Source organism: Clostridium sp. CM038, assembly GCF_055081105.1.
In genome coordinates, this window is sequence record NZ_CM143651.1 from 466371 (window position 1) to 697056 (window position 230686).

A 230686-nucleotide genomic window follows, 5' to 3' on the forward strand; every position below is an offset into this window, starting at 1 on the left:
AGCTAATCTCGCTAAAAGAGCAGCGATTAGACCTACTGAAGAGGCAAACTCAAATCCTTTCTATGCAGAACTTGAAAAAGAGCTTACGCAGGAAATAAATAAGCTTGGTATAGGACCTCAAGGTTTTGGTGGAAGAACTACCGCATTAGCTGTTAATATTGAAACTTATCCAACTCATATAGCGGGTCTACCAGTTGCGGTAAATATAAACTGCCATGCGGCAAGACATGCGAGTAAAGAGTTATAATAAGGATAAGGGGAGGAAAATGTTATGGAGAAAAGAATAACTACGCCACTTACAGAAGATAAGGTTAAAGCTTTAAAGGCAGGAGATAGTGTGCTATTATCTGGTGTTGTATATACCGCTAGGGATGCAGCTCATGCAAGACTCGTGGATCTTATAGATAAGGGAGAAAAACTTCCGATGGATATTAAAGATGCGGTCATATATTATGTTGGACCAACTCCAGCAAAGCCTGGAAGGGCCCTTGGATCAGCAGGGCCAACTACAAGCTATAGAATGGATGCTTACACACCAAAGCTTTTAGAAAAAGGATTAAAGGGAATGATAGGTAAGGGATTAAGATCACAAGAGGTTGTGGACTCTATGATTAAAAATGGTGCTGTATATTTTGCAGCCATTGGCGGAACAGCGGCTCTAATAGGTAAATGTGTAAAAAAAGCAGAAATAGTAACCTATGAGGATTTAGGTTCTGAAGCTATAAGAAGACTTGAGGTAGAGGATTTACCTATAGTTGTAGTAATAGATAGTGAAGGTAACGATCTATATAAACAAGGACAAAATGCTTATTTGGAAAGTGTAAAATAAATTTGATTTAAGTTATAGTGTGAGGTGATACCATGGAAATTAATAAACCAGCAAAAGCCGGAACAATGGAATCTAACGATATATATGTAATGCTTATGCCTAACCCTAAGGGCGGTATTGAAATAAATCTTCAAAGTATTGTTATGAAACAGTTTGGGGAAGAAATAGAAAGAGTAATACGGGGTACACTTAAGGGATTAAAAGTAGAAAATATTATAGTAAATGCTCAAGATAAAGGTGCATTAAACTATACAATAAAAGCTAGAATAGAAACAGCTATAAAAAGAGCTCAATAAGAGGTGATGTATATGAAAAGGTCGAGAAGAACTATGCTATTTATGCCTGGTAATACTCCAGCGATGCTTCAGGACGCAGGAATTTTAGGCGCAGACTCAATTATATTAGATTTAGAGGATGCTGTAAGTCTAACAGAAAAAGACAGTGCTAGAATTTTGGTAAGCGAAGCAATAAAAAATGTAGATTATAGTAATGTAGAAGTGGTAGTTAGGGTAAATCCATTTTCTACTGAATTTGCACAAAAGGATATTGATATAATTGCAAGAGTTAAACCAGATACATTGATGATACCGAAAGCTACAGAAGAAGAACTAAAGGCTATAAATGAAATACTTACAAACATAGAAGCGCAGGAATGTTTTGCAAAGGGAAGTATAAAGCTAATTCCAATAGTGGAAACAGCCTATGGAGTTGAAAATGTTTATAACATAATAAAATCTTGTGATAGGATAGTAGCTGTTTTACTTGGAGGAGAGGACTTAACTTCAGATTTAGGTATAAAAAGAACCAAAGAAGGAGAAGAAGTTTTCTATGCAAGGAATCGAGTAGCAATTGCATGTAGGGCAATGAAGGTGGATTCTATTGATACTCCATTTACAGATACTAACGATTTTGAGGGATTATCAAAAGATACGTTTAAAGCTAAAAGCCTAGGATTCACAGGTAAAGCAGCAATAAATCCAAGACAGATTGATACCATTCATTCTGTATACGCTCCAACTTCAGAAGAAGTAAAATACGCCAAAAGAGTCCTAGAGGCTATGGAAGAAGCAGAAAAAGAAGGAAAAGGAGTATTTTCCCTAGATGGGAAAATGGTAGATGCTCCAGTTATAAATAGAGCTAAAAACACAGTAGAATTAGCAAAGCTTTTAGGCCTTATATAAAAGCTTTTTTTTAAGCTACTTTAGTGGATTAGTTAATTGAGGTGATAGTAATGAAAAATATACTAGGTAGAGAAATACCAGAATATATAGAAGGTTATGGAAAAGTAACCCCTTTCGAAGGTGCATTTAAACATGTTGGCATTAAAATGAAAAAAGAAGTAAAAGTAAACTCTGTAACTCCTAGTGACGAAAAAGTTTTAAGTAGTATAGAGGAAGTTTTAGAGAAGGTTTCATTAAAAGATGGTATGACAATTTCATTCCATCATCATTTAAGAAATGGAGATCATGTATTAAATTTGGTGGTGGATGCTATTGCAGAAAGAGGAATAAAGAATATTACCTTAGCAGCAAGCTCTCTGTTCCCAAACAATGTGCCTTTAATTGGGCACATAAAAAACGGTGTAATTACTAAAATAGTGACTAATTATATGTCAGGTCCTGTGGCACAAGAAATTTCCAGAGGAATATTAAAAACACCAGTTATAATGCATACCCATGGTGGACGTGCTAGAGCAATAGAAAGTGGAGATTTGCACATAGACGTAGCTTTCATTGCAGCACCTACAGCAGACACATATGGAAACATTAATGGATTGTATGGAAAATCAGCCTGCGGAGCCCTAGGTTATGCAGTATCAGATGCGCAGTGTGCAGATAAGGTAGTGGCAATAACAGATAATTTGGTACCTTACCCTACTTGCCCTATAGAAATAAGTCAAATATATACAGATTATATTCTAAAGGTAGATTCCATTGGTGATCCAGCTGGAATAGTATCAGGTACTACAAAAATCACTAAGGATCCAGTGGGGCTTAAAATAGCTAAAATGGCAAGTGATGTTATGGTTGCGTCAGGGCTTGTTAAAAATGAAATGTCATTTCAAACAGGCGCAGGTGGGATTTCTTTAGCTGTAGCTGCAGAATTAAGAAAGTATATGAAAGAGAATGGTATAGTTGGTAGCTTTGCGTCAGGTGGAATAACTGGATATCTTGTAGATATGTTTAAAGAAGGATTATTTAGATCATTATTTGATGTGCAGTGTTTTGATTTGCAAGCAATACAATCTTATGTAAGTACTCATAAACATCAAAGAATGTCTGCTTCCATGTATGGAAATCCAGATAACAAAGGTGCAGTTGTAAATAACCTAGACATAGTCATATTAGGTGCTACAGAAATAGATACAAATTTTAATGTTAATGTTACCACTGGTTCAGATGGGGCTATCATGGGTGGTTCTGGGGGCCATAGTGATACAGCAGCAGGAGCTAAGCTTACAATAATTGTTACACAATTAACGAAGGCAAGACTTCCAATTATAAAGGATAGTGTAACTACGGTAACAACTCCAGGAGAAAGTATTGATGTTATTGTAACAGAAAGAGGAATAGCCGTTAATCCAAAGAGGACGGACATAATTGAGAAATTAAAGAAAACTAATCTTCCTATAATGACGATTGAAGAGATGAAAGCAATAGCTGAAAAAATGACAGGTAAACCAAAAGCAATTGAACTTTCGCAGGAAATAGTTGCAGTTATAGAATATAGAGATGGTTCGGTAATTGATGTGGTTAGAAGACCACTATAATGCATAAAATAAAGCTGAAAATAATTATTTTCAGCTTTATTTTATTTATATTAAACGTTGCAATGGTAAACCTATATATATTGGATTTTATCGCATAATAAAGATATAATAGAGTGTAGCGATAATATATCTTCGGGGGGACCAGAAGCTTTCATAAGGAGGATTTCTATGTATGGATTTAACGCTGAAAGAATTAATCTAAAGGATGAAGATGAGGTAAAGAAAGTAAAAGATTTTTTGCAAACATTTGGACTACTACTTGATGATAATGTGGATTATACCATTGTTATTAGAAAAAATGAAGAGATTAAAGCCACTTGCTCTAAGTCGAAAAATGTATTTAAATGTTTTGCAGTTTCAGATGATTTAAGAGGAGAAGGGGTATCCGCTATATTGATGGGAACATTATCGGATAAGCTTTTTGAGGAAGGAATTTATCATAGTTTTATATTTACTAAGGTAGAAAACACAGATATATTTACGTCGCTTGGGTACAAACTTGTGCATAAAATAGAAAATGTAGCTCTACTTGAAAGTGGGATATATGATATAAAAAAGTATTTAAATGATATGCAAGAGGAATACGATATAGATGCAGATATTCAGAAGTCAGCGATAGTTATGAATTGTAATCCATTCACATTAGGACATAAGTATTTAATAGAAGAGGCTGCGAGGCAAAGCACAGAAGTCCTGGTATTTATAGTTGAAGAAGATAAATCTTCATTCCCATTTATCTATAGATATGCTATGGTTAAAGAAGGTGTTTCCCATTTACATAATGTACGGGTGATTAAAGGGGGAGAATATATTATTTCGGAAGCTACTTTTCCATCCTATTTTTTAAGAAAAGAAGATGTAATACTAAAGGCATATACAACACTCGATGCATCAATTTTTGGAAAATATTTTTGTGAAACTCTAAATATAACTAAGAGATTTATAGGAAAAGAGCCTTATTGCATCGTTACAAACGCTTATAATGAGGCTTTAAAGGAAATACTACCCACCTATGGGGTAGAAGTTGTAGAGGTAAAAAGAAAAGCGCTTATGGGAGATATTATCAGTGCCTCAAAGGTTAGAAAATTAATTAAGGAAGACAAAATAAGCCATATTGAACATATAGTACCTAGTTCAACGTGGGAATTTTTAAATACTTTGGTAGGAAAGGAGATAATGCGGAAAATAAGGCTCAGCGATTCTCCGCATTAATTACGATATGTATACAGCAGAAGATATATTGCTAGCAAGAGAAAAAAGAATTGAATATCAAGAAGAACTAGTGAAGAGATACAAAATGCCAATATTGGTTGTTAGGGTTAACTATCCAGGCATAAACAAGGATAATCATTATTCACAAGAAATAACTGTGATTATGGATCAAATAATTTGTAAAATGCTTTCTGATTCTATTAATTATAAAAAAATAGTTACAACTGCAGAAGGTCCCATTGTGATTATGTGCATAAATAAGAAAGCAAGGGACATTAAATCGATGACACTTAATTTAGAAGATAATCACATTTTAGGAAGATGTGTAGACTTAGATGTATATGATGAAAAAGGTAGAAGTATTAGTAGAAGGGATTTCGGGTTAGATATGAGAAAATGCTATATCTGTGAAGACGTAGCTCATAATTGTGTAAGAAGCAAAAAACACAACAAAGAAGAAGTTGAAGGATTTATTAAAAGTAGATTTGCAGAATATGGGGAGAAATTTTATGAATAATAAATATTTAATATCCCATGAAGCGTTTGTTATAGCAGGGTACGCAATTGAAGCAATGCTATGTGAAGTGGCGGCATATCCGTCACCTGGGTTAGTGTCATCTATATCAAAAGGGGCTCATATAGATATGGATCACTATTCTTTTATTAAAAGCACCTCGGCTCTAAGTAAGTATATGGTATTGTTTGCGCAGGAAGGATATTCAAAGAGAACTCCCAAAGAAATATTTAAGGCTATTCGAAATATAGGAATAGAAGCCGAAAAAGAGATGTTTAAGGCTACCAAGGGTGTAAACACTCATAAAGGTATGATTTTTCTTTTAGGTATAAGTTGTGCAGCCGTGACAAAAGTGATGTATGATAAGAAAAATTTTGAGGAAATTCAAAATATAATAAAGCAAATGACTAGAGGGCTTGTTCAGGATGAATTATTTTATATGAATAAAGATAAAGTCACAAGCTATGGAGAAAAATTATTTTTAAAATATAATGTAGAAGGAATAAGAGGGCAAGTAGAGAGAGGCATTCCTCTAGTTTTTGATTATTCTCTTGGAGTATATAAGGAAAATAAAGCTCAAAAATTAAATAGTAGGTTAATACATACCCTCATATCCATCATGCAACATTGCGAGGATTCGAATGTTCTTCACAGACATTCAATGGATACGTTAAAAGAAGTAAAGGAAAAGGCAATTCATATAATCTCTTTAGGTGGAATGGCTACAGAAAGTGGTAAAGCGGCAGTAGAAGAATTGGACAAAGAATTTACAAAAAGCAACATAAGTCCAGGAGGATCAGCAGATTTGCTAGCCGTAACTGTATTCTTTAATTCTGTAGAGGAATATTTGAGTCTTAACAGAATCTCGTAATTGATTACAATATTTACCTGTTTGGAGGGGTATATGCTAAAGACAAAGAAATATATCGTCATATCATTAATTGTATCTCTATTCGCAGAAATATATTTTTACCCATTAGAAAGTCAACTAAAATTTTCAGTAGGGGTAATTATTTTCAACTTAAGTATACTTATAATGGACGATATGTCAGAATTGAGAATGGCATTTTTATCTGGCTCACTAATATTCGTAATGAGGAATATTTTTGGAATAGTATTATCACAGTATGGAATTATAGATATAATAGCTTCTAATTTTCCTTCGCTAGTATATTATTTAATCTATGGTGCTTTTATTAATATTACTAAAGTTAGAAAATATAAAGACCGTATAGTTAATACAATTTTATTATTAACATTAATAGATTCGATAAGTAACATATTTGAAGCTATTATGCGAAATGGCATTAATTTATATATTATAAGAATCATATTTTTGGTAGGATTTATTAGGGCGGTTTTATCTTACCTTGTTTACCTCACTTATATTAAACAAAAATTATTTATCATAAATAGTGAACATCAGAAGAGATATACAGAGCTCAATTTATTAATTTCGAATATACATGCAGAAATGTTTTATTTAAAGAAGTCTATGAAAGATATTGAAAAGGTGATGTCAAAAAGCTATTGTTTATATGAGACTTACAAGTATAATGATGATTTAAGAGAAAAAACGTTGGACATCGCAAGAGAGGTACATGAAATAAAAAAAGATCATTATAGAATTTTAAAAGGATTTGAATCACTTATAGATAATTTTGAAAATCAAGATGAAATGACACTCTCAAGTATTTTTACTATTATTAATGATAATACAAGCAGATATATAAAAGAAGGCAATAAAGAAATAATAATAGCATTCCAGTTTAAAAATGATTTTACTATTAGGGCTTATTATAATTTATTTATTATTCTTAATAATTTAATAATTAACAGTATAGATGACTGTGAAAATGAAGGGTTCATTAAAATATCTGAAAAAGAAGATGAAGGTAATATATATTTTGAAGTAACTGATACAGGGAATGGAATTGATGAAGAGATTCTTCCTTATATTTTTAATCCAGGGTTTACTACAAAGTATGATAATATAACAGGAAAAGCATCTACGGGTATCGGACTTTCACATGTGAAAAATATTATTGAAGACTTAGGAGGAGATATAGAGGTAAAATCAGATAGAGTGACGGGTACTACATTTATATTGAAAATACCTAAGAACTCATTGAATGGAGGATAACTGTGGGAAAAAGTTTTTTGATTATTGATGACGATGTTAATATTAGAAAAATGCTAGGCCTTTTAATAAAGAAAAATAACCTTGGAAAAGTTATTTGTGAAATAGATAGTGGTGAAGATGCTGCGCAAGACATTATATTCTATAGCCCGGATATAGTGCTTATTGATTTTTTGTTACCTACAATGGATGGAATTGAAATAATTAAGGATGCTAAGAAGAAAGGGTATAATGGTAAGTTTATTATGATATCTCAAGTTGAGGATGAGTTATTGGTATCAAAAGCCTATGAAAATGGAATAATTTTTTTTATAAGTAAACCTATAAACAGTATAGAAGTTACTAATGTTATAAGAGGGATATGTCATAATATTGAGCTTGAAAATTCGTTAGCACTTATAAAAAGTGCAGTATCAAGCTTAAATAATGATAAAAGTATAACAAAGGAATTATTTTTGGATGATCAAATAACTAATATTTTTGCCGATATAGGTATTACAGGTGCTGTAGGGAGTAATGAGCTAATAAAAATTATACATAAAATAATAGATTTTAAAAAAAGGAATCCATCATCTACATATCAGCTACAAAAAATATACAGTGAAATCGCACAGGAGGAATATGGAGATGTAAACATAAATAAAAAGGCATTAGAACAGAGGATTAGGAGAACTATTCAAAAGGCCTTAAAAACTATAGCAGAGATCGGTTGTGATGATTATAGTAGTAGTATTTTTATGGAATATAGCACATTATTATTTGACTTCAAGCAAGTAAGGCAGGAAATGAGACATATAAACAATGATACAAATGAGCCCGGCAAAATAAATACAAAAAAATTTATTGAAAGCATTATTACCAAATTAAGCTCATAAGTATTCAAAACATAGTCCTATAGATAACAAAAAAATACTAATAATATAAAAAGTTAATTTATTTGTGCAAGAGTTCGTAGTTTTGTGTAGTTATTTGTATAATTTGCTTATAATATATAGTATATAACAAAAACATTATCAGGAGGTACAAGAAATGAATTTTAAATTAGATATGATTCAAGCAGTGGCAGTGGCAGTTATCGTTCTATTTACAGGACAAAAAATTAAAAACAAGTTGACTTTTTTAGAAAAGTATTGCATACCAGCACCAGTGATCGGAGGATTGATTTTTGCAATAATCACATTGCTACTAAAAGTAAGTAATATATTGGTTTTTGATATGGATATAACGCTACAAAAATTATTTATGACAGCGTTCTTTACAACTATTGGGTTTACTGCAAGTCTTAAATTACTAAAAAAAGGTGGAAAAGGAGTTTTTATTTTTTTAGGATTATCCGTCGTAATTGTAGTTCTTCAAGATATTACAGGAGTTGCACTTGCTAAGATGTTTGGTCTAAATCCACTTATAGGTCTTTCAACGGCATCAGTACCTATGGTAGGTGGACATGGAACTGCAGGTGCCTTTGGTCCAATATTTGAAAAAGCAGGTGCAGTAGGTGCTACCACGGTAGCAATGGCATCAGCAACCTTTGGCTTAATTATGGGCAGCGTTATTGGAGGGCCTATAGGGAAAAAATTAATTGAAAAAAATAATCTTTCATATCCTATGAAAACGGTTAATTCAAATGTGCATGAAGAGGCAGCAACAACCAAAGAAGACACTGTAAAACATCTAATTCCCGAGAAGTTTATGGGAGCTGTATCTCAGATTTTATTAGCTATGGGGCTAGGTACAATTATATCAACACTTCTAGAAAAAACAGGGATAACTTTTCCACCATACATTGGTGCTATGTTTGCAGCTGCAATTCTTAGAAATATATCTGATTCTACAAATGCATATAGAATCCATATAGATGAAATCGATGTCATAGGGGGTATTTCATTATCTTTATTCTTATCTATGGCGTTAATGGGATTGAAATTATGGCAATTAGCAGATTTGGCTTTACCTCTAATAGTAATGTTATTTGCTCAGACCATTTTAATGGGGTTATTTGTATATTTCATAACGTTTAATGTTATGGGAAGAGATTATGATGCAGCGGTAATGGCCTCTGGTAATTGTGGATTTGGTATGGGCGCTACACCAAATGCAATGGCAAACATGGGGGCTATGACAGCAAAATATGGGATTGCTCCAAGAGCGTTTTTTATAGTTCCGTTAGTTGGAAGTTTATTTATAGATTTTTGTAACGCTGGAGTAATTACAATGTTTATGAATTTTTTTGTGAAATAATAGATATTTAAATTGTACATATTAAATAATTTTGGAAACTAAGCTTATTTGCTTGAGTGTTCCTAATAAAATAACCAAAAAAATAGCGAGAAAAAATCTCGCTATTTTTTATTGCATTATAAGAGCATAACAGAGACTTATGAAACATAAGATTACATATAGTGGAAGTATTTTTATGGGATAATTTATATGTAAAAAAACAATTGGTGTACAAGCATATACACTAGATATTTTAACACTGTCACATACATCAAAAGGATTTTATAGGACATACTACATTATTATAGACATAATTATTTAATGCATATTGCTTGGTTAAGAAAAAACATAAAAGTCTGAAAATTTAATTTTTAAAAAGAAGTATTTTGTAGTATTGTGTTTTTATCTGTATAAGCTTATTATAATTATCATATATACTATAATATAATATGATATAATACAAGGAGGATAAAAATGGTTATAAAATTAGACATGATTCAAGCAGTAGCATTAGCAGTTATCGTTTTATTTATAGGACAAAAAACCAAAAACAAGTTAACATTTTTAGATAAGTATTGTATTCCAGCACCGGTTATTGGTGGATTACTCTTTGTATTTCTTACTTTAATACTAAAAGTAACTAACATATTGACTTTTGATATGGATATAACGCTTCAAGCAGTATTTATGACGGCATTCTTTACAACCATTGGGTTTACAGCAAGTCTTCAATTATTAAAAAAGGGTGGAAAACAAGTTTTAATATTTTTAGCAATAACTACAGTACTTATAATTCTTCAAGATATTACAGGGGTTACACTTGCTAAGATATTTGGATTAAGTCCAATTATAGGTCTTTGTACTGGTTCTGTCCCTATGGTAGGTGGACATGGAACATCAGCTGCTTTTGGTCCATTATTTGAAGCAAAAGGTATAGCAGGTGCCACAACAGTAGCATTGGCATCAGCGACATTTGGACTAGTTATGGGCAGCATGATTGGAGGACCTATAGGTAAAAAATTACTTGAAAAAAATAATCTTTCATATCCTATGAAAACGGTTAATTCAAAAACTTCTAAAGATGTAACAGTATCCAATGAAGACACTAAAAAACCAATGATACCTGACAATTTTATGAGTGCAGCATCTCAGATTTTGTTAGCTATGGGAATAGGTACAATTATATCTAGTCTTTTTGAAAAAACAGGATTTGCTTTTCCGGGATATATAGGTGGTATGTTGGCGGCCGCAGTTTTAAGAAATATAGCGGATGCTACAAAGGCTTATAAGGTCCATTTAGATGAAATTGATGTTATAGGAGGCATTTCATTATCTTTATTCTTATCTATGGCATTAATGGGATTAAAGCTATGGGAATTAGCAGATTTAGCTTTACCTCTAGTCATAATGTTATTTGCTCAGACAATTCTAATGGCGTTATTTGCATATTTCGTAACTTTTAAGGTTATGGGAAGAGATTATGATGCAGCGGTAATGGCTTGTGGACAGTGTGGATTTGGTATGGGAGCTACACCAAATGCAATGGCGAACATGAGCGCTATGACATTAAAATTTGGTCATGCTGAACGTGCATTCTTTGTTGTACCATTAGTGGGAGGTTTATTTGTAGATTTTGTTAACGTTGGAATCATTACGACGTTTATGAATTTCTTTATTAAATAATAAACACTTTTAATCTTACAAATTCTATACTTTAGCGACATTTCAGAAGGAAAGTATGTATTACTTAAAATACATACTTTCTTTAGTGAAAGAATAATATAATAGTTAAAAAATAAGCTAATAATCATAAATAGCGAGAAAAAATCTCGCTATTTTAATTATATCTTGATAAAAAAAACTATGGACTTTATAATTGTGTTATAAGCTTAAGGGAAGGTGACGAATGGGTACAATTAATGATTATTATAACCAGGTTATATGCACTATTAATGAAGGCGTTATTGTTATAGATAAGAAAGGCATCATAAAAATCATTAATAATGCTGCTGAAAAAATGTTGAAGGTTAATGCAGAAAGTAGCATAGGGAAACATATTTTAAAAATATTTCCTTATGGTGAATTATTAAGTATAATTGAAAATAGAGAAGAACAATTAAATATAAAAGAGGGTAAATTTATTATAACCCGTAAAGTAATAACCCAAAATGGCGAAGTCATAGGTGCACTCCAAATATTTAGTAAAAAAACGGAAAATAAGATATTAATGAATTCACAAAGAAATGGAAGAATAGACGAAAATATTTTGAATACAATTTTTAATGCTGTAAAAGAATGTGTGGTTGTAGTAGATCAAAATGGAATAATAACTATGATGAGCGATGAATATAAAGAATTTATTAATTGCAAAAATCCAGAGGGAAAACATGTAACTGATGTTATAGAAAATACAAAATTACATATAATAGCGAAGAGTGGTAAACAAGAGTTTGGAGAAATTCAAGAAACTAATGGACATAAGATAATTTCTATAAGAATTCCTATAAAGAAAGATGGTAAAATTGTAGGGGCCATTGGGAAAATAATGTTTAAAGATTTAGACAATTTTAAAATATTAAGTAATAAGATAAACAATTCACAAAAAGATGCTGAATATTGTAAAAATGAATTAAGCACAGATCAAAAAGCAATATATACTTTTGAAAACATTATAGGCAATAGTGTTAAAAGCCGCGAGGTAATGAAACTCGCCAGAAGAGTAGCTAAGATAGATTCAAACGTTTTAATTACTGGTGAAAGTGGAACGGGTAAAGAACTCTTCGCTCACTCCATTCATAATGCTAGTAGAAGATGCCAAAAGCCTTTTATAAAAATTAATTGTGGAGCTATTCCAGCACAGCTTTTTGAGTCGGAAATGTTTGGTTATGAAGAAGGCGCTTTTACTGGTGCTAAAAGATCAGGTAAGAAAGGCAAGTTTGAATATGCAAATGGCGGGACAGTCTTATTAGATGAAATTGGTGATATGCCTATGAATATGCAAGTTAAACTCCTAAGAGTTATTCAAGAAAAAGAATTAGTTAGGGTTGGCGGAAATGATGCTATCAAAGTTGACATAAGAATTATTGCGTCAACTAATAAGTCATTAGAACAGTTAATTAAAGATGGAAAGTTTAGAGAAGATTTGTATTATAGGTTGGATGTTATGCATTTAAAATTACCCTCATTAAGAGAAAGAGTAGAAGACATTGATGAATTGTCTAATGCATTAAGGGTAAAAATATGTAAAAAATATAATATCTACTCGGAGGGCATTTCAAGGGAGGCTATTGATTGTTTGAAATCTTATAACTGGCCGGGCAATATAAGACAACTTGAAAATGTAATAGAAAGAGCTATAAACCTACTTGATACAGATATTTCTATAATGCCAAGACATTTGCCAGAAAAGATAGTTAATGGTAAAGTGAAAAAATATTCATTAGAAAATAATTATTTAAAAGATGTTGTTGAAACTATTGAACAAGACCTTATCATGGAATGTATAAAAAAAACAGGAGGGAATAAAAAAGAAACTGCAAAAATATTGGGACTTAGTAGGGCCGGATTGTATAAGAAATTAAACAGGTATAATTTAATGAAATTAGCAAATCTACAATAGTACACATGTAAACTATGGTTACATGTGTTGTTTTTATATTAAAAATAGTTGCAGTGGTATAAATGGGGATTGTAAAAAAAATTATATGCTTAGGTGTATCAATACGTTGAAAATACTTTTAGTGATTTTTTTAACAATTAGGTTATAATATTAACAAGCTCAAGATGGGTAAGTGTATGGGGTTATTAGTGTTAACTAAGTTTACAGTCGTAGTTATAATTTGTTTTAAAAAATTGGCAGAGGTTGGTATAGTAAGAGTTGTAAGATTGTGCACACTTGGCATGGAAATTGCTAGTAATAAATATATAGGAAAAAACAAAAGCATATAATAAATTCCTATTATGTGGTAATAATATACTATAGAAATAAATAAACGGAGGGTTATAATATGAGAGAAGTAGTAATTGTAGGAGCAGCAAGAACAGCAATAGGATCTTTTGGTGGAGGATTATCAAAAGTATCAGCTGTAGAAATGGGAACTGTTGCAGCTAAAGAGGCTATAAAAAGAGCAGGAATTAAACCAGAACTTGTAGAAGAAGTTGTTATTGGTAATGTAATACAAGCAGGACTTGGACAGAATGTTGCAAGACAAATATCAATACATGCAGGCATTCCAGATGAGGCTTCAGCACTTACAATAAATAAGGTTTGTGGATCAGGACTTAGAGCTGTAAGCATGGCAGCACAATTTATAATGTGTGGAGATGCGGAAGTAGTTTTAGCAGGCGGAACTGAAAGCATGAGCAACGCTCCATATGCACTACCAAACAATAGATGGGGTGCAAGAATGGGAGACGGAAAAGTAGTTGATACTATGATTAAAGACGCTCTATGGGATGCGTTTAATGACTATCATATGGGAGTTACAGCAGAAAATATTGCAGAAAAGTGGAACATAACTAGAGAAGATCAAGATCAATTTGCTTTGAAAAGTCAATTAAAAGCTGAAAAAGCTATAAAAGAAGGTAAATTCAAAGACGAAATCGTTCCAGTGGTAATCCCTCAAAGAAAGGGCGACCCAATAACATTTGATACAGATGAATTCCCGAAATTTGGTTCAACTATAGAAAAATTAAGAAAATTAAAACCAGCATTTAAAAAAGACGGTACTGTAACAGCAGCTAATGCATCAGGAATAAATGACGGTGCAGTTATGTTTGTAGTAATGTCAAGGGCTAAAGCAGATCAATTAGGACTTAAACCTCTAGTTACAATAAAATCTTATGCATCAGGTGGAGTAGATCCGAAAATAATGGGATATGGTCCAGTTCCAGCAAGTAAAAAAGCATTACAAAAAGCAGGAATGACCGTAGCTGATTTAGATTTAATAGAAGCTAACGAAGCTTTTGCATCTCAATCATTAGCTGTAGCTAAAGATTTAGGCTTAAATCCAGAAATAGTAAATGTTAATGGTGGGGCTATAGCACTTGGACATCCAGTAGGAGCTTCAGGTGGAAGAATACTTATTACATTAATATATGAAATGATAAAAAGAGATTCTAAAACAGGGCTTGCTACATTATGTATAGGTGGCGGTCAAGGAACTGCGATTATCGTTCAAAGATAATAGCAAAAAAGGATCAGCAAAAAAATGCTGGTCCTTTTTTAGTTGATAGAAAATAAAGTAATTATTAATTAATATTCAGAATATTAATTAAGTAAGGATTTAATTTAAAATTTTGATATAAATGAAGATTAAGTAAAATTTAAGAAGCTTTTAATAATAATGTTATATAATATTAAAGAATAACTGCTAATAATATGGTATAATTATAAGGATAGGAGTGATATAGATGGTTAAAATAAAAAACGCTGTGCCAAACATGTTCACCTTAAGCAATATGTCTTGTGGAATTTTATCTATACTTATGAGTTTTGACGGAAATTATAAATTAGCAGCGGTATTTATTCTTTTAGCAGGAATATTTGATAGATATGATGGTAAAATAGCTAGGTTTTTAAATGTGGATAACGATTTAGGTAAAGAACTAGATTCATTATGCGATTTAGTATCTTTTGGTTTGGCACCTTCAATATTAATATTTAATATTTATAATTTCGCAGGGCTTGGGTCAATTGGGTATTTAATGGTTTTAATTTTCCCAGTAGCAGGCGCATATAGGTTAGCGAAATATAATATTACGGATTTTGATGGGGTTTTTTCAGGAATTCCTATTACTGTTACAGGCACATTTTTAGCACTGTATGCTTTATTTATGTTTAACAAAGCTTCAAATTTAGGGTCGACTATGATTTTAATGGTTATATTATCTTATTTAATGGTAAGCAAATTAAAATTTAAAAAACAATAGTTAAACAATTATAATGAAAAAAAATTTATAACGCAATTATAGTAAAAACCTCACTTTATAGGAGGCCGCTGAAAAAAGCACTCTTTATTTAGTAGAGTTTTCAAGCTTGAATAGAAAAAGCATGAGATGTCCATATTTTGGATATATCATGCTTTTTATTTTATAATTAAGTTTTAAAAGCCCTATTTCCTGCTTTTCAACTTAATTATTCTCTTTAGATTCACAGTGAAGATTGATAATGCACCTTGCATTTGCATGCTAATTAAGCCTGACGATATTGCTACATCATAGCTATGTTGGTGCTTAAGTTCACTGTTTTTAGCCTCTATCATATAACGTTCCCTAGCTCGTTTTTTAAAATATTCACTTTTTTCGAACTCTATTTGATCTTTGTGAGTATTTGACTTTATTGAAACTGAATAAGTTTTAGATTTAGCGCCTTCTTTATAACACCCATCTTTATGAACACAATTTTTACACTTTTCTACATTAAAATAGTAGGTTAGCACTTGATTTTTACCAACATTCTTCTTTCCCTGTTTTGCTTTTTTAATAGCCATATGACCTGCCGGACATACAAATAAACCAGCATCTTTATTAAACTCAAATTCATCTTCTTTTTTTCGCATTCCTTGTGAAATTACAGGATTTAGTCTTGAAATTAATGCAATTTTATTTTCTTTTGTATATTCTAGGTTTTTCTTTTCAGAATAAGCTGTATCTCCAATTACTTCATTTACATCTATACCAGCCTCACGGCTTTTTTCTATTAAGGTTATGAGCTCCTTTCCATCACTTTTTTCGCCAGTTGTAATAACAGCTGCTGTAATTAAACGTTCTTCACTCATAGCAAGGTGTGATTTATATCCAAAAAAAGAACTATCCTCAGTTTTATGCCCCACTTTTGCATCCTCATCTTTTGATATTTTTAGATTTTCTAAGTCATCATTAATAGCTTCCATTAAGTAGTTTAATTTAGTTTTCACAGCTGGATTTGCTGCAGTTTCTGGCTTCTCGTTTATGGTATCAATTAATAATTTGCAGTACTCAAGAATATCTTCAAGTACTCCAGTTGTAACTTTATTAGGTAACTCTTCTTTAATACCAGGATGTACTCCGTACAATGTTTTTCTTAAGTTTTTTGCACGTTTCAATAATTCCTCGCTTGCTGACTTTTGGTTATAACGTGACTTGGTATGCGTAGCATCAACTATTATTGCTTTACTTTTTAAAACTCCCTCTTTTATAGCAAGTTCTACAGTCTTGTTTATTAATAAATCCAATAAATTCATGTCTTTAAGGCGAAGCTTTCTAAATTTAGTTAGTGTACTTGAGTTTATTAAATTTGTTTCTTCTGGGGCTAAATTTAGAAAATATTTAAAGGACATGTCATAAAGAGTTCTTTCAACAACATCTTCATCAGACAATTCATATATTACTTTCAAAAGTAAATATTTAAATAGCATTATGGGGTTAATAGCACCTCTACCCATAGATGAACTATAGTTAATCATCAATTCGTCATAAACAAATGAAAAGTCAACAAGGTCATTAATTTGCTTTAAAATGTTATCTTTCGGAATAATTAACGAATATAAGCTATGGTATGTATTTATTTTTATTTCCAATTGTCCTTTTAGCATAATAGTTTAGCCCCTTTTATTTTATTCTACTATACTAATTCGACATATCTTTTAAAATTCCTTTTTGTTTTTTAGTCTTTTATATAAAAAAATCGCCATCTTTAATTAGATGACGATTTTTCATATAGTTTTTCAGTGGCCTCCTTTATAGTGAGGTTTTTTTAACAACATTTCAGAAGGTGAGTTTCCTACGCATATAATTGGGGGCACATATTATAGCAAAAATAAAATTTCAGTGGGAATATAAATCATCTTCTGGAGTCGTCAATTCATCTTCTTCGAAGATGTGCAGCTCCGCAGGAGATGATTTAATCTCTAAATTTATAATAATATTCAGGGGTATCTTCAGTAATAACCTTAAATTCATAACCTGAATCTAGATAGTATTTTATGATTTCAGGTAGAGCTTTTACAGTGTTTTTATTATTAAAATTGCAGTGCATAAGGAGTATGGCTACATTTTTATTTCCTTTAATTATTTTTGAATTTTTAATAAGTTGTGAGACACTTAAATTAGGGTTTATACCATCAGATAAATTAACATTCCAATCATATACTTTAAAATTGTTTTTATGAAGTTTCTCTAAATTAGAAGCATTTAAGCGTTTAGCGCTACCGCCAGGAAATCTAATAACCTTAGGAGCAAAGCCAGTGACTTCTTCAATTTTGTTGGAATCTTTTTTCATTTCATAAATAAACTCATCTGTACTTCTATATATTTTTTTAAAATTATGACTGTATGTGTGAAGACCTATACCATGACCCTCATTATATATTCTCTTAAGAATTGATTCCTTTCCTTGAATTTCTTTTCCTACTATAAAAAAAGTAGCTTTTACATTTTGTTTTTTTAATACATCTAATAAAGCATCGGTAACAACGTATGTAGGACCATCATCAAAAGTTAAATAAACAAATTTTGAAGTTTCAATATCGCCAGCAGATTTTAATGACGGACTACATGGTATAAATGCCTGGCTGTTTTTCTGTATATTGGATATATGTGGACTGTTAGATAATAAGAAACAAATAATAGTGGTAGCAAAAACAAGGAAAATACTTTTTTTTCTAAAACTCATATTATCACACACCTTTAATTTTGTCGTAATTAGTATACCCAAAGAAAAATGTATTAAAGCAGTATATTTTTATATGTAAAATTTTTATGTAGCGTGTAATAGGGATTTATAGATAGGTAGTATATCATCACCACAGGTGATGATAATTATGTTAAAGTAGGGCAAGAACATATCTGATGAGTTGTTGACATTCAATACTCAAATTTTGTATAATTATGTTGTTTGATAAAGTTGGAATCTTCTACTTTGTATGGAAAAATAAATTGATAAAATTTTTAAATTATAAATTTGAACATAAAAGATAAGAGGAGGATATACTATGCAACAAACGCCGAATGCTAATAGGCTTCATATAGCTATATTTGGAAAAAGAAATGTAGGGAAATCAAGTTTGATTAATGCAATTACGTCGCAGGATATTGCATTAGTATCTGATTTAGCAGGAACCACAACAGACCCAGTTTATAAGGCAATGGAGCTACTTCCAATAGGTCCTGTTGTTATTATAGATACTGCGGGGTTTGATGACGAAGGCGTAATCGGAGAACTTAGAATAAAGAAAACTAAAGAAGTTATGGACAAAACTGATCTAGCACTTTTGGTTATTGACGGTAATGAGGAAGATTTATTATTTGAGAAAACATGGTATGAAGATTTAAAAAAAAGAAAAATACCTGTAGTTGGAGTCATCAATAAAGTAGACAAAAATGAAGTATCACTCAAGGATATTCAAAAGGTAATAGATCTAACTTTTGTTAATGTTAGCGCTAAAGATAAGACCAATATTGATGGGTTAAAAAAAGTAATTATGGCTAATGCGCCAGAGGATTTTGAAAAATGCACAATTGTCGGTGACATAGTAAAGCCGAAGGCAAGAGTAATAGTTGTAGCACCACAAGATATCCAAGCCCCAAAAGGTAGACTAATACTACCGCAGGTTCAAGTAATAAGAGATCTTCTTGATAATGATGTTATGGCACTAGTGGTAAAGGATAGTGAACTAGAGGACATTTTAGCCGCGCTAAAGGACAAACCAGATTTAGTGATTACGGATTCGCAGGTATTTAAAAAAGTCAATTCTATAGTGCCAAAAGATGTACCACTTACTTCCTTTTCTATACTTATGGCTAGGTATAAAGGAGATTTACGCACCTTAGTTAAAGGGGCAAAAGCTATAGATACATTGAAACCAGGAGATAAGGTACTTATAGCAGAAGCTTGCACCCATCATCCACTTGTTGGAGATATAGGTCGAGAGAAGCTTCCTATATGGCTTGGGGAAAAAGTAGGTGGAAAGCTAGATATAACGATTTGCGCCGGTAGCAGTTTTCCAGATGATTTAAGCGGATATAAGCTAATAGTTCATTGTGGAGCCTGTATGGTTAATAGGCAGCAATTCATGTCAAGGATTAAGAAGGCTAATATAGAGGAACTGCCTATTACCAATTTCGGTATAGCTATAGCACATATAAATGGTATATTGGATAGAGTACTTAGTGCGTTTGAAGAAGATTCTTTTTAAAGAAAGTTTTTTGAAAAGTATTATATAAAATTAATATAGGGGTAATTTAACTTGAATTTAAATCAACAATTTCAGATGTGCAGAGGGACGTAATTGATAGGACATACTCAATGGGTACTTATATACCTATAAAGACAAAAAAGGGAATGAATAAAGGTGTTGCACACAGAGTCAAAGAGGTATATAGTTATGTGGGAATAGCGGCTAGTAAATTTGAAACTATTAAATGAATTGATAATATTACATTAGAATTAATGAAGAGGCTGTCAAAATTAAAGCTAAAATAAGGGATAAAAGAGAATTTATTTTAAAATTATGGGTATAATACTTTAAATATACCCATAATAATTGAAATTTTAACCATTAATGGTGTATTATATTTAACTTTAGGTTGCAACAGTATATATTAATTTTAGTTCAGTATTATTATTAAATACAGGTAGATAAAAAGAATTTAAAAAAATAAGTTGACTTATTGATTATATAATTTAGAATGTAACATATATAATAATATGAATTAACAATAGAAAGGGGTAGTTTAAATGAAGAAAAAAATATATATTGATGGAATGAGTTGCTCACATTGTGTAAGCCATGTAAAGGAGGCATTACTCGATATTGGTGCTAGTAAATTAAAAGTAGATTTAGAAGAAAAATTTGCAGTAGCAGAATTTGAAGACGAAACAACTGATAATGACATTACGGAAGCTATTGAAGAAATAGGATATGAAGTTACTGAGGTAGAAGAAGATTAATATAAAAAAATAAAAAGTTTGCCAATATTGGTAGGCTTTTTTTCTGTCTACTTTTTCATGTCCATTATATGTAGAAACTATAAATATTGGGTAAATAATTAGAAGAAATTATTTGCCCAATATAATATATGAATTTTTTAAAAAAGTACAGATGTATTTTCCTTAATTATTATAAAAATATTAATTATAAAATTTTAATTGAACATTTATTTTCTTATCTTGTATTTCTAAAATAACATAAGAATACCATGGTTCACGTCTTTTACACGTGGGTGAACCTGGATTTATCATGAGTACTTTATTTTTAGTCAAAATAAGTGGCTGATGAGTGTGTCCAAAGATGATTATATCAACTTTATCATCTATAAATTTATCATAGGCTGTATTTAGTGTGCTTTTGCTATTACCATGGCCGTGATACAAACCAATTTTATATCCTTCCACAGATATAATTACTTTTTCTTTTAGTAAATCTCTGATGTATCCTTTATCATTATTTCCCCATACTCCAACAAAGTTCTTATGCTCTTTTAATTTTGACACGACGCTTGAGGAAATATAATCACCTGCATGAATTATCATGTCGGCTTCTTTAAATATATTATTTATTAATTTAAAAAGTTTATCATTATGTTTTTTCGCATGAGTATCAGATAATATCGCAATTTTCATATTTCATCACCTTATAATATTATAGTATTTTATATTATTATTTGCTACATAATTAGTATGTGCGATATATGATATTTCTGTTATAATTATTATATAAATAAAAAGGGTATATTTTTACATTTATTGTGAAGTTTTAGATTTTTATTAAAGCGCAAGGAGAAAAAATGGGGGAAATAGAAGACACGGTCTTAATGTTAGAGCAAACAGGAATAAATATAAAAAACGAGAGATCTTTGCACTCATCCATTAAGCAATGGTATGCGGTGCCAGGGGACAGATTAGAAGTAAAAGTAGATAAATATATAATTGATTTGGTAAGGGAAGATTCATTAATTGAAATACAAACGAAAAATTTTGGTGCAATTGGCAATAAGCTTAGAGAATTGGTTAAGTACAATAAGGTTATGCTAGTACACCCTATAGCTGTTGAAAAATATATAGTAACAACAGAAAAAACTAATAAAGTAATTAGTAGAAGAAAATCTCCTAAAAAAGGTAAAGTGGTTGATTTATTTGATGAGTTAATTAGAATACCTGATTTAATGGCGGAAGAAAATTTTATACTAGAAATCTTAATGACTAAAGAAGAAGAGATACGGTGCAAGGATGGTAAAGGAAGCTGGAGAAGAAAAGGAATAAGCATTGTGGATAGAAAGCTTTTAGAAGTAGTAGATAAAATAACATTTAGAGAAGTAAAAGATTTTTTTGAATTTTTACCACAAGAACTACCAGTGAATTTTACCAATAAACAATTAGCGAAAACATTAAAAGTTACGGTATACAAGGCAAGAAAAATTACTTATTGTTTTAGACAAATGAAGATTATAAAAGAAGTAGGAAAGATTAAAAATGAACTTATATTTGAGAGGGTGTGAAGAATGGATAATAAACCTAAAGTTATCACATTTATGCTGATATCCGCTTTTGCATTTATAGGAGCTCTATTAATTATTAAACCTCAATTCAATTTTTTAGTTCTGCCTCCACCTTTAGGGTTTATATCTGCTATGTGTGCAGGAGCAGCCTATACCTTAATCCGATGTTTAAGAGATAGAGAAAAAGCATCGACTATCGTATTTTATTTTTCTTTTGTTTCAGTTGTATCAATGTTGAAAAAAAAGTTAAAGATTAATAAAAAAACTATTACTACAAGTCGGAGGTCAATTTTAGAATTATAGGAGGAGTAATATATGGATAAGAAAAAGGTTTACGTAACAAGAATAATCCCCAATGAGGCTATTAAGCTTTTAAAAAAGCATTTTGATGTAGAAATTAATCCTCAAGATAGAGTTTTATTAAGAGGAGAGCTCTTAGAAAGGGTAAAAGGTAAGGATGCAGTTTTATGTCTCTTGACTGATAATATTGATAAAGAGGTATTTGAGACAGCTGGTGAAAAATGTAAGATATTTGCTAACTACGCAGCAGGGTACAGCAATATTGATACAGCTGCAGCGACTCAAAGTGGAGTAATAATTACAAACACTCCGCAGGTACTGGATGATGCGACTGCTGACTTAGCATGGACACTGCTTATGGTTGTATCTAGAAGAATCATTGCAGCAGATAAATTCACAAGAAATGGTGCTTTTCAATCTTGCGATCCTATGATGTTTCTTGGACGTGAAATCACGGGTAAGACTTTAGGAATTGTAGGAGCAGGGAGAATTGGTTTTAATTTTGCAAAGAAAGCCAAGGCTTTTGATATGAAGATACTTTATACTGATTTGTTGCGAAATTATGAAATGGAAAAAGAATTGGGTGCTATTTATGTGGATAAAGAAGCATTATTAAAGGAAGCGGATTTCGTTTCATTACATGTACCACTTTCACCTTCTACCAGACACTATATTAGTGAAAAGGAATTTTCTGTGATGAAAAACACTTCAGTTATTGTTAATACATGTAGTGGTCCAGTAATCGATGAAAAAGCATTAGTTAAAGCCCTTAAGCAAGGTGAAATATGGGGAGCTGGGCTTGATGTATTTGAACATGAGCCAGACATTGAACCAGAGCTTCTCGATATGTACAATGTTGCAATTGTTCCACATATTGCCTCGGCTACGATGGAAACAAGGACAAAAATGGGATTAACTGCAGCTAATAATATTATTAAAGTATTGAATGGTGAAAATCCGGATACTTGTGTTAATGTGGAAGTATTAAAATAATGTTCCCAATAAATCACTCCCATTCAGATTAACGAAGGGAAGTGATTTATTTTAATTGTAATAATATTCTGAGAACTTTATTGACTTTTATTTTGCAAAATGGTAATATAATGAAATGAATAAGAGAAGCAGAAAACATTTACAGGGTGGAATTAAACTTGAAAATCTTGACGTTACCATGGGAGGTAAGTTATATGATAAGAATTGATGCTAAAGGAAAAACTTGTCCCATACCAGTTATAGAAGCCAGGAACGCTCTTAAAGCAGTTGAAGAAGATGAAACCGTATTAGTTATTGTAGATAATGAAATGGCTAAGAAAAATTTAGAAAAAATGGCTAAGGGAATGGGATACGAATGGGAATCCAAAACTATTAATGAATATCATTATGAAGTTAAAATTATAAAAGGGTTAGGTTCAGATGAATCTGTTAAAGAATTAGAAAATGAGAAAAAGGAAAATACATTAGTTGTTATATCTTCTGATAAAATGGGAGAAGGGAATGATGAATTAGGACAAGTTCTAATTAAAGGCTTTATTTATGCTTTGGTAGAAGCAGAACAAATCCCCTCTACTATTGTTTTCTATAATGGGGGAGTAAAACTTCCAACCAAACAATCTTCAGTGTTAGATAGCTTGCAAAAATTAGAGAGGTTGGGAGTGGAAATTTTATCTTGCGGAACATGCCTTAACTATTATAATTTAGAAGATGAGCTGTCTGTTGGACAAATCACAAATATGTATAACATTGTTGAAAAAATGAATGCTGCTAATAAAATTATTAAGCCTTAGATTATAAGGCTTTTTTTTATTTGCTCTGTTTGGTAATTTTTTCATATATTCATTAATATGATATTGGTAGTAGTAAAATATCATGAAAATAGAATATGAGCTATGTCCAAGCTATTAGAAAATTAGGTGCAGAGACTATAGTAATAGATTTAAACTATAATTGAAGCACATTCAAATAAATAACAAAATATAGAGGAATAGAAGGAGGATTTTCTATGAATTTAGATTTTAAAAAAGTATTAAAGAAAGCAGAAGAGTACAAAGGGGACATAACAAGGTTTCTTCGTGACATGATTGCTATTCCTAGTGAAAGTTGTGATGAACGTAGAGTCGTTGAGAGAATAAAAGAGGAAATGCAGAAAGTAGGCTTCGATAAGATAGACATAGATAATATGGGAAATATAATAGGAACTATAGGGCATGGTAAACATATTATTGCTATGGATGCACATGTAGATACAGTAGGCATAGGAGATAAGGGGTTATGGCAGTATGACCCATACAAAGGCTATGAAGATATGGAAGTAATCATAGGACGTGGTGGAAGTGACCAAAAGGGTGGTATGGCTTCTATGGTTTATGCCGGGAAAATTATTAAAGACTTAAACTTACAAGGTGACTATACTCTGCTTATTACAGGTACGCTACAAAAACATGAATGTGAAGGGAATTGTTGGCAGTACATGATAAATGAAGACAAGATTCAGCCGGAATTTGTTGTGATTACAGAGCCTACCTCCTGCAATATATATAGGGGGCAAAGAGGAAGAATGGAGGTAAAAGTAATTACTCATGGTAGCACAACAGAGCGAGGAGAAAATGATATTTATAAAATGGCACCTTTTTTTAATGAGTTGAAAGATCTTAATGAAAGATTACATTATGATGATTTTTTGGGGAAAGGAACCTTAACTGTTTCTGAGGTGTTTTTTACTTCTTCATCAAGAAGCGCGATGGGAGATAGTCAAACCATATCAATAGATAGAAGATTAACCAATGGAGAAACGTATGATGAGGCCCTAGAGCAAATAAGAAATCTTTCATCGGTGAAAGATTTGAAAGCTGAGGTTTCCATGTATGATTACGAAAAACCTTCCTATAAGGGAGTTGTTTACCCTACAGCTGCTTATTTTGAATCTTGGATAACAGATGAGGACCATCCAGTTTGCGAAACATTAGTAAGCGGATATAAAGGTTTATTTAATGAGGAGCCTCTAGTTGACAAATGGGCATTTTCTACAAATGGAGTTTCTATTATGGGCAGATACGGTATACCTTGCATTGGCTTTGGGCCAGGTCATGAAGAAGAGTCGCATTCTCCAAATGAAAGAACTTGGAAACGTGAATTAGTAAATGCTGCAGCTATGTATGCAGTTATTCCTAGTTTATATGTAAGCAGATTAGTAAAAGATAGTGTTAATTTAGGTGTAGATAATTACTCTTATAAAGAGTAGAATAAAAAATATAAACAATTTATTCTTAAGTAAGACTGTTTATATTAATTTTATTGAGGTGATTATGAAGAATATGAAAAAACTATACGTTGTTGAAAAGGTTGTCACAATATTAACTTTATCATTGCTTTTAATAGGTGCGTGGCTTAGTTATACAAATAACGTTTCTGGCGGTGTAATTATCTTATGTGTAGGGGTGATATCCTCATTACTAAGAAATAAATTTTTTAAAAAAATAGAATATAAAAACAAAAAAGTGGATTTTATTTTTGAAATAATAATTATAATTTATGTGTTACTATTATTAATTATAGGTTTAAAGGGGTGCAGCCGATAAATCTGTGATAGCAGAAATACTGAAGTTTACATAAAAAACAGTGAGTATATGTGCCAATTTTAAATAGAGGTTAATTAGGTACAGGCGACATATATATGTCGCCTGTACCTAATTAATCTAAAAAAATATATCACTATAATTCAATATTTTCAAACACTCCCTTACCCAAAAACACTATTAAACTGCTAAATATAAGATTATAGGTAATAAATAGTGTGTAGGCTATTAGCATTCCCGTAGAACTATATAATGCTATCAGAAGGACTATACCAGGTGATAGTATTAAAAGTAAGATTGCAATTCTTATAAGAGATGTAAATACTATGTTATTACCACTGCCTAAAATTCTTCTAGTAAGAATTCCACCATAGATGAAAAGAGAACCTATTGAAACAAAGGCTATTATATTAAGGAGAATAAGAATGATACTACTTTTAAATAATATTCCTGTTATTGCAAACACTATAGTTCCATCAATAAGGTTTTTAAGGTTATCAACTACAGTTGCATAGATAACCTTCTTAAAGGCGTGGGCTGGTAATATGTAAATGTATGGGTTTGATAAATCTCTTTGCCACTTACTAGCAAAGGTAAAAAATAATTGAAGATATATCATGCCACCTAAGACTATTTTTAAATCTTTTATAGGGCTAAATAATCCAGCACTTATTGCTATAACTGCGTAAATAACAGACACTACATTTATCAATGCAAAACCAGTCTTTTTATACTCTAATATTTGTCTCCAAAATATAGCAGAGGCAAATTTTCCTTTTTTAGTGTATTGAACTTTTCTTACTTTAGGTTTTTTACCCGGTTGTACAAATAATCGCTCACCCCGACGCGTGGCGGAGATGGCTGTTTCTTTTAATTCAGTTGAAGCTAAAACATCTTCATAATAGTCAAGTTGCATAGAGTAAATTAAATAACTGAAAATACCTCCAGACGCAACAATCAGAGTTATATAAACAAAAAATATTGAATGTATGCCATTCATTGAAGATAATATAATTGCCCTTACCCACCCGTATACAGGAATATATGAAATGGCAGGACTATTTAGCAATGATATAATAGCCTTAACTGGTGACCTAGTTATATATAATTCTATAAAGTATACTATAATTAGGGATACTCCTAAAAATTTAAAAGTATTTCTTAAAATAACCTTATTTTTTTCACATTTAGAAGCTATTGAATATAATAATATCTTTAGTATTGAGTTGAAAATGAGCATAATGAATAAGCCAAAGATAATTACTATAATTCCATAGGATTTAATATTAGTAAAACGATAAAGGTTAGGTCCTTGAAATGAAACAAAAAAAACTGCTATAAATGAAGTATATATTTGTTTTAAAAATCCATATACTAAAACTTTCTGAGGACTAGTGGGAGATGTAAATACTAAATTTATGTCTGCACCCCTAAAAAAAGTGGCTCCATTATTTATTGAGGAATAGAGGTCCGGTGCGGTGAACAGTAAAATAATAAATCCTACAATAGTAGTGTACAACGCTGGATCTAAAATATTTTGCTTGCTGGTATTACTGCTGCCAAAAATAAAAGTTAGTGACAAAAGTATAAGAAGTATAATATAGGCAATTAGCTTTATTGGCTTTCGCTTTAGTTCTAATAAAAAATTTCTTATAGATTTTTTTATTATATAAAATAATGGCTTCATACGCTATCCTCTGTTACATCAAAGAAGAGTTCTTCTAAGGTCTCATTCCTATTCATAAGCTCTTGCTTTGTACCGGAGAGTACTATATTTCCATTTTTCATTATCAATACCTTGTCCCAAAAATCATCAACACTATCTATTATGTGGGTACTTATTAGAATGGCAGAACCTTTTTCTCTGAGCTCTAAAATTGCTTTCTTTAGTTCTTTTATTGCTTTAGGATCTAGGCCCATTAAAGGCTCATCAAATAATACTACCTTAGGGTTTATTATTAAGGCGCAGCAAATACTTACTTTTTGCATCATACCCTTGGACAGCTCTTTTCCAAGCTTATTTCTTTTATCAATTAAATCAAATCTTTTAAGTAATTCTTCGGCTTTTTCCTTATAGTTATTTATACCATAAGCGGCAGCCATATATTCTATATGCTCATAAACTGTGAGCAAATCAAACATAGCTGGAACCTCTGGAACATAGGAAAATAATTTTTTTGCCTCAACACTCTTGTTTTTGTGATTACAAATTTCAATGTATCCATCATATTTTAATAGCCCAGCGATGCATTTTATTGTGGTGCTTTTTCCGGCACCATTTGGGCCCAAAAGAATAGCAATTTCACCTTCATTTACTTGAAAGCTAATATTGTTTACAACTAATTCTTTAGAATATTTTTTACTTAGGTTTTGTACAGTAAGCATATGTTCATCTCCTTAAATAGGTAAAATCACCATAATTATAACAAAACGGTTATCTTTAGGCAAGGTCTGTATTTAAGTAGAAAGAACCATCCTAAATTTAATATTTAGGATGGTTCTAATTGTGCGCCCGGCATGGGCGCAATCTAATGGGTGAAAGTCCCTAGCACGGGTTAATAGTGCCAAGTGCATAGCTTAAGACAAGGGTGTCCATCGTGAGATGGAATCTGAAGGAAGTTGGCGGCCAAACTCCGGTCTGACGAACAGAAACTACATATAAGGCATATGCTTGTGGGTAAGTTTGCAATACAAAACGAAGCCCAAAACTATTCGAAACAAGTGGTGTAAATGTAGCAGATAGATGGAGTGAAAGATTGCGTTCTTACCCGGGGAGATCTGATAGGTAAGTTGTGGATATGAATTTAGAAATAACAACCCATACAGTGATGTATGGCTGAACTATCAGAAGTCAGCAGACGTCATAGTACCATGCAAAACGCGTTAGCGTGGGAAGGACTGAACAATAGGAGGTTTTGGAATTTTGAAGGATACGAGAAAATATGATAAAAGCAGACAACTTCATAAAGAAGGCTCTCTACGAGAGAATAGAGTGGAACTCGAAGGTAATGTAGAAGTGCATAGTATTTCCTCTATGTCAGAAGAAGGAAGAAACGATGTGAATGAATATGATAATGGTTTACTCGAGCAGATATTATCGAGAGATAATATGAATAAAGCATATAAAAGAGTAAAAGCCAATAAAGGAAGTCATGGGATTGATGGTTTGACAGTAGATGAACTTCTACATTATCTAAAAGAGCATGGACAAGAATTAAGGCAATCATTATTAGAAAGTAGATATAGACCTCTAGCCGTAAGAAGGGTAGAAATACCAAAACCTGACGGTGGAATTAGGCTACTTGGAATACCTACTGTATTAGATAGAGTTATTCAGCAAGCGATATCACAAACTCTAATACCAGTATATGAAAAGAAATTTTCTGATAATAGTTACGGTTTTAGACCTTTAAGAAGTGGAAAACAAGCTGTTGAAAAATGTAGGGGATATATTAATGCTGGACATACATGGACGGTGAATATAGACCTTTCTAAATACTTTGATACGATAAATCATGATAAATTAATAAGGATACTATCGGAAGATATTAAAGATAGTAGAGTAATTTCTCTGATACGAAAGTATCTACAAAGTGGAGTGATGATAAATGGGGTATTTATGAATACAGAAGAAGGAGCACCTCAAGGCGGGCCTTTGTCCCCATTATTAAGTAACGTAATGTTACATGAACTCGATGTAGAACTAACAAAACGAGGACTAAACTTTTGTAGATATGCTGATGATGCGAATATATACGTCAAAAGTGAGAAATCAGCAAATAGAGTAATGAAGAGTATTACGAGATTTATTGAGGAAAAGTTAAAGCTTAGAGTGAATAAAGAAAAGAGTACAGTAGATAGACCTTGGAAACTTAAATTTTTAGGATTTTCATTTTACCGAGCAAAAGGTGAATACAGAATGAGAGTTCCTCAAAAACCTATAATCAAATTCAAAGCAAAGCTAAAAGAATTAACTTCAAGAAGTAATGCGATGAGCATGAAATATAGGTTTATGAAACTTAAGCAAGTGATAGTTGGATGGATAAATTATTTTGCTATTGCAGACATTAAAAGTATTCTTAAAACACTTGATGAATGGTTAAGGCGAAGAATTAGAATGTGTTTTTGGAAACAATGGAAAAAGATTAAAACAAAATATGGGAACCTTGTTAAATTAGGAATACCAAACAATAAAGCTTTGCAATATGCAAATACAAGGAAAGGCTATTGGAGAACATCCAATAGCCCTATATTAAACAAAACATTGACCAATAAATACCTTAAAAATATAGGATTAGTTTCTATATCTGAGACATATTTATTAAAACATTAATTTCTATTGAACCGCCGTGTACCGAACGGTATGCACGGTGGTGTGAGAGGTCGCTAAATAAATTAATTATTTAGCTCCTACTCGATTATTGTGAAATATATCTGATTTATATCCAAAGGTGGTTCAAATATTCTTGGGGTTAATTACAAGAATATTAATTTATAACGGTAGCGTTAGCATACCCTTGAGTTACATAGTTGTTATCACTATTTTAATCCCCACAAGTGCTAGAACTAAGGCGACAACACACAGAGTAATTAAAATAGAAGTATTTTCCGACATTTCAGACACATTTTCGTTTTCAGGTTTCATAATTATTTGTCTCCATTTCAGCAATTATTGGCCATGCTATAAATTTCAATCTAATACTGGTATGATGATAATTCTTATTATCTATATTTTGCATGTCTTGTTTTATACTATCGTTGTAGCAACCTATTCCTATACAAATTAATACTACTAAATAAGTATTGCATTTAAGTGTCAATATTGTTAACAATTTATAACCATAATATTATATCACAAAATGGGTAAACTATATAATGCATTGGATATGTGCAGTGTATTTTGTACATTAGAAGGGAGAATATTTATGAATAAAAATGATTTAGAAGAAATAAAAAAAATGAAAAAACAATCGGAATCAAATAAAGGTGTTAGTGGTGCGTCAAACGGCGATGTGACTAATATGTATAACATGCCTAACATGGCTAGTGGCCCTAGTGATGCTACTCCAGAAGAAAAGCAACAATTAAATGCACGTTCAGAAGCATCTAAAGGCACTACTGAAAAATAATTTTAAGGCAGGATAATCCTGCCTTAAAATTATTTTTCAGTATAGATTATAACATATGTCTATCAACACCATATCCGTACCTAAAGCAATTGACAACACTCGAACTTTTATCTGCAACAATAACATCCCATAAGTCTTCCGTATTTGTGCCTATAGCTCTTCCTGCAACTCCTGCACTATAACAAGAAGCAGTATTAATAAAATTCCATCCCAAATCAATAGGTTTATTATTATTATTATTATTATTATTATTATTATTATTATTAGTGTGAGTGTATCCATAGACATAACATAGTATTTTTCTTGGACCTTGGCTCGTGGAATTTATTTATAAAATAAAAGCACTTCTATTATTGATATGCTTGATTACTAATAATTAAGCATTACTTATTCATATGGCTACACTTTTCTAATTTCTCAACAAATAATGTTGCAATCCTGGATAGATTTTTTTCATGAACTAAATAAGAAAAAAATCTATTGTATTTTGTTTTGATAGGTATAATTTTAAGTTCATTGTTAATGGCAGCATCAGTTACTACTAAAGATGAGATAAAAGTTACACCTAGATTGTTTTTAACAGCTTCTTTAATGGAGTAGTTACTTCCGAGAATAATGAAGTTTTTTGGAGATATGCCTTCTGCATTTAAAAAGATATTTAGATATTCACCAGTGCCAGAACCCTCTTCTCTATGCATCCAAGTTTGATTTGACAAACAAGTTTTAAGTCCAATATTTTGGTCATAGGTAAAGGAATTTGGAGTTACAACAACCATTGTATCCTCATAAAAATTTTTGAAAGTATAGTCATGCACAGGGACGCTGCCTTCAGTTAAAGCAATATCAATATCATAGTTTTTAAATTTTTCATAAATATTATGGGTATTTTCAATAGCAACTTCTAGTTTTATGTTTGGAAACTCTTTAATAAACTCTCCTAGTATTGAGGGCAGTAAAAATTCACCTATAGTCATGCTTGCGCCAATCTTTAAAGTGCCAGAGGTGGAATTATGATAATTGTTAAGTTCTTCTTTTGTATCATCTATTAGGGAAATTATTTGTTTAGCTTTTTTGTACAACATTTCTCCAGTTTGTGTAATTAATATACTTCTCTGTTTATTTGATCTTTCTATTAGTCTTGTATTGAAGTGTTTTTCTAAAATTACAATATGTAAGCTTACGCTAGGCTGAGATATGTTGATGCTCTTTGCAGCCTTTGTGAAACTTTTCTTATCTACCACAGCAATAAAGGTTTTTAATTCCTCAATCAAAATTATCACCCTACCTATCAGAAATATTAATAAGTATTATATAAAACATGTATTATACTTATTGGTTAAAAAACAGTATACTATAGCCATAATAATGTTGCAATAGGAAAGGATTGATAATGATGAAAACTTTAAATAAAATTCTTCTTAGTGAAGTACTTCTTGGGGAAGTTGAGGATTTTAGAGCGCTTGGACATAAATTTTTAAATGGGGAAACAAGTAAAATGGACTTTAAAGGATCCTCGGGTGGTATGGGCGTGTATGCCGAGCGTAGTGGCAAGAAATTTATGATAAGATTTAGAATACCATCAGGGATAGCTTCTATAAAAGATCTTAAATTAATATATGATTTTACACAAAGATATAGATTAGATAGTATACATCTAACTACTCGTCAGGCGATACAACTACATGGAATTACTATTGATGAAGTTTGTGATTCCATGGAAGAAGGTATAAAGAAAGGTTTATACTCAAGGGGATCCGGCGGTAATTTCCCTAGAAATGTGTCAGTCTCACCGCTATCTGGAGTAGGGGAAAAAGATGTGTTTGATGTATCACCTTACGCAACAGCTGTAGGAGACCATTTTTTAAGTAAGGTATATACGTATAAACTCCCAAGAAAATTTAAAGTTGCATTTTCAAGTAATGAAAAGGATGAGGCACATGTAACTGCTACTGATTTAGGGTTTTTAGCGGTTAAAGAAAATGGCATAGAGTATTTTAAAGTGTATTTAGGTGGTGGAATGGGGAATAATTCAAAACTATCTGTGAAGAGAGAACAGTTGATTAAGCCAGAAGATATTTTATATCATGTTGAAGCAATAACAGATCTTTTTATTAATGAAGGCGACTACATTAACAAAGGAAGAGCTCGCATAAGATATATTATGGAAAGAATGGGCGAGGAGAAATTTGTAAACTGCTATAATAGTTATTTGGAAAAAGTTAAGACTAGAGAAAATTTAAAAATCAAGGTACAAACCAAAATCTACGACAAAGTTGGGATTGAAACATCGATGCGAAGTCCAAGACTATTTACTCAAAAACAAAAGGGATTATACAGTGTGTATGTGCATCCAATAGGCGGACAATTAAAAAGTGAGCATTTGAAACTAATAATAGATAAAATAGAAGTTATGAATGAAGTAGAGATAAGACTAGCTATGTCAGAGGGATTATACATTAGAAATTTGAATGGGAAAGAAGCTGAAATAATCCTTGAGCTAACAGGTAAAATGGGTGGAAATACTTCACTGGAATGTTCTATTGCTTGTATAGGAGTTCCTACTTGTCAGATGGGAATTTTAGAAACACAGCGTACTTTAAAGGATATACTAAGTTATTTTAAAGAAAATAATTTAACAAAAGATATACTGCCTCATGTTCATATATCAGGATGCCCTAATTCTTGTTCTGTACACGAAATAGTAACAATTGGGTTTTGCGGTAAAAAGAAAAAGGTCCAAGATGAGCTTATAAATGTATTCGAATTACATTTTGGGGGAGAGATTGGGATAGGTAAAACAAAGCTAGGTAAATATTATGGCGATATTAAGGAAGCAGAAGTACCAAAATTTTTATTCGAACTTGCAAGTGCTGCAATTAATGATAAAAAAGATTTCACTAGTTGGACTGAGCAAAATGTATATGAACTTAATGAAATTATAAACAAATATATAGTATAAGTATACAGTATAAGTATACAGTATAAGTATACAGTATAAGTAAGTAAATGAGAGTGTTTGATATCAATTAGATTATGATTATCGTTTACCAAGCACTAGTCTTCTACGGATTGCTTTTGACCTCTAGTTAAAAAAATGGTATACCTAAGAAGATTAGTTGTTATAATTGTGAAATAAATAACTAATTACTAGTAAACTATATTAATATAATTAGGGAGTGATAAATGTTGGTTACTGACAAACTGTTTTATAAAACTTTATTAAAAAATATGTTTTCTGATCCGTTTGAAATTAAATTTTGCGATGGGAGTGTAGCAAAATACGGCGAAGGTGAGTCTAAATTTAAAATTATTTTTAATGAGCCAATACCGAAAGGCGACATTATAGATAATCCTTCAATAGCCCTTGGAGAAGGATATATGTCTAAAAAAATAGACATAGAAGGTAATTTACAGTTTGTTATAGAATCCTTATATAATAACAAGGAAAGCTTTTTGAAGAATAGTGAAAAATACATGAAATTAATAAAGAAAATAAAAAGTAACATAAAGACAAATAAAGATAATATACAATTTCATTATGATATTGGTAATGACTTTTATAAATTATGGTTGGATGATACTATGACTTATTCCTGTGGATATTTTGAGCATGAAACAGATTCTTTAAATCAAGCTCAAGAAAATAAAGAGAATCATATTTTAAAAAAATTAAATTTAAAAGCAGGGCAAAGCTTGCTTGATATAGGTTGTGGATGGGGAGAACTTATAATTTTAGCAGCAAAACAATATAAAGTAAAGGCTATTGGAATTACCTTAAGTGAAGAACAACTTCAAAAGGCTAATGATAGAATAAAAGCAGAAGGGCTAGAAGATTTAGTTGAAGTTAGGCTTTCAGATTATAGAGAATTGAAGAACGTAAGTTTTGATAGGATCGTTAGTGTAGGAATGCTCGAGCATGTAGGAAAGGAAAATTTGTCTGAATATTTTCATGTAGTAAATAATCTATTAAAGGATAAAGGACTATCTCTACTTCATTGTATAACAGGAGTAAATGAAGGTGGTACAAATACATGGATAGATAAATATATCTTCCCAGGTGGATATATACCTGGAATTAAAAATATAATTACTGATATAGCAGAGCAGGAGTTTGAATTAATAGGTATAGAAAGCCTTAGGAGACATTATGGGAAAACGTTAGAATGTTGGTCACAAAACTTTGAGAAGGCGCTTCCTGAAATAGAAAAGAGTAAGGATGAAGCATTTATAAGAATGTGGAGATTATATTTAAATTCATGTGCTGCATCGTTTAATCGCGGTAATATCAATCTTCATCAGATATTGTTTGCTAAAGGTGTAAATAATGATTTGCCTTTGACAAGAGATTACATATATAAATAGGTAAGAATTTTATGCTTTAATAAGAAAATTACACAAATGACAACATTTTATAATAAGTAGGTGAAACAATGAAGTACTTAAGACAATTAATGATTATTTTGATTCCGTATATTATTGGAACTATATTGCAACTTATGTTTAAATTACCGATTCCGGGAGCGGTTATTGGACTTATTTTACTGTTTTTGGGGTTGCAAATAGGTATAGTTAAGGTTGAAATGATAGAAGAAGTTTGTGAGTTCCTTTTATCAAATATGTCTTTTTTCTTTATTCCTGCTGGAGTAGGTCTAATGACAGCATTTGGTGTGTTAAAAGGAAAATGGATACCATTTATCGTTATAGTTGTTCTTTCCACATGTTTAGTTTGGATTGTAACAGCACTCGTAGTTAAATTTTTAAGGAAAGGACGTTTATATGAATGATTTAATTACTTCACCAGTTTTTGGTGTAATAATATCCCTTATTGCTTATGAAATTGGGATTTACATAAAGAAGAAAGGCAGACTTTCAATTTTTAATCCACTTTTGATAGCCATTATTATATTAATATTTTTTTTGACAAAGCTACATATTAAATATGAAGACTACAATAACGGAGGTAAAATAATTTCATTTTTTTTATTTCCTGCCACAGTGGCATTAGCTTTGCCTATGTATAAGAAATTCTCTTTATTTAAAAAAAATGCTATACCAATACTTATAGGGATTTTGAGTGGTGCGATTTCTGGTATTGTATGTGTAGTATTCCTTTCGAAATTATTTGGAATTTCCGATGTACTTATTGAATCTTTAATACCTAAGTCTATAACAACACCTATAGGAATAGCATTGTCAAATCAGTTAGGGGGACTTTCCTCAATTACAGTTGTAGCTATAATAATGACAGGTGTTGTAGGCTCAATTGTCGGACCGTTTTTATATAAAATTTTAAAAGTTAATGATAAAGTTGCCTTAGGGATTGCTATGGGAGCATCTTCTCATGCGCTGGGAACAGCGAGGGCTATGGAAATAGGAGAAACTGAGGGAGCCATGAGTGGCATAACTATGGCTATTTCAGGAATTGTAGCTGTCCTTTTATATCCTCTTTTATGGAATATGTTTCTTGAAATTTTAAAATAATTTCTTGGAATACGCTATATTTTGGCTCCGATTAAATTAAGTTTATATATGTAGTGTATGTATTATTAAGGAGGTTTTTTCATTATGAAAAAAAATGAGATCAAAGGTCAACTAAATAAATTAATTGATTCAATAGACAATTTATTATCTGATGAAAAAGAGCAAAAACTAAGGAGTAAATTGGGAAAAGAAATAAGAAAATATATTTTTACAGATGAAATAGTTAAAAAACTTAATGAAAGTGATTTTTCAGGATTGGTTGAGCAAGAAGAAGAAATAGAGATGCTTTTTTCTATGATATTTCCTGTTTTCATTGAGAAAGATGATGTTTTCTTTAGGCTGTATAAGCATAAAATTGAAGTTGATTTATCAGATGAAATGAGTGATAGATATATTTACATATTTTCTGATGGGAGACTTATATCAGGTTTATTTGAATGTTTCAAGCTTTATGATGATGAATATATTTATGGAATAAAAAAAATAATAAATATTATTCCAAGGCTTAGAGAAACTGTAAAAGAGGAATTAGTAAACCTGGATAAAAGTGAAAAATTTAATAAACAAAAAATAGGTGATTTTAAGAATAGAGAAATAGTAGCTAAAAAGAATTTTAATGAATTAATAGATAGCTTAAATAAGTTTTAGTAATATGTAGGAATGTTATGGGCGGGATTAAAGAAATTGTGATGCAATTTTGATGAATCTATTATTAAGATTAAAATAAAAACACCCTTTCAGATGTTAAAGGTTGTCTGTAGTATAAAAAGCAAACCATAAGGACATAATTTAGAAGCAATTACTCTGAAGGGAATGATGACCTTATGGTATTCAATAAAGTAGAAATATGTGGTGTAGATACTTCAAAATTACCCGTACTAAAAGAAAAAGAAATGAAAGAGCTACTATTTAGGATACAAAATGGTGAGTATGAGTGTAGAGAAAAATTTATTAAAGGAAATTTAAGATTGGTTTTAAGTGTGATAAAGCACTTTAATAACCGAGGAGAAAACGTAGATGATTTATTTCAAGTAGGCTGTATTGGTTTAATGAAGTCCATTGATAATTTTGATCTAAGTCTAAATGTTAGATTTTCAACATATGCAGTTCCTATGATTATTGGGGAAATAAGAAGATATTTAAGAGATAATAACTCAATAAGAGTTAGTAGATCATTAAGGGATATTGCATATAAAGCATTACAAGTTAGGGACAGATTGGTGAATCAAGACAACAAAGAGCCTACTGTAGCTGAAATAGCAAAAGAATTAGAATTACCAAGGGAAGATGTAGTATTTGCTTTAGATGCTATACAAAATCCTGTATCTTTATTTGAACCAATTTATCACGCTGGTGGAGATGAAATTTATGTAATGGATCAAATAAGTGACACCAAAAATTTAGATGATAATTGGCTTGAAAATATATCGATTAAAGAGGCAATGAAAAAATTAAATGTTAGAGAAAAGTTAATCTTAAATTTAAGGTTCTTCGGTGGAAGAACTCAAATGGAAGTAGCAGGTGAAATAGGTATATCCCAAGCACAAGTTTCTAGACTGGAAAAAACTGCATTAAAGCACATGAGAAAGTACGTATAGGGTCCCCTAGTGGGTCCCTTTTTTTACTGTAGCATTTATTTGAGAATATAGTATAATGTATTATTTTGTGAAAACTTGAAAAATATTATCTTTTTACAACTAAAGTAGTTGATTTTTTGTAATAATAAGGCTACTATGTAATGAGTACATGTGTGAAAAAACTATAAAAATTAAATAATAAAATATAGGTTTAAATTAATTAAAAGGGAATCAGGTTAAAATCCTGAACTATCTCGTAGCTGTAATAGATGAATTTAAGTGCATTATGCCACTCGAAAACGGGGAAGGCGCGCTTAAATAATGATTCTTGAGTCAGAATACCTGCCCATATTTTCGCACTACAAACTCTACGAGTGATAGAGAGGGCTTTATAATGAAAATTTGTTTGTTGATTTTATATGATTAAGCATATTTTTGAATCGTTTCCTTCTAACGCTTTAGTTAGAAGGATTTTTGTTTTGTAGACAGGCCTATACTACGAATTGTCAAAACGAACCTAAACATCATTAGGCAGAATATCATCGTTTTCGCCGGGTGCTTCAATGCGATTATAGTTACATTATCTGGCCTTGCATTTTTAAATCAGATTGTAGGTGTAATTGTTTACTATGCTTCATCTATTTTTATTATTCTAAAATCTCCCAGAATGCTGCCATGGGGTGAAAATTCAAAGGAGATGTGAAATGGGAAAAATTATTATTTTATGTGCCATTTTTCTAATGGTGGGCTTTTTCTTAAAATGGAAAAAAAAGGATGGGACACATCATCATCACCATGTAACCGGACATAAACACGGCGAAGGGTTTTCAATTGATTTTTATGCTTATACTTCTAAAATCAGAGACTGGAATGCTACTTTTAAAGTATCTCTTTCTGTTTTGATATTGATTCTTTGTATTGTATTGGAAAACCCCTATGTGTCTGTTGTGGTCATTATTGCAATGGCCTATCTGACCATTGTAAAAGGAGAGCTTCCAGTAAACGAATACTTGTCAATACTGGCGATTCCAATCATCTTTATCCTCCTTGGCACTTTTACAATTGCTATTGATTTTTCAAAGCAGCCGATGGGGCAGTATAACTTGTATCTTGGCTTCTGCTATGTGTTTACTTCTCAGGCAAAGCTTAAGGAAGTGGCTTTTTTGATTCTGAAAGTTTTTGCAGCTATAAGTGCCCTACAAATGATGACACTGTCAACTCCATCCTCCGAGATTATATATGTGCTTCGAAAAGCACATGTTCCAAAGCTTATTGTAGAGCTGATGAACCTCATTTACCGTTATATTTTCATTTTAATGGATGTCTATACTAAAATGAAAAATTCCGCAGAATCTCGTCAGGGCTACTGTGATTTTAAGACTTCCTGCTATACATTTGGAAGCATTGCAAGCAATATGCTGGTTATTTCGCTTAAAAAGGCAAACGATTATTATGATGCCATGGAGGCCAGATGCTATGATGGGGATCTTATATTTTTGGAGGAAGATAAAAAGGTAGAGACAATACAGATTGCCTCTGCAGTAGTATTTATAATTTTTTTGATCCTGATATGGGGCGTTACAAGATAGAAAGGAGCTATTATGGGGAAATCAATATTAAAGGTCGAAGATCTATACTACGTCTACGGGAATGGAAAGTCTGCATTGGACGGTGTAAGCGTGGATATCTATGAAGGTGAGAAAATCGCTGTCATTGGTTCCAATGGATCCGGAAAATCTACATTTTTCTTGAATATAAACGGTGTATTTACACCTGAACAGGGAAAAATCATTTACCGGGGTACTGTCGTTAATAAAAAGAATTTAAAAGGACTTCGAAAAAATATCGGAATTGTATTTCAAGATGCGGACAATCAAATAATCGCATCTACAGTTAGGGCAGAAGTTGGATTCGGGCCGATGAATTTAAAGCTTCCAAAAGAGGAAGTACTAAAGCGAGTTGAGGAAGCACTGGCATACATGAACATATCAGATTTCAAGGATCGTCCGCCACACTATTTGAGTGGCGGTGAAAAGAAGCGCGTCACCATTGCGGGCATCATTGCTATGAAATCAGAAATCATTATCTTTGATGAACCGACTGCATCATTGGATCCTTTAAATGCACTGATACTAGAAGAAGTTTTGGCCAAGCTTGGTTCGGAGGGCAAGACAATGCTCATTTCCACCCATGATGTAGATTTCGCATATCGATGGGCGGAGCGAGTCCTTGTATTCTGTGAAGGGAAAATTATCGCAGATGGAACACCTTTAGAAATTTTCCAAAACACAGAAATTTTAAAACAGGCAAATTTAAAACAGCCAACAGTGCTTGAGATATATGAATTGCTTGTAGAAAAACATCTGCTGGAAGATACTAGTGCCTATCCGAAAAGTACGCAAGAATTCAAGGAAATGCTTGAAAGATAGTTGGGTTTTCTAGGCGTTTCAGCTTAGATTAATATAAATTAAAAACAATAGAGGAGGAAAAAAATGAATCAGAAAGAAAAGAAAATTATCTTTATTGCGATTGCTTTCGCATTAATTTTCGGGGTAGCCCCGGTAGCAAATGCAATGCACATCATGGAAGGATACCTTCCACCAAAATTCTGTATTATATGGGGTGTTATATGCGTTCCATTCTTAGTAGCAGGTTACTTATCAATTAAGAAAACATTGGCTAAGAACCGTAAATCCATCACTATTCTTGCTATGTCAGGTGCATTCATTTTTGTGCTTTCATCTTTAAAGATTCCGTCAGTAACAGGAAGTTGCTCACATATGACTGGTACCGGACTTGGTGCAATCCTATTCGGACCAATGGCAGTCAGCATCCTGGGGATTATTGTACTACTTTTTCAGTCAATTTTGCTTGCTCATGGCGGACTGACCACTCTTGGTGCTAATACGTTTTCTATGGCTATTGCAGGACCGCTTGTTACTTATGTAATCTACAAATTATGCCAGAAGCTCAAAGTCAATAAATATGTAGGTATTTTTCTGGCAGCATCAATCGGTGACTTATTAACCTATTGTGTAACAAGTTTTGAACTTGCACTTGCATATCCGTCTGCGAACGGCGGTATCGCAGCATCTGTAGTCAAGTTCCTTGCAGTATTTGCACCGACACAGCTTCCACTGGCAATTATCGAGGGTATTCTGACCGTTGTCATCATTATGGGTCTTGAAACATATGCAAAATCCGAATTAACAGAACTTGGATTCCTAAAGGGAGGCGAAAATTAATGGTAAAGACGAAAAAAAAGGTTTTCATTTTATTAATTATTGCTGCACTAATTGCCATTATACCATTATTCGCATTAAAGGGTGCTGAATTTGGTGGCTCAGATGATGCAGGAAGTAAAGTAGTTTCCGAGATTACAGGTACTGAGTATAAGCCTTGGTTTGAACCGGTTATGGAAACTTGGGTTGGTGGAGAATTACCAGGGGAAATTGAGAGTTTACTCTTTTGTCTACAGACAGGTATAGGAGTTGGTGTTCTATTCTTTTTCCTGGGAAGATTCGTAGAGAGAACTAAAAAAGAAAATCAGGGGAATAAAACTGAATAATGCTTTTTCATATAATTGGGATGAAAGTATCATTTATTGATTTAATATTATAATTATGGGTAATTAAAGTATTAATTGCTTTAGTTTAAAAGGGAAGACAGGTGGAAATCCTGCGCGGTCCCGCCGCTGTAAAAGAGGAGTCCTTATAAAAAATACCACTGGGAAACTGGGAAGGTTTTAAGGGCAATGAGACTTAAGCCAGAATACCTTTCTATAATTATACACAGTTAACTCTACGAGAGATAGGGAGGTGTTTTCAAAATATGGTGGTAAATGTAGAAAAGAGGTTCGAGTTGGTTAGCTATATGGCTGATATTGAAAAGGGAATTATTGAAAAAACACTGAATAAAAACGAAAACAATGTTAGCAAAACATCAAGAGAATTAAGTATTTCAAGACAAGATTTGCAATATAAAATAAAAAAATATAAGATAACCCTGAGATAATAAAGCATATGTATGCATATGCTAATAAAAGGAGAAATGAATATAATGGGGAAATTAAAAAACGGATATGTTCAAATTTATACGGGGAATGGCAAGGGGAAAACGACTGCAGCTGTAGGACTAGCTGTACGTGCAGCAGGAAATGGATATACTGTATTTATGGTACAGTTTTTGAAGGGAAGTAAAACTGGTGAAATTGAAAGTGCAAAAAAATTGGCTCCCTTTTTTAATATATTTAGGTTTGAGAAAAAAAGAGGTTTTTTTTGGACGTTAAATGCAGAGGAAAAAAATGAATTAAAAGAAGAAGTACAAAAGGGGTATGAATTTTGCAGGGAAGCATTAAAAGAAGAAAAATGCGACATACTTATCATGGATGAGGTAATGGGAGCGTTGAACAATCAACTAATAAGTGAAGAACAACTACTAGAATTAATGGAGAATAAACCTGGTAATATAGAATTGATTTTAACAGGGAGAGACGTACCTAAAGCTATAATAGATAAAGCAAACCTTGTAACTGAGATGAAGGATATTAAACATTATTTTAACGAAGGAATACCATCTAGAGAGGGTATAGAGTTTTGATTATAAACACCTCAAATTCTAAAATTAAGTTAATAATATTTAGAGTTTGAAGGGGGAATTATTATGAATATGTACAAAAACTTAGGCAAAGAATTTATTGTCAATATAACAGGAAATAGAGAAGCCGATATGGTTATTGTGGAAGAATTTAATAAAAACTCTGTTATAAATAAAGCTCAATTAAAAAAGGTTTTATGGAAGAGATTAAAAGAAAGTAATTTAATATAGCATATAAAGGTATGAGATGTTTTGCATTTCATTTAAAAGGGAACCAGGTGAAAAGCCTGAACGGTCCCGCCGCTGTAATGGTGAGAAGCTTTAAATTATACCACTGACAATTTTGTTGGGAAGGATTAAAGCGACTATGATCCAAAGTCAGAAGACCTGCCTTCATTAATACACCAAGAACGCTACGAGTGATAGGGGGTGTGACGCATATTTGTATGAAAATGCATTTTAAATTTTGCATTTTTTACAAATATGGTTGGTATTATTATCAAGCCCTTAGCATAAATGCTAAAGGGCTTAATTTTTCGTTGAGAAAGAAATTATGATTATTTTACAGAGGATAGGTAATACAATTGATAATTATAAGGAGGCATATTATGCAAATAAAGATAAAGGAATTTGCGCTTATAAACATAGGAATGCTTATGGTATCAGCAGGTTTATATTTCTTTTTAATGCCAAATAATTTAGCGACAGGTGGGGCGAATGGATTAGCAATAGTTATAAATAAATTTACAGGGGGGTTATCCGTAGGTTGGATAATGATGATAATAAACCTTATTTTGTTTGTAATAGCATTTATTGCTATCGGAAAGAGTTTTGGTGGAAAAAGTGTGTATGCAAGCTTTGGTGTAGGAGGTATTATAATTGTATTTCAAAAGTTTATACCTATTAATAATTCAATTACAGGAGATATTTTACTGGAACTTATATTTGGAATACTAATATCAGGAATAGGTACAGCTATAGTCTTTGATCAAAACGCTTCAACAGGGGGGACAGATATCTTAGCTAAGATATTAAATGAATTTTTTCATATAAATTTAGGAAAAGGAGTTTTAATATGTGATTTAATTATAATTTTAATGGCAGTTTTTGCTTTTGGAATTAAGCTATCATTATATGCAATGCTCGGAGTTATAATTAATGGCTTTCTTATAGACCACATCATAGATGGAATAAATGTGTGCAAAGAAGTTACAATTATAAGTAAGAACAGCGATAAGATAAGAAAATATATAAGAGAAAAGCTAGATAAAACATCTACTGTATATAACGGAGTAGGGGATTTTTCAGATGAGGATAAAGAAGTTGTTGTGGTTATAGTAGGAAGAAGGGAGTTTATAACACTTAAAAAATTCATAAAATTTGTTGATAAGGATGCTTTTGTAACAGTGAATAATATTTATGAAGTCTTTGGATACGGATTTAAATCCTTAAAACATTAAATAAAAATTTTAGATAGCTAATAGAGCGGATTAACAATATTTATGCCATGAAAGCAGGCAAAATTGTTAGTTATGGAATACCGACAGAAGTCTTAACCCAAGAATTAATAAAGTCTTTTAAATATTATGTATAAACCTTCTTATATAAAATGATATTTTATATTACTTTTTATATCAAGTACAATCTCTTCAATTATATCCTTGATTTGCATATTCCTTGTGCCTGGTATATAAATACCATGTTTTTGTAGTGGAAGTATATATTTAGTACAATCCATATTAAATATTGACGTGGCAATCATGGGGGTAATTTCACCGTTAATGCCACCACTACATATTATTCCAATTGGACCGATTATGCTATCAATTTTATTTTTCTTGCAAAATGAGCAAATTGATTCCTCTCCACTTATACCAATATTTGCACCAGCTCTTACCATATTTGAACAAGCAAATGTATTTGTACCAAGTGCAACAATATAGATATCTAGGCTAATTTCTTTACGAATTTTTTTTATGATTGTTTGACCAAGACCAGCCCCTTGTGCGTCTATTACAGCTATTTTCATGGTAATACCTCCAAAAAATAAAATTTATAATATAATGAAATCTATTTTTATATAGATAATATTATTATACTATAATGTTTATGTATATTCTGTGTTTAGTTCAAATAAAATTACAACGTTGGTATAAATAAAATGATTATAAAAAAGCAAAAAAAATTCTCCCATAAAGGTATTAATTTTATAATTCGAGGCAAAATAAAGAAAATAATATTAATAATATAATTGATATAAATGAAGGGGAGAATTTAGTGAAAAACGAGGAAAGTATAAAGGTTATTCCTTTAGGAGGCCTTGGAGAAATAGGTAAGAATATAACAGCTTTTGAATATGCGAATGAAATCATTGTTATAGACTGTGGTATAGCCTTTCCTGATGAGGAAATGTATGGTGTAGATTTAGTAATTCCAGATATAACTTATTTAAAAAATAATGCAGAAAAAGTAAAAGGTATTTTTTTAACTCATGGACATGAAGATCATATAGGGTCGCTTCCGTACATTCTAAAACAATTGAATGTACCTATTTATGGTACTAGGTTAACGTTAGGGCTAATTGAAAATAAACTAAAGGAGCACAATATATTATCTAATTGTGAACTTCACAATGTAAATGCTGGAGAAACAATAGAACTACAAAATCTTAAAGTTGAATTCATAAGGGTTACTCACAGCATAGCAGACTCCTGTGCTATTGCCATCCACTCACCACTAGGTGTTATATTACATACTGGTGATTTCAAAATTGATTATACCCCCATTGATGGATTGGTCATGGATCTTGAACGTATCTCAAATTTAGGTAAAGAGGGCGTGCTACTTCTTATGGCGGATAGCACGAATGTGGAACGTGAAGGGCATACAATTTCTGAAAAAACTATAGGGAAGACTCTAACTAGAATAATTTCTAATGCAGAGGGAAGGGTTATTGTAGCTACATTTGCTTCAAATATTCACAGAATACAGCAGATCGTAGACGCCTCTGTGAAACATGGTAGAAAAATTGTTTTTAGTGGGAGGAGTATGGACAATATCTCACAAGTAGCTATTGAACTTGGATATCTCCATGTACCAGAAGGTTACATTATAGGTATAGATGATATGCAAAATTACCACAATAAAAATATTACAATAATAACTACCGGAAGTCAGGGCGAACCTATGGCAGGACTTGCTAGAATGGCTTTTGCTACTCATAGGAAAATCACCCTTGAACCAGAGGATTTATTTGTTATTTCTGCATCTCCAATTCCAGGCAATGAGAAACTTATATCTAGAGTAATCAATGAGCTATTCAAAAAAGGGGCAGAGGTAATTTATGAGGATTTAGAAGAAGTGCATGTATCCGGTCACGCATATCAAGAAGAATTGAAATTAATTCACGCATTAGTTCATCCTAAATATTTTATGCCAGTTCATGGTGAATACAGACATTTAAGTCACCATGCTAAGTTAGCACAAGAATTAGGTATGCAAGGCAAAGATATATTTACTATGGAAACAGGGCAGGTTTTAGAACTTACAAAGGATGAAGCTAAAGTAACAGGACGGGTACACACTGGATCTGTATTTGTAGATGGACTTGGTGTTGGGGATGTTGGAAGCATAGTGCTTAGAGATAGAAAGCACTTAGCAGAAGATGGCATGCTCACTGTTGTGGTTACTTTAGAACGCGAATCTTATAGTATTATTGCGGGACCAGACATAATAACTCGCGGATTTATATATGCAAAGGAATCGGATGAATTAATTAGTGAAGTAAAAGAAATTGTTAGGGTTGAGCTTAATAAGTGCTTAGACAAGAAAATTATTGAATGGTATGTATTAAAATCTAATATAAAAAAATCCACAGAGCGATATTTGTATGAAAAAACAAAGCGTAGGCCAATTATTCTTCCAATTATTATGGAGATTTAACAGTTTTTTTAAGCTGGTGGTATATACAAAAGGCCAGCAAAAATCATATAGTTAAACTAAAAAATTGCAGTAGTTAGTTCTACTGCTTTTTTATATTGCTATTGTATCTAAAAATAGTATTAATTTTTAACATAACAAAAGACTGCCCTGTTAGGTACAGTCTTAATTGTGATATTGTAGCATCGAAGATGATGAACAGAACCGCAGGTTATGATTTAACGTGCTGTTTTTTTCATGAATTCTTCAGAATTTACTATGTACCTTATATGAATTCCTTCACCTATTTTACCCATGTCATCATAGGCTTCCACCTTAAAGAACAATTTTTTGCCTTCTGCCTTTGATAATAAGGCTTCAGCTCTAACCTTAACGCCAACAGGTGTTGCCTTTATGTGTTTAACACTAATCTCTATACCGACGGTTGTGAACCCATCAGGTAAATTTCGTTGAACACAATTTGTTGCTGCATTCTCCATAAGCGCTGTCATAGCTGGAGTAGCATAAACATCTAGACTTCCAGATCCATAAGAAATTGCGGTGTCACTGCTGTTAATAGTCTGCTCCATAGTAAATTTCAAGTCTTTATTAAAATTGAATTCCAATTTTATCACTCCATTCCGTTTATTATTTTTTACTATACCAATACCTTATTATACCATGTTAACACCTTTAGGATAGTGTTATTATGATATGTCTTATGATATAAATTAAAAAAAGAACCCCATTGCTGGAATTCTATTGTTTACTTGCATTGTTATATGGATCTTTTAAAATATTCAAATTGAAATAATATCATAGCGAATAATTCATTTCTTACTGTTTGGGCTAATCATTTAGCCACATCTATACAGTTTTCTTTGAATTTCGGAATTACTGTAATTATACAACTCTACTAATTTTATTCCTTTGAAATCAATGTGTATTTTATCTTCACAAATCATAACTACATTATTATTATATTTAGGGCTACGACTTCCACATTTTACAAAGGCTTCTTTCTCTTCATATTTTACAAAACCTAACCTTTTTAATTTTCCCAAATAGGAAGCAAATTCTTGATTCTTCTCTTTTGGATCTTCCTCTGTTAAATTGTAATTTTCAATTTCGAATGACATTCCTGGCAACATATCAGCATCGTAAATGTCAATTAGCATCTCGCTTTCTAATGTGTTTAATTCCATATATTCCCCTCCCGCTATAGTATAAAACAATGCCGGTTAGGCAATTTACATATAAAGGTAAAATGCCTATCTGCAATATTTTAATTATATCACAAAGCAATACATTATTTTGTAATATTGTGTTATCATTGGTAATAATTATTCTGCAAATTTCTGCAATAATTCTAAAAATGTGCAAAACTTATTTATGTTGAGTTTACAAAACGGTATATGGGGAGGAAAGATTTTATTTGGTTTATATTTTTGATAATTCTACTAAGGCACATCCATCTATTACTTGCATTCCACTTGATTTACAAAAATTAATTATTTCAGGGCTTTCAGCTCCTGGCTGAATAAGGACTTTATCTATTTTTAAATCATGGGCTTCATGAAGAATTTTAATACCTTTATATGGATTAATGCATAAATCTAAAACTTCTACCTTGTAGGGTATATCACTTAGGGTGGTATAAATCCCCTCATTTTCAATAGATGGATTTACCCCCACTGCGTTAAACCCATGTTTTTTTAAGGAATTCAATATTTTATAAGCATATTTGGAAGGGTTTAATACATCCCCAACTACAACCCAGTTTTTATAATTTAAAAATTGACTAGCATCCAATGTTGTCATCTCCTAATAAAATTAATTTCTATAATATTATCATTCCCTAGTAGCGATAAAAAAAACATGCTAATTAGCATGTTTCAGACCGTTGACAAACATAAAATGTAAAACACTCTAATTTAAAATTGGAGTGTTTTTTTCATATTCAAAAAGGATTTTAGGACATCGATGTCGAATATATATAGTATACAAACTTTATAATTCGGAGGGCATTATTATGATTAATGAAAAGAACTTCACACAACAAAAACTAGAAATGGTGTATTTGGAAGATTTAGTTCCTAAAGACCATATTCTGAGAAATATAGATAAATACATGGATTTCTCTTTTATAAGAGAACTGACTAAAAAATATTACTGCTTAGATAATGGAAGACCTGGCGTAGATCCTGTTATACTTTTTAAAATGCTGTTTATTGGGTACCTATTTGGAATAAAATCTGAACGACAACTTGTAAAGGACATTGAAGTAAATGTGGCTTATAGATGGTTTCTGGGACTAAGTCTTACTGATCCTATTCCAGATCATTCAACAATTAGCCAAAATAGACGTAGACGGTTTAAAGGTACAGATGTGTTTCAAAAAATATTTGACGAAGTAGTATTTAAGGCTATAAATCTTAAGATGGTAACCGGTAAAATACTTTACACAGATTCTACACACCTAAAAGCAAATGCTAATAAGCGAAAGCTTGTGAAAATTGAAGTTGAAAAAACGCCGAAAGAATATGTATCTGAACTTAATAAAGCAGTGGAAGAAGATAGAATAAACCATGGTAAAAAACCTTTAAAAGAAAAAGAACCTGTTACCAAAATAAAAGAAACTAAAGTTAGCACAACCGACCCCGACAGTGGATATATGATGAGAGATGGCAAGCCGGAAGGCTTCTCATATTTAGATCACAGAACTGTCGATAGCAGACATAATATAATTACTGATGTGTATGTTACTCCTGGAAACATAAATGATGTTGATCCTTATATCGATAGATTAGATGTGCAAATAAAAAAGTTTAATTTTAATACAAAATATGTTGGTGCAGATGCTGGTTATGCTACAAATCTTATATGTAAAGAACTATATGAGAGGGAATTAAAATCTGTAATGGGATACCGTAGGTCTCCACATACAAAAGGAATGTACACAAAAAATAAATTCCAATATGTTAAAGAGCAGGACATTTACGTATGCCCTGACTTAAGGGCTTTACATTATAAAACGACAACAAGAGAAGGATATAAAGAATATGTTGGTAATGCAAAATATTGCGAGATATGTCCAAATAGAGCTCAATGCTTTTCTGCAAAAAGCAAGTTTAAAACTATTAGAAGACATGTTTGGGAAACGTATAAAGAAGATGTTGTAAAGTTCACCAGAACAGATAAAGGCAGAAATATATATAGAAGAAGAAAAGAAACTATAGAGCGAAGCTTCGCAGATTCAAAACAACTGCATGGGCTTCGCTATTGCCATATGCGTGGATTAGAAAATGTGCAAGAGCAGTGTCTGCTTACAGCAGCAGTGCAGAATATGAAAAAGATAGCTAGCCTGCTATCTTTACTGTTTTTTGATTTTCTAACTAAGAAGATAGTTGTTATTTTAAATTTATCCATAACTCAAAATGCTATCGCATAATTGCATGTAAAAAACCCAGTATAATAAAAAAATTATACTGGGTTTGTAAACAACCTGAAACATGCTAATTAGCATGTTTTTTTATTGTTATTTTATCAAAAGAAATTTGGATAATCTGTTCTTCGCTTTTTTTATTTCACTATGAAACATAAAAAACCTAACTGAATTATATGCCTATTTAAAATTTACAGAAGTAACTAAATGTCTTATATTATCGATAATTGGATTTATCACCTGTAAAAGATAGCTAAGAAAATCAGTTAATACAGGGATTGCAATACCTATTTGTTTAAGGACATATATTAAAAGGAAGACACCGAGTGTAATGCTTAATATCCTTCCAATTATTTTAAATACTGCAATACCAAGATAAGCAAGTAATATAGCTAATGCAACCATAATAATGGTATTCAGATTAATATTAGAAAAATCAACATTCATAAACACACCTCCATTATCTATAAAATTATAACTTAAACTCTAGGGCTTGGCAAAGGTAAAATATCCTAAAGTCCAATTTAAGGGTATGTGAAAATGTATTGACATAAAATATATATGGGATTATAATATAATTCGTAAGCTAAACATACGGATACGAAATATTAGTAGACGAAATACATTTAAGGGGGTAATTAAGTGAAAAAAATAAATGAAAGCGTAGAAGTTGCAAGACTTTTTCAAGAGGTTATGCAGCTATTTAAACATAATATGAGTAAAGTTCTTTGTGATACAGGTATTTCTGCGCCTCAAGGTATGGTTTTGGGGCTTTTAAGTAAAAAAAAGAAACTTAAGATAACAGAACTTAGCAATGAGCTTTGTTTATCAAATAGTACAGTCTCTGGAATTATTGATAGGCTTGAAAAGCAGGAAATGGTAGTAAGAGAAAGAAGCGATGTGGATAAGAGGGTAGTCTACGTAAGTATGTCACCAAACTTTAAAGAGATGCATAAAAACTTTCATAACCAATTTGAAAAAAACATTGCAGATATAATGAGTAAGGGAAGTACAGAAGAACTTCATAAAATATTTGAAGGCTTAGATACACTTAAGAAGCTTTTAAATGACCAATAAAAATAATGCAATAACAAATGAATGGAGATGATACTTTTGATTAAATTATTTAGATTTTTAAAAGAATACACATTGCAAATAGTGCTAATAGTTATATTGATTTTTACTCAAGTACTTGCAAACCTATATTTGCCAACATTAATGGCTGATATAGTTGATAAAGGTATAGTACACAAGGATGTAGTTCAAACTATTTCATTTTTAGGATTTAGTGGAACTTATAAAGGAATTGATTATATTATTAGAATAGGTGGACTTATGCTATTAATCTCAGCAGGCGGTGTTATATGCTCAGTTGTAGCTGCATTCCTATCGTCAAGAACTGCTGTAGGACTTGGTAGGATTATTCGTAATAAATTGTTTGCTAAAGTCGAAGGATTTTCGCTTCATGAGTTTGATAAGGTAGGTACTGCCACCCTTATAACAAGGACTACAAATGACGTTACTCAGGTTCAAACGGCAACAGTAATGATTTTTTCTATTATGCTTTTTGCCCCTTTAACCGCCCTAGGTGGTGTTGTTATGGCTTTAAGAGAGGATGCATCACTAACCTGGATTTTTGCAGTTGTAGTTCCGCTTCTTGGGATTATTATTGGAGTAACTCTTAAATTCGCTATGCCATTATTTAAATTAATGCAAGTGAAGATAGACAAATTAAATCTTGTATTACGTGAAGGACTTACTGGTATTAGGGTTGTACGTGCATTTAACCGTATAGATACTGAAAAGAATAGATTTGATGATGCTAACATTGATCTTATGAATAATGCTGTAAAAGTGAATAAAATTATGGCGTTTTTATTGCCAGTAATGATGTTAATTATGAATGTCACAACGGTTGCTATTATTTGGTTCGGTGCTAAAAGAATAGATGCTGGAAGCATGGAAGTTGGTTCATTAATAGCATTTATACAATATGGAATGCAAATTTTAATGGGATTCTTAATGCTTGCTATGGTATTTATAATGATACCAAGAGCGCAAGCATCTGCAATAAGAATAAATGAAGTATTAGAAATGGAATCTGAAATTATTGATCCAAAGATTATTAAGTTAGCTGATAAACAAAGTGGATACGTTGAGTTTAAGGATGTAACATTTAGCTACCCAGGTGCGGATCAACCAGCCATTAGTAATATAACCTTTAGTGCAAAGCCTGGTGAAACAACAGCAATTATTGGTGGTACAGGTTCTGGTAAATCAACTCTTATAAACTTAATACCGCGTTTTTATGATGCAACTAGTGGCCAGGTATTGGTTGATGGAGTGGATGTACGCGAAATGAGTCAGGAAGCTCTAAGGTCTAAGATTGGTTTCGTTCCTCAAAATACTGTACTCTTTTCTGGAACCATTGCTGAGAATATTAAATATGGCAAGGATAATGCTACTATTGAAGAAATTCAGCATGCAGCTACGGTAGCACAAGCTACAGACTTTGTTAATGGAATGAAAGAAGGATATGACCATCTTATTGCCCAAGGAGGAACGAATGTTTCCGGTGGACAAAAGCAACGACTTTCTATAGCGCGTGCCTTAGTTAGAAAACCTGGAATATATATTTTTGATGATAGTTTTTCAGCACTTGATTTTAAAACTGATGCAAAACTACGTGCAGCACTTAAAAAAGAAACAGCAAAATCTACAGTAATAATTATTGCCCAAAGAGTTGCAACAGTTATGGATGCGGATAGAATTATAGTAATAGATGATGGTAAAATTGCAGGAATGGGAACTCACAAGGAACTTTTAACTAGTTGTAAGGTATATCATGAGATTGTATCTTCACAGCTTTCAGAGGAGGAATTATCATGAGTGAAAACAACAAGAATAACAAATCAGGCGGAGGTTCGGGACGCCAAGGTGGTGGACCAATGGGATCCTTCGCAGGGCCTATAGTAAAAGCCAAAGACTTCAAAGGCACATTAAAAAGGCTTTTAAGTTATTTAAAGCCTCAGAGAACTAATTTTATTCTAGTTTTTATATTTGCGATCATAAGTACTATCTTTACAATAGTTGGGCCTAAGATCTCAGGAGAAGCTATAGATAGATTAGTTCAAGGTATAATGAATAAATTTGCTCTACTTCAACTACATGCTCAGCAGGGCAAAATAGCAGATTTAATAAAGTCTGATCCAGCAGCTGCAAAGAGTCCCAAAGTAATTGAGGGCCTCGCTCAAATTAAAACTGGAATTTCTAAAATAATGAATGCAAATGGTGGAAAGATAGATTTCACATATATTAGAAATATTATTATTTTATTAATTGCATTATATTTAGTAAGTACAGTTTTTGCGTTTCTTCAACAATATATAATGGCTGGAGTTGCACAGAAAACTGTATATAACTTGCGAAAAGAAGTTGAAGATAAGCTTTCACGGCTACCACTTAAATTTTTTGATGCAAGAACTCATGGTGAGATATTAAGTCGTGTAACAAATGATGTTGATAATATTTCAACAACGCTTCAACAAAGTCTTACACAGCTTATTACAGCTATTGTTACGATTATGGGTATTATCATTATGATGCTCACAATAAGCCCGTTACTTACACTTGTGGTTATTTTAACTTTGCCACTATATATTGTTGTGACAGCGTTTGTTGCAAAACGATCTCAAAAATATTTTGCTGCTCAGCAAAAAGAAATTGGAGCACTTAATGGCCATGTTGAAGAAATGTATACTGGACACAAAATAGTTAAATCATTTGGACATGAGAAGGATTCTATTGAAGAGTTTAGAAATATTAATGATAGGTTATACAATGCAGGTTGGAAAGCTCAGTTTATATCAGGGGTTATAATGCCTATGATGAGATTTGTTAGTAATATAGGTTATGTAGTAGTCTGCGTTGTTGGTGGATATTTAGCAACCCAAGGGAAAATTACTATAGGTAATATACAAGCCTTTATTCAATATTCTAGTCAGTTTACTCAACCAATAGTTCAAACTGCAAATATTGCAAATATTATTCAATCAACGGTAGCTTCAGCTGAACGTATTTTTGAATTACTTGATGAAGTTGAGGAGATTGTAGAAACTAATAATTCTAAGGTAATAGAGATTCCGAAGGGCGAAGTTAAGTTTGAAAATGTTGACTTTAGCTATAAATCAGATGAACCTCTTATTAAGAATATGAACCTTGATGTAAAACGAGGTCATACAATTGCAATAGTTGGACCAACAGGTGCTGGTAAAACTACACTTGTTAACTTGCTTATGAGGTTCTATGAGATAGATGCAGGTTCAATTACAGTTGATGGAGTGGACATAAGAGATATAAAGCGTGGAGAACTACGTAATATGTTTGGGATGGTACTTCAGGATACGTGGCTCTTTAATGGTACTATAATGGAGAATATTGCGTATGGTAAAGATGGAGCAACTAATGAAGAAGCTATAGAGGCAGCAAGAGCAGCTCATGCGCATCACTTTATTAAGACTCTTCCTGATGGATATAATACAATACTAAATGAAGAAGCTTCAAATATATCACAGGGTCAAAAACAACTTCTTACTATAGCTAGGGCAATACTTGCAAATCCAACTATTATGATACTTGATGAAGCTACAAGTAGCGTTGATTCAAGAACAGAAGTTTATATACAAAAAGCTATGACAGAACTTATGCAAAATAGAACAAGTTTTGTAATTGCACATAGACTTTCTACAATTAAAGATGCAGAGTTAATATTAGTTATGAATAAAGGAAGTATTATTGAGATGGGTAACCATAATGAACTTCTTGCTAAGAATGGCTTCTATGCAGATCTTTATAATAGTCAATTTAGTGGAGCAAACTTAGATAATGAAGTAGTATAAATAAAATAATAATGATAAATGAAATTTTTAAATACCCTATAGAGTAGACAAGTAAAAAAAGTCTGCTCCATAGGGTATATTTATGCATAATTATGTTTGGGATATTACTTGTAAAGGTATAGGCATCATTTTCACCTCAAGAAATACCAGCAGTAAATGCCAAATACATTGATGTTTTAGATTATTAAAACAAACATTCAAAAAGTAGTAAGAGTGACTCTTACTACTTTTTTTTATGAAAACTTATCATGTCACGATATTTTAATATTGCAAATATAATGTAGTGAGGTGGTAATTTAATGAATCAAAAAAATTATAAAGATAGATACGAAACACTTTCGAAAACTGTTGATATTCCTATAGAGCTGTACGAATCTATGCGTGGACAATATTTTATTGGGTATGCTGATGATTTAGTATTTGGAAAAGGTACAAGTGCCTGGGCAAGATTATACAATCCAATTAATTCAGGTGTTATTTTACATGTGAATGTTTGGACTGTAACTGATGTTGCAGAGTCAGCTTTCCGTGCACAGTTTTGGTTTAACGCAACTCCTCCTGAGTCAGATGTTAAGTATGCACTTGTAACGCCTACAAATTTAAGTGTCAAACCACAACCTAGAGCAAAGGTGAAACTAGAATACGCATCTAATGTTATAGGTGAGCCAACTGGTGGAATCAAAGCCTTTGTAAGACGTGCCCAGCCTGAAACAACATTGGTGGAAAGTGAAAATGGTAAAATAATTATTGGCGAAGGTGGTAATTTCTTAATATTTCTATCAAATCCAGAAACACCAGGAGTTTTAACAGAAGGTAGGATAGCTTTTGGTTGGTGGGAAGAAAGCATAAGTAACAAATGTAATGGTTAACACTTTTCTAAGCTACAAATGCGTACGTTGTAAATCATACAAATAAAAAAAGACCATTAAATAGTATAACTATTTAATGGTCTTTTTTTAATTATAATACTGAAATGTTTTCTGCTTGTGGTCCTTTAGGTCCTTTAACGATGTCAAAAGAAACTCTTTGACCTTCATCAAGTGATTTGTAACCATCTGAATTTATTTGAGAAAAATGTGCGAAAACATCTACTCCGTCTTCTCCTGTAATAAAACCAAATCCTTTTTCTCCATTAAACCATTTAACTGTACCATTCATATAATGTATACCTCCGAAATTTTATTTTCTTAAATGCTTTGTAATAGCTCACTAATAAAATTTCGATATTAAAATACTATATTTAAAAGTACCAATTGAAATATATATGTGCTACATTAATTACTATTCATTTAAGTCAATTCTTATGTTATCATAGTTTATTATAAAAAGCAAGTTATATTAACTAATTGTTTTATGTTTAGCATAAAATTCAGTTGCTATGATGATAATGAGAATACACTCTTACAAAATATTGACATGCAATTAAAAGAAGGATACTATCACTATGTAGTTAGGTTTGACGGGGTTTTTTATTGTTTTGGAGGTGACTATAATGAAAAAAGTATTACAGCTTATAGATGAAAATAAGTTTATTGAAGCAAGACGAGAGCTTGAAAGAAAAAATGTAGTTGATATAGCAGCATTATTTGAAGAGCTGAATAAAGAAAGTGTTGTAAAGGTATTTAGATTACTTCCTAAAGATATAGCGGCGGATGTGTTTGCGTATATGGAACATGAACAAAGGGTTTTTTTAATAGATGCCTTAACGGATAAAGAAGTTTCAAGTATTATTGATGATTTATTTATAGATGATACAGTCGACTTTTTAGAAGAACTTCCAGCCAATGTAGTTGATAGGGTATTAACAAATACAGATGAAAAAAAAAGAAAAATAATAAATCAATTATTAAAGTATCCTGAAAGTTCAGCTGGAAGTATAATGACTGTGGAGTACGTTGATTTAAAAAAAGAAATGACAGTAGAAGAAGCAATAAGTCATATTAAAAAAGTTGGAACAGATAAAGAGACAATAAATACTTGTTATGTTATTGGAAAGAATAGATATTTACAAGGAATTGTATCTATAAGAAAACTTATTTTAAGTGAGTCTACTGTACTTATAAAAGATATTATGAAGACAGCAGTTATTTATGTTAATACAATTGATGATCAAGAAAACATTGCTGGATTATTTAAAAAATACGATTTGTTATCAATTCCGGTAACTGACAATGAGAAAAAATTAGTAGGCATTATAACAATAGATGATATAGTTGATATTATAGATCAAGAAAATACAGAAGATTTTCAAAAAATGGCTGCAATGGCTCCATCAGAGGAGGAATACTTAAAAACCAGCGTGTGGAATCATGCAAAACATAGAATGGTATGGCTTCTCGTATTAATGATATCTGCAACCTTCACAGGTAACATTATAAAAAAATTTGATGATGTTATTCAATCTGTAGTAATTTTGGCGGCATTTATTCCCATGCTTATGGATACTGCTGGTAATGCTGGTTCACAATCATCAACGCTAGTTATTAGAGGATTGGCACTTGGTGAAATAAAATTAAAGGATATACTCAAAGTTATATTTAAAGAGTTTAGGGTAAGTTTTGTTGTTGGAATTGTTCTAGCCTTATTTAACTTTTTGAGAATATTTTATTTTGAAAAAGTAGAATTTTTTATTGCGATTACGGTTTGTATTACTATGTTTATAACTATATTATTAGCAACGGTAATAGGAGGAATCTTGCCTATAGCTGCAAAAAAGCTTAAACTGGATCCTGCTGTAATGGCAAGTCCATTAATAACCACAATAGTGGATGCTGTAGCATTGATGGTGTACTTTACACTTGCTACTTGGTTTTTAGGATTATAACAATAGGAGATAGTGCTACACACTTGTTATTTTCCGCGTGGGTGGCACTATATTTACATATCCACCGAAGTCGTTAATGCATCTTCCTTGAAGCTGTGCAGCTCCATAGGAGATAATTTAACATGCCTTGGTGCATATATGTTGTAGTTTATAGCTGAAGAAGTGATAAGCTATGTGCAAAAAAATCAAACTACAGGTATATACTTTTTAGATGTAGATTTGAAAAACAATATAAATGGCATAAGGCTAGGTGAGACGATACGGGAAATGGATCCCTTAGGCTTTATCATATTTGTTACTACTCATTTAGAGATGAGCTATTTGGCATTTAAATATAAGGTGGAGGCTATGGACTATGTAATAAAGGACGAGGAAGATTTTAAACATAGGGTTAATAGCTGCATTTTAAAGGCTTATAACGCTTATTATAAATCGGGAAATAAAAAGGGACACATATCCATAAAAGATGAAGCGAGAATAATAAATATAAAGCTTTATGATATCTTATTTATTGAAACTACAGGAGTAGCTCATAAGATCTGTGTTCATGAAGAAGATAGGCAATTTGCCTTTTATGGTAATTTAAAAGATATTCAAGAAAAACTCACTCCAAACTTTTACAGGTGTCATAAATCTTATATTGTTAATAAGTATAAAATTAAAGAAGTGGACAAGAAAAATAATAAAATAGTAATGGAAAACGGAGAGGAATGCTATGTTTCCTTTAGGTACATGAGGGGGCTCTTAACATGAGCTTTGAAACTTTTATAATGGTATTTTTTACTTATATGATTATACCTGCCTTACTTATGAGCATTTTATGTTGCATTTCTATATATATTTTGAATAAGGAGTTTATAGGGAAAGAAGAAATAAGGAAATATTTTTTTATTTCTATCATAATAGGAATAGTTATTAGTACTGGTTCTTATCTAATCATCCTTCCCGTATTTTGTATAATTACTATTTTTCAGCTAAGAAACAATAAAAGCAATATAAAAGCATTGATAACAATTTATGTGGTTTATTTACTACATACGCTATACATTTTTGCATATACTTTTTCAGGTAAAAATTTACAAAACATACCACTTAAATATAGCTTTTTAGAATTTCTTATATTGTTGCCAGTGGTTATTTTAAGTTTTTTCATAATAAGGAGTATTGTAAAAAGAAAAAAAGGTTATAAGGAGCTTACAGCAGATCAATTAAGATTTAGAATGATATTAATTACTAGTATACCCTTAACTTTAATGATATGTGGAATTTTACCTCTTTTAACAGCTAACGCAATAGATAATGATAAGATACATTTTATTACTGGTAACTTTATACCAGCGGTATTGCCTTTAATAGCTATTATTCTTATAACCTTAATTGTGTATAACTACGACAAAAGTTTAGAATATAGGGTTGAACTTAAAAGAGAGACTAAGGAAAAGCAAGGAATAGCGGAATATTCTAATATGATAGAAGAAATGTACGGAGAAACCAGAAGATTTAAGCACGATTATATGAATATGCTGACACCACTTAAAGAATACATAGATAAGGCTGATATAGAAGGATTAAGAGAATTTTTTTATGATAATGTTATTGATATGGATAAGGATATAAAGTGGAGTAATAGCAATATTGATAAGTTAAAATATATTAAGGTGGATGGAGTGAAAGCAATACTATCTACAAAGCTAATAAAGGCAGCAGGACTTAATATTGATATAAAAGTGGAAATAGTTGAAGATATAAAGAATATAGCTATGAATATAATGGATTTATGCAGAATGCTAGGAATATTGATAGATAATGCTATTGAAGCTGCACAAAAATGTGAATATCCTAAGCTTTATGTTTGCTTAGTAAACAAAGATAACTACGTGACCATAGTTATTGAAAATAATTTTTTTGGACAGAAACCTAAGATTCATAAGATATATGAAGAAGGCTATTCCACAAATGGGAAAAGACGAGGGCTAGGTTTATATAGCGTAAAACAGATTATAGATAAAAAATATCATAATGCATTCTTAAATACAAGCATAGAAGGTAACATGTTTGTTCAAGAATTATGGATAAAATATATTTAAAAAGCATCCTATGTGGATGTTTTTTTATTGCACTGGAGATTTTATATAGTTTTCATAACCGTTAGTTTTTTAAGCCTCAGCGTAAAAGTAAGTTTTTTTATGAACAATTAAATGTCACTTAGGAAGACTTGGATAATATAGGACCAAAAGCTTGGTAATATATAATTATAAAACCGAAATGAAGGAGCTGATTATATATGACGCAAAAATATTTATTAGAAACTGAGGGTTTAACTAAAAAATATAATGGAAGGAAAGCAGTGAATAATCTAAGCATTGCAGTATATGAGGGAGATGTTTACGGATTTCTTGGACCAAATGGAGCGGGGAAAAGCACAACTATAAAGAGTATTATGGGCCTTATAAAGCCTACATCAGGCAAGGTAATTATAAATGGGTATGATGTTCATAGCCAAAGAGAAAAGGCTATTGAAAGAATAGGCGCCATGGTAGAATCACCAAGCTTTTACGGCGAATTATCAGGTTACAAAAACCTTCTTCTAATGGCTAATCTTTATGAACTTCCAAAGGAGAGGGTGAGGGAAGTTCTTGAGATGGTAGATATGACTGAAGCTGCAAATAAAAAGGTTTCAAAATATTCCTTAGGTATGAAACAGAGACTTGGAATTGCAAGAGCTTTTTTAAACAATCCCAATATAGTTATACTAGATGAACCAACCAATGGATTAGATCCTCAGGGCATAAAAGACATAAGAAAATTAATACATGATTTATCAAAACAGTATGGAGTAACCTTCCTGATATCATCTCATATATTGAGTGAAATTCAAGCTGTATGCAACAGGATAGGAATTATAGAAAAAGGTTGTCTAAGGGTTCAAGGTTATGTAGAAGAACTATTAAATACCGACGAGGAAATAATCGAAATTCATACAAAAGAAGAGGAAAAGACTGCAAGGCTTCTCACAGACATGGACATTTCAATGAAGATTAAGAAATTTGAAAATGGTATAAGAATTAGGCTTACAAAGGGTAATTTTCAGAATGTAAATAAATTACTAGTTTCCAATGAAATAAATATTGAAAATATTTGCTGCAAGGAAAACTCTTTGGAGGATTACTTTTTAAATGTAATGGAAGGAGATGGAAAATATGCTTAAGGTTTTTAAGAATGAGATAATAAAAATGGTTAGTGGTAAAAAGTTTTATTTACTGTGTGCTTTATTGATTTTTAGTATAATCCTCATGGGTGCAGCAAAGGGTCCTAGAATTAATGCAAATAATTTTGTGATAGCAACTTTAGATGGTATGGTGATGAAACCTATAGTGCCAATGTTTATGGTGCTGGTTATAGCAGAAGTTTTAACAGAGGACTATAGCCTTGGAACTATGAAATTTTCTTTAATGACAACCATAAAGAAAAGTGATTTTATAATTGGAAAGCTTTTATTTATAGCTTTATATGCATTAATATTTATGGCTATTAGTTTTATTTTTAGCTATATTATAGGCTCTATTACACTTGGGTTAGGTGGGAAAGAGGATATTTTAAAAAATCTTGTCTACAATATTAAATGTTATGGAGTTGTAATACTTCCTTTACTGTCTTTCTCTGCTATGATAAGTTTATTCGCATTGATTATTAATAATAGTGGTGCAATGATTGGTTTAGGAATAGGAATTGTTGTACTTAGTATGATGTTTATAACCTTACAAGAGGATGTAATTTACTTTATGCCAGGTGGAGGAATGTATGCTGCGCCCTACATAAATAAGAGCGGACCACACAGTATATTTTTATTTGCAATAACTGCTGTTATATATATAATAGTATTTTCTTTAATAAGTTCATTGGTTATAAAGAAAAGAGATATAGTGTTATAGATATCCACCATAATCTAAACATCCAAGTGTTACTTTATTTCTTAAGTGAACTAAGTTATTCGTAAAAAATTTCTTTACCAGGTGAAGCATATAATATGAAAGTACATTGAGGGATACGTTTTAATATGCTATCAACAATTGTTGAACCTATTTTTTTACCTTGATATTTAGGTAATACTGCTATATCATAAATTGTGGCTTGGCAAATTCCGTCTAGAAATTGCACGACCAAAACCGATTAGCTTATCATCGTCAAAAACAAATACAACGGTATGACTATTTTCAAAAGCCTTTTTATGTACTGTACCTTCAAAATATCCCATTCCCCAAAAGTCGCATCCAGTTCAGACGAGCTTTGGGGAATAAATGATGGAAAATTGCTTTTAATTAAATAGTGAAAATTCATAGAAATTATATTACCTTTTACAACAGCACAATTTTTAACTCGGGTAAAGGGTGATAGACAACAAGTTATGAAGGATTTTTTATTTAGAAATTGAATTAATTTAAACTATGTAGTATTATATACTATATAGAAAAATATATTTTAATGTTTTTTAGCGGTTGGACAAACTGAAGCTTAGTTTGATTCCGAGAAATTTGTTTCTAGGGCGGGAAACTCTTATTTGAGTCCCGCCTTTTTATTTTTTGATTAATAAACATTAAAAATTATTTATAGATACTAATACAAGGAGGCAATGATATGAATTCTCAAGATATGATTGTAATTGTTACTGTTGGAATATTAATTATAGGATTTGTTTATATTAATTTTATTTTTTTTCCAAAAGTTGAAAAAGAAAGAAGAGAAAAAGAAGAACAACAAAAAAATAAATAAAAAGTAGATTCATTTTTTAAGTGGCAAACAGGAACTTATTAAAGAAATTAGTTATGGATGGGATCTTTATGAAATATTATGGAAACACCTCTTTATCATTTGTCATCCGGGCGATGTTTAAGAATACAGATAAGAATAGTAACAAAGTTGTTAATTATTATACAAAAAAACTAGTAGCAGGGGAACAAAAGAAGAGCCTGTAAATAGTTTTGTGTAAACAGAATAAAAAGTACTCTTTCTTGGCAATAATTTAGATAAGTTAATTATCAAATAGAGTAGTCACGGAAACTAATATGTAAAACTTAATTATGTATAGAGTCATTATAGTGCTATAAATTTTATGTTCAGAGAGCAGTTAGGAATAAAAATAGGTATAGCAAACAAGCCTACACGATGCAGGAATTTTCAGAAAAAAGTACTTAATTGTCAAACAGCTACTCTAATAAATTTAAAATACTAAAACCTGAAACTTTAAGTCTTGCATCTAGATGAATATTAATTCCAGCAATCATAGTCATAAATGAATAACGTTTTTTACCATGTATTCGTAAAGTATGAATTTTATAATCATTTAGAATACGATTGTTTATACGTTCTGAGCAGGTTCTAGTTTTATAAATAGTTTTCCATTGTTTTGAGCCGCGAGGCACAGGAGTAAACAACCGCAAATCCCATGATGGTTTAGTGTAGATTACTCGCCCATAAGGTGAAGGTGAGCACTGTTCACAGCAAGAGCAACTAGCAACCTTTTTTAAAACTAAAGGGCAACGCCATTTAAGGCGTGAACGACTTTTTTCATAACCGTTATAGACCATTTCATGGCCACCAATACAGATAGGAAATCCTTTTTCATTAATATCTAGAGTAACTGGATATTTTGAATTTCCTTTGTTTTTGGAGTTCAGATCAATAAAGGGATTAATGTTCCATTTAGAACATAATTCATATGTAGGGTAGTTATCATTAGCTGAGTCAAGAACATAATTTGATATAGTGAACTGCGGTAACAGTTCTCTAAATTCAGCTAATGCTACTATTCCAGTGACACTGTCGTGTCTGCTTGCCTCTACAAATCGTAGATAAATAGGTAGATCTATCTTATATTTTTTATTATAGACAGATAAAGCATAGAGAGTGTAGCCATAAAACCAACGATTTTCATGGCTGTCCCAACCCCAATTAGCATTTATGTCAGAAAGTCTACGAGGGCATTTGCAATCGTAAATTCCATTTTCACGGCAGTCACAAACTTTAGAACCATAGTAAGAAGACTTACAGTGAACACAAGTACCATCGCCGCCAACTGTAAGGTTATCTTTTTCTATTAAGTTAAGATTAAAAGAGGGTTCTACAGCAACTAATGAGAATATTTTTTGAAGCAGCCTTTCGGCTCTTAGGGAAAATGAGCGACCAGCTTCAAAAAAATCTGAAATTCTCTTAACAACACCAGTTTTTTTATTAGGAAGCTTTTTATTTTTCCCGGGTGCCTTAATTTTAGAGGGTTTCTTCTTATACGAATATATTTTTTTTAGGTTTACCCTGTCGGTAGACAGATTTGAAAGCCATAATCTAGAGATAAAATCATAATGAGCACCAAGTGATGGGACATTATTTTTAGTGCAGCCTATACAGGTTGCAAGTAACTCACAGGCATGAATCTTTTTAACCCAGTTGGTAATGCTTGTTTCCTTTTGAAAAAGCATTAAAGAAAATGAACGAAATATCTCAGGTTGAAGAGTTGCAGGTCTACCAATATTAGAATAATAAGGTTTTAATATCTCTCTAAGAATATCTAAGTCTAAGCAATACAACTTAGAGATAGAAGGTTCAAGTTCTATAATTTTTTTAGGAAAAGCTTTGTAGAAACATGAGAGATTTAAAATAATAAATTGCTGATAATCAGCATGAGAGCTCCAATTTTTAAGCATAAAATAATCCTCCTATTAAAACATGTCTTTAAGAGGAGGACCGCAAAATTTTACAGGCTTGTCAAGTGTTTTATGCAAAAAAAGTGGGGGAATCAACAAAAATTAATGATACTAAAAATGAGTAATCACAGGAGCTAAGGAGTTTCCGTGAAAGCTCAAATAGAGTAGTCACGGAAACTAATATGTAAAACTTGAGTTTGTATAAAGTTATATAGAACTATAAATTTTATGTTAAGAGAGCAGTTAGTGATAAAAATAGGTATAGCAAACAAGCCTGCACGATGCAGGAATTTTCAGTAAAAAATATTCAATTGTTAAATAGCTACACTAATAAATTTAAAATACTAAAACCAGAAACTTTAAGTCTTGCATCTAGATGAATATTAATTCCAGCAATCATAGTCATAAATGAATAACGTTTTTTACCGTATATTCGTAAAGAATGAATTCTATAATCATTTAGAATACGATTGTTTATACGTTCTGAGCAGGTTCTAGTTTTATAAATAGTTTTCCATTGTTTTGAACCGCGAGGCAAAGGAGTAAACAACCGCAAATCCCATGATGGTTTAGTGTAGATTACTCGCCCATACGGTGAAGGTGAGCATTGTTCGCAGCAAGAGCAACTGTCAACCTTTTTTAAAACTAAAGGGCAACGCCATTTAAGGCGTGAACGACTTTTTTCATAACCGTTATAGACCATCTCATGGGCACCAATACAGATAGGAAATCCTTTTTCATTAATATCTAGAGCAGCTGGATATTTTGAATTTCCTTTGTTTTTGGAGTTCAGATCAATAAAGGGATTAATGTTCCATTTGGAACATAATTCATATGTAGCATAGTTATCGTTAGCTGAGTCAAGAACATAATTTGTTATATTGAATTGCGGTAACAGTTTTCTAAATTCAGCTAATGCGACTATTCCAGTGACACTGTCGTGTCTGCTTGCTTCTACAAATCGTAGATAAATAGGTAAATCGATCTTGTATTTCTTGTTATAGGAAGATAAAGCATAGAGCGTGTAGCCGTAAAACCAACGATTTTCATGACTGTCCCAACCCCAAGTAGCATTTATGTCAGAAAGTCTACGAGGGCATTTGCAATCGTAAATTCCATTTTGACGGCAGTCACAAACTTTAGAACCATAGTAGGAAGATTTACAGTGAACGCAAGTACCATCACCCGCAACTGTGAGTTTATCTTTTTCTATTAAGTTAAGATTAAAAGATGGCTCTACAGCAACTAATGAGAATATTTTTTGAAGCAGCCTTTCGGCTCTTAGTGAAAATGAGCGACCAGCTTCAAAAAAATCTGAAATTCTTTTAACAACACCTGTTTTTTTATTAGGAAGCTTTTTATTTTTCCCGGGTTCTTTGATTTTAGAGGGTTTCTTCTTATACGAATATGTATTTTTTAGTTTGATTCTGTCGATAGACAGATCTGAGAGCCATAATCTAGAGATAAAATCATAATGAGCACCAAGTGATGGGACATTATTTTCAGTGCAGCCAATACAGGTTGCAAGTAACTCACAGGCATGAAGCTTTTTAACCCAGTTGGTAATGCTTGTTTCCTTTTGAAAAAGCATTAAAGAAAATGAACGAAATATTTCAGGTTGAAGGGTCGCAGGTCTACCGGTATTAGAATAATAAGGTTTTAATATCTCTCTAAGAATATCTAAGTCTAAGCAATGCAACTTAGAGATAGAAGTTTCAAGTTCTATAATTTTTTTAGGAAAAACTTTGTAGAAACATGAGAGAGTTGAAATAATAAATTGCTGATAATCAGCATGAGAGCTCCAATTTTTAAGCATAAAATAATCCTCCTTTTAAAACATGTCTTTAAGAGGAGGAATTCAAAATTTTACAAACTTGTCAAGTGTTTTATGCAAAAAAAATGGGGGAATTAATAAAAATTAATGATACTAAAAATGAGTAATCACGGGCTCTGAAGAGTTTCCGTGAGAGCTCAAATATTGTAAGGAGGAGTATTTTTATGTCAAATATGTCAAAAGAAATTTTAAGAAATTATATCAATGAACAAAATTTTTCAAGTCCAAATGAGGTTCTAACTGCTATGAAAGGTATGTTCAAAGATGTTCTTCAGGAGGCATTAGAAGCAGAAATGGATTTACAACTTGGATATGACAAATATGATATATCTGAAAAGCAAACTCCAAATAGTAGAAATGGTTACTCTAAAAAAACTGTGAAATCTGAACTTGGAACAGTAGAACTTAATATACCACGTGATAGAAATGGTGAATTCGAGCCTAAGATCTTGCCCAAGTATCAAAGAAATATAACTGGTATAGAAGATAAAATAATGGCTCTCTATGCAGCTGGAATGACTACAAGAGACATATCAGAACAAGTCAAAAACCTATATGATGTTGAAATATCTGCTGAAATGGTATCAAATATAACAAACAGAATTATTCCTGTAGTTGCAGAGTGGCAAAATAGACCACTTGAAAAAACATATTCATTTGTGTTTATGGATGCTATACACTATAAAGTTCGTGATGACAAACATATTGTAATTAAAGCAGCTTATGTTGTATTGGGTGTAAATATGGATGGTGAAAAAGAAGTACTTGGTATATGGATAGGCGCAAATGAAAGCAGTAAGTTTTGGCTTTCAGTGCTTAATGATCTTAGAAACAGAGGCTTACAGAACGTTTTGGTGTTCTGTGTTGATGGCTTAAGTGGATTCAAGGAAGCAATCGGAGCTGTATATCCTTTTGCAAAAATACAACGTTGTATAATTCACCAATTGAGAGCAAGTATGAAATATATACCACACAAAGACAAGAAGGATTTTGCAAGAGATTTAAAAACTGTTTACGGTGCAGTAAACGAGGATGTTGCACTTGAAAATTTAATTTCTGCAAAAGAAAAATGGGGAAGTAAATATCCAAATGCTATTAAGAGTTGGGAAGACAATTGGGATAATCTCATAACTTTCTTTGTATTTCCAGATTATATTCGTAGAATTATGTATACCACAAATGCTATAGAGAGCCTTAACAGTCAATTCAGGAAAGTCACTAAGACAAAACTTATATTTCCAAATAATGAGAGTCTTATGAAGATATTGTATTTGGCTACTGAAAAGGTAAGTAAGAAATGGACTCGAGTATATTCGAATTGGGATCTTGTTATTAGTCAACTTAATATATTGTTTAGTGAAATCTTAAATGAAGGAGCATAGCTTAGGGGACTCCGTCCCCAAACCCCTGAGGTTTATCGCTTTAGTTCTTCCAGGAACGAGTAAAACGGACTACCCAAAGGTCGCCCGCTCCTGTATAGAACATCTATAGCCGCTCGGGTTGCTCCTCAGCATTGCCCTATCCTGTTATTAGACATGTATATTATTGACTAAAAATGGCAATAATATACGGTATAGTGATTATAGATAAAAAACTTTAATCGACTTTAAATAACATTATTTTACGAAAATTAATAGATCGATTTTTTGCCTATAGAAAGAGTATACACAAAATAATTTACACGCCCCAAAAGAAGCCTTACCCCTACTACTAACATCTTAACTGATAGCTACTTTTCTATTCATATATCACTTTACTTACGCTGCGAAGTCTACCTTTGATAGGTGTTTCTTGTAATTCCTTAAATACCAACTCACCTTTATTATTTAATATTTCTACAAAAGTAGATATATCAATTATATTGATGATTCCTATATCATCTTTTGTCATGCCGTTAATACTGCAAAGTGTACCTACAATATCCATTGCTCTCATCTTTGTTTTCTTACCTGCGTTAATATGTAATTTCATAATTTCTTTGCTTAGCTCGGCGCCTTTTGCTTCTTTAACTTCAGGTCTTGTATTCATTTTTCGCGCAAATTCTTCTTTGGCATTACTTACGGTTTCGGTTGAAGGTCTTTCATTTAAAATAATCTCTTTGCCAATATATTGATGTATATCATTTAAAAATCTGCTTTCGTTTCTGGTTACAAAGGTAATTGCATGGCCTGTCTTTCCTATGCGTCCAGTTCTTCCTATCCTATGGACATAGCTTTCTTTGTCGCCCGGTATATCATAATTAACTACAAGGCTAATGCTATCTATGTCTATGCCTCTAGCTGCAACATCTGTAGCCACTAGATATCTAAAATAACCTTTTTTAAAATCATTCATTACTCTTAATCTATCAATTTGTTCCATTCCACCATGTATTTTTTTACAAGTATACTCGAGATTTGCCAGCTTATTATAAACTGCATCTACTTTTAGTTTTGTATTGCAGAATATTATACAGCTATCAGGGTTTTCTACTATGGTTATATCTCTTAAAAGGTCTATTTTATCTAGTTCATCTACGTTATATCTTTCTTGACATATATTACTTTTTAATTTATTTTGGTCCTCTATTTCTATGTATATAGGATCTTTCATGTAGTTGTTACATAAAGTCTCTATATCTTTGGGCATTGTGGCTGACAATAACATAGTCACACGTTCTTTTGATAAGCCACCTATTATTGTTTCTATCTGATCTACAAATCCCATATTAAGCATTTCATCAGCTTCATCTATTACAAGATACTTTACATTTGATGTATCAAATGTACCTTTTTCTAAATGATCAATAATACGACCAGGTGTGCCAACTACTACATGTGTTTTTTGTTTAAGTTCCTTTTTTTGATCATAGAAAGGAGACTTTCCATAAATTGCAGATACTTTAAGTCTTTTAAATCTACCTATATTAAAAATATCTTCTTTGACTTGAATAGCAAGCTCTCTTGTTGGTGTAAGCACTAATGCTTGGGGTTTATTTTCTTCCCAATCTACTAATTGGCAAATAGGAATGGCATATGCGGCAGTCTTCCCACTTCCGGTTTGGGACTTTACTACTACATCCTTTTGCGCGATTACCGCTGGTATAACCTGCTTTTGGACTTCTGTGAAATTCTTGAAATTTAACATGTTAATTGCTTTTAATAACTCACTGCTTAACTTACAATCGTTGAAATTTGCATTTATCATTTGATCATCTCTTTCCTTATAATTCTATTACTATTATTGTTAGGAATATATATTTTTTTATGCTCCACATACAAGGATTCTCCGTTTTTTTTATTTCTTGCAGATAGGTACATTGTCCCTATCATTACATTGGGATCACCAATATACACACTAACTTTTTTATTATATCACACCCATGTATTTCAACGTAAATATTACCACCGAAACAGGAAAACATTGAAAACAGCTAAATTTAATTGGAAGTAATGACTTCATACCAGACTCAATTGTAAATCTAAAAGCAACCTGTTCTATTTACAATTGAGGTATAATTCTTAAATAAAATATATATGCCAAGAGGTTGCATCTCGGTATACAAAAATATTGGTATGTGTCAGTCTTTTGTTTTACTAACATTCAAAATTACATATCCTAAAAGAGTTGGCGGCAGAATGGAGGATATATGTCAACGTTTTTCACCTATGAAGAAAGGCTCGAGATACAAAAATTCTTAAAAGAAAGTCTTTCCTTTAAAGAAATCAGCCGAAGATTGGAAAAGAATCCAACCACCATCTCCAGAGAAATACGTAAGCACAGTTCAGAGGTTGCAACAGGTTATTCGGGATATCCGTACAATGCCTGTAAAAATCGTTTTAACTGCAGGTATAAGGATGTATGCGGTAAAAACTGCACAAGAAAAACAACCATCTACTGTAAGCTTTGTCAATCCTGTAATGATAACTGTCCTGATTTCATTTTGGAAATCTGTACTGCCCGCTTTAGGGTTCCCTATGTCTGTAATGGTTGTGAAACGCTTGGAAAATGCTCTTTATTAAAAAATATATACAATGCGGAGCATGCCCATATGAAAGCTCACGAAGCCATTTCACAGTCCAGAAGTGGATTGTGTGTATCGGAAGATGAAGTAGCCAGACTCAATAAAATAATTTCTCCACTAGTTCAAAACGGTCAATCTGTTCATCAGATATATGTTACGCATGAAGATGAAATTATGTGTAGTGAAAAGACTATTTACAACTACATAGATGCCTGCCTTTTCGATGTGCGAAATATTGATCTTCCGAGAAAAGTCAAGTTCCGCGAAAGGTATAAAAAACCGGAATTCAAGGTAGATAAAGGCTGCCGCATTGGGCGCAACTATAATGACTTTCAGGCATTCCTTGCTAAAAATCAGGATACCACTGTTGTACAGATGGATTCTGTGATTGGAAGTAAGGGTGGCAAATGCCTTTTAACGATTCACTTTGTAGATACCAGCTTGATGTTAGCATTTCTTAGAGATGCAAATACTTCAAAATCAGTAACGGATATTTATGAAACACTTTATGAAACCCTTGGGAAGGAGGTTTTTACAGCCCTTTTCCCTGTAATTCTTACAGACAACGGGAGCGAATTTTCGAATCCAAAGGCAATTGAATATGGTACTGAAAAATTCTCAGGACATCGTACCAATGTATTTTATTGTGATGCTGGAAGTCCCTATCAAAAGGGAGCCATTGAGGTTAACCATGAGATGATTAGGCGGATTCTTCCGAAGGGAAACAGCTTCGATCATCTGACACAGGAAAATATCAGCCTAATGATGAATCACATTGATTCCTATAAAAGAAAAAAACTGAACAACCGTAGCCCATACGAAACGTTCAGCTTTTACCATGGAGAAGAGATTTTACAAAACCTAGGGTGTACACCGGTAGCAGCCAGCGACATCATGTTAAAACCAATTCTTCTCAAAAAATAAAAATATAAAACAGTGCCGCCAGCTATCCATACAATCCTAAAATAGGGGTGGATTCTCCGATTACAAAAAAATCGAGAGTGAGTTGACCTCTATTCGGCATGCATATTTTCTATTATCATACATCAAAAAACCGAAAAATCAAACTGCATTTGGATTACAAATGTGGCTTTTGGGTTTCAAAACTGGCTTTTCAGATACAAAGGTTGCATTTCATTTACAAATATTCAATTGTCAATTACAAACGTTGCATTTCAATTTACAAAGTGGCATATCGCTTTACAATTGAGTATGACTTCATACCAGCTATTATCGATAATAGCAGGGTACTAGTGTTTTGCAATATAAATTCATTGATAAACAGTGAATTTGCATTGTAAAAAAAAAACTAATGTGATAATATTGTTTTAAAGTTCATATAAGTTAAATTACAATTTTATATCATTTAAGAATCTGGAGATAAAAAGCAAACAACATAAATTGTTGAAATTAATCACATTGATTTATACTTACTTGTTAATATAAAGTAGCATTTAATTTAAAAAAATAAAATTACAAGTTATGGAGGAAATTTTTATGAAATATTATGGAAAAACTTCTTTATCATCCCTACTAAAGTTAATGCTAGATGGTTTAATTGTTATAGGGTTTATTGTGTATTTATTAATACTTAGAAAAGCATTGGTGGCTGAGCAAGTAAACTTACTTAACTTTAAAAATATTATCACATGCGTTCTATTCGTCCTAGGTGGTTTTGCATTACTTTGTATAATGTATTATCTTAGGTGCATTATGAATTCATTAGTTAAAGCAAACCCTTTTGTATGGAAGAATGTTGAAAGTTTAAAAATTGTTGCTGCTTCATGTTTTATAATTGCTGCTTGTTATGTGCTCAATTTTTTTATTAACAATCAATATTTAAATTTAAAGTTAATAGAAATTGATGCTAAAGGGATTCACACAGACATTGAGTTTATAATTTTTTTCTTTGCAGGTTGTTTTACATTAGTTCTTTCTAAGGTTTTTAAACAGGCGATTGAAGTTAAAGAAGAAAATGATTTTACGGTATAGATATTTGCGTTATATAAACAAATTGAGGTGAAATACATGGCAATAATAGTGAATTTAGATGTAATGATGGCCAAAAGAAAAATTTCTTTATCTGAACTGGCAAATAGAGTGGGAATTACAAATTCGAATTTGTCTATATTAAAAACCAATAAAGCAAAGGCAATAAGATTCTCTACCCTTGAGGCTATATGTAGTGAGCTTCAGTGTCAGCCAGGAGATATTTTAGAATACAGAGAAGAATAGTAACAAAAAACTTAGTGAAAGCTATCGAAGGTAACTACTGGAATATACATATATTTCAGTGGTTTTTTGTCGTTTAAATATAATTTACTTTAATACAAATATATGGAGAGATAGTTTTATTTTTCTTTTAAAATGCTTGTTATTTTGGTAGAATGAAATTAGCGGAGTAACTCCGTTATTGTAGATAAGGAGGATATTTTTATGGCGATTCGAAATATTTTGTTTGATTTGGATGGGACTTTGTTAGATACAAATGAACTAATTATACAATCTTTTCAGCATACTTATAAAATGCACTTGAACAAACAAGTAGATAAAGAGGAGATTATTAAAAACTTTGGAGAAATTTTAAAAATTACATTAGATAGGGAATTTGGTGATGACAGTGAAGAAGCCATTAAAACCTATCGTAGATTCCAAACCGGTAACTTCGAAAAGTTGATTACAATCCACAAGGGGGTAAGGGAAGGAATAATAGAGCTCCATAGACAAGGATATAATCTTGGAATCGTTACTTCCCGTTTAAATGATTCGGCCATTTAAAGGATTAAAATATTTCGGATTAATGGATTATTTTGAAAGCATTATAGGGGCAGACGATACAGACCAACATAAGCCAGATCCTACCCCAGCACTTATGGCTTTAAAGGAATTGAAAGGGAAGCCAGAGGAGACCATCTTTGTGGGGGATAGTCCATTTGATGTTTTATGTGCCAAAAATGCAAAAATTACATCCGTGGTTGTTGGGTGGAGCGCACTGCCTATGGACATGATTCTTAAGTATGAGCCCAATTATGTTGTAAACAGCATGGAAGAATTTATGAGATTGGTTGAAAAAGTAGTATAATTTAAAGAGAAATAGGTTTAATATTGAGATTTTGAATGTGAGGAATATATATGATTGAATCCATACTTCTAGCTCTTTTTATTGCAAAAATAAAAGGGTACAAAGTAAGACCACTTTTTAAGACATGGGCAGTATATCCTGTATTAGCATTTGTACTAATATATGTAATTTTAGAGGTAATGCTATTTCATGGTAATTATGCATTTATAAAGTATGCTAGCACTTTTCATTATTTTTATCTTTTAACGTTTTTGATTTTGATTATTAAATATAAGCTTAATGTTAGTGCAATTATAGGGTCAATATTTATTTTTATTGGAACTGCTTTGAATAATACTGCTATAGCAGCTAATAATGGGAAGATGCCAGTATTTCCAACTTTAGCATACTTAACTGGTTATGCAAAACCAGATTCTTTTATGAAAGTCAATGACATACATATTATGGGGAGTGAAGTAACTAAGTTGAAGTTTTTAACAGATATAATTGATGTGGGTTATAGCGTTATGAGTATTGGAGATATATGTATAAGAGTTTTTGCCTTTATTATTATATTCAATACCATAAAGATCATTAATGAAACAGAGATAATGAAGTCTGAGGGTTGCACTAGTAGTATCTGAAGTTTTATTGAATTATATTAAGAATTATATCCTATTTTGTAATATTAATGATATAATTGCAATATATACATAGAAATTTTAGAAGGTTGTTAGGGGAGAAGTAAAATATGTTGAAAATAACGTTGTTAGAGTTTTTATTTAGAGGTCTGCCGGAAGGATTTCTAATTTTTTTCGCAGTATATGTATTTTCAAAGACTGTTATTAATATAAAAAGATATATAATATCAAGTATTATTTTTATTATAGCAGTTTATTTAATAAGATTACTACCAATTCAATATGGGGTACATGCTATTCTTAATATTATAGTAATTATTGTATTAACGGTTAATATAAATAAAATTAGTATAATTAAATCCATAAAAGCAGGCATAATGACAGTAGTTCTGGAACTTATTTGTGAGGGAATTAATGTCTTTATAATTGATAATATCTTTAAAGCAGATCTTATGTATGTGTTAGGCGAACCTTTATTAAAAACATTATATGGAATTCCATCATTGTTGGTTTTTGCAATTATAGTATCCACATATTATTTATATGTTGCTAGAAGAAAAAAGATGAGCGAGGTAATAAATGGAGAAATTATCTGATAATATTGCTAATAAAGTAGCATTAGAATTATCCCTTGATGAGGATAATAGAGAGGTAATTGCCTATGGCACTTTTGCTTTAATGCAGATGTTTATTTCTATAATTCTTGTATTTTTATTTGGATTGTTGTTTCATGTAGCGTTTGAAGCCCTAATAATTTCCTTTACAGCAAGTATTCTTAGAAAATATTCTGGAGGAGTTCATGCAAGTTCACCAGGGATTTGCACTTTCATAGGAACAATTGTATGTGTAGGAGAAGCGATATTAATATCGCTTTTAATGAGCTCAGTGGTTAATTTAAAATTGATTATAATAATAGGAACATTGATTTTTATATGGTCCTATTACATAATTTACAAATTAGCCCCAGTGGACAGCGCTTCAAAGCCTATAGTAAAAGAAGAAAAAAGAAAGCGGATGAAAAAAGGATCTACAATACTTTTAAGTGTTTATTTAATCATTTCAGTATTTATTATCCTGTTGTATATAAATAGTGGTGGAATAAATCTACTTTTTTATACTCTATGCTTATATTCAGGCATCTTATGGCAAGCATTTACGCTTACAGCTCCAGCACACTTATTAATAGGTAAAGTAGATACCTTTTTAAATCATAAACATTAAGAAAAGGAGGTAAAATTAGTATGAAGAAAATAAATAAACACCTATTCACTTTAATTGCAGTGGTAACTACATTCGTTGCGACTTCTGTAGCTTCTTCAGCATGCTGGTGGTTTACTTATCAGCCTGTAGAACCAAAATGTCTAAGAGAAAAATAATAAAGAAATGAGGTCAGTTTTACTGACCTCATTACAGACCGTTGACAAACATAAAATGTAAAACACTCTAATTTAAAATTGGAGTGTTTTTTTTCATATTCAAAAAGGATTTTAGGACATCAATGTCGAATATATATAGTATACAAACTTTATAATTCGGAGGGCATTATTATGATTAATGAAAAGAACTTCACACAACAAAAACTAGAAATGGTGTATTTAGAAGATTTAGTTCCTAAAGACCATATTCTGAGAAATATAGATAAATACATGGATTTCTCTTTTATAAGAGAACTGACTAAAAAATATTACTGCTTAGATAATGGAAGACCTGGCGTAGATCCTATTATACTTTTTAAAATGCTGTTTATTGGGTACTTATTTGGAATAAAATCTGAACGACAACTTGTAAAGGACATTGAAGTAAATGTGGCTTATAGATGGTTTCTAGGACTAAGTCTTACTGATCCTATTCCAGATCATTCAACAATTAGCCAAAATAGACGTAGACGGTTTAAAGGTACAGATGTGTTTCAAAAAATATTTGACGAAGTAGTATTTAAGGCTATAAATCTTAAGATGGTAACCGGTAAAATACTTTACACAGACTCTACACACCTAAAAGCAAATGCTAATAAGCGAAAGCTTGTGAAAATTGAAGTTGAAAAAACGCCGAAAGAATATGTAGCTGAACTTAATAAAGCAGTGGAAGAAGATAGAATAAACCATGGTAAAAAACCTTTAAAGGAAAAAGAACCTGTTACCAAAATAAAAGAAACTAAAGTTAGCACAACCGACCCCGACAGTGGATATATGATGAGAGATGGCAAGCCGGAAGGCTTCTCATATTTAGATCACAGAACTGTCGATAGCAGACATAATATAATTACTGATGTGTATGTTACTCCTGGAAACATAAATGATGTTGATCCTTATATCGATAGATTAGATGTGCAAATAAAAAAGTTTAATTTTAATACAAAATATGTTGGTGCAGATGCTGGTTATGCTACAAATCTTATATGTAAAGAACTATATGAGAGGGAATTAAAATCTGTAATGGGATACCGTAGGTCTCCACATACAAAAGGAATGTACACAAAAAATAAATTCCAATATGTTAAAGAGCAGGACATTTACGTATGCCCTGACTTAAGGGCTTTACATTATAAAACGACAACAAGAGAAGGATATAAAGAATATGTTGGTAATGCAAAATATTGCGAGATATGTCCAAATAGAGCTCAATGCTTTTCTGCAAAAAGCAAGTTTAAAACTATTAGAAGACATGTTTGGGAAACGTATAAAGAAGATGTTGTAAAGTTCACCAGAACAGATAAAGGCAGAAATATATATAGAAGAAGAAAAGAAACTATAGAGCGAAGCTTCGCAGATTCAAAACAACTGCATGGGCTTCGCTATTGCCATATGCGTGGATTAGAAAATGTGCAAGAGCAGTGTCTGCTTACAGCAGCAGTGCAGAATATGAAAAAGATAGCTAGCCTGCTATCTTTACTGTTTTTTGATTTTCTAACTAAGAAGATAGTTGTTATTTTAAATTTATCCATAACTCAAAATGCTATCGCATAATTGCATGTAAAAAACCCAGTATAATAAAAAAATTATACTGGGTTTGTAAACAACCTGAAATGAGGTCAGTTTTACTGACCTCATTATTTTTTTCGTAGTGCAGACCTTACAATAAAAGCAAAATTTATAAAGACGCTATTGATGAGCTTAGTAGATCTAGCGGTAATCAGTTCGATAAAGAGATTGCTGATGCCCTTATCCAAGTTATTAGGGGAAGTGAAAATGTAATTGGTGATAGAGAGACCTTGAAAATATAAAAAGCATTGATATTATAAAGAAATTATAAGATAATACATTAGTAACGAATCAAATGAAGAAGGAGTTTTATTTTATGAATGAATTACTTAAAGAAATTGAATATAATAATGGGAAATTTCCAGAAGCACAATTAAAGGAAATAATAAACCGCAAAGAAGAGTTCATACCTGAATTACTTGAGATATTAAAAAATGCCAAAGAAAATTATAGAGAGATTTTAGAAAAACCTAATTATTTTGCGCATATATATGCCATTTTCTTGTTAGCACAGTTTAAGGAAAAGCAAAGTATTGAGCCGATTATAGATTTAATTAGTTTACCAAATGAAATTTCAGACGATATTTTTGGTGATTTTCTTACAGAGGATTTACACAAAATTTTAGCATCAGTTTGTGGAAGTGATATGGATCCAATAAAAAGATTAGTAGAAGATAGCAGTGTTAATGAATATGTTAGAAGTGCTGCGATTAAATCCTTTATTGTACTTCTGGGCGAAGGAGTTATATCACAAAGTGAAGTTATTGAATATTACAAAAGTTTATTTGAAGAGAAACTTGAACGGGAATTTTCACAAGTTTGGAATGAACTTATATATGATTCTTGTGAAGCGGGTCCTAGTGAATTATATGAACACATAAAAAAGGCTTATAAAGATGGACTAATAGATGAGGAGTGCATTTCTTTAGAAGAAGTGGATGGGGCTATTAAAATCCATGATAAAGAAAAATTTCCAAAGTTAAAAGAGGAAGGGTATTCATTTCTTAAGGATACTATAGAAGAGTTAGGGTGTTGGAGATGTTTTCCTAGAGAGAGTATTGAGTCTAAGTCGCAATATATGCTAGGAATTAACAAGATGAATAAAAATAAAAATAAAAAAAAGCAGGTAAAAGCTACAAAAAAAAAGCAAAGAAAAAAATAGAGGATAACCCGTAGATTGATTTCTACGGGTTTTTTTAGGTTATAATTTTTTTAGCAATAACCATTATTTCATTATCAAGTTCATATAAATCCCAAGAATTTCATAGTATTACAACAAGGTAAAAAGCCTAAAATAAGAGTATGAAATTTAAAAAAAAGAGGAGGTTTTTTTATGTCACACAATAATAATATACATTATAATGAAGATCGTGATAAAAACCAAAAAGATAATGCGATAGCGGTGCTAAATAATATAGCAGAAAGTCATAGTATAAAAGATCGAGTTCTTAAAAAACATTCTGATATTGAGTCATTAGAAAGTGTGAGTAAGGTGAGAACAAAGAAGGATGAGAGTGAAGATAACAGTGATGGAAGTTATAAAATTTCAAATTTTTTATAAGGTACATTAAAAACAGGCAAGATCCTAAGGAACTTGCCTGTTTTATTTTCTATTATATAATTAATTCTCTTCAATATATTTTATGATATTGTCAGGATTTCTTAGTGCTAATAAATCCACACCTTTTTCATACTTTTTAATATCGCCTGTTGTATAAATCTCAAATGAACCGTTAGTCTTATCATTATTAATAATATTATTTTCTTGTAAATACTGCTTTAACTCAGCACATTGTTGTAAAGCAGGATTTATAAAGTTTATATTGGGATAACATTCCTTAAATATATCCATTATTAGTGGGTAATGAGTGCATCCTAAAATAATAGTATCAACATTTTCTTTAGTAATAATAGTTCCGATATGATTTTTTACTATACACTTTACAGCCTCAGATTTATAATCGGAACTATCAATGATTTCTGCTAGTTCTGCACTCCCTTCTGATATAATTTGTATTTTACTATTAACTTTTAATAAAGCTTTATTATAACAATGAGTATTTACTGTAAAACATGTAGCTATTAAACCAACAGCATCTTTGTCTGTACTTTTACTTATAGTATCAATAACAGGATTAATAATACCAATTATTTTAATGTCATAATCCATACTAAATAGTTCTATTATACTGGATATTGTATTACAAGCAATTGCTATCACCTTTACGTTTTTACTAATTAGAAAATCAATCATACGTTTTGTTAAACCCGTAATCTCGCCTACTGTTTTGTTCCCGTATGGTACATTTTTATTATCTCCAAAATACATTATATTCTCATAAGGCAGGAGAAGTTGAAGTTCTTTAACAACTGATAAACCTCCTATTCCTGAATCAATAACTCCTATAGACCTATTATTATTTATCACGATATCACCCCTTAAAATTAAATTTGTCTTTCTGGAAAAATATTAAAAATATTCCCCATATTTGAGTTAATTGTTTTTCTTATTTATATATATGTAGGGTATCTATGTACCGTTAATGAACATGTTAAACTAAAGTAAATATAACATAAAGTTTATTTAGCGTAAAGAATTACATTATGATTTATAAGACTAAGACTAAGACAGAGGCCATTATGGCTGCTATTATCGTATTTTGAGGACTATAGAGGTGCATTTTTTACAATAAAATCAAACAATTGGTTTATAAGTGAAAGTAGTAGTTGATTATAGGTTACTAATATTGGTATAATTGTATAAAGCAAGGCTAGTGATTGCACTAACCTCTAAAATTAGGGAGGTAAATTATGAATGATACAAAAAAACTTGGCTTATGGACTTTGGTAATGTTAATTTTTGTTCCAACATTTGGATTTGGGAATATTGCTTCAAATGCAGTGGCACTCGGACCGGCAGCTATTCCATCATGGCTTATAGTTGCTCTATTATTCTTTCTACCTTTATCAATAATGATAGCAGAGTTAGCTTCTTCTAATAAAGACAAAGAAGGAGGTTTATACACCTGGATAGAATGTTCAATTGGTCCAAGATGGGCGTTTATAGGTACCTGGTCATACTTTGTTGCTAATTTATTCTATTTGCAAATGGTTTTTGCCAGAATACCAGTCATGGTATCATGGACTCTTTTTGGTGAAAATAGATTTAACGATGCCAATGCATATTTGTTACCTTGGATAGGATTGGGACTAGCAGTGGTATTAACGTATATAGCTACAACTGGAGTTAAAAGATTCTCGAAAATCAGTGATTTAGGTGGAAAACTAACTTTAGCAGTTACAGTTATATTTATATTATTTGCAGTTGTTGGAGCATTAGTTGGTAAGCAACCATCAGCTACAACTTTCACAAAAACAACACTTATTCCCAAGTTTGATGCTGACTATTTTTCAACTTTCTCGTGGCTGATTCTCGCTGTTGCAGGGGCTGAGGTGGCAGGGACTTATATTAAAGATGTTGCAAATCCTAAAAAAGTTTTCCCAAAGGCTGTTCTTATAGCAACTACATTTATAGCTGGAGCATATGTACTAGGATCACTTGCAATATGCTTAGTTGCATCACCTGAATTAATAACCAAAGCTGGTGTTAAGGATGCAGGTTATGTTGTTTATAAGATATTAGCAGAAGCCTGGGGTTTAAATGGTAAAATATTTGTTCAAATATATGCTTTTATTTTAACTGTATCGTCTATAGCCGCATTTGTGGTTTGGTTAGAATCTCCAATTAGGGCTATGTTCTCAGAGGTTCCGAGTGGCACCTTTCCTAAATTTTTAACTAAGAAACGTGAAGATGGAACACTAGTTAATGCACTTTGGGTTCAATGTGGAATCCTATCAGCATTAATAATAGTACCACTAATAGGATTGAATTCAATAGATACTTTTTTTAACACATTAACTACATTATCCGGTTTATGTCTTGCAATACCTTATATTGTTCTTGCAGCTGCATATTTAGTATTTAGGCTTAAAGGTAATGTACCTCCATTTGTAATGTTAAAATCAAAAGCGGCTGTAGTTACATCTTCAACTATTGTTTTCGTATTAGGTGTATTAGCATTCTTTGGCGCTGGCTGGGGAGATATTGCAGGAGCTACAAGTTTCAAAGAAGCAATAGTTCCAATATTAAAGAATTATGGTGGGCCAGTAGGATTTATAATTTTTGGATTTTTTATAACATATTTAACAAAAATATTTACTAAGAGTGATATTAAAAGATAATTTGATAATGAAATAAAAATTATAATAGGACATTTGTTTAAACAGACATCCTATTTTTTAAGGATTATATATAGGAGTTACAAAGAAAGAGGTATAGCAGGATTTTGCTATACCTCTTTCTAATTGAAGCTAAATTAATTAGAGTAGTCACGGAAACTAATATGTAAAACTTAATTATGTATAGAGTCATTATAGTGCTATAAATTTTATGTTCAGAGAGCAGTTAGGAATAAAAATAGGTATAGCAAACAAGCCTACACGATGCAGGAATTTTCAGAAAAAAGTACTTAATTGTCAAACAGCTACTCTAATAAATTTAAAATACTAAAACCTGAAACTTTAAGTCTTGCATCTAGATGAATATTAATTCCAGCAATCATAGTCATAAATGAATAACGTTTTTTACCATGTATTCGTAAAGTATGAATTTTATAATCATTTAGAATACGATTGTTTATACGTTCTGAGCAGGTTCTAGTTTTATAAATAGTTTTCCATTGTTTTGAGCCGCGAGGCACAGGAGTAAACAACCGCAAATCCCATGATGGTTTAGTGTAGATTACTCGCCCATAAGGTGAAGGTGAGCACTGTTCACAGCAAGAGCAACTAGCAACCTTTTTTAAAACTAAAGGGCAACGCCATTTAAGGCGTGAACGACTTTTTTCATAACCGTTATAGACCATTTCATGGCCACCAATACAGATAGGAAATCCTTTTTCATTAATATCTAGAGTAACTGGATATTTTGAATTTCCTTTGTTTTTGGAGTTCAGATCAATAAAGGGATTAATGTTCCATTTAGAACATAATTCATATGTAGGGTAGTTATCATTAGCTGAGTCAAGAACATAATTTGATATAGTGAACTGCGGTAACAGTTCTCTAAATTCAGCTAATGCTACTATTCCAGTGACACTGTCGTGTCTGCTTGCCTCTACAAATCGTAGATAAATAGGTAGATCTATCTTATATTTTTTATTATAGACAGATAAAGCATAGAGAGTGTAGCCATAAAACCAACGATTTTCATGGCTGTCCCAACCCCAATTAGCATTTATGTCAGAAAGTCTACGAGGGCATTTGCAATCGTAAATTCCATTTTCACGGCAGTCACAAACTTTAGAACCATAGTAAGAAGACTTACAGTGAACACAAGTACCATCGCCGCCAACTGTAAGGTTATCTTTTTCTATTAAGTTAAGATTAAAAGAGGGTTCTACAGCAACTAATGAGAATATTTTTTGAAGCAGCCTTTCGGCTCTTAGGGAAAATGAGCGACCAGCTTCAAAAAAATCTGAAATTCTCTTAACAACACCAGTTTTTTTATTAGGAAGCTTTTTATTTTTCCCGGGTGCCTTAATTTTAGAGGGTTTCTTCTTATACGAATATATTTTTTTTAGGTTTACCCTGTCGGTAGACAGATTTGAAAGCCATAATCTAGAGATAAAATCATAATGAGCACCAAGTGATGGGACATTATTTTTAGTGCAGCCTATACAGGTTGCAAGTAACTCACAGGCATGAATCTTTTTAACCCAGTTGGTAATGCTTGTTTCCTTTTGAAAAAGCATTAAAGAAAATGAACGAAATATCTCAGGTTGAAGAGTTGCAGGTCTACCAATATTAGAATAATAAGGTTTTAATATCTCTCTAAGAATATCTAAGTCTAAGCAATACAACTTAGAGATAGAAGGTTCAAGTTCTATAATTTTTTTAGGAAAAGCTTTGTAGAAACATGAGAGATTTAAAATAATAAATTGCTGATAATCAGCATGAGAGCTCCAATTTTTAAGCATAAAATAATCCTCCTATTAAAACATGTCTTTAAGAGGAGGACCGCAAAATTTTACAGGCTTGTCAAGTGTTTTATGCAAAAAAAGTGGGGGAATCAACAAAAATTAATGATACTAAAAATGAGTAATCACAGGAGCTAAGGAGTTTCCGTGAAAGCTCAATTAAAGAGGGGGGGATGCAATGAAATTATTGTTCTATGTGGAAACATAGAAGATTTAAAAATAAGTTAGAATATTTTTAGGAATTTAAATATAGACTAATAAGATGTAATATTGAAACAATTACAATTCCATCTAAAACGTACATATAGTAAGGATATAAGCGGATGGGGATTAAAATGTTATAGTTTTGTCAATTTAGTCGCGGATTTGTTTTTATTTTAGCTTAAATGAAAGAATACAAAATTGAAGTCTTTGAATCAATACTATATAATAAATAAATAAATAAATATAGTAATGAAAAATTCTATAATAGAGGTGTAATTATGTTTTCAAAATTAAGAGAACTACTAATAGGGAAGACACTAAAAACAGAAGAATTAGAAGGAGAAAAATTAAATGTTTTTTGGGGACTTCCTATATTATCTAGTGATGCCGTTTCTTCAGTTACATATGCAGGGGAAGAAATTTTAATTGTGTTAATTAGTGTTATAGGTATTATAGCATATAGATATATGTTTTATGCTGCGTTGTGTATTGTCGTACTATTATTTATACTTGTTTTTTCTTATAGGCAAACTATTGATAGCTACCCATGTGGTGGTGGATCATATATAGTCGCAAAGGATAATCTTGGTACAATCCCTGGGCTTACTGCTGGTGCAGCGCTTTCCATAGATTATGTACTGACAGTTGCTGTTAGTATATGTGCTGGAACGGCTGCAATAACCTCAGCGATGCCATCCTTGCTTCCTCTTAAAGTAGCTATAGCTCTTGCAATGTTATTCTTTATAACAATAGGTAACCTAAGAGGAGTGAAGGAATCATCTAAACTTTTTGGAGTTCCAACATACTTATTTATAGTTTCATGTGTAGTGCTTATTGTAACCGGTATTGTTAAGCATTACATTTTTGGATATTCACCAGCACCTATGTATTCAGTGCCACAAGCAGCAGGTGATATTACATTGTTCCTGTTTCTTAAAGCGTTTGCTTCAGGCTGTACTGCATTATCAGGGGTTGAAGCGGTAAGTAATGGTATACCTAATTTTAAAGCACCATCACAAAAAAATGCAAAAGCTGTTTTGAGTTTATTGGCTTTTTTAGTTCTTTTTATTTTTGGTGGGTTATCTTTCCTAGCAATAATTTATCGTCCAGTACCTATTGCAGATGTGACAGTATTTGCTCAAATTGCTCAACAAGTTTTCGGAAAAAGCATTATGTTTTACACTATGCAAGTTACCACTGCGTTAATTTTAGTAATGGCTGCAAATACAGCCTATGCAGGTCTACCACTGTTACTCTCTATAATTGCAAAGGATGGATATGCTCCAAGGCAATTTTCTCAAAGAGGAAAGAGACTAAGCTTTTCAAATGGAATAATAGTATTAGGGGCAGCTGCTGCTATGTTAATTATTTTATTTAAAGCTGATACTCATTTGCTTCTCCCTTTATATGCAGTAGGCGTATTTTTATCTTTTACACTTTCGCAGGTTGGAATGTTCTTAAAGTGGAAAAGAAGTAGAACTCTGGGATGGAAACATAAGGAACTTATAAATGGATTAGGTGCAGTTGTAACTTTTATTACAGTAATACTCATAGGTATAACAAAGTTTTTCCACGGAGCTTGGATAGTTTGTATTGTAATACCTTTACTTGTTTATCTTATGGTTAAGATTAAGCAACATTATAATAAGATAGCGCAACAACTTAAATTATCATTAGAACAAAGACCTAATGAAGGAGTGACAACGAATAACCAACAACATGTAATAATACTTGTAGGAGCATTAAATAAATCATTTTTAAAGGCATTAAACTGTGCTAGATGCCTATCACAAAATGTAGTTGCATTTCATGTATCAACTGATGCTGAAGCTACTGAAAAATTAGAAAGAAAATGGGAAGAGTATAATCCTGGGATTCCATTAATAATAAAACATTCCTCCTATAGAGACATAATGAAACCATTAATGAATTTTATAGAATCTGAAGAACGTGCTTCAAAACATGGAGAAACTGTGACAGTTGTAATATCACAATATGTCATTACTAAGTGGTGGCATAATTTACTTCATAACCAAACAGCATATTTTATAAAGAGTATGCTATATAAAAATAGAAATGTAGCAGTGCTTACTGTACCATATATAATAAAAGAGTAGAAACTCTAAAATTCTTTGCCTAGTCCAATACTTCATGGTCATTATTAAGAAAAATTAAATAATTTAAACAAAAGCACTTAATATGATTAAGTGCTTTTTTCAGAGCACATTATACATCTACCTTAAATTCTAAATGTTTCGCTTTTTCAAAGTTAGGAGTTAATTTTAAGAAAAGAACTAAATTTCTAGAAATGTGCGCAGGCAAGTACCGCCGTTTTAAGTGGTTTAGTTCTTAATTATTATAGGGTTACTCTATTTTTGACGTATAAACTGTTTTGAGTTGAACCAGTTTGTTTTAATTGTAATAAATCTAAATAATGCTAAGGCTGATCCGATTGCAGAGCGAAGCATAAGATGATCTAGTCCAAAAATCACAGCAAAAAAGATTGCGATGGAGGAGCATTACAAAGCAATTAGAATATTATTACTTATAATATTTCATAGCTGCATTATGTTATAATTAAAGCTAATAATATGTAAAGCAGATTGTAGTAGAATATTGCTTTCATTGTAAGAGGTGAAATTATGGAAAAAAAAGTGCTCATTATAGAAGATGAGGAATCTATTAGAGGGTTTATTAAAATTAATTTCCAAAGAAATAACTTTTTAGTGCTTGAAGCTGTATCTGGAGAGGAAGGTTTAGAAAAAGTCCACCAGGAGCGACCAGATTTAATAATCTTAGATATAACACTTCCTGGTATGGATGGGTTTAAAACCTGTGAATTGTTAAGGGCTGATTTTCCGAATTTGGGTATTATCATGCTTACTGCTAGAGGACAAGATATGGATAAAATAATGGGCCTTGAGTATGGTGCTGATGATTATATGGTAAAACCATTTAATCCTTTAGAACTTATTGCCAGAGCAAATTCTCTACTTAGACGAATGAGTCATAGTGAAGAGAAAAATCCTGAGCGATTAATCTCTGGGTGCTTCATCATAGATACTGTTTCAATGAAGGTATATAAAAATCGCCAGCTTCTAGATTTAACTCCTAAAGAATACTTGATTCTGAAGGCCTTCATGGAAAATGAGGAAAAAGCTTTTAGTAGAGATGATTTATTAAACTTAGTATGGAATTATGAATACTTTGGAGACTCTAAAATTGTAGATGTTAACATACGACGTCTTAGAGAAAAAATTGAAGATACTCCTTCTAAGCCCAAATATATAGAAACAGTATGGGGCGTTGGATATAGATGGAAAAAGAGGTGATATTTTGAGAGGAATAAAAGCCAGACTTGTTTGGAGTTATCTATTAGTGATTTTTTTTACGGTAATTACCTTAGAAGTTTTTCTTACGGTTTCTATAGAGAAATATTACTACAAAAACATGGAGTCTTTGCTTTCGAGCCAAATTAAGGGGTCTGTTGATTTTTATAATAATTATTTTTCTTCATCAAGTTTAAAGGAAAATGTGGAGAATAATGCTGATATTTTTTGGAAAAACACCTCTGCTGAGGTCCAAATTATTGATAACTCAGGAATGATGCTAATGGATTCAATTGGTAATTTTAATGAGAAACCTATTGAAGACGATGATGTAAAAAAGGCATTGATGGGGGGACTTGGAACCTTTACTAAGAAAGATAAGTATACAAAAGAAAATTTTATGTATGTTTCATACCCCTTAAAATCCTCTAATAAAATAGAGGGTGTACTGCGTTTTGTTACTTCATTATCTGAGGTAGATGCACTGATTCGTAAAATAACATTTCTTTTCTTAGGAGTTGGGGCTCTTGTAATTGTGATTTCTGGTGTTTCTAGTATATTTATATCTAATACTATTGTGGAACCCTTAGAGGAAATAAAAAACCTAGCTAAGAAATTTGCGTCTGGAAACTTCAATGAAAGACTAGAAAAAATAAGAAATGATGAGATTGGAGAACTATCCGATACATTTAATTTTATGGCAGAAGAAATTGAAAAAAATCAAAAGTTGAAAAATGAATTTATTGCGTCGGTTTCTCATGAACTTAGAACTCCGCTGACATCTATAAAAGGTTGGGCTGCAACTATTAGTTCTGGTAGTTTAGAAGATAAGGAAGAAATCCTAGATGGACTTAGCATCATAGAAAAGGAAAGCGATAAACTTACAGGAATGGTGGAAGAACTGTTGGACTTTTCTAAATTTATATCTGGAAAAGTACCACTTACAAAAGAATATGTAAATATTCAAAGCATTATAGCCTATATAGAAAAACAGTTTATGCCCAAGTCAATACGTCACAATATTAATTTTACTGTTAAAATACAAGAAGCTTTATCTCCAGTTTTTGCAGATGAAAAAAGGGTGAATCAAGTTATTATTAACGTTTTAGATAACGCCTTTAATTTTACAAAAAAAGGGGGCAATGTAACACTCGAAGCATGCATTGCCGGTAATAATATTTGCATTATTATAAAGGACGATGGAATAGGAATTTCACCGGCGGATTTGCCTAAAGTCACAGAAAAATTTTTCAAAGGCAGAACAAGTATGTCACAAAATGGAATAGGACTTTCTCTTTGTAAAGAAATCGTAGAAATGCACAATGGTAAACTTGAGATTTCAAGTGAACACGGCATGGGTACAGATGTTAGAATATTCTTACCGTTGGCATAAGAAATAATAAAATTTAAATATATAAGAGGTGGCTCGCAGTGAAAAAGGCGTTATGTTTATTTTTTGTTTTATTTTCTATTATAATTTTTATATGGAGTCAGTATGTAGGATTAAATTTAAACTCTCAGGGATTACATAAAAAACTCAAGGTGTCTCCTATAGGAGGAAGCTGGACAGTAGAAAAATATGTTTCTATTGGTGGAGCTACAATAGATGATAAAAAGGCAAAAGAATTAATTGGAAAGAGTGCTTATTTTAGTGAAGATACAGTTGACTTTAATGGTGACATTTCTAATAATCCTCAATATAAAGTTAAGTCCGTGAATACTAAAAACTATTTTTGGAATACTGTAAAAATAAGTGCTAAAAGTTTAGGAATACAAAATGATGATGTGCAAATTATAACCATTAACTCCAATAATATTTTTTACGATGAATACATAAAGTTGGATGAGGTAACTTTAATAAAAAATTATGAGGGCATTTTATTATATTTTCATAAAGTAAAAGATTCTAGTACTACGCATTCATATGATAAAGATAAAGAAGATAACACAAAAATTTTAATCAGTAAGGCAGAAAAAGAAATAAGATCTAAGTCAGGATTATTACTTGGACTAAGGTATGAAAACCCTAAAGCGGAAGATGGGCTTAGCAAATATTTATATAAAACCTTAATGATTAGTTCGGTAAATGATAAAATTCTACCCATTGTGGAAACTAAAGATTTGCTACTTCCAAGGCAAGATGGATTTTGGAAGGTAGGGATAAGTAAGAAAATAGAAAATGGAGATGCTAAGGATGTACTTTGGTCTTATCCAATTAATCCAATTAATCCGACTAAACCGATAAATACAAATTCAAAACAAATAAAGTATACCAAAACGGAAGGTAGTATGGCTATTAAATTTGTAGGTAGCAATTATGTTTCAATTGATACTTTAGAGGATGTAAATAATAATTATTCAGAAAATAAATACACTAATAATCAGCTTAAAATTCTTCCTATGGATAATCTATTGGGAGAATCCATAAAACTTACAAGCATACTGGGAAGGGAAATAGAAAAGTCTACTTTGGCAGGTACACTTTTAAACGCACCTAAAAACATTAAAGATGAAAATCTAAAAAAAGTGGATACTAATTGGGGTGTAATAAGAAGGAGTGGACGATGGATACTAAGGGGAAGAATGGAAACGAAAATAAATAGTAAGAATTCATTTATAGATTTTGATATTCCTTATGCTACACCTAAATCATTAACTACATATGATAATTTATTTCCTTCTTTTAACGTAATAAAAACAAAGGTTCCTAGTGCAGTGGATGCTTATTCCTCACCTAATAGAGACTTTGTTGTTGTTCTAACCAATACAGAATTAATGGTTTTTACTATAAAAGGATATAACCTTGGAGAAAAATCATTAACTTTGAAGTTTAAATCAGGAGAGCTGCCAGTAATGGCCCATTGGGCTACGGGTAGTTATGTGGATGATTGGCAAAAAAAAGTAAAATAAGTGCTAACGCGACTAGTCGCGTTAGCACTTATTTTATTGTTTTAAATTCATATCCTTGACCCTTTAAATATTCTATAATTTGAGGTAATGCATTAGCAGTTCCTATTTTACCATAAGTATCATGCATCAATATAATTACTTTTTCTTTTGTTCCAACCTCTTCCTTTAATATGCTAAGGAACTCTTCGGGACTTTTATTGCGCTTACCTTCCGCATCTTTAATTTGAGCATTCCAATCTATACTGACCATGTTTTTTTTCTTTAATATTGTATCAAACTCTGGTAAAGTTGGATCTTTATAATATGTCCTGGACATATATCCTCCTGGCACCCTTAAAATATTTGTATTAAAATCCTGGCCAAGAATATTTTTTAAAGCGTCCTCGGTTTTTTTCACATCATTCATGAAAACAGGTATATTAATTTTGTTGTTAGGAAACAACACATTCAGGCTATGACAATAAGTGTGATTGCCTATTGCATGTCCTTCATTAAATTCACGCTTTACAAGTTCTTTACTTTTTTCATTCTCTTCTACATTTTCTCCAATCAAAAAAAATGTTGCTTTAACGTCATACTCTTTTAGAATATCTAGTATTTGGGGGGTTACAGTGGTAGATGGACCATCATCAAAGGTAAGAAATGCTATCTTCTTACCATCATTTTTTTCTTTGTAATTTACTATGGCATTTACCTTTGTAGCATCATAAATGTACTTTTGTCCTTCTTTATTTACGGTATAATTTTTTGGTGGTTTATTGATGGTTTCATTATTATGCTGTAATGCATTATTATTTGTAGCAGTAACTGGTTCAGCTTTAACTTCTTCTTTAAGAAAATTTTTACCTATTATGAGAGCACCTATTAAAATTAAAAAAATGCAGCCAGATAATAAATTTATTTTTATAGTTCTTTTATTAAGTCTCTTTGTTTCATTAATATTTAACACTTATTTAACACTTCCTTAACAGCTTATTTGCAAATAATAAACACTGAATAAAATTACAATTAAATACAACTTGTCCAAAATTTGCAATATTATCATCTCATATGTAAAATGTTGTCGTATCTATACATTTATAATACTACTTATTCTAATTTAAGAGATTACAGAATTATTACAATTTCATTACATATTTCATATTACGTTTAAATTTAACTTGCTAAGCACTCAGAAAAAATAAGGATTAAACAAAATAATGAATATGATGTAGTTGTATTAGATGAGCTTACTATAGAATTATATTTTAAATTTATGGATATAGAATGTATATTGGAATTAATAAAAAATAAACCAGAAGTTTAGAACTTATTATAACAATGGTGTTTTGTCGAGGAAAGGTATTGTGGGTACTTGAGGGGCCCACTTGCTGATTTCTTAACATAGTGATATTATTTTAATGTAACTAAAACCAATTATTAGGAACAATACATATATATATTCTCGATAATAGGAATTGAATATCTTTTACACGTTTTTAAAAGTGTCTAGAATTTGATATTCGTACTTTACATTATAAAAATAGGAGAAGTGATAAATTTGAAGCAATTTGATAATGATATACAACTTATAAAATATGAGGTAATAACAGAGGTAGTTAAACTTGCGATTAAAGGAACTCTAAAAAAAGAAGGTAGAAATCTATTTAAGGTTCTTGTTCCAGGCCCTAAAGCAAGAACTCGTTGTTGTATTCATAAGGAAAGAGCAATTATTGGGGAAAGAATAAAACTTGTAATGGGCGGATGTAAAAAAAACAAAAATGTTATTGAAGTAATAAGTATTGCTTGTGATGAATGTCCCATACAACGATTCACGGTTACCGAAGCTTGTAGAGGTTGTTTAACACACAAATGCATTCAAGTATGCCCTGTGGATGCAATTCACTCTATAAATCGTAGATCTTACATTGATACAGAAAAATGTATTGAATGTGGCAAATGTGAAGCTGCTTGCCCGTACAACGCAATCTCTGATGTTATGAGACCATGTCGTAGAGCTTGCAGTGCAGGCGCATTAAGTATTGATGAAGATAAAAAAGCAGTAATAGATAATGATAAATGTATACAATGCGGTGCTTGTGTTTATCAATGCCCTTTTGGTGCAATTATGGATAAATCATCAGTAGTAGATATTACTAATGCATTAATAAAATCAAAAGAAGATAAAAATATGCATGTATATGCTGTCGTTGCCCCTGCAATCGCTAGTCAATTTACCGATGTTAAGATTGGTCAAGTACTTTCAGGTATAAAAAAAATGGGCTTTTATGATGTCGTAGAAGCAGCTATTGGTGCAGATATGGTAGTTCAAAATGAAACAAAAGAATTTATAGAAACTATCGAGGAGCTCAAAACTATGACAAGCTCTTGTTGCCCAGCTTTTGTTTCATATATCAAGAAAAATTACCCAGAGCTCGGTAAACATGTATCAAGCACAGTTTCTCCGATGATAGCAATTTCTAAGCTCATTAAAAATACAGATCCTTTAGCTAAAGTTGTATTTATTGGACCTTGTACGGCTAAAAAAATGGAAATAAAGCAATCAGATATAAAAGGCATTACTGATTATGTAATGACTTTTGAAGAACTTCAGGCAATGCTTGAGGCATTTGAAATAGATCTTCAAGAGTGTGAAGAACTTCCTTTGAATAATGCTTCTTATTATGGAAGGATTTTTGCTAAAGCTGGTGGTCTTACCGAAGCAGTAAAACACTTAGTTGATGCTGAAAATGTTTCAGTTGAGTTTAAACCTATTAGCTGTGACGGCCTTATTGAATGTGATAAAGCCTTGAAATTATTGAAATTTAATAGATCAAACGGCAATTTCATAGAAGGAATGGCTTGTTCTGGTGGATGCATAGGTGGAGCAGCATCCCTTAAACATGGTTCACGAGATAAAAATGAAGTAAATAAGTACGGAAAATTAGCGTTAGAAAAAGATGCTAGCGATTCACTCAAAGTAATAAAGGTAGAGGAAATTGATATGCACCGTGGTAAAAACTTCATGTCTAAATAATCTTTTATAAGAAGAGGTATAGCAAAATTTTGCTATACCTCTTCTTATAAAAGATATTCTATAACTTTATATACTACTTAATCAATTTATTTTCCCTCAAAAAGTCTTCGGCAACCTTTGCTGGTTCTTCGGAAAGCTTATCAACTTTATAATTTAAGTCTATCATTTTTTCTTTCGTAATCTTGCCGCCTAATTTATTAATTAAAGGTTTAAGTTCTGGATGTTTTTCAAGAGTTTTACTACTAACTATGGGTACACAATCATAATTTGGGAAGAAGTTTTTATCATCTTTTAAAACCTTAAGGTTATATGACTTTAATAACCCTTCAGTTTTAAAAGCATCTATAGCATCTACTTTTTTATTGTCTAAGGCTGCATACCGAAGTCCTCCATCAATCGCGCTAGCACTTTTAAATTTCAAATTATATACTTTAGTTAATCCTGAATAACCATCTGCTCTATTGCAAAATTCTAATGTAGCACCGAGATTAAGCTCGCCTCCTACTTTTGCAAGGTCTGAAATGGTCTCTAGATTGTATTTTTTAGCAGTGTCTTGTCCTACCGATAATGTATAAGTATCATTAAAACCAAGGGGGTTTAGCCAAGTTATACCGTAGTTTTTAATGTAATAATCACTTACAATTTTATAAGCTTTAGCTGGATCATTAATTGGGGACCTCTTCATAATACCGACTAAACTCATTCCAGTATACTCAGGGTACATGTCTATTTCACCAGTTTTTAATGCAGAATAAGCGAGTCCTGATCCTCCTAAATTTAAATGTGTCTCTACTTTGATATCTGTATTTTTTTCTATTAGTGTTGCTAGTATATTACCTAATATAATTTGTTCGGAACTGTTGTAACAACCTACCACAATAGTGTCAGTTTTTTTAGTGGACATATACACACCGCTAGCTATCAGTATCATAGCTAAACTACTAGCTATGATTTTTTGCGTTTTACTAAACTTATGTTTTTTTCTCTTAGACAGTTTAATTGTTCCATCTGCTTTTCTGATTCCTGGAGGTGTTACCCCTTGTTCAATTTTCTCTACAATAGAGTCCATTAACAGTGCTAATAAACATGCAGGAATTGCTCCAGCTAGAATCATATTATTATCTACCGTTTGCACACCTGAGAATACCATATATCCAAGTCCGCCTGCACCTATAAATGCTGCAATTGTCATAAGTCCAACAGCAGTAACTGCTGATATTCTTATACCAGTCATAATTACTGGGAACGCAAGTGGTAATTGAACTAATTTAAGTACTTGTTTATTTGTCATACCCATGCCTTTAGATGACTCGATTACATCTGGATTTATATTCATAAGTCCAGTATAGGTATTTTTTATAATAGGAAGTAGTGAATATAAAAATACCATAAGTATTGCTGGCGTACTACCTATTCCAAGTATCGGTATTAAAAACCCTAATAAAGCTAAACTAGGTATTGCTTGTATTAAATTCGCAAGACCTATAACGGGCCCCGATAACTTCTTAACTCTAGATATTAATATACCTAAAGGGATTCCAATAATTATGGCTATAACCACAGCAAATACGGTTAATTCAATATGTTGAAGTGTTAAATCTATTATTTGACTCTGCCTTGAAACTACAAAGTCTTTAAAACTAACTATTCCATTTAATATGCCCATTATTCATCATCCTCCTGGTTAATATACTGATTGCTTAAAACAATCAACAAGCTACTCTCAGTAATTAATCCAACTAATTTAGAACTGTCATCTACAACTGGAACATATCCAATTTTAAGTTCATTCATTAGATTTAATATATCTATTAAAGAGTCATCTAAATTAACGGTTTTAATTTCTGTGCCCATAATAGTATTTACCTTTATAGAACCTATATAATTCCTTATAATATCTTTTATTGTAATGATTCCTTCCAGCTTATCTTCTTTATTAATAATTAACAAGCTGTCCACTTTGTTTGCCTTCATGATTTCTAAAGCTTGGACTACTGTTCTGTTGCCACTAGTTGTAATTGGCTCTGTAATCATAATATCCCTAGCTTTTATAAACCCTGGTTGCTGCCATATTCTATTTTTACCTATAAATTCTTTAACGAAATCATTAGCAGGATTATTTAAAATTTCTTCTGGAGTATCATACTGAACAATGTTTCCGTCCTTCATAATACAAATTCTATCACCGAGCTTAAGGGCTTCATCCATATCATGAGTTACGAAAACTATTGTCTTTTTAGACTCTTGCTGAAGATTAAACAATTCATCTTGAAGCTGATTTCTCGTAATTGGATCTAAGGCACTAAAAGGCTCGTCCATAAGAATTACATCTGGATTTGTTGCCCAGGCCCTTGCTACCCCAATTCTTTGTTGCTGACCTCCACTTAATTCACATGGATATCTATCAACATACTCTTCTGCCTTCATTCCTACCATCTTTAAAAGTTCAGTTGTTCGGTCAAGTATTTTATCTTCTGGCCATTTTTCCAGCATTGGTATTATTCCAATATTCTCTCCTACAGTCATATGTGGTAAAAGTCCTGTTTGCTGTATGACATACCCCATATTCCGTCGTAGCTTAATTGTATCACCCTTTAATATATTTTTACCATCCAAGTGTATGCTCCCTGATGTTGGTGAAATTAACCTATTAATCAATTTTAAGGTTGTGGTTTTACCGCAACCACTTTGTCCTACTATAACTACAAATTCTCCCTTATTTACAGTAAAACTAATGTCGTTAATTACGGTTTTGCCCTTGAAAACCTTCCTTATATTCCTAAACTCTAACATATAACCTCTCCTCAATAAAATAATAGAATGTCAGTCAAATTTTATTAATTAAAACTAACAACCTATATGGTATCATAGGATTGTCTGTTTACAAAACTCCATAAATTGAGAATAAATGTGACAGGTCTGTCAATATTGGGGTATAGGTGACATACGGATAAAAATGGAACATATGCTAGATAATAGTACCATTACTGGCTATATGGTCTTTTATAGGGGCCGAATATAGGCTATTTATGTTTTAAACATTTTATATTTTGTTTTTGTAGTACAAATCGAGTTTGTTTTAGTCGCCCACGTAAGTTTTACGTTTTAAGTGATGACGGTAAAGAAGCATATCATTGTTTAAAAAGTGAGTGGAAATCTCTTTCAAAACACTTAGATGTATTATTAATGGAGGATGGGTTTAAAACTTGGAAACCCTAGTTATAAATTGTTCACAATATTGACACTTAAATGCAACAATTATTTGTTACTATTATTAAAAGAAGCAGAAGTGCTGAAAAATAATATCAGTATTAAAACGAAATTATAATATAGCCTTTAATGGCGGAAATGGGGACGAATTACTATGAAAATCAAAGCAAAAAATGCGTCTAAAAAATCAGGGAAATCTGCTATTTCAATTACTTTGTATGTTGTCGCTTCAGTTGTTGCAATTATGGGAGTTGCATTATTAGTTAATAATGTTTTCTTATATAGAACTAACTTTAATCAAGCAGTAGCTCAGGGTTATTCTGCCGCTACTGTAAGAGATGCGTTAGTGCCATCACAATTGTTGCCAGGAATATTTGAACCAGTTGCAATATATGGAGGTATCGCATTTCTTCTATTAGGAGTGGGTGTAGTAAACAAAAAAGTTTCAAAATGTTTAATATGCTTAACTAAAGCTGAGGTTTGCAATGATATTGTTGAAGAAGATATTGTAGAAACAACTAATCAGGAAGAAATTGATGGAAAAATTCAAAAAGCTTAATCGAAATACAACAAAAAGACTTGTCTCATTATACGAGGCAAGTCTTTTTTTATATTATAAGGTTCAAAAAAAAAAAAATTCAATCTAAATAATTAATATAGCAACTATAGTAGTAACCGCCTAACCTTATAATTTACTTAATATCTACAATGGTATTTTTATCTACAATGTTCCAGCAAGTTTTTCCGGGATTTAATGGCAAATTATTACCACCCTCATCAGTTAGAAGTGTTTGCGAAGTGGCATCTTTTTTAGCCCAATGCATTTTTATAAATTTGCCATTACTAATAACATAACCATCCCCCTTACCTACAAGAGAAATGTCTAAATGTTGTCCATCTGCTTGTTTTTTAATGGAGGTGATTTGCACCACTATGGTTTTAAATGCTAGTGGAAGCTTATTCTCTTTATTAGTTGATGATTTTCCATCCATGCTTTTGAGGTAAAGCCCATCCTTATAATTGTAACCAGTGTTGTAATTTTTGTTTATTTTTAAAAGTACATCTATAGCTTTCGGTGATTTAGCGTTATCCCAATAGCCTTTGTCAAATTTTAATTTTACAGTAGGAGCTTTGACAAAATCTTTTCTTTTAACAAGTTCTCTTAATTTTTCTGTGGAGGTATAAAGATTATGAGGAGCCTTTCGCAGCGAATCTCTCCAATAAGTAGAAGCATGTGTCATTTCATTCATACTCATCAAGTTTTCATTTTTTATTTTAACAAGAGCTTCCGAACTTCCACCACAATGAGCAAAGGGCAGGTTATATTCTTTTGAAATATCTAAGAAGTAAGGCCTGGCACTTCTAATTGGTCCAACCTTTTCAGCATTGTTTTTTTGAAATAATGCAATGAATCTAGGTGTGCCACCTTCAGCCATGGTCTCATAAACTATATCCGCAGCATTCAAACCCGATTGAGGTCTTGCAGCTACTGAGTTTTCTACTACCACAAGCACAGCAATATTATCTAATAGTTCTTTTTTTACCGCTTCACCCGTATAAGGAGAGAAGTACTTTTGTGAGGTCTTTACAGCTGATTCTGTTTTTTTAGGGTTTGATTGCTTTGGCGTAGCAATAGATTCAGCTTTTTTGCTACAACCCTGCGAAATAAAGCTTATGGAAATAATTATACAAAATAATAGTATAGATTTGTTTTTCAAAGCAACATCTCCTTAGTTAATTTTAGAGGAAAACGTCATTACATTCATTCCTCTATTTTAATCTATTCGAAATATCGTGTATATAGAATAATATAAAAACTAAAAATGCCATAGGAGGATTAAATTCGCTCATAAAAACCACCGCGGGCATAGCTCATGTAACTAATTAGCAATGTAGTGTTTTTTTGTTGGAAATGGTATAATAATAATGTAAATTGTCATATTATTATAAGTTTTAGTTTGAATTCTTATTAAGGTGGTGCTAAAATGCTTGATATAATTATTTGTGAAGATAATGAGATGCAAAGGGAAAAGATTGAATGTATTATAAAAAATAAATTAATAGATTTAAAGCTTGATTTAAAGATAGTTTTATCAGCTGATAATTCTAAAGATGTAGTTAATCATCTTAAGAACAACATAGAAAAAAGCTTTATTTACTTTTTAGATGTAGATTTAGGCACTAAATCAAATGGAATAGACCTTGCAAAAGAGATAAGAAATTATGATACAAAAGGATATATTGTTTTTATAACTTCACATGCTGAGTTATCATTTTTAACATTTAAATATAAAGTACGAGCTTTTGATTATATCTTAAAATTTGATGATGAGGCTCTTAAAAGCAGCATTTCAGAATGCTTAAGTGGAGCCTACAATAATTATAAAAATGTTAATGTTAAAGAAAAAGAAGTCATTTCAATAAATCTAGTGAATAGGATTGAAAACTTTCTATTTAATGAAATCCTATTCTTTGAAACAGCAGATATTGGTCATAAATTAAGGGGCCATACGACTAATGGCCATTTTGAGTTCTATGGAAAAATGAAGGATCTAGAAGCTAAATTACCATCATATTTTTATAAATGTCACAGATCTTATATAGTTAATACCACCAAAATTAAGTTTCTTGATAAAAAAAATAAAACTATCTATATGATTAATGATGAGATCTGTTATAGCTCAGCATTATATCTAAAAGGATTAATTAAAAAATGTTTAATATGATAGTGGAGTTATTATATATATTTATTATTGCATTAAATTTTGGTATTATTATGATTAATATAAGTTATATGGAAATAACTAAAAAAAACTTTTTAGTTATTAATAGTGTTTTATTTTCTATAATTGTATTATTGAATAATTATAATGAAAATAAGTTGATAATTCCTATTACAACAATAATAATGACTATATACTTATATATACTTTTTAAAAAAGTATACTATGCTCTATTAATTTCTATTTTTATACAATTGATTTTTGCTTTTGGTGATGCTGTTACTGGGGTTATCTTAGTTTTTATTTTAAAAATTAAATATTGTGATATACTAAATAATCCTAAAATTAAATTATTAACAGCTTTATTAATTTTAATAGTATGTTATTTTCTAAGTAAATTTTCATGTAAAGTTTTAAAAAATAACTATATTAAAAATTTTTTGAATATAAAATCAAAAAATATTTCTATTTTAGTCTCCACTGTAGTAATATCACTTATTTCTATATATTCTTATTCTTTATCATTAAAAATGATATTTAATAAGCCTAATAAATTTTTTATTTCATTAAACCTTTTTTTGATAATTAGCTATTTTATTGTGATATTAATATTAACTAATACAAATAACGAAAGTATTAAAAAAGATTTAGAATGGGATTACAGAGAAAAAGAATTGGACCATCTTAAAGAATATACTATAAATTTAGAAAATCTTTCAAATGACTTAAGAAGTTTTAGACATGACCAAATTAATATATTCCAAACAATAGGGGCATATATCGAGTCAGAAAATATAAAAGAGTTGAAGGAATTCTATTATAAAGAATTAATGCCTGAAAGTAAAAAAATATTGGAAAAGAATCGATCTTATACATCACTTATGCATATAAAAATTGATTCGTTGAAAGGACTACTTTCTTCTAAAATTATTAAGGCTCAATCAAAAAACATAAAAGTCAAAATAGAGATTGTGGACGATGTTAATGAATTGTCAATATATTTAATAGATATCTGTAGGATTATCGGAATTGTTTTTGATAATGCAATAGAAGCTGCGATATTATGCGATAACAAATTTATTGAATTTTTAGTATATAAAAATAATAATAGTACTACATTTATTATAAAAAATTCTTGCCCGGAAAATACTGCATCTATTCATAAAATATACGAGAAAAATTTTTCAACAAAAGGCGTCAATAGAGGAATAGGCTTAAAAACTGTTAAAGATATTTTGAATGAAAAATATGATAATGTATATTTAAATACTAGTATTGATAATTTCGTTTTTACACAAGAACTAATTATTGTTAATAATTAGTTCTTGTGTTGTAAATTTTCATAGTCATTATTTGATTTTCTGAAAATAAAGAAGTCTAAGAGAGTAATTTATTGATAAAAATTAATATTAATTACATTTCACGCTCAAAAAAGCCCAACTTAGGAAATAATGTAGAATCAAATAATTAAACATGGTAAAATAAAGTCATGGTAATTCAAGTAAATCGATAGAAGAACTGAGGAAAAAGGGTTTATAAGATTGTGCTAAAAGTTTGGATTTAGTGCTAAAGAAATAGACTAATAATTATATTGTATGTAAACGATTATCTGAATTGAATAATTATTAATCATGATGATATCTTGTTCCATTCTTTTGTTTAGGTATTTTAGTTCTCGCGAAACTAAAATACCAAATCATGAGCGGGAAGCAAGTTATTTATATAAATTATAAAAATATAATGGTGTAAGTCAAAGATAGATTAATATTTTGACAATACCACAAAAAAGGGGTGTCGTATGGAAACTTATTTATGTCCAAAAATTGATTGTACTTCAGTTGAATATACTGAAGATCAAGCGTGGGTTATAGTATTTATGGCAGCGTTACTAGCGGTAGGTGCTACATGGATGATAGGTATGTCAGTGTGGTGTGTTAGTAATGGTTACAAGGGATTCACTGGTGATTATAGCATAGTTGAATGGGGATTAAAAGTCAATTTTGAATGTAAATAAAATGTAATAATAAATTTATTTTATTATTGCAACATCTTAGACAAGCTTATAATTAGGCTTGTCTAAGATTTATTTATAATCTATATTTGGATACTGTAAGGATATTTAGAATTAAAAATATAATAATGTATATTTAAATATTAGTATTGATAACTTCGTTTTTACACAAGCACTAATTATTGTTAATAATTAGTGCTTTAAAGTTGCAGATTTTTATAGTTATTATAAGGTTTTCTGAAAATAAAGTAGGCAAAGGGAGTAATTAAAAAGGATTCTTGGAAGATGGAATAAATAATTATATTTTTATAAATTGAATTTGGTAATAATAGACTTACTGAACACGAAATTAATACAACAGCGATAGATTTTAGTTTTAAAGCTTTTCTTAATTTTTTGCTTACAAGGGGACGCTCAGCTGTATCGGCAGGAGCATATTTAACAACTAAAATTAAGCTTATTAAAAATAAGATAATTATTGAAGTTCTATTTAGAGTGAAATTTAGACTTAAAAACACATTTCCTAAGAAAATTATATAATTTAAAAAAATACACTTTAGGCTAGAGTCTGCATGAACGCCATTAGCAAAAGATCTAAGGAAGCCAAAAACTATAAATGCTATTAATGTATAGGTGAATACTTTAAGAAAATATGATGTTATAAACAGAATAATTAATTTGTATATACTAATTAATATAACTTGAGTGCCATAATGGAGTATTTCAAGTTCTTCCTCTGTCTTATCTAAATTTTTTTTGACAAATTCCATGTATAAGTTGCTTAATTTTTCATTTATATTCATATAACGCCACCCTAAACAATAATTTATTGATAAAAATTAATATTAATTACATTTCACGTGCAAAAAAGCCCATCTTAGGAAAAAATGTAGAATTAAGCAATCACAATATGGTAAAATAATATCATGGTAATTCAAGTAAAGCAATAGGAGAACTTAATAATAAGGGGTGGAAAAATGAAAAATTTAATATTAGAAAAAGTAGCTTCAATAACTTGTTCTGGTGTATCGGCAGTGGCGAAAGCTTCATCATCAATGTGTATAGTTTGGTCATTTAATGAATGTAAGATGCCTAAATCACTATATAAGGTTGATAAAAAATTATAAAGAGATTTGGTATGGGTTTGTATTTTAGGTAAGAATATTAAAAGGACGACCCTTAAAGGTTTATAATATGGTAGTAGAGAAATAAGGTTAGTAATTATTTTGTATGTAAACGATTGACTGAATTGAAGAATTATTAATCATGATGATATCTTGTTCCTTTCTTTTGTTTAGGTATTTTAGTTCTCGCGAAACTAAAATACCTAATCCTGAATTGGAAGCAAGTTATTAATATAAATTATTAAAATAAAATTGGGTAAGTCAAAGATAGATTAGTATTTTTGACAATACCACAAAAAAGGGGTGTTGTATGGAAACTTATTTATGTCCAAAAATTGACTGTACTTCAGTTGAATATACTGAAGATCAAGCGTGGATTATAATATTTATGGCAGTATTACTAGTAATTGGTGTTACATGGTTCATAGGTATGTCAGTGTGGTGTCTTGCTAATGGTTACAGTGGCTTCACTGGAGATTATAGCATAATTGAATGGGGATTAAAAGTCAAATTTGAATGTTATTAAATGAATAAAATGCAATAAAAAAGCTATTTTATTGCATCATTCTTCAACTTAGACAAGCCTATAATGGATAATAAGCTTGTCTAAGTTTCATTTAAATTTATAGTTGATTGCAAAATAAAATTTTACAAAAACAATATTCTATTTAGGGAGGAGAACTTTTATTATGTTATCAATTAAAGACCTTAGTAAAAAATATTCAAATAATTTTTGGGGCATTCAAAATTTTGATTTAGAACTAAAAGAAAAAGAATTGGTTTCAATTGTTGGTCCAAACGGTTCTGGGAAAACTACAATAATTAATTGTTTACTTGGAGTTATTTCTCCAACCAAAGGGACTTTGTCTTTATACGGTCAAAAAAATAATACTAAGAAATTTAAAGAATATATTGCATATGTACCGGACGAACTATTACTTATTGAGTCTTTGACAGGTAAAGAATATATTAACTTCGTAAAATCAATGTATCAAAATGTAAATGACGAAAAGATTAAAAAACTTGTACAAATATACAATATGGCAGAAGCTATGGAGCAAATAATAAAAAATTATTCACATGGAATGAAGAAAAAGCTTCAATTAATTGCAGCATTTATGTTAGAAGGCAAATTGATGGTGTTAGACGAGCCATTTAGAGGATTAGATGTAGAATCGATAATAACAACAAAAAAAATGTTGAGAAAATTTTTGAAAGATGGAAAAAGTATTTTAATGTCAACTCATGATCTTCTTTTAGCTGATAGTTTGAGTGATAGAATTGTAATAATTTCTAAAGGGAGGAAAGTTGCAGAAAATACTAGTAATATATTGAAAAAAGAATATAACTGTAATTCACTTGAAGAAGTTTTTATTAAAGCATCCCTTGATAAAAGTAGGAGTGATAAAATTGACGAAGTCATTAATAATTTGTAAATTAGTTTTTAAAATATGGCAGAGAAGTCTAGCAAAAATATTGAATACTAAAAGTAAGGTTGTAGGAGTAATTTCATTTCTATTTTTTATAACCTTTTTATCCGTAATAGCAGGATACTGTGTTGTAAATCCTATAATAGTAATGTTTGTGAATGGGGATACTAGGTCACTATATTTATTGTTTTCTGGTATATTAGTAAATATTTCTGTGGTAACAACGGCACTATTTGTGTTGGTAAAATCTGTAATACAAGATCGCGGTGAATTTGAAATGCAGTTAAATTGGTTTCCGCTTACTACATTCGAAAGGAATTTAGGATACAAGCTTCCAATATTTTTTGTTGTATTTGTCAGCGAATTGTTTATAAATACTTTATTAGTTATACCGTCATTGGTTATGAATGATTTACAGGGAGGGTTTTTGCTAGCCAGTATATTAGCTTTTATTATACAAATTACTTTTGTATTCTTTTTAAATACAATAATATATGACTTTTGTATATTTATTATATCTATGATTGGACTCCCTTATAGAAAACTTATAACGCTTTTAATTTTACTAATGTCAGTATTTTATTATTTTATAGAAAATTTTTCGGTGGAAGGGATTTTATCTTCATACACTAAATTTGATTATAATATACTTTATTTAATTAGTGGAGTTCTTATGAAATCAGTAAAGGTTGCAGCATTTAATTCTGTAAGCTATTTAAGAATAAGTATTTATATCTTAATTACTGCATTTTTAGCTTTAAGCACTTTATTTTGCTATGAAAAAGTTCAGAATAACAACTCTTCTAAAATATTAAAATTTCTGCCTATGTCAAAAGGGTTTAATAGATCATTAATTATAAAAGAAGTTAAAGTTCAAATTAGAAATGAAGAAAATTACATAAATATAATAATTTTTTTGTTGTTGTCAATTTTAGTAAGATTTAAATTGGGAAATTTAGAGCCGAATATTATGATAATAGGGATAGTAAGTTTAGTTTCTAGTATGTTGGCGCTAAACTCCTTTGGAAATGAAAATAATTACTTTATAATGTATAAAGCTAATGGGGTTGAATTGTTAAAGGTGTTGATTTCAAAGGCAATAGGATTATGTATTATTGGATATGGTTTATTTCTACTTATAACTATAATAATACTAGGAATTAATATGGATATATATCAAATATTGATTAGCATTCCAATAGTTATTAGTTCAATAATATCATTATATATTTTAGGAATATTAATTCCAGTAGATAACAAGAACCCTTATATGGGTGTATTTGCTTTTTTTATTCTCTTTTTTACAATGATTCCTATAGTGGTTATATTAAATCAAATAATTACAACAAATATGTCTTTGATAATTGTGGCGGTAGTACTTACAATTATATTATTTGCTGCTTTTTATTTAGTGGCTAAATGGAGGATAAAATATGAATAAATTAAAAAGAATACCATATATACCTCAAAATATTGAGATTAATAAAGATCACATTTTTGATCATAATCTACATGCTGATATTCCAATAAATGAAACGGCTTATAAAATATTATTACTAGTTGATGGAATTAAAAGTGTAAGTGAGATTACAGAATATTTAAACAAAGAAATCAAAATCAATTATGATGTTCTATATAATGATATAAATAATTTATTCTATGAATTAAATACAAATTATCTTTTAAACTGGAAATATAAAACTAATATAAGGATAAAAAATATATTTATCAACCTTATTTCACAATATAAAAAAGGATATAAAGAACGAGTTACTATAAAAAACAGCAACTTTTTTTCTGTATTTAATAGTATTAATAATGTGATTTTTAAAAAAATAGGGATATTATTTATATGGACATTAGTTCTATACATATTGAGTGTAGTCTTAATTAGTGATAGTTTAGCTTCGGGAGTAGCATTTGGATTTTTGATCGCTTTTGTTGGATTAATTTTGAGCACAAACATACATGAATTATCTCACATGTACTCTTTATGGATAAAAAAGAAAAATAAAAATATAGGATTTTTAGGGATAAGTCCATTGGGAGTGAGATTTGTAAGACCGGCAGAAACTAATTCTAATAACAATATTATTATAGCCTTATCAGGATCAATAATTCCTGGAATCTTAGGAGTTTTAATGTACATCATTAGTTTCACCATGTTTAAAGAGTGGCAATATTCTCTGTATATCAATATTTTTGCGGGAATGTTTGTTATTCAATTAGTACATTTACTACCATTTACAGGTGATGGTAAAAATATTCTTAACTATATATTATTAATGATATACAATAAAAAAATAATTTAGATACTAGGGGAGATTAAGATGATAAAAATTAGTGAAAAAACATATGGTTTAGCTGCTGTTTTAAGTATAATTATTTTACCTATAACTGCTATGAGTTTAATCTTTCTTAAAATGTTTGGTAATAAAAGTGGTAAAATCCTTTTTAACACAATGGAGATTCTTAAAATTGGAAACAATGGCTATACGTTTAATATAAAGACTACATTTTTATTATTAGTTTTGGCTGTATTTTTGGCGACTATTGTCTTATCAATAATATTTAATATTTTATTGAAAGGATTAAGGAAAAATGAAGTTTAAAAGGAAGAAAAAATGTGTTGTTATTACAATAAGTTTAGTTCTATTAGTGATTATGGGTATTTTTATAAATAGATCTGAGGGTTTAAGTAAAAAAGATGATATTAAGACTATATCTAATGCTGGAATTGTTTTTGGTGATATTAAGGCACCTGTTAAGATAATTGAGTATACGGACTTTAATTGTCCAGATTGTAAAAAAATGAATGAAAATATTGAGCCAATTCTATTAGAATATATAGCTAATAAGAAAGTTGTTTTAATATTTAAGAATGTTAATGAAAATATGCATTTAAATATTCCTAAAATTAGTACAGAGGATTATAAAGAGATTGGAAAGATCTTCAATGAAAAAGAAAAGTATATTAGTCCAAAATCAGAGCAGTACTTAAAGTCATATTTAGGAGAGAAATTATATAATAAAAGGAAAGATGATAACAAGGAAATAAAGAAAGAAATAGACTATCTCAAGATTAATACGATACCAACAATGTATGTAGGTAATGAAAAAATGGTTGGTATTTATAAAAAAGACGAATTTAAAAGAATTGTAGGAGATATATTAAACTCCAATTAGGAAAATAAATTGTGGTGGAATTATGATTAGATGTTTTAATCGTAAATAAATAGTAGGAACTTTATCATATTCATAGTGAAATTGAAATAATAAATAATCCAAGTGAGGTTAAAATATGAGAAGTATGAATATTAATAAAGTAGTAAAAAGATACTGTAGAATATTATTTTTACTAATAATATTCTTTGCCATTAATTTCTTAATGGTCGACACAATTCATGCAAAGACTAATGAGTTAAATTTGATTTATTTCAATGTGCCTCTTTGTAATACATGCAATAAGTTTGAAGATGAACTAAATAAGTTACAGAAAGAACATAAAAATATTAAGATATATAAATATGATATAAGTAAAAGTCAAAATTATGAGATGCTTGTTAGATATAATAATGAATATAAGTTAAATAAAGAGACTGGAGGAGCACCAATTATATTCGTATCAGATAGATATATAAAAGAGCCGTCTGAAATAAAGTCTATAATAAGAGAAATATTACAGAATGAGAATGAGAAGGTTAAGGAAACACCTATTTTGGAGGGAATTCAGATAAATGCAAATTCATTCAATTATGATATTTTAGGTTTTATATTTACAGGATTTATTAATGGACTTAACCCATGCTCTATATCCATGCTCTTATTTTTTCTCTCACTTATTAGTGTCAAAAATGTTGGAATAAAGAAGCTTGGTTTTAGTTTTATTTTAGGTAAATTTATAGCATATTTATTAATAGGTTCAGTCTTATACACATATCTATCTAAAATAAATATAGGAATATATAATACAATAATGAAAGAAATATTTATATTGTTTTCTGCTATAATTATTTATTTGAATGTAAATGATTTTTTAAAAGCAAGAAAGGAAAAATTTGGACAAATTAAAAATCAACTCCCAAGAAAAGTTAGACGTTTTAATCACAATGTAATAAAAAGATTTTTGGAAAATAAAAGTGGGAAAATATTAGTTATTATAAGTTTTTTATTAGGTGTAGTTATTTCATTAGGAGAATTTTTATGTACAGGACAAGTATATCTTGCAAGTATAAGTTACATGATACAAAAAAATAGCATTTATTCTCTTAAGGCTTTTTCTTATTTATTCTTATATGATTTAGTATTTATTATACCACCAATTATAATCGTATTTATTATTGATAAAGGGACTGATATGTTCAAAGTATCATCATTCCTTGTAGAGAAAATGTATTTAATAAAATTATTAACCGCAATAGTGATGTTCTTATTTTGTTTATTTATAGTTTTTATAATTTAATATAGTAAATATAAAGGAGTTTATTAAATGCCGAGAAATATTAAAATAACAGATAATGATAATTGCATTTTATATGAGGGTAATCTTTATAAACTACCAGTTGCAGAGAATATTATTATTGAGCAAAGTATTGAATACTTCAATGATTCAGAACCCTGTTTTTTACATAAAAGTGCAGTTACAAAAAAAATATATTATGAAATTGAAGACTTTTTTCAAGAAAAAGATAACATTGGCGTTAAAGAGATAAAATTAGGTGAATTTCCATTAATTTTGAAACGTCTTCTTGAGAAGATTGGAAATGCTAAAAGCATTTACTTGTAGTATGACATATTTGATGTGTATTTTTATTAATTAATATACCAATAAACTAATTTCTTTTAAAAAAGATAAGTAATCATTAATTATTATTGATTACTCATCTTTTTTATTTTGATATTAATTTCTATTCTTTTGGATATCAACTTGAATGAAGAAAGAAATGGATTGTCATTAGGTGGAGAAATCAGGAAATTGGATGATTATAAAAGTGAAATGATTTTTGTGACAAATCACATACAAATGGCATTTAAAGTTTTTCAGTATAAACTAAGAGTTTTAGAGTTTATTGATAAAAATTATAATATTGATAAACAGTTAAAAGAAAGTATTTTAATTGCAACGAAAATATTAAACAAGAATAAGGAAGAAATTGAAGAAAAATCATTGCAAATTAAGTTTGGAAAATATGTAGGGGAAATGGATGTGAGATTTTGAAAATCATTAATAAATTTTATGAATTTGCTATGTCCGATTATGCAGCTAATGTTAGAAAATATATTCCTTGTTTAATTATAATTTCAATTATCCAATTTAATATTAGTAGCTTTTGGCCAGAAGGCATATTAGAAAATTTTATGTTTTTAGTATTGTTTGTAGTTAATTTGAAATTTATTTGCGCTGTAATCAAAAGCTATAAAGAATTTTGCAAGTAGAATTATGGTGTTTTTTATGGGTGAATTTAAACGGTATTACCCTTATTTTACAAAAAAGCTATCCAATAAAACGATACTTGTTATTGGCAAGTACTTTTGGAGAAATTTCGGCAAACTATTTTACTGAATTTATCCCAGTATATTTTTCCCATTTAACTGCTAAAAGATAGATTTTCTGTGCTCCAACCTATAGCTCTTTCCAATCATGTTAAAAAGTTCGCACCTATAAGATATTCTATCTAATACAGCTGTTGTTAATGCTGGGTCTCCTAAAAGCTCTACCCATTCTTCGAATCCTTTGTTAGAAGTTATAATTAGTGATGCCTGTTCATGAAGGGATGATATTAATTGAAAGAACAAATTAGCCTCATCTCTAGTTATAGGAAGATATCCGACCTCATCAATTATAACGAGGCTTGAAGAAAGGATTCTATTTAGTTTACCTTTGCTTTTTCTTGATATCTGCTGAGTTTTCAAAACATGCATCAGATTATCCATAGTTACAAAACTTACCTTATAACCTGCCTCAACGGCTTTATAACCCAAGGCAATAGCTGTGTGAGACTTCCCAACGCCCGGTGGGCCTAAAAATATAAGATTATACATCCTATCTATCCATTCCATTTCCATGAGTCTGTTTATTTGTTTCTTTGTTATTGATTTTTGAAATAGAAAATCAAATTCCTCCATTGTCTTTTTAACTGGAAAGTCAGCATATTTAAGTCTTTTTTCTTGTGTTTTCTGATCTTTCAAAACAACCTCATTTTTAAGTATTGATAATAGAAAGTCTTGATAGGAAACATTACCTAACTCACCTTTTTCAATAATTTTATCTGCATCTACATTTAAATAGTTTAGCTTAAGATTTTTGGCATACTCTTTGATTAATTCTAATTTCTCCATGATTGCTTGTCCTCCTTCAAAGCATTAATATAGTCACTTATACTTCTTACTTCCGGTTTTAACCCTCTATACTTTGATGGTATAGATAACTTGTCAATTACAGATTTTTTATCAACTTTTGCAATATCCTGTATCGCAAGATATTCAAGGGTTTCTTTAAACATTCCAGCACTCCACAAGTTTCGTATAACACAATAATTAAATGCTTGTTCTATTAGCGAAGCTTCATATGAATGTACTATATTTAGTATTGAACCAAATTGATCTTTGCAGTATCTTGGTTTTTCACGTTTTATGCCATCTAGTAGCATTTTTGCATTTTCAGTTTTACCGAGAGCAAAAAACAATCTTTCATAAACTTGGTCAATAGAACTGTGAATATCCCTTTCGGGATGAATTATTTTTATAAGTTCACCCTGCCTTGTACTTACTTGATGACTTGCTATTAATACACCTGTATCAAAATCAACTATATTCATTTTGGAGCCTTTTATCATTAATTTAAGTTCTTTACCTGGGCTATAAGTTCCTTTGGGCACTTGATACCTGTTCTGTTTATACAAAATTACATTGTTTTTTCGTACAGCATAAGTTAAACTAGTATTAGATGAATTTTTTTCAAAGAGTTCAGGTACTGGTAGCAAGTGTTTCTTTTCGAGAGCAAACACTTCTGCCGGTATTTTTTTCGTTATTTCATGTTTTTTACCATTGCCTGTTCTATCTAGCCATTTGAATGAGTCTTCATTAAAGGAATCAACATCTATAAATACTCTGTTTATAGCAAAGTTATATTTTGAGTATTTTACCACAGATTCTATTTTCCCCTTACTTTGAGGATCAAAACCTCTACAAAGCCTAACTTTATATTTCATAGTATTAATATAATTTTGAAAACCTTCGGTATAAATAATGTCTCCAGAATTCTCGGCTACTGCAAGCACACGATCTTGGTCATACACTATTTCAATAGGCATACCACCAAGATATTCAAAAGCTCGATTATGAGCATCAATAAAAGAGGCGGTAGTAAATGGTTTGTCTGTCCAAAGTATGTATTTATACCTTGAATGTGATAAAACCATTGCAAAGCAATACACTTTTACTTTGTTTCCATTTAATCTTTTGAGCCATATTTGACCCATATCAACCTGAGCTTGGTAGCCCATGGGAAGTTCATGTACTTCCTCAAATTGTCTTATTGGCGAAGCCTTAGGCAGATTGTATTCTTTCCTTAAATTACTAATATAAAGCCTTAAAGACCTTTCTTTAAATTTTACATCACCATATCTTTCCTTTATCCAATCAAGTACTTGTGCTGCTGACATATCTCTGAAATCAGTAATCCATTCTAAAATATCATCTTTGTAGATATCAATTTTTTTATGTCTATTCTTCGATTGAATAGTGACTTTAGCATATTCACCAGGATCCATGTCCCAATACTTTTGAACTGTTTTGTAATTTATATTTAGAGCTCTTTCAACCTGTGATTTATTAAATCCAAGTGCTTTATATTGTTTTATTTCACTAAACATATTCCATCCTTTCAATTTTAAATTCCCCCTCTGTAAAATATATCTCTAATTGTATCAGAGAAGGAATTATTATTGTACTTAACTGTAAATTATTCTCCCTTTTTGTTTGCCGAAATATCACCCTTTTAGTTTACCGCTAACAATACTTAGTTTAGAAGTGGAAGGCTTCGTAAATCTACAAAACAAATACAACATTAATTATATTCGAAAAGTAATAGAAAAAAGGTGGGTATAAATGAATATATTCAAGGACTTTGTTAAACAAGACACTATACTCTCAAAATTATCAACTAATGGAAGTAATTTATTTTTGGCGGTAGTATTACTTTTAGGCACATCAATAGTCTTAATTAATAGCTTTTTTTATTATTTCTGATATGTTTTTTATAAGTAGATTTTTACGGTATTGTTAAAAAAAAAGGATTAACAGGTGTAGAATTGTTAGGTGCCTGTAAAAACATGGATGCGGGCACAAGCCTAAGGGGGAAGAAGTAATCACCTAGATAAAACATTTAACATAGTTGGTATCACCCTATTGAATGGACACAACTAAAAAAGAGTTGTAAAATTCATTTTATGGAATGATTTTTTTGAAAAAATAAAGAAATTATCAAGTTAAAGTTAATCTAAACACTGTAAATATGTATTTAGAAGAAAATATAGGTGGAATTACTATCGCAAAGACTTTAGGCCTTAACAGGTGTGGCAGAGTTTTATTAATGCTCAAGAAGTGTTTTATGTGGGTAGGATAAAAATTAATACTAATATTTATACAGAAAATGAGATCACCGAATATGGACCTAAAACAAGAAAAACGTATTATCATCTAAATATTAAGGAGCTAGCAGAGTATTTAGCCAAATATTCACTCTGTTGGGGAGTAATATATCCAATGCTACTATGTATCATTTTTATGGTTTATTGACCTTTTATTTATCTAATCTGTTACTGTTGATTTTGATAGGGAATATTCACTGCTTAACCCTGCTAAGCTTTTTTCCAGAGTTAGATAGCTCTACTATTGTATTTTTGAATACAGCTGTATATTGTTTTTGACCTCTTGCAATTATAAACACATCCTTATCATATTTATATTTTAATGTGTTCGGTTTTTAGTGTCTACAATATTATACTAACACCAAATGAGTGGTAATTTCTCTTGGAAATATAACCATTAATTTCGCTAGTAAGCTATTAATATATATTATGGAAATCAGTATTCGAAGTCAAGCAAGGGAGCAGGCACGATGAGTAAAAGCATTTTATGAAATTTGACTAAATCATATTACAATAGAAGTCTGTGAAAGCAAATTATATAGATAATAATGTATTTAATAGAACGGGAAGTTGATTTAAGCAAAGAGATAACTTCTGGTTAGCATATAATAATAAATTACAAAAGGGGAACATATGAGTTTAGTGTTTATATATATCATTATAAGTTTGTTATTAACGAACATAATTCACGAGCTAATTCATTTTTTGGCTTTGAAATTAATAGGATTGGATATATATTGTCTTGATGCTTATCCAATTAAAATTTATAAAAATGAAGATAAATATAATATAAAAATAGATATTAAGCTTAAAGAATACATGCCTGGTTTTGTTTTACCTGAAATAAGTATGCTTAGAAATAAAACTGATTTTAAAATTCAAAAAAATAAAATTATATTTATAACTTTGGCCGGTTCTTTTGGAAGTTCAGTATTGGGAATCATAATTAATATAATATATAATTATTATATTCCAAATTTGTTTATTAAAGTTTTTGGTGTTATGTCAATGATAATAGGGGGTCTTACTCTTTTATTTAGTGATGGGATAATGTCTTATAGGCTATACAGGGATAAAGTGTTTGCCGTATCAACTTTATTTTACTATAATAATATATTATCAAATCAAAAGCAAAATATTAATGAGGAGAATCTGTTTATTTACAAATATGCTAATGATGTATGTGAAGAATTAAATATGGAAGATAAATTTTTCCACAACATCAGCCATAATAAAAATCAAATAAATTTACAGACATATATACTTTATTATGTATTAATTAATAGTATTGATGGTTTTAATATAAATATAATTAAAAACATGGAGAATTTAATAGAAAAGTTATCCCAAATAAAATATTTAAATGGAAATCTGTTTGAATATATAAATGTAATTGTTATATATATGGTAATTAAAGAGGGAAAATTAGAAGAGGCAAAAAAAATATTTGAGTTAATAAGAAATAGTTCTAATAAGAGAAATTTTTATCAAAAATACATTATTAGTAGAACAAAATATTTTCTTAACGAGATTACTTATAATGAGGTTTTAAACTCAATTCCTAAATCATCTATTGTAAATAGTAGATTAGAAAAATTATTATTTGAACAATTTAGGAATTTATATATTCTTTAGAACGGACATCTCACCCCATTATAAAAAATGGAACGTAGTGACTAGTTTTTAGTTACTAATTAGCTGCAAATGCTACAAAATTTGCTGATTAATAAGGTTACATAAAAATAATTAATAACTAACACCTTGACTTTAATCTAAGAAGATCTAATTACTTTTGGGGTTAGTGATGATAAACAAGAACCATTGAGATACGTCTAAATACCTATGTCAAAAAAATAATTATAAAAATAGGAGATATTATAAATGAAAAAGTCTGTTAAGATCTTAATGTTATTAAATTTAATTAGTTATATAAGTAATTTTGCATTTGCATTTATATATTCATACGATAAAATCGCATTGAAAAATAATTTAACAATAGAAGTGCTTTGGGTATTGTCACCATATGTATTTTTAATTGCTACATCATTTATATTAGCTACTGATAACAAAGAAGAATATAAAATGTTTAAAATTGAAGCAATAATCGATTGGGTTATAAGAGTTGCATCATGTTGTGTTGCTTTTCAAGGATTTAATTTCAAATTTTTATCAGCAGGGTTTATTATACAACAAGTCATATTAGCTTCTTTATTAATTGTTAATGTATATTTGGAATATAAGATGTATAAAAAAGCGAAAAAACATACACCTGTTAAAAAAGAAAATATGGAAGTTGAAATAATATCTGAAGAAGAAAAACAAAATATAAGAGAAATTGGTAAAGCGGCAACACTTGGAATGACTTCATTTTTTATATTTGCGGGTTTTGGAATGGGTATAACACAAATACATCAGATTGATATTAAATTACTAAGAATATTTATTGTATTTGTTTCTATTTATTCATTTATATGGTTTTTAATTGCTAATTATAGAAAGTGTTATTTATTTTATTTAGATAAATTTTTAGCAAAGAGAATTTTTGTTAGAGACGGTTTGTATGCATCTCTTGGATATATATTAGTTCTTATATCTGCATTTGGATTTTTTGGGATAGGTACTTTGCTTGAATCTGCGGTTATATTGATTGGGATTTTATTACTATATCCAACAATATGTACTGATAGAAAAATAGGACTTAGATATACAAAAGTTAAAGATATTTTAGGTGAAAATTTTTATTTGTATTTTAATTGTAAAGAAAAGAATTTGTAGCAAGGTGAAGAATGCGACTGCGACTCCTGCAGTTTGTGTATAAATCGGATTTTCTGAATTATAATCATCACCATAGAAGGAACTGTTTTCAGTGACTTCTATGGTGATTTTCAGTTGCATCCTATGGGGTTTGGACAGTCACCTAAAAAAGGAATAAAGCGACGGTTTGGTAAAAAGAGTATGGAGCTGTTCAAGGTAAGGTTTTAAATATAGATCAAGGTGCGACTATAGATAATGAAAAAGGGAATGTATATTTCAAGGTTAAAGTAAAACTTGATAAAAATTACCTTGCAGATAAAAAAGGAGGAAAAGTTAATGTTACCCTTGGTATGATTACGGAAACTAGGGTTAAGTATGAAAAAATCACATGTATGAAATACTTTATGGAACAGATTGGGATAAAACTTAATTAGCTATTTTAGGTGTCAGCAAGTGCTTTTGATATAAATAATGCAATTAATGTGATTATTAATTGTAGTAAACAGTTGAAAATATTATAATAATGGGAAGGGGATTAAAAAATTGAAATGGCTTTAAAATTACCGAATAATTATGTTGAGGTTGAGAGTGGTGAGATGGAGTATGTTGATGGAGGATGGTTAGGAGTTGATGTTATGCCAGTTCGGGTAGCTGGAGAAGGAGCTATCTCATCATATATTAGAAAGGTAGGAGTTAGTGAGGGAAAAAAATATTTAATAGGAATATTAAAACCAAATTACTTTCTATTGGTGCTGGAGCACTAGCAGGTAGCCTTGTTGGTGCAGTAAATTTTGCAATAAATGCCGCTGATATTGGAAACACTGTTGCAAGATACTTAGATAATCATGATTCAAAACCAGGAAACGGTTGGTTATCAATATAAATTTTATAATATAGTAAAAAAATAAGTATTACGAGCTTTAACATTGTATCTTGGTACACTTAATAGTGCATAACAAAATATTAATGTTGAAGCTCGATTATACACAATGTGAGATATAAAAAGTATAGTTTTAAAATTATAAGGAGATGATTTATATGAAAGTCACAAAAGGAAAAGTAATTACTTGTATAAAGTTTTCAGTGTCATTTTCTTTTTTTAATTTTTTGTTTGACTATTTTTTCAGACCATCAAATATAAGTTTAGCAAGAAATATTTCTGTTGCAGTTGGTGTTGCAGTAGGGGTGGTTTTCTATAGCACAATTTCTGATAAAAAGGCAAACTGATATATATATTACTAAAAATTGGAGTATGATAATATTTATATAAAATTTAAGAAGGTGTATATGATAATTAAAAAGAAAAATATAAAATTAATATATATTAGGTTGCCATGTGGAGATTTCATATTATGAATATAAGTAATAAAAAAATAATGGGTCTTGTTTCATTTTTTGTAGGTATAGATATATTAATAATATTAACAGCGTTATGTAAAATTAAAAACTTATCTATTGATATTGAAAGTATTCACAAATACAGTATATTAATATTATTAGTTTTATTATTAAGTTGTATTTATATCGATATAATAATTCATGAATTAGGTCACTTTATAGCTGGAAAATTAGTTGGATTTAAATTCTATTCTTTTACTATTTTTCCGTTTGAAATAAGAAATATTTAGTTTCGGCATTTATTTACACCGAAATTGATAATGAAATCCACCAATAATTTGCTTGAGTTCTCTAAAAGTGCATTCTATTTTGATACTATAACTGTATAAACTTATTAACAACCATTAAACGGATTCGCTCCGCTCATCGATTTAATGGAATGAGGTTGCATCAGCCACCTAGTATATGGGAATGGACAATTAGCAAGGCGGAAATGGTACATTTGATTCCAATTTATTAGAGGCTGAATTAGGTAGAAAAATTGAGAGTCTGGAAAGAAAAGAAACAAAAAGTTAGCGGTAGCCAGTGGAAAACCACTGAAGTGAGTTAAATATACTTCTAAGGTTTTTTCGTCGTTGTGGCTGAAGAAAAGACCTTAGAAAAGTTAAAAATAGAGTATGTAAGAAATCTTAGAATTGGATTTAAAACAGGAGGTCTCTCCAATAATATAATGCGCAATATCTTCAGTAAGAGCTACTACTTATGTTTTTAGGGGTAACAATGGTAATGGATGGTAGAAATTCAAGGAATAGTAATTATAGAAAATAAGTCGCAGATTATGGCTGCTGCATCTGGTTCAATAGTAGATGTAAGTGCATTAGAAGGTAAGGAAGTAAAAGCTGCGTATACTTCAAGGTCAAAGTAAAACTTGATAAAACATACCTTGCTGATAAAAAAGGAGAAAAGGTTAACATTACTTTAGGTATGATTACAGAGACAAGAGTTAAGTATGAAAAAATAACTTATATGAAATATTATATGGAACAGATTGGAATAAAACTTAATTAGCTATTTTAGGCTCTTGTTAGTTCTCAGATGGCAAGTTCTGGAGAGGTAGCTTTATGGAACATGGGTAGGAAAGGCAGATTTACAATAACAACTACTACTAATCCGTCGCTTTATTTAGCGTAAACTAAAGGAAAAAATATTTTTGAGGAGTTTTTGTTATGGGCATTTTAATTTATTCAGTTATACCATATATGATTTGGTTGGGAATAGACGTTTTTAGGTATAATAAAAACCTTAAAAAAGGGAAAGATACATTTCAAATAAATCAATTAGTAAACGTAATGGTTTCTAGTGGACGTTTGGGTTTTTATTCAACAAATGTTGATTTTAGTAAAGACATGATTGCTACTCTGATTGGGTTATATGCAGTAATTTATACTGTTTATTGGGTTATATGTCTTTTTGTAAGAAGTAAATATGATAGATCACTTATGTCAAAATAAAGGATGCATTTATACAAATAATGGCGATTGTAGCAGGATTGCTCCTATATATCATAAAAAAATGAATAAAAGAGTATAAACAAGATAATTCTATTATCACACATTTAATAAAGAGTTGGGAACATCCATAGATGGTGCAATAGCCGCTGCATCAATAGCTATTGCAACTATATATTTTACAAATAGTTCTTTAACACTTAGTTTTTAAATGTGGTATAAATAAGTTAATTGATTGATTTGATATAATCTATGTTTAAATTACTAAACTTTAACAATGTTATATAATTTGTTAAAATTCAGTAATTAGCGAGAGGAGGCCATCTATGAATATAATTACTTATTTTATAATTGCTGGTATAGCAATATTATTGTATTACATTTTGAAAATTTACTATAATTATAGAATGAAATTGACTTTAATTATTGCAAATTGTGTATTAATATTAAGTATAATAATTGATTATACAATTATAGGAAATGAACAATTATTTTACACTATGTTTGGAATAGAATGTTTAAATATAGTTATATGGTTTTATTACTTATTTGATAAATATAATTTTGAACTCTATAATATATTGGCAGAAACAAAAGCTATACCTTTTATGATTGGAAGTAGTTGGTTTTTGAAAGGAAAGATAGATATTAATAGTATTATAGAGTTTTTAAATTGTAATGAAATATTAATGAATAAAAGCAAAGATATAAATATTATATTTCTTAAAAGGGATCAAAAAAATACTGATATGTTTTTTATATTTAGTAAAAGAGCTGATGTTGATTTTTATAAAGATAATATAGTCAATAATATGTCATACAAAACAATTTGGAAAGATAGATTATTAATGGTTAGTTTTAAATGGAATAATTGATTATACTTAAAAATATGTTTGTGGGATATGGAATCCGCAGTAGGCAATTCAAATGTTTATTTGTTAGTAATTTTGTAGTTATAATAACTACAGCTGACGTGATAAGGGGTCTTGAATGACTGGGTTGGACGTCAAAGCATATATTCGTAGGGATGGAATTATTTTAAAATTTTATTATATTTGTAAGTCTTAGCGACCATTAAACAGATTCGATCTTCATACATTTAATGGAATGGGGTTGCGTCAGACACCTAGTATATGGGAATGGACGATTAGCAAGGCGAAAAGAGTACATTTGATGCCGATTTATTAGATGTAAAATTAGGTATAAAATTAAATATAAAAAAAGAAACAAAAAATAGCAGTAGCCAGTGGAAAAATGGAAAAACACGGAAGTGAGCAAATATACTTCAGTGTTTTTTTTGTCGTACCGGGCACGCGGAAGCTAATCAAAAATGGGAGATTTAATGTGAATTAGGTAGAAGTAAACTTAAGCAGGAAACTCGTGCAACTTTAAAAAGAATAGGAACAAAAAAACTTGGACGATTCCAAACATTGTCACTAATTATGGATATTGCCTTAGCATTATTTTCAGCAGTAATATTATACATAATGAATACGTTGTTTATAGTAGTGTTGATTCTTACAATTATTAGTGCAGCGCTTATATATATATTCAAAAAACCATATAAAGTAATTTAAAAGGAGACAGCTACACGGTTCTCGTAGGTAAAAATGAAGAAGGAATTGTGGCAGATGTATTTATGGAGCTAAAACAAGGAGTAGATGACCTTGAAGGTATATAATCTAAACGAATTAACTGACAGTAGGGTTCTTTATGATAAAAATCCTCCCAAATTCATGATATACATAATTGCGCTAGTTACAGTACTTTTAGTAATGTTTTTGGTATGGGCAAATAAATCAGCCAAAACTTATATGGTAAAAGGCCAAGGTATTCTATCCACTTAAAATAAGCACTTACAGAGTCTAATTTAAATATTAATTCACAATGTCAAATGATTAGTTAGTTGCTCTTGCACTAAATTAAGTTTTTAAGGAGGATTTATGACTAAGAAAATGAAACTTGTAAGCTACATCGTAATGCAGTCTTTCATATTATTAGCTGCATTGATAAATAATACTTTTATAATTAAAGTATTATTTATCAATGATGATACCATTGATAATGATTATAATTGCACAAATACCAGTTTTTATATTTTTATTTAGTAAAAATACTAAATAAAAATAGAGGGACTGTCATACTGAATTAGTGGTAGACTTTCATTATTACGCTTAAGATAAAAAAGTAGAGGAAAACGTCATTACATTCATTCCTCTATTTTAAACTATTCGAAATATAGTGTATATAGTATTATACTAATACTAAAAATACTTTAGAGGAGGGGATAAAAAATGGCATTTTTACAAGTGAACTTTGCTTCAAAAGCCTTAAAAAGAGATGTTACTTTCAATGCTCTTATACCAATTGATACAATAGAAATACAGGAGGAAGAAATAATTAAGAAAAAACCAATGAAAGCGCTGTATCTCTTGCATGGGTTAACTGGAAATTACACTGATTGGGTTTGTAGTAGTAAAATTGAGGAACTATCTTTAAGACACAATATCGCAGTGTTTATGCCCTCTGGAGAAAATAATTTTTATTTAGACGATGTTGATAAAGGCGAATTGTTTGGTGAGCTCGTTGGAAATGATTTAGTGGAATTTACACGCAGGATATTTCCGTTATCAAGGAAAAGGGAAGATACATTTATAGGTGGGTTGTCTATGGGTGGATATGGAGCAATTCGAAATGGATTAAAATATTCTGACAATTTTAGCCGTATCATTGCATTATCTTCTGCTATAGTTACATACAATATTGCTGGAGCTTCTAGTGATTTTAAGGACGAAGTTCGTGACTATAAATTTTATACTAGAGTATTTGGTGATCTGAATCAACTTTTGGATAGTGATAAAGACCCAGAGGCACTTATTATTAAGTTGAAGAAGAAAAATGCTCTAATTCCTAAAATATATATGGCGTGCGGTACAAACGATTTTTTGTTAGATGTAAATCATAAATACCGTGATTTTTTAATTTCAGAAAATATAGATGTAACATATGTAGAAAGTCCTGGCAGCCATACGTGGGATTTTTGGAATGAATATATTGAAAAAGGAATCAGATGGGCAGTTAAAAATAAGTAAATAAATTGTTGTATTGCTTTTTACTATCAGGAGTGGTACGGTTAGATTGATTTTAAATTAACAAAGTTATCGTTCTGAATGCACGAGGGTTCGTCCCGAATGAGAAGGCGAGAGAATAGTTGGAATGCTCCAAAGAACATATCTTTATTGGTTGTACCTTTGGTTTCGACGTACTATCCTTGTGCCTTTTCGGGTGCAGGGGTTTTTTTTATTGTTTAAAAGAAAGGAGGTTGCCAATGGAAACAAGAATTGCTCTAATTGGAATTATCGTTGAAAACACAGATGCTGCTCCAAAGCTTAACTCTATTCTCCACGAATATAGAGAATACATAGTAGGAAGAATGGGAGTACCCTATCTGAAACGCCATATTTCGGTAATAAGTATCGTTGTGGATGCGCCGAATGATGTTATCAGTGCCCTGTCAGGTAAGCTTGGAATGCTACCAAATGTAAACACCAAAACGATTTATTCCAAGGCGCCACCTATAGCAAAGCAGTAAACGAATGATTAAATCAAGGTCTATAAGAGTTTGACCATTTATAAATAATAAATATTAAAAAGGGGTTTATGCTATGTATGATAATAAGTCTAAAAATGCAACTGAGTTTATTGATGACGGTGAAATTCTATCTACCATTTCTTATGCTCGAGAAAATAAAAGGAATCGTGAGCTAATTGATAGCCTGATAGAACGTGCAAAAGACTGTAAGGGTCTAACACATAGGGAGGCTGCAGTACTTCTCGAATGTGATTTGGAAGATGAAAAAGAAAAAATGTTCAAACTGGCAAAAGAGATTAAGCAGAAGTTTTATGGCAATCGTATTGTTATTTTTGCTCCACTATATCTTTCGAACTATTGCGTAAATGGTTGTGTGTATTGTCCATATCACGCTAAAAATAAAACAATATCCCGTAAAAAACTTACGCAAGAAGAAATAGCACAAGAGGTCAAAGCACTTCAGGATATGGGACACAAGCGATTGGCTTTAGAATCAGGAGAAGACCCTGTGAACAATCCAATTGAATATATCCTTGAAAGTATAAAGACCATTTATAGTATTAAGCATAAAAATGGAGATATCCGCCGTGTCAATGTCAATATTGCTGCAACTACAGTGGAAGAATATAAGAAACTTAAGGATGCGGGTATCGGTACCTACATACTTTTCCAGGAAACGTATAACAAAAAAAATTATGAGGAGTTGCACCCAACAGGACCAAAGCACAACTATGAATATCATACGCAGGCTATGGATCGTGCCATGGAGGCTGGTATTGATGATGTGGGGATCGGAGTTTTATTCGGTTTAAATATGTACCGTTATGACTTTGTTGGACTACTCATGCATGCAGAGCATTTAGAGGCAGCCATGGGTGTGGGTCCACATACAATTAGTGTTCCTCGAATATGCCCTGCTGATGATATTGACCCAAATACGTTCTCAAATTCAATCTCGGATGAGATGTTCGAAAAAATTGTGGCTATTATTCGTATCGCTGTTCCATACACTGGCATGATTGTATCAACCCGTGAATCGAAAATAACACGTGAGCGTGTGTTGGAACTGGGTATATCTCAGGTAAGCGGAGGCTCATGCACCAGCGTTGGCGGATATGCGCAGACAGAAACTGAAGAAGATAACTCGAAGCAATTTGAAGTAACTGACACTCGTAAATTAGATGAAATTGTAAACTGGCTTTTGGAATTTGGGTATATTCCAAGCTTTTGCACCGCCTGTTATAGAGAAGGGCGTACAGGTGATCGTTTCATGAGCCTTGTAAAATCAGGTCAAATTGGAAACTGTTGTCAGCCGAACGCACTAATGACACTTAAAGAATATTTGGAGGATTATGCTTCACTTGATACCAAAAAAAAGGGCGAGATGGTAATTGAAAATGAGATTCCTAATATAAAAAATGAAAAGGTTCGTACAATTGCAATAGAGCATTTAAAAGAACTTAAGGAAGGGAAGCGAGATTTCCGTTTCTGATATTACAAATTAACAAATTAACAAATTAACATTTAAACATAACCATAATCATAAAATACAGTAAAGGTATGTGTCAAAGTAATTGACACATGCTTTTTGCGTTCTCGCATTAAGTAAAATTTATTTAATAGCTCAGCAACTATAAAATTACATCGCATTTATTTTTATAAACAACATACACGGCGAAAACTAATAAATAAGAAAACGATTTTATTGAAAATATCTATTATAATGTAAATAATTATATTATAATAGATATTAACAAAGATTAAATATTAAAAGGTTTTAAATATTAATAATATGTTGAGGGGTGATATTTATGTATGATGTAATTATTATAGGAGCAGGAGTAGTAGGTGCAGCGATAGCAAGGGAACTTTCAAGATATAATCTAAAAATAGGCGTTTTAGAAAAAGAAGATGACGTTGCAACGAAAGCATCAAAAGCAAATAGTGGAATAGTTCATGGTGGATATGCTGCAAAGTACGGTACATTAAAAGGGCGATTATGCGGAAAAGGAAACAAAATGTATAGAAGTCTTGAGGAAGAATTAAATTTTGGATACAGACAAACAGGAGCTTTAGTGATTGGATTTAATGAAGGTGACGAGAAAAAAATTACTGAGCTTTATGAAAATGGTCTAAAATTAGACTGTAATGATTTAGAGGTGATAAGAGGAGCGAGACTAAAAGGAATAGAGCCACACTTAAATAGTGAAGTAAAGGTAGCACTATATGCTAAAAGCGTAGGGGTAGCGTCTCCTTATGAATTTACAATTGCGTTAGTAGAAAATGCTATAACTAATGGCGTTGAACTTAAGCTTGAAAATGAAGTAATATCTATAGAAAAATTAGAAGATAAGTTTATTGTACATACTAACAAGGAGGATATTAAAGCAAGATATATTATAAATGCTGCGGGTTTGCATAGTGATAATATATCTAACATGGTAGGGATCGATGATTTTAAAATAACACCAAAGAGAGGCCAATATATTTTAATGGGAAAAGATCAAGGGCACCTTGTGAATACTGTTATTTTTCAAGTGCCTACAGATAAAGGGAAAGGGATATTAGTAACTACCACATATCATGGCAATTTTATGATAGGACCTAATGCAGAAGAAGTGAGTAATGGAGATGATGTGTCAACTACCGCTGAAACTTTAAAAGATGTCATTATGGCGGCTAGAAAGTCCATACCTGATTTTAATGTGAGAGGCGCATTAACTACTTTTTCAGGGATAAGAGCTAGTAGCAGTACGGGGGATTTTATCATTGAGGAAAGCAGAGTTAAAAGATTTATTAATGTGGCTGGGATAGATTCTCCGGGGCTTACATCATCGCCAGCAATTGCTGAGATGGTGGTAGAAATACTTAAGAATTCAGGAATGAATCTTGTGAAGAATAATACTTTTAATCCTTATAGAAAAGGAATAATAGTAAAAAAAGATAATAGTTTTGATGGAGAAGTTAATCATGAAGATAAATCAAAAAATATTATATGCAGATGTGAGCAGGTTACAGAGGCAGAGATTATAGATGCGCTTCATAGAAATATACCAATTAACTCTATAGATGCGATTAAAAGACGTACAAGAGCAGGAATGGGAACTTGCCAAGGGAATTTTTGTAAACCTAGAGTTAAGGCTATTATAGCAAGAGAACTGAATATTTGCGAAGATAAAGTGAACGTGCGAGGCAAAAGTGATTCTAAACCGCCTGTTAGAGCGGAAATAAATTTGATTAGGAAATTTGAATCTTAGCAAAGGATGATAAAGTAACAAACTACAACCTTGGTAAGTTGTATAATGAAATGACCGAAGAGTAACAAAAAATAAAGACTCAAGAGAAATACTCTTGTATAATGTTAAGTGACTAAACCAACATATACGGGAGGATTTCAAATGAGTCAATTAGATTTTATCACACAGAGCAGAAAAGGTAAACACATAACATACGAGGAACGCATAAAGTTAGAAGCTTTACACAAAATGGGACTTAATTCAACTCGTATTGCGGAGCAAATAGGTGGGCGTTCAGAACGTACAATAAGGCGTGAAATTGCTAAAGGAATTGTAGAACTATTGAATAGTGACTTAACCACTCGAATGGAATATAGCGCAGAAATTGGGCAGTCAGAGCATGACAAACAAGGTGCCGCTAAAGGTCCTGCATTAAAAATAGGAAAAGATCACAAATTGGTGAGGTACTTAGAAAAAGCTATTGGTATAGATGGCGAATCTCCGTATGCAGCTATTCAAAATATCACAAATAAAGATCTACAATTTGAAACAACTATTTGCTTCAAAACTGTGTATAACTATTTGGATAATAATTTGTTTTTAAATATAAGTAACAAAGATCTGCCTGTTAAAAAGAATGCTAAAAAGAGAAACTATAAAAAAATAAGATCAGCGTATAACAATACCAAAGGAACTAGCATATCGGAGAGACCTGCAGCGGTAGCTGCACGTGATGAGATAGGCCATTGGGAAATGGACACTGTAGTTGGCAAACAGGGTACAAAAACTGTCTTAATGGTGTTAAGTGAAAGAGTAACTCGTAAGGAGTTAGTCTTTAAAATACCATCTAAATCACAGGCGGCTGTCGTGAAAGAATTGGACAAATTGGAGCGTAAAATGGGAATGTTATTCTCAAAAACATTTAAAACAATCACCTGTGATAACGGCTGTGAGAACCTTGATTTCGAGGGTATTGAGAACTCAGTAAGAAATAAACGAAAGAGAACTAAAGTGTATTATGCTCACCCATATAGTTCATGGGAGCGAGGCACAAACGAAAATATCAATAAAATGATACGACGATTTATCCCAAAAGGTGTGGATATTTCAGCATTCTCTAAAAAACAAATTATGCAAATACAGCACTGGATCAACAATTATCCAAGAAGGATTTTCAACGGTTTATCTGCCAATATGATGGAACAGAAAACCATTACAACTTAACATTATATTTTTCTTCAAAATTTCGGACATTTTATATTGCAATCTACAACAAACTACAACCTTAAATATTATTATTTACAATTATCAATTGATATGCTAAAATTATTTATTATATCAAGACTCTGATTCTATTTATGATGATTTATGGAGGAGCTCAATGACAAAAGGACAAATTGAAGCGAAATTAAGCGAAGCAATTAGTAAATTTGAGATTGAACACATGGGTAGAGGCCCAGAAAAAATTCGGACAATCATATTTCAAGATTTAATAATAGTAAGACTTAAAGGATTTTTAAGTAAATCAGAAAAAAGCTTGGCTCAAAGCAAGGAAGGCGTCGATTTAATTAAAAGACTGAATATTGCTTTGTTTGAGAATGCAAGAGAAAATTTGGAAGAAACTATAAAATCTATAATTGATGTTAATATAGTAAGTACTTATTCTGATGTGAGTACCAAAACAGGTGAAAAAATTATAGCTATAATTGTAGACCAAGATATTGAAGAACGATTAATAAAATAATCATGGAAGACGCACTGAAGGGTCAATGACCAGTCAAGGGGTAAGCCAATAACAATAACTCTGAGTGAGGAGTTTTTGTTATTGGCTTTTTTATTGATTTTAATTTTAAAGGAGTATTATAAAAAACGAAGGGGATGATAATATGAAATTTAAGCAAAGGTGGATATATGTGATTTTGGGAATTATAATTATGATGTGCTTAGGCACTGTATACTCATGGAGTGTTTTTAGGATTCCAATTGAAAAGGCTTTTAATATAGGATCTACTCAAAGTGGCTTTCCTTACATGGTTTCTTTAGCAGCTTATTCATTTTTTATGTTTATAACTGGAAAATATTTAGAGAAATACAGTCCAAGAATGGTTATTTCTATGGGTGCACTTCTTGTAGCATTAGGATGGATATTATCTGCATATGCACCAAATATATACATTTTAACTATAACATATGGGGTAATAATTGGCGCTGGCGTAGGCATAGCATATGGAGCTCCGATGACAGTAGTAGCAAAATGGTTTCCAGAAAAAAAAGGCTTAGTAGTAGGCATTGTATTAATAGGATTTGGGTTGTCACCACTTATAACAGCTCCACTTGCAAGAAATTTAATAGAAAGTTATGGAATAACAAAAGCTTTCCTAATATTAGGTGTATCTTTTGGGGTAATAATACCTTTGCTTTCGTATCCATTTAGATATCCGTCTGATGTGGAAAGTAAAAGTCTTGAAACAACTGCAAGCACAAAAATTCATATGAATGGTACGAATACTGCTAAAATGATTAAATCAAAAAACTTTAAAGGGTTATATGTAAATTTTATGATTGGATCAATGATTGGACTAATGTTAATTGGAATGACAAGTAACGTTGGTGTAGAACTCATTAAGCTATCCCCAAAAACAGTAGCTTTATTAATGATCGTATTTGCAGTTTTTAATGGAATAGGTAGACCTATATTTGGCTTGATTACGGATAAGTACTCGTCTAAAACCGCCATGCTAATTTCTTACGCACTAATTATTATCGCAGCATTATTAATGCTAGTGGCAAATGAAGGCAGTTTAGTATTATTTAGTATAGCGTTTTCGATATTTTGGTTTAATCTTGGAGGATGGTTAGCTATAGCGCCTACTTCAACTCTTGATATGTATGGAACGAAACATTATAGTGAGAATTATGGTGTTGTGTTTACGGCATATGGTATAGGAGCCATTATCGGGGTGTTGGCTTCTGGACTTCTAATGGATATCCTTGCGAATTATAATTATATTTTTTATTTTATAATTGGTTTATGTATTATGGGTATTCTTTCATCTAAAAGAATGATTAAAACGTAATCTAACAGAATTGCCCATTTTAGTGGGCTAGAGTTAAGAGATGATTGATAGTAATTTCTAAGTTATTATATTTAATGCTACGTAATATTAATATTACGTAGCATTAAATATAATACAGTAAACTTCATGATGAACAGAATAATGTATTAGTATAACTTTTGGTTGAAGAAAAACGTGAAGTAGGTAGTAGATATATTTCGAGTTAATTTAGAGCTTTGGTTATAGCTAACTTTGATAATCGTTTTAAAGGTAGAAGCCCAATAATTACACAGGTAATAATGGTTTCCACACTTAGGTATGAACCGTTATATAAAAGGGAGTATAAATAAACAGAGGTTCCTTTTGGAGCATAGCTTCCGAAGAACACTACTCCAGAAATAAAATGGCATGTAAATCTAGCTAGCATTGCTACGACTACGCCAATAAGTATGACCTTAGTATTACGTGATCTAAAGTAACCAACTATTCCAATGGCCATAAAAGGAAGCGGATAATCAAATAGTACTTGCACTGGATGGAGTGCGAAGGGTGCTACTAAAAAATTAATAATTCCAAATAAAAAACCTGTTAAAAACCCAACTTCAGGACCATAAAATAAGGATATAAGTATGATTGGAACCATGCTCCCAGCAGTAATGCTACCACCTTGTGGTAATTTTATAATTGTAATAAACTGCAATACAGTAGATAATGCAAGAGATATACCAACTAAAGTTATCATCTGCGTAGTAAATTTAATTTTCCTAACTTTCAAAACTGCATAGATTAATAACAAAACTCCTAATAGTGCAAAAAGAGCAATGGGGGTTTTTGTAATTTCAGCGATTCTTTCGGTAAAAGTCATTTTTATAGCCTCCATGTATTGTGCTACAGAAGTATTATGGCAAAAACAAAAAAACTATATTCAAAAAAGGAATATAGTTAATGTACTTATACATCATAACCGCTTTCCTCCGCTGGTATTATCCAGATCAGGTATAAGGGTCAATGAATTAAATATTCATATCTCAGCCATTAGGCACCCCTAGCACATATTTTATTATTATAATTTAATTATATAGAAGTATATTATATTTTACAACCTGTTTTAGATATTTATGAATTAAAAGAAAATAATAAAACAAAGAAAATACCGGAAAAGATTGATTTTATAATCTGGATGGTATAAAGTTAATAAATGTAAGGTGATCAATTTAGCATTAGGGTTACAAAATACTCAGGGAATTTATTATTAAGGGGTTTTGTATTAGATGATGAAGATTAAAAAATAATATGTGTTTCCGAAAAAATACATACAAGGAGGTTATTATGAGAAAAAAAATAATTTTAATATTTACACTCGTTATTTTAATGTCTCTTTCGGGGTGTTCAAGATCGAAGATTGCTACAATAAAAAAAACTGCCCCAGTTAAACCAGCAACTGCAGTTGAACCCATTAAACCGGCTGAACCCGCTCAAACCTCTTCGATACCCGCTTTTGACAAGACTGCTGTTATGAAGGCTTCAGGAAAGAGTGTTCCAGTTTTAATGTACCATTCAATTGACTACGAAAAAGATAATCCTATTCGTCTTCCTGTTAAAAGATTTGAGGAGCAACTAAAATATTTAAAAGATAATGGTTATTATACTATTACACTTACAAATTTATATGAATATCTTATTAAGGATATACCAATACCTGAAAAATCCATAGTTCTTACTTTTGATGATGGTTATGAAGATAATTATACGGATATGTTCCCTGTTTTGAAAAAGTATAATTTTAAAGCAACAATTTTTGTTATTACTGGTAGTATTGATAAAAGTCCTAACTATATGACTTCGAAACAGCTTGTGGAAATGGAAAAATATGGAGTGGAAATAGGGAGTCATACCGTAAAGCATGAAAATTTAAAAGAGATGCCTAAGGATAAGCAACTAGAAACTTTAGTTAAATCTAAAAAAGATTTGGAAAAAATATTAAATAAACAAATAAAATTCTTTTCCTACCCTTATGGTGGATACAGCAAAACTTCAATTGAGGCTGTACGAGAAGCAGGGTATACAATGGCTTTTAGTACTGACGGCAGATGGTCTTCCAAAGAGGATGGTATACTTTCCTTACATAGGGTATATATAAGTTCATTCCATGACATGGAAGAATTTAAGAAACGTATTTCTAATACAGATTAAATTTTAATAAAGTTCAATATTTAGAGTTGGGTCCCTAAGTTACTAGGGGCCCAACTTTTATATGTATTATTCTAGGTACACCAAATTGTAAGGTGTCTCCTGATAAACATAATAATTTAACCAGTTTAAAAAAAGCAAACTTGAGTGACCTCTCCATTTTACGATAGGTATTTTTAATGGATCGTCTTTTGGATAATAATTTTTGGGGACATTTATATTTAAGCCGTTTGCTATATCCCTGTCATATTCATTTTTTAATGTTAATGGATCATACTCTGAATGCCCGGTTATAAAAATTTGTCTTCCCTTTTTTGCTGATACAATGTAAATGCCTGATTCCTCAGATTCTGATAAAATTTCAAGCTCATCTATTTTATCAATATCAACTTTTCTTATTTCAGTATGTCTTGAATGTGGAACATAAAATTCATCATCAAATCCACTCAAAAGTTTAACGTTTTGCTTTGTTATTTTATGTTTAAACACTCCAAATACTTTACTATCAAGTTTATGTTTTTGCACTCCGTAATGATAATGAAGCCCTGCTTGAGCACCCCAACAAATATGCAAGGTAGAGTATACATTGTGAACACTCCATTCCATAATTTTTTTAAGCTCCTCCCAGTAATCCACTTCTTCAAAGGGAATACTTTCAATTGGCGCTCCAGTTATTATCATTCCATCAAATCTAGAATTCTTTATTTCTTCAAAAGTGTTATAAAATTTAATTAAATGTTCCTGCGATATATTTTTACATGCATGGCTTGCAGGGTGAAGAAGAACTATATCAATCTGTAGTGGAGAGTTCCCAAGAAGTCTTAAAATTTGTGTTTCAGTATCGATTTTTGTTGGCATAAGGTTTAAAATCACAATTTTTAAAGGCCGAATATCTTGGTGAAATGCGCAGTCTTCTGTAATAGTAAAAATGTTCTCTTTATTTAAAGTTTTAAACGCTGGAAGATTGTCAGGTATTTTTATTGGCATTTGCATCCTCCTTGTAATTAGGCATCTTATAAAAAAAAGCTGCTTTCCTATAAGGAAAGCAGCATGATTAACTTTAATAAACAATAAAATTGTATTATAAAATTTGCTATCGTCCTTATCTTTCAGATTTTATAATCTGATGGAATTGACACCATTGCACTCCACTTAAGAATGCTGGTTGTCGGGCATCATCGGGCCAGTCCCTCTGCCGCTCTGGATAAGTTGTATTCAGTTGTTATTGCTTAGTATATTACTCGTAAAAGCAATTGTCAATAGGTAAAAATGTCTTTGTTTTATTTTTGACAATATTGAACATATGTGTTACGATTGCTACTGTTCATCGGAGGGTATATAGATAATTATATGCTGGATAAGATGGTTGGATAAAGCCAACTGCCTTATCCAGCATTTTTTTATTTTAGGAGGCACATATTATGACACAACAGAACATTTTAACAGAAGGAAAGGTTATTATGAAACAAGAGAATACTTTAACAGAGGGTAAGGTTATCCCAACGCTTTTAAAATTTGCATTTCCGTTTCTATTAGCAAGCTTGTTGCAAGCACTCTATGGTGCAGCTGATTTGTTGGTTGTTGGACAGTTTGATAATTCGGCGCAAGTTTCTGCTGTGGCAACAGGAAGCCAGATTATGCAGACAATCACAAGCGTTATCCTTGGATTAACAACTGGAGGTACTATTTTAATTGGCAACTATTTGGGTGCAAAAAAATATAAAGATATTGCAGAGTCAGTTGGAACTATCATTTGTACATTTGGTATAATAGCAGCTGTGTTGACTGTAATTATGGTGGTAATGACAGGTACTATTACAAATTTAATGAATACGCCAACAGAGGCATTTGAATACACAAAACAATATATTTTTATCTGTTCTTGTGGTATTCCATTTATTATAGGGTACAATGCGTTGAGTGGTATTCTGCGAGGGCTAGACAATTCAAAAGCACCATTATTCTTTATTGCGGTAGCTTGCGTAACTAATATTATGGTAGATTTAATATTAGTGGGTGGGTTCCATATGGGGGCTCCAGGAGCTGCAATTGCTACTATAGCTGCTCAAGCTATAAGCTTCATAATTGGGGTGCTGTATATAAAAAAGATAGGTTTTAACTTTGAGTTTCATCGTAGTCATATTAGGATTGAAGCAGGAAAAGCAAAGAAGGTATTTAAGCTAGGATTACCAATAGCATTACAGGATGGTTTAATTAATATTTCTTTTATAATAATTACAGCAGTTATTAATGTAATGGGACTTACTGCTTCTGCATCTGTAGGTGTTGTCGAAAAAATAATTGTATTTACAATGCTTCCAACGATTGCATTTGCTTCAGCAATTGCATCAATGACAGCTCAGAATATGGGGGCAGGAAAGAAGGAAAGAGCAAAACAATGTTTGTATATAGGCACGGGATGCTCATTAATATTAGGAATAATATGTTATGCATATGCACAATGGAATCCAACATCGCTTACAGCATTGTTTTCTAGGGATACAGCGGTCATAGAAACAGCTGCATTATATATTAAATCATACAGCATCGATTGCATTTTGGTATGCTTTGTATTTTGTATGAACTCGTTTTTTAGTGGTTGTGGTAATTCGTTATTTCCAATGATTCACAGTTTAATTGCTACATTTATCATTCGTATACCGTTATCTTTTGTTTTAAGTAAAATAGTAGGTATGACTCTATATGAAATTGGATTTGCTTCTCCTCTTGCAACATTCGCATCACTTGTAATGTGTATAATCTACATGAAATCAGGTAAATGGAATAATAATAAAATTATATAATATAATGTGAAAAGTAAAAAAAAATGATTTCTGTGCACAACACAGAAATCATCTTTTTGATTCAGCATAGACTTATTTAAAATTTTTATTTGTAAAGGGTATATTTTTATTTAAATATTTCTTTTCATAGTGGCTATACATAAACCAGGCAACAGCCCCAAAGAATACTGGGCCACCTATACTCTGAAGCGTTATGATCAATTTTCCTTCCAGTGCTGGTTGTATTATTGAGAAGAAGTTTGCAAATCCAACAGTGAACATAACAACTATTGTCCATATTAGTGCACTTCTTTCAGTTTTGAATATTTCAAAAGGCTTAATAATATCTTTGTTTTTCTTAAATGGTGTAAAAGCAAAAGCTATAAACATGTATGGAAGAGTCATAGCTACATTAGTCATAGCTACTAACACAACGAAAAAACCTGACATATTCTCTCCACCAAAGGATACAAGAGCAATAATAACACAAACTATTGTAGCTTGAATCCACATAGCCCTTTGAGGCATTCCATTTTTCATTTCTGCCATTTTCCCAGGCCATAATTTAGCTGGAGTACCTTCAATTAATTGCTTTAATGGAGAAAACATTAATGTAAAGAATGCACCGGCTAAAGCTAAGAACATTGAAAGCCCAACGAATCTAGCTACTCCATGCGCCAAAGCTAAACATGTTGCTTCGCTTGCACCGAATGCACTACCAAGAGAATACCCTAGGTTACTCATTACTACATAACCAACATTACCTAAGTGAACGCCATTTCCAGTCATAACAGTTGACCAGTTAGTAAATATACCAACAAGGAATAGTCCAAGTGCGTATCCAACTGAGATAATAATTGCTGAAATAACAACACCCTTAGGGAAGTTTTTTTCAGCATTTTCTGTTTCGTCAACTAGTCCTCCTACAACTTCAATACCACCATAAGCAAATATAGCAAATACTACGAAAGCAAATGATGAAATCATATTTCCAGAATAAGCAGGATCTGGTGAAGATATGAATGAACTAAGTCCAGTTATTGGCTGAGCTAACTGGCCATGATTTCCTATAAGGACTAGTAGAGATCCGACTAATAATACTACGTTTAACAATGCAACTGCAGTGCCACCTAGTGATGTTACCTTTTTAATTTTATCTAATCCCTTAGTTGATATAAATGTAACAAATATTATCCAAAGCATTCCAAGTATTCCTAAAGTTTTAGGCCCGGTTAATCCAAATAAGGCCCAAGTCTGTGTTGTGTCTTTTCCAAATATTGCATTCGATATTGGAACCCAAACTCCTGAGGCAACGTTAACCATCCAAATTACATAAGATGCATACCACATGAACGTTGCCATAAAAGCAAATTTAGCCCCCACTGATTTTTCCATCCATGAGTAGATTCCACCTTTTTCATCCTTGAAAGCTGCACCAAACTCAGATAGCATGAAAGCAAAAGGAATAAAAAATGTTATTCCAGACAGTATGTACCAAGGAATGGCAGCATAACCCATTTTATAGAATGATCTGGGAATGTTGTTAAATCCATAAACCGAAGTAAAAATCATTAAAACTAATGACACTAATGTTAAATGTTTAGTACTTTTTACTTTTTCCGACATGTTTTTTCCCCCTTTAATGTAGACGATCTAAGTTAATTTACTTTGTTAATATCATTATATAGCAACTGGTAAAAATTTCAATAGCAAAGGGGTTATTTATAGTTAATAATTGTAAAATAGACCGATAAATACTATAGTGATTAGGTAAATAGTGCATAAGGTAAGAAAAGAGGATATAATAAGGGAAGCTTTGAAACTAACTTTTTATTGTAAATCCATTTAAATAAAGGGGAAGATGATGATAAAAACAAATGCTATGCGAATTTTAGATAAAGGGAATGTAGAATACAATGTTATAACTTATGATATCAAAGATGATAAAATAGATGGAGTGTCTGTGGCAAATAAGATAGGTAGAGATGAAAAGTATGTCTATAAAACTTTAGTGACACATGGAATTTCTAAAAATATTTATATTATATTAATTCCAGTTAGAGAAGAAATGGACTTTAAGAAAGTAGCTAAAGTAACTAACGAGAAGAGAATAGAAATGTTAGATTTAAAGGATCTTCAAAAGGTTACAGGATATGTTAGAGGGGGGTGTTCCCCTATAGGTATGAAGAAACAGTATAAAACATTTATTGATAAAAGTGCTCTCGAAATAGATACCATAATTGTAAGTGCCGGAAAAATAGGAGTTCAAGTAGAAATCAACGCAAATTTATTAAAGGATAATGTGGAGGGTGAGTTTGCTTTTTTAGTAAAGTAATCTAACAATTATTCTGAGGGATTATCCAATCGGGATAATAAATTATCATAGGGTGGTGTATTAGCAATTTTAAAATAGGGGATGTTAATGATAAATTACGTTTCTAAAAACTTTTAACGACATTTCAGAAGGAAAGTCTCACACTTCTATAAGTGGGAGTAACTACTATAAGTGGAAGTATTTGCACAATTGGGTGTAAAATATTATAATATGCAATTACAGTTTAGATAAGAAGAAGTTGAACTTAGGTTACAAAAGAATGTGAATAAAAAAATTGGCAAAAGCCAGATAGTGAACTACTGAAATATATATTTCAGTAGTTTTTTGAATATCGAGCATTTTTAATATTACTTGTAATTTATTTCATTATCGGATTTCAATTTAAAGATGAAATGTTGATACAACAGTTGTTAGTACTATATTAGGTACTTTTATTAATTAATCAATATTTTTTATTATTCTACAAGGATTTCCAACAGCGATAACATTAGCTGGAATATTTTTTGTAACCACGCTACCAGAACCTATTACGCTATTATCTCCAATAGTTACGCCGGGATTTATTATAGAGCCACCACCAATCCATACATTATTACCTATAGTTACAGCTTTTGTATAATCAGCATTTTTGGGCCTTAATTTGGGATCAATTAAATGAGTTGCAGTAAATATGCTTACATTAGGAGCACACAATACATCATGTCCAATTTTTACAAGTCCATCATCTAAAACCAAAAAATTAAAATTCGCATAGAAATTTTCTCCAATTTCAATATTAGTGCCATAATCACAATGAAAGGGAGGTTCTATTTCAAAATTCCCGCCTATTTCTCCAAGTAGTTTTTTAATAATATTTATTCGCTCGATTGTTTCCTCGGGATCTGTATTATTATATAGTTTTGTAAGATGCCTAGCTTTATTTCTTAAGAGTACTAAATCTTTATCATAGGCATTATATATTTCACCATTTAGCATCTTTTGTTGTTCATTCATTTTATACACTCCTTATTATACTTAGTTAGTATGAGTATAGCATAGTAGAATAAACAGTAGAATTAAAGAGCCAATAAAGCTTAATATAGAAAGTAAAGTGATTAGAAATGGAACCATGTGATATGTCTTTAAAGTATATGATATACAGCGAGAATAAGGGGCGCGTTTCACAAGAATTTGGAAAGGAAATTATGGCAAAATAAGCATGGAAGAACAAAAAACTAAGTCACTTAGATTATTTATGTGACTTAGCCTAATCATATGATTTTGCTCGAATCTAAGTAGAAAATTATTTTTTTACATTGTCTTTGTCGGGCATAGGCATCATATGGTGCATATGCATCATACACATCATACACATCATATGCATCATATGCATCATACAGTTCTGCATCATAGGATCCATTGGTGTCTGAGTCATAGGCATCATTGACATCATAGGATTCATTTGATTCATAGGCATCGTAGGCATCATAGGATCCATTTGATTCATAGGCATCATATGCATCATGGGATCCATTTGATTCATAGGCATCGTAGGATTCATTTCTTTCATGTTTTTACAGTCCATTGAATAATTTTTCATAAAAATCTCCTTATAAAAGTTATACACAATATATTATTATGTAAAATAACATTTTATGTTACTACCTTTTCTAATTTAAAACATACTTCTAAAGAATCTTTATTGTTTTATATATAAGTAATTGTAAGTAGTTAAAGAGAACTACATGCCTGCAAAATTTCAAAATAAAATTAAACCATTAAAAAACGCGATTTTTTAATGGTTTAATATTTGTGATACTATACTATTTTTTTAATTCCGTTTTTCCTGTCAATTTACTTTTGGCATCCATTTTAAATGTAGATTTAGCTTCATCAGTAGTAAAATATATATTTCCGTCAACGGTAGCATCTTTTAACTGAAAGTTATTTGCAGAAACATAAAGATCACCTTTGAAAGTCCCATGTTCTATACTGCCGTTAACACTATTGATAGTTAATTTTGGAACAGTTAAAGTGAATCTAGCAGTTATGTTTTTATTCTCATCTTGGCTGTATAGAGCTATCTTACGTTGTATAATATCTTTGCCACTATCATCTTTTTTACCGTTTTTATACTCACCATCAACTACAAGATCTTTATCAATAGCTAAATCCTTTGTTATTGCAATAATCCATGTCCCCTTGCTACTTATAGCCTTTTCAAAAGTAGCTGTAGTATTTACTATTGAAGCTGTGGTTACTACATTTGGGGTTGTTTCTGGCGGTGTTGTTTGTTTTGGGGGTGCAGGTTGCTTAGCGCATCCTACAAACAATACAGTTAATAGAGCTGATGTTAATAGTACAATTTTTGATTTCATGAAAAATCCTCCTTATTAGTAAAATAATTATCGGTTTAAATGTAGTATAACCAAAATCATAAAAATTCATGTTTTTAAATAAATTATATTTAAGTAAAAGTCAGATATGATTATTTTGAGATAATTGTTTTAATTTAGTTCTCATAATTATCTTTATATAATAATAATATTACTAGTATAGCGGTTATAAAGATTATTATCATTGAAGTAAATAGAAAAGCAGATAGATGAAACTAAACATTAGATTTCATACGCTGTTTTTTATGGTATAATTTTCTTGGATGTACTAATAATAAATTATAAATAAAGTAAGCAAAATCAATCCGTGCAGAAGGCTACACGAGATATTGGAAGGAAGTGAGTATTTAGTGAATTTGAGTACTTGTTGTACACTTACTCGCTAAAAATAAATTATGAATAATGAATTATTAGAAAAATATGCTCTTTTATTGGTAAAAACAGGAATTAACATTCAAAAGAATCAAACACTTGTAATCAACTCGCCTATAGAGTGCGCGTCTTTTACTAGAATTGTTTCTCGAAGTGCTTATATAGAGGGTGCTAGGGAAGTAATTATAAATTGGAGGGATGAATTATCCTCAAAAATTAAATTCATGCATGCGCCAGAAGAGGTTTTTGAAGAATATCCGGAATGGCAGAGAGATTTTTACTTATCTAATGCACGAATGGGCGCAGCTTTCTTAAGTATTTCAGCCTCTGATCCTGAACTTATGAAGGATGTTAATCCGCAGAGATTGTCAAAAGCACATAAAGCAGCTAGTACTGCAATAAAAGAATACAGAGATAGGCTTATGAGTAATAAAAATGTATGGTGTGTTGCATCAATTCCAACTTTATCCTGGGCAAAAAAAGTTTTTCCAGAACTATCAGAGGATAAGGCAATGGAAAAACTTTGGAACTCTATATTTAAAACAGTAAGGGTTGATACAGAGGATCCTGTTGCTTCATGGGAAACTCACAAAAGCAATCTAAAAAAAAGTATGGACTTTTTAAATTTGAATAACTTTAAATATTTGCAATATAAAAATTCATTGGGTACTGATCTTAAAATTGAGCTTCCAGAAAATCATTTATGGCTTGGAGGATCAGATTATACCCCAGAGGGCATAGAGTTTATAGCTAATATGCCTACTGAAGAGGTATTTACACTTCCTAAAAAAACTGGAGTTAATGGAATAGTAGTAAGCTCAAAACCTTTAAACTATAATGGAAATCTAATTGAAGAATTTTCACTTACTTTTAAGCAGGGAAGAATTGTAGATTTTAAAGCAAAAAATGGTTATGATATTTTAAAGAGCATTATTGAAACCGATGAAGGATCTTATTATCTTGGTGAAGTGGCTTTAGTACCATATGATTCTCCAATATCAAATTCAAATATACTATTTTACAATACACTTTTTGACGAAAATGCATCTTGCCATTTGGCTATTGGGAAAGCATATCCAGTATGCATAAAAAATGGTGAAAATTTAAGTAGTGAGGAACTTGCAAAACTAGGGGTCAATGATTCCTTTGTGCATGAAGATTTTATGGTTGGCACAGGAGATTTGCAAATAATAGGTATTACAGCAGATGGAAAAGAAATACCTATATTTAAGAGTGGTAATTTTGCATTTTAACCACATTTCAGAAGGAAAGTCTACTACTTCTATAAGCGGGAGGTAACTACCCTAGCAAAAATAAAACTTCAGTGGGATTATAAATATCCTTCTGGAGTTCTTCAAAGCTGTGCAGCTACCCAGGAGATGATTTAAAGGATAGAGATAAATATTATTTCACTATGGTATGATTTTATAATGATATAAAAAAATGATTGTATAAAAAAGTAAAAAAATATTGTACATGCATTCATAATATGTTAATATAAGTATATAATAGTAATTAATAATTGCTATCTAGAGAATCTAATATGATAAACAGCATATCCTCTTTTAAGGAAATTATTGTTAATCAAATTTAGATTTTAATTTCCAAATAAAAGGAGGAATATTTAAAATGGAAGACAAAAACTTAATTTGTAAAGACTGTGGGAAAGAATTCGTATTCACTGAGGGCGAACAAGCTTTCTACAAAGAAAAAGGATTTGAAAATGAACCACAAAGATGTGTTGATTGCAGAAGAGCAAGAAAACAACAAAATGATAATTCATCTTTTAGAAGATAGTATAAATAAGTGCAAAGCCCTATAAAACTTTGGTTTTATAGGGCTTTGCACTTATTTTCTAGGGAATTGTAAAAGTGCATAAGGTAGTGAAATTAATAAGTAATATTATTTTTTCGTATAATCTAACATAATACTAAGATGCTTATCACAAAGTTATCTGTTATTGGAGCAGGTCACAGTTAAATTTACCTAGGAATAACCCTTATGTAGAAGGAACTAGTGAAGTGGAAACTACAAACTAAAAAACTCCAGAAACATTCTGGAGTTTTTCTAACGATAAAAATATTATTTATTATGAGATAATTTAGAGCGTTTAGTCAATTTGTCATTATTTGCATCAATTTTCACGCCATTTTCAATTCCTATATCACCACCGCTTTGGGGGAACATTTTTCTCAGTTCGGCGTTAGTTTTTTTATCAGTTTTCATGTGACTTTTATTATTGTCCATAAGTATTACCTCCTTTTATATTAGGGTTATATAATAATATAACCTAATAATCATAAAAATATTTGCATGAGGAAGTTACTATAAATAGTAGAGATATTTTTACCTTTTTAAGTAATTAAGTAAAATAATATTTTGTAAAATTTGTATTTAACAATTTTAAATAGAGGTGTAATATTAATATGGAATATTTTTTATATGATTTAAAAATAATTTAGGAGGAAGTGACGTAATATGCCTTTTAATGTATACGATAGAAATAGGAAATATTTAGGGTTTATTCAAGCTGCATATCCACAATATACAAGTGTATTTATGGTTGCTAACACAGATATTAAGTTGGAAGAGAAGAATTTTAATAAAAGCAAAATAAAATTGGAGTTAGCTAGCTTTTTGGGCTGTAAAAACATTTTAGGGAAAATTAATGAACCAAGATTAAGCAAAAGCATAGATAATGTAATGAGAAAAGAATTTGGAAAATTTAAAGATAATACCTATGAAGAATTGTTGAAATTGGTATATCTTAGAATATTACGTTGTGAAGAAAAATTTCATTATAAAAGCATCCCAAATGAAGAAATCAATGCATATTTCTTGGTGGACATTAATAATGTTATAATTGAAAATGATTCAATAATTATGAATGAGGATACAGTATATGTTAGTAATGAAAAAATAGGAAATGATATTCCTATGGTTGCAAAGATTATTGATTATCCAAGAATACAAATTGATAGCATGACCTCAGGACAGGGGTTGCTATTAGGGGCAGACATTGCAGATTTGGCGGGAAGAAACCATATTCACAGGACAAAACTAAAAATAAAATCAGGAAATTTTGTATGTGATCTTAATTTGCCTGTAGAGTTATACTTGAAAAAGGGTGATACAATTCAAATATATGTATATAATAAGGTTATTAAAAGGATATTTTGCGATGGTATAATATATGAATTCTAATAATGTTTAGAGTTTAATACAAATGAAGACTGGAGAAATGAAAATGTATATCAATGAAACGAAATTAAAAGTAAGGTATGTAGAGACGGATCAAATGGCGATTGTGCATCATTCAAATTATTACGCTTGGTTTGAAGTAGGTAGAACGGAGTATATAACAGAAATAGGCATGACCTATAAACAGGTGGAAGAAAATAATATTATGTTACCAGTGGTAGAGAGCTCTTGTAGGTACATAGAAGGTGCAAAATATGAAGATATAATTATAATTCAAACATTCATGAAAGAGCTAAATGGGGCTAAGGTAATATTCAATTATAATGTTATTAGAGAAAATGACGGGAAAATCTTAGCTAAAGGCAGTACAACTCATGCTTTTGTTAATGAAAAATTTAGAGTTGTAAATCTTAAAAAAGTTAATATGGAGATGTGGAGTGGATTTGAAAAACTCTTTGAAAAGATAGAATAATGTACGATTATTCTATCTTTTCATTATAAATTATTTAACAAGCTTTGAAAAATAATGTTTAGGGATAAAGCCTTTCTTAATACCTTCTGTAACTAGCAAATAGGTTGCAGTGGTATCAAATCTAGCATCGTGAAAATTTGAAGTATCTCCAAAATATTCATTGCTTTTTAAATTTATATGAGTCTCATTTAACTTAAGAAATTTAATAGTTTCTGATAATTTTGGGTTTTTATATCCACCTCTTGAAGTAAGAAGTTTGCATATATCTTTATAATATTTCATTGTACAAAAAGTATGGCTAAGATTTAGCTTATGCCCACAACTTTCAAGTTCATGAGTTAAAAATTTTATATCAAAATTAACATTGTGTCCTATAAGAATGTCTGCGGTTAAAAAGTCATCAATAAAATCTTCGTGAGAATCTTCAAAAGTTTTGCCATTGCTTAGTTTAAATAAAGCCTCTACACTGAAACCATGCACATCTTGCGCAGATGGCTCTATATAATCTACTGTAAAGAAGATATTTTTACCTATTGTTTTTGTTGGTTTATAATTAGTATCAACAAGGATATAACTTAGTTGACATATATTACCTGGCCTTATGCCAGTAGTTTCTGTATCAAAAAAAATCATTCGCATTAGAGACCCTCCTGTAGTTATCACCTAGGTGTATATTTACAATTAATAGAATAATGTATAAAGGCTATTTAAAGTATTCCAACATTTCGTATTAATTAAAAATAACCTTATAGTAATTATAGCATAGATAATATATCTTTATATATTATAGAATGTTGTATATACTATTTATAAAGCCTTCTTTAATCATGTGTGAAAAATAGACTAAGCTAGTTATTTTTAGATATATTGGGTGAAATGGAGTTAATATGTATGATCGAATTGTTAAGAAATCTTACTAATAATTTAGGGTATGTGATTCTTATTGCTTTTTTTGTTTCTAGGATAGGGAGCTTTAAGAGGATCGTTCAAAAAGATGAGTTCAAAAAAAAAGATCTAATTATGCTCTCAATAATTTTTGGAACATTTGGAATTTTAGGGACCTATACGGGAACAGAGTTTAATGGAGCGATTGCTAATACTAGAATTATTGGAGTAATGGCAGGGGGAATATTATGTGGTCCTTTTGTAGGAATACTCGCAGGGGTTATAGCTGGAATCCACAGGCTACTAGTAGATGTAGGAGGGATTACATCAATACCTTGTACAATCGTAACTATAATTTCAGGAATAGTTGCAAGTATAATATATAAAAAATCAAATGAAAATAACAAGTGGTTGTATGGGCTAATTGGTGGGATTCTAATTGAAACGTTAGAAATGATTTTAATACTTGTGATGGCACATCCTTTTAGTAGGGCCTTAACAATTGTGGAAAGTATATATTTACCTATGAGCTTTACAAATGCCATAGGAATCGCAATTTTAATATTAATAATTCAAAAAATACATAAGGAAAAGGAAGAAATCGCAGCAAAACAAGCACAAATAGCTTTGGAAATAGCTAATAAAACATTGCCATATTTTAGAAAAATGCAAGAAAATTCATTTGAAGAGATATGTGGAATAATAAAAGATTCAATTCATTCAGATGCAGTATCTATAACAAATAAGGAGTATATATTAGCTCATGTAGGTGTAGGAGCTGATCATCATATAAGAGGAAAACGGATTGTAACAGAAGCTACAAAAAAAGTTATTAGAGAGGGAAACTTACTTTCTTTAACTAATGCAAAACAGATAGATTGTCCTAATGTTAAGTGCAATTTGAAATCCGCAATCATTGCTCCTTTGAAGGAAGGAGACGAAATGATAGGAACATTAAAAATATATTATTGCAGCGAGGATGCAATTTCCTTTAGAAATATAAACTTAGCCGTAGGATTATCCCAACTAATTTCTACTCAATTAGAAATTAGTAAATTAGGAGAGCTAAAGAATATGGCAAATAAGGCTGAAATAAAGGCGTTACAAGCTCAGATAAACCCTCATTTTTTATTTAATGCACTAAATACTATAATTTCATTTATTAGACTTGATCCTAACCGTGCAAGAGAGTTAATTATAAATTTATCCACTTACTTGAGATATAATTTAGAAACAGGAGAAAATCTCGTAGATATTTACCGTGAACTAGAGCAGGTTAAAGCATATATAGAGATAGAAAAAGCAAGGTTTGGAGAAAAACTTCATGTAATTTATGATATTGAAGACGATTTAGATGTCAAGATTCCAAATCTGATCATTCAACCAATAGTTGAAAATTCTATTAAACATGGTATTTTAGAGGGGAAAGGATACGGCAGCGTGACAATTGAAATTAAAAAAATTGCGGCTGGTGACATTACAATAGTAATTGAAGATGATGGAGTTGGAATTTCAAAAGAGATTATAGAAAAAGTCTATGAAGGTAAAATGGAAGAAAATAAAATAGGCATGTCAAATGTTCATAATAGATTAAAGTATATTTATGGTGAAGGATTAAGGATAGAAAGACTTACGAGTGGTACTAGAATCAATTTCAATGTGAGGGAAATAAGGGAGTGACGATATGAATTGTATTATTGTTGATGATGAATATCCTTCAAGAGAGGAGCTAAAGTACTTCATAAATAATTTCAGTAGTATAAAAATAATGGATGAATTTGATGATTCTATTAAGGCATTAGAGTTTATTGAGCAAAACAAACCGGATATTATTTTTTTGGATATCAATATGCCTAAATTAGATGGAATGGCATTAGGTAAAATTATTAATCACTTCCCGAAACATTACCTTATCATTTTTATTACGGCTCATAAAGATTATGCTGTAGATGCATTTGAAATTCAGGCTTATGATTATATATTAAAGCCGTATTCAGAAGAGCGTATAGTTAGTACATTAAAAAATATTGAGAAATTTTTCGATAAAAAAAGTATAAATAATAAAATAACACTTTGGAAAGATAATAAAATGATGGTGAGGAGTATGATTGATATTTCTTATTGTGAAGCAAGAGAAAGAGAAACATTAATTTATATTAAAGGAATGCAATACAATATAAATTGTAGCATTTCTGAGTTCTATAAAAAGCTTCCAGAAGAATTCTTTTTTAGAGGTCATAGATCATATATTATAAATACTGATAAAATAACTGAAATAATTCCATGGTTTAACAATACCTTTATGTTAAAACTGCAAGGTGAAGAAGTACATATACCGGTAAGTAGAAATAATATAATTGAGTTTAAACAACTAATGGGCATATAAAAGTACTCCATGCGCTTTTTTTGTTTTTTCATGTATAAAACTGTATTTAATTCTTAATAATATATTATAATTATGTCAATATAATATAATTATGTTAATAAATTGAAATGTAATTATAAATATTGAGGAGGAGTTAAAATGGTATCGTTTATTTTAGCAATTATCGCCCTTATAGTAGGTTATTTTATTTATGGTACAATTGTAGAAAAGGCCTTTGGGGCAGATGAAACAATTCAAACTCCAGCTATAAGGCTAGAGGATGGTGTAGATTTTGTTCAGATGCCCGCCTGGAAAATTTTCTTGATTCAATTTCTTAACATAGCGGGGTTAGGTCCTATATTTGGGGCAATTGCAGGTGCAATGTGGGGGCCAGCAGCATTTTTGTGGATTGTCTTTGGATGTATCTTTGCTGGGGGAGTCCATGATTATTTTTCAGGTATGCTATCAGTAAGACATGATGGCGCAAGTATACCAGAAGTTGTAGGGAAATATCTCGGTAAAGGTTTTCAAAACTTTATGAGAGTGTTTTCGGTAATACTTTTAATACTTGTAGGGGTGGTTTTTGTAACTGGACCAGCAAGTATTTTAAAAGGGTTAACAGGAATGAACTTTCAAACATTAATTTATATAATATTTGCATATTATATACTGGCAACAATGCTTCCAATCGATAAGCTTATAGGGAAAATATATCCTATTTTTGGTTTTTGTTTGTTATTTATGGCAGTTGGTGTTGCTGGTGCATTAATTTTTGGAGGATACCATATTCCAGAAGTAACACCAGCTAATTTAATGAATATGCATTCAAACCCAGGTGAAAACCCAATATTTCCTATGTTATTTATAACTATTGCTTGTGGAGCTATCTCAGGCTTCCATGCAACTCAATCGCCTTTAATGGCAAGATGCATAAGTAGTGAAAAACAAGGTAAGAAAATATTCTATGGTGCTATGATAGTAGAAGGTATAGTTGCATTAATTTGGGCAGCTGCAGCAATGAGCTTCTTTGGAGGAGTAGACCAGTTAAATGCTACTATGGCAATAAAAGATCATACAGCTGCATGGGTAGTAAATGAATCTTCAATTGGGTTACTTGGTAAAGTTGGTGGAGTATTGGCTATACTTGGAGTTGTAGCTTGTCCTATAACTTCTGGTGATACAGCATTTAGAAGTGCAAGATTAACTATAGCTGATGCATTTAAATTTAATCAAGGCCCGATTAAAAATAGATTTCTAATTAGTACCCCACTATTTGTGATAGGGTTCATATTAACTAAGATGGATTTTGCAATAATATGGAGATACTTTGGATGGTCTAACCAAACTTTAGCTACTATAGTGTTATGGACAGCAGGTATGTATATGGTTAGTATAGGTAAAAAACATTGGATGGCAACGGTGCCAGCTACATTTATGACAGCGGTATGTACTTCCTATATTTTAATTGCACCAGAGGGATTTAAGCTTTCTCAAAGTATTTCATACCCAGTTGGGATTATAGGAGCAATTGCAGCGATGGTAATTTTTTTGAGTGCGGCAAAAAAGGTAGAAGTAAAAAGTAACGTTAATATATAACATTTAGTTTAACGACATTTCAGAAGGAAAGTCTCCTACTTCTATAAGCGGGAGTACCTACTATAAGTAGGAGTTACTTGCCCTAACAAATATAAAACTTCAGTGGGAGTATAAATCTCCTTCTGAAGTCGTCAATGCGTCTTCTGCGAAGCTGTTGCAGCTCCGCAGGAGATGATTTAAGGCATATGAAAATAAAGATGATTGTTACAAAATAGTATATTAACGGACTTTTTATAAAATATAGACCATATATTGCAAATTTACAAACAATGGGTATATAAAAGCACTTTATGTGCTTTTTTTGTCGTTTCATGTATGAAAGCGTATTCAGTTCTTAAAAATACATTATAATTTAGTTGATAAATAATTAGGGGGAGTTCAAATGGTATCATTTATTTTAGCAATTATAGCGCTTATAGCAGGTTATTTTATTTACGGCACAATTATAGAAAAAGCTTTTGGAGCAGACGAGTCAATTAAAACACCCGCTGTAAGGCTAGCGGATGGTGTAGATTTTGTTGAAATGCCTGGATGGAAGATTTTCTTAATTCAATTTCTTAACATTGCAGGATTAGGACCTATATTTGGAGCGATTGCAGGTGCAATGTGGGGCCCGGTTGCATTTTTGTGGATTGTCTTCGGATGCATCTTTGCAGGTGGAGTTCATGATTATTTTTCGGGTATGCTATCAGTAAGACATGATGGTGCAAGTATTCCTGAAGTTGTAGGAAAATATCTTGGTAAAGGATTTCAAAACTTTATGAGAGTGTTTTCAGTAATAGTTTTAATACTAGTAGGAGTAGTTTTCGTAACTGGACCAGCAGGTATATTAAAAGATTTAACAGGTATGAATTTTCAACTATTAGTTTATATAATATTCGCATATTATTTACTGGCAACAATGGTTCCGATAGATAAGCTTATTGGAAAAATATATCCTATATTTGGATTTTGTTTGTTGATTATGGCAGTTGGTATTGCTTTTGCTTTAATCTTTGGTGGATACCATATTCCAGAAGTAACACTATCAAATTTGGTTAATATGCATTCAAATCCAGATAAAAATCCAATATTTCCTATGTTATTCATAACTATTGCTTGTGGGGCTATTTCGGGGTTCCATGCAACTCAATCGCCTTTGATGGCAAGGTGTATAAGTAGTGAAAAACAAGGTAAAAAAATATTTTATGGTTCAATGATCGTGGAAGGTATAGTTGCATTAATTTGGGCGGCGGCAGCAATGAGTTTCTTTGGAGGAGTAGACCAGTTAAATGCTACTATGGCAATTAGTGGTCATACAGCAGCATGGGTAGTAAACGAATCTTCAATTAGTTTGCTTGGAAAAGTTGGTGGAATCTTGGCTATACTCGGGGTTGTAGCATGTCCTATAACTTCTGGTGATACAGCGTTTAGAAGTGCAAGATTAACTTTGGCTGATGCATTTAAATTTAGTCAAGGTCCTATTAAAAACAGATTTGTAATTAGTATTCCACTATTTGTGGTAGGATTCATATTAACTAAGATGGATTTTGCAATAATATGGAGATACTTTGGATGGTCTAATCAAACTTTAGCTACTATAGTATTATGGACAGCGGGTATGTATATGGTTAGTATGGGTAAAAAACACTGGATGGCAACGGTGCCGGCTACATTTATGACAGCCGTATGTACTTCTTACATCTTAATTGCCCCAGAGGGGTTTAAACTTTCACAAAATATTTCATACATGATCGGGATTATAGGAGCAATTGCGGCAATGGTAATTTTCTTGATTGCATCAAAAAAGGTAGAATTAAAAAGCAACATTAATATATAAAATTTCTTTTAAATCTCTTTACAAAATAAAGGCTGTTAACATAAATATTATGTTGACAGCCTTTAAAATTCCTTTAAAATTCCTTTGAAATTTCATTTTTTACAATTTCACCATTAACCATTACCAATGCTACTTTACTTCTTAAATCAAAGGGATGTCCACTATATATAACAATATCGGCATCCTTTCCAATTTCCAAGCTTCCAACAATGCCATCTATGCCAAGTATTTCTGCAGCATTTATAGTTATTGCCTTAAGGGCCTCTTCTTCATCCATACCCTCTCTTGATGCAATGCCAGCACATACTGGGAGATATTGAAGTGGGATAACAGGATGGTCTGTCATTATGGCTACTTTTATACCTGCTTTTGATAAAATTCCAGGCGTTTTAAAAGTTAGATTTTTAAGTTCTACTTTTGATCTATTAGAAAGCGAAGGACCTAATATTACACCCTTTTGAATGCCTCCTTTTAAATAATCTATAATTAAGTGGCCTTCTGTGCAATGATCAAGGGTTATATCTATATTAAATTCCTTTGCGATTCGAAGAGCAGTAAGGATATCATCAGCTCTATGAGCATGAGCTTTTAGAGGTATTTCTTTTTTTATAACCTTTGCTAAAGCTTCCATTTTCATGTCAAATTCAGGCATTTTATCAGGATTTTCTAAGGCTTTATTTTGTTTTTCTATATACATCTTTGCCTTAATAAGATTTTCTCTTAAAATAGCAGCAGTGCCCATTCTTGTGCTGGGGGATTTTTTTTGAGCATGATATACCCTTTTAGGATTTTCACCAAAGGCTACTTTCATAGCAAGACACTCATTTACAATCATATCATCAATTCTATTTCCATAGGTTTTAATAACCGTAAACTGTCCACCAATTACATTGGCACTACCTGGACCAGTTGCAACGGTTGTTATTCCAGCGTCGATTGCATCTTTGAAACATATGTCCATAGGATTAATAGCGTCGATTGCTCTTAAATGAGGGGTAACTGGGTCAACAGCCTCATTACCATCAGCACCTTCAAAGCCCATTCCGTCTTCCCACATTCCAAGATGGCAGTGTGCATCAATCATTCCTGGCATAACAAACTTATTTTTAACATCGATAATTTCTGCGTTACGGGGTGGATTTACGTCATTTGCAATAGCAATAATTTTACCATGATCGATTAAAATCATTCCATTTTCAAAATCCTTATTTGCCATACTGTGTATATTGGCATTTTTAATTAAAATCATATAAACAACTCCTATGTATATCTAGTGTAACACATGCTACACCGATTGATTTTACTTTATCTATACATAGACTACATATAAACTACGCAATCTATAATGAAATTATTATACTAATACTATTATAACATTAATTAGTAAATATTGTAAAAGGGTTTTATGGGGAATTTAGAGATTAGATACTATAAAAAAGCTGATTAGAAAGTAAAATTTCTAATCAGCTTTTTCGTTTATTCTAAATTATTTTTTTGAAATTAGAAAGACTTTTTAATATTTAGACAAATGTAACAAAGTAAGTTATCGTCTGTGCTCAACCAAATCAATTGCTCCTAACACAATGTGAGCAAGCCCGAAGCCAATAACACCTGCTTCAATCATAGGAAGCTTATTTTTTTTATTCATACTGTTTTTTGAAAATGATGCTCCAGCCGTAGTAACAACTGCACCTAACATAGTTGGAATTAATCCTTCACGCATATTAAAAGACCTCCCTTTTTAATAATATGTTAATATATTTTACAAATATGAGATTATTAATACTATAAAATATATAGAATATAGTCTACATATTATTAAATATGGATTATAATGTATTCACATTTTATCTTCATATTTAATAGTTTTAGAATAAAAGTTATCTTCTAGGTAAAAATAAGATATTACAATATTTTATTAAAGTTTAGAGGAGGTAAATAAAAGTTTATGAAAAAAACAAAATTGCCAAAAGGTCAGCATGAAGAGGAAGTTGAAAATATAAAAAATTTGCTTGAAGAAGGCAAGGGCATGATTGAAATTTTAAACTTAACAAGTTTAAATGAAGAGGAAGTCATACAGATTAATGATAAAATTAGAGGAAAGAATAAATAATAAAATGTATTAGTATTAAACAAAATAATATGTAAAAGATAATAAAGGTAATGAGGCATATTAAAATAAATTTAAGGAGGAAAAATTATGGCGAAAAAAGGAATGAGTAGACCGCAAGCTCAGCCTAAAGGTGATAATAATAAGAAAATGAAGAAAGACGATGCTAAAAGGGTTCCAGTGGTAAGTAAATAAAGGAAATATAAAAAACTGCTTATTTTATAAGCAGTTTTTTATTATAAATCAATTACCACCATGTTGACTCAACATGGCGGTTAATTATAATTAGGGACTTAGTTGTAATCTAAAATTTGGTAATTATTCATATAACCCAAATCCGGTAATAACAACCATATCCCAATCAGTTTCTTCATTTTTAATCCAATGGTATTCAATGCAAAGTTCTTTTAACCAGGCATTAAGGCCACTACTTTTCTTGCTTACGTTCGGGGATTGTCTTCCGAAATTTTCCCTAATCATTTCAAGTAATTCTATTTGGTCTTCTTTTCCTAGCTCTTTATCTAGCATGTCGTCTATAACGTCACAACACTTTTCATAACATTTTTTGTCTTCAACATACAATTCGTCCGCGAGTAGCTGTCTTTTATTATTTAAAGTGTGTTGTACATTTTTAATTTCATCTAAATTTGATAAGTATTTCTTAGCTATGTTCATAGCGGAAATCTCATTATCTATTCTAACTATTGCTCTTTCTAATTTTGCATTTCTCATTTTAATCTTCCTACTTTACATTTTTTATTTAGTCATTAACTAAGGCATCTTAAAAAAATAACTAGTAAGCATGATAGTCTATTTTTTAGATGGCTAATGACAATAGATTAATTATATCATTAAATTCACTATGATACAAAACTCTACTTAAATAACCTCATCCTAAAAATCAAAATTTTATAAATTAATTAACCCTGGTAATTTATATGGTGTAAAATTAAATTAGTATTATGTATAAAATATCTTTTAAAATTTTAAAAAGTATGGTAAATTTATAAAAACAGAAAATTAAATTAAATATTAGGATGAGATGGGGAGTGGTTATATGAACAGTAGAAAAGAATATTTAAAAGGTGTAACAAAAATTGTGGTAAAGGTAGGAACTTCAACATTAACCCACTCTACAGGATTATTAAATTTTAAACGTATTGAAAATCTTATAAGACAATTGGCAGATATTCATAATCAAGGAATTCAGGTTGTACTAGTCACCTCTGGGGCTATAGGAGCAGGCATGGGGAAATTAGGGTTTACGGTTAGGCCGGAAACAATACCAGAAAAGCAGGCAGCGGCCGCTGTAGGTCAAGGCATTTTAATTCACATGTATGAAAAGTTTTTTTCAGAGTATGGAAAGACTATAGCACAGATTCTTTTAACAAAAGAGGATATCGTAGATAATACAAGATATCTAAATGCCCATAATACGTTTTTGACGTTATTATCTCAGGGGGTTATACCTGTAGTAAATGAAAATGATGCTGTAATCGTTGATGAAATAATGTTTGGAGACAATGACACATTATCTGCAATGGTAACAAGTCTAATAGGTGCGGATTTATTGATAATACTTTCTGATATTGATGGATTGTACGACTCAAACCCTAGGACAAATTCTGATGCGAAAATCATTTATAATGTATCTGAGATAACTGATGAAATTAAGGAATCTGCAGAAGGTGTAGGGTCAAATCTTGGAACTGGGGGTATGGCAACTAAGATTAAGGCAGCAGAAATTGTAGTAGCTGCAAATGCCTCTATGATTATTGCGGAAGGCTCTGAACCTAATATTATTAATGATATTTTAGAAGGTCGTGAAGTAGGGACATTATTCGAAAGAAATACAAAAACCATGAGCGGGAGATAGAATAGGATACACATTGTAATAGCATAGCTGTTATCTATGCTATAAAGCGCCAAGGAGGAGAAAAATTGAATTTTGAAGATTATATTATAAATATAGGCAGACGTGCTAAAGATGCGTCTAGAATCATGGTTACTGCTAGCACTAATGCGAAAAATAATGCACTTTTACATATGGCAAAAGCTTTAATAAACAGTGAAAACGCTATAATTGAAGCAAATATTAAGGATATGGAATTAGGTAAGAAAAATAATTTGTCTGTTGCAATGCTGGATAGATTAATGATTAATCAGCAGAGAATTGAAAATATGGCTGAGGGACTTAAAAATGTTGCATCACTTCCTGATCCTATAGGTGACGGAATAAAAAGATGGAAAAGACCAAATGATTTAGATATTTCCATGGTAAGAGTTCCATTGGGCGTTATAGGTATGATATATGAGTCAAGGCCAAATGTAACTGTAGATGCAGCAGCTTTATGCTTAAAGGCAGGTAATTCAATAATACTCAGAGGAGGTTCAGAGGCTATAAATACTAATATGGCTTTAGCTAAAGTTATTAAAAAAGCTGCTACTTTCGCAGGACTACCAGAAGGGTGTATTCAGCTTATTGAAATGGTGGATAGAGAATTAGTAAATAAGTTAGTAAAGCTTAATGATTACGTAGATGTAATTATTCCTAGAGGTGGCGCTGGACTTAAAAAAGCCATTATAGCAAATGCTACTGTACCAGTAATCGAGACAGGGCTAGGTATTTGTCATATATATGTGGATTCAGAGGCTGATTTAGGTATGGCGGAAGAAATAGTAGTTAACGCTAAAACTCAAAGACCGGGAGTATGTAATGCAGTAGAAACACTACTTGTACATGAAAATATTGCTAGTGAGTTTTTACCAAGGCTTGCACAAAGACTTTATGGATTAGGTGTGGAAATTAGAATATGTGAAAAAGGAATTCAAATTATTAAAGATGCGAAGGCTGCGATCTACGCGGATTGGGATACTGAGTATTTGGATTTAATACTTTCAATTAAAGTTGTTGAGTCAATGGAAGAAGCTATTGACCATATTTTTAAATACGGAACAAAACATTCAGAAGCTATAATAACTAATAATTATAGAAATTCGCAGAGATTTTTAATGCAAGTAGATGCCTCTTGTGTATATGTAAATGCTTCTACAAGATTTACAGATGGCGCAGAATTTGGATTTGGTGCAGAAATAGGTATAAGCAATCAAAAACTTCATGCTAGGGGCCCAATGGGGCTTGAGCAGTTAACAACTACAAAATATCTTATATATGGAGATGGGCAAGTTAGGGAATAATGAGCTACCTCAAAAGTAAAATTTATGTAGGATAACTAAAATCATATTAATATTTTAAATTAAAAATAGTAAAAGCACTGTCAATATTATCGAGTTTCAATAATATTGACAGTGCTTTTTTAGATTTTAGTATTTTTTGTACATAGCTTTAAACATTCACCACAGCCCTTAATTATATTGGAATGCAACAATTCCATTTCTTGTCCATTTGCCAAGGCTGCAGAAATAGCTAAGGGGTTAAAAGTTTTGTAAATCATTGACTTTTATTTATCAAGATGGTAATCTTAACGAAGGGTATAATAGGAAAAAAAACAATATTTTTACAAAAAAATAACAAAGCGTTAGTTATTTATAAATATTCTAAATGAATCTAGAAAACGTATACGAAAGGTAACTATATTTATTGTATGCATCCTAAAAAAAGGCGTAATAAATATAGTAAGTAGGATTATATTATTCATTTCTTTGTAGTATTTTGAATTATCACAATGTCTAGAGTACAAATACAGTCTCCATTATTGTAAATTTATTTATAATTTAATTGAGTAGTCACGGAAACTAATATGTAAAACTTAATTATGTATAGAGTCATTATAGTGCTATAAATTTTATGTTCAGAGAGCAGTTAGGAATAAAAATAGGTATAGCAAACAAGCCTACACGATGCAGGAATTTTCAGAAAAAAGTACTTAATTGTCAAACAGCTACTCTAATAAATTTAAAATACTAAAACCTGAAACTTTAAGTCTTGCATCTAGATGAATATTAATTCCAGCAATCATAGTCATAAATGAATAACGTTTTTTACCATGTATTCGTAAAGTATGAATTTTATAATCATTTAGAATACGATTGTTTATACGTTCTGAGCAGGTTCTAGTTTTATAAATAGTTTTCCATTGTTTTGAGCCGCGAGGCACAGGAGTAAACAACCGCAAATCCCATGATGGTTTAGTGTAGATTACTCGCCCATAAGGTGAAGGTGAGCACTGTTCACAGCAAGAGCAACTAGCAACCTTTTTTAAAACTAAAGGGCAACGCCATTTAAGGCGTGAACGACTTTTTTCATAACCGTTATAGACCATTTCATGGCCACCAATACAGATAGGAAATCCTTTTTCATTAATATCTAGAGTAACTGGATATTTTGAATTTCCTTTGTTTTTGGAGTTCAGATCAATAAAGGGATTAATGTTCCATTTAGAACATAATTCATATGTAGGGTAGTTATCATTAGCTGAGTCAAGAACATAATTTGATATAGTGAACTGCGGTAACAGTTCTCTAAATTCAGCTAATGCTACTATTCCAGTGACACTGTCGTGTCTGCTTGCCTCTACAAATCGTAGATAAATAGGTAGATCTATCTTATATTTTTTATTATAGACAGATAAAGCATAGAGAGTGTAGCCATAAAACCAACGATTTTCATGGCTGTCCCAACCCCAATTAGCATTTATGTCAGAAAGTCTACGAGGGCATTTGCAATCGTAAATTCCATTTTCACGGCAGTCACAAACTTTAGAACCATAGTAAGAAGACTTACAGTGAACACAAGTACCATCGCCGCCAACTGTAAGGTTATCTTTTTCTATTAAGTTAAGATTAAAAGAGGGTTCTACAGCAACTAATGAGAATATTTTTTGAAGCAGCCTTTCGGCTCTTAGGGAAAATGAGCGACCAGCTTCAAAAAAATCTGAAATTCTCTTAACAACACCAGTTTTTTTATTAGGAAGCTTTTTATTTTTCCCGGGTGCCTTAATTTTAGAGGGTTTCTTCTTATACGAATATATTTTTTTTAGGTTTACCCTGTCGGTAGACAGATTTGAAAGCCATAATCTAGAGATAAAATCATAATGAGCACCAAGTGATGGGACATTATTTTTAGTGCAGCCTATACAGGTTGCAAGTAACTCACAGGCATGAATCTTTTTAACCCAGTTGGTAATGCTTGTTTCCTTTTGAAAAAGCATTAAAGAAAATGAACGAAATATCTCAGGTTGAAGAGTTGCAGGTCTACCAATATTAGAATAATAAGGTTTTAATATCTCTCTAAGAATATCTAAGTCTAAGCAATACAACTTAGAGATAGAAGGTTCAAGTTCTATAATTTTTTTAGGAAAAGCTTTGTAGAAACATGAGAGATTTAAAATAATAAATTGCTGATAATCAGCATGAGAGCTCCAATTTTTAAGCATAAAATAATCCTCCTATTAAAACATGTCTTTAAGAGGAGGACCGCAAAATTTTACAGGCTTGTCAAGTGTTTTATGCAAAAAAAGTGGGGGAATCAACAAAAATTAATGATACTAAAAATGAGTAATCACAGGAGCTAAGGAGTTTCCGTGAAAGCTCTAATTATAAAAGGGGGATATATTCTATGAGGACAGTAAATTCACCTAGAAACAACGATGGTATCTTGTATAAGATAAACGACAAACCACCAATCCACATTACAATCATACTTGCTTTTCAACACATTATGGCGGCGTTCGGAGGTATTGTAGCAGTTCCACTAATAGTTGGAGGTGCTTTAGGACTACCAGTGAAAGACATTGCATTTTTAGTAAGTGCTGCATTATTTGCAGCGGGCATCGCTACATTTATTCAAGCCAAAGGAATTGGTCCTGTAGGGTCTAAACTTCCATGTGTTATGGGAACTGATTTTACATTTGTTGGACCATCTATAGCAGTAGGTTCTGCTTTCGGGTTGCCGGGAATGTTTGGTGCAACAATAATGGGATCTTTCATTGAGATTTTTTTAAGTTATTTTATTAAACCTCTAAGGAAATTTTTTCCGCCAATTGTAACGGGAACTGTTGTTATGTTAATTGGTTTAACTTTAATACCTGTATCAATAGATTGGGCTGCTGGTGGAGTCGGATCTAAAGATTATGGAAGCGTAAGGAATGTATGTATAGCGTTTGCGGTTATGTTAGTAATTGCTTTATTAAATAGATACGGTAAAGGACTCATTTCTTCTGCATCAGTTATAATTGGTCTGGTATTTGGATACGCAATATGTTTTCCATTAGGAATGCTTGATTTTTCAGCAATTACAAATGCTAGCTGGATTGCATTTCCAACAATTTTCAAATATGGTGTTACCTTTAAGCTCAGTGCATTTGCTGCATTTATTACAGCATATCTAGTAACAACTGTTGAGACGGTAGGATGTCTTATGGCTGTTGGTGAAGCATCGGGAAAAGAGGTAACATCAGAAGAACTTTCAAAAGGTATACTTGCTGATGGTGTTGGGTCTCTTATAGCAGGATTTGTTAATGCGGGGCCTAATACATCATTTTCACAAAATGTGGGGCTTATACCACTTACTAAAGTTGCAAGTAGATTTGTAGTTGCTGTTGCTGGAATTATTTTAATGGGATTAGGTATATTTCCTAAAATTGGTGCCCTGATTGCAATTATGCCAAGTCCGGTTTTAGGTGGTGCAGGTATTATAATGTTTGGAATGATAGTATCAGCGGGAATTAAGACTATTAAAGCTGTAGAACTTAACAATAGAAATATGCTTATTCTTGCTATTTCAATTGGAATAGGGTTAGGGGTTACTGTAAGGCCAGATTTTTTAAGTAGTATGCCGTCGGTAGTTAAAAGTTTCTTTTCTTCAGGTATAAGTGCGGGTACAGTGTCAGCTCTATTACTTAATTTTATATTAAAAGAAGAATTACCAGCTAAGCTAGATTCAAACTTAGATTCAAAAACAATTTCACAATAAAAAATCAAATAAGAGGTTATTGAATATAATAATGACACATTTAGTGAGTAGTCACGGAAACTAATATGTAAAACTTAATTATGTATAGAGTCATTATAGTGCTATAAATTTTATGTTCAGAGAGCAGTTAGGAATAAAAATAGGTATAGCAAACAAGCCTACACGATGCAGGAATTTTCAGAAAAAAGTACTTAATTGTCAAACAGCTACTCTAATAAATTTAAAATACTAAAACCTGAAACTTTAAGTCTTGCATCTAGATGAATATTAATTCCAGCAATCATAGTCATAAATGAATAACGTTTTTTACCATGTATTCGTAAAGTATGAATTTTATAATCATTTAGAATACGATTGTTTATACGTTCTGAGCAGGTTCTAGTTTTATAAATAGTTTTCCATTGTTTTGAGCCGCGAGGCACAGGAGTAAACAACCGCAAATCCCATGATGGTTTAGTGTAGATTACTCGCCCATAAGGTGAAGGTGAGCACTGTTCACAGCAAGAGCAACTAGCAACCTTTTTTAAAACTAAAGGGCAACGCCATTTAAGGCGTGAACGACTTTTTTCATAACCGTTATAGACCATTTCATGGCCACCAATACAGATAGGAAATCCTTTTTCATTAATATCTAGAGTAACTGGATATTTTGAATTTCCTTTGTTTTTGGAGTTCAGATCAATAAAGGGATTAATGTTCCATTTAGAACATAATTCATATGTAGGGTAGTTATCATTAGCTGAGTCAAGAACATAATTTGATATAGTGAACTGCGGTAACAGTTCTCTAAATTCAGCTAATGCTACTATTCCAGTGACACTGTCGTGTCTGCTTGCCTCTACAAATCGTAGATAAATAGGTAGATCTATCTTATATTTTTTATTATAGACAGATAAAGCATAGAGAGTGTAGCCATAAAACCAACGATTTTCATGGCTGTCCCAACCCCAATTAGCATTTATGTCAGAAAGTCTACGAGGGCATTTGCAATCGTAAATTCCATTTTCACGGCAGTCACAAACTTTAGAACCATAGTAAGAAGACTTACAGTGAACACAAGTACCATCGCCGCCAACTGTAAGGTTATCTTTTTCTATTAAGTTAAGATTAAAAGAGGGTTCTACAGCAACTAATGAGAATATTTTTTGAAGCAGCCTTTCGGCTCTTAGGGAAAATGAGCGACCAGCTTCAAAAAAATCTGAAATTCTCTTAACAACACCAGTTTTTTTATTAGGAAGCTTTTTATTTTTCCCGGGTGCCTTAATTTTAGAGGGTTTCTTCTTATACGAATATATTTTTTTTAGGTTTACCCTGTCGGTAGACAGATTTGAAAGCCATAATCTAGAGATAAAATCATAATGAGCACCAAGTGATGGGACATTATTTTTAGTGCAGCCTATACAGGTTGCAAGTAACTCACAGGCATGAATCTTTTTAACCCAGTTGGTAATGCTTGTTTCCTTTTGAAAAAGCATTAAAGAAAATGAACGAAATATCTCAGGTTGAAGAGTTGCAGGTCTACCAATATTAGAATAATAAGGTTTTAATATCTCTCTAAGAATATCTAAGTCTAAGCAATACAACTTAGAGATAGAAGGTTCAAGTTCTATAATTTTTTTAGGAAAAGCTTTGTAGAAACATGAGAGATTTAAAATAATAAATTGCTGATAATCAGCATGAGAGCTCCAATTTTTAAGCATAAAATAATCCTCCTATTAAAACATGTCTTTAAGAGGAGGACCGCAAAATTTTACAGGCTTGTCAAGTGTTTTATGCAAAAAAAGTGGGGGAATCAACAAAAATTAATGATACTAAAAATGAGTAATCACAGGAGCTAAGGAGTTTCCGTGAAAGCTCTTAGTATACAAGGAGGGAAAACATGAGTATTGGGAAAAGTATTAAAAGGGTTGATGCTTTTGATAAAGTAACTGGACGTGCACAATATACAGATGATTTTCAATTAAATAATTCTCTAGTTGCTAAAGTTCTTCATAGTACTATAGCTAATGGATTTGTTAAGGCTATTGATATTACAGAGGCAATTAAGCTCCTAGGAGTTGTAAAAATTGTAACTTGTTTTGATGTTCCTAATATTAAATTTCCAACAGCTGGGCATCCTTTTTCAATTGACCCTAGTCATGCGGATATTGCGGACAGGAAGTTACTTAATCAAAGAGTTAGATACTATGGTGATGACATAGCAGCTGTAGTTGCTAAAGATAGTGTAACGGCAATAAGAGCAATTAATCTTATAAAAGTTGAATATGATGAATATAAACCATTAATGTCCATTGAAGCTGCTTTAAAAGAAGGGGCAAAAGCAATTCATGAAGATTACCCTGATAATATTCTTTCGCATACAAATTATGAAATGGGTAATTATGATAATGCGATAAAAGAACAAGGACTTATTGTTTTTGAAGGGGAATACGAAACTCCGACCGTCAAACATTGCCAGATTGAAAATCCAATTTCCTATGCATATGAGGAGGGAAAAAGAATTGTTGTTGTTTCATCAACTCAAATTCCTCATATTGCAAGACGTGTAATTGGTCAAGCACTTGGTGTTGATTGGGGTAAAATCAGAGTTATTAAGCCATATATAGGTGGAGGATTTGGAAATAAACAAGATGTTCTTTATGAACCACTTAATGCATATTTATGTAAGGTTGTTGGTGGTAGATGTGTCAAACTTGATCTGACCCGGGAAGAGGATTTTGCTAATACCCGCGTGCGTACTGCCATGAAAATCAAAATAAAAAGTTATCTAAGACCAAATGGACGATTTGTTGCAAGAAAAGTTGAGATATATGGGAATAAAGGTGCTTATGCATCACATGGACATAGTGTAACAAATAAAGCTGGCCACGCATTTAAACAGATATATCAAGATGCGGTTGCAACTAAAGGTGATATGTATTCAGTATTTACGAATATGCCTCCATCTGGTGCCATGCGTGGTTATGGGATACCACAAATAACTTTTGCGCTTGAATCCCATATGGACGATATTGCAACAAAATTTGGGTTAGACAGGATTGAAATAAGAAAACTTAATGCTATGAAAGTAGGTTTTGTTGATAATCAGGTTAAATGCAATAGTAATGGTCTTAATGAATGCATCGAAAAAGGTAGAAAATATATTGAGTGGGACAATAAACTTAAAGAATACCAAAATCAAACAGGACCCATAAGAAAAGGGGTTGGTATGGCAATATTTAGTTATGCAACAGGTGTTTATCCAATATCACTCGAAACAGCATCTTGCAGGATTGTGCTTAATCAAGATGGTTCTGTTCAAGTTCAAATGGGTGCGACAGAGATAGGTCAGGGGGCAGATACGGTATTTAGTCAAATGGTATCAGAAGTTCTAGATATTCCAATTGAAAATGTCCATATGATATCAACTCAAGATACGGATATTACCCCCTTTGACACAGGTGCTTATGCATCTAGGCAATCCTATGTATCGGGGATGGCCGCTAAAAAAACAGCTATAAAGCTCAAAGAAAAAATAATCGAACATGCAAATTTCATTTTAAAACTTCCATCAGGCAACATTGATCTTAAAGATAATAACATTATAAATAAGGAAACTGGTGAAGTTTTAGCTTCACTTAAAGAAGTTGCTATGCATGCACTTTACAATGTAGAAAGATCAGTTCATATAACAGCTGAGGAAACGAACCAATGTAAATCGAATACATTTTCTTTTGGAGTATGTTTTGTCGATGTTGAAGTTGATATTCCCGTTGGTAAAATTAAAGTTATTAAAGTTATTAACGTTCATGACTGTGGTAAAGTTCTTAATCCAGCACTTGCTAAAGCACAGGTACATGGTGGTATGAGCATGGGACTCGGTTATGGTTTAAGTGAGCAGCTATTGTTTAATGAAAAGACTGGTAAATTACTTAATGACAATTTACTTGATTATAAATTTCCAACTATTATGGATACACCACATTTGGAAGCCCAGTTTGCGCAAACATATGATGTGTCAGGGCCTTTTGGTAACAAGGCACTAGGAGAACCGCCTGCAATACCCATTGCACCTGCAATTAGAAATGCTGTGCTAAATGCTACAGGAGTTCAGTTTAATGTTGCTCCGTTAACGCCACAAAGACTTGTAGAAAAATTTAAGAATCAAAATTTGATATAAAGATGGAGGCGACATAACAATGTATGATATCGGAAAAATATACAGTGCAACTTCAACTCAAGATGCAATACAGCACCTTGTAGATGACCCTGATGCTGTAATTATTGCAGGCGGAAGTGATGTACTTATTAAGATTCGCCATGGAAAGCTTGCTGGATGTTCTCTTATAAGTATTTATGGATTAGATCAGCTAAGAGGAGTATCGATGGAGGAAAATGGTAGTATAAAAATAGGCGCTCTTACGAGTTTTTCACATATAACCAAAAACAGTATTATTAAAAAATATATTTCTGTTTTAGGAGAAGCGGTTGATGAAATAGGAGGCCCACAATTAAGAAACATTGGCACAATTGGAGGAAATATTTCAAATGGTGTTACAAGTGCCGACAGTGCATCGACGTTATTTGCACTGAATGCTATTCTTGAAATAGAAGGCCCAAATGGGAAGAGAGTTATTCCTATTTCGCAGTATTATGTAGGCCCAGGAAAAGTTAGTCTAAAAAATGGTGAAATACTTACGGCTATATATATTACAAAAGAAAATTATGAGGATTTTACAGGTAATTATATTAAATATTCTATGCGTAATGCAATGGATATTGCAACCCTTGGATGCAGTGTAACTTGCAAACTTAATGTGCAAAAAGATGTGGTTTACGATGTACATCTTGCCTTTGGGGTTGCAGGTCCTATTCCTATGAGATGTCCAAAAGCTGAAGAAGCTATAAAGGGAATGAAAATATCTGATGAAATGTTCAATATTTTTGGAGAAGTAGCAAAGACAGAAGTTAATCCACGTACTTCCTGGCGTGCATCTAAAGATTTTCGTCTCCAGCTTGTTTACGAATTATGTAAACGGGCTTTAAAGGAATCAATAAGACTATCGGGAGGTATGATCAATGGCTAATACAATTTTAAATTTCACAGTAAATGATGAACCTAAACAACTTATGATAGATGATAGAGAATCACTTACGGATGTTCTCAGAAATCATCTTCATCTTACAAGCGTTAAAAAGGGCTGTGAGGTTGGAGAATGTGGGGCTTGTACTGTTCTTATAAATGGTGAAGCTTTTGATTCTTGTATTTACCTTGCAATTTGGGCAGAGGGTAAAGAAATTCGTACAATTGAGGGTTTGATGGATGATGATGGAAATATAACAGATATTCAAGAAGCGTTTATTGATGAAGGTGCTGTCCAATGCGGTTTTTGTACATGTGGAGCTGTTATGGCATCTATACCTGTTCTTGAAGACAGTAAAGAGTATACAACAGATGAAATTAAAAAAGAACTTTCAGGTAATCTTTGTCGTTGTACAGGCTATGAGAATATATTGAATGCTGTAGAAAAAGTTAAAAAGCATCGCTGCAAAAACTGTGAAAGTTAAGAAGTGGGAGACTTTCCTTCTGAAATGTCATTAAATTTTGAAAAACAAAGCACTTCCATCAATGCGATGAAAGTGCTTTGTTTTTCATTTCTAATATTGAACCCTATCTGTTTTGATTTTCCATTTTTTAAAAGCTTCAAGGCTCTCTTCTCTATCTATTTGTAGCACTTCGACTTGCAATATCTTTGCAGTTCCGTTTATTACATCATAAATATATTGGTCATCAAAATCTATGTTTGCAGCATCTTGCCTAGTTGAACCATAATAAAGAGTTTTTATTTTTGCCCAATGAATTGCTGCGAAACACATAGGACAAGGTTCACAAGAGGAGTATATTACGCAATCTGATAAATCAAATTTACCAAGTGTACTGGAAGCTTTTCTAATGGCTGTAACCTCAGCATGTGCAGTAGGGTCATTGGTCTTAATAACTTGATTATGAGCGGAACTTATAATTTCACCATTTCTTACAATAACGGCTCCAAAAGGACCACCATCATTGTTCTCCATTCCGGCCAAAGCTTCTTCTATAGCGATTTTCATAAACTTATTCATTTTTATACCACCTTATTAAAAAGCCACTAAAGTGGCTTAATTCTTTTTTACATGTTTTTTGATTCAGATTTATTATTAGTAATAATAATGTTTTCAGGTTTATCTTTAGGTAAGATAAGGTTTAATGCTATTGCAACTATAGTTGTAACAACAATAGATGATTTTCCGAATATAGATATAAACCATCCTGGGAATAGAGCAAATGCATTGGGTACTTGAACTATACCTAGACCTAACGCAACTGCAATGCCTACAACCGTTGAGTTTCTCATTGTAAGATTATTTGAAGCAATCATCTTAACCCCTGTCATTGTTATTGTGGCAAAAACAGAGATTGTTGCTCCACCAAGAACACATTGAGGGATAGTTGTAAGCAGTGAGGCAAATTTAGGAATAAGACCTGCTAAAATTACAACAAAAGAAGCAAAAGCAAATACCCACTTATTGATAACTTTATTTGTAATTACTATACCTACATTTTGGCTATATGTTGCAGTTGGCATACAACCAAAGAAAGCACCAATTATACTTGAAAATCCGTTTCCAATAATACCACCAGAAAGCTCTTTGTCAGTAGGAGTTCTATCCATACCTCCACTTGTTGTAGCAGATAAATCACCTATAGCTTGAACAGAATTTACAATATACATTATAGCCATAGATATTATAGCTGTAATATTAAAGCTTATACCAAAGTGTAGTAGCTTTGGAGCTTGAAACAATCCAGCTGAAGCCACCGCATCAAAGGATACCATTCCAAGAAACATAGCAATAACATATCCCACAATTATACCTATTAAAATAGATGCTAGTTTGAGAGTTCCTTTAGTAAAATAATTTAAAAACATTACAACAGCAAGTGTTGTTAGGGCAACAGCCCAATTTTTAGGAGAGCCGAAAGTTGGAGAACCAGCACCACCAGCTATATACATAATAGCGACTGAGTAGAGTGATAATCCTATGCTAAATATAACCGTACCAGTAACAAGCGGTGGAAAGAATACTAAAAGTTTTTTCACAAACATTCCGAAAAGTATAGCAATTAAACCACCTATTATTTGGGCTCCAAAAACAGTAGCAATGTTAAATTCACCAGTAATAGCCGTTAATGTTGGAACATATGCAAAACTTACTCCCATAATTACAGGTAATCGTGAACCAATAACTTTACCGAGTGGGAAAATTTGAATTAAAGTTGCTATGCCGGCAAAAAACAGTGAGGATTGTACAAGTAAAATTTTGTCAGAAGCGGTGAGATTTGCAACACCACCAATAATGAGAGCCGGTGTAACACAACCAACAATCATAGCAACAACGTGTTGCAGGCCCAGTGGTATAATTTCTTTAAATGAAGGTTTACCATCATATTGGAATAGTAAGGATTTTTGATTAGAACTCATAAAAACTTCCCCCCATGATTTAATTTGGGTTATTTTACTTTGCGTTCTTTATCGCTTATTTCAAGCGTAGCTAAAACTTCCTGTGGATTTTTAACTTTACTTAAGAAGATCATAGCAGCTATTGTATAAGGTTTATAACTTGCTTCTTTATAAAGTGGTATGCGGTAACGATCAAATACAGAAGCATCAACTTCTCCAACTACGCAGTTAACACCGGAGATATCAGCGGGCAAACAGTGAAGATAAAGTGCTTTCCCATCTTTTGTAGTTTTCATAAGTTCCTCAGTACACTGCCAATCCTTATGCTCAGCATTTTGTGCAAGGAGTTCTTTTTCAAGCGTATTTATACCAGCTTGGTCATTTTTTGCATATAAATCTGTACGTTTTTCCATAGCAACAAAAGGAGCCCAGCTCTTAGGATAAACTATGTCGGCATCTTTGAATGCTTCTTCCATAGAATTCGTTTTTGTAAATGAACCGCCAGACTTCGCAGCATTTTTTATTGCGATTTCTTCGACTTCACTCATAACTTCGTAACCTTCTGGATGTGCAAGAACAACGTTCATACCAAAACGAGTTAAAAGTCCAATTACTCCTTGAGGAACTGAAAGTGGTTTACCATAGGATGGAGAATACGCCCATGACATAGCGATCTTTTTGCCTTTTAAATTTTCAATGCCACCAAATTCATTTATAATATGAAGAGCATCAGCCATACATTGAGTAGGGTGATCTATATCACATTGCAAACTAACAAGTGTCGGACGTTGTTCTAAAATTCCTTCATCATTACCTTCTTGTACAGCCTTAGAAACTTTACGCATATAAGCATTACCTTTTCCAATATACATATCATCACGGATGCCTATAACATCTGCCATGAAAGAAATCATGTTAGCAGTTTCTCTTACTGTTTCACCATGAGCAACCTGAGATTTTCCTTCATCAAGATCTTGAACTTCAAGACCAAGAAGGTTACAAGCAGAAGCAAAGCTAAATCTTGTACGAGTTGAATTGTCACGGAACAGTGAAATTCCAAGGCCACTATCAAAGATCTTTGATGATATGTTATTTGTTCTTAATTCTTTAAGAGCTTCTGCAACTGTGAACACTGACTCGAGTTCATCTTTTGATTTTTCCCATGTGAGAAGAAAATCATTATTATACATATTATTGAAATCTAGGGAGTTAAGTTTGCTGATGTATTTATCCATTAAAGCCATTTTAAAAAACTCCTTTTTATTTAATATTATTTAATATTATTTATTTTTACAATAAATCGTTGGGAGAGCAGCATATACAGCAGCACATTTAACCAAGTCAGCTTTCCAAGTTTTTTCATTTGGAGCATGAGCTTCCTCCTCTTTACCAGGTCCAAAACCAATACAAGGAATATTGTATCTACCCATTATAGAAACTCCATTTGTAGAGAAGGTCCATTTATCAACAATCGGTGTTCCATACATACCTTCGTATGATTCAACCATTGCTTTTGTAGCGGGGGCATCAACAGGCAGAACCCATGTAGGGAAATAACAATCAGTTGGATAAACAAGACTTGTCCAGCTTGGTTTTTCATATTTGTACATTGTTACTTCAGCTTTATATTTTTTAGCAAAAGGCAGCGTACGAACTTGTTCAAGAGCTATTTCAAAAGTTTCACCATCTGTTAAACGACGATCAAGTGAAATTGCACACATATCAGCAACAGCACAACGCGATGGAGAATTAAAGAATATCTCAGAAACAGTAACAGTTCCTTTACCGAGGAACTCATCATAATGCAAATTATCGTTAAGACCTCTAATTTCTTGAAGAATATCAGCCATTTTATATATAGCATTATCACCACGCTCTGGAGCTGAACCATGGCAAGATACTCCCTTAACTTCAACACGTATTTCCATACGACCACGATGACCTCTATATATATTTCCGTTTGTAGGTTCTGTTATAACAACGAATTCAGGTTTTATCTTATCTTCATTATGAATATATTGCCAACATAATCCATCACAGTCTTCTTCTTGAACTGTACCAGTAACTAAAACAGTGTATTTGTCAGATAAAAGTCCCATATCCTTCATGATTTTTGCACCATAAGTAGCAGAAACTATACCACCAAGTTGATCTGAGGAACCACGTCCACCAATTTCTTCATCATTTTCATAACCAATGTATGGATCAAATGTCCAGTTACTTAATTCACCAAGCCCAACAGTATCAATGTGGGCATCATAAGCTATAAGAGTTTTACCGGATCCCATGTAACCTAAAATATTTCCCATCTTATCAATTTCTACTTTTTCAAAACCAAGGGACTCCATTTCCGCGGCGATTCGTCTTATAACGCCTCCCTCTCCTGAACTTTCACCTGGTATAGCTATTAAATCACGTAAGAACTTTGTCATTGGAACTTTATAGCCCTCTGCTTTTTCCTTAATACTATTAAAATCCATTTTTTATTCCCCCTTAAATTTGAATAAATATTAAATTTCTAGCTAAAGTGATATGCATTATAATGATGAATAATTACCATCCCATACAATATTACGATAAACATCTGGGTCAGTATCTCCCTCTGTTGAGAATAAGAGTACTTTTGAATTTTCATCAAGTTTTAGAGCCTCTTTTAAATCTTTTAAATCATTATTTTTCATTATATTAAAGAGAATACCCATTGTTACAGCGCCAGATTCACCAGAAGTAACCGTAGGATCTCCCTTAATAGGTGCAGCAAGTAGTCTCATTCCTTTAGCAGAAATATTATCTGGGCAAGATACAAAGAATGAACTATTATTTTTTAAAATATCCCATGATATTGTGTTTGGTTCACCACATGCAAGGCCTGCCATGATTGTTTGCATATCATCAGTAACAATTCTTATATTTCCATCTTTTGCTGATGCTGAGCGGAATATACAATCTGCTTTATTCGGCTCTACTATAGTAACTATTGGTGCATTTTCAGGATAAGCATTTGCAAAATAGCCTTGAACTGCACCAGCAAGAGAACCCACACCAGCTTGTAGAAAAATATGAGTTGGTGCATCACAGTTATCATCATGAAGCTGCTCATTAGCTTCCATTGCCATTGTTCCATAACCTTGCATAATCCAAGAAGGTATTTCTTCATAACCTTCCCATGCAGTATCTTGAACAACTACAGAATTAGGAGTTTTTGCTGACTCGGCTATTGCGATGCGGACGCACTCGTCATAATTTGCATTTTCGATTGTAGCTGTAGCACCTTCATTTTGAATGTTCCTTAGTCTAGTTTCTGATGAGCCTTTTGGCATAAAAACAACACATTTTTGGCTTAACTTGTTAGCAGACCAAGCAAGACCTCTTCCATGATTTCCATCAGTTGCTGTGAAGAAAGTTGTTTGTCCGAATTCTTTAAGAAGTTCTTTTGATGTAATAGTATTATAATGAAGAGTTGATATATCTTTGCCTAATTTTTTTGCAATGTAACGACCTATAGCAAAAGAACCACCTAAGACCTTAAAAGCATTTAAGCCAAATCTATAAGACTCATCTTTTACATACAGATTTTTAAGGCCAAGGAATCTAGCCATATTATCTAGTTTAGCTAAGGGTGTTTGACTATACTGTGGGAAGCTTTTATGGAAAGAAGATGCCTTATCAATTTTTTCAAGGGACATTATATTTAACATTTTATTACTGTTTTTAGTGAGATCATTCCGTACCCATTTTATTTTATTCATAACAAAACCTCCGGAAAATTTATTTTTTTATATCTACATAATTGTAGATTGAATACTTTGAAATTCCGAAAAAACTTGCTATTTTATCGCCTGCTTTAGTGATTAGGAAAGCGCCGGCATCATTAAGATATTGAATAGCTTGTATCTTTTCGTCTTTACTCATTAAAGCAACTGGTTTATTTATTTTTTTTACAGATTCCTCTAATAAATCATCTAGTAGTTGATTTACATTTTGAGGAATTTTATTCCCGTCGTAAATATTCTCTTTATGACTAATCAAGGATTCTATACAATTACTAGCCATAGTTAGTTCAGTAATATCATAGTTAATAGAAAATATACCAACAGGAATGTTTTCATCATTTCGTATATATATAGTACTTGATTTTAAAACCCTGCCATCATGAGTTTTGGTAATATAGTTTAAATTATCTTCAATTTGTTCACAATTACTTTTCAAAGCATTTAATACAACGCGAGAAGCACTACTGGTGCTTGTTGTTCTCTTTGTAACATCGCCATTCTCAATAAAGAGAATTGGGTAATCTGGATTACCGGAAGATAAGTCATGTATAACCACTTCACAATTTCGCCCAAATTGGGATGAAATGCCTTTGGCTAATTTTTTTAAAAAATCTAAATTACTGTTAATATCCATAATAAACCTCTCAATCAGTTATATAATAAGTAATAATTATTAAAATTTTACAAATATTTTATAAATTCAGTATATCAGTATTTTTTTTATAAATCAACAAAAATTACAAAAATTTTTTAAGTTTACAAAAAAATTAAAATAACAAATTGACTAAAGTCGGAAAAAAATGGTAGAATAAATTTGGAATAGTAAAAACAATGAGAACAATCAATTAATTGCATATCATTTTGAAAATATATTACAGGAGGGATATTATGATTTTAATAGGCAATGGTAGGTTATTGACTAGAGATAATGACAATACATTTATTGAGGATGGTTGTGTATGTATTGATGCTAATATTATAGTGAACATCGGAACCACAGAGCAAATGAAGAAAAAGTATGAGGGCGCTGAGTTTATTGATGCTAAAAAAGGTTTAATTATGCCAGGAATGATTAATACTCATCATCACATATATAGTGCATTTGCCCGTGGTCTTTCTATTAAAGGGAATAACCCTAAAAGCTTTTTAGATATTCTTTCTGGAATGTGGTGGAAAATAGATAGATTATTAACACTCGAAGATACAAAATATAGTGCATATGAAACGTACTTAGATTGTATAAGAAATGGGGTTACAACTGTTTTTGACCATCATGCAAGTTACGGTAGTATTGAAGGAAGTTTATTTCAAATATCGGGTGTTGCTAAAAAGCTAGGAATTCGTACATCTTTATGTTATGAAGTTTCTGATAGAGATGGAGAGGGAAAAATGAGACAAGCTGTAAAAGAAAATGTTGAATTTATGAATGCAGCTAAAAAGGATTCCTCTGATATGCAAAAGGGTATGATGGGACTTCATGCATCTTTTACATTAAGTAATAAAACTCTTGAATATTGCGCCCGAAATACGCCGTATGGTGCTGGTTATCATGTGCACACAGCAGAAGGTATAGAGGATGTATATGATTCTTTAAAAAAATATAATAAAAGAATAGTAAATCGTTTATTTGATCTTGATATTTTGGGTGAAAAAACTATTGCTGTTCACTGTATACACATAAATCCTGCTGAAATGGATTTATTAAAAGAAACAGATACAATGGTAGTTCATAACCCAGAATCTAATATGGGTAACGCTGTAGGATGTACACCTGTGCTAGAGTTTGTAAAAAAAGAATTGATTGTAGGGCTTGGAACTGATGGATATACAAGCGACATGTTTGAATCCATGAAGGTTGCAAATATTTTGCATAAGCATAATAACTGTAATTCATCTGTTGGTTGGGGTGAAATTCCTTTAATGACATTTAAAAACAATGCAAAGATTGCTAATAGATTTTTTGAAAAACCTCTTGGAGTTATACAAAAAGGAGCTTATGCTGACATCATAGTAGCAGAATACGATCCACTAACGCCATTTAATGCAAATAATGCAAACGCTCATATTTTATTTGGAATTAATGGGAGATGTGTAACAACTACAATGATAAATGGTAAGGTTCTTATGAAGGACCGTGAAATAATCGGTGTTGATTCTGAACAAATCATGGCGAAATCAAGAGAATTATCAAATGAATTATGGAATAAAATCAATAGTTAAAAAACAAATAAAAATAAGGGGGCATTACCTATGGGTGATAGAATGACGCCTATTCCATTTAAAAACTTAATGGAGTGGATAATTTACGAAAATAAAAAGCAGGTCAAGATATTTGGAGTAAACAAATTTTTCAAAAAGCAGGATAATAAGGTTCTTGAAATATTTGGAGAAAAAATTGAAACTCCTTTTGGTCCAGCAGCTGGTCCACATACACAGCTAGCACAAAATATAATTGCAGCATACGTTTCTGGGTGTAGATTTTTTGAATTAAAAACAGTACAAACTCTTGACGGTGAAGATTTACCTGTATCAAAGCCATGCATAAAAGCAGAAGATGAGTGCTATAACGTAGAGTGGTCAACTGAGCTTAGAGTTCCAGAGGCATATGCGGAGTATGTTAAAGCGTGGTTTGCACTAAAAATATTATCAAAGGAGCTTGAACTAGGAAGTCCTGATGGATTTATTTTTAATATGAGCGTAGGATATGATTTTGAAGGAATAAATTCACCTAAAATAGGTGAATTTATTATGGGTCTTAAAGATGCATCTAAAAGTGATATATGGAGTGAATGCAGGTTATACGTCTTTAAAAATATGGATAAATTTCAAAATATTGACAAAGAATATGTTGAGCATATATCACCTAAGGTATGTACATCGATAACATTATCAACATTACATGGATGTCCATCACATGAAATTGAACGCATTGCAACATACCTAATAAATGAAAAAGGACTAAATACCTATGTAAAATGTAATCCCACATTATTAGGTTATAAATTTGTACGTAAAACTTTAGATAGTATGGGATACGATTATGTTTCATTTGATGAACATCACTTCAATGAGGACTTGCAATTTAATGATGCTACTTCTATGTTTAGAGGGTTACAAGATTTGGCAAGTAAAAAAGGATTGTCATTTGGTGTTAAATTAACGAATACAGTTCCAGCTCAGATTAAAAATGCTGAATTACCAGGCGATGAGATGTATATGTCAGGAAAATCTCTATATCCTCTTTCAATAGCACTTGCATATAAGCTTTCAAAAGAATTTGATGGAAAACTTAAGATCTCTTATTCAGGAGGTGCGGACGTTTTCAATATAAATGATATATTTGAAACGGGTATATGGCCTATAACTATAGCAACAACACTTTTAAAAGTTGGTGGATATCAAAGATGTGTTCAAATTGCTGAAAAATTAAACAAGTCAGAATATACTAATAAGTATGTTATGGATAATGAAAAATTAAGAGAGCTTAAAGATAAATCAGTAAAAGATATTCATCATATAAAGCATATAAAACCAATTCTTAATCGCAAAATAAATGAAAAAGTACCATTAGTTGATTGTTTTATTGCACCATGTGAGAAGGGATGTCCTATATCACAAGATATTCCAGAATATATACGTCTTGTTTCTGAAGGTAAACATCTTGAAGCACTAAAGGTAATAGTTCTAAAAAATCCGCTTCCATTTATTACAGGAACAATATGCAGCCATGTTTGCATGAGTAAATGCAGCAGAAATTTCTGCGATGAATCTGTTAATATAAGAAATATAAAATTACGAGCAGCAGAAAAAGCATATGAAAGTTTAATTAAGGAACTTAAGATAACAGAAAAAGGCAATGCACGGGTAGCGATTGTTGGCGGAGGAACTACAGGTCTTGCAGCAGCATATTTCCTTGCAAGAGAAGGAGTGAATGTAACAATCTTCGAGAAAAGAAACTCATTAGGAGGAATAGTAAAACATGTTATTCCAGGATTTAGAATGCCAGAAAAATCTATTCAAAAGGACATTGAACTTGTTTGTAGCAGGGGAGTTAAAATTGAATTGAATTCAGAGCAGAATTCTGTAGATGAGTTAAAAAAGCAAGGATATAAATATATATTATTTGCGATTGGTGCATGGAAACCAGGTAGACTTAATATTGAAGGTGAAAATGTAATCAATGTAATTGATTTTCTAGAGAGATTAAAGAATAATGATAAAAAATTAAACATTGGTAAAAATGTAGTAGTTGTAGGTGGCGGTAACACTGCTATGGATGCAGCTAGAGCAGCTAAAAGAGTAGATGGAATAGAACATGTATATGTAGTATATCGTAGAACTAAAAAATACATGCCAGCGGATACCCAAGAATTGCAATTAGCAATTGAAGAAGGGGTAGAATTTAAGGAATTATTATCACCTGTAAAAGTTAGTAACGGTGTTCTTAAATGTGAGGTTATGAAACTCGGAGAACCAGATGAAAGTGGAAGACGAAGACCAGTTTCAAGCGGAGGTATGGTAGATATACCAGCAGACATTGTTATATCGGCAGTTGGTGAGAAGATAGATACTAAGATATTTGAAGAAAATAATATTAAAGTAAATGAAAAGGCGCAAGCTATTGTAGATTTAACAACACTCGAAACAAATATTGAAAAAGTATATGTTGCCGGAGATGGGTTACATGGACCAGCTACAGTAGTTGAGGGTATAGCAGATGCAACAAAATTTGCAAGAGCTGTAGTTAAAGAAGAGAAAAATTGTGATTTGACAATGAATTTGCCAAAAGTAAGCACAAATAGCGAATCACCAACAGCTAAAAAAGGGATACTCAAAATGGAAACGCGCGGTCCTAAAGAGTGTGAAAGATGTCTTGAGTGTTCAACAATATGTGAAGCTTGTGTTGATGTCTGTCCTAACCGTGCAAATGTTACTATAAAAGTAAAAGGTAATAAAATGCATCAAATAATTCATCTTGATAAAATGTGCAATGAGTGTGGAAACTGTGAAATGTTCTGCCCATATAATAGCGCTCCATATAAAGAAAAATTTACACTATTTGCTACAGAAGTTGATTTTGAAAATAGCCAAAACGTGGGATTTGTATTAATTAATAAAGATGAAAAAATAGTAAAAGTTAGATTAGATGGCGAAGTTTTAGAAGTTAATCTTAAGGAAAGCAATACAGTTATATCTAAAGACATTGAGAATATGATTTGGGCTGTAATTTCGAATTATAGTTATATAATTTAAAAATTGAAGAGGTGGGTTAAATGTCAATTATTATAAAAAGTGGAACTATTGTAACTCCTAGAAAAAGCTATATTTCTGATATTAAAATTGAAGATGAAATAATTACCTATATTGGTGAAAATTTAGAAGATGATAAAGCACAAATTATAGATGCAGCAGGTTGTTTAGTATTTCCAGGATTTATTGATTCTCATACTCACTTTGATTTAGATACAGGATACACTAGAACTGCAGATAATTTTAAAACAGGTACTGCCGCGGCTATTGTAGGTGGAACCACAACGATTTTGGATTTTGCAACGCAAAACAAAGGAGAAACTCTAAGTGAAGCGCTAATAAATTGGCATAATTTAGCTAAAGGTGTTTCAAGTTGCGATTATGGCTTTCATATGGCAATAACGCAGTGGAATGCAGATATAAAAGATGAACTTAAAAAAATGAAAGACCAGGGAATAACATCATTTAAAGCATATATGGCCTATGACAATTTGCGTCTTAATGATGGAGAGATATATGATCTTTTAAAGTGTTTGAAAAAATATAATGGTTTGCTTTGTGTTCATTGTGAAAATGGGGATCTTGTAAATACTATGATAAAAGAACAGCTTAATAGTGGAAATATGACTCCGGCTGCCCATCCACTGTCACGACCTAATATTGTGGAATCAGAAGCAGTATCAAGATATATAGACATTGCAAATTTAGCAGACGCACCTATTTATATCGTACATCTAAGTACAAAAGAAGCTTTAGAAGAGGTATTAAAAGGGCGAAAAAGAGGACAAAAGGTATATGTAGAAACATGCCCTCAATATCTGCTTTTAGAAGATAGTTCATATTTATCAGAGGATTTTGAAAGTGCTAAGTATGTTATGTCACCACCTTTAAGAAAAAAAGATGATCTAGAAAGATTATGGCAAGCTTTATCAAAGGAAGATATTGATACAATTGGAACAGATCACTGTAGTTTTAATTTTAAAGGTCAAAAAGATCATGGCATAAACGATTTTAGTAAAATACCCAATGGTATACCAGGGGTTGAACATAGACCAATCCTTATGTACACATATGGAGTAGATAAAGGTAGAATAAGTAAAGAACAAATGTGTTCTATGCTTAGTGAAAATATTGCAAAGATTTTTGGAATGTATCCTAGAAAGGGCGCATTACAAGTTGGAAGTGATGCGGATATAGTTATATGGGATATAAAAAATCAAGGAATTATATCTAAAGATAATCAAACACAAAATGTAGATTATACACCTTTTGAAGGATTTAGAACTGTAGGATCAGCTAAGCATGTTTTTCTAAGAGGGACACAGATTCTGGAGAATGGAAATATTATAAAGCAGAATTTTGGGCAATATATAAAACGGGGTGGCTGTAATGTTTAACTTTGTTGTAAATGGGAATAAAGTTAGGGCTAAGGAAGATAAAAAGTTAATTACATTCTTAAGGGAAGATTTGAATTTAACATCAGTTAAAAATGGTTGCTCTGAGGGTGCCTGTGGAACATGTATGGTTTTAGTAAACGGCGAGGCAAAAAAAGCATGTATATTAAAAACAAGCAAGCTTGTAGATAAAAATATTATAACGGTTGAAGGCCTTTCGGATAGAGAAAAAGATGTATATGGACATGCTTTTATGGAAGCAGGAGCAGTACAGTGTGGTTTTTGTACTCCGGGAATGGTCATAAGTGCAAAGAGTCTTATTGATAAGGTAGAAAATCCAACTGAGGTCGGAATAAGAAATGCTTTGAAAAATAACATCTGCCGCTGCACGGGATATGTGAAAATAATTAAAGCTGTGAAGCTGGCGGCTAAACTATTACGAGAAAATACAGGGGTGCCTAAATCTACTTGTAAAGGTTTAATAGGAGAGAATTTAAATAGAATTGATGCTGTAAACAAAGTGCTTGGCACAGCAGAATATGTAGATGATATGCGTATAGAAGGTATGATTTATGGTGGAGCGGTTAGAACTAAATATCCACGCGCCTTAGTAAAAAGTATAGATATTAGTGAAGCTAAAAGACTACAAGGTGTTTATTTAGTAATTACAGCGGATGAGCTTCCTGGAAGCCCAAAAGTTGGTCATATTATAAAGGATTGGGATGTATTAATACCAATGGGAAAGATAACTCACTGCATAGGAGATGCTATAGTTCTAATAGCTGCCCGAACGAAAGAAATACTAGAAAAAGCTAGATCTTTAGTTAAAATTGATTTTGAAGAATTAACACCGGTTACATGTCCGGAAGATGCACTGAAGGGAGGTGCGCCTCAAGTACATGCAAGCGGTAATTTATTAGTAACTGAAAGCATGGTATTTGGTAATGCAGATAAATATATAAAAAGTTCGAAATACAGCGTAACAAATAAATACAGCACGCCATTTACAGAACATGCTTTTTTAGAAACCGAAACGGCAGTAGCTGCGCCAGATGGTAATGATGGAATAATAATATATTGCGGTGACCAAGGTATTTATCAAACAAGGAAGGAATGTGCAGAAGCTTTAGGGATTGATCAAAGTAAAGTAAGGGTTGTAAGTAAAATAGTTGGTGGTGGTTTTGGTGGAAAAGAAGATATGAGCGTTCAACACCATGCATCAATTCTTGCTTATTTATGTAACAAACCTGTGAAGGTTGCATTAAGTCGCAGGGAAAGCATGATGATACATCCCAAACGTCATGCTATGGAGATGGAGGTTACAACTGCGTGTGATGAAAATGGATATTTGATTGCTATGAAAGCTATCATAATAGCTGATACAGGAGCATATGCGTCGCTGGGGGGACCTGTGCTGCAAAGAGCATGCACCCATGCAGCAGGACCGTATAATTATCATAATATTGATATAATTGGGAAAGCAGTATATACAAATAATCCACCAGCTGGTGCATTTAGAGGGTTTGGGGTAACACAGAGCTGTTTTGCAATAGAAAGCAATTTAAATCAGCTTGCGCATTTGGCTTCAATAACTCCCTTTGAAATAAGATATAGAAACGCAATTAGACCAGGCCAAGTACTTCCTAATGGTCAAATTGCAGATTCATCAACATCTATTGTTGAAACTTTGGAAGCAGTGAAAGAAATATGCAAGCAAAATCCTAAAGCAGGAATAGCTTGTTCTATTAAAAACAGTGGACTAGGAGTCGGAATCCCTGATATTGGACGTTGCACGCTGGTTATAAAGGATGGTAGCGTATATATTCATACCAGTGCGGCTTGTATTGGACAAGGGCTTGGGACTATATTAACGCAAATAGTTTGTGAAACCCTTAATATGTCATCGGATAAAGTGGTACATGCAGCGCCAGATACTTTGACTTGCCCTGATTCTGGGAATACAACAGCTTCACGCCAAACATTATTCACAGGTGAGGCAGTAAAAAGAGCAGCTAGAGAACTTCTTGATGCATTAACTTATCAAACATTAGAAAACTTAGATGGGCAAGAATTTTATGGAGAATTTAAAGGGATAACTGATAAAATGAGCTCAATTAAACAAAACCCTGTAAGTCATGTAGCTTATGGCTATGCTACACAGGTAGTTATTTTGAATGATGAGGGTAAACTTTTGAAGGTTATTGCGGTTCATGATGTTGGTACTCCTATAAATCCTAAAAGTATTGAGGGGCAGATTGAAGGCGGTGTTGTTATGAGTCTTGGATATGCTCTAACAGAGGATTATCCGCTTAGGGGCAGCGTACCAACTGCAAAATTTGGGACACTAGGATTGTTTAAAGCAACGGAGGTACCGAAAATAGAATCTATTATATTAGGTAAAGGAAATATGAATCTTGCATATGGAGCAAAGGGAATAGGTGAGATATGTTCAATACCAACTGCGCCTGCTGTGGCTGGTGCGTATTATAACTATGATGGAGAGCTTAGAACAAAGCTACCTATTTGGAATACGCCATACAGTAAGAAAAAATAAGTAGGTGATATCATGAAGCTGAGTAATTATATGGAATTGAAGAAAAAAGACATTATATCTTTTGTAGGTGCAGGTGGGAAAACCACAATGATGTTTAAGCTTGCAGAAGAGCTGAGAGCGAATAATAGGGTCTTAGTAACTACAACCACTAAGATATACATTCCATTAGATGATAAGTATGACTTTATATGCACTGATAAAGAAATAATTCCAAGGTATATTACTATGAATAAAAATGGAATTTATATTTTAGGATTAGCTGTAAATGGAGAAAATAAAATATTGGGGCTAAGCACAAAAGAATTAGATGAGTTAGTACCACATTTTGACTATATACTAATAGAGGCAGATGGGGCAAAGGAAAAACAGCTAAAAGGGTGGAATGAATTTGAACCAGTTATATACGGAAAAACTACAAAAACTGTAGGAATTATAGATATACAGTCATGTGGTATTCTAATTAATGAGAGCAATATTCATAGAAGTAAGATATATTGTGAAATAACGGGGGTAAAAGAGGAAGGAACTGTTAAAATTGAACACCTATCTAAGCTAATATTTCATCCTAAGGGGTTGTTCAAAGGAGCACAAGGAGAAAAAATACTATACATAAATAAAATAGAAGACCCCCATCATTTAATATTAGCCAGGTTGTTAGTTAAGGAAATAAATTTAAAGAATAAGAAATTATTAAATAGTGTATTTATTGGAAGTTTAAAAACTAACGTATATTTTGGAGAATCCCATGAAGGTATTATATGATTAGAAGGATTTTTTATCATATAAATTATGTAAGAAAAATAAAATTAAGTTTTAAATTTGTAGTTATGGGTAAAAGTAGGTGATATAATAATGGTAACTGCTATAATATTAGCATCAGGGTATTCGAGGAGAATGGGGAAAAATAAGCTTATTTTAAAATATAAAGGTAAAATGCTAATTGAACACACTATAGAAGTAATTAAACAATGTTGCTTTTTAGAGGTGATTGTTGTAGCTAGAGAAGAGGAAATAATAGAAATTGGTAAAAGAAATGATTTAAAAGTTATTAAAAATGAAAATGCAGTTAAAGGAATAAGCGAATCAGTTAAATTGGGTGTAACACATACAACAGAAACAGATGGATATATGTTTTTTACGGCGGACCAACCTTTTTTAGATAAAGATACGATAAATGGATTAATCTATGAATTTAAAGAGAATTCAGCTTATATAATTATTCCAAGGTGTGATGGTAGACATGGGAATCCTGTAATATTTCCGTACATCTTTAAGGAAGACTTTTTGAAGTTAGAAGGGGATGTTGGTGGGAAAATAATAATAAATAAGAATTTAGAGAAAGTTAAGTTTGTAGAAATACATAATAGTACAAAATTATTTGATATTGATACTAATGAAGATTATGAGTATATTCTAAAACTAGAGGAGAATAATGAGCATGTTTAATGAGATTGTCATTGTACGTGGCGGAGGAGATTTAGCATCTGGAACAATTCAAAAATTGCATAGAAGTGGATTTAGGGTATTAGTTCTAGAAGCATCAAAACCGACTGCTATTAGACGGAAGATTTCTTTTAGTGAAGTGGTATATGAAAGAGAAGTAGAGGTAGAAGGAATTAGGGCTGTACATGTATTCAGTTTAAGTGAAATAGAAAATGCTTGGAGCAATAAAAAAGTTCCAGTAATTATAGATGAAGAAGGAAAATATATTAAAGAAATAAAGCCTAAAATTGTAATTGATGCTATTATTGCTAAGAAAAATATGGGAACAACAAAGGATATGGCAGATATAACTATTGCTGTTGGTCCAGGATTTACAGCAGGTAAAGATGTAGATGTTGTAATAGAGACGGCTAGAGGGCACAATCTAGGTAGACTTATTTTTAGTGGACAAGCTGCGGTAAACACAGGAGTTCCAGGAAATATTAGGGGGTACTCTAAAGAAAGAGTTATACATTCGATATGCGCTGGAGTAATGAAGGATGTTCTAGATATTGGTGCTGTGGTTGAAAAAGATGAAGTTATTGCCTATATAGGAGAGACACCAATAAAAGCAACAATATCAGGACTGTTAAGAGGAATTATACGTAGTGGAAGTACTGTAAAAGAGGGATTTAAGATTGCGGATATCGATCCGAGGGTGTCAGAAAAAATGAATTGTTATACTATTTCTGATAAAGCAAGAAATATAGCAGGCGGAGTATTAGAAGCAGTATTTTATTTAATGGCATCTCAGAATGAGGATTAATGGTATGGAAAAGAGAATTCTAAAAGGGATTTAAGAAAGTTTAAGAATCGAGGTCTATAGATTGTTTAATGGATGCAATGCTTTCACGTGGAGTGTGGTATTAAATAAAACTTATTTTAAAATACGAGTTAGAGGTGATTGATATAAAAAAAATACCTGTGAGAGACGCAGTTGGATCCGTTTTATGTCATGATATTACTCAAATTGTTCCAGGAGTAGTAAAAGATATAGCATTTAAAAAAGGACATATAATTAAAGAAGAAGATATACAATTATTACTTTCATTGGGAAAAGACAACATATATGTATGGGACGAGAAACAAGGATATCTTCATGAAAATGATGCAGCAGAACGTTTGAGAGCCCTTACAGCAGGAACAGGACTTACATTTAGTGAAGTAAAAGAAGGTAAAATTAATTTTATAGCAGAGTACGATGGACTTCTTATAATTAATACAAGGTTGTTATATGGACTTAATTCATTAGGTGAGATAATTTTAGCTACATTACATGATAACTATCCTGTAAAAAAGGGACAGAAGGTAGCGGGAACAAGAGTTATTCCACTTGTAATTGAGGAGGATAAGATAAAAAAAGCAGAGGATTTAATCGGCGATGCGAAAATTGTAAGCATAATACCGTATGCACCAATGAAAGTAGGAATTGTTACTACAGGCAGTGAAGTATATCATGGCAGAATAAAGGATGCGTTTGGTGCTGTAATAAGAAGCAAAGTTACGGAATATGGTTGTGAAATACTTGGACAAACTATACTTTCAGATGATGAGAATAAGATAACGGAGGCTGTAGACGCATGGATAGAGCAGGGGGCTGGAATGGTAATCTGTACTGGCGGAATGTCAGTAGATCCTGATGACGTTACCCCTGTAGCAATTCAAAATACAGGGGCAGAAATTGTAACATATGGATCACCCGTGCTTCCAGGTGCAATGTTCTTGCTAGCTTATAAAGGAAATATTCCAATCTTAGGACTTCCGGGATGTGTAATGTACTCTAAGAGAACTATATTTGATTTGGTATTACCAAGGGTACTCGCAAAGGAAAAATTGAGTTTTGCTGATATAGCAGCATATGGTCATGGGGGACTTTGTATGGAGTGTGAGGAATGTAGGTATCCTGATTGTACATTTGGAAAGGGAGTATAATAATAGTAAAAAACCCCAAGCTACCTTGAGGCCACTGAAAAACTATATGAAAAATCGTCATCTAATTAAAGATGGCGATTTTTTTATATAAAAGACTAAAAAACAAAAAGGAATTTTAAAAGATATGTCGAATTAGTATAGTAGAATAAAATAAAAGGGGCTAAACTATTATGCTAAAAGGACAATTGGAAATAAAAATAAATACATACCATAGCTTATATTCGTTAATTATTCCGAAAGATAACATTTTAAAGCAAATTAATGACCTTGTTGACTTTTCATTTGTTTATGACGAATTGATGATTAACTATAGTTCATCTATGGGTAGAGGTGCTATTAACCCCATAATGCTATTTAAATATTTACTTTTGAAAGTAATATATGAATTGTCTGATGAAGATGTTGTTGAAAGAACTCTTTATGACATGTCCTTTAAATATTTTCTAAATTTAGCCCCAGAAGAAACAAATTTAATAAACTCAAGTACACTAACTAAATTTAGAAAGCTTCGCCTTAAAGACATGAATTTATTGGATTTATTAATAAACAAGACTGTAGAACTTGCTATAAAAGAGGGAGTTTTAAAAAGTAAAGCAATAATAGTTGATGCTACGCATACCAAGTCACGTTATAACCAAAAGTCAGCAAGCGAGGAATTATTGAAACGTGCAAAAAACTTAAGAAAAACATTGTACGGAGTACATCCTGGTATTAAAGAAGAGTTACCTAATAAAGTTACAACTGGAGTACTTGAAGATATTCTTGAGTACTGCAAATTATTAATTGATACCATAAACGAGAAGCCAGAAACTGCAGCAAATCCAGCTGTGAAAACTAAATTAAACTACTTAATGGAAGCTATTAATGATGACTTAGAAAATCTAAAAATATCAAAAGATGAGGATGCAAAAGTGGGGCATAAAACTGAGGATAGTTCTTTTTTTGGATATAAATCACACCTTGCTATGAGTGAAGAACGTTTAATTACAGCAGCTGTTATTACAACTGGCGAAAAAAGTGATGGAAAGGAGCTCATAACCTTAATAGAAAAAAGCCGTGAGGCTGGTATAGATGTAAATGAAGTAATTGGAGATACAGCTTATTCTGAAAAGAAAAACCTAGAATATACAAAAGAAAATAAAATTGCATTAATTTCAAGACTAAATCCTGTAATTTCACAAGGAATGCGAAAAAAAGAAGATGAATTTGAGTTTAATAAAGATGCTGGTTTATTTGTATGTCCGGCAGGTCATATGGCTATTAAAAAAGCAAAACAGGGAAAGAAGAATGTTGGTAAAAATCAAGTGCTAACCTACTATTTTAATGTAGAAAAGTGTAAAAATTGTGTTCATAAAGATGGGTGTTATAAAGAAGGCGCTAAATCTAAAACTTATTCAGTTTCAATAAAGTCAAATACTCACAAAGATCAAATAGAGTTCGAAAAAAGTGAATATTTTAAAAAACGAGCTAGGGAACGTTATATGATAGAGGCTAAAAACAGTGAACTTAAGCACCAACATAGCTATGATGTAGCAATATCGTCAGGCTTAATTAGCATGCAAATGCAAGGTGCATTATCAATCTTCACTGTGAATCTAAAGAGAATAATTAAGTTGAAAAGCAGGAAATAGGGCTTTTAAAACTTAATTATAAAATAAAAAGCATGATATATCCAAAATATGGACATCTCATGCTTTTTCTATTCAAGCTTGAAAACTCTACTAAATAAAGAGTGCTTTTTTCAGCGGCCTCGCTACCTTGGGGGTTTTACTGTTTAAGGTTTTTAGAGAATATGATCTAGTATAATAGAGTAAATTGTGAAATGAAGTTTATTAGGAGAGTAAAATAAAATTTAATCAACATATAACAGTTTTGCCATGTTTTTTTATTTAAACATTACTATAAATTATCTATTTAGTTTTTTTATAGTTTATGGCTACATCTTGTTCTTGAAGTAATGTTAATGAAAGATTTATTATTATGTTTTCTTTGATAGTATTAAAATTGATTTCTATAGGAAAGTCTTTATTAAAGGGCGTTTTATCAACAAGAGTATATGTTTCATAAATTTTAGCTTTTTCTATTTCGCAATTTATAGGTGGAACACTGCAATCTATATATCTATCACATTCTATATTTTTTTTGTATAAATAATCACCATAACCTTTATTAACATCTAAACAATCTAATGAGACATAAATAGGTATATAATCTAGAGGATTTTGCTTAGAGAAAATGGGGGGGACTTTATACTGGATCAAAGTAGTGCATTTAAAAGGGATATAAGTTATAAGAGATTCAGTATCTAAATTAATTATACTATCATGAATACCTTTTGCTATAGAAAAATCTACCTTGTTTCTAACAAAACCTTCTAAAAAAAGTTTTCCATTTAAGGAGGGAGAAATATCATCTTTTTTATACAAAGGTATAAGCTTACTATTAGTTAAGTATACGTCTTTTTTCATGTTTTTTATATCTAAGGCAGCGTTTTTTAATCTAAATGTTGATTCAATAGGAATATCTATGGTTTTTTCTGCAATTATGAGGGGGAAGGTTGATACTAATTTTTTACTGGGGTTAGTATTTATACTTCCACGGATATCATAAATACAATCGGGAGTTGTAGTATTAATTTCACCTTCTTTTTTTATACAGTCTGTATCAGTTTTAATAATTAATTTGCGTGTAGGAAGTATAAATTTTGTAGTAATTTTTTCTTTTGTATTTTTTTGTACACTTAAATTATTTTTATGCTTAATATTTGTTAACCTGTTTTTAAATATCTTATCAATACCTTCATTATAAGATGATTGTTGTAAGAGTTTTAAAATAACAAGCAGTTTTGACATAATTAATTTATCGCAAATAGGAGGTATAGAATCTGAGTCATCTTCAATATTTACATGTTTAAGAGGCGGTATAAAATCTGAGTCATCTTCAATATTTACTTGTTTAAGAGGAGGTATAAAATCTGAGTCACCTTCAATGTTCACTTGTTTAAGAGGAGGTATAAAATCTGAGTCACCTTCAATGTTCACTTGTTTAAGAGGAGGTATAAAATCTGAGTCACCTTCAATATTTACTTGTTTAATAGGAGGTATAAAATCTGAGTCACCTTCAATGTTCACTTGTTTAAGAGGAGGTATGAAATCTGAGTCACCTTCAATATTTACTTGTTTAAGAGGCGGTATAAAATCTGAGTCATCTTCAATAATTACATGTTTAAGAGGAGGTATAAAATCTGAGTCATCTTCAATAATTACTTGTTTAAGAGGAGGTGTAAAATCTGAGTGTTTTTCAATAATTACTTGTTTAATAGGAAGTATATATTCTAAATTCATTCTATCTTTTGCATTTTCTTGTAAGCATAAATTATTTTTGTGCTTAACATTTGTTGAGACTTTTTTAGATGATTCATTAAAAACTATAAAACAATTTGGTCGTTGCAACATATTCAAAACAATAAGTAACTTCATCAGCCTTGATTTATCACAGTTATTTTTTTCCTTCATTCAAAAATGCTCCTTTATTATAAGGGTCAGAAATATTAAATAAAACGGGCTAGATAGCATACTGTAGAGTTATTTTATTTCATATGCCTTATGTAATTAAATATTATTGAATATGGAATACGTATTATATTAATTATATATAAATAACCGTTCTTCTAAAGAATTATATTATTTTAGAAGAACGGTTATATCTAAATGTCTATAGCGGAATATTCACTTGTTGCAATTGTAATACTTTAACTCTAACATATACGACCATTTTTTCAATTACTTTATTATAAAGTTTTACATTTGAATTAGTTTTATGGTACATAGGATCTGTATTCATATCGTCCTCAAAAATTCTTACTCCTTCTAATTCACAGTATGGGCTTTCAGTAAAAGTTATATTATCTTCAAAAGATTGCTCACATGCTGATTTTCCAATAAGAGTTTCTTTGCAGTCGTCATGGCACACACAACTACTTAATAAATCTATTTCAGTTTGAGCCCTGCGAACGTTAACTACTGGTGGTACAACATATTGAACTTCTGTTACAGTTGTAAATTTGACATCTACGGTTGTATGAGCTATTCTACCACTTACAATTTTATCTTCGATACAGTCAGCAGTAGCATATTCTATATTTTTTCTTACAAATCCACTTATAAATAATTTACCAGATCTTAGAATGCCATTTTCAATTACTCCTGATCTTGGAAGTAACTTGCATTGAGTTAAATATACATTTTTCTTTATTCTTTTAATTTCATAGAATGGTTCGTTCAATTTAAACTCAGCTTCGACATCTATTTGAATTTCCCTTTCGCCGAGAACTACAGGAATTTTAGCTACTAGAGGGCCATTAATGCCAACTGGTCTGATAGTAGTTCCACTGCTTAAAGGTAATGTTTTTGAACTAATAACTTCACCACAGTTATCGCAAGGGTGAAGAGTTTGATTATTTTCCAAAAGTAATTCCTCCTTTTTTTCAGGTCTTATGACCTTCTACATACTATGTAGAAAATAAAGAAAGTGTTACTTTAAATATATAAATAACCGTTATTCTAAAGGAAAATATCTTCTTTAGAAGAACGGCTATATCTAAATGTCTATAGTGAAATATTTACTCGCAGAAATCGGAATATTTACTCGTAGTGCAAATGGGGTTAACTGGATCATCATATGGTATATTTACCTGTTGTAATTGTAATACTTTAACTCTTACATATACAACCATTTTTTCAATTACTTTATTGTAAAGTTGTACTTTTGAATTAGTTTTATGGTATATAGGGTCTGTATTCATATCGTCTTCAAAAATTCTTACTCCTTCTAATTCACAGTATGGGCTTTCAGTAAAAGTTATATTATCTTCAAAAGATTGCTCACATGCTGATTTTCCAATAAGAGTTTCTTTGCAGTCGTCATGGCACACACAACTACTTAATAAATCTATTTCAGTTTGAGCCCTGCGAACATTAACTATTGGTGGTACAACATATTGAACTTCTGTTACGGTTGTAAATTTGACATCTATTGTTGTATGAGCTATTCTACCACTTACAACTTTATCTTCGATGCAGTCAGCGGTAGCATATTCTATATTTTTCCTTACAAATCCACTTATAAATAATTTTCCGGATCTAAGAACACCATTTTCAATTACTCCTGACCTTGGAAGTAATTTGCATTGAGTTAAATATACATTTTTCTTTATTCTTTTAATTTCATAGAATGGTTCGTTCAATCTAAACTCAGCTTCGACATCTATTTGAATTTCTCTTTCGCCGAGAACTACAGGGATTTTAGCTACTAGGGGGCCATTAATGCCAACTGGTGTAATATTAATTCCACTGCTTAAAGGCAATGTTTTTGAACTGATAATTTCACCACAATTATCGCAAGGGTGAAGAATTTGATTATTTTCCAAAAGTAATTCCTCCTTTTTTTAGGTCTTATGACCTTCTACATACTATGTAAATAATAAAAAAATGGTTCATTCAAACATCAGTATATTTTAAATGCTAGATATGAAATATAAAAGTATAGAATAGTTGAAATAATATAGGTAAATGCAGTAATATATAAACAAGTAGGATATAATAGTCTTGGAGCAAGGTATAGAAAATAAAATAGACTAGAATGTGAATAGTTATTTTTTTAGATTATTAAACATAAATTTTAATAAAAACAGTGGGGTTGTTAATTATGTCAGAAAAAAGGACCTTCGATGAGGAAATTATTATTAAAGAAAAAATAGAAATGAAGATTAAGAAGCCTAGTAAGTACATGGTGATAATTCACAATGATGATTATACAAGTATGGAGTTTGTTGTGCAGGTTTTAGTTGGGGTTTTTAAAAAACAGGTTGTGGAAGCCACAAAAACCATGTTTGAAGTCCATAAAAAAGGTAGTGGCGTTGCAGGGATATACAGCTATGATGTAGGTATAACAAAAATTGATCAAGCTATGGATATGTGTGAAGAAAGTGGATTTCCACTGAAACTAACCTTAGAAGAGGAGTAATTATGCAATTAGATAATATAGTAAATGAGATTATTACTGCGGCTTTTAATGAAGCTCAAATGTCAAATCATGAATACTTTACACCAGAACATATTCTTTACGCTTCTTTATTTTTTGAAGAGGGAATTGAAATAGTAGAGAATAGTGGCGGGAATGTTAAAAGACTTAAAAAACAAATAACAAAATTTTTAAAGGAAAATATAGAAATCGTAGAAGATGTAGAACCGATCCAAACAATTGGAATTCAAACCATTCTATCAACGGCTGCAGATCATGTTATGCTTTCGGGTAAAGAGATAGTTAAGATAGGCGATGTGATTGTGGCCATGTATGATGATGATGAAAGCTTTGCTTCTTATTTTTTGCGGAAACAGCAAATGAAGAGAAGAGATCTTCTTAATTATATAGCTCATGGTATCTCTGTGGTAGATACCTTTGATTTTGATTCTACAACAGATAATGAGATAGAAGAGCCGGTGAGATTTACTGACAATGAAGAAGATATAGAATACACCTATGAAGAGGAAATTGAAAATCCGAATGATAAGGAAAATTTTTTAAGTAAATTTACTGTAGAGTTAACAGAACAAGCAGGCAAAGGAGATATGGATCCTCTTATAGGGAGACAAGATATTCTGCTAAGAACCTTACAGGTATTATGCAGGAGGCTTAAAAATAATCCGGTGCATGTAGGGGAACCTGGCGTAGGGAAGACTGCTATTACTGAAGGTCTTGCACAATTAATTGTAGAAAATAAAGTGCCAAAGTTATTGCAAGGGAGTAAAATATATTATTTGGATATGGGTGCTCTTCTCGCAGGTACAAAGTATAGAGGAGATTTTGAAGAACGTATTAAAAAAGTGTTAAGTGAAATTAGTAAGGAAGAAAAACCTATAGTGTATATAGATGAAATCCATACTATAGTTGGAGCAGGTGCAGTTTCTGGAGGATCTATGGATGCTTCTAATATTTTAAAACCCTTTCTTGCAGATGGTAAGGTAAGATTTATTGGATCAACTACTTATGATGAATATAAGAAACATTTTGAAAAAGACAGTGCACTGGCTAGAAGATTTCAAAAAATCGAGGTGCCAGAGCCTTCAGTTGAGGATACTTTCGATATTCTTATGGGGTTAAAAGATAAATACGAAACTTACCATAATGTTATATACAAAGATGAAGCTTTAAAAATAGCAGTAGAATTATCTAGCAAGTACATTAAGGACAGATTTCTTCCAGATAAGGCTATAGATATTATGGATGAAGCAGGTGCTTATGCAAGGCTTTATGCTGAAGACAATGAAGAGACTATTCTTATTACGGTGGGTGCAGTGGAAAAAATAGTAGCTTCTATTGCAAAAATTCCAGAGCAAAGTGTATCAAATAATGAAATAGATATACTGAAAAATCTAGATATTAATTTAAAGAAACAAGTTTTTGGGCAAAGAGACGCTATAGACACTTTAGTAAGGGCTATAAAGCGATCTAGGGCAGGTTTTAATGAAGAAGATAAGCCAATAGCGTCTCTCCTCTTTGTTGGTCCTACAGGGGTTGGAAAAACAGAGATAAGTAAACAATTGTCGATTAGCTTAGCTATTCCACTTATTAGATTTGATATGAGTGAATACCAGGAAAAACATACTGTTGCAAGGCTTATCGGTGCACCACCGGGATATGTAGGTTATGAAGAGGGTGGAATGTTAATTGAGGCTATTAAAAGAAATCCTTATTGCGTGCTACTTCTAGATGAGATTGAAAAAGCTCACCCTGATATATTTAATGTGTTATTGCAGGTTATGGACTATGCAACTTTAACAGATAATACTGGTAAAAAGGCGGATTTCAGAAATGTGATTTTAATAATGACTTCTAATGCAGGAGCGAGAGAGGCTAGCAAACATATAATTGGGTTTGGAGACAAAATGGAGTCTGGGCAAGTAATTACTAAAGAAGTGGAGCGAGTATTCTCACCCGAATTTAGGAATAGATTGGATAACATAATTGTATTTAATAAAATTGATGAAGCTATGGCTCTTCAAATAGCTAAGAAGGCAATGAAACAGTTTGAAGAAAAACTTTTAACTAAAAATATAAAATTAAAGGTTACAGATAATTTATATGATTGGTTAAGTAAAAAGGGTTTTTCCGAGGATTATGGCGCGAGAGAAATCAATAGAGTGGTCCAAAAAGAAATAAAGGCTTATTTTGTAGATGAAGTGCTGTTTGGAGACCTTTGCACAGGCGGTAGTGCAATAGTTGATATTGTGGATGGTAAACTTACAATTATTAAAGGAAATTAAAAAAAAGATGTTGCTAATAAAAATAGCAACATCTTTCTATTTAAATTTATATTATTATTTCTATTTTCTAGGAATAACCTCTGTCCAGTAACCATCTGGATCTATAATGAAATATATTCCCATAGATTTATTTTCATAGCAAATACAACCCATTTTTTTATGGTATGAGTAGGCTTCATCAAAATCGTCTGTAACTACAGCAAGGTGGAATTCATTTTCACCTAAATTGTATGATTGCGTTCTGTCCTTAAGACAAGTAAGTTCTAACTTATGATTAGTTGTTTCATCACCTAAAAATACAAGAGTAAAACTACCATCTGATGGATGAAATCGCCTAGTTTCTATAAATCCTAAAGCATTTTTATAAAATTCCACGCTTTTTTCTAAATCCAATACATTTATATTATTATGATCGAAAGAAAACTTCATTTAATATAACCACCTTTTTATATATCGTGTAGCACACGCTACACTGATTAATATATCACATATGCCATAGAATCATTATATGCTTACTTAAATTTTATTCATAGAAGTTTAAAAATAAAAATATCTGATTTAAAATATATTTATATTTGCATAGAATGTATGATATGAGTTTACTATCACAGAATTATGAAGGAGTGAAAATATATGAAAGAAATAGAAACAAAAATATACTATATATACCATAGTGGGTTTGCCATTAAAACTAAAAATCATTTTTTAATATTTGATTACTATAAAGAACCTGTAATAAATGATAAAGCCCATAAGCAGACAGCATTGTTATCAGCTGAAAATATTAAAGACATGAAAAATGTTTATGTGTTTTCATCACATAGTCACGAGGATCATTTTAATTCTTGTATTTTGGATTGGGAAAATTATAATAGTGATATACAATATATACTTAGTAGTGATATAAAAATAGATAAAAATAAATCGAATTATAGATTTATAAAGGAAGGTGAAGAAAAATTATTTAAAGACGTTTATGTAAAAGCTTATGGTTCAACTGATATTGGAATATCTTTTTTAGTAAAAGTTGATGGGGTAACTATTTTTCATGCTGGAGATCTTAATTGGTGGCACTGGAAAGAGGACAGTTCAGAGGAGCGATCTGAAGCAGAGGCTTCATTTAAAACTCACATAGAGAAATTAAAAGAAGAAAAATCTATCGACATAGCTTTTTTTCCTGTAGATCCAAGACTTCAAGAGTTTTATTATATAGGCGGAGAATATTTTGCAAAAGAAATTAGGCCTAAACTACTTATACCTATGCATTTCGGAGATGAAGTAGCTATTACTAAAGAATTTGCTAGTATAATGAGAAAAATTAACATAAAAGCAGTTGAAATAAATCATCCTAGGCAAGAGATAATATATAAAAAATATTTTTAATATATATGGATAGAAATAGTTATTTATGTCTATAATTTAAATAACCAAATAAAAAAGCATCACATGCAGTATTTTTTAGTCCCCCTAAATTAATATTACATGTGATGCTTTTTATATTTAGGTGGATTTATGATGCAAAACTTATAAAATAATTAAAAACTATAATTTCTATTTACATAATTTTATAATTGTGATAACTTTATTATTATAAAGCAGTAAGTAGAAAGTAGGATAGATTAAATGAGAACAGAAACTAAAAATGAGAACGTTTTAAATTATATTTACATTATTATAGGGACTACAATACTCGCAGCAGGCATAAATATGTTTTTGGCAAAATTTAAATTGGTAACAGGTGGAGTAGCAGGTATTGCCATTGTCATTCAATATATTGCAGAAAAGCATTACGGAATAGGAGTGCCTCTATGGTTTACCAATATTGTGATAAATATACCATTGCTTATCATTGCTAGAAAACTTAAGGGGAAAAAATTTGTCGGTAAATCCATGTTTGCTGCGGCATATCTATCTTTCGCGTTGTTTTATACAAGCTTTATACCGATGCCACAGGTCGATATTTTGTTGGTTAGTATATTTGGTGGAGTATTTGTTGGTATAGGCTTAGGGTTTGTATTAAGAGCATCAGCTAGTACTGGAGGAACTGATTTAGCTGCAAACATCATAAAGGTTTATTTAAAAAATATGCCAATAGCTAAAATTATATTAGCTATTGATTCGATTATAATACTAACAGGTGCTTTTGTATTTGGTGTTCAAAAAGCTATGTATGCACTAATATCTACTTATATAGTTAGTAAGGTTATAGATGGTATACTTGAAGGAATAAATTATTCTAAAGCGGTATTTATTATTTCAAATAGTTCTAAGGAAATAGCGGAAATATTAATGAAGGATTTAAAGAGAGGTGTAACAGGAATAAATGCTACTGGAATGTATACAAATGGACCTAAACAGGTGCTATATATAGTAGTTGGCAAAAATGAAATAGTACCTCTTCAAAAAATGGTTAAATTAATTGATGCCAACGCATTTATTACTGTTGCAGATGTAAGAGAAGTATCGGGAGAAGGATTTACAAAATAAAATACAAGTATAATAGGCAACATTTTCAAAGTATATTTTGAAGTCTTCATGTAAAGACTAAATTTAGAAAGGAAGTGATTATACATGGATGATAGATTAAATAGTAAACCTATTATATTTGACCACCCAGAGAAACTTACGCAGGGTGTATCTTTAGAAAAAGATGATGTTGTAGCAAAAACTTTCATTAATGAAGAAGATGGATGTGTGAAATGTAACATTGTTCTTGAAAATAAGGCTACTGGAGAAACGGCAAAGAGAGATGAAGTTATTGGTGAGATAGTTGAAGATGAAAATGAAGATGAAGAATTTGATTAAATAGATATACTTGTTTAAAAGAATTATAATATATATAATTAAGAGAAAAACTTAAGGGATGCCTAAAATGATTGAAAAATTATTTTAGGCATCTATTTTTATTATAAAAATATTTGACATTTATTATTAAAAATATTATAATTTTAATTGAATATAAAAATAATTAAAACATATACTAATATTTAAATATAAAGACTGTGAAGAGAAGAGTAGATATAAAGGGGTAGTAATAGCGAGTTGGTGATGGTGAAAGACCAATACGAAGTTTATATCGAAGAACATCTCAGAGTTTCTAACCGAAATCTTTAAGGTAGTAGGCTTAGACGGCTCCAATCCGTTAACTGTTGGGCAGTATCAATTGTATAACTCGTATCAACGAATATATAATTATGTACTGATTAGATTGGTCATATTATATGACAAAACTGGGTGGCATAGCGAAATTATAGCCTTTCGTCCCTTTATTATTAAGGGATGGAAGGCTTTTTTTATTATTAAGGTAAATATAAAATTATAAGGAGGGCAATTTTATGGAAAAATTGTTAGTAAAACAAATTTATAGAGAAAAAGAAAAATATGCAGATCAAGTAGTATCTATCTCTGGATGGATAAGAACTTTAAGATCTTCTAAAGCGTTCGGGTTTATAGAAGTTAATGATGGAAGCTTCTTCAAAAATATTCAGGTAGTTTTTGAGGAAGGCTTAGAAAATTTTGCTGAAATAGCTAAATTACCTATAAGTTCATCTTTGACTATAGAAGGGAAACTTGTTGTAACGCCAGAAGCTAAGCAACCATTTGAGATTAAAGCTACTAAAATAGTTTTAGAAGGGATGTCAAATACCGATTATCCATTGCAAAAGAAAAGACATTCTTTTGAGTATTTAAGAACTATTGCACACTTAAGGCCAAGAAGTAATGCTTTCTCAGCAGTGTTCAGGGTGCGTTCATTAACTGCTTTTGCTATACATGAGTTTTTTCAAAAGAGAGGATTTGTATATACCCATACACCAATAATAACTGGTAGTGATTGCGAAGGTGCGGGTGAAATGTTTAGAATATCTACCCTTGATTTTAGCAATGTTCCGCTAGGCGAAGATAAAAAAGTTGATTACGCGCAAGACTTTTTTGGTAAAGAAACTAGCTTAACTGTAAGTGGACAGTTAGCAGCAGAGGCTTTTGCTTTAGCGTTTAGAAATGTTTATACTTTTGGGCCAACATTTAGAGCAGAAAATTCTAATACAGGAAGACATGCAGCTGAGTTCTGGATGATAGAGCCTGAAATAGCATTTGCGGATTTAAAAGATGATATGAAACTCGCAGAAGACATGATGAAATATATAATAAAATATGTTATGGAAAACGCTCCAGAAGAGATGGAGTTTTTCAATAGTTTTGTAGATAAAGGTTTAATTGAAAGATTAAATGGTGTTGTAAACGCAGAGTTTGGCCAGATAACATATACTGAGGCTGTGGATATTCTACAAAAATCAGGAAATGAATTCCAGTACCCGGTAACTTGGGGCTGTGATCTTCAAACTGAGCATGAAAGATATTTAACAGAAGAAGTGTTTAAAAAACCATTATTTGTAACGGATTATCCAAAGGAAATAAAATCTTTTTATATGAGAATAAATGACGATAATAAGACAGTTGCAGCAATGGACTTACTTGTACCGGGAATAGGAGAAATTATCGGTGGAAGCCAAAGAGAAGAAAGACAAGATATTTTAGAGGCTAGGATGGAAGAATGTGGTCTTAATAAAGAAGATTACTGGTGGTATTTAGAGTTAAGAAAATACGGCGGAACTAAGCATGCTGGATTTGGACTAGGGTTTGAAAGAGCTATTATGTATATTACAGGTATGAGCAACATAAGAGACGTTATCCCATTCCCAAGAACAACTGGGTCTGCTGAATTTTAACGACATTTCAGAAGGAAAGTCTCCCATTTGTATAAGTGGAAGTATAAATCTCCTTCTAAAGTCGTCAATGCATCTTCTGCGAAGCTGTTGCGGCTACGCAGGAGATGATTTAATAGTAAATTACAATATTTAAAAGTAGCTCACTATGTGTAGAACAACGGGTTCGGTTTTGAGGTGCATATGTAGTAATTAGCACATCAAATAGCATGTATTTTAATAATAGAATAAGCAGAAGGTTTAACTAACATTCTGCTTATTTTTATTTTTCGCTATTTAGTAAAAATTATGTTCATAATGGTGTTTTTTTTATGAGATTTTTCCTACCAAATCAGTTAGCAATACTGCTTCCAATTCTGCTATGAATAGTTCTGAATGTATAATAATCAATTCACCATGCTTATATCCTTCAAATTGTTTTTCCCGCAGTTGTGGAATGTATTTCTTCAAATTTTTAATAGATTTAATTGCCCAGTTTTCTGTACTTCCACACCAACATATTACTTGCACATTTGTATCCTTAAATGCTTTAGGGATATGCTGAACATGGTCAGCATAATATGCATTATAAATAGTATTTTTAGTTAGTCCTGAAAAGACTGAAGAGTTTATCATTTCTTCACCATAATCCTTTGAAGTGCTTCCAGTCATTAAGAATAAAATAATCGAATTTAATTTTTTGGGATTTTGTAATACTTTTACTCCGACAGAGGCTACCATTTTAGAAACGGGCGTCACAAACCAACTCGGGAATGGTACAAAATCTGGTGCGTCAATAATTGCCTTTTCCATTTGTATTCTTTGATTTGATAAGACTTCAACCAAGATATTTGCTCCCATTGATAAACCGTATGAAGCATAGAGTTTTCCATTATGATTTTTCATAATATAATCATCAATCTCACTTGCTGTCTGTGTAATGGAAGTGAAATCTTTATTTTCATCTGGATTATGTCCATTATAGGCAGGGATAATCAAATAAAATTGCTCTTTCAACTTCTCAATAACTTGTCCAAAATTCTGTTTCCATGTACATGCCATTCCATGAAACATTAATAACTTTGGATTTTCTATATTGCCAAACTCATATACCTTCATCTATTTATTCCTCCTTCTTAATATCATTTGTTGCGTCTTAAAATACAATTGTTTATCAAAACAATGAGTATCTTTTATAATGGTTGTTATCCTTCATTATTTTATTAGATACCTAATACCATATTTATCACAGTTGATATAATTATAGTTAAGAAAGTCAAGTTTTATTATACTGGTATAGGTAATCTTGATTTCAAATATGTTATATTTACTTTTAAGAATTTTGAATTTTATTTGAAATATTTTATATCGTTTAAATCAAATTTTTTATTTGTTATACCCAATTTTTGAGTAGGGGTTAAGAGTTGTTTATCTAATGTTTTGTAAGGAATACAAAAATTATAGTATGTCCTTAATATTGTAATAGCATATTGTGCATATTTGGGGTTGAAATTAGCATAAACGTAACTTTTACATTCTCCTCTTGCAGTAGTAAATGGTCTCTCCAATATTGATAATCTTCGATGGATTTGTTGCATAAAAGAGTTTACTGCATATTTATTTACATTTATTAGCAACCTTGCTAAATGATCTGTATCGTAGTCAGAAACATTAGTTGTACAATTTATAATTCTTGTACCTTCATCAATAGATGGTAGTGAGTGTTTAAGAAGTCTGTTTACCCACACTGGATAACTATGCCCTCCATGCTCAATAATATTATGGAATTTTATCTTCTCCATCAGTTTTAAAATGGCAACATTAGTATCCTATATTTTGGTAATCTCATTTGTTTTCTTCCATTCTTTTAACAACTCTCTCGCTTCCACATATTCATTATAGGCTTCTTTATTTGTTTTTCCTTTTTCAACTTTACAAAGGAAATGTAATGCATTGCCTTCCTTAATTTCAGTAGCAAATACTCTAAATAATGGTGTTATTAAGGAATTATCTTCATCCGAAACAAATCTCCACTTATTAGCCTTTACCATATTCTTAATAAGCCAGTAGTGGGCAAATGCAGTATAAGAAGATATAACATGTAATTCATTGATATAACTATCTCTGATATTAAATTTCCTGTATTTTTCTATATATTCTTCATATGATTGTGTATCATTCTCTGTTGGTGGGTGAGGACAGTATGAAAATCTATATCTTGCATTTTTACAAGCAAAATTATATAGATGGTCCTCTTTTAGCAATTTTGTATCAGCAGTTATTTCCTCCTGTGTTATGTTACAATCATAAGCAATATCTGCTCTGGAAATATACTTTGAATTTGAGTCTCCACTCACTACAATATGTGTTGGAAAATTCAATTCTTCTACATCATCATACCTTTCCCCACCGTTACCACGCCTTCTAATATTATTTAGACTATACACCATGTTATCGGTATTTAACCATATTCTTTCAAATGTGTGAGTTTCAAATGCTTTTCTTTCATGGCTATCTAAAAATTCAAGGCATTTCTTATAAAGCCATTCTAATTTGTTATAATATGTACTTGGGCTAATTTGTAGTATCTCAAATATGTTTAAGTTATTTGGTTTTAACAACGCCCATGGATGATATTTAAGAGATGTTTCAGATATTGCAAAAAGCATGGAACGTTTTATCATGCTTTTTGAGGATGAATACGTTGTCTTATATAATGCCATAAAGAGTAGGAATGGATTCAGTAGTTTATCACTTAAAATTAAAAATACTGGTAAAATGGCAGGTCTTCTGTTTGTTAACACTATGAAACGATGGCAAGATATAAAAAATGCAATAAACACTAGGTGTTATAGGGGTAATATGAGTTATCTTCAAAAAAAAATTGATTATTCAAGAGGTTGAGTGGTATTAATATTATTGTATAATGGATGTTTATTATATTTTGGCTTGTAGGAATAAGTATAAAAAAATACAAGCTACTGACAAAAGTCAGTAGCTTGTATCTTAATCATAAGATCTATGTTCTAATTAAGCCTCAACTGGAGCGCCTGTAGGACAAACACCTGCACAAGCTCCACAATCGATACAAGTATCAGCATCGATAACAAATAGTGAATCTCCTTGGCTTATAGCGTTAACTGGGCATTCAGGTTCGCAAGCTCCACAGCTTACACATGCATCAGTAATTTTATATGACATAATAATCAACCTCCTTTTTAACTAATTTACTACATAATATCATAATTGAGCTAATAAATAAAGAGTTTTTTAGAAATAGAAGATGGTGGAACATATGTAATAATTAATGGGGGTATTAGTAATTCTATATGGCATAATTATTTTGCTTATTTTTATATGTTAAATTAAATAAATATTTATATTAATAATTTATAAATGCTTTTAAAATACAATATTAAATAAACTGCATTAAATAATAGTTACAGCTAAAAACTAAATTTAAAACAGTTCATTTAATACATATGGTAGTTAGTAACTTTTAGCTGTATCTATATTAATGATGAGCTCATCTATCTAGCTGTGAGTTAATAACTATTAATAATATTATGTGTAAGATTTAAAAAATTATTCAGAATAAAATTATAACTTAATTAAATTACTTACGGAGCAATTTAATTGCTCTATTAACAACATTTTCTGTTGTAAAGCCGAATATTTTGAATAAATCGTCGGCTTTACCTGAAGCTCCAAATCTATCAATAGAGATTACATCTCCGTCTATTCCAACATATTTATGCCAACCAAAGGAAGAAGCAGCTTCAACTGCCAAGCGGGATCTTAGGTCTGATGGTAATATAGATTCCCTGTACTCTTTTGATTGTGCATCAAACAAATCTAAGGATGGCATACTTACTACTCTAGCTTTGATACCACGGTCATTTAATATCTTAGCTCCTTCATAAATAAATTCTACTTCAGAACCAGAAGCCATTAAAATTATATCAGGGTTTCTACCTTTTTCTTCATAGGTTTTTAAGACATAGGCACCCTTTAAAGCCTCAATTGAGGTTTCTTCATACAAAGGTAGATTCTGCCTTGTTAGTATTAATGCAGTAGGAGTTATTTTTGAAGTCATTGCAGCATAAAAGCCAACAGCTGTTTCTCTTGAATCAGCTGGTCTAAAGACATTAAAGTTTGGTAGAGATCGCAAAGCTGCAAGCTGTTCAATTGGTTCATGAGTTGGACCATCTTCACCAACTGCTATACTATCATGAGTTAAAACATAAATTACTGGAAGACTCATAAGGGAAGATAATCTCATTGCACCCTTCATATAATCACTAAATACAAAGAAAGTTGAAACAAAGGGTTTAAGACCTCCATGAACATATATTCCATTTGCAATAGCAGCCATTGCATGCTCTCTTACTCCAAAATGAAGGTTAGTGCCAGTTCTATCTTCCATAGAAAAATCACCTTTGCCCTCCATATAGGTTTTATTAGAAGGAGCAAGATCTGCTGAACCACCTATAAGGTTTGGTACATGTTTTGCTAATATATTTATTATTGCGCCAGAAGAGTTTCTTGTTGCTGCTGTGCCTTCGAACTTCCACATATCTTGGATCTTAAGTAAATCAACAGAAAGTTCTCCGCTTTGCCATGCTTCATATTCCTTAGCAAGTTCAGGATTTTTTTCACTATACTGCGCATAAAGTGTGTTCCAAGTTTCTTCTTTTTCCCTAAGATATGACTTTACATTTTCCATATGATTAGTTACTTCATCGGGAACTGTAAATGGATCGAGGTTCCAGCCTAGGCATTTTTTCATTTCAGTTATATTAGATTCTCCTAGTGGTTCCCCATGTGCTGAGGCAGTACCTTGTTTTTTAGCACAACCGAATCCAATAATAGTTTTAATTTTAATAAATGTAGGTTTATTTAACTCAAGTTTTGCAGTTTCAATGGCACTACTTATTGCGTCCATATCATTGCCATCTTCTACATATAAGACCTGCCATCCATAGGCATCGAATCGTTTACCTACATCTTCTCTAAAAGCGATATCGGTATTTCCTTCTATAGTTATACTATTTGAGTCATACATTAAAATAAGTTTTCCAAGGCCTAAGGTGCCTGCCAGGGATGCTGCTTCTCCAGAGATTCCTTCCATATTACATCCGTCACCACATATAGCATAGGTATAATGATCCACAATAGTATATTCTTTTGTATTAAATTTTGCTGCAAGATGGCTTTCGGCTATTGCCATACCTACCGCATTAGCAATACCTTGTCCGAGTGGTCCTGTGGTAACTTCAACACCATTTGTATGACCATACTCAGGATGACCGGGTGTTAAACTTCCCAATTGTCTAAAATTCTTTAAATCTTCAATAGTTAGACCATATCCAAAAAGATGAAGTAGAGAATATTCTAGCATTGATCCATGCCCAGCTGACAATACAAATCTATCTCTATCCTGCCATTTTGAATTGCAAGGATTATGCTTCATATGCTTCGCCCATAATGTATATGCCATGGGTGCCGCTCCGAGCGGAAGCCCTGGATGTCCAGATTTTGCTTTTTCTATTGCCTCAGCTGATAAAATCCTTATAGTATCTACGGTTAGTTGTTCAATTTTACTCAATGTAAATTCCTCCTTGTTATATATCTTAATTATTATGATATTTTAAATTATTTATAATAGATGTATGTCCTATATTTAATATAAAAGATTACTCTCTGTATTGCAAGGATATATTGTTTTTTAAAAGAAGTTAGTTTAACGATATTTCAAAAGGAAAGTCTCCCTATTGTATAAGGTGGTCCAATTTGTAACAAAGAGAAGACTTCAGTGGGAGTGTAAATCTCCTTTTGAAGATGACTTAATCCTTATCTTTATCTCCAAACATTTTTTTCTGGAACCTATACTTTAAGTTAACATCCTTGTTTTTGCAATCGCAAATTTCTTTGTTAGCATCATATTTAATTGATGGCGATTTACTTGTTACAAGAATTTGAGTTGGATAAATACTCATATGTCCCATAATCAAATATGCAACCATACATGCTACAGATGTATATATACTAGTAGAATGTCCAAAAAGTTCTAAGGATATTATAATCGCAGCAATAGGGGTATTAGCACAGCAACCAAAAAACGTTGCCATTCCAATAGCTGAGAAAAATGCTATGTTTTGGTTGAAAATTATGGCCCATATATTACCAAGCGAGGCGCCTATGTAAATCATAGGTGTTAAAATCCCTCCACTTCCTCCACTTGAAAGGGTTATAGAAGTGGTAAAGGCCTTAAATAAAGACGAAAGGTTATTTAGTTTGCCACCAGAAAGAGCTGTATCTATAACATTTTCGCCTATTCCAATGTAGTCGTTAGATCCAACAAGGAGTACAAATATAACAATAATTACTCCACCTATTATGCCCTTAATAGGATTAAAAAATCTTATTCTTCCAAATATATTTTCTGTGAAATTTATAAAGGCAATAAATAATCTTGCAGCAATACCAATGAATATGCCGAATGCAACTATCTTTAAAAACATTAATATATGAATTTTGGGGATATATGTTATTGAATAATTCAATGCATTAGTTCCTATATATAAACCCGTAAAATAGCTGGAATAAGATGCTATGACTGATGGTAGGAGCGACACATATGAAATCTTTCCGATATATAAAACTTCAGCTGCAAATACTGCCGCACCAATGGGGGCACCAAAAACTGCAACAAACCCTGCGCTTATCCCGCAGACTACTAGTCGCTTTGTGTCTATATCATCCATTTTAAAAAGCTTACTCACAAGTGATGCGATTCCACTTCCTATCTGGGTTCCAGGTCCTTCCATTCCTACTGAGCCACCAAAAATGATGGTGACTAAAGTGGAAACAAGTTTAACTGGTACAATTTTAAAGTCACTTCTTCCTGAATTTTTATGAATAGCCTCAATTGCTTTTTCTGTTCCGTGCCCTTTCGCATTAGGGGCAAGTTTTATTATTATATAAGAACTTAAAAATAAGGCTATAGGAAGGAAAAGATAATAATATTTTATACTTGACACATATTTAACTCCAAACGAAACTAGTTTTATAAAAAGAGCTACTATAGTTCCTACTATAACGCCAATTAAAGTTGAAATACTTATCCATTTTACAGCACTTATGAAAAAAATTGATTCTGATTTGAAGTATTTTTTAATGTTTTTATCCATTTTGGCCTTCTTCTTGAATTTTCTCAGTATTTTTTTTAATATTACACTCAATTTCCGATAGTATTTTTTGCTGATAGAACATTATTAAATAACAGATAATACTTGATATAAATACTAATATAAAGGTAGAAACCTTAAAGAATATGAGTATTACAACCAAAAAACTTGCTAAATTCAAAATTGTAATATGAAATTTACGAATGGTATAGTAGGCAGCAGTTTTAAGAATATCTTTTGTACTTAAATAAAATCTTGAGATTATTGGGAATACATAAAGACTCATTGAAAAAATAAAAGCTACAACTATAAAAATAAAAACAGTTAAAAATTTTGGGTAACTACTTGAAATAACCAATTTGATGTCAATAAATAGTATAGATAGTATAATTATTTCTAGAGACCAAAAGAATAATGATTGAAAAAAGTTAACTTTATAAGCCTTAAAAAAATCTTTCGTAATATTTATATCTTTTTCCCGGATAAGTTTGCCCATAACACTAAGAAGAGCTGTTGCGGCAGGGCCTATTGGGATACAACATATAAGGATAATAGAAATAAACCCCTGTGGAATTGTATTTGAATCATTAGAAAAGAGTGCAATTAATATGAAAAGTAGTGGAATATTGAGAAGTAGAAAGTACAGATTGCCCAAGAAAAACCAAAATATATAATTAGTTATCGTATATATAGGTCCTTCACCAAATTTTCTTTTTAAATTAGCCATTTTTCCCTCCAACTGCATTTATCAAATGCTACTGTGTAAATAGATATAATAATTTGGATTATTTTATAACTAACTAAAATGTAACATAAATTGTGTGAAATTTAAATAGGTAGAAGTCATAAAAAAGTTGATTGAATTTTGGAATTCTGAACAGAAGAATAATTGAATAGATAATTATTTACAAGATATTAAATGAAGGGATGTTTTAATATTTAGTAAATTAGCGGTATAATAAATAAAAAAGAAAACATTTTAAGTTAGGGGCGGTATATATGAATTTAAAAGGTAAAGTAGCTATAGTTACAGGAGCATCTAGAGGAATTGGGAAAGGTATTGCTATAGAGCTAGCTAAGGCTGGGGCTTGCGTTGTTATAAATTATAAAAGCAATGATGAAGCAGCTGAAAAAACCTTGCAGGAAATTAGAGAGCTAGGAGCTTATGCCTTGAAAATTAAAGGTGATGTAAGTGATTATGAATTTTCAAAGGGTATGATAAAAACTACTGTTGAAAAATTAGGTAAAATAGATATTTTGATAAATAATGCAGGGATCTCAAAGGTCGGGCTGTTTATGGATGATATGCCAGAAGAATGGGACAATATTTTAAATGTAAATCTTAAAGGCACAATTAATTGTTCGCACAGTGCTGTTAAAGAGATGATAAAACAGAAAAGTGGAAGCATAATAAATATATCTTCAATGTGGGGTAATGTAGGTGCCTCTTGTGAAGTGATTTACTCAGCATCTAAGGGTGCGATTAACTCTTTTACAAAGGCACTAGCTAAGGAACTTGCACCATCTAATATTAGGGTTAATGCAATAGCTCCAGGGGTTATAGATACAGAAATGAATGGTTGGCTAACTGATGGCGAACTCAAATCTTTAACTAATGAAATACCTATGATGAAATTTGGAGAAGTGCGAGATGTTGGCATGCTTGTAACCTTTTTAGCTAGTGAAAATTCAAAATATATTACTGGACAGGTGATAACAATAGATGGAGGAATGCAATAATAATATTATTAATAATTTATTAATACTTTCTTAAGCAATCTCTAATATTAGATTCTAATTATATGTTATAATTAGATTAATATTTAATAAATAAATCTTATGAAATGAAAGAAGGCTAGGATTATCATGGAATATACAAAGGGCAGAAATATAATTTCAAAGTTATTTAAATCAGTTTTATCAATTGGTACATTTATTGTTTTATTAATAACATTACCTTATATAGCTATCTTTGTTATTAAAGCCTTATTTGCAATTTTAGTTTTTGGAGCTTTAGTATGGTATAGTTTTAAACTAATAAAGGGTACTAAAAATTTCATCTACAAATTAAGTACAAAGAAAAATTTTGCTGCGAAAGCTGATATGTTTAGTAGTGATAAAGATACTTCAGATTCCATTGATATTAATTATGATGATAGTGTTATTGTTGATGTTGATTATGAAGAGATACTATAAGGCACATTCTAATGAAGTTAAATCAAATATATAAATGAGCTTTTAAAAACCAGTCTATATTTTAGATTGGTTTTTGTTTTCTAGATTTTATAAGAAATAAATTTATGAGAATGGGTTCTACAATTATAATTAGGTAGAATATTTTTTTTGAAAATAGCAAAACATATAAATAGCAATATAAATAAAGGAGATGTTTTTATGCCTAAAGATAGCCAACCTGACAATAAATTTTCTAGATTAGCTAAAAGTAATTATGATACTCCTATAACTAGAGAATCTGCAAAAAATCAAAATGCTACAACAAAAAAACAGTCTGCTGACAGAAAATAAAAAGAGCAGAGCATATAAACTTTTGTCTATATGCTCTGCTACTTTTATTTTATAGAAAATTGAAGAATTATAAATAATTTAATTAACGTATCTGCAAATTTTATAAATTAGAAGCAAATAAAAGATTATTAACATAATTTATTGCATTATCTTATTATTATGTTAGAATTTATATATATGTTATTGTTTTAAGATTCTAAATAATTAGAGTTACTTTTGTATTTGAAAATCTGTGCTTGTTTATACTTTGAAGTTTAAAGCTGCAGCAGGCCTGTAGCTTTTTATATTTTAAATGAAAAGATTAGATTATTAGTAAGGGTTTCCGGAAAGCTTTGGATACTTTTGTACTATTTAAGAAGGAGTGAATATATTGAGTTTTAATGTTTATAATACTATGACTAGAAATAAAGATGAGTTTGTACCTTATAAAGAAGGTAAGGTGGGAATGTATACTTGTGGACCTACAGTGTACAACTATGCACATATAGGCAATTTAAGGACATATATTTTTGAAGATGTACTTAAAAAATCCTTAGAGTATTTTAACTATAAAGTTAAACATGTAATGAATGTAACTGACGTAGGACACCTTCAATCGGATGGGGATGAAGGGGAAGATAAAATGGCATTAGGTGCAAGCCGTGAGCATAAAACAGTATGGGAAATTGCTAAGTTTTATGAAGATGCTTTTTTTGAAGATTGTAAAAAACTTAATATAAAAAGACCTACTATTGTATGTAGAGCTACAGATCATATACAGGATATGATAGATTTTATAAAAAAACTTGAAGAAAAAGGATACACTTATGTATCTAATGGAAATGTGTATTTTGAAATTGACAAATTTGAAGACTATACTAAGCTTGCAAACCTTAGCATAGATGAACTGAAAGCAGGAAGTAGAATAGAAATAGATCCTAATAAGAAAAACCCACTTGATTTTGTACTATGGTTTACAAACTCTAAGTTTTCTAATCAAATTATGCAGTGGGAGTCACCATGGGGCAAGGGGTTTCCAGGTTGGCATTTAGAATGCTCGGCAATGTCTGTTAAATATATTGGTGAATGTTTAGATATTCACTGTGGCGGAGTGGATCATATTGCGATACATCACACTAATGAAGTAGCTCAATCTGAAGGAGTATTAGGACATAAATGGGTAAAATACTGGATGCATGGAGAGTTTTTAGTACTAGATAGTGGTAAAATGTCAAAATCTACTGGGAATTTTTTAACTGTAGCAAGACTTGAACAAGAAGGATATAGTCCCCTTGATTATAGATATTTCTGTCTTCAATCTAAATATAGAAAACAGTTAGTGTTTAGTTTCGACAGTTTAAATGACGCTAGGAATGGCTACAAAAAACTTAAAGAGAGAATTGCTACTGTTTTAAACTCTATAAATCAAAATGATGTAACGAGTGGTGAGAAAACTAACGCATACAAAGAAAAATTCTCATCATATATCAGTGATGATTTAAATATAGCAAATGCTTTCACTGTACTTTTTGATGTTTTAAAAGATGGTGAACTTAATAATAAGGAAAAAGCTATACTTATAGAAGATTTTGATAAAATATTCTCATTAGATCTTATGACAATTGAAAAGGAAGATACAAATGTAGATGAAGAGCTTATAAATAAGCTTATAATTGAAAGAACTGACGCAAGAGAGAGTAAAAACTGGGTAAGAGCAGATGAGATAAGAAATGAATTTATAGCTATGAATATCGAACTTTTTGATACTAAGGAAGGAACGACTTGGAAAGTTAAATAAGTATGAATTAATAAGGCATCTATGGGCAATAATCATAGATGCCTTGTTTTATCTAAACTAAATAGGATGGACCGAGTAGGAATTATTCTATTTTACTTCTTTTTGAAGCCGCCTGGATTTTTTCATCGCTGCCAAGTCGTTTTGGTAATCTAGCATCATCATTTTTCTTAATCATAATTTGCTCTTGGGTAGTGTAATTGTAGTTTTTTGAATCTTTTCTTGCCATGGATATTGCCACCTTTCTAAAATTTAATGAAATATTAGTTTCTCCAATATTCAGAGTATAATGCATCTAAATTATAACTAAATTTCCAATGTTTTTACAAAATAATAGAAATTAAATTAATAATGTGATAAAATTTTAAAAAAGGAAGTGATAAGAAAATTTAGTTTATAATATTATGTACAGCTTAAGGCAGAAAGTAATATATTTTAAATAAAACAATTAAAATCTGAGGTGATAAATATGGATAGATCAGCTTTGAAAGCTTCAATATTAATTGCAGTTATTGGTATGATTTTAATATCAGTTATATATTTTAGACCGGTGAGCATTGAAAGAAACTATGGTGGATATATGTATGATGAGAATAGTGAATTTAACAAATCAACTGAAATTAAGCTTGTTGGAGAATTAAAAAAGAAATTATCTTTGAATTATGAATTTACTGGAAGTGTAGAAGTAGATGGTATTAAAGAGAAGGTTATTCTAAAGAGAATATGGGCGAAGAACAATGTTTTTAAGACTACGGGATATAGCACTTTTATAGAAGCTAAAAATAGTAAAACAGGGCAATATGAAGTGACTGGAATGCTTAATACATCAAAGAACTTCAATGAAATACTTATAAGAGTAGCTGAAGTAGATAGCAAATATAATGGTGAATTTGATATTTGTGGGCCAAGTAGTACTGTGAAAGAGGCAAAAGGTATAATAACAAATATGGGAAAAAATAATTAACGTGTATTGGAGGAGTTGTATTGTCTAAAGAATTAATTTTAAAATTAAAGCCATACTTAAGTGAAAAAATATGGGGATGGGAGAAATGGGTACTTTCATGTCATGAAGAGGGAAATTCTACGGTGCAAGAAGGAATTTATGAAGGACGAGAATTGTCTGAAATTTTAGGATGTGGTAGTGATTTTCCTATACTAAATAAAATTATAAAAGCAGAAGATACCTTATCAGTACAAGTACATCCAAATGATGATTATGCTAAAAGGGTTGAAAATGCTAATGGAAAAACAGAGTGTTGGTATATATTGGAAGCTAAAGAGGGAGCGACTTTAGTATCAGGAATAAAGAAAGGTTTAAATAAAGAAAAGCTAAGGCAAATTATAAAAGAAGGTAAACTAGAAGATTATTTAGAACGAATCAATATAAGCAGGGGAGATTTCATCTACATACCAGCGGGTACGGTACATGCTATAGAATCTGGTGTAAAGCTTATTGAGGTGCAACAAAATAGCAACATTACTTATAGACTTCATGACTGGGGACGAGGCAGAGAAGTGCATATTGAAAAATCCTTAGATGTTATAGATTATGATGGTAAGAATAAAGGTGGAAAAATTGATAATTTTAATAAATTAGAGACACCTTATTTTAAAGTGGAAAAAATTATTGTCAATAACAATTATATAGACATGGTTAATGATAGTTTCCATAGCTACACTGTAATATGTGGCGAGGGAGTAATAAAAGTGAGTAATGGGCAAATGAAATTAAAAGAAGAAGAAACAGTTTATATATCAAAAGGAATAGAGTATACACTTGAAGGTAATATGGAATTAATTAAATCTAGTGTGTAGAGGATTAATGACATTTCAAAAGGGAGGTCTTAAACTTCTACAAGTGAGGGTTCCGTGTTATAACAAAAATAAAACTTCAGTGGGAGTGAAAATCTCCTTCCGAAGTCGTTAATATTGTATTTTCGCGGAAGATAGTTAATGCTAGGCAAGTTATGAAGGAGCGTTTAAAAATGAAAAGGATGAAGTTTTTAAAAAAAACAATGATATTGGGTACAGTGATTTTTGTGTTTTTGGCAGCTGGATGCGCTAATACGGAAAAAGATAATGTCGATAGTAAACCTAAAGCAACAAAAGAGGTAGAACCTACTCCAGTAGTTAAAAAACAAACAGAAAAAGGAGCTAATGACAAAAATCCAATGGTTACTATAGTAATGGAAGATGGCTCGACTATTAAGGTAGAATTATATCCAGAAATTGCACCGAATACAGTTAGAAATTTTGTTTCTTTAGTCCAGAGTGGTTATTATAATGGATTAATTTTTCATAGGGTAATACCAGGTTTTATGATACAAGGAGGAGACCCAGAAGGAACGGGCACGGGTGGCCCCGGGTATACAATAAGCGGCGAGTTTAGTAATAATAGTTTCGACAACCCTTTAAAACATGAAAGAGGAGTAGTATCTATGGCTAGAAGTGCTGATAAAGACTCAGCTGGTTCACAGTTTTTTATAATGATTAAGGAAAGTAGCAACTTAGATGGTGATTATGCTGCTTTTGGTAAGGTTACAGAAGGTATGGAAACAGTGGATAAAATAGTAGCTGTTGAGACTGGGAGTAATGATAAACCTAAAAAAGATCAAAAGATGAAAAAAGTTACTGTGGACACGTTTGGAGTAAAGTATGGTGAAGTTGAGAAGGTAAAATAAAATTATAAGAAATGCCCCTAGTGAGTTAAGTTCACTAGGGGCATCTTTTATATGTTTCGTGATTTTAAATTACATTAATACGAAGATTTTGTCGGTTTTTCATAATTATCTGTACATTTAGATTGGTTTTTAAAAATTCTTACAAATCTAATAGAGAATATATCACACATTACCAGATCATTTGAACCACTTTCTTGAATGACAATAAAACTAATACCAACTTCTTTTAATATGCCTTCGCGATCAACCCACATACCAGTTCCAATTAAAAATTCTACTTTTATATATTTACCTATTTGGGTAGATAACCAACCTTGATTATAAAGTGGATTATCTACTATGGGTGAGACAGGTGGCATTTCACGGTGCTGGTTACTATCAGGGGTTGGCATCGCAGGTCTTTCTCTTGTATTATCATCTGTACCAAATTTTGGAATAGGTGCCATTGGGGGTTCAGAAAACATAGGAACACTGTCCCACATTGGAATTTGATTAAAATTGTTAGGTGGTGCTATAAACATAAAATATCCTCCTTAAAAATTATATTAAATTATTATCTAAAGGTATTGTTAGTAATGCTTTTTAATTAAGTAGTAAAATACTTCGCTGTGGGATTGTAAAAGCAATGTAGACCTACACTGACTTGATAGATACCACTACCATTGAAAGGGAATTCATCTGGACATGGTGCATAGGGATTAAAATACCATAAGGACTCACCTGTTGTATATAATCTATTGCCAGCTAAAGCCCAATCAGCGATATCATAATGTATCTGCTCTGGTCGACTTGCCCAAATGGTCTGTGGGTTAGTCACGCCACGAATTATAGATCTTGCACAATCAAATTGTCCTTCCTGAAATATGATATTCCTTAAATCACCTTGACCTATCCTAAGATATTCACCATCTGCTACGTGCACTCTGTTCATAACTACAGAGGCAACGGCTTTCATCCCATTTTCGCCTTCTCCACCAGCTTCACACTGTAGTATTCTAGCCAATAACTCCCTAGCACTGAAAGCCATAAATAGTCATCTCCTTAATTTTCTCTACAGTGTTATTATATTCAGGGTGTTAATAATGGTACTTAAAAAACAAAGTAATTTTTTACTTACAAGGAAATTGTAAGATTTATTGGGTATTTAATAAATTGTGAGAGATAGCTATATAACATTAAAGAAACTTTAATAAAAATCCTATTGTCATATTCTTAGTAACATTTAACATGAATATATGGTAAATCAATGGGAAGTTTGATATAATTAGCTTGTATTTGTGTTCTCTTTTGTTAAGCTATTATTATTTGTGGTAAAACAATAATAGCAAATGCATTTTATATTTTGTATATACTTTCGCGTAAAGGATATTAGATACCCAATATACCTATATTTATATATATATTATTATTGGATAAGGTATGACTATAAAAAGAAAATATCACTTAAAATTTTATATTTATACATATGTTATTAGATGAATAAGTTATGAAACATTTATACAAGAGGTGAATTATGCTAAATAGTGGAGATATATTAGACAAAAAATATGTAGTAATTAAAATTTTAGGCAAGGGTGGAATGGGCACCGTTTATTTATGCGAAAATATAATTCATGGTAATTTTTGGGCTATAAAAGAAGTAATAAAAAATACAAAAAATATAGATATTTTAACAGAGGCTAACATTTTAAAAAATCTAAGCCATCCAGGTATTCGGAGAATAGTTGATATATTTTATGAAAATAACAATCTATATATGGTTCAAGATTACGTAGAGGGTCAAACACTAAAGGAGTATGTTAAGGTAAATGGTAGAATACAGACAGAAAAAACTTGCCGGATTACATCTGATTTATGTGATATTATAGGATATTTACATAATCAAAATCCAGCTATTATATATAGAGATATAAAACCATCGAACATAATTATAACAATAAGTGAAAAAGTTGTTTTGATTGATTTTGGTATTTCGAAAATTTATAAGGGTGACAAGTCACAAGACACAGTGTGTGCATGTTCTAATGGATATGCGGCTCCAGAGCAATACGGCTTAGGGAAATGTTGTACGCAAACAGATATATATGGCATCGGAATGTTAGTATACTTTATGGTGAAAGGGAAGACCCCTTTCACAGGTATAGAGCCTCTTTTGGACGAAAATTATGGGCCCGATATTAATGGAAAATTAAAAATAATAATACAGAAGTGCGTTAAGATTGATATTAAGGATAGATATATTTCGGTTAAAGCTCTAAAAAAAGAAATTTTAGAAGTATTAAAAAAAGATAAATATGAAAAAATAGCGGGTTTGAGTGACTATAATATTAGCACAAATGTGGGGACTAAAAAAACTAAAACAAAAATCACAAATAAAGGTAAGCTAACAATAATTAAAAATGGGTTTTTCTGTTGTCTAGTTGTAACTCTAGCAAGCATTTATATTTTTCATGGGAATAAAAAAGAAAGTACAGTTATGAACACTGTAGATAGGACCGAAATAGTGAGCCCCGTAGTAGGTTCATCAAGTATAGAGAAAGATGCTATTAAGGAGGCTATAAAGAAGTCTGTTAAGACACCTATTATAAGTCCTGTAAAGGTAGCAACTAGTTATATTACACAAGATAGCTCAATAAAAGAAAAAACGCCGCAATTATCTAAAGCAAAGGATAAAGAAAAACGAAAAAACAAACAAACGAGCATAGTAAAAAAGATTAAATAAATGAGATGTTTAGAAATGGATGTAGATGTATTGAGCTGGACAGGTAATAATAATTTAAATTAATTTGGACTGTTAATAAGGGTTAATTTATATTAATCGTTCCAATTGCCTAATATAGTGCTATAATATGGTTAGGAAATAATAATATGAGAATTAATGATGATTTTACAACATAAGATATAGGGGGAGTAACAATGAGAAGAAGAATATTACCTTTACTTATAGCTATTGGATTAGTTATGTCAGTAAGTAAGCCGATGTTCGCAGTGTCACTAACGCAGCAGTTAGATAATCAAAAGAGGCAGCTGCTAGAACAACAGGGTTCATATAGTTTGTCACAAAAGAATTCTGACCAATTAGAGATATCTATTGAAATGTTAGATTTAGATATTGGGAACATGAACGCGGGAATTGATAAAGCAAAAAATGAGATATATAGTACTGAGAAAAAAATAGAGAAGACTACAAAAGATATAGTAGTTGCTGAGAACAATATAAAGGGCGAGGAATCTGTATTTAATGAAAGAATGAGAGCAATGTATATGAACGGAGCAGATAGTTATTTAGAGATACTACTTGATTCTGAAGGAGTCGAAGACCTTATCTCAAGAGTTGAAAATGTTAAAAAAATTGTAGAATATGATAACAAAATTATTAAAGAATTAAATGAGAAAAAGAAAATTATTGAGGATAGAAAAAAAGCTCTTAATGATAACAAAGAAAAAGTTCTAGCGTTAAAAGCTAATAATGAGCTTAAATTGGACGAGCTTAGTGCAAAGAAAAAAGAACAAGGACTACTAGTAGCAGAAGCAAATAAACAGGAAGAATTGAATAAAAATAAAATGATAAAAATACAGGCTTCAGTAGACAGTACTACGAATCAAATAAAAGATGAAGCAGATCAAAAACGTAAATATGATATGGCAATAGCTACTAAAAAAACTCAAGAAAATACCCCATCAAGAGGGCAGGTAAGTACCGCAGTGAAAAATGAAACAAATGATGAAAAAGAAATAGTAGAAGAGGTAAGCAAACCAAAACCAACTTTACCAAAACCAACCTTACCAAAACCAACTTTACCAATTGGTTCAAATGAAGTAATAGAATATGCTAAAACTTTCCTGGGAACACCATATGTGTGGGGAGCAACGGGTCCAAATTCATTTGATTGTTCAGGTTTTACACAATATGTATATGCACATTTTGGAGTTACTACAGGTAGAGATACTTATGCTCAGATAACTCACGGATCATATGTGTCTAGAGAGAATTTACAACCAGGAGATTTGGTATTCTTTGGATCAGGAAGTCCTCACCATGTTGGTATTTATGTAGGAAATAATTCATACATACATGCACCAAGCACAGGGGATGTAGTTAAAATATCACAATTAACGAGAAGTGATTATATGTCTGCAAGAAGAGTTAGATAGTAACATGTAAAATAACATAAAATGATTCACAGAAATAATATAATAGGTTTGATTGATGATTTTAAAGCACCGTGGTTAATTTTAACCACGGTGTTTTAAAATCATTTTTCTCTGTAATCAGCAAGAAGTAAGTCGACCATTGCACCATAGCTTTTTGTTCCCGATTGTTGATTTTGAGATTTAAGATAAGTGTCGTTAATTTTATCTCCTATTTTTTCTATAGGACCGGAGTACATTTCCCAAAAAGATTGGTTGTACTTCAAGTCATTAATTACACCTGTGCTACAAGTTAAAATCAATTCTTTATATTTTTGTGAATCACTTTTTTGTAATGCATTTAATGAATAAGATAATGCTGCAAGTGTTCCAGAGTATTGAAAATCTATATACGGATGATTTATACAAGCTATATATGCAATATAGTTTGCTTCATCTTCTTTAGCAAAGCCTCTTTGATGGGCCATTTCGTGAACAGTGGTAAATGGAAGGAATGAATCAGGTTCTGCCATATTAATATTTGCTTCGTTAGTAAAAGGAAAATAAAAACCTGTAATTCCTGTATAGCACATTGGACTTGAAAGTAATATACCCTTAGGTATTCCATAGTTACCTTTTAATGCAGCATATTGAAGTGAAACTTTATCATATCCTAATTGAGCAGTTTTTAGGATATACTTTTTATTATAAGAAAGTTCCATTACACCATATTGGTTTTCGTTTGTTTTTTTTCTTAGAGAACTTGAACTATTTATAAGATGCATGCAAAGTGAAGCAAGTTCATTTGAAGATGACGAGCGGACATTTAACTGAAATATTTTATTGAGTGTAAGTCTTTGATAATTAAATCCCCATAAAAACTGGAATGAAAAATATATTAATCCGGATGCAGCAAGTATATTTAAAACAAAGTGTTTTAAAATACCTAATCTTTTATTTTCATATTTGTATAAGTCAAAAGTTGTTTTTAAAATATACAATAACGCGAAAGTTACAAAGAAAATAATTGTAAGTTCTGCAAGAGAAAATGGTAATAATAGGGTAATTGCACTTAAAATATTAGCAATTATTTTATAAAAAAATGATGAATAGTATTTTTCTATAAGAGTTGGAAACATTCTAGATATTTGAGTTAGGAGAATACCTAAGGGGAAAAGCAAGATTAAAAATGATTTCTTCTTACAGGGAAAAAACTTCAAACTAAGCACCTTCTTTATATAAATTGAATGTAAATATAATTAATTATACAAAAATCTCCAAGTGAAATGTTTACTTGGAGATTTTTTATATTATTTTTTTTGTCGTAATAAGTCTCTAATTTCACTTAATAGCACTTCTTCATTTGAAATCTTGGGAGCGATAATTTTTTCGATTTCTTTCTTTTTAACAGATTGTATAGCTTTTATAAATATAAAAAGTGAAAAAGAAATTATTAAAAAGTCTATGATGGATTGAATAAATAAACCATATTTAATTGACAACGCTACTCCACCGGCTATGGATGAAGGTATATCATATTGTAAACTACTGAAATTAATTCCACCCATTAATATGCCAAGGAAGGGCATTATAATTTCATTCACTAAAGAGGTAACTATTTTAGAAAATGCCGCACCTATAACAACAGCTATTGCTAAATCTAATACACTCCCTTTAAGAGCAAATTTCTTAAATTCTTTCAACATATGTGGAACACTTCCTTTCAAAGAATATATTAAGTTTAAAAGTATTTATATTATATCATATATTATTTATATTAAAAAAAAAAATTGAAAAATATGATTGTTAAAGTCATTTGCATGTGACTTAGCTGAAGAAATACTAAATAATTATTTAGTTACGCTTGTTGTTTTTGCTCTTCTACTCCTAATCTCCACCACAATAAAAATAACTAAAGGTATTATAACTTCAAAAACAAAGGAATAATATGGCCATATATTCAAAGTCCAGGATAACATTTCCATGGTACTCTCGTAAACAAAAAAAGAGAAGTTAAACATTAGAAGAGCTATAGGTGTTGCAATAAATTTGTAATCATCAAACCCAAAAACCTTGGAAATTCCATTGCAAACTGCAAAGAGACATATAATTACTTTAACAAAGACACATACTAAGAATTCAATAGCTACTGTCATTTCAAGTCTTTCAAGTAAATTACCTAGGCGAATAAGGCTTATTACCATGGGAGAAGGGAAATATAATCTTGATAAGGTTTCATTACCTAATACTAAAATATTTCTTAATGTTGCTAAAAATATAAGCCCTCCACCCACTAGTAAGCCTACCATAAATGTTTTTTTATAATTTTTAACTTTAGATATATTAGAAAATACCATTGTAAAAATTACGGTTTCACCAAATGGATAAGTAAAACTTGAGAAAGCACCTCTTAAAAGTGGAGCGGAACCGCTACTTAGTATTGGCTTTAATTTGCTTATATTCATTTGTGAAATTGAAAATATAGAGACAGTAAAAAATATTAGAATTACAACCCAAATGAAGAACTCAGACCATCTTCCTAAGACTTCAATACCTTCTTTTAAACTCCATATAAGAAGTATAGTAAAAAAAATCATAGGTACTACCACTGGTGTATCAGGTAACGCTGAGATATCAGTAAATTCTGATAAACTTCTAAGAACTAAGGATCCATCATGAAAGGCAAACCATATCATTAGTATACTTATTGTTTTTCCTATAAACTTCCCCATAACGATTTGAAGTATATCAAATAAATCTTTCCCAGGATATAAAGATAAAATTTTAGAAAACATAAGTAACAATATAATAGACCATAAAATAGCAATAATTATTGCTATCCACGCATCTTGTTTTGCAGCGCCTCCAGATCCGTTTAAAAAAGTAGTTCCAATTATAAAAAGTATTATAAGTATTGTAGCTTGTCTTTCAGAAATAACTTCATTTTTCATTTATGCCTCCCATACTATTTACTGTAATGATAAACAGTAAATAAAACTAATTTGTTTTACCAAATATTGAAACTACAATATCTTTTATTTGATTCGATGGACTTGGTAACTGTACTCCTAAGGTTAGAAGAGTGCTAATTATCATTGAAAATATAATAAGAGAAAAATAAAGTGCTATTTTACCAATATTTTTTTCTTTTAATAATATGACAGTTTCAAAAAATATTACTATGATATAAAAAATTATTACAAGTAAGAACATTTATAAATTCTCCTTTGATTATTTTCCTATTGGAATAGGTTTTGTTGTTGTCCCACTACCCTTTATTTTCAGGTGCACGTTAACTTCAGTCTTTAGACTTATCAAAATATCTTCTCCATTATTTTTGTAAGTCTCACTTACTTTTGGTTTTTCTTTTTTGAAAATCTCTCCAAAACCTAAAACGTCGCTATGGTAATTTTTCTGTAATTTACTAATTATAGATTGTATATTACCTTCTATTTTTTTTTCTGCTTCACTCTTAAGTATTTTTAAATTTCCCTCTTGAATAAAATCTTTAGTTCCTCCAACCTCAGATATAGTTACAACTGGGTATATATCAATTATAAGCGATGATACTCCATTGTTATAAATGGGGGTTAATTTAGTTTTATTTTCATGTATTTCTAAGGTGATGCTGGTGCCAGAACCTGAAACATCTCTCAAAGTAATTAACCCTTGTTCTATTTTGTTCTGAATCATAAGCATGTATAGGGTTTCGTCCCCATCTATATATCCTACAAGCTTATCTGACTTAAAAATAGCAGAGCCATTTAAAATAGGGACTATAGTTCCAGCATTAAGATCACTTTTAACTGTAGCTATTGCTTCAGACTTACCTTCTGAAGACATTGCATCGACAAATGACCATAACATTGAATTGGGAAATTTAGAGAGTGTTTCCCATGAAGTCATGGCATCATTAAGATGAAACGAAGTTACGTTATTAAGATTAACCTTAGGTTTTAAAATTTCTGCAGCACTATCACCCTTTGCTATTAGAATCCACATATCTGATCTAAGCCTGGAGTCTCTATAGGCCCAATCAATTACCGGAATTACCCCTTCATTTGCGACTGGCTCACTTATTATTAGCACCTTTTCATCACTCCAAAAAAGTTTTAAACCAGTTTTTTCTATCATATTTCTCACCGCATTAAATATACTGTCACCTTCGGAACTATAAAGCTCAGAACCAATGGTTGAGGAACCACCTTGACGTTGCGTAGTTATAACTTCTGTTGTAACAATATATTTATTTGTTGATATATCCTTATCTATAGCAACGCCAGCTACTATTGCTAATGTGTCTATTTCGCTATAGTCCCAGCACCCGCATAATATAATAGGACATATAGCTATAATAAAAATTATTATTACAATTTTTTTTTTCATTTGGAGTCTCTCTTTCTTAATTTTTTTTGACGCTTTTTATTTTTTGTAAACAGCTTCGGTCTTAAATACATATCCCACCAGGGAGCTCTAATTACCGTATCCTTTATATCCTGAATAGAAAAAGAAGGGATGTTAGTCATATAAGGTATACCAAAGGAACGAATAGACATCATATGAAGAACTAAACCCATTACGCCAAAAATATAACCATATAAACCTAGGAAGGAAGATAATAATAAAAAAATTATTCGTATCTCTACTATTCCTACCACTTGAGGTAGCATAATGCTTGAAATTCCAGTTAGTGCAGTAACTATTACTATAGGGGCACTGACTAGTCTTGCGTTAACAGCAGCATCACCAAGAACTAAGGCACCTACTATACTAATTGCTCCGCCAATATGTTTAGGCATTCTAAGACCTGCTTCTTTAAGTATCTCAAATACAATCATCATGCCCATGGCTTCTACAATTGAAGGAAAAGGTAATCCTTGTCTCGCAGAATATATACTTAGAAGGAGTGGAGTTGGAATAAGTTCTTGATGGAAGGTAACAAGTGCTACATATATAGCTGAAGTACTAGTGCTAATAAAAAAACATAACCATCGAAGAAATCTGACAAAGGAGGAATATAAAAAATTGTTATAATAGTCTTCATTGCTCTGAAAAACCTCAACAAAGATAGTTGGAAGAGTTAGAACAACGGGAGTTCCATCGCAGAGAACTGCAAACCTTCCTTCTAGAAGTTTACCTGCAACCACATCAGGTCTTTCTGTATTAAAAATAGTCCTAAAGGGAGAATAAGGGGCATCTTTAATTAATTCCTCTATGTAACCAGAATCTAAAATACCATCAATATCAATATTATTAAGCCGCGTCATTAGCTCTTTATGTATAGGTTCCATTGCTATACCTTTAATATAACATACACATATTTGAGTTTTAGTTTGTTCACCAATTCTCATGAATTCGAATTTTAAGTTAGAATTAATAAGTTTCCGCCTAATAAGTGTAATGTTTAAATTCATTGATTCGGTAAAGCCTTCCCGAGGACCCCTAACTATAGTTTCTGATTGAGGTTCTGAAATTGCCCTTTTTTCCCATCCTATAGTACCAATAGAAACTACTTCAGCCAAACCATCTATGAAAAGCATAGTTTTTCCGTATATAATTTCATTAATGATATTATCAACAATAGATGTTTTTTTGTTGTCTGCAGTTAAAAGTATTTTATGCATTAAAATATCCATGATGTTACTATCATTAATATCAGATATATCACCTAACAAAAGTGGCTTTATAATATCATCATTAATTGTTTTCAGATTTGCCATTCCATCAATATAAACAAGCGTACACTTAGTGCTAGTAGGTTTTCCAACTGATAGCTCTCTATATACGACTGTTGTGTCATTAATAAAAATATTTTTTATCATATTAATATTTTCATCTAACGAATTTACTAGTTTTATATTTGGAAAATCATTTGTATTCATAAATCAAACATCCTTTGTATTATAATAATTAACTACATATAGATATTTTAGCCAATTTGTAAATGATTTAATCACGCACATTTTGCTCAATATTTAAAATACTCTCTCCATATCTGCACTTCTTTGGTGAAAAGATAAAAAAAGGACGGTTAATAACTAATTACATTCAATTAGTTATTAACCGTTCCCATATTTTCTTGTTTTATTTGAAATATTCGCGAACGAAATCAGGTACATATGCGTCTTCAATATTTAAATAAGTAATATCATTACCATTTTTCATATATAGACCTAAAACATACTGCCCTTTATTATTTTGTGAGTAGTTTTTTAAGCAGGTTTCAAGCTTATTTTTATCAGTGATTTTAAGTGTTTTTACATTTTTGTTTTCTTCCAAAGGAGTAATTCCACCGTTAAGGTTACTAGGATTTCTTTTTTGTATAATAGCATAGTTTATATCTTCAGGCATTATTCTAGCCTTAGAATAGTATCCATTTTGTTTTAACCAGTTTTCAAATTCTTTATAGGACCTTTTACAAGATAAATTTATTCTTTTATTATTTGATAATAATATATCAATGTCTGCCCATGTATCCCTTGAATCTATGATGCTTTCATAAGTTTCATTTAAAACCTCTTTTTTCAAAATATCTGTTGCCTCTTTAATTTTTGTTGGATTTGTTATTGTTACCCCTTTATTAGTGAATCTTGAGTTAATTGAAATTTTATCAATGGATTTATAGTCAGTATTTAAAATACTGTTATGATTTTTTTTATATTCTTTTGATTCATATATAGGTTTTAGATATTTTCCATACTCTTGTTGCGAAATATTATATTGTCTTTTTATTTGTTTTCCATTTTTCAAATTATATAAAAGGGAGACTTGTTCATTTAAATTTGAAGAGTACCTTAAAGTTTTTTTATCCTTTATTAGCTTACTATGCAATTTCACAATGTTATTAAGATTTTGTATTTCATGATAAGTAGGTATTGGATTGTTCATTATATCATTTGAATAATAGAAGCCATTATCTATAACAATGCTGTCGATATTGTCTAGATTAGGGAGTCGTTTTTCATATCCAATAATATCAGAATTAATAACAATTGCCACTAGGGCAATAATACCTGCATATATGAAATACCCCTTTAGATTTCTAAAAATTCTTAGGGATTTAGTTATTATAATTTCTGCAATAATATATCCAATTAGAGAGCCTATAACATATCCGAGTATTACGAAGCGAATGCCGTAGCCTCCGCTTTTAAAATACGTTCCACCTACGAGCATAAAGCAAAAGGTTATGCCATATTTAAATACAGGCTGTAGATGTTTAAAAGCAACAACATTAGATGCACCTTCTAAATTTCTTTTATGGTATGCAAATCTAGCTACAAGGTAAAGAATAATACATAAAATTATATATATAAATATTTCCATTGAAGTCATTGGTGTATTAGTTAAAAACCTTGTAATTGGAGAAAAAAATTCTATGCTATTATTTATATGATAGTTACTGGCAATACCATAAATAAAGAAGTCAAGATTATAACTAATTAAGGCAGTTAATCCAAGAGGTAAATATAAAAATATATACGTAAGTATCCCCTGTGAAGTTGAAAGTCCTGTGAGCATACCAACCAAAACACTTGAAAGAAAAATAACTATATTAAATAAAATTGTTATTCCAGCCCAGGACATAACATTTTTAACCGTATAGTGAATATCTGTAGTGCTTAAATTTAATGCGCCTTTAAGTAATAATGCAGAAAGTGCAGCGACAATAACTGGTAATACAAGAAGCAGTATTCCTATAAAGATATGGTTATCATATAACTTTCCTCTTTTTATAGGAAGAGCGTGAATCATATCTACAGACTTTTTATTTTGTATATAACTAAATAATAGTATAGCAGTTAAAACAGGTATCACTGCAGTGGACATTAATAGTATGTTATTATTAAAAATATCTTTCATTGGTGAAGAATACTCTGGATGAGCAGTATTAGTAGCATTCATCATTAATATTTTAAAAGATACTTCGAATAATAAAAATATTGTGTAACATATGCCTATCCAGCCAAAGCGTTTTATATCGTCTAGTAGTATCCCTTTATTAAAGCATGATATTTTCAATTTCATAGTTAACGGCCCCCATTTCATATATAAATATTTCTTCCAAGGTAAGAGAAATAACATCCATAATTACAGGATTGAATTTATTAAAGTAATTAATAACATCAGATTTATTTCCTCTAACGATTAGAAGAAGTACACTTCCTCTTTCTTCTTTGTGGAGTATATTAACACCTTTAAAAAGTTCTTCTGGTACTTTATCCTTAAAGGCAATTTGTATTTTATGCACATCAGATTTTAATTCATCTAAATCTTTTTCTAATATGAGGTTCCCCTTATGAAGAATTCCTATGTGATCACATATATCTTCTAATTCTCTTAAATTGTGAGAAGAAATAATAATAGTCATTTCTTTGTCCGCCACATCTTGGATTATTAAGTTTTTAACCTTTTGTCTCATAACTGGATCTAAGCCGTCAAGTGGCTCATCTAAAATCATAACCTTAGGCATAGTTGATAGTGCAAGCCAAAAGGCAACTTGTCTTTGCATGCCTTTAGATAAACTATTTATCTTTTTATTTACATCTATATTAAATATTTTTATTAGCTTTTCATATCTTTCATTGTTCCAAGAGGGATAAATATTTTTATAATAGTTAGCCATATTAGTTATTGTATATTGGGAAAAGAAATAAAGAGAATCTGGTATAAATACAGTTTCTGATTTGATTAATACATTCTCAAATACATTTTCACCAGCTATTTGAACTTCACCCGTGTCTTGATGATAGATACCTGCTAAAAGCTTTAAAAGGGTTGTTTTACCGGCACCATTTGAACCGACAAGGCCATAAATAGAGCCTTTATTAACATTTAAGTTTACATTTTGTAATGCTTCTAAATCACCAAAGGATTTAGAAACATTTTTTACTGAAATCATATTTATTCCTCCTTTTTATTAGTTTGTATTTGTGAAATTATTTTTAAAATATATTCTTTTGTCATCCCCATATACATTGCCTCAGATAGTATTTTTGTTAATTCATTTTCTATTTTCTTTAGTTTTTCAGAATCTGCTACTTTCGCGGAGGGAGTAACGAAACTGCCTTTTCCTTTTATGGAGTGGATATATCCTTGTATTTCTAGTTCTTTATACGCTTTTTGAATAGTATTGGGATTCATAGTGAGCTCCATTGAAATAGTGCGTACAGAAGGTAATTGTTCATTAGGCTTCAATATTTCACTAATTATAAGTTGCTTAAACTTTTCTACTAGTTGTTCGTAAAGGGGCAGCCGACTTCTTAAATCTAATTCAAACATCTTATTTCTCCTTTCCTTCTTATTTTAAATGTATAACATTAGTGTGTTAACTGTATTATTGAACACAATACAGTTATAGTATAGAGGATAAATATTACATTGTAAAGGTGTAAATATAAAATTAAATTATTTATAACAGTATAGGATAAAAAAATTCCAAAATAACGATGAAAAATGTATTGTTATTCACTAATATGTATGGTAAGATACATGTATATTAACTGGTTAACGCCAGTTATTACTGAGACTAAACTAGATAACAACATATCCTCTTTTTAGAATATAATTGTTAATCGGTTGTTAGATCTTAATATTTGAAAAAGGAGGAATGTTTAAAATGGCAGATAAAACTTTAGTATGTAAAGACTGTGGTAAAGATTTCGTATTCACTGAAGGCGAACAAGAATTCTACAAAGAAAAAGGATTCGACAATGAACCTCAAAGATGTGTTGATTGCAGAAGAGCAAGAAAACAACAAAATGACAGAGGATTCAGAAACTAGTAAAGAACTTACTATAAACCCTATGGGATTAAACCTATAGGGTTTGTTTTTTTTTGTAGGCAATTGGGAGACTATCAGTAGTTATCCTAATTAGGAAAGGGCATTTTTTTAAATTTTTTAATTTTATTATTCTTTGGATTATTATAAAACTTAACAATTTCCCACCAACCAGTAGAAGCAGCACCAAGGATGGAAGCTAGTATAGCGGTTTTAAAATTCAGCGCTACAGTTTTAAAAATAGGATGAGCAGCTGGAATATACACTATTGAAAATAACATCATTAAGGCTAAACTATTAATGTAAAGTCTAGCTTTGCTACCTTTTTCCTTAAAAATACTAAATAGATACTTAGTGTTGGATCTATTAACTAAGACTAAAATTACATTTCCGACTATCAGGCTCATTAAAGAAAAAGTTCTTGCATAGTCTGCACTTAGACCTGAGTCAACCATATAGTGGAAAGGTAAAAATGCTGCTAAAAACATTGTTGTACCCTGTAATAAAACTTTTTTTGTTAATGCTCTCGTTAGTAGAGGTTCATCAGGCGAGCGTGGGGGCTGATCCATTATATAATCTTCTGCTGGTTCACCTTCAAAAACTATAGAACAGGTTGGATCCAAAATTAACTCTAAAAGAACGATATGAACAGGTAGTAATATTTGTGGTAAGTTAAAAACAGGTGAAAATAACGCTAAGGCCATAATAGGAATGTGAATTATCATTATATATACCATAGCTTTACGAATGTTATCAAAAACCCTTCTTCCATCTTCTATGGAGTGAACTATAGTTGTAAAATTATCATCCATTAGAATCATATCGGCAGCTTCTTTCGCAACCTCTGTTCCTCTTTTGCCCATTGCAATACCTATATTAGCATTTTTTAGAGCTGGGGCATCGTTTACGCCATCACCAGTCATTGCAACAATTTCACCGTTCTTTTTAAGTGCCTTAACTATCTTCATTTTATGTTCTGGAATTACTCTTGAGAAAATATCACAATGCTTCACTGCCTCGTAAAGTTCATAGTCGGTCATAGCATCAATTTCATCTCCAGTAATAGCAGAGTTATTAAAATTAAGACCGATCTCATGTCCTATGGCTATAGCTGTTTTAGAATAATCTCCAGTTATCATCATTACTCTTACTCCAGCTTTTTTACATATATTTATAGCATCCTGTACGCCTTCTTTCGGTGGATCTTGAAGTCCGATTAATCCCTTAAAACATAATCTATACTCTTCTAAATTATCTTTAAGGGTACAAGTTACTAAATCAGCCAGTACAATAACTCTTAACCCATTGATAGCCATATCATCGATAATATTTAAAATTTTTGCTTCTTCATTTGGACTTAAATTACATAGTGGCAATATAGTTTCTGGGGAACCTTTAGCTGCTATATAATAGGTATCATTTTCTTTGTAAATGTTCGCCATTCTTTTGGTTTTAGGATCAAAAGCATGGGTTTTAGCTAACTCAAGATTGTAAAGCTCATTTATGTCTATTTTATCAGTGCCAGCTGCAACTATTGCTTTTTCCATAGGATCGTAGGGATCTTTTTCGCAAGCTAAAACTAAAAGCTTAGCTAAATCTTTATCCAGAAGTTTATCTGGGTCTATAAATTTGTTGTTATATATAGTTTTTACCCTCATAATATTTTGTGTGATTGTTCCTGTTTTATCTACGCAAAGAACGGTGGTGGAACCTAAAGTTTCCACTGCAGGTATACTGCGAATTAAGGTGTTCTTTTTAGCTAACCTAAATGCGCCTAGGGATAAGAATATTGTAAGCACTACGGGGAACTCTTCTGGAATAATGGCCATAGCCAAGGTTATACCCGCGAGTATACTCTCAACAAATTCACCAGTATGCATATAGGAAAGACTTATTACTATAATGCATAAAATAAAGCCAGCAATAGCTAATGTTTTTACTAAATGAGATACTTTCTTTTGAAGAGGAGAGGGTTCCTGATTTGTTTCATTTATAGCCTTTCCTATTTTTCCATATTCCGTTTCAAAGCCTATTGTCCTTACTCTAGCAGTGCATTTCCCGAAATTAGACAAAGTACCTGCATATAAATAATCCTGTTTCCAGTATTCCTTAGAGGAATCTATAGCTCCGGTGGGTAGCTTATATACAGGTTCGCTTTCTCCAGTAAGGGAAGATTCATCCACTGAGAAATTTGATTCTTCGATTACTTCACAATCTGCTGGAATACGATCTCCTTCTGATAAAAAAATTATATCAGAAGGCACAAGTTCGCAACTTTTAATTACTTGTTTTTTTTCATCCCTAAGGGCTATAACATGGGGTGCCGTCAAATCTTTTAAAGCATCCATAGTTTTTTCGGTTTTCCATTCCTGAACGAAGGTTATAGTAGCAACAAAAATAACAAAAATAAGCATTATACTACCTTCTCTTGGTTCACCTAAAATAAAATATAAGGTTGAGGCCCCTGCTAATAATAAAAACATAGGCTCTTTGAATACACTTAAAAATTTTATTATGGGATTAGACTTTTTAACTTTCGCAAGCTCATTAAAACCATATTTTTCTCTAAGAGTTTTCACCTCGATCTTACTCAAACCTTTTAATGAATTATCTTTCACTTATTACACCTCATTATCAATTAATAATACATATACTAACTACTATATGTTATGAACGTAGAAATGTTAAAGGTTTCAGAAAAAATAATATAAATATATATTATCAATTGAGAATTATATGCAGATATTAATGAGAATTAATTGTGAATAATATGCATTAATATATGTTAATTGTTAATAAACAAGTGGATAGGAGAAACGATACCTATTTTTATGATGCTGTTTTTTTGATATGCTATAACTACAGAGCTTCATAATATATCTACAGTAGTAGTAAGGTGAAAATTTTGATTAATAAGACGAAACTGTAGTGAATGATATTAAAAAAACTGGATAAAATAATACTGTGGTTTATTTTATTAAATTAAAGATATAAAGTATCTGTGTGGGATATTAATAATGGTTTCTAATTGATAACAACAATTAAAAACTATTGAAAATATCATTGACATACTTTAGTTTTACGCATATTATAAAAATATAGACTAAAACTAATTGAGAATAACAATTTTATATTCTTGTTAGGTGAGGTTACTGTATAGAAATATGCTACTGCCCAGAAATGTCGAGAGACGCCAATGGGTCAGCAGGTACTACCGGATTAAGGTTTTACTTAATGTAGCTGACAACATTCATAGATAATATGAATGATTATGTTCTACGCTTTACAGTGCTAAAACTCAACGAGTGGAGAAGGTATTATTTGATTCGTATTGAATCTCTTCACTTGTTGTGGAGAGATTTTTTATTTTATGATATTTTAGAAGGAAAGTCTCCCACGTCTATAAGTGGAAGTTGCATACTATAACAAAGAAAAAACTTCAGTGGGAGTCTAAATATCCTTCTGAAGTCATTGATATTGCAGCTTCGCAGAAGATGATTTAAGGAGGTGATTGATATGGATGATGGCCCTGCGGATAGTAATTTAATAAACAAATTTAATGAATTTTATATCATTACCATAGCCAATCGCTATTTGATAGGTATGTTTTATTAAATATGTATTAGTTATGGTAGAAATATAAGGTTGCAGCATCGAAGACGATGATTTAACTAATTAAGTTTATTTAGATTACTATGAGATGTGTTAATTTTAATTCATAATACAAATCATAGGAGGTTTTAAAATGAAACATACAGTAAGTTTTATTAAAAGAAAATTTGGACTATTTGACATTATAATATTTGCATCAATAATAGCATTATTGTATATTTTGGTGTCACCAAGTATTAACCACACTTCAACTGGTCAAAGTGTAGTGATTTCAACAAGTCTATCAAAGCTTCCAATTTATGCTCTTAAGTCAGTTGGAAGAATGACGGCAGCATATATTTTATCATTAATATTTACATTTATATACGGATATATGGCTGCCCATAATGAAAAGGCAGAGAAGATTCTGGTACCTATACTCGATATTTTGCAATCAATTCCTGTACTTTCATTCTTGCCAGCTGTTGTTTTGGGATTAGTTGCAGTATTCCCTAATAATAACATAGGAATTGAAATTGCTTCAATTATTTTGATTTTTACCGGGCAGGCATGGAATATGACCTTTAGCTTTTATCATTCAATTAAGAATATTCCAAGAGATTTAAAAGAAGCAACTGAAGTTTTTCAATTAAGTAAATGGCAACAATTTAAAACCATGGAACTTCCATTTTCAGCTATAGGTCTTGTTTGGAATAGCATGATGTCTTGGGCTGGTGGTTGGTTCTTCCTAATGGCGTGTGAAATGTTTACCATAAAGGATAGAAATTTTAGACTTGAGGGTTTAGGATCTTATCTTCAAACAGCAGCTAATGAGGGAGATGAAAAAGCACTCTTGTGGGGAATAATTACATTAGTACTAGTGATTGTACTGCTAAACGAATTGGTTTGGAAACCTGTAATTGTATGGGCTGATAAATTCAAAGTAGAGCTTACTGGAAATGATGAAAAATCCCACTCCTTCATTCTTACAATGATAAGACGTTCAGTGATTATTGAATTTCTATCAGAAAAGGTATTTAGTAAAATTAAATTTTTTGCTAATAATATTATTGATAATTTAATAGGCAGATTTAGTAGTAGCAAATATTCGAGGGTTAGTATTTTAGGGAAGTTTATAAGCATAATAGTACGAATTATAATAATTATTTTACTTTGTTATTCGTTATTTAACGCGTTAAAACTTGTATCTACGGTTTCTCTTAATGAATTAAGCAAGTTTATTCCAGCTGTAGGAGCTTCATTAGTAAGAGTACTTGCTGCACAAGCTATAGCACTTTTATGGACAGTACCAGTTGGAGTTGCTATAGGAATGAATAAAAAGCTAGCAAATATATTTCAGCCAATTATCCAAGTTATAGCATCGGTTCCAGCTACTGCACTATTTCCTGTAGTATTGGGATTATTTATGAGTGCTGTTGGAGGATTAAGTATAGCATCAGTCTTTCTGATGTTAATGGGAACGCAATGGTATATATTGTTTAATGTGATTGCAGGAGCAATGGCAATACCAGAGGATTTGGTAGCAGCTAGTAAGACTTTTGGACTTAAAGGCTTTAAAAAGTGGAAGATACTAATACTACCAGCAATATTTCCCTATCTCATAACTGGAATGATTACAGCTACAGGTGGGTGTTGGAATGCCACTATAGTATCTGAATATGTGAATTTTGGGAAAGAGACATTTAGCACTATAGGAATTGGAGCATTAATATCAGATGCAAGTAATAGTGGGGATTTTCCAATGCTTATTCTTAGTACAATCGTTATGTGTATAGTGGTAGTTACATTCAATAAGTTAATTTGGAAACCATTGTATAATTTAGCAGAAGTGAAGTATAAAATAGAACTATAGTAAGAGAGTGTACTCGAAAAACAATAATTAACAATTCCCATATTTGAGGAATAAAAGTATTTATTTGGATGAAATGCTATACTTGAATTAATAGTAGGCATGACAAAAAGGCTTTTTTATACACTATTTTAAAAAAGCCGTAGGCTGGTTATTGAGTTAAAACTGATTATAAATTAGGCAGCTATTTTCTTGAAAACCGGGAAGATATCAGCAATTGTTACCTCTTTTTCATTAGCCCAAGCATCTATAAAACAGCAAAATGCACCAAGAAATACTCTTGTTATTCTGCGACCAACGGAATAGATAATCGATTTTTCAGCATGGAAGTCGTTGTTTATTCTATCCCAACACCTTTCAGTAGTTGAACGTCGTTTATAAAGAGATTTCCATTGCTTTGAACCTCTTAGTATAGGAGTAAAATATCTTGGATTATCTAATGTTTTAGTGTAATAAATTTTCTTGCTTTTAATAGGACATTTTTCACAGTGGTCACATTGAACTGGGAATAACCATTTATGCCTAAATTCCTTACGGACGATTCCCCAATTACGAAGCTGATGTCCACAAATTTTCCCATGAGGAATGCCCTTATCGTCAAGTTCAACAAAATCACTGCCTGATGAAGGTTTTAAAGAACGTGAATTTAAATCAATAATAGGATTTATTCCATAATGCATGCATAAAAGATAAAATGCATTAGCATCATAGGCAGAATCTAAGGCTACGGAATAGAATTTAATTTCAGGGTATAAATCTACAATCTCTTTAAGTGCATAAACACCGGTAACAGAATCATGCCGTGCTGCACTAACAAATTTAATATGGATAGGTAGGCTGTAAAAACTATCACAGGCAGTGAACCCGTGATAAGTTTGACCATAGTAATAGTGTTCATTAAAGCTATCCCAACCCCAGCTAGCACTGGGATCGGTAAACTTTCGATAACAAGCACAATGCTCTCCTGGTTTAAGTTTGCAATCACAAACTTTTTTACCATAAGGCGAAGCCTGTGTAGGCATACAAGTTCCATCACCAGCAATATTTAGTTTAGAAGGGTCACCCAAAATGCCCATTGATAAGGAAGGAATAACAAATAATTCCTTAAGTATGTTGTTCATTTTGGATTCTATTCTGTCAGAAAGCTTAGAATTATCATATTTTAAGATTCTTTTAACTAAACGTTCGACTACACCAGATTTGGAGTTATTCATCTTTTGGTTTTTCTTTTGTTTTTTACTTGGTTTACGTTTCAATTTACGCAGTTTGGATTTATATAGGATTTTATCCTTATGAATCAGCCTATCCATAAAATCATAAAAAGTACCTATGCCAGGTATTTGATCAGCAACTATGCCTTCGGCTTTAAAAGGCGAGTAGCAAGCAGGGATAAAGCCTGACAGAATTGCATAAAACGGTTCTGAACGTAATGTCTTTATCCAAGATGATATGCTGGTTTCTTTACAATAAGCCATAATAATAAGTGATCTGAGTAAAGCTACCGCATCTTTGGGCGGAGCCCCTTGATTGGAGTTAGAATAAGCACTTTGTATTAGAGGGACAATTCCGGTTAGGTCGGCAGACCAGATTTTTGTTATTATTGAACTACGCTCAAACAAAGTAATTTCTTGATTATTTTGAATAAAGAATTTTTCTAGAAATGTTTCAACGAAATTTTGATATTGAGTATGTGAGGCCTTAACAGTTAACATAAAAATCACTCCTTATAAATGAAAAATGGTAATAATATACATAATTCATTTTGCGAAATTTTTACTGCTGTCAAGTCTTATTTAAAACTATTTAATTAAAATAAATCGATAATACTAAGGATAGCTTAGACTATCTATGCTATCCGAAAGATATAAAACTCGAAGAAATTCTGGGGTGAAGTTGATATATGAATAAAAATGAACCTAGAATTAGCAATGGCTTGAGAGTTTCCGAGAGTACTAAGTAAGATAGAAAGAGGTGTTAGTAATGGCAAAGGTAAAAGAGTTTATTAAAGTAAGTGGAATAACTAAATATTATGGAGGTTCAGATAAGCCTACAATTGAAAATATAAATATAGATATTAATGAAGGAGATTTTGTTGGGATACTCGGACCATCTGGATCTGGTAAATCAACTATATTAAGAATAGTAACAGGTCTAATTCAGCCTGATAAAGGTGAAGTTTTATTTGATGGAAAAAGAGTTAACGGCGTTAACCCCTACGCATCTATAGTATTTCAAACATTTGCTTTATATCCATGGCTAACTGTACTTGAAAATGTAGAACTTGGGCTTAAAGCTAAAGGGTTTCCTAAAGAATATACAAGAGAGAAAGCAGAAGATTTAATAAATCTTATAGGACTAGATGGATTTGAAGAGGCATATCCTAAAGAATTATCAGGTGGTATGAGGCAAAGGGTTGGATTTGCTAGGGCGCTCGCTGTTGAACCTAAACTTCTATGTTTGGACGAACCTTTTTCTGCACTAGATTTTTTAACCGCTGAAAATTTAAGAACTGAGCTTATAGATTTATGGACAGATAAAAGAATGCCAATGAAAAGTGTGATAATGATTACTCACAATATTGAAGAAGCAGTACTTATGGCTAATAAAATAATAATATTAAGCAAAAATCCTGCAAGGGTAATTGCAGAATTAAAGGTAGACCTTCCTCACCCAAGAAATAGGAAGTCTCCTGAATTTGAAAGTATTGTAGATAACATCTATAAGGTTTTGACTAGTGGGAAATTGGAAGAAAAGATTGAAGACAAAGAAGTAACTGAAGCTATTAATGAAAATAAAGAAAAACCTGTTCTAATACCGAAAGCTCCTATAGGAGTTATGTCAGGTCTTCTTGAGCTTATTGACGATAATGATGGCAAAATGGATATCTATCAGCTTGGACGTGATTTAATGATGGAGAGTGATGATTTACTTCCAAATATTGAAGGGACATGTATGCTTAATTTCGCTGAAATAAAAGAGGGTGATATAATTATTACAACGCTTGGAAAAGAATTCGTTGAAGCTGATATAGAAGATAGTAAAACAATATTTAAAAATCAGATTAAAAATATTTCAACTTTTAGGGTTATTGAAAATGTGTTAAATAGTAAGAGAAATAAGACTATGAAAGAAGAATTTTTCAAGGAACTATTTATGCAGCATTTTTCAACTTATGAAGTAGAAAATACAATGGGTTCAATAATTGATTGGGGTAGGTATGCAGAGGTATTTAATTACGATCATGACTCTGAAGAATTATTTTTAGAAAATGAGGATAATAACGGTTATATCAATTAGTATTAAATTCACACCAGGAAAAAAATAAATATTTATATTAAACATCTAGATTTCAGATTTTATTTGTTATGTAGGTGTTTTTTTATTATAAGCTATCATAATTCTTAAGATAAATCTAAGAGTTTTTTAATCTATTTTTAATCTTACAAATATACAATATGAAATATGGTAAAAGTTTAAAGAACCATATAACGAAAGGGGAAAAAAACATGGATATTTAACTGTATAAATTACAATATTTCAGGAAGGGTATATGAAAAATATAGCT

Annotated in this window: 218 protein-coding genes, 2 pseudogenes, 6 riboswitches and 1 other annotated feature (1 of these 227 running past the window's edge); of the genes and pseudogenes, 150 read left to right on the forward strand and 70 right to left on the reverse strand. The window is 31.3% G+C overall.

All coding sequences use genetic code 11. The features are described from left to right. The 16 genes from ACWJKS_RS02095 to pssA all read left to right on the forward strand — a co-directional run. Nucleotides 1–247, forward strand: the final stretch of a protein-coding gene (locus ACWJKS_RS02095) for a fumarate hydratase (RefSeq protein WP_216302217.1). 596 nt of this gene lie to the left of the window's left edge; the window shows 247 of its 843 coding nt (coding positions 597–843); its start codon lies off the left edge, out of view; the stop codon is at nucleotides 245–247. A 24-nt stretch (nucleotides 248–271) separates the two neighbouring features. Next, entirely contained in the window at nucleotides 272–829 is a 558-nt protein-coding gene (locus ACWJKS_RS02100; protein WP_216302216.1) for a Fe-S-containing hydro-lyase, read from the forward strand. Nucleotides 830–861: 32 nt separating this feature from the next. Then, a complete protein-coding gene (citD, locus tag ACWJKS_RS02105) occupies nucleotides 862–1125 on the forward strand; it encodes a citrate lyase acyl carrier protein (protein WP_462960331.1) in 264 nt (87 codons plus the stop codon). A 12-nt stretch (nucleotides 1126–1137) separates the two neighbouring features. After that, on the forward strand, nucleotides 1138–2010 hold the full coding sequence (locus ACWJKS_RS02110; protein WP_462960332.1) for an HpcH/HpaI aldolase/citrate lyase family protein: 873 nt from the start codon (nucleotides 1138–1140) through the stop codon (nucleotides 2008–2010). Nucleotides 2011–2060: 50 nt separating this feature from the next. Continuing rightward, nucleotides 2061–3599, forward strand: coding sequence for a citrate lyase subunit alpha (citF, locus tag ACWJKS_RS02115; protein WP_216302213.1), 1539 nt, complete (start codon nucleotides 2061–2063; stop codon nucleotides 3597–3599). Between the two features lie 168 nt (nucleotides 3600–3767). Beyond that, a complete protein-coding gene (gene citC, locus ACWJKS_RS02120) occupies nucleotides 3768–4811 on the forward strand; it encodes a [citrate (pro-3S)-lyase] ligase (RefSeq protein ID WP_216302212.1) in 1044 nt (347 codons plus the stop codon). 7 nt (nucleotides 4812–4818) lie between these two features. Then, on the forward strand, nucleotides 4819–5328 hold the full coding sequence (gene citX, locus ACWJKS_RS02125; protein WP_220320362.1) for a citrate lyase holo-[acyl-carrier protein] synthase: 510 nt from the start codon (nucleotides 4819–4821) through the stop codon (nucleotides 5326–5328). After that, nucleotides 5321–6196, forward strand: coding sequence for a triphosphoribosyl-dephospho-CoA synthase CitG (gene citG, locus ACWJKS_RS02130; RefSeq protein ID WP_462960333.1), 876 nt, complete (start codon nucleotides 5321–5323; stop codon nucleotides 6194–6196). Before citX ends, citG begins: the two co-directional genes overlap by 8 nt. Before the next feature lie 33 nt (nucleotides 6197–6229). After that, nucleotides 6230–7468, forward strand: a complete 1239-nt coding sequence (locus tag ACWJKS_RS02135; RefSeq protein ID WP_220320364.1) for an ATP-binding protein — start codon at nucleotides 6230–6232, stop codon at nucleotides 7466–7468. Nucleotides 7469–7470: 2 nt separating this feature from the next. Beyond that, entirely contained in the window at nucleotides 7471–8340 is an 870-nt protein-coding gene (locus ACWJKS_RS02140) for a response regulator (protein WP_216302208.1), read from the forward strand. A 154-nt stretch (nucleotides 8341–8494) separates the two neighbouring features. Then, nucleotides 8495–9703: a sodium/glutamate symporter gene (gltS, locus tag ACWJKS_RS02145; protein ID WP_216302207.1), complete on the forward strand. Its 1209-nt coding sequence runs from the start codon at nucleotides 8495–8497 to the stop codon at nucleotides 9701–9703. A gap of 453 nt (nucleotides 9704–10156) precedes the next feature. Beyond that, nucleotides 10157–11365, forward strand: a complete 1209-nt coding sequence (gltS, locus tag ACWJKS_RS02150; RefSeq protein WP_216302206.1) for a sodium/glutamate symporter — start codon at nucleotides 10157–10159, stop codon at nucleotides 11363–11365. Nucleotides 11366–11588: 223 nt separating this feature from the next. After that, a complete protein-coding gene (locus ACWJKS_RS02155; RefSeq protein ID WP_462960334.1) occupies nucleotides 11589–13301 on the forward strand; it encodes a sigma-54 interaction domain-containing protein in 1713 nt (570 codons plus the stop codon). Between the two features lie 176 nt (nucleotides 13302–13477). After that, on the forward strand, nucleotides 13478–13630 hold the full coding sequence (locus ACWJKS_RS02160; protein WP_216302204.1) for a hypothetical protein: 153 nt from the start codon (nucleotides 13478–13480) through the stop codon (nucleotides 13628–13630). A 59-nt stretch (nucleotides 13631–13689) separates the two neighbouring features. Continuing rightward, nucleotides 13690–14868 (forward strand): acetyl-CoA C-acetyltransferase, encoded by a 1179-nt coding sequence (locus ACWJKS_RS02165; RefSeq protein WP_216302203.1) that lies wholly within the window; start codon nucleotides 13690–13692, stop codon nucleotides 14866–14868. Between the two features lie 226 nt (nucleotides 14869–15094). Beyond that, nucleotides 15095–15613 carry a CDP-diacylglycerol--serine O-phosphatidyltransferase gene (gene pssA, locus ACWJKS_RS02170; protein ID WP_165413341.1) on the forward strand — a complete coding sequence of 173 codons (519 nt, stop codon included), beginning with the start codon at nucleotides 15095–15097 and terminating at the stop codon, nucleotides 15611–15613. A gap of 182 nt (nucleotides 15614–15795) precedes the next feature. Here pssA and ACWJKS_RS02175 read toward each other — a convergent pair whose 3' ends face one another. Both ACWJKS_RS02175 and ACWJKS_RS02180 read right to left on the reverse strand, forming a co-directional pair. Next, nucleotides 15796–17256 (reverse strand): IS1182 family transposase, encoded by a 1461-nt coding sequence (locus ACWJKS_RS02175; RefSeq protein ID WP_462959746.1) that lies wholly within the window; start codon nucleotides 17254–17256, stop codon nucleotides 15796–15798. A gap of 308 nt (nucleotides 17257–17564) precedes the next feature. After that, complete coding sequence (locus tag ACWJKS_RS02180) at nucleotides 17565–18335, reverse strand: polysaccharide deacetylase family protein (RefSeq protein ID WP_216303876.1); 771 nt, start codon at nucleotides 18333–18335, stop codon at nucleotides 17565–17567. A gap of 319 nt (nucleotides 18336–18654) precedes the next feature. Between ACWJKS_RS02180 and hydF the strand changes: the two genes are divergently transcribed. After that, entirely contained in the window at nucleotides 18655–19857 is a 1203-nt protein-coding gene (gene hydF, locus ACWJKS_RS02185; protein WP_462960335.1) for a [FeFe] hydrogenase H-cluster maturation GTPase HydF, read from the forward strand. 542 nt (nucleotides 19858–20399) lie between these two features. Further along, the gene (locus ACWJKS_RS02190) at nucleotides 20400–20612 is read left to right on the forward strand and encodes a heavy-metal-associated domain-containing protein (protein ID WP_165413344.1); all 213 of its coding nucleotides are present in this window, start codon (nucleotides 20400–20402) and stop codon (nucleotides 20610–20612) included. Nucleotides 20613–20792: 180 nt separating this feature from the next. Here the strand turns inward: ACWJKS_RS02190 and ACWJKS_RS02195 are convergent, their stop codons facing one another. Next, nucleotides 20793–21284, reverse strand: a complete 492-nt coding sequence (locus tag ACWJKS_RS02195; RefSeq protein WP_165413345.1) for a metallophosphoesterase family protein — start codon at nucleotides 21282–21284, stop codon at nucleotides 20793–20795. 164 nt (nucleotides 21285–21448) lie between these two features. Here ACWJKS_RS02195 and ACWJKS_RS02200 point away from each other — a divergent pair, with 164 nt between their 5' ends. The 6 genes from ACWJKS_RS02200 (at nucleotide 21449) to ACWJKS_RS02225 (ending at nucleotide 26034) form a co-directional block, all read left to right on the forward strand. Continuing rightward, a complete protein-coding gene (locus ACWJKS_RS02200; RefSeq protein WP_216303874.1) occupies nucleotides 21449–22159 on the forward strand; it encodes a hypothetical protein in 711 nt (236 codons plus the stop codon). Between the two features lie 3 nt (nucleotides 22160–22162). Then, the gene (locus ACWJKS_RS02205) at nucleotides 22163–22462 is read left to right on the forward strand and encodes a hypothetical protein (protein ID WP_216303873.1); all 300 of its coding nucleotides are present in this window, start codon (nucleotides 22163–22165) and stop codon (nucleotides 22460–22462) included. Nucleotides 22463–22474: 12 nt separating this feature from the next. Continuing rightward, nucleotides 22475–23452, forward strand: coding sequence for a 2-hydroxyacid dehydrogenase (locus ACWJKS_RS02210; protein WP_462960336.1), 978 nt, complete (start codon nucleotides 22475–22477; stop codon nucleotides 23450–23452). Between the two features lie 194 nt (nucleotides 23453–23646). Then, nucleotides 23647–24243: a sulfurtransferase-like selenium metabolism protein YedF gene (yedF, locus tag ACWJKS_RS02215; RefSeq protein ID WP_216303871.1), complete on the forward strand. Its 597-nt coding sequence runs from the start codon at nucleotides 23647–23649 to the stop codon at nucleotides 24241–24243. Nucleotides 24244–24458: 215 nt separating this feature from the next. Continuing rightward, nucleotides 24459–25697, forward strand: coding sequence for a YgeY family selenium metabolism-linked hydrolase (locus tag ACWJKS_RS02220; RefSeq protein ID WP_216303870.1), 1239 nt, complete (start codon nucleotides 24459–24461; stop codon nucleotides 25695–25697). A gap of 64 nt (nucleotides 25698–25761) precedes the next feature. Further along, complete coding sequence (locus tag ACWJKS_RS02225; protein WP_220287576.1) at nucleotides 25762–26034, forward strand: hypothetical protein; 273 nt, start codon at nucleotides 25762–25764, stop codon at nucleotides 26032–26034. Nucleotides 26035–26167: 133 nt separating this feature from the next. Here the strand turns inward: ACWJKS_RS02225 and ACWJKS_RS02230 are convergent, their stop codons facing one another. Next, on the reverse strand, nucleotides 26168–27718 hold the full coding sequence (locus tag ACWJKS_RS02230; RefSeq protein WP_462952614.1) for a putative ABC exporter domain-containing protein: 1551 nt from the start codon (nucleotides 27716–27718) through the stop codon (nucleotides 26168–26170). Continuing rightward, the gene (locus ACWJKS_RS02235; RefSeq protein WP_216303867.1) at nucleotides 27715–28416 is read right to left on the reverse strand and encodes an ABC transporter ATP-binding protein; all 702 of its coding nucleotides are present in this window, start codon (nucleotides 28414–28416) and stop codon (nucleotides 27715–27717) included. The genes ACWJKS_RS02230 and ACWJKS_RS02235 overlap by 4 nt, the downstream gene beginning before the upstream one ends. A 538-nt stretch (nucleotides 28417–28954) precedes the next feature. Here ACWJKS_RS02235 and ltrA point away from each other — a divergent pair. After that, the gene (ltrA, locus tag ACWJKS_RS02240) at nucleotides 28955–30364 is read left to right on the forward strand and encodes a group II intron reverse transcriptase/maturase (RefSeq protein WP_258280593.1); all 1410 of its coding nucleotides are present in this window, start codon (nucleotides 28955–28957) and stop codon (nucleotides 30362–30364) included. Nucleotides 30365–30553: 189 nt separating this feature from the next. Here ltrA and ACWJKS_RS02245 read toward each other — a convergent pair whose 3' ends face one another. After that, nucleotides 30554–30676 (reverse strand): hypothetical protein, encoded by a 123-nt coding sequence (locus ACWJKS_RS02245; protein WP_258280580.1) that lies wholly within the window; start codon nucleotides 30674–30676, stop codon nucleotides 30554–30556. A gap of 280 nt (nucleotides 30677–30956) precedes the next feature. Between ACWJKS_RS02245 and ACWJKS_RS02250 the strand changes: the two genes are divergently transcribed. Continuing rightward, nucleotides 30957–31160 carry a hypothetical protein gene (locus ACWJKS_RS02250; RefSeq protein WP_220320442.1) on the forward strand — a complete coding sequence of 68 codons (204 nt, stop codon included), beginning with the start codon at nucleotides 30957–30959 and terminating at the stop codon, nucleotides 31158–31160. Between the two features lie 383 nt (nucleotides 31161–31543). On the opposite strand, the gene ACWJKS_RS02255 is transcribed toward ACWJKS_RS02250, so the two are convergent. After that, on the reverse strand, nucleotides 31544–32431 hold the full coding sequence (locus tag ACWJKS_RS02255) for a LysR substrate-binding domain-containing protein (protein WP_216303864.1): 888 nt from the start codon (nucleotides 32429–32431) through the stop codon (nucleotides 31544–31546). 122 nt (nucleotides 32432–32553) lie between these two features. Here ACWJKS_RS02255 and ACWJKS_RS02260 point away from each other — a divergent pair, with 122 nt between their 5' ends. From ACWJKS_RS02260 to ACWJKS_RS02325, 14 genes are all read left to right on the forward strand, one after another. Next, nucleotides 32554–34119, forward strand: a complete 1566-nt coding sequence (locus ACWJKS_RS02260; RefSeq protein ID WP_462961039.1) for a nitrite/sulfite reductase — start codon at nucleotides 32554–32556, stop codon at nucleotides 34117–34119. Between the two features lie 227 nt (nucleotides 34120–34346). Next, nucleotides 34347–35522 carry a class I SAM-dependent methyltransferase gene (locus tag ACWJKS_RS02265; RefSeq protein WP_462961040.1) on the forward strand — a complete coding sequence of 392 codons (1176 nt, stop codon included), beginning with the start codon at nucleotides 34347–34349 and terminating at the stop codon, nucleotides 35520–35522. 68 nt (nucleotides 35523–35590) lie between these two features. Further along, nucleotides 35591–35944, forward strand: a complete 354-nt coding sequence (locus ACWJKS_RS02270; RefSeq protein ID WP_216303861.1) for a CidA/LrgA family protein — start codon at nucleotides 35591–35593, stop codon at nucleotides 35942–35944. Next, a complete protein-coding gene (locus ACWJKS_RS02275) occupies nucleotides 35937–36641 on the forward strand; it encodes an LrgB family protein (protein ID WP_462960337.1) in 705 nt (234 codons plus the stop codon). Before ACWJKS_RS02270 ends, ACWJKS_RS02275 begins: the two co-directional genes overlap by 8 nt. An 84-nt stretch (nucleotides 36642–36725) precedes the next feature. Next, complete coding sequence (locus tag ACWJKS_RS02280) at nucleotides 36726–37289, forward strand: hypothetical protein (RefSeq protein ID WP_462960338.1); 564 nt, start codon at nucleotides 36726–36728, stop codon at nucleotides 37287–37289. Between the two features lie 176 nt (nucleotides 37290–37465). Then, on the forward strand, nucleotides 37466–38239 hold the full coding sequence (gene sigG, locus ACWJKS_RS02285; RefSeq protein ID WP_462960339.1) for an RNA polymerase sporulation sigma factor SigG: 774 nt from the start codon (nucleotides 37466–37468) through the stop codon (nucleotides 38237–38239). Nucleotides 38240–38408: 169 nt separating this feature from the next. Then, nucleotides 38409–38582, forward strand: a riboswitch (cobalamin riboswitch). A 376-nt stretch (nucleotides 38583–38958) separates the two neighbouring features. Next, nucleotides 38959–39807, forward strand: coding sequence for a cobalt ECF transporter T component CbiQ (gene cbiQ, locus ACWJKS_RS02290; protein WP_462961041.1), 849 nt, complete (start codon nucleotides 38959–38961; stop codon nucleotides 39805–39807). 12 nt (nucleotides 39808–39819) lie between these two features. Continuing rightward, nucleotides 39820–40647: an energy-coupling factor ABC transporter ATP-binding protein gene (locus ACWJKS_RS02295; protein WP_462954404.1), complete on the forward strand. Its 828-nt coding sequence runs from the start codon at nucleotides 39820–39822 to the stop codon at nucleotides 40645–40647. A gap of 63 nt (nucleotides 40648–40710) precedes the next feature. After that, nucleotides 40711–41463, forward strand: coding sequence for an energy-coupling factor ABC transporter permease (locus tag ACWJKS_RS02300; RefSeq protein WP_462954403.1), 753 nt, complete (start codon nucleotides 40711–40713; stop codon nucleotides 41461–41463). After that, nucleotides 41463–41786, forward strand: coding sequence for an energy-coupling factor ABC transporter substrate-binding protein (locus tag ACWJKS_RS02305; RefSeq protein WP_462954402.1), 324 nt, complete (start codon nucleotides 41463–41465; stop codon nucleotides 41784–41786). Before ACWJKS_RS02300 ends, ACWJKS_RS02305 begins: the two co-directional genes overlap by 1 nt. A 40-nt stretch (nucleotides 41787–41826) precedes the next feature. Then, nucleotides 41827–42015, forward strand: a riboswitch (cobalamin riboswitch). A 34-nt stretch (nucleotides 42016–42049) separates the two neighbouring features. Beyond that, on the forward strand, nucleotides 42050–42232 hold the full coding sequence (locus ACWJKS_RS02310; protein WP_216303854.1) for a helix-turn-helix domain-containing protein: 183 nt from the start codon (nucleotides 42050–42052) through the stop codon (nucleotides 42230–42232). Between the two features lie 45 nt (nucleotides 42233–42277). Beyond that, a complete protein-coding gene (locus ACWJKS_RS02315) occupies nucleotides 42278–42817 on the forward strand; it encodes a cob(I)yrinic acid a,c-diamide adenosyltransferase (protein WP_216303853.1) in 540 nt (179 codons plus the stop codon). A gap of 63 nt (nucleotides 42818–42880) precedes the next feature. Then, the gene (locus ACWJKS_RS02320) at nucleotides 42881–43045 is read left to right on the forward strand and encodes a hypothetical protein (protein WP_216303852.1); all 165 of its coding nucleotides are present in this window, start codon (nucleotides 42881–42883) and stop codon (nucleotides 43043–43045) included. After that, nucleotides 43036–43223, forward strand: a riboswitch (cobalamin riboswitch). It overlaps the preceding gene by 10 nt. Nucleotides 43224–43422: 199 nt before the next feature. Continuing rightward, nucleotides 43423–44274 carry a YitT family protein gene (locus ACWJKS_RS02325; protein WP_216303851.1) on the forward strand — a complete coding sequence of 284 codons (852 nt, stop codon included), beginning with the start codon at nucleotides 43423–43425 and terminating at the stop codon, nucleotides 44272–44274. A gap of 140 nt (nucleotides 44275–44414) precedes the next feature. On the opposite strand, the gene ACWJKS_RS02330 is transcribed toward ACWJKS_RS02325, so the two are convergent. Beyond that, nucleotides 44415–44843 carry a DUF3842 family protein gene (locus ACWJKS_RS02330; protein ID WP_216303850.1) on the reverse strand — a complete coding sequence of 143 codons (429 nt, stop codon included), beginning with the start codon at nucleotides 44841–44843 and terminating at the stop codon, nucleotides 44415–44417. Between the two features lie 248 nt (nucleotides 44844–45091). Between ACWJKS_RS02330 and ACWJKS_RS02335 the strand changes: the two genes are divergently transcribed. Next, entirely contained in the window at nucleotides 45092–46756 is a 1665-nt protein-coding gene (locus ACWJKS_RS02335; protein ID WP_216303849.1) for a ribonuclease J, read from the forward strand. Nucleotides 46757–46971: 215 nt separating this feature from the next. Here ACWJKS_RS02335 and ACWJKS_RS02340 read toward each other — a convergent pair whose 3' ends face one another. From ACWJKS_RS02340 to ACWJKS_RS02350, 3 genes are all read right to left on the reverse strand, one after another. Next, nucleotides 46972–47358 carry a thioesterase family protein gene (locus ACWJKS_RS02340; RefSeq protein ID WP_369811890.1) on the reverse strand — a complete coding sequence of 129 codons (387 nt, stop codon included), beginning with the start codon at nucleotides 47356–47358 and terminating at the stop codon, nucleotides 46972–46974. A 231-nt stretch (nucleotides 47359–47589) separates the two neighbouring features. Next, nucleotides 47590–47937: a hypothetical protein gene (locus ACWJKS_RS02345; protein ID WP_462960340.1), complete on the reverse strand. Its 348-nt coding sequence runs from the start codon at nucleotides 47935–47937 to the stop codon at nucleotides 47590–47592. A gap of 235 nt (nucleotides 47938–48172) precedes the next feature. Next, complete coding sequence (locus ACWJKS_RS02350) at nucleotides 48173–48544, reverse strand: CoA-binding protein (protein WP_462960341.1); 372 nt, start codon at nucleotides 48542–48544, stop codon at nucleotides 48173–48175. Nucleotides 48545–48764: 220 nt separating this feature from the next. Here ACWJKS_RS02350 and ACWJKS_RS02355 point away from each other — a divergent pair, with 220 nt between their 5' ends. Then, nucleotides 48765–50183, forward strand: coding sequence for an IS1182 family transposase (locus tag ACWJKS_RS02355; protein ID WP_462959617.1), 1419 nt, complete (start codon nucleotides 48765–48767; stop codon nucleotides 50181–50183). A 174-nt stretch (nucleotides 50184–50357) separates the two neighbouring features. Here the strand turns inward: ACWJKS_RS02355 and ACWJKS_RS02360 are convergent, their stop codons facing one another. Continuing rightward, nucleotides 50358–50624: a hypothetical protein gene (locus tag ACWJKS_RS02360; protein WP_165415082.1), complete on the reverse strand. Its 267-nt coding sequence runs from the start codon at nucleotides 50622–50624 to the stop codon at nucleotides 50358–50360. Between the two features lie 195 nt (nucleotides 50625–50819). On the opposite strand from ACWJKS_RS02360, the gene ACWJKS_RS02365 reads away from it, so the two are divergent. From ACWJKS_RS02365 to ACWJKS_RS02380, 4 genes are all read left to right on the forward strand, one after another. Beyond that, nucleotides 50820–51254, forward strand: a complete 435-nt coding sequence (locus ACWJKS_RS02365) for a MarR family winged helix-turn-helix transcriptional regulator (protein ID WP_220286780.1) — start codon at nucleotides 50820–50822, stop codon at nucleotides 51252–51254. Between the two features lie 36 nt (nucleotides 51255–51290). Then, a complete protein-coding gene (locus tag ACWJKS_RS02370; RefSeq protein WP_165414964.1) occupies nucleotides 51291–53066 on the forward strand; it encodes an ABC transporter ATP-binding protein in 1776 nt (591 codons plus the stop codon). Further along, on the forward strand, nucleotides 53063–55075 hold the full coding sequence (locus tag ACWJKS_RS02375; RefSeq protein ID WP_462960342.1) for an ABC transporter ATP-binding protein: 2013 nt from the start codon (nucleotides 53063–53065) through the stop codon (nucleotides 55073–55075). Before ACWJKS_RS02370 ends, ACWJKS_RS02375 begins: the two co-directional genes overlap by 4 nt. Nucleotides 55076–55374: 299 nt before the next feature. Next, complete coding sequence (locus ACWJKS_RS02380) at nucleotides 55375–55944, forward strand: DUF6143 family protein (RefSeq protein ID WP_462960343.1); 570 nt, start codon at nucleotides 55375–55377, stop codon at nucleotides 55942–55944. A 91-nt stretch (nucleotides 55945–56035) separates the two neighbouring features. On the opposite strand, the gene ACWJKS_RS02385 is transcribed toward ACWJKS_RS02380, so the two are convergent. Further along, nucleotides 56036–56233: a cold shock domain-containing protein gene (locus ACWJKS_RS02385; protein WP_165413285.1), complete on the reverse strand. Its 198-nt coding sequence runs from the start codon at nucleotides 56231–56233 to the stop codon at nucleotides 56036–56038. A 334-nt stretch (nucleotides 56234–56567) separates the two neighbouring features. On the opposite strand from ACWJKS_RS02385, the gene mgtE reads away from it, so the two are divergent. From mgtE to ACWJKS_RS02410, 5 genes and pseudogenes are all read left to right on the forward strand, one after another. Further along, on the forward strand, nucleotides 56568–57899 hold the full coding sequence (gene mgtE / locus ACWJKS_RS02390; RefSeq protein ID WP_462960344.1) for a magnesium transporter: 1332 nt from the start codon (nucleotides 56568–56570) through the stop codon (nucleotides 57897–57899). 156 nt (nucleotides 57900–58055) lie between these two features. Next, nucleotides 58056–58652 (forward strand): annotated as a pseudogene (locus ACWJKS_RS02395) (LytR/AlgR family response regulator transcription factor); the annotation flags it as partial. After that, on the forward strand, nucleotides 58649–59986 hold the full coding sequence (locus ACWJKS_RS02400; protein ID WP_462960345.1) for a sensor histidine kinase: 1338 nt from the start codon (nucleotides 58649–58651) through the stop codon (nucleotides 59984–59986). The pseudogene ACWJKS_RS02395 and the gene ACWJKS_RS02400, both read left to right, overlap by 4 nt. 197 nt (nucleotides 59987–60183) lie before the next feature. Further along, nucleotides 60184–61107 (forward strand): ABC transporter ATP-binding protein, encoded by a 924-nt coding sequence (locus ACWJKS_RS02405; RefSeq protein ID WP_462960346.1) that lies wholly within the window; start codon nucleotides 60184–60186, stop codon nucleotides 61105–61107. Further along, nucleotides 61100–61831, forward strand: a complete 732-nt coding sequence (locus ACWJKS_RS02410; RefSeq protein WP_165413290.1) for an ABC transporter permease — start codon at nucleotides 61100–61102, stop codon at nucleotides 61829–61831. Before ACWJKS_RS02405 ends, ACWJKS_RS02410 begins: the two co-directional genes overlap by 8 nt. Nucleotides 61832–61889: 58 nt before the next feature. Here the strand turns inward: ACWJKS_RS02410 and ACWJKS_RS02415 are convergent. Beyond that, nucleotides 61890–62157: pseudogene (locus ACWJKS_RS02415) on the reverse strand (GNAT family N-acetyltransferase); the annotation flags it as partial. Nucleotides 62158–62534: 377 nt separating this feature from the next. Between ACWJKS_RS02415 and ACWJKS_RS02420 the strand changes: the two are divergent. Beyond that, entirely contained in the window at nucleotides 62535–62669 is a 135-nt protein-coding gene (locus ACWJKS_RS02420) for a hypothetical protein (RefSeq protein WP_258280576.1), read from the forward strand. A gap of 434 nt (nucleotides 62670–63103) precedes the next feature. Here the strand turns inward: ACWJKS_RS02420 and ACWJKS_RS02425 are convergent, their stop codons facing one another. Together ACWJKS_RS02425 and ACWJKS_RS02430 are read right to left on the reverse strand one after the other, a co-directional pair. Next, nucleotides 63104–64597, reverse strand: coding sequence for a hypothetical protein (locus ACWJKS_RS02425; protein WP_462959674.1), 1494 nt, complete (start codon nucleotides 64595–64597; stop codon nucleotides 63104–63106). 322 nt (nucleotides 64598–64919) lie between these two features. After that, complete coding sequence (locus ACWJKS_RS02430; RefSeq protein ID WP_462960347.1) at nucleotides 64920–66413, reverse strand: hypothetical protein; 1494 nt, start codon at nucleotides 66411–66413, stop codon at nucleotides 64920–64922. A 182-nt stretch (nucleotides 66414–66595) separates the two neighbouring features. On the opposite strand from ACWJKS_RS02430, the gene ACWJKS_RS02435 reads away from it, so the two are divergent. Further along, nucleotides 66596–67813 carry an IS256 family transposase gene (locus ACWJKS_RS02435; RefSeq protein ID WP_462960348.1) on the forward strand — a complete coding sequence of 406 codons (1218 nt, stop codon included), beginning with the start codon at nucleotides 66596–66598 and terminating at the stop codon, nucleotides 67811–67813. Nucleotides 67814–68168: 355 nt separating this feature from the next. On the opposite strand, the gene ACWJKS_RS02440 is transcribed toward ACWJKS_RS02435, so the two are convergent. After that, nucleotides 68169–69617 carry a DEAD/DEAH box helicase gene (locus tag ACWJKS_RS02440; protein WP_216303836.1) on the reverse strand — a complete coding sequence of 483 codons (1449 nt, stop codon included), beginning with the start codon at nucleotides 69615–69617 and terminating at the stop codon, nucleotides 68169–68171. Between the two features lie 442 nt (nucleotides 69618–70059). Here ACWJKS_RS02440 and ACWJKS_RS02445 point away from each other — a divergent pair, with 442 nt between their 5' ends. The 12 genes from ACWJKS_RS02445 (at nucleotide 70060) to ACWJKS_RS02500 (ending at nucleotide 78678) form a co-directional block, all read left to right on the forward strand. Continuing rightward, nucleotides 70060–71358 carry an IS30 family transposase gene (locus tag ACWJKS_RS02445; RefSeq protein ID WP_462959832.1) on the forward strand — a complete coding sequence of 433 codons (1299 nt, stop codon included), beginning with the start codon at nucleotides 70060–70062 and terminating at the stop codon, nucleotides 71356–71358. Between the two features lie 573 nt (nucleotides 71359–71931). Further along, nucleotides 71932–72426 carry a DUF2975 domain-containing protein gene (locus ACWJKS_RS02450; protein ID WP_216303232.1) on the forward strand — a complete coding sequence of 165 codons (495 nt, stop codon included), beginning with the start codon at nucleotides 71932–71934 and terminating at the stop codon, nucleotides 72424–72426. Nucleotides 72427–72462: 36 nt separating this feature from the next. Then, nucleotides 72463–72669, forward strand: coding sequence for a helix-turn-helix domain-containing protein (locus ACWJKS_RS02455; protein WP_165413294.1), 207 nt, complete (start codon nucleotides 72463–72465; stop codon nucleotides 72667–72669). A 201-nt stretch (nucleotides 72670–72870) separates the two neighbouring features. After that, the gene (locus ACWJKS_RS02460) at nucleotides 72871–73212 is read left to right on the forward strand and encodes an HAD hydrolase-like protein (protein ID WP_462960349.1); all 342 of its coding nucleotides are present in this window, start codon (nucleotides 72871–72873) and stop codon (nucleotides 73210–73212) included. Continuing rightward, nucleotides 73196–73516, forward strand: coding sequence for an HAD-IA family hydrolase (locus ACWJKS_RS02465; protein ID WP_462960350.1), 321 nt, complete (start codon nucleotides 73196–73198; stop codon nucleotides 73514–73516). Before ACWJKS_RS02460 ends, ACWJKS_RS02465 begins: the two co-directional genes overlap by 17 nt. Nucleotides 73517–73566: 50 nt before the next feature. Beyond that, on the forward strand, nucleotides 73567–74139 hold the full coding sequence (locus ACWJKS_RS02470) for a DUF5317 family protein (RefSeq protein WP_216303230.1): 573 nt from the start codon (nucleotides 73567–73569) through the stop codon (nucleotides 74137–74139). A 107-nt stretch (nucleotides 74140–74246) separates the two neighbouring features. Beyond that, a complete protein-coding gene (locus tag ACWJKS_RS02475) occupies nucleotides 74247–74732 on the forward strand; it encodes a hypothetical protein (RefSeq protein ID WP_462960351.1) in 486 nt (161 codons plus the stop codon). Further along, nucleotides 74716–75357 (forward strand): accessory gene regulator ArgB-like protein, encoded by a 642-nt coding sequence (locus ACWJKS_RS02480; protein WP_462960352.1) that lies wholly within the window; start codon nucleotides 74716–74718, stop codon nucleotides 75355–75357. The genes ACWJKS_RS02475 and ACWJKS_RS02480 overlap by 17 nt, the downstream gene beginning before the upstream one ends. Before the next feature lie 20 nt (nucleotides 75358–75377). Then, a complete protein-coding gene (locus tag ACWJKS_RS02485; protein WP_165413299.1) occupies nucleotides 75378–75512 on the forward strand; it encodes a cyclic lactone autoinducer peptide in 135 nt (44 codons plus the stop codon). A gap of 171 nt (nucleotides 75513–75683) precedes the next feature. After that, nucleotides 75684–77102: an IS1182 family transposase gene (locus ACWJKS_RS02490; RefSeq protein WP_268064117.1), complete on the forward strand. Its 1419-nt coding sequence runs from the start codon at nucleotides 75684–75686 to the stop codon at nucleotides 77100–77102. 331 nt (nucleotides 77103–77433) lie between these two features. After that, entirely contained in the window at nucleotides 77434–78279 is an 846-nt protein-coding gene (locus ACWJKS_RS02495; protein WP_462960353.1) for a DUF1186 domain-containing protein, read from the forward strand. Between the two features lie 171 nt (nucleotides 78280–78450). Continuing rightward, nucleotides 78451–78678 carry a hypothetical protein gene (locus ACWJKS_RS02500; RefSeq protein WP_165413301.1) on the forward strand — a complete coding sequence of 76 codons (228 nt, stop codon included), beginning with the start codon at nucleotides 78451–78453 and terminating at the stop codon, nucleotides 78676–78678. Nucleotides 78679–78738: 60 nt separating this feature from the next. On the opposite strand, the gene murI is transcribed toward ACWJKS_RS02500, so the two are convergent. Then, nucleotides 78739–79545: a glutamate racemase gene (gene murI / locus ACWJKS_RS02505; RefSeq protein ID WP_216303226.1), complete on the reverse strand. Its 807-nt coding sequence runs from the start codon at nucleotides 79543–79545 to the stop codon at nucleotides 78739–78741. 383 nt (nucleotides 79546–79928) lie between these two features. On the opposite strand from murI, the gene ACWJKS_RS02510 reads away from it, so the two are divergent. After that, complete coding sequence (locus ACWJKS_RS02510; protein WP_216303225.1) at nucleotides 79929–81359, forward strand: amino acid permease; 1431 nt, start codon at nucleotides 79929–79931, stop codon at nucleotides 81357–81359. Nucleotides 81360–81661: 302 nt separating this feature from the next. Here ACWJKS_RS02510 and ACWJKS_RS02515 read toward each other — a convergent pair whose 3' ends face one another. Further along, entirely contained in the window at nucleotides 81662–83155 is a 1494-nt protein-coding gene (locus tag ACWJKS_RS02515) for a hypothetical protein (protein ID WP_462959674.1), read from the reverse strand. A 482-nt stretch (nucleotides 83156–83637) separates the two neighbouring features. Between ACWJKS_RS02515 and ACWJKS_RS02520 the strand changes: the two genes are divergently transcribed. The 4 genes from ACWJKS_RS02520 to ACWJKS_RS02535 all read left to right on the forward strand — a co-directional run bounded on the left by ACWJKS_RS02520 (nucleotide 83638) and on the right by ACWJKS_RS02535 (nucleotide 89598). After that, entirely contained in the window at nucleotides 83638–85476 is a 1839-nt protein-coding gene (locus ACWJKS_RS02520) for an APC family permease (protein WP_462960354.1), read from the forward strand. A 525-nt stretch (nucleotides 85477–86001) separates the two neighbouring features. Next, complete coding sequence (locus ACWJKS_RS02525) at nucleotides 86002–86691, forward strand: response regulator transcription factor (protein WP_165413305.1); 690 nt, start codon at nucleotides 86002–86004, stop codon at nucleotides 86689–86691. A 4-nt stretch (nucleotides 86692–86695) separates the two neighbouring features. Beyond that, a complete protein-coding gene (locus ACWJKS_RS02530) occupies nucleotides 86696–88081 on the forward strand; it encodes a HAMP domain-containing sensor histidine kinase (RefSeq protein WP_216303223.1) in 1386 nt (461 codons plus the stop codon). A gap of 38 nt (nucleotides 88082–88119) precedes the next feature. Further along, entirely contained in the window at nucleotides 88120–89598 is a 1479-nt protein-coding gene (locus ACWJKS_RS02535) for a hypothetical protein (protein ID WP_462953235.1), read from the forward strand. A gap of 28 nt (nucleotides 89599–89626) precedes the next feature. On the opposite strand, the gene ACWJKS_RS02540 is transcribed toward ACWJKS_RS02535, so the two are convergent. Further along, nucleotides 89627–90547, reverse strand: a complete 921-nt coding sequence (locus ACWJKS_RS02540; RefSeq protein WP_462953234.1) for a polysaccharide deacetylase family protein — start codon at nucleotides 90545–90547, stop codon at nucleotides 89627–89629. A 237-nt stretch (nucleotides 90548–90784) separates the two neighbouring features. Between ACWJKS_RS02540 and ACWJKS_RS02545 the strand changes: the two genes are divergently transcribed. Beyond that, entirely contained in the window at nucleotides 90785–90904 is a 120-nt protein-coding gene (locus ACWJKS_RS02545) for a cob(I)yrinic acid a,c-diamide adenosyltransferase (protein ID WP_224579158.1), read from the forward strand. Between the two features lie 234 nt (nucleotides 90905–91138). Beyond that, nucleotides 91139–92614: a 4Fe-4S dicluster domain-containing protein gene (locus ACWJKS_RS02550; RefSeq protein WP_187351429.1), complete on the forward strand. Its 1476-nt coding sequence runs from the start codon at nucleotides 91139–91141 to the stop codon at nucleotides 92612–92614. Nucleotides 92615–92687: 73 nt separating this feature from the next. Here ACWJKS_RS02550 and ACWJKS_RS02555 read toward each other — a convergent pair whose 3' ends face one another. Both ACWJKS_RS02555 and ACWJKS_RS02560 read right to left on the reverse strand, forming a co-directional pair. Next, complete coding sequence (locus tag ACWJKS_RS02555; protein ID WP_462960355.1) at nucleotides 92688–94280, reverse strand: ABC transporter permease/substrate-binding protein; 1593 nt, start codon at nucleotides 94278–94280, stop codon at nucleotides 92688–92690. Beyond that, nucleotides 94280–95407 (reverse strand): ABC transporter ATP-binding protein, encoded by a 1128-nt coding sequence (locus ACWJKS_RS02560; RefSeq protein ID WP_165413311.1) that lies wholly within the window; start codon nucleotides 95405–95407, stop codon nucleotides 94280–94282. Before ACWJKS_RS02560 ends, ACWJKS_RS02555 begins: the two co-directional genes overlap by 1 nt. A gap of 571 nt (nucleotides 95408–95978) precedes the next feature. On the opposite strand from ACWJKS_RS02560, the gene ACWJKS_RS02565 reads away from it, so the two are divergent. Next, nucleotides 95979–96383, forward strand: a complete 405-nt coding sequence (locus tag ACWJKS_RS02565; RefSeq protein WP_462960356.1) for a hypothetical protein — start codon at nucleotides 95979–95981, stop codon at nucleotides 96381–96383. 133 nt (nucleotides 96384–96516) lie between these two features. On the opposite strand, the gene ACWJKS_RS02570 is transcribed toward ACWJKS_RS02565, so the two are convergent. Further along, nucleotides 96517–97542: a DUF3048 domain-containing protein gene (locus tag ACWJKS_RS02570; protein WP_462960357.1), complete on the reverse strand. Its 1026-nt coding sequence runs from the start codon at nucleotides 97540–97542 to the stop codon at nucleotides 96517–96519. A 267-nt stretch (nucleotides 97543–97809) separates the two neighbouring features. On the opposite strand from ACWJKS_RS02570, the gene ACWJKS_RS02575 reads away from it, so the two are divergent. From ACWJKS_RS02575 to ACWJKS_RS02585, 3 genes are all read left to right on the forward strand, one after another. Next, nucleotides 97810–98550 (forward strand): LytR/AlgR family response regulator transcription factor, encoded by a 741-nt coding sequence (locus ACWJKS_RS02575; RefSeq protein ID WP_165413313.1) that lies wholly within the window; start codon nucleotides 97810–97812, stop codon nucleotides 98548–98550. After that, nucleotides 98538–99869, forward strand: a complete 1332-nt coding sequence (locus tag ACWJKS_RS02580; protein ID WP_165413314.1) for a sensor histidine kinase — start codon at nucleotides 98538–98540, stop codon at nucleotides 99867–99869. The genes ACWJKS_RS02575 and ACWJKS_RS02580 overlap by 13 nt, the downstream gene beginning before the upstream one ends. A 476-nt stretch (nucleotides 99870–100345) precedes the next feature. Next, nucleotides 100346–100561, forward strand: coding sequence for a hypothetical protein (locus tag ACWJKS_RS02585; protein WP_165413315.1), 216 nt, complete (start codon nucleotides 100346–100348; stop codon nucleotides 100559–100561). Nucleotides 100562–100758: 197 nt separating this feature from the next. Here ACWJKS_RS02585 and ACWJKS_RS02590 read toward each other — a convergent pair whose 3' ends face one another. Further along, entirely contained in the window at nucleotides 100759–101361 is a 603-nt protein-coding gene (locus ACWJKS_RS02590; protein ID WP_165413316.1) for an accessory gene regulator ArgB-like protein, read from the reverse strand. A gap of 174 nt (nucleotides 101362–101535) precedes the next feature. On the opposite strand from ACWJKS_RS02590, the gene ACWJKS_RS02595 reads away from it, so the two are divergent. The 11 genes from ACWJKS_RS02595 (at nucleotide 101536) to ACWJKS_RS02645 (ending at nucleotide 108548) form a co-directional block, all read left to right on the forward strand. Beyond that, nucleotides 101536–101685, forward strand: coding sequence for a cyclic lactone autoinducer peptide (locus tag ACWJKS_RS02595; RefSeq protein WP_165413317.1), 150 nt, complete (start codon nucleotides 101536–101538; stop codon nucleotides 101683–101685). 307 nt (nucleotides 101686–101992) lie between these two features. Further along, complete coding sequence (locus ACWJKS_RS02600; protein ID WP_165413318.1) at nucleotides 101993–102208, forward strand: hypothetical protein; 216 nt, start codon at nucleotides 101993–101995, stop codon at nucleotides 102206–102208. 163 nt (nucleotides 102209–102371) lie between these two features. Further along, a complete protein-coding gene (locus ACWJKS_RS02605; RefSeq protein WP_165413319.1) occupies nucleotides 102372–103118 on the forward strand; it encodes an ABC transporter ATP-binding protein in 747 nt (248 codons plus the stop codon). Beyond that, nucleotides 103093–104553 (forward strand): hypothetical protein, encoded by a 1461-nt coding sequence (locus ACWJKS_RS02610; protein WP_165413320.1) that lies wholly within the window; start codon nucleotides 103093–103095, stop codon nucleotides 104551–104553. The genes ACWJKS_RS02605 and ACWJKS_RS02610 overlap by 26 nt, the downstream gene beginning before the upstream one ends. Continuing rightward, on the forward strand, nucleotides 104546–105424 hold the full coding sequence (locus ACWJKS_RS02615) for a zinc metalloprotease (protein WP_165413321.1): 879 nt from the start codon (nucleotides 104546–104548) through the stop codon (nucleotides 105422–105424). The genes ACWJKS_RS02610 and ACWJKS_RS02615 overlap by 8 nt, the downstream gene beginning before the upstream one ends. Before the next feature lie 18 nt (nucleotides 105425–105442). Continuing rightward, nucleotides 105443–105724: a hypothetical protein gene (locus tag ACWJKS_RS02620; protein WP_165413322.1), complete on the forward strand. Its 282-nt coding sequence runs from the start codon at nucleotides 105443–105445 to the stop codon at nucleotides 105722–105724. Beyond that, nucleotides 105714–106298: a thioredoxin domain-containing protein gene (locus ACWJKS_RS02625; RefSeq protein WP_462960358.1), complete on the forward strand. Its 585-nt coding sequence runs from the start codon at nucleotides 105714–105716 to the stop codon at nucleotides 106296–106298. Before ACWJKS_RS02620 ends, ACWJKS_RS02625 begins: the two co-directional genes overlap by 11 nt. 115 nt (nucleotides 106299–106413) lie before the next feature. Next, complete coding sequence (locus ACWJKS_RS02630; RefSeq protein WP_216303209.1) at nucleotides 106414–107574, forward strand: urease accessory protein UreH domain-containing protein; 1161 nt, start codon at nucleotides 106414–106416, stop codon at nucleotides 107572–107574. A 27-nt stretch (nucleotides 107575–107601) separates the two neighbouring features. Beyond that, nucleotides 107602–107898 (forward strand): hypothetical protein, encoded by a 297-nt coding sequence (locus tag ACWJKS_RS02635; RefSeq protein WP_165413325.1) that lies wholly within the window; start codon nucleotides 107602–107604, stop codon nucleotides 107896–107898. Nucleotides 107899–108039: 141 nt separating this feature from the next. Beyond that, a complete protein-coding gene (locus tag ACWJKS_RS02640; RefSeq protein ID WP_165413326.1) occupies nucleotides 108040–108330 on the forward strand; it encodes a response regulator in 291 nt (96 codons plus the stop codon). After that, nucleotides 108327–108548: a hypothetical protein gene (locus ACWJKS_RS02645; protein WP_165413327.1), complete on the forward strand. Its 222-nt coding sequence runs from the start codon at nucleotides 108327–108329 to the stop codon at nucleotides 108546–108548. The genes ACWJKS_RS02640 and ACWJKS_RS02645 overlap by 4 nt, the downstream gene beginning before the upstream one ends. Nucleotides 108549–108707: 159 nt before the next feature. Here the strand turns inward: ACWJKS_RS02645 and istB are convergent, their stop codons facing one another. Next, a complete protein-coding gene (gene istB, locus ACWJKS_RS02650) occupies nucleotides 108708–109451 on the reverse strand; it encodes an IS21-like element helper ATPase IstB (RefSeq protein ID WP_220320588.1) in 744 nt (247 codons plus the stop codon). Beyond that, nucleotides 109439–111001 (reverse strand): IS21 family transposase, encoded by a 1563-nt coding sequence (istA, locus tag ACWJKS_RS02655; RefSeq protein WP_462960359.1) that lies wholly within the window; start codon nucleotides 110999–111001, stop codon nucleotides 109439–109441. The genes istB and istA overlap by 13 nt, the downstream gene beginning before the upstream one ends. A 220-nt stretch (nucleotides 111002–111221) precedes the next feature. On the opposite strand from istA, the gene ACWJKS_RS02660 reads away from it, so the two are divergent. The 17 genes from ACWJKS_RS02660 to ACWJKS_RS02740 all read left to right on the forward strand — a co-directional run bounded on the left by ACWJKS_RS02660 (nucleotide 111222) and on the right by ACWJKS_RS02740 (nucleotide 127268). Then, a complete protein-coding gene (locus ACWJKS_RS02660) occupies nucleotides 111222–111362 on the forward strand; it encodes a hypothetical protein (RefSeq protein ID WP_220286762.1) in 141 nt (46 codons plus the stop codon). A gap of 1034 nt (nucleotides 111363–112396) precedes the next feature. Next, a complete protein-coding gene (locus ACWJKS_RS02665; RefSeq protein ID WP_462960360.1) occupies nucleotides 112397–113398 on the forward strand; it encodes a hypothetical protein in 1002 nt (333 codons plus the stop codon). A gap of 246 nt (nucleotides 113399–113644) precedes the next feature. Then, the gene (locus tag ACWJKS_RS02670; RefSeq protein WP_462960361.1) at nucleotides 113645–114538 is read left to right on the forward strand and encodes a hypothetical protein; all 894 of its coding nucleotides are present in this window, start codon (nucleotides 113645–113647) and stop codon (nucleotides 114536–114538) included. Nucleotides 114539–115065: 527 nt separating this feature from the next. Next, nucleotides 115066–115281 (forward strand): hypothetical protein, encoded by a 216-nt coding sequence (locus ACWJKS_RS02675; RefSeq protein WP_462960362.1) that lies wholly within the window; start codon nucleotides 115066–115068, stop codon nucleotides 115279–115281. A 274-nt stretch (nucleotides 115282–115555) separates the two neighbouring features. Continuing rightward, nucleotides 115556–115744 (forward strand): hypothetical protein, encoded by a 189-nt coding sequence (locus ACWJKS_RS02680; protein ID WP_462960363.1) that lies wholly within the window; start codon nucleotides 115556–115558, stop codon nucleotides 115742–115744. A 125-nt stretch (nucleotides 115745–115869) separates the two neighbouring features. Further along, entirely contained in the window at nucleotides 115870–116145 is a 276-nt protein-coding gene (locus ACWJKS_RS02685; RefSeq protein ID WP_462960364.1) for a hypothetical protein, read from the forward strand. 500 nt (nucleotides 116146–116645) lie between these two features. Further along, on the forward strand, nucleotides 116646–116780 hold the full coding sequence (locus ACWJKS_RS02690; RefSeq protein WP_462960365.1) for a hypothetical protein: 135 nt from the start codon (nucleotides 116646–116648) through the stop codon (nucleotides 116778–116780). 301 nt (nucleotides 116781–117081) lie between these two features. Next, complete coding sequence (locus tag ACWJKS_RS02695) at nucleotides 117082–117366, forward strand: hypothetical protein (protein ID WP_462960366.1); 285 nt, start codon at nucleotides 117082–117084, stop codon at nucleotides 117364–117366. 323 nt (nucleotides 117367–117689) lie between these two features. Next, nucleotides 117690–118238 carry a hypothetical protein gene (locus tag ACWJKS_RS02700; RefSeq protein WP_462960367.1) on the forward strand — a complete coding sequence of 183 codons (549 nt, stop codon included), beginning with the start codon at nucleotides 117690–117692 and terminating at the stop codon, nucleotides 118236–118238. A 1068-nt stretch (nucleotides 118239–119306) separates the two neighbouring features. After that, on the forward strand, nucleotides 119307–119471 hold the full coding sequence (locus tag ACWJKS_RS02705) for a hypothetical protein (RefSeq protein WP_462960368.1): 165 nt from the start codon (nucleotides 119307–119309) through the stop codon (nucleotides 119469–119471). A gap of 186 nt (nucleotides 119472–119657) precedes the next feature. After that, nucleotides 119658–120455 (forward strand): alpha/beta hydrolase, encoded by a 798-nt coding sequence (locus ACWJKS_RS02710; RefSeq protein WP_462960369.1) that lies wholly within the window; start codon nucleotides 119658–119660, stop codon nucleotides 120453–120455. A 236-nt stretch (nucleotides 120456–120691) separates the two neighbouring features. After that, on the forward strand, nucleotides 120692–120955 hold the full coding sequence (locus tag ACWJKS_RS02715; RefSeq protein ID WP_216303192.1) for a TM1266 family iron-only hydrogenase system putative regulator: 264 nt from the start codon (nucleotides 120692–120694) through the stop codon (nucleotides 120953–120955). Between the two features lie 73 nt (nucleotides 120956–121028). Further along, on the forward strand, nucleotides 121029–122447 hold the full coding sequence (hydG, locus tag ACWJKS_RS02720) for a [FeFe] hydrogenase H-cluster radical SAM maturase HydG (RefSeq protein WP_220286755.1): 1419 nt from the start codon (nucleotides 121029–121031) through the stop codon (nucleotides 122445–122447). Nucleotides 122448–122766: 319 nt separating this feature from the next. Further along, entirely contained in the window at nucleotides 122767–124212 is a 1446-nt protein-coding gene (locus ACWJKS_RS02725) for an FAD-dependent oxidoreductase (RefSeq protein ID WP_462960370.1), read from the forward strand. Between the two features lie 141 nt (nucleotides 124213–124353). Continuing rightward, nucleotides 124354–125415 carry an IS30 family transposase gene (locus ACWJKS_RS02730; RefSeq protein WP_462959495.1) on the forward strand — a complete coding sequence of 354 codons (1062 nt, stop codon included), beginning with the start codon at nucleotides 124354–124356 and terminating at the stop codon, nucleotides 125413–125415. A gap of 157 nt (nucleotides 125416–125572) precedes the next feature. After that, nucleotides 125573–125935 (forward strand): Na-translocating system protein MpsC family protein, encoded by a 363-nt coding sequence (locus ACWJKS_RS02735; protein WP_220286753.1) that lies wholly within the window; start codon nucleotides 125573–125575, stop codon nucleotides 125933–125935. 142 nt (nucleotides 125936–126077) lie between these two features. Then, nucleotides 126078–127268: an L-lactate MFS transporter gene (locus ACWJKS_RS02740; protein ID WP_220286752.1), complete on the forward strand. Its 1191-nt coding sequence runs from the start codon at nucleotides 126078–126080 to the stop codon at nucleotides 127266–127268. A gap of 202 nt (nucleotides 127269–127470) precedes the next feature. Here ACWJKS_RS02740 and thiT read toward each other — a convergent pair whose 3' ends face one another. Next, the gene (gene thiT, locus ACWJKS_RS02745; RefSeq protein ID WP_216303187.1) at nucleotides 127471–128112 is read right to left on the reverse strand and encodes an energy-coupled thiamine transporter ThiT; all 642 of its coding nucleotides are present in this window, start codon (nucleotides 128110–128112) and stop codon (nucleotides 127471–127473) included. A gap of 87 nt (nucleotides 128113–128199) precedes the next feature. Continuing rightward, nucleotides 128200–128304, reverse strand: a riboswitch (TPP riboswitch). Nucleotides 128305–128576: 272 nt separating this feature from the next. Between thiT and ACWJKS_RS02750 the strand changes: the two genes are divergently transcribed. After that, nucleotides 128577–129440, forward strand: coding sequence for a polysaccharide deacetylase family protein (locus ACWJKS_RS02750; protein ID WP_462960371.1), 864 nt, complete (start codon nucleotides 128577–128579; stop codon nucleotides 129438–129440). A 66-nt stretch (nucleotides 129441–129506) separates the two neighbouring features. Here the strand turns inward: ACWJKS_RS02750 and metA are convergent, their stop codons facing one another. Next, nucleotides 129507–130424: a homoserine O-acetyltransferase MetA gene (metA, locus tag ACWJKS_RS02755; RefSeq protein WP_220286750.1), complete on the reverse strand. Its 918-nt coding sequence runs from the start codon at nucleotides 130422–130424 to the stop codon at nucleotides 129507–129509. A gap of 112 nt (nucleotides 130425–130536) precedes the next feature. Next, nucleotides 130537–130648: riboswitch (SAM riboswitch) on the reverse strand. Nucleotides 130649–130858: 210 nt separating this feature from the next. On the opposite strand from metA, the gene ACWJKS_RS02760 reads away from it, so the two are divergent. Beyond that, nucleotides 130859–132241 carry an MATE family efflux transporter gene (locus ACWJKS_RS02760; RefSeq protein ID WP_462960372.1) on the forward strand — a complete coding sequence of 461 codons (1383 nt, stop codon included), beginning with the start codon at nucleotides 130859–130861 and terminating at the stop codon, nucleotides 132239–132241. A gap of 72 nt (nucleotides 132242–132313) precedes the next feature. Here the strand turns inward: ACWJKS_RS02760 and yjeM are convergent, their stop codons facing one another. Next, nucleotides 132314–133846, reverse strand: a complete 1533-nt coding sequence (gene yjeM / locus ACWJKS_RS02765; RefSeq protein WP_462960373.1) for a glutamate/gamma-aminobutyrate family transporter YjeM — start codon at nucleotides 133844–133846, stop codon at nucleotides 132314–132316. 238 nt (nucleotides 133847–134084) lie between these two features. Here yjeM and ybaK point away from each other — a divergent pair, with 238 nt between their 5' ends. Then, the gene (gene ybaK, locus ACWJKS_RS02770) at nucleotides 134085–134555 is read left to right on the forward strand and encodes a Cys-tRNA(Pro) deacylase (protein WP_220320269.1); all 471 of its coding nucleotides are present in this window, start codon (nucleotides 134085–134087) and stop codon (nucleotides 134553–134555) included. 438 nt (nucleotides 134556–134993) lie between these two features. On the opposite strand, the gene ACWJKS_RS02775 is transcribed toward ybaK, so the two are convergent. The 3 genes from ACWJKS_RS02775 to ACWJKS_RS02785 form a co-directional block, all read right to left on the reverse strand. Next, the gene (locus ACWJKS_RS02775; RefSeq protein ID WP_220286748.1) at nucleotides 134994–135548 is read right to left on the reverse strand and encodes a sugar O-acetyltransferase; all 555 of its coding nucleotides are present in this window, start codon (nucleotides 135546–135548) and stop codon (nucleotides 134994–134996) included. Nucleotides 135549–135837: 289 nt separating this feature from the next. Continuing rightward, nucleotides 135838–136134, reverse strand: a complete 297-nt coding sequence (locus ACWJKS_RS02780) for a hypothetical protein (protein ID WP_462960374.1) — start codon at nucleotides 136132–136134, stop codon at nucleotides 135838–135840. Nucleotides 136135–136357: 223 nt separating this feature from the next. After that, nucleotides 136358–136912 carry a hypothetical protein gene (locus tag ACWJKS_RS02785; RefSeq protein WP_165412631.1) on the reverse strand — a complete coding sequence of 185 codons (555 nt, stop codon included), beginning with the start codon at nucleotides 136910–136912 and terminating at the stop codon, nucleotides 136358–136360. Nucleotides 136913–137325: 413 nt separating this feature from the next. On the opposite strand from ACWJKS_RS02785, the gene ACWJKS_RS02790 reads away from it, so the two are divergent. Further along, the gene (locus ACWJKS_RS02790) at nucleotides 137326–138555 is read left to right on the forward strand and encodes an aminopeptidase (RefSeq protein WP_187351415.1); all 1230 of its coding nucleotides are present in this window, start codon (nucleotides 137326–137328) and stop codon (nucleotides 138553–138555) included. Nucleotides 138556–138931: 376 nt separating this feature from the next. Beyond that, nucleotides 138932–139099 carry a zinc-ribbon domain-containing protein gene (locus ACWJKS_RS02795; RefSeq protein WP_165412632.1) on the forward strand — a complete coding sequence of 56 codons (168 nt, stop codon included), beginning with the start codon at nucleotides 138932–138934 and terminating at the stop codon, nucleotides 139097–139099. A 285-nt stretch (nucleotides 139100–139384) separates the two neighbouring features. Here the strand turns inward: ACWJKS_RS02795 and ACWJKS_RS02800 are convergent, their stop codons facing one another. Further along, the gene (locus tag ACWJKS_RS02800) at nucleotides 139385–139549 is read right to left on the reverse strand and encodes a hypothetical protein (protein WP_165412633.1); all 165 of its coding nucleotides are present in this window, start codon (nucleotides 139547–139549) and stop codon (nucleotides 139385–139387) included. Between the two features lie 231 nt (nucleotides 139550–139780). On the opposite strand from ACWJKS_RS02800, the gene ACWJKS_RS02805 reads away from it, so the two are divergent. Next, on the forward strand, nucleotides 139781–140506 hold the full coding sequence (locus ACWJKS_RS02805) for a hypothetical protein (RefSeq protein WP_462960375.1): 726 nt from the start codon (nucleotides 139781–139783) through the stop codon (nucleotides 140504–140506). A 43-nt stretch (nucleotides 140507–140549) separates the two neighbouring features. Further along, entirely contained in the window at nucleotides 140550–140975 is a 426-nt protein-coding gene (locus tag ACWJKS_RS02810; RefSeq protein ID WP_165412635.1) for an acyl-CoA thioesterase, read from the forward strand. A 30-nt stretch (nucleotides 140976–141005) separates the two neighbouring features. Here ACWJKS_RS02810 and ACWJKS_RS02815 read toward each other — a convergent pair whose 3' ends face one another. Continuing rightward, on the reverse strand, nucleotides 141006–141614 hold the full coding sequence (locus ACWJKS_RS02815; RefSeq protein WP_462960376.1) for a 3'-5' exonuclease: 609 nt from the start codon (nucleotides 141612–141614) through the stop codon (nucleotides 141006–141008). Between the two features lie 252 nt (nucleotides 141615–141866). Between ACWJKS_RS02815 and ACWJKS_RS02820 the strand changes: the two genes are divergently transcribed. The 4 genes from ACWJKS_RS02820 (at nucleotide 141867) to ACWJKS_RS02835 (ending at nucleotide 147640) form a co-directional block, all read left to right on the forward strand. Continuing rightward, entirely contained in the window at nucleotides 141867–143540 is a 1674-nt protein-coding gene (locus ACWJKS_RS02820; RefSeq protein WP_462960377.1) for a LytS/YhcK type 5TM receptor domain-containing protein, read from the forward strand. Between the two features lie 4 nt (nucleotides 143541–143544). Then, nucleotides 143545–144246 carry a LytR/AlgR family response regulator transcription factor gene (locus ACWJKS_RS02825; RefSeq protein WP_216303175.1) on the forward strand — a complete coding sequence of 234 codons (702 nt, stop codon included), beginning with the start codon at nucleotides 143545–143547 and terminating at the stop codon, nucleotides 144244–144246. Between the two features lie 138 nt (nucleotides 144247–144384). Beyond that, on the forward strand, nucleotides 144385–145821 hold the full coding sequence (locus ACWJKS_RS02830; RefSeq protein ID WP_462960378.1) for a carbon starvation CstA family protein: 1437 nt from the start codon (nucleotides 144385–144387) through the stop codon (nucleotides 145819–145821). Nucleotides 145822–146203: 382 nt separating this feature from the next. Beyond that, nucleotides 146204–147640 carry a carbon starvation CstA family protein gene (locus tag ACWJKS_RS02835; protein ID WP_462960379.1) on the forward strand — a complete coding sequence of 479 codons (1437 nt, stop codon included), beginning with the start codon at nucleotides 146204–146206 and terminating at the stop codon, nucleotides 147638–147640. A 73-nt stretch (nucleotides 147641–147713) separates the two neighbouring features. Here ACWJKS_RS02835 and ACWJKS_RS02840 read toward each other — a convergent pair whose 3' ends face one another. Together ACWJKS_RS02840 and ACWJKS_RS02845 are read right to left on the reverse strand one after the other, a co-directional pair. Next, entirely contained in the window at nucleotides 147714–148889 is a 1176-nt protein-coding gene (locus ACWJKS_RS02840; protein WP_462960380.1) for an amidohydrolase, read from the reverse strand. Nucleotides 148890–149183: 294 nt separating this feature from the next. Further along, nucleotides 149184–149363, reverse strand: coding sequence for an asparagine synthase (locus ACWJKS_RS02845; RefSeq protein WP_165412642.1), 180 nt, complete (start codon nucleotides 149361–149363; stop codon nucleotides 149184–149186). A gap of 225 nt (nucleotides 149364–149588) precedes the next feature. Here ACWJKS_RS02845 and ACWJKS_RS02850 point away from each other — a divergent pair, with 225 nt between their 5' ends. Then, the gene (locus ACWJKS_RS02850; RefSeq protein WP_165412643.1) at nucleotides 149589–149753 is read left to right on the forward strand and encodes a hypothetical protein; all 165 of its coding nucleotides are present in this window, start codon (nucleotides 149589–149591) and stop codon (nucleotides 149751–149753) included. A 315-nt stretch (nucleotides 149754–150068) separates the two neighbouring features. Here ACWJKS_RS02850 and ACWJKS_RS02855 read toward each other — a convergent pair whose 3' ends face one another. After that, nucleotides 150069–150482, reverse strand: a complete 414-nt coding sequence (locus ACWJKS_RS02855) for a hypothetical protein (protein WP_165412644.1) — start codon at nucleotides 150480–150482, stop codon at nucleotides 150069–150071. A 325-nt stretch (nucleotides 150483–150807) separates the two neighbouring features. Between ACWJKS_RS02855 and proB the strand changes: the two genes are divergently transcribed. Together proB and ACWJKS_RS02865 are read left to right on the forward strand one after the other, a co-directional pair. Beyond that, the gene (proB, locus tag ACWJKS_RS02860; RefSeq protein ID WP_165412645.1) at nucleotides 150808–151626 is read left to right on the forward strand and encodes a glutamate 5-kinase; all 819 of its coding nucleotides are present in this window, start codon (nucleotides 150808–150810) and stop codon (nucleotides 151624–151626) included. Between the two features lie 65 nt (nucleotides 151627–151691). Further along, a complete protein-coding gene (locus ACWJKS_RS02865) occupies nucleotides 151692–152948 on the forward strand; it encodes a glutamate-5-semialdehyde dehydrogenase (protein WP_462960381.1) in 1257 nt (418 codons plus the stop codon). Between the two features lie 704 nt (nucleotides 152949–153652). On the opposite strand, the gene ACWJKS_RS02870 is transcribed toward ACWJKS_RS02865, so the two are convergent. Further along, the gene (locus ACWJKS_RS02870) at nucleotides 153653–155146 is read right to left on the reverse strand and encodes a hypothetical protein (protein ID WP_462959674.1); all 1494 of its coding nucleotides are present in this window, start codon (nucleotides 155144–155146) and stop codon (nucleotides 153653–153655) included. Between the two features lie 182 nt (nucleotides 155147–155328). On the opposite strand from ACWJKS_RS02870, the gene ACWJKS_RS02875 reads away from it, so the two are divergent. Beyond that, nucleotides 155329–156684 (forward strand): nucleobase:cation symporter-2 family protein, encoded by a 1356-nt coding sequence (locus tag ACWJKS_RS02875; protein WP_462960382.1) that lies wholly within the window; start codon nucleotides 155329–155331, stop codon nucleotides 156682–156684. A gap of 206 nt (nucleotides 156685–156890) precedes the next feature. Here the strand turns inward: ACWJKS_RS02875 and ACWJKS_RS02880 are convergent, their stop codons facing one another. After that, nucleotides 156891–158384, reverse strand: a complete 1494-nt coding sequence (locus ACWJKS_RS02880) for a hypothetical protein (protein WP_462959674.1) — start codon at nucleotides 158382–158384, stop codon at nucleotides 156891–156893. Nucleotides 158385–158563: 179 nt separating this feature from the next. Between ACWJKS_RS02880 and xdhA the strand changes: the two genes are divergently transcribed. Genes xdhA through xdhC form a run of 3 tightly spaced genes read left to right on the forward strand, consistent with a single transcriptional unit; the run spans nucleotide 158564 to nucleotide 162231 of the window. Next, a complete protein-coding gene (gene xdhA / locus ACWJKS_RS02885) occupies nucleotides 158564–160843 on the forward strand; it encodes a xanthine dehydrogenase subunit XdhA (RefSeq protein ID WP_462960383.1) in 2280 nt (759 codons plus the stop codon). A 19-nt stretch (nucleotides 160844–160862) separates the two neighbouring features. Beyond that, a complete protein-coding gene (gene xdhB, locus ACWJKS_RS02890) occupies nucleotides 160863–161750 on the forward strand; it encodes a xanthine dehydrogenase subunit XdhB (protein ID WP_462960384.1) in 888 nt (295 codons plus the stop codon). Next, nucleotides 161743–162231, forward strand: a complete 489-nt coding sequence (gene xdhC / locus ACWJKS_RS02895) for a xanthine dehydrogenase subunit XdhC (RefSeq protein WP_165412649.1) — start codon at nucleotides 161743–161745, stop codon at nucleotides 162229–162231. The genes xdhB and xdhC overlap by 8 nt, the downstream gene beginning before the upstream one ends. A 90-nt stretch (nucleotides 162232–162321) precedes the next feature. Here the strand turns inward: xdhC and ACWJKS_RS02900 are convergent, their stop codons facing one another. Genes ACWJKS_RS02900 through ACWJKS_RS02925 form a run of 6 tightly spaced genes read right to left on the reverse strand, consistent with a single transcriptional unit; the run spans nucleotide 162322 to nucleotide 168572 of the window. Then, nucleotides 162322–162786, reverse strand: coding sequence for a nucleoside deaminase (locus tag ACWJKS_RS02900; RefSeq protein WP_165412650.1), 465 nt, complete (start codon nucleotides 162784–162786; stop codon nucleotides 162322–162324). A gap of 47 nt (nucleotides 162787–162833) precedes the next feature. Further along, nucleotides 162834–164186, reverse strand: coding sequence for a uracil-xanthine permease family protein (locus ACWJKS_RS02905; protein ID WP_165412651.1), 1353 nt, complete (start codon nucleotides 164184–164186; stop codon nucleotides 162834–162836). A 29-nt stretch (nucleotides 164187–164215) separates the two neighbouring features. After that, nucleotides 164216–165409: a knotted carbamoyltransferase YgeW gene (ygeW, locus tag ACWJKS_RS02910; protein ID WP_462960387.1), complete on the reverse strand. Its 1194-nt coding sequence runs from the start codon at nucleotides 165407–165409 to the stop codon at nucleotides 164216–164218. Between the two features lie 36 nt (nucleotides 165410–165445). Beyond that, complete coding sequence (locus tag ACWJKS_RS02915) at nucleotides 165446–166645, reverse strand: YgeY family selenium metabolism-linked hydrolase (RefSeq protein ID WP_165412653.1); 1200 nt, start codon at nucleotides 166643–166645, stop codon at nucleotides 165446–165448. A gap of 57 nt (nucleotides 166646–166702) precedes the next feature. Next, complete coding sequence (gene dpaL / locus ACWJKS_RS02920; protein WP_462960388.1) at nucleotides 166703–167914, reverse strand: diaminopropionate ammonia-lyase; 1212 nt, start codon at nucleotides 167912–167914, stop codon at nucleotides 166703–166705. A 19-nt stretch (nucleotides 167915–167933) separates the two neighbouring features. Beyond that, nucleotides 167934–168572, reverse strand: coding sequence for a helix-turn-helix transcriptional regulator (locus ACWJKS_RS02925; RefSeq protein ID WP_462960389.1), 639 nt, complete (start codon nucleotides 168570–168572; stop codon nucleotides 167934–167936). Between the two features lie 254 nt (nucleotides 168573–168826). Between ACWJKS_RS02925 and ssnA the strand changes: the two genes are divergently transcribed. The 9 genes from ssnA (at nucleotide 168827) to ACWJKS_RS02970 (ending at nucleotide 182181) form a co-directional block, all read left to right on the forward strand. Then, nucleotides 168827–170158, forward strand: a complete 1332-nt coding sequence (gene ssnA / locus ACWJKS_RS02930; RefSeq protein ID WP_462960390.1) for a putative aminohydrolase SsnA — start codon at nucleotides 168827–168829, stop codon at nucleotides 170156–170158. A gap of 30 nt (nucleotides 170159–170188) precedes the next feature. Beyond that, the gene (gene ygfK, locus ACWJKS_RS02935; protein WP_462960391.1) at nucleotides 170189–173191 is read left to right on the forward strand and encodes a putative selenate reductase subunit YgfK; all 3003 of its coding nucleotides are present in this window, start codon (nucleotides 170189–170191) and stop codon (nucleotides 173189–173191) included. 20 nt (nucleotides 173192–173211) lie between these two features. After that, nucleotides 173212–174585, forward strand: coding sequence for a dihydropyrimidinase (gene hydA, locus ACWJKS_RS02940; RefSeq protein ID WP_165412658.1), 1374 nt, complete (start codon nucleotides 173212–173214; stop codon nucleotides 174583–174585). After that, the gene (xdh, locus tag ACWJKS_RS02945; protein ID WP_462960392.1) at nucleotides 174578–177136 is read left to right on the forward strand and encodes a selenium-dependent xanthine dehydrogenase; all 2559 of its coding nucleotides are present in this window, start codon (nucleotides 174578–174580) and stop codon (nucleotides 177134–177136) included. Before hydA ends, xdh begins: the two co-directional genes overlap by 8 nt. A gap of 12 nt (nucleotides 177137–177148) precedes the next feature. Next, on the forward strand, nucleotides 177149–177898 hold the full coding sequence (gene yqeC, locus ACWJKS_RS02950) for a selenium cofactor biosynthesis protein YqeC (RefSeq protein ID WP_462960393.1): 750 nt from the start codon (nucleotides 177149–177151) through the stop codon (nucleotides 177896–177898). Between the two features lie 90 nt (nucleotides 177899–177988). Further along, nucleotides 177989–178582: a molybdenum cofactor cytidylyltransferase gene (mocA, locus tag ACWJKS_RS02955; protein ID WP_216304261.1), complete on the forward strand. Its 594-nt coding sequence runs from the start codon at nucleotides 177989–177991 to the stop codon at nucleotides 178580–178582. Then, the gene (yqeB, locus tag ACWJKS_RS02960) at nucleotides 178575–179384 is read left to right on the forward strand and encodes a selenium-dependent molybdenum cofactor biosynthesis protein YqeB (protein WP_462960394.1); all 810 of its coding nucleotides are present in this window, start codon (nucleotides 178575–178577) and stop codon (nucleotides 179382–179384) included. Before mocA ends, yqeB begins: the two co-directional genes overlap by 8 nt. Before the next feature lie 143 nt (nucleotides 179385–179527). Beyond that, on the forward strand, nucleotides 179528–180550 hold the full coding sequence (locus ACWJKS_RS02965) for a molybdopterin-binding protein (protein ID WP_462961042.1): 1023 nt from the start codon (nucleotides 179528–179530) through the stop codon (nucleotides 180548–180550). A 170-nt stretch (nucleotides 180551–180720) separates the two neighbouring features. After that, nucleotides 180721–182181: an IS1182 family transposase gene (locus ACWJKS_RS02970; protein ID WP_462959746.1), complete on the forward strand. Its 1461-nt coding sequence runs from the start codon at nucleotides 180721–180723 to the stop codon at nucleotides 182179–182181. A 279-nt stretch (nucleotides 182182–182460) separates the two neighbouring features. Here the strand turns inward: ACWJKS_RS02970 and ACWJKS_RS02975 are convergent, their stop codons facing one another. From ACWJKS_RS02975 to ACWJKS_RS02985, 3 genes are all read right to left on the reverse strand, one after another. Then, nucleotides 182461–184065, reverse strand: a complete 1605-nt coding sequence (locus ACWJKS_RS02975) for a DUF7852 domain-containing protein (RefSeq protein ID WP_462960395.1) — start codon at nucleotides 184063–184065, stop codon at nucleotides 182461–182463. A gap of 199 nt (nucleotides 184066–184264) precedes the next feature. Beyond that, entirely contained in the window at nucleotides 184265–185017 is a 753-nt protein-coding gene (locus tag ACWJKS_RS02980) for a CsxC family protein (protein ID WP_462960396.1), read from the reverse strand. Nucleotides 185018–185171: 154 nt separating this feature from the next. Beyond that, nucleotides 185172–185978 carry a CsxC family protein gene (locus ACWJKS_RS02985; RefSeq protein ID WP_462960397.1) on the reverse strand — a complete coding sequence of 269 codons (807 nt, stop codon included), beginning with the start codon at nucleotides 185976–185978 and terminating at the stop codon, nucleotides 185172–185174. 278 nt (nucleotides 185979–186256) lie between these two features. Here ACWJKS_RS02985 and ACWJKS_RS02990 point away from each other — a divergent pair, with 278 nt between their 5' ends. Both ACWJKS_RS02990 and clpA read left to right on the forward strand, forming a co-directional pair. Then, on the forward strand, nucleotides 186257–186574 hold the full coding sequence (locus ACWJKS_RS02990; protein ID WP_216302676.1) for an ATP-dependent Clp protease adaptor ClpS: 318 nt from the start codon (nucleotides 186257–186259) through the stop codon (nucleotides 186572–186574). 2 nt (nucleotides 186575–186576) lie between these two features. Then, entirely contained in the window at nucleotides 186577–188874 is a 2298-nt protein-coding gene (gene clpA, locus ACWJKS_RS02995; RefSeq protein WP_462960398.1) for an ATP-dependent Clp protease ATP-binding subunit ClpA, read from the forward strand. Nucleotides 188875–188934: 60 nt separating this feature from the next. On the opposite strand, the gene ACWJKS_RS03000 is transcribed toward clpA, so the two are convergent. Further along, the gene (locus ACWJKS_RS03000; RefSeq protein WP_216302678.1) at nucleotides 188935–189303 is read right to left on the reverse strand and encodes a VOC family protein; all 369 of its coding nucleotides are present in this window, start codon (nucleotides 189301–189303) and stop codon (nucleotides 188935–188937) included. Nucleotides 189304–189507: 204 nt separating this feature from the next. On the opposite strand from ACWJKS_RS03000, the gene ACWJKS_RS03005 reads away from it, so the two are divergent. The 4 genes from ACWJKS_RS03005 (at nucleotide 189508) to asnS (ending at nucleotide 193601) form a co-directional block, all read left to right on the forward strand. Further along, nucleotides 189508–190257: an MBL fold metallo-hydrolase gene (locus tag ACWJKS_RS03005; RefSeq protein ID WP_462960399.1), complete on the forward strand. Its 750-nt coding sequence runs from the start codon at nucleotides 189508–189510 to the stop codon at nucleotides 190255–190257. A 240-nt stretch (nucleotides 190258–190497) separates the two neighbouring features. Beyond that, complete coding sequence (locus tag ACWJKS_RS03010) at nucleotides 190498–191361, forward strand: YitT family protein (RefSeq protein ID WP_216302680.1); 864 nt, start codon at nucleotides 190498–190500, stop codon at nucleotides 191359–191361. 84 nt (nucleotides 191362–191445) lie between these two features. Continuing rightward, nucleotides 191446–191679, forward strand: coding sequence for a hypothetical protein (locus tag ACWJKS_RS03015; RefSeq protein ID WP_165414298.1), 234 nt, complete (start codon nucleotides 191446–191448; stop codon nucleotides 191677–191679). Nucleotides 191680–191867: 188 nt separating this feature from the next. Further along, nucleotides 191868–192143 (forward strand) — a binding site (T-box leader). A 66-nt stretch (nucleotides 192144–192209) separates the two neighbouring features. After that, nucleotides 192210–193601 (forward strand): asparagine--tRNA ligase, encoded by a 1392-nt coding sequence (gene asnS, locus ACWJKS_RS03020; RefSeq protein WP_165414299.1) that lies wholly within the window; start codon nucleotides 192210–192212, stop codon nucleotides 193599–193601. A gap of 306 nt (nucleotides 193602–193907) precedes the next feature. On the opposite strand, the gene ACWJKS_RS03025 is transcribed toward asnS, so the two are convergent. From ACWJKS_RS03025 to ACWJKS_RS03035, 3 genes are all read right to left on the reverse strand, one after another. Further along, a complete protein-coding gene (locus tag ACWJKS_RS03025; RefSeq protein WP_462960400.1) occupies nucleotides 193908–194696 on the reverse strand; it encodes a hypothetical protein in 789 nt (262 codons plus the stop codon). Nucleotides 194697–194926: 230 nt separating this feature from the next. Next, nucleotides 194927–195325, reverse strand: coding sequence for a hypothetical protein (locus tag ACWJKS_RS03030; protein ID WP_462960401.1), 399 nt, complete (start codon nucleotides 195323–195325; stop codon nucleotides 194927–194929). An 81-nt stretch (nucleotides 195326–195406) separates the two neighbouring features. Continuing rightward, nucleotides 195407–196246 (reverse strand): hypothetical protein, encoded by an 840-nt coding sequence (locus tag ACWJKS_RS03035; protein WP_462960402.1) that lies wholly within the window; start codon nucleotides 196244–196246, stop codon nucleotides 195407–195409. Between the two features lie 13 nt (nucleotides 196247–196259). Between ACWJKS_RS03035 and ACWJKS_RS03040 the strand changes: the two genes are divergently transcribed. Further along, nucleotides 196260–196481 (forward strand): CbiQ family ECF transporter T component, encoded by a 222-nt coding sequence (locus tag ACWJKS_RS03040; protein ID WP_462960403.1) that lies wholly within the window; start codon nucleotides 196260–196262, stop codon nucleotides 196479–196481. 126 nt (nucleotides 196482–196607) lie between these two features. On the opposite strand, the gene ACWJKS_RS03045 is transcribed toward ACWJKS_RS03040, so the two are convergent. The 4 genes from ACWJKS_RS03045 to ACWJKS_RS03060 form a co-directional block, all read right to left on the reverse strand. Next, a complete protein-coding gene (locus ACWJKS_RS03045) occupies nucleotides 196608–196778 on the reverse strand; it encodes a DUF362 domain-containing protein (protein ID WP_165414303.1) in 171 nt (56 codons plus the stop codon). A 415-nt stretch (nucleotides 196779–197193) separates the two neighbouring features. Further along, the gene (tkt, locus tag ACWJKS_RS03050) at nucleotides 197194–199185 is read right to left on the reverse strand and encodes a transketolase (RefSeq protein WP_462960404.1); all 1992 of its coding nucleotides are present in this window, start codon (nucleotides 199183–199185) and stop codon (nucleotides 197194–197196) included. A 238-nt stretch (nucleotides 199186–199423) separates the two neighbouring features. Next, on the reverse strand, nucleotides 199424–200770 hold the full coding sequence (locus ACWJKS_RS03055; protein WP_462960405.1) for a chloride channel protein: 1347 nt from the start codon (nucleotides 200768–200770) through the stop codon (nucleotides 199424–199426). After that, a complete protein-coding gene (locus ACWJKS_RS03060) occupies nucleotides 200763–201494 on the reverse strand; it encodes a YesL family protein (protein WP_462960406.1) in 732 nt (243 codons plus the stop codon). The genes ACWJKS_RS03055 and ACWJKS_RS03060 overlap by 8 nt, the downstream gene beginning before the upstream one ends. A 272-nt stretch (nucleotides 201495–201766) precedes the next feature. Here ACWJKS_RS03060 and ymfI point away from each other — a divergent pair, with 272 nt between their 5' ends. From ymfI to cysS, 4 genes are all read left to right on the forward strand, one after another. Next, nucleotides 201767–202507 carry an elongation factor P 5-aminopentanone reductase gene (gene ymfI / locus ACWJKS_RS03065; RefSeq protein WP_462960407.1) on the forward strand — a complete coding sequence of 247 codons (741 nt, stop codon included), beginning with the start codon at nucleotides 201767–201769 and terminating at the stop codon, nucleotides 202505–202507. 126 nt (nucleotides 202508–202633) lie between these two features. Then, on the forward strand, nucleotides 202634–202963 hold the full coding sequence (locus ACWJKS_RS03070; protein WP_216302686.1) for a hypothetical protein: 330 nt from the start codon (nucleotides 202634–202636) through the stop codon (nucleotides 202961–202963). Between the two features lie 198 nt (nucleotides 202964–203161). After that, a complete protein-coding gene (locus ACWJKS_RS03075; protein ID WP_258280570.1) occupies nucleotides 203162–203293 on the forward strand; it encodes a hypothetical protein in 132 nt (43 codons plus the stop codon). A 370-nt stretch (nucleotides 203294–203663) separates the two neighbouring features. After that, nucleotides 203664–205070 (forward strand): cysteine--tRNA ligase, encoded by a 1407-nt coding sequence (gene cysS, locus ACWJKS_RS03080; RefSeq protein WP_462960408.1) that lies wholly within the window; start codon nucleotides 203664–203666, stop codon nucleotides 205068–205070. A gap of 82 nt (nucleotides 205071–205152) precedes the next feature. Here the strand turns inward: cysS and ACWJKS_RS03085 are convergent, their stop codons facing one another. Beyond that, a complete protein-coding gene (locus ACWJKS_RS03085; RefSeq protein ID WP_165413030.1) occupies nucleotides 205153–205296 on the reverse strand; it encodes a hypothetical protein in 144 nt (47 codons plus the stop codon). Nucleotides 205297–205536: 240 nt separating this feature from the next. Between ACWJKS_RS03085 and ACWJKS_RS03090 the strand changes: the two genes are divergently transcribed. The 3 genes from ACWJKS_RS03090 to ACWJKS_RS03100 all read left to right on the forward strand — a co-directional run bounded on the left by ACWJKS_RS03090 (nucleotide 205537) and on the right by ACWJKS_RS03100 (nucleotide 207748). After that, a complete protein-coding gene (locus ACWJKS_RS03090) occupies nucleotides 205537–206031 on the forward strand; it encodes a hypothetical protein (RefSeq protein WP_462960409.1) in 495 nt (164 codons plus the stop codon). Between the two features lie 20 nt (nucleotides 206032–206051). Beyond that, complete coding sequence (locus ACWJKS_RS03095) at nucleotides 206052–206882, forward strand: type I phosphomannose isomerase catalytic subunit (protein ID WP_462960410.1); 831 nt, start codon at nucleotides 206052–206054, stop codon at nucleotides 206880–206882. Nucleotides 206883–207052: 170 nt separating this feature from the next. Continuing rightward, nucleotides 207053–207748, forward strand: a complete 696-nt coding sequence (locus ACWJKS_RS03100; RefSeq protein ID WP_462960411.1) for a peptidylprolyl isomerase — start codon at nucleotides 207053–207055, stop codon at nucleotides 207746–207748. Nucleotides 207749–207822: 74 nt separating this feature from the next. Here ACWJKS_RS03100 and ACWJKS_RS03105 read toward each other — a convergent pair whose 3' ends face one another. Further along, entirely contained in the window at nucleotides 207823–208269 is a 447-nt protein-coding gene (locus tag ACWJKS_RS03105; protein ID WP_462960412.1) for a hypothetical protein, read from the reverse strand. Between the two features lie 65 nt (nucleotides 208270–208334). Continuing rightward, nucleotides 208335–208775, reverse strand: coding sequence for a cell wall hydrolase (locus ACWJKS_RS03110; RefSeq protein WP_462960413.1), 441 nt, complete (start codon nucleotides 208773–208775; stop codon nucleotides 208335–208337). A 486-nt stretch (nucleotides 208776–209261) separates the two neighbouring features. Between ACWJKS_RS03110 and ACWJKS_RS03115 the strand changes: the two genes are divergently transcribed. Together ACWJKS_RS03115 and ACWJKS_RS03120 are read left to right on the forward strand one after the other, a co-directional pair. Then, nucleotides 209262–210470 carry a serine/threonine-protein kinase gene (locus ACWJKS_RS03115; RefSeq protein WP_165413025.1) on the forward strand — a complete coding sequence of 403 codons (1209 nt, stop codon included), beginning with the start codon at nucleotides 209262–209264 and terminating at the stop codon, nucleotides 210468–210470. Between the two features lie 194 nt (nucleotides 210471–210664). Continuing rightward, entirely contained in the window at nucleotides 210665–211903 is a 1239-nt protein-coding gene (locus ACWJKS_RS03120) for a C40 family peptidase (RefSeq protein WP_462960414.1), read from the forward strand. A gap of 101 nt (nucleotides 211904–212004) precedes the next feature. On the opposite strand, the gene ACWJKS_RS03125 is transcribed toward ACWJKS_RS03120, so the two are convergent. From ACWJKS_RS03125 to ACWJKS_RS03165, 9 genes are all read right to left on the reverse strand, one after another. Beyond that, a complete protein-coding gene (locus tag ACWJKS_RS03125; protein WP_462960415.1) occupies nucleotides 212005–213099 on the reverse strand; it encodes a DUF3810 domain-containing protein in 1095 nt (364 codons plus the stop codon). Nucleotides 213100–213189: 90 nt separating this feature from the next. Further along, complete coding sequence (mscL, locus tag ACWJKS_RS03130) at nucleotides 213190–213585, reverse strand: large-conductance mechanosensitive channel protein MscL (protein ID WP_462960416.1); 396 nt, start codon at nucleotides 213583–213585, stop codon at nucleotides 213190–213192. 144 nt (nucleotides 213586–213729) lie between these two features. Continuing rightward, entirely contained in the window at nucleotides 213730–214830 is a 1101-nt protein-coding gene (locus ACWJKS_RS03135; RefSeq protein ID WP_462960417.1) for a GerAB/ArcD/ProY family transporter, read from the reverse strand. A gap of 46 nt (nucleotides 214831–214876) precedes the next feature. Continuing rightward, entirely contained in the window at nucleotides 214877–215092 is a 216-nt protein-coding gene (locus ACWJKS_RS03140) for a hypothetical protein (RefSeq protein WP_462960418.1), read from the reverse strand. Nucleotides 215093–215110: 18 nt separating this feature from the next. Continuing rightward, nucleotides 215111–216265 carry a Ger(x)C family spore germination protein gene (locus tag ACWJKS_RS03145; RefSeq protein ID WP_462960419.1) on the reverse strand — a complete coding sequence of 385 codons (1155 nt, stop codon included), beginning with the start codon at nucleotides 216263–216265 and terminating at the stop codon, nucleotides 215111–215113. Then, entirely contained in the window at nucleotides 216262–217761 is a 1500-nt protein-coding gene (locus tag ACWJKS_RS03150) for a spore germination protein (RefSeq protein ID WP_462960420.1), read from the reverse strand. Before ACWJKS_RS03150 ends, ACWJKS_RS03145 begins: the two co-directional genes overlap by 4 nt. A 202-nt stretch (nucleotides 217762–217963) precedes the next feature. Continuing rightward, entirely contained in the window at nucleotides 217964–219907 is a 1944-nt protein-coding gene (locus ACWJKS_RS03155; protein WP_462960421.1) for a DUF6449 domain-containing protein, read from the reverse strand. Continuing rightward, nucleotides 219882–220781, reverse strand: a complete 900-nt coding sequence (locus tag ACWJKS_RS03160) for an ABC transporter ATP-binding protein (protein WP_462960422.1) — start codon at nucleotides 220779–220781, stop codon at nucleotides 219882–219884. Before ACWJKS_RS03160 ends, ACWJKS_RS03155 begins: the two co-directional genes overlap by 26 nt. A gap of 2 nt (nucleotides 220782–220783) precedes the next feature. Next, nucleotides 220784–221161 carry a GntR family transcriptional regulator gene (locus ACWJKS_RS03165; RefSeq protein WP_462960423.1) on the reverse strand — a complete coding sequence of 126 codons (378 nt, stop codon included), beginning with the start codon at nucleotides 221159–221161 and terminating at the stop codon, nucleotides 220784–220786. Between the two features lie 337 nt (nucleotides 221162–221498). On the opposite strand from ACWJKS_RS03165, the gene ACWJKS_RS03170 reads away from it, so the two are divergent. Then, a complete protein-coding gene (locus ACWJKS_RS03170; RefSeq protein ID WP_165413014.1) occupies nucleotides 221499–221663 on the forward strand; it encodes a zinc-ribbon domain-containing protein in 165 nt (54 codons plus the stop codon). 86 nt (nucleotides 221664–221749) lie between these two features. Here ACWJKS_RS03170 and ACWJKS_RS03175 read toward each other — a convergent pair whose 3' ends face one another. After that, nucleotides 221750–224278: a cation-translocating P-type ATPase gene (locus tag ACWJKS_RS03175; protein ID WP_462960424.1), complete on the reverse strand. Its 2529-nt coding sequence runs from the start codon at nucleotides 224276–224278 to the stop codon at nucleotides 221750–221752. Between the two features lie 510 nt (nucleotides 224279–224788). Then, a riboswitch (M-box (ykoK) riboswitch) is annotated at nucleotides 224789–224978 on the forward strand. Nucleotides 224979–225405: 427 nt separating this feature from the next. Between ACWJKS_RS03175 and ACWJKS_RS03180 the strand changes: the two genes are divergently transcribed. Next, nucleotides 225406–227124 carry an ABC transporter permease gene (locus tag ACWJKS_RS03180; protein WP_165413012.1) on the forward strand — a complete coding sequence of 573 codons (1719 nt, stop codon included), beginning with the start codon at nucleotides 225406–225408 and terminating at the stop codon, nucleotides 227122–227124. A 173-nt stretch (nucleotides 227125–227297) separates the two neighbouring features. Here the strand turns inward: ACWJKS_RS03180 and ACWJKS_RS03185 are convergent, their stop codons facing one another. Next, nucleotides 227298–228833, reverse strand: coding sequence for a transposase (locus ACWJKS_RS03185; RefSeq protein ID WP_462959514.1), 1536 nt, complete (start codon nucleotides 228831–228833; stop codon nucleotides 227298–227300). A gap of 268 nt (nucleotides 228834–229101) precedes the next feature. Here ACWJKS_RS03185 and ACWJKS_RS03190 point away from each other — a divergent pair, with 268 nt between their 5' ends. Continuing rightward, a complete protein-coding gene (locus ACWJKS_RS03190; protein WP_216302705.1) occupies nucleotides 229102–230418 on the forward strand; it encodes an ABC transporter ATP-binding protein in 1317 nt (438 codons plus the stop codon). The last annotated feature ends 268 nt before the right edge of the window (nucleotides 230419–230686 follow it).

Bases quoted from the DNA above. Each gene is read 5' to 3' on its own strand.
- ACWJKS_RS02100 (WP_216302216.1), top strand. From the start codon at position 272: ATGGAGAAAAGAATAACTACGCCACTTACAGAAGATAAGGTTAAAGCT.
- citD (WP_462960331.1), top strand. From the start codon at position 862: ATGGAAATTAATAAACCAGCAAAAGCCGGAACAATGGAATCTAACGAT.
- ACWJKS_RS02110 (WP_462960332.1), top strand. From the start codon at position 1,138: ATGAAAAGGTCGAGAAGAACTATGCTATTTATGCCTGGTAATACTCCA.
- citF (WP_216302213.1), top strand. From the start codon at position 2,061: ATGAAAAATATACTAGGTAGAGAAATACCAGAATATATAGAAGGTTAT.
- citC (WP_216302212.1), top strand. From the start codon at position 3,768: ATGTATGGATTTAACGCTGAAAGAATTAATCTAAAGGATGAAGATGAG.
- citX (WP_220320362.1), top strand. From the start codon at position 4,819: ATGTATACAGCAGAAGATATATTGCTAGCAAGAGAAAAAAGAATTGAA.
- citG (WP_462960333.1), top strand. From the start codon at position 5,321: ATGAATAATAAATATTTAATATCCCATGAAGCGTTTGTTATAGCAGGG.
- ACWJKS_RS02135 (WP_220320364.1), top strand. From the start codon at position 6,230: ATGCTAAAGACAAAGAAATATATCGTCATATCATTAATTGTATCTCTA.
- gltS (WP_216302207.1), top strand. From the start codon at position 8,495: ATGAATTTTAAATTAGATATGATTCAAGCAGTGGCAGTGGCAGTTATC.
- gltS (WP_216302206.1), top strand. From the start codon at position 10,157: ATGGTTATAAAATTAGACATGATTCAAGCAGTAGCATTAGCAGTTATC.
- ACWJKS_RS02155 (WP_462960334.1), top strand. From the start codon at position 11,589: ATGGGTACAATTAATGATTATTATAACCAGGTTATATGCACTATTAAT.
- ACWJKS_RS02160 (WP_216302204.1), top strand. From the start codon at position 13,478: ATGGGGTTATTAGTGTTAACTAAGTTTACAGTCGTAGTTATAATTTGT.
- ACWJKS_RS02165 (WP_216302203.1), top strand. From the start codon at position 13,690: ATGAGAGAAGTAGTAATTGTAGGAGCAGCAAGAACAGCAATAGGATCT.
- pssA (WP_165413341.1), top strand. From the start codon at position 15,095: ATGGTTAAAATAAAAAACGCTGTGCCAAACATGTTCACCTTAAGCAAT.
- ACWJKS_RS02175 (WP_462959746.1), bottom strand. From the start codon at position 17,256: ATGCTAAAAGGACAATTGGAAATAAAAATAAATACATACCATAGCTTA.
- ACWJKS_RS02180 (WP_216303876.1), bottom strand. From the start codon at position 18,335: ATGAGTTTTAGAAAAAAAAGTATTTTCCTTGTTTTTGCTACCACTATT.
- hydF (WP_462960335.1), top strand. From the start codon at position 18,655: ATGCAACAAACGCCGAATGCTAATAGGCTTCATATAGCTATATTTGGA.
- ACWJKS_RS02190 (WP_165413344.1), top strand. From the start codon at position 20,400: ATGAAGAAAAAAATATATATTGATGGAATGAGTTGCTCACATTGTGTA.
- ACWJKS_RS02195 (WP_165413345.1), bottom strand. From the start codon at position 21,284: ATGAAAATTGCGATATTATCTGATACTCATGCGAAAAAACATAATGAT.
- ACWJKS_RS02200 (WP_216303874.1), top strand. From the start codon at position 21,449: ATGGGGGAAATAGAAGACACGGTCTTAATGTTAGAGCAAACAGGAATA.
- ACWJKS_RS02205 (WP_216303873.1), top strand. From the start codon at position 22,163: ATGGATAATAAACCTAAAGTTATCACATTTATGCTGATATCCGCTTTT.
- ACWJKS_RS02210 (WP_462960336.1), top strand. From the start codon at position 22,475: ATGGATAAGAAAAAGGTTTACGTAACAAGAATAATCCCCAATGAGGCT.
- yedF (WP_216303871.1), top strand. From the start codon at position 23,647: ATGATAAGAATTGATGCTAAAGGAAAAACTTGTCCCATACCAGTTATA.
- ACWJKS_RS02220 (WP_216303870.1), top strand. From the start codon at position 24,459: ATGAATTTAGATTTTAAAAAAGTATTAAAGAAAGCAGAAGAGTACAAA.
- ACWJKS_RS02225 (WP_220287576.1), top strand. From the start codon at position 25,762: ATGAAGAATATGAAAAAACTATACGTTGTTGAAAAGGTTGTCACAATA.
- ACWJKS_RS02230 (WP_462952614.1), bottom strand. From the start codon at position 27,718: ATGAAGCCATTATTTTATATAATAAAAAAATCTATAAGAAATTTTTTA.
- ACWJKS_RS02235 (WP_216303867.1), bottom strand. From the start codon at position 28,416: ATGCTTACTGTACAAAACCTAAGTAAAAAATATTCTAAAGAATTAGTT.
- ACWJKS_RS02245 (WP_258280580.1), bottom strand. From the start codon at position 30,676: ATGAAACCTGAAAACGAAAATGTGTCTGAAATGTCGGAAAATACTTCT.
- ACWJKS_RS02250 (WP_220320442.1), top strand. From the start codon at position 30,957: ATGAATAAAAATGATTTAGAAGAAATAAAAAAAATGAAAAAACAATCG.
- ACWJKS_RS02260 (WP_462961039.1), top strand. From the start codon at position 32,554: ATGAAAACTTTAAATAAAATTCTTCTTAGTGAAGTACTTCTTGGGGAA.
- ACWJKS_RS02270 (WP_216303861.1), top strand. From the start codon at position 35,591: ATGAAGTACTTAAGACAATTAATGATTATTTTGATTCCGTATATTATT.
- ACWJKS_RS02275 (WP_462960337.1), top strand. From the start codon at position 35,937: ATGAATGATTTAATTACTTCACCAGTTTTTGGTGTAATAATATCCCTT.
- ACWJKS_RS02280 (WP_462960338.1), top strand. From the start codon at position 36,726: ATGAAAAAAAATGAGATCAAAGGTCAACTAAATAAATTAATTGATTCA.
- sigG (WP_462960339.1), top strand. From the start codon at position 37,466: ATGGTATTCAATAAAGTAGAAATATGTGGTGTAGATACTTCAAAATTA.
- cbiQ (WP_462961041.1), top strand. From the start codon at position 38,959: ATGGTGGGCTTTTTCTTAAAATGGAAAAAAAAGGATGGGACACATCAT.
- ACWJKS_RS02295 (WP_462954404.1), top strand. From the start codon at position 39,820: ATGGGGAAATCAATATTAAAGGTCGAAGATCTATACTACGTCTACGGG.
- ACWJKS_RS02300 (WP_462954403.1), top strand. From the start codon at position 40,711: ATGAATCAGAAAGAAAAGAAAATTATCTTTATTGCGATTGCTTTCGCA.
- ACWJKS_RS02305 (WP_462954402.1), top strand. From the start codon at position 41,463: ATGGTAAAGACGAAAAAAAAGGTTTTCATTTTATTAATTATTGCTGCA.
- ACWJKS_RS02310 (WP_216303854.1), top strand. From the start codon at position 42,050: ATGGTGGTAAATGTAGAAAAGAGGTTCGAGTTGGTTAGCTATATGGCT.
- ACWJKS_RS02315 (WP_216303853.1), top strand. From the start codon at position 42,278: ATGGGGAAATTAAAAAACGGATATGTTCAAATTTATACGGGGAATGGC.
- ACWJKS_RS02320 (WP_216303852.1), top strand. From the start codon at position 42,881: ATGAATATGTACAAAAACTTAGGCAAAGAATTTATTGTCAATATAACA.
- ACWJKS_RS02325 (WP_216303851.1), top strand. From the start codon at position 43,423: ATGCAAATAAAGATAAAGGAATTTGCGCTTATAAACATAGGAATGCTT.
- ACWJKS_RS02330 (WP_216303850.1), bottom strand. From the start codon at position 44,843: ATGAAAATAGCTGTAATAGACGCACAAGGGGCTGGTCTTGGTCAAACA.
- ACWJKS_RS02345 (WP_462960340.1), bottom strand. From the start codon at position 47,937: ATGGAATTAAACACATTAGAAAGCGAGATGCTAATTGACATTTACGAT.
- ACWJKS_RS02355 (WP_462959617.1), top strand. From the start codon at position 48,765: ATGATTAATGAAAAGAACTTCACACAACAAAAACTAGAAATGGTGTAT.
- ACWJKS_RS02360 (WP_165415082.1), bottom strand. From the start codon at position 50,624: ATGAATGTTGATTTTTCTAATATTAATCTGAATACCATTATTATGGTT.
- ACWJKS_RS02375 (WP_462960342.1), top strand. From the start codon at position 53,063: ATGAGTGAAAACAACAAGAATAACAAATCAGGCGGAGGTTCGGGACGC.
- ACWJKS_RS02380 (WP_462960343.1), top strand. From the start codon at position 55,375: ATGAATCAAAAAAATTATAAAGATAGATACGAAACACTTTCGAAAACT.
- ACWJKS_RS02385 (WP_165413285.1), bottom strand. From the start codon at position 56,233: ATGAATGGTACAGTTAAATGGTTTAATGGAGAAAAAGGATTTGGTTTT.
- mgtE (WP_462960344.1), top strand. From the start codon at position 56,568: ATGAAAAAAGTATTACAGCTTATAGATGAAAATAAGTTTATTGAAGCA.
- ACWJKS_RS02400 (WP_462960345.1), top strand. From the start codon at position 58,649: ATGAGCTTTGAAACTTTTATAATGGTATTTTTTACTTATATGATTATA.
- ACWJKS_RS02405 (WP_462960346.1), top strand. From the start codon at position 60,184: ATGACGCAAAAATATTTATTAGAAACTGAGGGTTTAACTAAAAAATAT.
- ACWJKS_RS02410 (WP_165413290.1), top strand. From the start codon at position 61,100: ATGCTTAAGGTTTTTAAGAATGAGATAATAAAAATGGTTAGTGGTAAA.
- ACWJKS_RS02420 (WP_258280576.1), top strand. From the start codon at position 62,535: ATGAATTCTCAAGATATGATTGTAATTGTTACTGTTGGAATATTAATT.
- ACWJKS_RS02425 (WP_462959674.1), bottom strand. From the start codon at position 64,597: ATGCTTAAAAATTGGAGCTCTCATGCTGATTATCAGCAATTTATTATT.
- ACWJKS_RS02430 (WP_462960347.1), bottom strand. From the start codon at position 66,413: ATGCTTAAAAATTGGAGCTCTCATGCTGATTATCAGCAATTTATTATT.
- ACWJKS_RS02435 (WP_462960348.1), top strand. From the start codon at position 66,596: ATGTCAAATATGTCAAAAGAAATTTTAAGAAATTATATCAATGAACAA.
- ACWJKS_RS02440 (WP_216303836.1), bottom strand. From the start codon at position 69,617: ATGATAAATGCAAATTTCAACGATTGTAAGTTAAGCAGTGAGTTATTA.
- ACWJKS_RS02445 (WP_462959832.1), top strand. From the start codon at position 70,060: ATGTCAACGTTTTTCACCTATGAAGAAAGGCTCGAGATACAAAAATTC.
- ACWJKS_RS02450 (WP_216303232.1), top strand. From the start codon at position 71,932: ATGAAATATTATGGAAAAACTTCTTTATCATCCCTACTAAAGTTAATG.
- ACWJKS_RS02455 (WP_165413294.1), top strand. From the start codon at position 72,463: ATGGCAATAATAGTGAATTTAGATGTAATGATGGCCAAAAGAAAAATT.
- ACWJKS_RS02460 (WP_462960349.1), top strand. From the start codon at position 72,871: ATGGCGATTCGAAATATTTTGTTTGATTTGGATGGGACTTTGTTAGAT.
- ACWJKS_RS02465 (WP_462960350.1), top strand. From the start codon at position 73,196: ATGATTCGGCCATTTAAAGGATTAAAATATTTCGGATTAATGGATTAT.
- ACWJKS_RS02470 (WP_216303230.1), top strand. From the start codon at position 73,567: ATGATTGAATCCATACTTCTAGCTCTTTTTATTGCAAAAATAAAAGGG.
- ACWJKS_RS02475 (WP_462960351.1), top strand. From the start codon at position 74,247: ATGTTGAAAATAACGTTGTTAGAGTTTTTATTTAGAGGTCTGCCGGAA.
- ACWJKS_RS02480 (WP_462960352.1), top strand. From the start codon at position 74,716: ATGGAGAAATTATCTGATAATATTGCTAATAAAGTAGCATTAGAATTA.
- ACWJKS_RS02485 (WP_165413299.1), top strand. From the start codon at position 75,378: ATGAAGAAAATAAATAAACACCTATTCACTTTAATTGCAGTGGTAACT.
- ACWJKS_RS02490 (WP_268064117.1), top strand. From the start codon at position 75,684: ATGATTAATGAAAAGAACTTCACACAACAAAAACTAGAAATGGTGTAT.
- ACWJKS_RS02495 (WP_462960353.1), top strand. From the start codon at position 77,434: ATGAATGAATTACTTAAAGAAATTGAATATAATAATGGGAAATTTCCA.
- ACWJKS_RS02500 (WP_165413301.1), top strand. From the start codon at position 78,451: ATGTCACACAATAATAATATACATTATAATGAAGATCGTGATAAAAAC.
- ACWJKS_RS02510 (WP_216303225.1), top strand. From the start codon at position 79,929: ATGAATGATACAAAAAAACTTGGCTTATGGACTTTGGTAATGTTAATT.
- ACWJKS_RS02515 (WP_462959674.1), bottom strand. From the start codon at position 83,155: ATGCTTAAAAATTGGAGCTCTCATGCTGATTATCAGCAATTTATTATT.
- ACWJKS_RS02520 (WP_462960354.1), top strand. From the start codon at position 83,638: ATGTTTTCAAAATTAAGAGAACTACTAATAGGGAAGACACTAAAAACA.
- ACWJKS_RS02525 (WP_165413305.1), top strand. From the start codon at position 86,002: ATGGAAAAAAAAGTGCTCATTATAGAAGATGAGGAATCTATTAGAGGG.
- ACWJKS_RS02555 (WP_462960355.1), bottom strand. From the start codon at position 94,280: ATGGGCATATTAAATGGAATAGTTAGTTTTAAAGACTTTGTAGTTTCA.
- ACWJKS_RS02560 (WP_165413311.1), bottom strand. From the start codon at position 95,407: ATGTTAGAGTTTAGGAATATAAGGAAGGTTTTCAAGGGCAAAACCGTA.
- ACWJKS_RS02565 (WP_462960356.1), top strand. From the start codon at position 95,979: ATGAAAATCAAAGCAAAAAATGCGTCTAAAAAATCAGGGAAATCTGCT.
- ACWJKS_RS02575 (WP_165413313.1), top strand. From the start codon at position 97,810: ATGCTTGATATAATTATTTGTGAAGATAATGAGATGCAAAGGGAAAAG.
- ACWJKS_RS02580 (WP_165413314.1), top strand. From the start codon at position 98,538: ATGTTTAATATGATAGTGGAGTTATTATATATATTTATTATTGCATTA.
- ACWJKS_RS02585 (WP_165413315.1), top strand. From the start codon at position 100,346: ATGGAAACTTATTTATGTCCAAAAATTGATTGTACTTCAGTTGAATAT.
- ACWJKS_RS02590 (WP_165413316.1), bottom strand. From the start codon at position 101,361: ATGAATATAAATGAAAAATTAAGCAACTTATACATGGAATTTGTCAAA.
- ACWJKS_RS02595 (WP_165413317.1), top strand. From the start codon at position 101,536: ATGAAAAATTTAATATTAGAAAAAGTAGCTTCAATAACTTGTTCTGGT.
- ACWJKS_RS02600 (WP_165413318.1), top strand. From the start codon at position 101,993: ATGGAAACTTATTTATGTCCAAAAATTGACTGTACTTCAGTTGAATAT.
- ACWJKS_RS02605 (WP_165413319.1), top strand. From the start codon at position 102,372: ATGTTATCAATTAAAGACCTTAGTAAAAAATATTCAAATAATTTTTGG.
- ACWJKS_RS02615 (WP_165413321.1), top strand. From the start codon at position 104,546: ATGAATAAATTAAAAAGAATACCATATATACCTCAAAATATTGAGATT.
- ACWJKS_RS02620 (WP_165413322.1), top strand. From the start codon at position 105,443: ATGATAAAAATTAGTGAAAAAACATATGGTTTAGCTGCTGTTTTAAGT.
- ACWJKS_RS02625 (WP_462960358.1), top strand. From the start codon at position 105,714: ATGAAGTTTAAAAGGAAGAAAAAATGTGTTGTTATTACAATAAGTTTA.
- ACWJKS_RS02630 (WP_216303209.1), top strand. From the start codon at position 106,414: ATGAGAAGTATGAATATTAATAAAGTAGTAAAAAGATACTGTAGAATA.
- ACWJKS_RS02635 (WP_165413325.1), top strand. From the start codon at position 107,602: ATGCCGAGAAATATTAAAATAACAGATAATGATAATTGCATTTTATAT.
- istB (WP_220320588.1), bottom strand. From the start codon at position 109,451: ATGGAGAAATTAGAATTAATCAAAGAGTATGCCAAAAATCTTAAGCTA.
- ACWJKS_RS02660 (WP_220286762.1), top strand. From the start codon at position 111,222: ATGAATATATTCAAGGACTTTGTTAAACAAGACACTATACTCTCAAAA.
- ACWJKS_RS02665 (WP_462960360.1), top strand. From the start codon at position 112,397: ATGAGTTTAGTGTTTATATATATCATTATAAGTTTGTTATTAACGAAC.
- ACWJKS_RS02670 (WP_462960361.1), top strand. From the start codon at position 113,645: ATGAAAAAGTCTGTTAAGATCTTAATGTTATTAAATTTAATTAGTTAT.
- ACWJKS_RS02675 (WP_462960362.1), top strand. From the start codon at position 115,066: ATGGCTTTAAAATTACCGAATAATTATGTTGAGGTTGAGAGTGGTGAG.
- ACWJKS_RS02680 (WP_462960363.1), top strand. From the start codon at position 115,556: ATGAAAGTCACAAAAGGAAAAGTAATTACTTGTATAAAGTTTTCAGTG.
- ACWJKS_RS02685 (WP_462960364.1), top strand. From the start codon at position 115,870: ATGAATATAAGTAATAAAAAAATAATGGGTCTTGTTTCATTTTTTGTA.
- ACWJKS_RS02690 (WP_462960365.1), top strand. From the start codon at position 116,646: ATGGTAGAAATTCAAGGAATAGTAATTATAGAAAATAAGTCGCAGATT.
- ACWJKS_RS02695 (WP_462960366.1), top strand. From the start codon at position 117,082: ATGGGCATTTTAATTTATTCAGTTATACCATATATGATTTGGTTGGGA.
- ACWJKS_RS02700 (WP_462960367.1), top strand. From the start codon at position 117,690: ATGAATATAATTACTTATTTTATAATTGCTGGTATAGCAATATTATTG.
- ACWJKS_RS02705 (WP_462960368.1), top strand. From the start codon at position 119,307: ATGACTAAGAAAATGAAACTTGTAAGCTACATCGTAATGCAGTCTTTC.
- ACWJKS_RS02710 (WP_462960369.1), top strand. From the start codon at position 119,658: ATGGCATTTTTACAAGTGAACTTTGCTTCAAAAGCCTTAAAAAGAGAT.
- ACWJKS_RS02715 (WP_216303192.1), top strand. From the start codon at position 120,692: ATGGAAACAAGAATTGCTCTAATTGGAATTATCGTTGAAAACACAGAT.
- hydG (WP_220286755.1), top strand. From the start codon at position 121,029: ATGTATGATAATAAGTCTAAAAATGCAACTGAGTTTATTGATGACGGT.
- ACWJKS_RS02725 (WP_462960370.1), top strand. From the start codon at position 122,767: ATGTATGATGTAATTATTATAGGAGCAGGAGTAGTAGGTGCAGCGATA.
- ACWJKS_RS02730 (WP_462959495.1), top strand. From the start codon at position 124,354: ATGAGTCAATTAGATTTTATCACACAGAGCAGAAAAGGTAAACACATA.
- ACWJKS_RS02735 (WP_220286753.1), top strand. From the start codon at position 125,573: ATGACAAAAGGACAAATTGAAGCGAAATTAAGCGAAGCAATTAGTAAA.
- ACWJKS_RS02740 (WP_220286752.1), top strand. From the start codon at position 126,078: ATGAAATTTAAGCAAAGGTGGATATATGTGATTTTGGGAATTATAATT.
- thiT (WP_216303187.1), bottom strand. From the start codon at position 128,112: ATGACTTTTACCGAAAGAATCGCTGAAATTACAAAAACCCCCATTGCT.
- ACWJKS_RS02750 (WP_462960371.1), top strand. From the start codon at position 128,577: ATGAGAAAAAAAATAATTTTAATATTTACACTCGTTATTTTAATGTCT.
- metA (WP_220286750.1), bottom strand. From the start codon at position 130,424: ATGCCAATAAAAATACCTGACAATCTTCCAGCGTTTAAAACTTTAAAT.
- ACWJKS_RS02760 (WP_462960372.1), top strand. From the start codon at position 130,859: ATGACACAACAGAACATTTTAACAGAAGGAAAGGTTATTATGAAACAA.
- yjeM (WP_462960373.1), bottom strand. From the start codon at position 133,846: ATGTCGGAAAAAGTAAAAAGTACTAAACATTTAACATTAGTGTCATTA.
- ybaK (WP_220320269.1), top strand. From the start codon at position 134,085: ATGATAAAAACAAATGCTATGCGAATTTTAGATAAAGGGAATGTAGAA.
- ACWJKS_RS02775 (WP_220286748.1), bottom strand. From the start codon at position 135,548: ATGAATGAACAACAAAAGATGCTAAATGGTGAAATATATAATGCCTAT.
- ACWJKS_RS02780 (WP_462960374.1), bottom strand. From the start codon at position 136,134: ATGAAAAATTATTCAATGGACTGTAAAAACATGAAAGAAATGAATCCT.
- ACWJKS_RS02785 (WP_165412631.1), bottom strand. From the start codon at position 136,912: ATGAAATCAAAAATTGTACTATTAACATCAGCTCTATTAACTGTATTG.
- ACWJKS_RS02790 (WP_187351415.1), top strand. From the start codon at position 137,326: ATGAATAATGAATTATTAGAAAAATATGCTCTTTTATTGGTAAAAACA.
- ACWJKS_RS02795 (WP_165412632.1), top strand. From the start codon at position 138,932: ATGGAAGACAAAAACTTAATTTGTAAAGACTGTGGGAAAGAATTCGTA.
- ACWJKS_RS02800 (WP_165412633.1), bottom strand. From the start codon at position 139,549: ATGGACAATAATAAAAGTCACATGAAAACTGATAAAAAAACTAACGCC.
- ACWJKS_RS02805 (WP_462960375.1), top strand. From the start codon at position 139,781: ATGCCTTTTAATGTATACGATAGAAATAGGAAATATTTAGGGTTTATT.
- ACWJKS_RS02810 (WP_165412635.1), top strand. From the start codon at position 140,550: ATGTATATCAATGAAACGAAATTAAAAGTAAGGTATGTAGAGACGGAT.
- ACWJKS_RS02815 (WP_462960376.1), bottom strand. From the start codon at position 141,614: ATGCGAATGATTTTTTTTGATACAGAAACTACTGGCATAAGGCCAGGT.
- ACWJKS_RS02820 (WP_462960377.1), top strand. From the start codon at position 141,867: ATGATCGAATTGTTAAGAAATCTTACTAATAATTTAGGGTATGTGATT.
- ACWJKS_RS02825 (WP_216303175.1), top strand. From the start codon at position 143,545: ATGAATTGTATTATTGTTGATGATGAATATCCTTCAAGAGAGGAGCTA.
- ACWJKS_RS02830 (WP_462960378.1), top strand. From the start codon at position 144,385: ATGGTATCGTTTATTTTAGCAATTATCGCCCTTATAGTAGGTTATTTT.
- ACWJKS_RS02835 (WP_462960379.1), top strand. From the start codon at position 146,204: ATGGTATCATTTATTTTAGCAATTATAGCGCTTATAGCAGGTTATTTT.
- ACWJKS_RS02840 (WP_462960380.1), bottom strand. From the start codon at position 148,889: ATGATTTTAATTAAAAATGCCAATATACACAGTATGGCAAATAAGGAT.
- ACWJKS_RS02845 (WP_165412642.1), bottom strand. From the start codon at position 149,363: ATGCGTGAAGGATTAATTCCAACTATGTTAGGTGCAGTTGTTACTACG.
- ACWJKS_RS02850 (WP_165412643.1), top strand. From the start codon at position 149,589: ATGAAAAAAACAAAATTGCCAAAAGGTCAGCATGAAGAGGAAGTTGAA.
- ACWJKS_RS02855 (WP_165412644.1), bottom strand. From the start codon at position 150,482: ATGAGAAATGCAAAATTAGAAAGAGCAATAGTTAGAATAGATAATGAG.
- proB (WP_165412645.1), top strand. From the start codon at position 150,808: ATGAACAGTAGAAAAGAATATTTAAAAGGTGTAACAAAAATTGTGGTA.
- ACWJKS_RS02870 (WP_462959674.1), bottom strand. From the start codon at position 155,146: ATGCTTAAAAATTGGAGCTCTCATGCTGATTATCAGCAATTTATTATT.
- ACWJKS_RS02875 (WP_462960382.1), top strand. From the start codon at position 155,329: ATGAGGACAGTAAATTCACCTAGAAACAACGATGGTATCTTGTATAAG.
- ACWJKS_RS02880 (WP_462959674.1), bottom strand. From the start codon at position 158,384: ATGCTTAAAAATTGGAGCTCTCATGCTGATTATCAGCAATTTATTATT.
- xdhA (WP_462960383.1), top strand. From the start codon at position 158,564: ATGAGTATTGGGAAAAGTATTAAAAGGGTTGATGCTTTTGATAAAGTA.
- xdhB (WP_462960384.1), top strand. From the start codon at position 160,863: ATGTATGATATCGGAAAAATATACAGTGCAACTTCAACTCAAGATGCA.
- xdhC (WP_165412649.1), top strand. From the start codon at position 161,743: ATGGCTAATACAATTTTAAATTTCACAGTAAATGATGAACCTAAACAA.
- ACWJKS_RS02900 (WP_165412650.1), bottom strand. From the start codon at position 162,786: ATGAATAAGTTTATGAAAATCGCTATAGAAGAAGCTTTGGCCGGAATG.
- ACWJKS_RS02905 (WP_165412651.1), bottom strand. From the start codon at position 164,186: ATGAGTTCTAATCAAAAATCCTTACTATTCCAATATGATGGTAAACCT.
- ygeW (WP_462960387.1), bottom strand. From the start codon at position 165,409: ATGGCTTTAATGGATAAATACATCAGCAAACTTAACTCCCTAGATTTC.
- ACWJKS_RS02915 (WP_165412653.1), bottom strand. From the start codon at position 166,645: ATGGATTTTAATAGTATTAAGGAAAAAGCAGAGGGCTATAAAGTTCCA.
- dpaL (WP_462960388.1), bottom strand. From the start codon at position 167,914: ATGAATAAAATAAAATGGGTACGGAATGATCTCACTAAAAACAGTAAT.
- ACWJKS_RS02925 (WP_462960389.1), bottom strand. From the start codon at position 168,572: ATGGATATTAACAGTAATTTAGATTTTTTAAAAAAATTAGCCAAAGGC.
- ssnA (WP_462960390.1), top strand. From the start codon at position 168,827: ATGATTTTAATAGGCAATGGTAGGTTATTGACTAGAGATAATGACAAT.
- ygfK (WP_462960391.1), top strand. From the start codon at position 170,189: ATGGGTGATAGAATGACGCCTATTCCATTTAAAAACTTAATGGAGTGG.
- hydA (WP_165412658.1), top strand. From the start codon at position 173,212: ATGTCAATTATTATAAAAAGTGGAACTATTGTAACTCCTAGAAAAAGC.
- xdh (WP_462960392.1), top strand. From the start codon at position 174,578: ATGTTTAACTTTGTTGTAAATGGGAATAAAGTTAGGGCTAAGGAAGAT.
- yqeC (WP_462960393.1), top strand. From the start codon at position 177,149: ATGAAGCTGAGTAATTATATGGAATTGAAGAAAAAAGACATTATATCT.
- mocA (WP_216304261.1), top strand. From the start codon at position 177,989: ATGGTAACTGCTATAATATTAGCATCAGGGTATTCGAGGAGAATGGGG.
- yqeB (WP_462960394.1), top strand. From the start codon at position 178,575: ATGTTTAATGAGATTGTCATTGTACGTGGCGGAGGAGATTTAGCATCT.
- ACWJKS_RS02970 (WP_462959746.1), top strand. From the start codon at position 180,721: ATGCTAAAAGGACAATTGGAAATAAAAATAAATACATACCATAGCTTA.
- ACWJKS_RS02975 (WP_462960395.1), bottom strand. From the start codon at position 184,065: ATGAAGGAAAAAAATAACTGTGATAAATCAAGGCTGATGAAGTTACTT.
- ACWJKS_RS02990 (WP_216302676.1), top strand. From the start codon at position 186,257: ATGTCAGAAAAAAGGACCTTCGATGAGGAAATTATTATTAAAGAAAAA.
- clpA (WP_462960398.1), top strand. From the start codon at position 186,577: ATGCAATTAGATAATATAGTAAATGAGATTATTACTGCGGCTTTTAAT.
- ACWJKS_RS03000 (WP_216302678.1), bottom strand. From the start codon at position 189,303: ATGAAGTTTTCTTTCGATCATAATAATATAAATGTATTGGATTTAGAA.
- ACWJKS_RS03005 (WP_462960399.1), top strand. From the start codon at position 189,508: ATGAAAGAAATAGAAACAAAAATATACTATATATACCATAGTGGGTTT.
- ACWJKS_RS03010 (WP_216302680.1), top strand. From the start codon at position 190,498: ATGAGAACAGAAACTAAAAATGAGAACGTTTTAAATTATATTTACATT.
- ACWJKS_RS03015 (WP_165414298.1), top strand. From the start codon at position 191,446: ATGGATGATAGATTAAATAGTAAACCTATTATATTTGACCACCCAGAG.
- asnS (WP_165414299.1), top strand. From the start codon at position 192,210: ATGGAAAAATTGTTAGTAAAACAAATTTATAGAGAAAAAGAAAAATAT.
- ACWJKS_RS03025 (WP_462960400.1), bottom strand. From the start codon at position 194,696: ATGAAGGTATATGAGTTTGGCAATATAGAAAATCCAAAGTTATTAATG.
- ACWJKS_RS03035 (WP_462960402.1), bottom strand. From the start codon at position 196,246: ATGCTTTTTGCAATATCTGAAACATCTCTTAAATATCATCCATGGGCG.
- ACWJKS_RS03040 (WP_462960403.1), top strand. From the start codon at position 196,260: ATGCTTTTTGAGGATGAATACGTTGTCTTATATAATGCCATAAAGAGT.
- ACWJKS_RS03045 (WP_165414303.1), bottom strand. From the start codon at position 196,778: ATGTCATATAAAATTACTGATGCATGTGTAAGCTGTGGAGCTTGCGAA.
- ACWJKS_RS03055 (WP_462960405.1), bottom strand. From the start codon at position 200,770: ATGGATAAAAACATTAAAAAATACTTCAAATCAGAATCAATTTTTTTC.
- ACWJKS_RS03060 (WP_462960406.1), bottom strand. From the start codon at position 201,494: ATGGCTAATTTAAAAAGAAAATTTGGTGAAGGACCTATATATACGATA.
- ymfI (WP_462960407.1), top strand. From the start codon at position 201,767: ATGAATTTAAAAGGTAAAGTAGCTATAGTTACAGGAGCATCTAGAGGA.
- ACWJKS_RS03070 (WP_216302686.1), top strand. From the start codon at position 202,634: ATGGAATATACAAAGGGCAGAAATATAATTTCAAAGTTATTTAAATCA.
- ACWJKS_RS03075 (WP_258280570.1), top strand. From the start codon at position 203,162: ATGCCTAAAGATAGCCAACCTGACAATAAATTTTCTAGATTAGCTAAA.
- ACWJKS_RS03085 (WP_165413030.1), bottom strand. From the start codon at position 205,296: ATGGCAAGAAAAGATTCAAAAAACTACAATTACACTACCCAAGAGCAA.
- ACWJKS_RS03090 (WP_462960409.1), top strand. From the start codon at position 205,537: ATGGATAGATCAGCTTTGAAAGCTTCAATATTAATTGCAGTTATTGGT.
- ACWJKS_RS03100 (WP_462960411.1), top strand. From the start codon at position 207,053: ATGAAAAGGATGAAGTTTTTAAAAAAAACAATGATATTGGGTACAGTG.
- ACWJKS_RS03105 (WP_462960412.1), bottom strand. From the start codon at position 208,269: ATGTTTATAGCACCACCTAACAATTTTAATCAAATTCCAATGTGGGAC.
- ACWJKS_RS03110 (WP_462960413.1), bottom strand. From the start codon at position 208,775: ATGGCTTTCAGTGCTAGGGAGTTATTGGCTAGAATACTACAGTGTGAA.
- ACWJKS_RS03115 (WP_165413025.1), top strand. From the start codon at position 209,262: ATGCTAAATAGTGGAGATATATTAGACAAAAAATATGTAGTAATTAAA.
- ACWJKS_RS03120 (WP_462960414.1), top strand. From the start codon at position 210,665: ATGAGAAGAAGAATATTACCTTTACTTATAGCTATTGGATTAGTTATG.
- mscL (WP_462960416.1), bottom strand. From the start codon at position 213,585: ATGTTGAAAGAATTTAAGAAATTTGCTCTTAAAGGGAGTGTATTAGAT.
- ACWJKS_RS03135 (WP_462960417.1), bottom strand. From the start codon at position 214,830: ATGAAAAATGAAGTTATTTCTGAAAGACAAGCTACAATACTTATAATA.
- ACWJKS_RS03140 (WP_462960418.1), bottom strand. From the start codon at position 215,092: ATGTTCTTACTTGTAATAATTTTTTATATCATAGTAATATTTTTTGAA.
- ACWJKS_RS03145 (WP_462960419.1), bottom strand. From the start codon at position 216,265: ATGAAAAAAAAAATTGTAATAATAATTTTTATTATAGCTATATGTCCT.
- ACWJKS_RS03150 (WP_462960420.1), bottom strand. From the start codon at position 217,761: ATGAATACAAATGATTTTCCAAATATAAAACTAGTAAATTCGTTAGAT.
- ACWJKS_RS03155 (WP_462960421.1), bottom strand. From the start codon at position 219,907: ATGAAATTGAAAATATCATGCTTTAATAAAGGGATACTACTAGACGAT.
- ACWJKS_RS03160 (WP_462960422.1), bottom strand. From the start codon at position 220,781: ATGATTTCAGTAAAAAATGTTTCTAAATCCTTTGGTGATTTAGAAGCA.
- ACWJKS_RS03165 (WP_462960423.1), bottom strand. From the start codon at position 221,161: ATGTTTGAATTAGATTTAAGAAGTCGGCTGCCCCTTTACGAACAACTA.
- ACWJKS_RS03170 (WP_165413014.1), top strand. From the start codon at position 221,499: ATGGCAGATAAAACTTTAGTATGTAAAGACTGTGGTAAAGATTTCGTA.
- ACWJKS_RS03180 (WP_165413012.1), top strand. From the start codon at position 225,406: ATGAAACATACAGTAAGTTTTATTAAAAGAAAATTTGGACTATTTGAC.
- ACWJKS_RS03185 (WP_462959514.1), bottom strand. From the start codon at position 228,833: ATGTTAACTGTTAAGGCCTCACATACTCAATATCAAAATTTCGTTGAA.
- ACWJKS_RS03190 (WP_216302705.1), top strand. From the start codon at position 229,102: ATGGCAAAGGTAAAAGAGTTTATTAAAGTAAGTGGAATAACTAAATAT.